Source organism: Promicromonospora sp. NPDC052451, from assembly GCF_044547525.1.
Lineage (GTDB): Bacteria > Actinomycetota > Actinomycetes > Actinomycetales > Cellulomonadaceae > Promicromonospora.
The window spans coordinates 114,633-292,910 of sequence record NZ_JBIUAP010000004.1 but is presented as its reverse complement, the minus strand read 5'-3'; the positions used below and the strand labels follow the sequence as shown (position 1 = coordinate 292,910).

Below are 178,278 nucleotides of genomic sequence, written 5' to 3'. Positions count from 1 at the left end.
CCCCCGCAGCACCCTGGCACACAGGCTCACCCGGCCATCCGCCCGCACTATCCCCCCCCCCCCCCGCCCCCCCCACCCCCCCCCCCCCCCCCCCCCCCCCCCCCCCCCCACCTCGTGGTCGGGAAGGTGCAAACTGCCGACTTGGTGACCCCTCAGCACTCGGGGCTGCCGCCCGGAGCTGGCGCCTGGGCCTGCCGCCTGGAGCCGCCAGGTGAACAGACGCCCGGATCTGCCGCCCGGATCTGCCGCCTAGATCTGCCGCCTGGATCTGACAGACAGATCTGACAGACGGATCTGACAGACGGATCTGACAGACAAATCTGACGGGCAGGGACTGCTGCGCGGACAGGACTGCCGCCCGAACGACGACGGCCCGCAACACCCGCACGAGCCGCCTCACGAAACTGCTGTACGGAGCCGGTGTATGGAGCCGGTGTATGGAGCCGGTGTATGGAGCCGGTGTATGGAGCCGGTGTGCGGAGCTGCCGCAGAGAGCTGCCGCACAGAGCCGCTGTACGGAGCTGCTCTGCGGAGCTGCCGCACGAAACCGGTACACGAAGCCGCCGCACGAACCCGCCGCACGAACCCGCCGCACGAAGCCGATGACAGACCCCCACCCCAGGCACCCTCCCGTCCCGCCGCAGCCCCGCTCCTGGCCGATCACCCGCAAATTCCCGTGCCCGCCACCGTGCACTCGCCTAGCGTGACCGTATGTCCACGAGCACGTCCGCCCCCTCAGCCGTCCCCGACCCGGTGTCCGAGCCCGCACCCACCCCGATCGCCGAGCGTGCCGCCGCGCCGGCGACGCTCGCGATCCCGACGGCCGGCAACCTGACCTGGCGCCCCGCCACCCGTGAGGACGCACCCGCGTGGCTCCTGCTGCGCAACCACATCGCCCGGGCCGACGCCGAGCCGTACGTCGAGACCCTGGAGGAGATCGAGGAGCTGTTCGACGGCGCGTGGCGCGACATGGCCGCCGACTCCCTGCTCGGGTTCTCCACCTCGCCCGCGGACGACGGCGCGCTCGTCGCCTGGGCGCAGGTCGAGTGCCCGCCGGGCGACGTCACGGAGGTGCGTGCCTTCACCTGGGGCGGGGTGCACCCGGACCGGCGCGGAGAGGGCATCGGCCGGGAGCTGCTGGCCTGGGCGATCGGCCGCGGGCGGCAGAAGCTCGCGGCGTCGGGCAAGGACGTGCCCGCGCGCATCGCGGTCTTTGCGGAGGACGACGCGCCGGCGTCCAAGCACCGTCTCTACGAGCGCGCCGGGATGACCCCGCGCCGCTACTACTCCGACCTGGCCCGCCCGCTGACCGGCCCGGACGCGGCGCCCGTCCCGGAGGTCGCGCTGGACGGGACGCTGCGGCTCGTCCCGTGGTCCGCGGAGCTCGACGAGGCCACCCGCCTGGCGCACAACGACGCCTTCCGTGACCACTGGGGCAGCCAGCCCCAGACGCCGGGGCAGTGGGCGCAGCGCGCCGGCTTCGCGCCCGACTGGTCGTTCGTCGTGGTCGACGACGCGCCCGACGTCGACGCCCTGCTCGCCTTGCCCGACACCGACGACGCCACCGCCGCCGCCCTGCGTGCCGGCGAGCCGCTGGTCGTGGGCTACCAGCTCGCGGGCCGGTACCCCGAGGACTTCGCCGTGCGCGGGTACTCGTTCGGGTACACGGACATCCTTGGCGCACGGCGCGCGTACCGGGGCCGCCGGATCGCCCTCGCGGCGCTGGCCGCGGGCATGCGGGCGTTCGCGTCGGACGGTATGCAGTACGCGGCGCTCGACGTCGACACGGCCAACCCGAGCGGCGCGCACGGCCTGTACGCGAGCCTGGGGTACGTGAAGACCACGGGCTCGCGGATGCTGTCGATCGAGCTCTGAGCCCGTCCGGCGTCAGCGCGCCAGGCGCTGGCGCCGGGCCTCGTACAGCACCACGGTGGCGGCGTTGGCCGCGTTGAGGGAGCTGGCCGAGCCCGTCATCGGGATGCTCAGCGTCACGTCGGCGGCGTCCAGCCACGCGCGGGTCAGGCCCGCGGTCTCGCTGCCCACCAGCAGCAGCACCGGCTGGGTGAGGTCGAACGCGGACACGTCGGCGTCGCCGTGCTCGTCCGTGGCGGCCACCACGACGGGCAGCCCGGCGGCGCGGCGCGCCTCGACCCACGCCATGACCTCGGCCGTCGACGGCGCGCGCACCACCGGGGTGGCGAAGAACGACCCGGTGGTGGCCCGCACGGCCTTGGGGTCGTAGGCGTCGGCGGCGTGCCCCGTGGTGATCACGCCGTGCGCGCCGAACGCGTCGGCCGACCGCACGATCGCGCCGATGTTGCCCGGCTGGGTGGGCCGGTCGAACACGACACCCAGGAAGTCCGGGGCGGCCGGGATCCGGTCCAGGTCGTCGGGCCGCATCGCCACCACGGCCAGCAGCTCCGCCTCGTCCTTCTCGGCCAGCTCGGCCAGCAGGTCGGGGGCCATCCGCACGTGCTCGACGTCCGGGTGCGCCGCGAGCAGGTCCCGGGCCCACTGCGAGAGCCGGCGGTCGCCGTCGTACAGCAGGGCCCGGATCTCCCAGCCGTGCTCGACCGCCATGGTGAGCGGGCGCACGCCCTGCACCAGGAACTCCCCGGCGCGGTGCCGCTTGGTGCGGTTGGTCAGGAGGGTCTGGAGCTGCTGGAAGCGCGCGTTGCGCGAGGAGATGCGGGTGGCCACGCCCCATCCAAACATCCCTAGCGGCTCAGCAGCCTCTCCATGGCGGCCCGGGCGGGCTCCGAGGCGAACAGCGCGGCCGAGGTGGCGACGGCGTCGTCGACGTGACGGTCGAAGCGGGCCAGCGCGTCGGCGTTGAGCAGAGCCTTGGTCGCGGCCAGACCCTGGGGGTCGCCCGCCGCGAGGCCGGCGAGCACGTCGGCGACCTTCGCGTCGAGGCGGCCGGCCGGGACGGCGCTCGTGACCAGCCCGTGCGCGGCGGCCTCGGCGGCCGGGAACGGCGCGCCGGACAGGAACGTGCGCGACGCCGCGCGCGGCGTCATCCGCGGCAGCACCGCCAGCGAGATGACCGACGGCGCGAGCCCGAGCCGGGCCTCGGTGAACGCGTAGGTGACGGCGTCGGAGCTGATCGCCACGTCGCACGCCGCGACCAGGCCGATGCCGCCGGCCCGCACCGGGCCGTGCACGCGGGCCACGACAGCACGCGGCAGGGCGAGGAGCGCGCGCAGCACGTCGGCCAGCCGCCGGGCGGACGACGCCATGCCGTCGGCCAGCGCCTCGGTCAGGTCGGCGCCGGAGCAGAACGCGGGCCCGTTCGCGGCCAGGACGACGGCGCGGACGTCGTCGTGCGCGGCGCGGTCCAGGGCCGCGCCGAGCTGGTCGAGCAGCGCGGCGGACAGTGCGTTGCGGCGGGGCCCGTCGAGGGTGATCCGGGCGTACGACGCCGCGGGGCCGCCGGTCGGCCGGACGTCGGCGACCTCGTAGGTGACGAGGGTCTGGGTGGGCATCGGGGAATCCTCCTGCGGGCCGTGCGTGGGTCCGTGCGCTGATCCGTGCGCGTCGAGTATGGCGTACTGGGGTTAATGGTGGTTAACCTCTGTGACATGCGCAACATGCATCCACCAGAGAACCCGGAGCACACCAAGCTCCGGGACGCGGTCCGGGACTTCGCCGACCGCGAGATCGCGCCCCACATCGCCCGATGGGACAGGGACAACCGTCTGCCCGTCGAGGTGGTGCACCAGATGGGGGAGCTGGGCCTGTTCGGCCTGACCGCCCCGGAGGAGTACGGAGGGTCCGACCTCGGGCTCACCGGCCTCGCCATCGCCGTCGAGGAGATCGGCCGCGTGGACCAGTCCGTCGGCATCACGCTCGGGGCCGGCGTCGGCCTCGGCGTCGGCACGCTGCTGGCCTACGGGACCGACGAGCAGAAGGAGACCTGGCTGCCCGACCTCGTGGCCGGCCGCACGCTCGGCGCGTTCGGCCTCACCGAACCGGGCGCGGGCAGCGACGCCAACGCCATGGCCACCACCGCCGAGCTGTCCGGCGGCGAGTGGGTGATCAACGGCGCCAAGCAGTTCATCACCAACTCCGGCACGCCCGTCACCAGCGTCTGCACTGTCGCGGCGCGCACGGGCACCACACCGGACGGCAGCCCCGAGCTCAGTGCCATCGTGGTGCCGACCGACACCCCGGGGTACGTCGTCGAACCCCTGCACGACAAGATGAGCTGGCGCGCCTGCGACACCCACCCGCTGCGCTTCGAGGACGTGCGCGTGCCCGAGGCCAACCTGCTGGGGCAGCGCGGCAACGGGTTCAAGCAGCTCATGACCTGCCTCAACACCGGGCGCGTGGCCGTGGCGGCGCTCGCGACTGGCTGCATCCAGGCGATGCTGGAGCTCACCGTCGAGCACGCCGGCGTGCGCCCCACGTTCGGCGGGCCGATCGGCCGCAAGCAGGGGGTCGCGTTCCAGATCGCCGACATCGAGGTCATGCTCCAGGCAAGCCGGGCCCTGACCTTCCGGGCGGCGGCGCTGAAGGACTCCGGCGCCCCGCTGGACGAGTTCCGCCGGGCGTCCTCGGTCGCCAAGCTCTACGCCACGGAGTCGGCGGTGACGGCCACGCGCATCGCGGCGCAGGTCTTCGGCGGCTACGGCGTCATGGAGGACGGCCCGATCGCCCGCTTCTACCGCGACGCGAAGGTCCTGGAGATCGGCGAGGGCACGTCAGAGCTCCAACGCATGCTCATCGCAAGAGGCCTGGGCCTCCCGGTCGAATGACCCGCTGAGTGCTGGGTATCCGTTGTCTCGGGACGGATCGAGGCAACGGATGCCCGGCACTCAACGATCGCCGGACAGGGCGGAGAAGGCCATGTTCGTCAGGAGGGCGTGCATCGTCCCGCGGCCGATGCGGGCGCTGTGCGGGGTCGAGTTCAGGAGGCCGAACGCCGCCTGGACCGCGGCGCGGGCCTCCGGCGCGGACAGGTCCGGGCGCAGGGGGCGCAGCGCGTCGGTCCAGACGTCGATGTAGGCGAGCTGGTGCTTGCGCACCTGCGCGCGGGCCTCGGTGCCCAGCGCGCCCCACTCGCGCTCCTGGATCACGATGAGCGCGGGGTTGTCGAGCGCGAAGTCCGCGTGCCGGGCGATCAGGGCGCGCAGAGCACCCTCGGGCCCCGCACCCGCCGGAGCGCCGACGTCGGACAGCAGCTCCCGTGCGCCCGCCAGGAGCTGGTCCGAGGCGTGCAGCAGGCACTGGCCGAGGATGTCCTCCTTGCCCGCGAAGTGCTTGTACAGCGCCGGACCGGAGACGCCGACGGCTGCGCCGATGTCTCCCATGGAGACGCCGTGGAAGCCGCGGGCCGCGAACAGGTCGGCCGCCGTGCTCAGGATCTGCTGCCTGCGCGGGGTCACGGGAAGCAGTCTAGGAGCGCGGGCGCCTCACTTGATCCCCGTGCTCGCGATGCCCTGGACGAACGTCCGCTGGAACACGAGGAACACGACGAGCAGCGGCACGACGGCGACCGTGGCCACCGCCATCACCGCACCCCAGGGCGAGGTGAACGCCGGGTTGCTGGTCAGGGTCGACAGCCCGACCGGCACGGTCAGGCTCTCGTTGCCCTGGAGCACCACCAGCGGCCACAGGAAGTCGTTCCACCGGTTCATGAACCCGAGGATCACCAGCACGCCCACCAGCGGCCAGCAGGTCGGCAGCACCACGCGGACGAACGTGCGCAGCTCCCCGGCGCCGTCCAGGCGCGCGGCCTCGACGAGCGCGTCCGGCACGCCGAGCATGAACTGCCGGGCGATGAAGATGCCCACCACGTCGAACAGGGTCGGCAGGATCACGGCCCACGGCGAGTCCACGAGCCCCAGGCGGGCCGTGACGAGGAACGCGGGCACGAGCGTGACCTGGATCGGGATCATGATGGTCACCAGGAACGCCGCGTACAGCGCGCCGCGACCGCGGAACCGGTACTTGGCCAGGGCGTAGCCGGCGCCGAGCGAGACGCAGACCGACAGCGCCGTGCCCACCGCGGCCACGAAGAAAGAGTTGCCGAGCCAGTGCCACACGGGCTGCTGGGCGAACACCTCGGTGAAGTTGCCGGTCGTCGGCGCGTCGGGCCACAGGTAGAACTCGCTGCTCTGCGACTGGCCGCCCGGCGTGAGCGCGGACACCACCATCCAGTACAGCGGGAACACCACGACGGTCGCGACGGCGGTCAGGCCGGCCGTGAGCAGCCAGCGCCGGGCGCGTCGTCTGCTGGTCAGGGTCACAGGAGCTCCTCCGCTCGTTTCGTGGCGCGGTGCCGCAGCAGGGTGAAGACCAGCAGGATCAGCACGAGCAGCAGGCCGAGCGCCGCCGCGTACCCCATCCGCGCGTCCGCGAACGCCGACCGGAACACGTACTGGATCAGCACGGTCGTGGAGAACCCGGGGCCGCCGCCCGTCATCACGTAGATGACGTCGAACGCCTGCAGCGAGAACACCACGTTGAGGATCAGCAGGATCGACGTGGTCGGCGCCAGCATCGGCACCGTGAGCCGCCGGAACCGCTGCCACCCGCTCGCGCCGTCGATCGCGGCGGCCTCGCGCAGCTCGGCGGGGATGGACTGGAGCGCGCCGAGGTAGATCACCATGCAGAACCCGATGCGGGTCCAGACCACCACGGCGACCAGGGTGAACATCGCCGTCCGCGGCGACGTCAGCCAGGGCAGGCCCGCCAGGCCGAGCGCGGCCAGCGCGTTGTTCGCGACGCCGTAGTCGGGGTTGAAGATCCACGACATGATGACGCCGACCACGACGCCCGCCGCGATCATCGGCACGAAGAACAGCGCGCGCAGCAGGCCGCGCCCCGGCAGCGGGCGGTTGAGGGCGACGGCCAGGCCCAGGCCGATCGCCATCGCCGTGGGCACCGTGCCCACCGTGAACACCAGGGTGTTCAGCAGCGCGGTGCGCAGCAGCGGGTCGCCCACCATGGTGCGGTAGTTCGCGGCGCCGACCCACTCGCCGTCGCCGAGCGTCGCGGTGTCCTGGAAGGACAGGGCCACGGCGATGACGATCGGCAGCAGCGAGAAGGCCAGGAAGAGCAGGGCTGCCGGGCCGACGAAGACGTACGGCGCCCAGCGGGGCCGTCGCCGGGGCGGGGCCGGGGCCTCATCGCGTGGTGACACTGCGCATCGCCTCCGTCATCTGGGCGCCGCACTCGGCGGGGGTCAGCTCGCCGAGGAAGCACAGGTCGAGGTAGTCGGCGAACACCGAGTTCAGCGAGCTGAAGTACGGACCGGACTCCGCGCGCACCATCGACAGCGGGATGGTGGTCGCCTGGTCGATGAACTGCTGCATGGTGCCGGCGTGGCGGTCGTAGCCGATGTCGGCGGCGTCCAGGGAGGCCCGGGCGGGCAGCCAGTTGCCGCGCCGGCAGAACTCGACCACGTTGGCCCGGCTCGTGATGTACGCGACCAGCTCGGCCGCCAGCTCGGGATGCTTGCTGGACCTGGTGACCGCCAGCGCGTTGCCGCCCAGGTCGGACGCCTCGCCGGTGTTGCGGATCATGGGCGCGGTGCCCCACTCGTCGGGCAGGCCCTCGTCCAGCGGCGCGATCGACTCCGGGTTGTCGAGCAGGAGCCCGATCTGACCGGTCAGGAAGAGGTCGCGGCCCACCGCCCCGCCCCCGGACTTGCTCATGTTCGCCGGCGACACCAGCCCCTCGGCGTACCACCGGCGCCCGAACTCCAGGGCGCCGACGGCCTCGGCGCTGTCCATGGACGGCGTCTCGCCGTCCTCCCCGAGAAAGGTGCCGCCGTTCTGGTAGACGATCGGCAGCCACCGGTACGCCGTCTCGGCGCCGCCCCAGCCGTAGCCGAAGCCGTACCCGCCGGTCACGGCGCGCGCCTCGCGCGCGATCTCGAGGAACTCGTCCCAGTGCCACGCGTCGTCGAGGGACGACGGCGGGGTCACGCCGATCTGCTCCAGCACGCCCCGGTGGTAGTAGGTGATGAAGTTGTCCGTGTGCTGGAAGACGCCGTACAGGCCGTCCTCCCGGGCGCCGATCGCCCAGAACGGCTCCGAGTAGTCGTCCCGGTAGTCCGCCGGCACGGCCCCCGTGAGGTCCACGAGGCTGCCGTTGGCGGCGTACCGGCCGATCTGCTGCGGGGTGATGCGGATGATGTCGGGCGCGAGCCCGGCCGCCAGCCGCGTGATGAACCACTGGTGGAACTGGCCGGTCGTCACCTCCACCGCCACGCTCGTGCCCGGGTGCGCCGCCACGAACTCGTCGGCGATCGCCTGGTAGGACTCGAGGTCGAGCGGGATGTTCCACGAGGACAGCCGCAGGTGCCTGGTCGCCGTCGGGGCGCCGGAGCAGGCCGCCAGGGCGCCCGCCACGCTGATCCCCGCGACCGCGATGAACGCGCGCCGGGACAGTCTCCGCCCGCGCGCAGGGTGCGTCGGCATGTCGTCTCCTCTCCGTCGAGGGTGGTGCGGCCCGCGCCGTGCGGGCTCGTGAGCGGTGTCCCGGGCTCCGTCGCCCGGGACACCGTGGCGTGCTCAGCGCGTGAGCGCCGCCGGCAGCAGCGCCGCGTGCGCCGCCAGGAGCTCCTCGGTCATCGCGCGGACCTGCTCCAGCGTGCAGTGCGCCGACGTCAGCGGGTCCAGCGCCACGGCGTGGTGCACGTGCGCGACGTCACCCGTCAGGGCCGCCCGCACCGCCAGCGTCTGCACGTTCACGTTGGTGCGGTTGATCGCCGCGAGCTGTGGCGGCAGGTCGCCCACGCTGGTGGGCTGCACCCCGTTCGCGTCCACCAGGCACGCCACCTCGACGCACGCGTCGTCCGGCAGGTTGGTCACCACGCGGCCCGCGTTCGGCACGTTGCCGTACACGACGGCGGGCACACCCGTGACCACCGCGTTGACGATCGAGGCCCCGTACTCCACCGACGGGCTCAGGTCCGCCTTGAGGCGGGCGAGCTGCTCGTCCACGTCGCCCTGCTCGTCGTGCGCGGCGCAGATCTCGTAGTAGTCCCAGCGCTCCGGCAGGTACTCCTTCGTCGTGGCGTCGTCCTTGCGGAACCACGGCACGTACTCCGAGGCGTGGTGGCTGGACTCCGTCTCGAAGTAGCCGAAGTGGTTCATCAGCGTGGTGCGCACCTGCTCGTTGCCGCCCTCGTAGGTGCTGGCTGCCAGCGCTGCCTCGGAGTGGTCGCCGTCGTCGGCCACCAGGTCGGCAGCGGCGCGGCCGCGCCGGTGCCGCTGCGTCATCACCTCGCGCAGCCGCGGGTACAGGTCCTCGGCGCCGTGCCGGAACTCCAGCACCCACGCCTGGTGGTTGATGCCGGCGCAGCGGTAGGTGACCTCCTCGTACGGCACGCCGAGCGTGCGCGCCAGCATGCGGGTGGTGCCCTGCACGCTGTGGCACAGTCCCACCGTGCGCAGCCCCAGCGCGTTGAGGTACGCCGTGGCCATGGCCATCGGGTTGGCGTAGTTGATGAACTGCGCGCCGGGGCACAGCTCCAGGGCGTCCGCGGCGATGTCCTGGTAGGCGGTCACCGAGCGCAGGAACCGGAACACGCCGCCCGGCCCCACGGTGTCGCCCACCGTCTGGTCGACGCCGTAGCGGCGCGGGATCTCGACGTCGTGCCGGTAGGACTCCACGCCGCCCACCTGGAACGTGATGATCACGAAGTCCGCGTCGCGCAGGGCCTCGCGGCGGTCGGTGGTCTGCTCGACCACGGTCGGCAGGCCGTGGTGCGCCACGAGCTCGCGCGTCGCGGACGCCACCCGGTCCAGGCGTGCGGCGTCGAGGTCCATGAGGCTGAGCGTGGCGCCCTGGAGCGCCGGGAAGCTGAGCAGGTCGCCGACCAGGCGGAACGGGAAGACGAAGCCACCGGCGCCGATGATGGTGATCTTGGGTGAGGAAGCCATGCTGCGACGCTAGGGGCGAGGATGGCGGTGAGTCCTCCGGCTGCGTGCCCCGGCTCTCCGGGATCCTTCGGTCTGCGCTCCGGCGTCGACACCCCTATGCTCCCGCCCATGGCGCTCGCGGACGACGAGGTGGAGCTGGCCGAACCCGCCCTGTGGGTGCGCCACGGGGCGCCGCCGGTGATGCCGCGCCCGCACCGGCACGACGACCTGGAGCTCAACCTCGTGCACACCGGGCGCCTGGAATACCTCTTCGGCGGGTCGCACCTGCGGGTCGAGGCGGGCGAGGTGGCGCTGTTCTGGGGTGGCACGCCGCACCAGCTCGTCGATCCGGCCGCCACGCCCACCGACGTGTCCTGGGTGCACATCCCGCTGACGGAGGTGCTGAGCTGGGCCCTGCCCACCGAGCAGCTCGCGGTGCTGCTGCACGCGCGGCCCGTGGTGGTGCCCTCCGAGGCGCTGGTGCGCGACGTCGCCGCGCTGTTCGCGACGTGGTGCCGGGACGTGCTGGACGGCGGGCAGGACACCGTGGTCATGCTGGAGGCGCAGGCGTTCGTGCGCCGCGCCCTCACCGGGGCCACGCGGGAGGAGCCGGGGCCCGTGCCACGGTCGGGCCCGGCCGGGCGCGCCGCGGCGATGGCCCAGTTCGTGGCCGAGCACTACCGCTCGCCGATCACGGCGGCCGACGTGGCCCGCGCCGTGCACCTGAGCCCCAGCCACGCGATGACGCTCTTCCGGCGGGTCGTGGGCACCACGGTCGGCGCGTACATCGCGCGGTGCCGGGTCGCCGAGGCGCAGCGGCTGCTGCTCACCTCGGACCGCACGGCGGCCGAGATCGCGCACCTGGCGGGGTTCACGGCGCAGAGCAGCTTCTACGAGACGTTCCGGCAGGTGTGCGGCGTGGCGCCGGGGGACTACCGGCGCAGCTTCCGCTGAGCGCGGACCGCCGGGCGCGTCAGGGGTTAACGATCGTTAACCGGCGGGCTATGCTGCGGCACATGGCCACCGACACGGGCGTTGGAACCGATCTGCGCACCCTGACCGCGCAGCTGCGCGAGCGCATGGCGCGCGTGCGGGAGGGCGGTTCGCCCGCCGCCCGCGAGAAGCACACGTCGCGCGGCAAGCTGCTCGCGCGCGACCGGGTCGACCGGCTGCTGGACGCCGGGTCGGCGTTCCTGGAGATCGGGGCGCTGGCCGCCTACGACATGTACGGCGACGAGTGGGCGGTGCCCAGTGCGGGCATCGTCACCGGCGTCGGCCGGATCGCCGGCCGCGAGTGCGTGGTGGTGGCCAACGACGCCACCGTCAAGGGCGGCACCTACTACCCGATGACGGTCAAGAAGCACCTGCGCGCCCAGCAGGTCGCGGCGGAGAACCACCTGCCCTGCGTCTACCTCGTGGACTCCGGCGGCGCCTACCTGCCGATGCAGGACGAGGTGTTCCCCGACCGGGAGCACTTCGGGCGCATCTTCTACAACCAGGCCAACCTGTCCGCCTGCGGCATCCCGCAGGTCGCCGCCGTCATGGGCTCCTGCACCGCCGGCGGCGCCTACGTGCCTGCGATGAGCGACGAGGCCGTCATCGTGCGCGACCAGGGCACCATCTTCCTCGGCGGCCCGCCGCTGGTGCAGGCCGCCACGGGTGAGGTGGTCACCGCCGAGGAGCTCGGCGGCGGCCTGGTGCACACCACGACGTCGGGCGTCGCGGACCACCTCGCCGACGACGACGCCCACGCGCTGCGCATCGTCCGCGAGATCGTCGCGACCACCACCGCCGGTCCGCCGAGCCTGGACCGCGAGCCACCGGAGGAACCCGAGCTGGACCCCGACGGCCTCTACGACGTGCCCGCCGACCCGCGCACGCCCTACGACGTGCGCGACGTGATCCGGCGGATCGTCGACGGCTCGCGGCTGGTCGAGTTCAAGGCCCGCTACGGCGAGACGCTGGTCTGCGCCTTCGCGCGGATCGACGGCTACCAGGTGGGCATCGTGGCCAACAACGGCATCCTGTTCTCCGAGTCGGCCCTCAAGGGCGCCCACTTCGTGCAGCTCTGCGACCAGCGGCGCATCCCGCTCGTGTTCCTGCAGAACATCGCCGGGTTCATGGTCGGCAAGGAGTACGAGCACCGCGGCATCGCCAAAGACGGCGCCAAGCTCGTCACCGCCGTCGCCTGTACCTCGGTGCCCCGGTTCACGGTGGTCCTCGGCGGCTCCTTCGGTGCCGGCAACTACGGCATGAGCGGGCGCGCCTACGACCCGCGGTTCCTGTGGATGTGGCCCGGCGCCCGCATCTCCGTCATGGGCGGGGAGCAGGCAGCCTCCGTGCTCGCCACGGTGCGCCGGGACCTCGCGCCCGAGGACGTCGAGGCGTTCAAGGAACCGATCCGTGCCCGGTACGAGACGCAGGGCAACCCGTACTACGCCACCGCCCGCCTCTGGGACGACGGCGTGATCGACCCCGCCGACACCCGCCGCGTGCTCGCCCTCGGCCTCGCCGCCGCCGCGAACGCCCCGATCGCCGAGCCCTCCTACGGCATCTTCCGGATGTGATGACGATGCGCACCCTGCTGGTCGCCAACCGCGGCGAGATCGCCCTGCGGATCATCCGCACCGCCCGCCGCCTCGGCCTGCGCACCGTGGCCGTCCACTCCGACGCCGACACCGGCGCCCCGCACACCCGGGCCGCCGACGTCGCCGTCCGCCTCGGCCCGACGCCCGCCGCCGAGTCCTACCTGTCGATCCCCGCCCTGCTCGCCGCCGCCAAGGAGTCCGGGGCCGACGCCGTGCACCCCGGCTACGGGTTCCTGTCCGAGCAGGCCGACTTCGCACGCGCCGTCGTCGGCGCCGGGCTGACGTGGGTGGGGCCGCCGCCCGGGGCGATGGACGCGATGGCGCGCAAGGACCGGGCGCACGAGGTGGCCCGGAAGGCCGGCGTGCCGGTGCTGGGATCCCTCGGGAACATCCGGGACGGCTGGTTCGCCGGCCTGGGCAACCTCACCTTCCCGGTCCTGGTCAAGGCCGCGGCCGGCGGTGGCGGCAAGGGCATGCGGATCGTGCGCGGCGAGGACGAGCTCGGTCCCGCCGTCGCCGCCGCACGCCGCGAGGCCGCCGCCGCGTTCGGCGACGACACCCTGCTGCTGGAGCGATACGTCGAGCGAGGCCGGCACGTCGAGGTGCAGATCCTCGCCGACCAGCACGGCAACGTCCTGCACCTGCACGAGCGCGACTGCTCGGCCCAGCGCCGCCATCAGAAGGTGCTGGAGGAGGCGCCCGCCCCCGACCTCGACCCCGCGGTCCGCGACGCGCTGCACCTGTGGGCCGTGAACCTGGCCCAGCAGGTGGGCTACACCGGCGTCGGTACCGCCGAGTTCCTGGTCGACACCGGCCAGGGCATCCGCGGCGCCTGGTTCCTCGAGATGAACACCCGCCTCCAGGTCGAGCACCCCGTCACCGAGGAGGTCGTCACCGTCCGGGGCCAGCGCATCGACCTCGTCGAGCAGCAGCTGCGCGTCGCCGCCGGGCTGGAGCTCGGCTTCACCCAGGACGACGTCGCCGTCACCGGCCACGCGATCGAGGCCCGGATCTACGCCGAGGACGCCTTCGGCGGGTTCCTGCCCCAGGCCGGGACCGCCACCCGCGTGCGCTGGCCCGGGCATGCCCGCGTCGAGGCCGGCATCGAGGACGGCAGCGTCGTGCCCGCCGCCTACGACCCCATGGTCGCCAAGATCATCACCCACGGCCCCGACCGCGAGACCGCCCGCAACGCCCTCGTCGACGCCCTCGACGCCACGGTGATCGGCGGGCTGGTCACCAACACCGGGTTCGTGCGGGCGCTCGCGGACTCGGCCGCGTTCCGCGACGGCGAGGTGCACACCGCGTGGCTGGACACCCACCCGCTGCCCGCGCCCGACCCGGGACCCGCGTTGGTCGCGGCGGCCTGGGCCGTGGCTGCCGCCGCGGCGCGCGACGGCGGGGACGGCTGGCGGCCCGGTGGTCCGCCCGCCGACACGTGGGTCGAGCTGGACGAGGAGGTGGTCCGGGTGAGCGTCGCCCGCGGCGAGGTGCGGCGCGCGGGCGAGCCGCCGGCGTCGTGCCGCGCGGCGGGTGACGGGCTGCTGGAGATCGACGGCGTCACGGCCCGGTTCGAGGTGGACGTACGGCCGTGGTCCGTCGAGGTCGTGACGCGCGGGCAGACGTTCCGGTTCGTGCGTCCCGGCGCCGCCCGCCCGGCGCGGGCCGAGCTGTCCGACGGCGTGGTGGTCGCGGTGATGCCGGGCTCGCTGGCCCGTGTCGAGGTGCGCGACGGCGACACGGTGACCGCCGGGCAGGCGCTGGGCGTCCTGGAGGCGATGAAGATGGAGGTGGCGCTCGTGGCACCCGCGGACGGCGTGGTGCGGGTGCGGGCGGCCGCGGGGGAGCAGGTCGCGGCGCGGCAGGTGCTGTTCGAGGTGACGACCGGTGCTGACGACGGGGCGCCGGGCGCGGCGAGCACGGGAGCGGGCGATGACTGAGCACGCGACGACGGGGTCCGGAGCGCGGCGGCCCCAGGTGGTCCGTGACCCGGCCCTGCCCGAACGCGTCACCGTCTACGAGGTGGGCCCGCGCGACGGGCTCCAGAACGAGGACGCGGTGGTCCCGTCCGTGGTCAAGGTGGAGCTCGTCGAGCGGCTGCTGGACGCCGGGCTGCCGGTCGTGGAGGCCACGAGCCTGGTGCACCCGCGCTGGGTGCCGCAGCTCGCCGACGCCGAGCAGGTGCTCGGGGCGCTGCTGGACCGGCTCGGCGACCGGGCCCGCGACCTGCCGGTGCTCGTGCCCAACGAGCGGGGCCTCGACCGGGCCCTGGACCTGGGGCTGCGGCACGTCGCCGTGTTCGCCAGCGCCACGGAGACGTTCGCGCGCCGCAACCTGAACCGGTCCCTGGACGACCAGTACGCGATGTTCGAGCCGGTCGTGGCCCGGGCGCGGGCGGCGGGGATGCGGGTGCGCGCGTACGTGTCCATGTGCTTCGGCGACCCGTGGGAGGGGGACGTGCCGGTCGCCCAGGTGGTGGCGGCCGGCCGGCGCCTGATGGACCTGGGGGCCGAGCAGCTCTCCCTGGGCGACACGATCGGCGTCGGCACGCCGGGGCACGTGGTCGCGCTCCTGGACGCGCTCAACGCGGCGGGCCTGCCCGACGACGTGCTCGCCCTGCACGCCCATGACACGTACGGGCAGGCCCTGGCCAACGTCGCGGCCGCGCTGCGCCACGGGGTCACGACGTTCGACACGTCGGCGGGCGGCCTCGGCGGCTGCCCGTACGCCGAGTCGGCCACGGGGAACCTCGCCACGGAGGACCTGGTGTGGATGCTGGACGGCCTGGGGATCACCACGGGGGTGTCGTTGCCGCGGCTCGTGGAGGCGAGCGCCTGGCTGGAGCCCCACCTGGACCACGAGCTGACCGGCCGGGTGTACCGGGCGCTGCGCGGGGCCTAGCGGATCGCTCAGGCCGTCAGCGCCCGGACCGGCAGGCCGCGCAGCAGCGCCAGTGCGGCCTCGACGGGGCGGGTGGTGCGCGGCCGGCTCACGGACCGCATCGAGAACGGGACGGACACGTCCAGCGGCCGGATCACCGCACCCGGTACGGGGCGCAGGACCAGGCGGGGCAGCGCCGCGACGCCGAGCCCGGCGGCGACGAACTGCGACACGAGGCTCATGTCGGGGCTCTCCACCACGATCGAGCGGCGCAGGCCGCGGGTTGCGAGCTCGCGCTCGATGATCACGCGGTTGCCGAACCCGGGCGGGCCGTCGACGAACGGCTCGGCCACCAGCTCGTCGAGCGTGACCACGGTGCGCCCGGCGAGCTCGTGGCCCTCGGGGACGACGGCGACGAACTCGTCGGCCAGCAGCTCGTGCGCCCGCAGGCCGGTCAGGTCGCCGGCGGGCAGCCCGGTGATCGCGAGGTCGAGCCGGCCGGCCCGGACGTCGTCGACCAGGCCCGTGGAGCCGGTGGGGGAGGCGACGACGCTGAGCGCGACGCCGGGGTAGAGGCGGTGGAACCGCCCGGCGAGCGCCGGGATGTCGAGCATGTCGGAGTTGGCGAAGACCCCGAGACGCAGCCGGCCGGTCAGTCCGCTCTCGGCGGCGGCCACGACGTCGAAGACGCGGTCGACCGACTCGACGGCGGCGCGCGCCTCGGGCAGCAGGGCGCGTCCGGCGTCGGACAGCTCGACACGGCGGGTGGACCGGACGAAGAGCGTGGCCCGGACCTCGCGCTCCAGCGTGCGCACGCCCGCGGAGACCGCCGACTGGACGGTCTGCAGACGGTGGGCGGCGCGCGTGAAGCTGCCCTCCTCCGCGACGGCGATGAAGTACTCCAGGTGCCGGGTGTCCATCCGGCCAGTTTATCTGTATCTGCGATAGATCTGATCAGAATGATTCGCTTGTCCTGATGAATGTCCGGGCGCAGACTGCTGGGGTGACCATCTCCACCGCACCCGCCCGCACTCCCTCCGTCGCCGGCCCGCGTCGCCACGGCGCGGGGTTCTGGGTCATCGGCCTGACCTTCCTGCTCCTCATGGCGTTCTCCACCGTGCCGACGCCGCTCTACCCGCTCTACGTGGTCCGGGACGGCTACGGTCCGTTCACGGTCACGGTGATCTTCGCCGCGTACGCCGTGGGTGTGGTCGCGAGCCTGTTCCTCGTGGGCCACCTGAGCGACCGGGTGGGCCGCCGTCCGCTGGTGCTGCTCGCGGCGGTGCTGGAGATCCTGGCGGCCGTGATCTTCCTCGTGCGGGACGACCTGCCCGGGATGCTCGTGGCCCGGGTCGTGTCCGGCGTCGGCATCGGAGCGCTGACCGCCACGGCGACCGCCTACCTGGCCGAGCTGGACGGTGCCCGGTCCCGGCCCGCGCCGGCGCGGGCCGCCGTCGTCGCGACCGTGGCGAACCTGGGCGGGCTCGGGCTGGGCCCGGTGCTGTCCGGGCTGCTGGCGGAACGGTCCGCGCACCCGCTGACCACGCCGTACGCGGTGTTCGCCGGGGTGCTCGTCGTGCTCCTGGTCGCCACCCTCCTGGTGCCGGAGACCGTGCTGCACCGGCCGGGCCTGCGCCCCTACCGGCCGCAGCGGGTCGCGGTCGGCGGCGAGCTGCGCGGCCGGTTCGCGGCGGGCGGTGTCGGCGCCTTCACGGCGTTCGCCGTCTTCGGGCTGTTCAGCTCGGTGGCCGCGTCCTTCGTGCGCGACGAGCTGGGGCAGTCGTCGCTGGTCGTGGCGGGCGTCGTCGCGGCGACGCCGTTCCTGGCGGGCGCGTTCGGTCAGTCGGTCGCGGCGCGGGTCGCCCCGCGCGCCCAGCTCACCGCCGCGGGGGTGCTGATGGTCGCGGGCCCGGCGGCGCTGTTCGGCGGCGTCGTGCTGGCGTCCACGTGGCTCTTCGTGGCGGGTGGCCTGCTGGCCGGCGGTGGCGCCGGTCTGCTGTTCCGCACGGCGCTGGGGCGCACGGCGGCCCTGGTGCCGCCCCAGGAGCGGGCCGAGGCGCTGGCGCTCGTCTTCCTGGTGGCCTACGCGGGCCTGGTGGTGCCCGTGCTGGCCGTCGGCGTGGGTCTGGCGTACCTGCCGGCGGCGGCTGTGCTCGGCGCGTTCGTGGTGCTCGTGGCCGTGGCCGGCGGGTGGGCCGCGTGGGCGATGCGGCGGGGCTGACCAGGCCGGATGTGATGTGCGCGACGCTACCGCTCACGGACCGGCGATCGAGCGTAGGGTCACTGCTGTGACTCTGAAGATCGGGTACAAGGCGTCCGCCGAGCAGTTCGGGCCCCGCGAGCTGGTCGAGCTCGCCGTCCGCGCCGAGGAGGTGGGACTGGACAGCGCGATGGTCTCCGACCACTTCCTGCCGTGGCGGCACGAGGGGGGTCACGCGCCGTCGGCCCTCGTCTGGCTCGCCGCGGCGGGGGAGCGCACCAAGCGCATCCAGCTCGGCACGAGCGTGCTCACCCCCACGTTCCGGTACAACCCCGCGGTGATCGCGCAGCAGTTCGCGACGCTCGCCCTGCTCACCGAGAACCGCGTCATCCTCGGTGTCGGCACGGGCGAGGCGCTCAACGAGACGGCCGTCTCCGGCATGGAGTGGCCCGAGTTCAAGGAGCGGTTCGCGCGCCTGCGCGAGGCCGTGCAGCTCATGCGGGCCCTCTGGACCGAGGAGTCCGTGGACTTCAAGGGTGACTACTACGAGCTGGTCGGCGCCAACATCTACGACCGGCCCGAGAACCCGGTGCCCGTGTACATCGCGGCCGGCGGGCCGCTGGTGGCCAAGTACGCGGGCCGCGCCGGCGACGGCTTCATCTGCACGTCCGGCAAGGGCATGGACCTGTACACGGAGAAGCTGCTGCCCGCGGTCGCCGAGGGCGCCGCCAAGGCGGAGCGCGACGCCGCCGGCATCGACAAGATGATCGAGATCAAGATCTCCTACGACCGCGACGCCACCGCCGCGCTGGAGAACACGCGGTTCTGGGCCCCGCTCTCGCTCACGCCGGAGCAGAAGCACAGCGTCACCTCGGCCACCGAGATGGAACAGCTCGCGGACGAGCTGCCGATCGAGCAGGTCGCCAAGCGCTGGATCGTGGCGTCCGACCCGGAGGAAGCCGTAGCGATGATCAAGCCCTACGTCGACGCCGGGCTGAACCACCTCGTGGTCCACGGGCCAGGGCACGACCAGGAGCGGTTCCTGACCCAGTTCGGCGAGGACGTGCTGCCCCGCCTGCGGGAGCTGTGATCCTCAGGGGCTGACCAGCCCCGTCTCGTACGCGAGGATCACCAGCGCCGCCCGGTCCCGCGCGCCGAGCTTGGCCAGCAGCCGGCTCACGTAGGTGCGCGCGGTGGCCGGGCTGAGGTAGAGCGCGGCGGCGATCTCGTCGTTGGTGAGCCCGCGGCCGAGCTGCTGCAGCACCTCGCGCTCGCGCTCGGTGAGCCCCGCGAGCCGGTCGTCGGCACCGGTCCGGGGCGCGGGACCGGCCGCGACGGCGCGCAGCACGGTGGCGGTCACGGCGGGGTCGAGCAGCGCGTCGCCGGCCGCCACCACGCGGACGGCGCGGCGCAGCTCGGCCGGGGGCACGTCCTTGAGCAGGTACCCGGCCGCGCCCGACCGGACGGCGTCGAACACGTGCTCGTCCTCGTCGAAGGTGGTCAGCACCAGCACGCGGGTGCCCGCCAGCGCCGGGTCGGCCACGATCTCGCGCGTCGCAGACAGGCCGTCCAGGACCGGCATCCGGATGTCCATGAGCACGACGTCGGGTCGGAGCTCGCGTACCCGGGACACGCCGGACCGGCCGTCGGCCGCCTCGCCGACGACGGCGATGTCGCCGTCGCTCTCCGCCAGGGCGCGCAGGCCCGCGCGCACGAGCTCCTGGTCGTCCACCAGCACGATGCGGATCACGACGCTCACCCTGCCAGACGCAGGGGCAGGACGACGGCGACGACGAACCCGCCGCCCGGGGCGTCGCCCGTGGTCAGGGTGCCGCCGAGCAGCGAGGCACGCTCGCGCATCCCGGAGATCCCCGAGCCGGGCACCAGGCCCGGACCGGACCCACGCCCGTCGTCGGACACGTTGATCGTGAGGCGGTCGCCGTCGATCCCGGCGGACACCGTGACGCGGGTGGCTGCGGCGTGCCGCAGCACGTTGGTCAGGGACTCCTGCACGATCCGGTGGGCGGCGGCGTCGATCGCGCCGTCCAGGACGCCGTCGGGTACGTCGATGTCGGTGTCCACGTGCAGGCCGGTGGCGCGGGCGGACGCCGCGAGGGCGCCGACGCCGGCCAGGCCGGTGGGTGCGGGCGCGCCGTCCGCCGTGTCCAGAGGGCGGCGCAGCACCCGGACCGTGGAGCGCAGCTCGTGCAGCGTGCCCGACGTCGCCTGCCGCACGTGCTCCAGGGCGCCCCGGGCCGCGTCGTCGTCCCGGCCCACCGCCTCGGCCGCGACGCCCGAGTGCAGGGCGATCACGGACAGGTTGTGCCCCACGACGTCGTGCAGGTCCCGGGCGATGCGCAGCCGCTCGGCCTGCAGCCGCTGCTCGGCGGCGTGCGCCTGGTGCACCCGGGCCTCCCGGGACAGCCGCACGGCGACGCCCAGCGCGATCGCCGCCGCGACCAGCGCGAGGTTCGTGACCAGGTCGTACGGCGTCAGGTACTCCTCGGCCGTGCCCGTCACCCGGTAGTAGGTGGCGACCGCGACCAGGACGGCGCCCCCGCCGACCGCCCAGCCGGTCCGGCCCATCTCCGCGGCCGAGTAGAGGGCCGCGATCGCGGGCAGCGCCATGCCGATCGGCGCGAACTGGAACGTGTAGTAGACGAACACCGCGAGCACGGTGACCACGAGCACGGTGCGCGGCAGCCGCCGTCGCAGCAGCACCAGCGCCCCGAACCCCGCGGCGAACAGGTAGGCGCCGGGCCCGGCATGGTGGGTCGCGTCGGGGTCGGCGGCGATGACCACGGCGACCACCAGGGCCATGGCGATCGCCAGGACGACATCGGTGACACGTGGGTCCACGACGTACGGGACCTCGCTCTTCTCGGGCACACCGACACCCTACGGACGGCCCGACCCCGAGGCATCAGACCAGGGTCCAGGGTTGGTGTCGCTCCCAGGCGACACCAGGAGACGATCCCGGGCCGATGTGGCCGAGCGGGTCCGGCGGGCACCGTCGGGGCATGACCTCACCACAGCCTCCCGCCCGGCCGACGCCGGGGCCCGCGGGCGGCCCCGTCCCCGTCCCCGTCCCGTGGAGCCTCGTCGCGGGCCTGTCCGCGCTGGCGCTGCTCTGGCCGCTGACCGGCCTGACCGGCGCGCTCGGTACCGGCGCACCCCGCGCGCTGGCGATCATCGGCATCACCGCCGCCGTCTGGATCGGCGTCGTCGGACTGGGCCGCGTGCCCCGCCCCGTGCTCACCCTGACCCTGACCGGCCTGGCCTACGGGCTGGTCGCCCACACGATCGGACTCCTCGTTCCGGTGCTGTCGGGGTTCGGCGGCCCCGGCGACGGCCCGGCGTGGACCCTGATCCCGGCCCTGGCGTTCGACGCGATGTGGGGCGCCCTGGCGGGCGTCGTGGCAGCGGGCGTGCAGCGGCTGCGCGGGGCCGGCCGATGAGGCGCGTCGCCCCGGGCCACGTCGTCGGCTCCGTCTCCGCGGGCGCGCTGGCCCTGCTGCTCGGGCTCGCGGGCTGCGCGCTGGTGCCCGGCTCGGTCACCCCCGTCGACGAGGTGGAGTTCACGAACGAGCTCGCGATCCCGCCCCTGGCACCGTCGCACGTCGTGGACGGCACGCGCGTCTTCTCCCTGACCGCGCAGGAGGGCACCACCGAGTTCCTGCCCGGGATCGAGACGCGCACCTGGGGCTTCGACGGCCCCTACCTCGGCCCGACCCTGCGCGCCGAGCGCGGCGAGCGTGTCGCCGTCGAGGTCACCAACGACCTCGACGAGCCCACCAGCGTGCACTGGCACGGCATGCACCTGCCCGCGGCCATGGACGGCGGCCCGCACCAGGAGGTCGAGCCGGGCGGGAGCTGGCGGCCCACCTGGCAGATCGACCAGCCCGCCGCCACCCTCTGGTACCACCCGCACCCCCACGGCGCCACGGAGAAGCACGTCTACCGCGGCCTGGCGGGCATGTTCCTGCTCGACGACGACGCCTCCCGCGCCGCCGACCTGCCGCAGGACTACGGCGTCGACGACGTGCCCGTCGTCGTGCAGGACAAGGTGCTCGACGACGCCGGCCAGCTCGAGCTGTCGGACAACGGCAGCGAGCCGGGCACGCTCGGCGGCACGGTGCTGGCCAACGGGACGGTGGGGTCGTACCACGAGGTCACGACCGAGGCCGTGCGCCTGCGCCTGCTCAACGGGTCGACCGCCCGCACCTACCAGCTCGGCTTCGCCGACCGGGAGATGGACCTGGTCGCCACCGACGGCGGGCTCCTCGACGCCCCCGTCCGGCTCGAGCAGGTGCGGCTCGCGCCCGGCGAGCGCGCCGAGGTCGTCGTCCGGATGGAGCCCGGCGAGACCACCCGCCTGCACTCGTTCGAGGCCGACCTCGGCGGCGTCGTCGTCCCATTCGCGATGGGCGGCAACGACGAGTTCGACGTCCTGGAGCTGCGGGCGGCCGACCGGCTGGCGCCGTCGCCCGAACCCGCCTGGCACCCCTCGGTCCACGCCGCCGCCGACGCATTGCGGGAGTCCGACGTCTCCGTCACTCGCGAGTTCGAGCTCGACGACCGGCGGATCAACGGGCGGACCATGGACATGAGCCGCATCGACGAGGTGGCCACCGTGGGCGCCACCGAGGTCTGGGAGGTGCGCAGCACCGTGCCCATGCCGCACAGCTTCCACGTGCACGACGTACAGTTCCGCGTGCTGAGCATCGACGGCCAGGCCCCGCCGCCGGAGCTCGCGGGCCGCAAGGACACGATCTACCTGGAGCCCGGCCGCGACTACCGGCTCCTGATGCGGTTCGACGACTACAGCGACCCGGACGTGCCGTACATGTACCACTGCCACATGCTCATGCACGAGGACGGCGGCATGATGGGGCAGCTCGTCGTGGTGCGGCCGGGGCAGGAGGCCGGGTCGCCGGGGCACGCGGGTGCGGGGCACGCGGGTGCGGGACACGATACGGCGGGGCATGACGGGGGCGGCGCTGCCGGCAGTGCCGACCGGACGGTCGCGCCTGCGTCCGGGACAGGGCCCCGGTACGTCCCGGACGCGGACGCCCACCAGGGGCACCACTGAACCTGTGCGACGCTCGTACCGTGACTCTCTCCCTCCCCTCCCGCACCACCCACGTCCTGCTCGACCTCGACGGCACCCTCACCGACTCCGCCCCCGGCATCGTGTCGTCCCTGCGCGCCGGCCTGGCCGACGCGGGCTTCGCGGTCCCCTCGGACGAGGTGCTGCGCACCTTCGTCGGCCCGCCGCTGGGCGCGAGCATGGCCGGCATCGGCCTGTCCGACGCCGACGCCGCGACCGCCATCGCCGCCTACCGGCGGGACTTCGAGGCGCGCGGCATGTTCGACAACTCCGTGTTCCCGGGCATCCCCGAGGCGCTCGCGGAGCTGCGCGAGGCCGGTGTGACGCTCCTGGTCGCGACGGCCAAGCCGGAGCACTACGCGCGGCAGATCGTGGAGCACTTCGGGCTGGACGCCTACCTGGACGGCGGGCTCGACGGCGTGCACGGCGCGGACCCCGAGGCCGTCGGCGAGGTCCAGGGCAAGGAGGTCGTCGTGGAGCACGCGCTCGCCCACGCCGTCGCGCTCGGCGCCGACCCGGGGGAGGTCGTCATGGTGGGCGACCGCGAGCACGACGTGCACGCCGCCGCCCACCACGGCGTCCCGACCGTCGGTGTGGCCTGGGGCTACGGGGCGCCCGGTGAGCTGGACGCCGCCGGGGCGGTCGCAGTGGCTACGCGCCCCGCGGAGCTCGGCAAGCTGCTCGTGAGCTGAGGGTCGCTCGTCAGGGTGTCGGGCCCGCGCTCCGCAGCGCGATGTCGAACACCTCCCGCGGCCGGTCGTCCAGCACCACGAACCGCACCTGCTGAGGGCTGCCGTCGGGGTGTCCCGCCAGCCAGGTTCGGCACGTTCCCACGGCGATCCGCGCGACGTCAGCCATTGGCCAGCCGTAGGCGCCCGCACTGATGGCGGGGAACGCGATCGACCGCACGTCGAGCCGGGCGGCGATGTCGAGCGACCGGGCGAAGCACGACGCGAGCAGCGTGGGGTCGTCCTGACCACGGTGCAGATTCGGTCCGACCGTATGGATCACCCAGGAGGAGGGCAGGTCGAACGCCGGCGTCGCCACGGCGTCACCGACCGCCAGGCCGTCGCGGTGGGTCGTGCTGCGCAGACGGCGGCAGGCCTCCAGCAGACGTGGCCCGGCGGCGGCGTGCAGGGCGCCGTCGACCCCGCCACCGCCGAGCAGCGTCGAGTTCGCGGCGTTGACCACGGCGTCGGCCTCGATGCGGGTCAGGTCACCGATCTCTACCGTGAGGGCACTCATGTGGCGCTTCCCTGGTCGGCACGGGGCTCGCCAGGGTGCGGCGCGTCCGTGGGCGGTGCGTCCGAACGTGGTACGTCCGAACGTGGCGTGCGCGCGCCTGGCGTGCGCGCGCCTGGCGTGCCCGCGCCTGGCGCGTCCGGACCTGGCGCGTCCGGACCTGGCGCGTCCGGACCTGGCGCGTCCGGACCTGGGCTGTTCGCACCCGGCCCGTCCAGACCTGGGCCGTCCAGACCTGGGCCGTGCGCCCGGTCTGTCGGGGCGTCCTGGCCGCCTGCCTGCGGTCCCGTGCCGGTCCCGGGGCGCTCCATCCATGTGAAGTCGTCGCTGATCGGCCGCCACCCGTACCGCTCGTAGAGGCCGTGGGCATCGGCTGTCGCCAGCAGGATCCGGCGCAGGCCGAGCGGTTCGACGTCCGCCACCACGCCCGCCACCAAGAGCTTCCCGATGCCCTCGCCGCGCAGGTCCGGGTCGACGATCACGTCGGCCAGCCAGGCGAACGTCGCGCCGTCGGTCACGATGCGCGCGAACCCCACCTGCTCGCCCGTCGAGCGTCTGTAGACGCCGTAGGGACGGGATCCGGCGATGGCGGCGTCCATCACGTGGCGCGGGCGATCCTTGGCCCAGTAGGTGTGCCGGGAGATGAGGTCGTGCACGCGGGCGGCGTCGATGCGGGCGGGGTCGGCGGAGAACTCGTAGGGCTGGTCGTCGTTCATGGGAGGGAGTCAACCACCGCTCACCGACATGTACCGAGCGATATCCACAGGGCCGGTTGCCAGGCCTGCGAACGTGGGTGGCAGGGGCTAGAGTCGAACAAACGTCCGTAGCAATGAGATCTTCTCGAACGATATGGCCAAGGGAGGCGGCGGCATGGATGACGGTCGGAAGTACCGGGATGTGGGCCGCGTGCTCCTGGACGACGAATCCTCGGAGTCGTCAGGCGGGGGCCGCGGGCAGGTGTGGCCGCCGGATGCCCTGCCGGTCGCCCTCTGGTCCGTGGACCAGCTGCGTGCCGCGCTGGCCGGCACTGTGGGTGCCGAGCTGGCGCGGGTGGTCGCGGAAGCGACCGATCACCACGCCGAGCTGCTGGCCGATCTGCCCGAGGAGGCGCTGGGCGACCTGATGGCCGCGTGCGGGCGCCTGCAGTCGTGGGCAGCGGGCCTCCAGGCTCGTGTGGTCGGCGAACGCGCAGGCCGGGAGACCAGTCCGCTGGCGCACAGCTCGCTGGTCGCGCAGGTGAGCACCGAGCTGGTGGTGACCGGGACAGAGGCGTCGGACGTCGTCGTGCGCGCCGAGTCCGGGGTGGATCACCCCGTGGTGATCAGAGCGCTGACCGCTGGGCGAATCGACGTCAGGAAGGCACACACCTTGCTGCGATCGGCCGCACAGCTCACCACGGAGGAGCGGGCCGAGGCGATCGCCCGGTACCTGCCTCAGGCGCCGCACCGGACCTGGCGCTGGCTGCGGTCCAAGCTGCTGGCGTTCGCCAAGTCGCGGCACGGCGCGGACCAGGCGGCCAAGGCGGCGGCGGAGCGACGCTCGGTGCAGGTGGACCGGGCGGACAACGACATGGCCTGGCTGTCGGCCTATCTACCCGCCGTCGACGCGGCGGCGGTGTGGGGCGTCGTGGACGACCTGGCTCATCAGCTGCGACGGACGTCCGGCGAGGAGCGCGACCTCGGACAGCTGCGGGCCGACTGCCTGACAGGAATCGTCACCGGCCGGCTGCGGACGTCCGGCCAGACCGACGACGACGGCAGCCGCGCCGAGGGTGCCGCGAAGGACCACACCTCCGGCAACGTGTGCACCTGCGGCGGCCGTGCCCCGGTGCAGCGCACCGTCGTGCGCGTGGCGCCCACGCGACCCGTGGTCCGGGTGACCGTCCCGGCCACCGCTCTGCTGGGTACCGACGACGCACCCGGTGACCTGGACGGCTTTGGCGCCGTCACTGCGGACCAGGCGGCGCGGATCGCCACGGACGCCACCTGGCAGCGCCTGGTCACCGACCCGGCCACCGGCGTGCTGACCGACTACTCGACGACGTCCTACCGCCCGGGCACGGTCCTGCGGCAGGCCGTGGTCGCCCGCGACCAGACCTGCACGTTCCCACACTGTGAACGGTCGGCAGACCGGAGCGACCTGGACCACATCGTCCCCTTCGACCACGGCCTCGACGGTGCGGCACGACCGCCGGGGACGCGGGGGCAGACGCGGGCCGACAACCTCCACCCCTTGTGCCGACGGCATCACCTGCTCAAGACGCACGGTGGCTGGGACGTCGTCAGAGACCCGGACAGCGGCGTCACGACCTGGATCGCGCCCGCGGGACGGGTGCACGCGCGCCCGCCGACAGTGCTGGACACGCACATCGGGATCCCTGAGCTGGTGGCCACGGGTGCGGTCGATGCCGACACCAGCTACGACCTGACGCTGCGGTCGCTCAGGGGGAGGCGTCCGACCGGTGCCCGGCTGTCGTGGGAGTCAGGGGGTGCTTCCGAGGGAGAGGAGCGGGGCGTGAGGTCAGGTGCGAAGCCCGCCGCCCTGCCGTTTTGAACGGCGGGAGCGCAGATCACGGCTCCGCTGTCACAAGATCACCCCCGGGTTTCACCCCAAACGCGTCATTAGTAAGGAAACTGGACAGTAGCCTCGCTCCGGACTTGGTGGCCTTGTGGCCATCCATCGTGTGAGGGAGCTTGCGTTGAGGGTGACTGAGGACCTTCGGGCCGGGGGTTGGCGGGGCGCTGTGGCGGCGATGTCGCGTGGGCGCGGGCGTGTCGTCGCCGGACTGACGGCGCTCACTCTCGTTGCCGGTGGTGCCGCCGTGGCGACGACGGACATCGAGGACGGTCTGATCAGCGCAATGGGCGCGGACGGCGCAGCGGCCGTGACGGACGAGTGCCCGACGGAGGTTCCGACGATCGCCGAGGCCACCGAGGTCGCGGCCCGATGTGACCAGAAGGTCTTCGCGGTCGAGTCGTACACGCCGTTCGAGCAGGTGGCCGCGTTGCCGGAGTACGGACGTCTCGAGTGGTCGACGCGGACGTCCGCCGGTAGGCAGGACAGCGACGGTGACGGCGTGTGGGGGACGATCGACACCACGATCGAGCCGACCGCCGGCCCTGACGGACGCCTGGAGGTTGCGGCACCGGCCCTGCCGATGTCGTTCAGCGACGGCAGCTCGGCCGAACCGTTGGCTGTGATCGAGTCGATGGAGGGTGAGACGCTCTCGTTCGACGTCCCTTTCGAGCTGACCGAACCCGTGGTCGAGGGCGACCGCGTGACCTACCCGGGCATCCTCGGGGACGAGGACATCGACCTGGTCGTGACCGTGGACTCGGACGGGACCGGCTGGCGCGAGGTCATCCGTGTGCGGACGGCAGAAGCGGCTGCCAATCCCGCCTTGCAGGGCCTCGAGTTCCCGGTGGAGGTGTCGGACGGCCTGGAGCTGGGGCAGTCGGGCGGCGGGTTCGTCGCCACCGACGACGAGGGCACTGAGGTCTTCCGCTCACCGACGCCGTTGCTGTGGGACGCCCGCGTGATCGACTCCGCGCCGGTACAGCCCACCGCCTTGTTCGGCTCCCGCGTCGCGGGAGACGCCCATGCCGTCGAACAGGAGCAGCCGGACCTGATCGAGGGCCCACAGTCCCGCCAGGGTCTCGTGGAGGTTCCCGCCGACCTGCAGCCCGAGGGCAACGGCGAGTCCGGACCTTCGGCCGGCGTCCTGCGGCTCGATCCCGACCTCGCCGCGGTCGCCTCGGACCCGGACACCCAGTTCCCCCTCTTCCTGGACCCCGGAGCAAGTGGCTCCCTGCACGAGTTCACCGGTATCAAGAGTGCGTGGCCGGACTCCTCCTCCGGCTACAAGTTCGCCGACGAGCCGAACAAGGACCACGGCACGGGTCTGTGCGACTACTACAACCCCTACGGGTTCCCGTGCGAGCGCACGTCGAAGCACCGGGTGCTGTACGAGTTCAACAATCTCGGCAAGGTTGCTGGTCTGGACGCGAGCGAGATCAAGTCCGCAGAGTTCAACGTCTTCGGGTCGTGGGCCTTCGACTGCCAGGCGCGCAAGACGGCGCTGTACCTGATCGGCTCGAACGAGATCAGCTCGTCCACGAGCTGGAGCTCAGGCGGGTCGTGGACGAACGCGATCGCGATCCGGGACACCGCGCACAAGTGGCATGAGTGCGGGTCCCAGCAGCCGATCGGCTTCTCGTCGACTGCCGCGGCCAAGAAGGTCGCCTCCTCGAACTGGACGTCGCTCACGCTGGGTCTGAAGGTCAACGAGGACTCGATGACCGACTGGAAGCGCTACGCCGGCAACCAGTGGGCGGGAAACCCTGACTTCGGGGCGTCGTTCTCCGTTGTCTACGACCAGCTGCCGCTGGCCCCCACCGGCACGAAGACGTTCACGAGCTCGGACTACCCGGAGTGGTGGTGCGCCGACGGGCTCGCTTTCTCAGCGTGGCTGAGGCCACAGATCTCCGGCGTGCTGCGTGATCCGGACGGGCAGTCGGTCCAGGGTCACTTCCAGGTGAAGCGGGTGTCGACCGGGTCGGTGAGCGTGCACTGGACCAGCCTCAAGTCGTCCGGGTCCCGGCACACGATCCGGCCCGGCAGCAACCTGGTGGCGAACGAGCGGTACACCTGGCGGATGCGGGCCGTGCGGGACGGCGTCGGCGGTCCGTGGTCGTCATGGTGCCCCATGATGATCGACAACGAGGCGCCTGGTGCGCCCAAGATCACCGCAGAACCGATGAGTACGTCGGGCGTGGAAGCGGTCTATCTGGAGCGCGATCCGGACGGTCCCAAGGAGTACGGCGGCATCGGGATGCGGGGAAAGTTCCGGATCTCGACCGGTGCCTGGGACGCGGAGCGGATGTTGTTCGGATTCGCCGACCCGTCCTTGCCCCACCGGTGGACCCTGGACAGCAGCGGACAGATCGTCGTGAGCTTCGTCCCGAGCAGGGAGGGGCCGGTGACGATCTATGCCAAGGTGCGGGACAAGTCCGGCAACGAGTCGACTGCCGCAACCTACACGTTCGACGTCGCCGCTCCGCGCGAGACCGCGGTGTGGCGCCTCGATGACGGCTCGGGCACATCGGCGAGCGAGGCGCTCGGGCTGGTGGGTTCCCAACCGTTGGAGTTCCGGGGGACGGAGAGCACCAGCGCGCTGCCACGATGGGTCGACGGTCCACACGAGCTGTTCGGGTCCCGTGACGGCGACCATGCCGTCGCCTTCGACGGCGTCGACGATCGTCTGTTCACCACCGCGGGCGTGGTTAGCACCAACAGCAGCTTCGTCGTCAGCGCTCACGTGTGGGTCGACCCCGGCGCCACCCGGGACCTGCATGCCGCCCTGTCGCAGGACGGGTCGACGACGTCGGCATTCCAGCTCGGAACGTTCCCCTGCTCGCAGCACGCCATGGGCGTCGGGTGCTTCAACTTCCATGTCGCGGGTACCGACTCCGGCACGGCGACCGTCTATCGGGTGATGTCGACGACACCCGTCGTCACCGGTCAGTGGGTCCACCTGACCGGGGCATTCGACGCGAAGACCAAGAAGGTGTCGCTGTGGGTGTGCGAGATCGGGACGCCTCAGGATCCGAAGCCGGCCGATCCGCAGCGGTACGACCGGGCCGAAGCCGATGCGGTGTCCTTCGCCACTACCCGGCCGTTCGTGGCGGGGCGAAGCCTGGTTCGTGATGTGCAGGACAAGTTCTGGCAGGGCCGCATCGACAACGTGCGCGTCTTCGACGGCCAGCTGGTGGCCGAGAACAAGGTCCGACGGTTGTGCCAGGGCGCCGACGCGAAGGACTTCACCCGGGGTGCGGCTGCGATCGACCCCACCATCAAGGACACGGTCGAGAGCTCGGACTGGTGACACCCGTGACGAGGCGTGCGAGGACGAGCGGAACGACGGCGGCGGCCATGACGAGGAGCATTGTGCGGTTGGTAACGGGTGCACGGGTGCGCCGGGTGGCGGTCTCGATCGTCGCCGCGGGGACGGCCGTGGTGCTGGGGACGGGTACCGCGATCGCGGCACCACCCAGATCGCTGAACTGTGAGTTCCAGGCGGAGGAGCTGAGCGATGCGCTGGAGATCGCTCAGGAGTGCGACATCGACGTGCGGGTCGTCGGCAAGACGACCCCGTGGTCGACCACGGTCGCTCACGACGACGGCTCGGTCGTCGTGGAGACGAGCACGCGGGCGCAGCGCGCCCCGGCGTCGGCGGTGACCGGAGGACCCTCCGGTGACTGGACGTCCTTGAACACGAAGGTCGTGGACGGCGCTCCTGACGACGGGCGAGTCGAGGTCGCCGCGGGCGTCTACCACATGTCCTTCTCCGACGGCTCCACCCCGGCCCAGCCGCTGGCTCGGGTGCTCATGAAGGGCCGCTACGAGCTGGTCTACGACGCGCCGTTCGACCTTCCCGCGCCGAGCATCGACGGTGACCGCCTGACCTATGCCGACGTCGCCGGCAAGGGTGTCGATCTGGTGGTCACGGTCACCGAGGACGGCACGGGATTCGTCCCGACGCTGCGTATCGCCGACGCCGCGGCCGCCCAACGGGCCGCGAGGGAACTGGACCTCGATGCGCTGAGGTTCGACGTGACCACGTCACCAGGGCTGACTGTCCTGGCCGCCGGTGACGGTGGCTTCGTGGTCTCCGACCCGTTCGGGCAGCGACTGCTCTCCCTGGCGGCACCCGCCGCCTGGGACACTTCTGCCGCCGACGTCGTCGGCGCCGCTGACTCCAGCGCCGGTGCCCCCGGCGGCGAGCTGTCCGGCCTTGCGCGCCCGGATGTCATGACGGTCGGTGAGTGGGAACAGGTCACCGGCGTCGATGCCTCCGCGCTGGACGACCCGGAGGAACGGCTGGACGGCCCGCTGCTGGGCGACCAGCGGGAGCGCCTGGCCGCGACCCTGTCACCGGTCGTCGATCCCGCGACGACGACCGACGGTCAGAGCGACTCGTCCGCCGGTGGGTTCGGGACGACTGAAGCCGCCGGCTCGGCGGGAGCGTTGACCGTCGGGGGTACCGCGGTGACCTCGACCGGGTTCGGTGCCGCGGAAGGACCTACCAGCTCTGCCCTGGTCGTCGACGCGGACACCTCTGAGATGGATGCGGTGGCGTATCCGCTCATGATCACGCCGGGCACCCCGACCGCGGCCGTCGAGCGGATCGCGGTGCGGGCGGGCGAGCCGATCGATCCGGAGCTCGCCACCGTGGCGGGGTACATGTTCGAGAGCCCGGCGCCTGTCGGCTACTGCGACAGCGCGACGAACACCGCGTGCGGCGAGACGTCCGGTGCCTCTCGTCTGGCCTGGCAGTTCACCGGCCTGGACGAGGTCGGCCTGACCGACGCCGATCAGGTCAGCGCCGCGTCGCTGAAGGTCACCGGAGTCGACTCGGCATCCTGTACGCCGACGGGCCTAGAGGCGTGGCGTATCGGTCAGTTCGGTCCCACCTCGACGTTCGAGGACCTGGACGAGCGGTGGACAGGCGACACCGATCCCGGCGAGCGGATCACCACCACGACCGTCGCGCACAAGGACGGGTGCACGAGCGCACTGCCCCGCACGATCAGTCTGAACGTGCTGACGGCCGCGAAGTACCTGGCGAGCACAGACGCGGGAGTGCTGACCCTCGGACTCAAGGCCACCGACGAGGTCAGCATGGCCGCGGGCTGGAAGACGTACGGGCCGGATGCCACCCTCACGGTGCAGTACGTGCCCGCGGGGGAGACCGCGACCGGTGAGGGCGCCGATCTGAAGGCACGCCAGGACAACCGCGCCGACGCCACCGACGACGTCGAGGTCGTCCCGTCGCCCGAACCGGTCGACCCCGTGTCGCCGACGCCCTCACCCGAACCGTCCGTCGAGCCGGATCCGACGCCGCAGGCCGCGGCGCCCGACGCCGCCGCCACGACCGCGCCCGTGCCTGAGACCCTGACGCCGGTCGATGGGCTGGGCGGCCTGGACCTGTCGATCGGTGCGGCGGCCGGCGTCACCTCGCCCGATCAGGTCGATCTGGAGGTCGCCGACCAGGCGGAGGCGGACGCGCTGGGTCTGACCGGCGTGCTGCTCGACGTCACCGACGTGTCGACCACCTCGGCCCAGCAGGTGCGGTCGGCGGCCGCAGCGGCTGTCGAGGACGAGCCGGCCACCACGAGCCTGCAGGTCCAGGTGGACTACGGCGAGTTCGCCGACCTGGGCGGGGGAGCGGACTGGGGATCCCGCCTCGGTCTCGTCCGCATCCCTGCGTGCGCCTCGACCACGCCCGAGGCGGAGGAGTGCCAGCCGGTCGAGGTCGACGGCGTGCTCAACGACACCGACGCCGGCACGATCACCGGAACCCTGCAGATCGCGACGGCCGCCACGGCCGCCGCAGCCGAGCAGGCCGCGACCGAGCTCGAGGCCGCGACCGACGCCACCGACGAGGCCAGGACCGCCGTGCGCGACGCCGACGAGGCCCTGGCCACGCTCCAGGCCGCTGAGAGCGAAGATGTCGCGCAGCCCTCCGCTTCTCCGACTCCGTCGATGTCGCCGTCGGCCTCGGTGTCCGCGGAGCAGGACGGCGGCACGCCGCACGAGGAAGCACGCGCCGACGACGCCACGGTGGTCGCGGAAGCCGAAGAAGCTGCCGCGGAAGCGCAGGACGAGCTTGACGAGGCCCGGGCCACGGTGCGCGCTGCCCGGACCACCGTCCAGGCGCTGGCCGGGACCACCACACAGGCCGGATCGGGTGACAAGTTCGCGGTCACCGCGCGTTCCGCCTCTGCAGCAGGTGACTGGAAGGCCACGCCCCTGTCCGCGTCGTCGTCCTGGACGGTCTCAGGGGCGACGGGCTCGCTGGGCTGGTCGTACCCGGTCGGCGTGCCGACGCCGGGCACCGGGCCGGCGCCCAAGCTCACGCTGGGCTACTCCTCGTCCGCGCTCGACGGGCGCATCTCCGGCGCGAACAACCAGTCCTCGTGGATCGGCGCGGGCTGGGACCTGAGCTCCGGTTTCGTGGAGCGCAAGTACACCACCTGCACCCAGGACACGGACCCGGTCAGCGGTGCCGACCCGAACAACACCAGTCGCAAGACCGGTGACCTGTGCTGGGACACCGACAACGCGTACCTGGTGTTCAACGGCAGCTCGACCGAGCTCGTCAAGGACGACGTCGCCGCCACCTCCGAGGTGGAGTGGCGTCCGAAGGCCGACGACGGCACCGTCGTGGCCCAGTACGGCCCGCGCACGGCCGGGGAGTGGTGGCGGGTGTCGACCACCGACGGGACCGTGTACGACTTCGGCCGTCAGGCGAACGGGCAGAAGAGCCGCTGGACGGTGCCGGTCTACGGCAACCACGCCGGTGAACCGGGCCACGCGAGTGCCTTCAAGGACTCCCAGGTGACGCTGGGCTGGCGGTGGATGCTCGACCACGTGGTCGACACCTCCGACAACACGATGACCTACGGGTATGCGACCGAGACGAACCGGTACGGCTCCAACGCCAACACCGGCGACACGTCGCAGTACGTCCGCGGAGGCACCCTGGACTGGATCGAGTACGGAACCACGGCGTCCACCGAGAGTGCACCGCCGTACCGTGTCGAGTTCCACACCGCCGAACGTTGCCTCGGGACAGCGGCCAACCCGTGCCCGGACACGTGGACCAAGTCGACGGCGAGCCGGTGGCACGACACGCCGACCGACCTGCGCTGCACCTCGACCACGTCGTGCCAGTTCGTGCAGTCGCCGGTGTTCTACTCCACCAAGCGCCTGACCAGCATCACGGCGCATGTGCGCAACCCCGCGACAGGGACCCTGGCCAAGGTCTCGACCTGGTCCTTGGAGCACGGCTGGCGTGACCCGGGCGACGGCACCGGGCGTGTCCTGTGGCTGCGTTCCATCCAGCACACGGGGCACGCGGTGGCCGGCGCGCCGGGGCTCGTGGGCGACGACATCACGGCCCCCAAGGTGACCTTCGTCGGTGAGCAGTTCCCCGGCCGGGTGAACGACACCGCCACGGACGGGTACCCCGCGATGAAGCAGGTGCGCCTCACCAGCGTCACGACCGAGACCGGTGGCGGGCTGCACATCACGTACCGCGACCGGGAGTGCACGGGGAGCAACATTCCCCGGACCGCCGACGGCACCGTCAAGGTACCCGGCAGCCAGGGCGAGCACACGCTGGCCTGCCAGGCGGTCAAGTGGCACCCGTCCGGGGTCGAGAACCCGCGGGTGGACTACGTGCACACCTACCTGGTCGACACCGTCGTCCAGTCCGCCTCACCGCAAGGAGCGGCCGGGTTCTCCCCGGACGTGACCACGTCGTACGACTACGCGGGCGGCGCGGCCTGGACCAAGGTGGACGACGCCCTGGTGGCGAAGAAGTACCGCACGTACAGCGTGTTCCGCGGCTACGAGACGGTCACATCGACACTGGGCACCGGCGCCGACCGGCAGGTGACGACGACGCGGTACCTCCGTGGAGTCGACGGGGTGGTGGAGTCCGTCGACGGCAGCCTGACCAGCGACACCGTGACCGACCACGAGCTCCTGGCGGGTACGCCGCTGGTCACGACGACCTATTCCGACCAGACCGGCCAGAACGTCCTGTCCAAGAAGGCGAGCCTGCCCACCGTTCGTGAGACCGGGCGGTACACACCGGCGCCGGGGGAGCAGCCGATCGTCGCCGGCCAGGTCGCATCGGCCGACGTCTGGAGCGGTACGTTCACGAACGCCGGCAACCTGGCGTACAAGACGCGCGTGATCACGACCTATGGGGACAAGGGAGAGGTCGTCACCTCCGACGACCGTGGTCAGGCCGGAACAGAGGACACCACCATCAGCGGTGCGCCGATGGGCTCGGACGACACGTGCACCCGTAACCGGTACCTGAGCGGTGCGAGCAACCTCCTCGTCCAGGTCGAGACCGTCATGGTCAAGGGAGCGTGTCCTGCTGACGGCACCCCGGAAGCGGCAACAGTGATCTCTGCGTCCCGAACCAGCTATGACGGGCAGGCATGGAACACCGCACCGGTACGAGGGCGGCCGACGACGGTCACACCCCTGGCCGCCGACCGAGGCGCGGGCTGGGCATTTCCGGAGAGTGGTGCCACGACCACGGCGTACGACAGCAAGGGGCGGGTGACCGCCGTGACCGATCCGCTCGGGCGGACGACCGGAACTGCGTATATCGAGTCGGGCGGAATCGTCACCGCGACGACGACCACCAGCGCGGACCCTGATGGTGCTGGGGACGGAAACGCCGACGGGTACGACCTCAGCTCGCACCAGGTGCGTACCGAGCTCTCGCCGTTCACCGGACAGATCGTCACCAGCACCGACGCCGCGGGCAAGGTGACCACGGCGACCTACGACGCCCTCGGACGCAGCAAGGCGGTTTGGTTCCCCGACCGGAGCAAGGCCGGTGGCCAGTCCTCGTCCGTCAGCTACGACTACGTCGTGTCGCGTTCCGGCGTGAACGCCGTCAAGACGTCGACCCTCGGCGCGGACGAATCGCGCCGACACGCCTCGACCGGGATCTTCGACGGTCTGCTCCGGCAGATCCAGACGCAGACCGAGTCGTTGGACGGACACCACACAGGCGCCGACGTGGCCCGGGTCGTGGTCTCCACCCTCTACGACACTGCTGGGCGCGCGTGGCAGACCTCGGGCGGCATGGTCGCTCCTGGCAGCCCTGCGATGGGGCTGGTCACGGCCCGCAACGGTGCCCACCAGGCGCCGTCGTACACGCAGGTCACCTACGACGGCGCAGGGCGGGCGACGTCCGAGCGGTTCTACATCGGCAACCCCACCAACCCCGAGTACCTGCGGTGGCGGACGACGACGGCGTACAACGCCCACCTCACCACGGTGGTACCGCCCGACGGCGCGACCCCGACCCGCACGATCAACGACGCCAAGGGACGCACGATCGAGCTGCGTGAGTATCTGCGAGACCCGCGCAAGAACGCCGCGGCCGACACTCCGGCAGAGGTCGAGGACCTGGAGTACCAGGGCACGACGTACACCTACAACGCTGCCGGTCTCCTCACGGTCGTGACAGATCCGGACGCCAACGAGTGGACCTACGCGTACGACCGGCACGGACGGCAGACCGCTGCTGTCGACCCGGACGCAGGCGCGACGTCCACGAAGTACGACGCGGCCGGGCAGGTCACGTCCACGACCAACGGCGCCGGTCAGACGCTGACGTACGGCTACGACAACCTCGGCCGCAAGGTCTCCCAGACCGGCGGCACGGGTACGGTCACGTGGTTCTACGACCGCCTTCACACAGCCGTCGACGCCGACAAGACGGCCGTGAAGGGGCAGCTGACCGCAACGGTCCGGACCATCAGTGGCAAGGCCTACACCACTGCGGCGACCGGGTACACGGTCAAGGCGGGTGCGTATCTGCCCACCGGCAGTGAAACCACCTTGCCGACGGACACCGCACTCGGTCACCTGTCGGCCAAGTCGTGGACCACCAGCTGGACCTACACCGCTGACGGCCAGGTCGCGACGCAGACGTTGCCCGCGGTGACCGGCCCGAACGGCACGAGCGTGCTCAACCGCGAGGAGGTCACCACCCACTACGACGCCGCGTCATTGCCGGAGTGGATGGGTGGCGGGTTCGGCTGGGGCACCTACGTCGCCGACTCGCGGCGTGACGCCTGGGGCCGCCAGGGCTTCCTCGACCTCGGCAACACCTATGGCACCGTGGTGTCGTACCTGTGGGAGGAGGGCACCAACCGCCTCACCAACCTCCGGCTCGACCGCGAACGCATCGGCGGTACCGAGCTCGACCTGCGGTACACCTACGACCAGGCCGGGAACATCACCAGCATCACGGATGACCCGACGGCGGTCGGCCGTGCCACCGACAAGCAGTGCTTCCGCTACGACGCCCTACGACGGCTGAGCGAGGCGTGGACCCCGGCCGACGGCAGGTGCGGTGTGCTTCCGTCCGTGAAGTCGGGCGCCACCGCACTCGGTGGGGCGGCTCCCTACTGGGCCTCCTGGCAGCACGACGAGCTCGGGAACCGGATCTCCGAGCGGCTGGTCCTGGGCAACGCGTCGACTGCACGTGGCTCCGCCGTCGTGCAGAGCACCGGGTACGACTACGGCCGTGACGCCAACGGTGACGGTGACCTGACCGACACAGGCGACGTCGGCCCGCACGCGGTGGCCTCGACCACCACGACGGGCACCAACGAGCGCGCGACGACGACGTACACCTACGACGACGCCGGCCGGACCACCGGGTGGGACACCACCGAGGGGCTGACGCGCACCCAGCAGACTCTCACGTGGGATCCGGAGAGCGAGCTGACCAGGGCTCAGGCCACCTCGACCACGGACGTGGAGGACCCGGACACCGGTGTCGTCACGCCGGGTGCCGCGCGGACCAGCCGGACCTCGAACATCTGGGGCGGCGACGGCGAGCGGCTGATCCGGACCTCCGAGCCGGACACCGCGATCTCCGGCGACGAGAGCGTGACGGTGTACCTGGCCGGTGGCCAGGAGATCACGTGGCATCCCGGGACCAGCACGGTCACGGCGCAGCGGTACTACTCGTTCGCTGGGCAGACGATCGCGACGCGCGACGGCAACGGGTTGGGTGCGGTGACGTCGCTGATCACCGATCCGCACGGTACGCCGGTCGCTTCCGTGCACAACACCAGGTGGACGACGACGTCGGTGGCCAAGCACTACACGCTGCCGTTCGGACAGGTGCGCGGTGGTCGGGCGATGCCAACCGACAGGGTGTTCCTGGGTAAGACGCGGGATGTGGAGTCTGGGCTGACCTTGATCGGGGCTCGGTGGTACGGCGAGACGCAGGGGCGGTTCCTGACTGTTGATCCGGTGATGGATCTGGCGGATCCGCAGCAGTGGAATGCTTACGCGTACGCTGGCAACAACCCCGTCACCTACACAGACCCCACCGGGTTGCGCGAGTACGCCAACAGCGACCCGCGCGAGGACACGCAGGAGCAGATCCACACCGCGGTTCAGCATTCGAGTGGGGGCGGCGGCTTCAGCCCGGATGAATACGCCGACCCGGTGGACGACTCGCATGCTGATCCATCGGATCTCTCGCTCTATGACGCATCGGTACAGAACGGCTCGGTATCGCCGCTGCTCCCGCAATGGATCACCAAGGAGTGGTGGGTCGATCGGATCTTCACTGACACGATCAACTTCGGTGTCGACACGTACCACGCCTTCCAGGATCCGATCCTGTTCTACCAATACTGGGGAAGTCCGCAGGAATGGCTCAAGCAGGCGACGCTCGAGGTTGCCAGCGTTGCCATTGGTGCTGGCACCGGAAAACTAGCCATCACCGGTGTGAAGGTGCTGACCAAGTCACTCGTACGAACCACAAGACCCGCTGGGGCCGTCGCAAACACCGCGGCACGAGTCTGCTCGTTCACCGGGGCCACGCTGGTCTTGATGGCTGACGGATCCAAGAAGCCCATCGAAGCGATCGAGGCCGGCGACTTCGTGATCGCGTCCGATCCCGAGACGGGTGAGCAGGGGGCACGCGAGGTCACGCAAGTCTTCGTGCATGAGGACACCGTGACCGACCTCGCGTTCGACGACGGTTCTGTGCTCAGCACGACTGAGAATCACCCGTTCTGGTCTGTCACGGACGCCCAATTCCAGCGCGCCGATGAGTTGGCTGCCGGCGAGCAGGTGCTGACCGAGGACGGAAGTGCCCTCACGGTGGGCGGCCTGCAGTATGCGACGTCGCGCTCAGCGCGGGCCTATAATCTGTCAGTCGCTGGTGTCCACACCTATCACGTCGGTGCGCTCGGAATTCTTGTCCACAACACCTGCCCAATCGGGCCGGTCGCGGGCCCTGCGCGAAGCACGGATCAAATCCTTGATCGGTGGCGCACCCTCCCTAAGGGGGAGCAAAAGCATGTCAGGACTGTTGAGACCACATCGGAGATGCGCGAGTTGTTCGATACCTGGGTTGTTGGCGGCGAACGACTCGCCCCCCGAGCGGGTGGATCAATTCCTGATGTCTACAAGATGCCCGATGGGTCTGTGATCCAGTGGCGGAAGACATCCGACTCGGGCGGCGAGACGATCGAGATCGTGACCGGGAGCGGCAAACCTCGAAAGGTGCACCTGCCGTGGCGGAAGTGATCAATGCTTTGCTGTCAGCCGGTCTTCGCGACTGGGTCATGCTGGACGAGGTGACCTGGGAGGTTATGGAGGGTGATCTCTCTGCGGAGAACCAGGCCAAGACGCTCGCGGTTCTGGGGCGCCTCTACGCTGATGGTCTGATGGTCCCGGGAGACTTGACGGCGCGCGGCTTCGAAGACTGGGTCGGTGGGCCTGCGGAGTGGCTGATCCGGTCAGAACGCGAGCTTGTGCTCTTTGGTTGGAAGCCAATGGGGGCGGGCTTCTACTTGCGCCTGACCGAGCTCGGCAAACGGAGGGCGAGAGAGGCTCAAGACGAGTGAAGGTACTCGCTGGGGCGTAGGCACAACCTCGCGGCCTCTCGTGGCGCGGGTTGTCGTCTGGATCGTTGTTCTTCACCCGGCCCGTGTAGCGCCTCATGCTGCAGTCCGGAGTTCGTCCCTGCCAGCCGTTGCGCTCAATGCTGGCCGGACAGGACGCTTCGAGCTTCGCCAGAGGGTGAGTTCAAATCGGTGGATAACCCAAGTGAGGTGCTTGAGTCCCCAGTGTGAGCGGATGGGTGGAGCGTCATGTCGTAATCCCAGGCCCCTCGCGGCGGTCGACCCGATTCTGAGAGATTCAGTTGCGAAGGCAGCCTGCGCTGATGCCGAGCATGTAAGCGGTGCGTTTGAACAGATCATGCCGAAGACACGTGCCCGGAACTCGGGCGGGTAGGGCGAGGTATCCTCGATGCAATTCATTCCCGCCTCGACGCAGGACCAAATCTAGAAACCAGCCCGTAGGGCATGTCACGGGTGTCGAACGGTGCAATGAAGTCCTCGTGTGAGTGTGCGCTGGCAGGGTCATTGTGTGTAGCGTCGGCAGAACTCTTGCAACGCCCCCTCCGTTATCACCTCCAGCAGTTCTCGGTACCGCCCCGCCGCCTCCTCAGTCCGGTTCGTCCGGAAGGCGAGGTCGGCCAGGGCAAGGCTCGCGTCGCGGGCGGCGTACGGCGGGCCGTCCGCCACTAGGTCCTCCAGCTCCCGTTCAATCCGGTCGAGGCCGGGAACAACGCCTCGCGTCGACCGGTCGGGTGACTCGGCGTGTGTGGCCCGGGCCGCCAGGGAAGCAGCCGTATCCGAACGGCCTGATCGGGTCAGGACCACCCGCCCCAACACCACCAACCTCGCCACCCGCACAGCAGGCGAAGCCCACACCTCCACCAGCCCGTCATACAGCTGCACCAGCCGACCCCAGTCCGTCTCCTCCGCCGACCGCGCCGTCGCATGCACGCCGGAAATAGCAGCCTCCAGCGTGAACCGTCCCGGCCTCCCCGGCGTCCGAGAAACTGCCGCCGAGGCATCGTCCAGCCCCGCCACCAGCAATTGCCGGTCCCACAGGCCCCGGTCCACCTCGTCCAGCGGCAGCGCCACACCGTCCCGCACCCGCCCCGGGCGTCGCGCCAGCCCGAGCCGGCACACCGCTCGCAGTCCCAGTACCTCGGGGTCGGCCGGGTACTGAGCCACCAGCGCCTCGGCGAGCGTCAGCGCGTCCCGAGCCGGGTCCTGCGTCGCGTCCGCGGGTTCCAGCTCGAAGCGCTGGCCCACGGTGAACAGGCCGGCCACGCACGCGAGCACCACCGGCAGCCGGGCGTCCCGTGCCGCGCCCTCGGGCACCGCGAACTCGCCGCGGGCGCGGGCCAGCGCCGCCTTGGCACGAGTGAGGCGGGCCGCCGCCGTCGCGTCGGCGATGCCGAGGTGGCCGGCGATCTGTTGGATCGTGAGGCCGCAGACCACGCGCATCGCCAGGACCAGCTGGGCGCCCGGTGCGATCGCGTCGTCGCAGGCGACGAAGAGCAGGGCCAGGCGGTCGTCCAGCTCGGAGCCCGGTTCCGGGGGCACGTGCACGGGGGCCACCTCCGGCCGGGCGAGCTGGGGCTGGATCCGGGTGAACACCGCCTGGTGGCGCACGGCGTCGAGCCAGGACCGGCGGCCCACCTGGACGCACCAGCCGACGAGGTCGGTGATGGTGTCGTCGGGCTGGGCTGCCGCGCGGGCGAACGCCTCCGCGGCGTACTCCTCGCCGTGGTCCAGGCTGCGGGTGGTCACCGCGAGCGACCGCACCACCTGGGGCCAGGCGGTGCGGAACGCCGCGGGGTCGATCGCCATGGGAGGGTCAGGAGCCGAAGCGCATGACCTTGCGCCACTCGACCACGTTGCCGCTCGGGACGAGGGCCGCGATCTTGCGCGCCGTGGCCTCGTCGCACTCGACCTCGTAGAAGCCGGTGATCACCTCGTTGGTGTCGGTGAACGGCGCGTCCGTGTACACGGGCTCGGCGCCGTCCTTCCCGGGCACCACCCAGCCGCCGTACCTGGCGTTCTGCAGGGCGTCGCTCCCGGTGATCTTCACGCCGAGCTCGGCCACCGCCTCGGCGAAACGCTGGTGCGCCGCCATCTCGGGGTCGTCGCGACGGTCCGCCCCCTGGAGGTTCTCCGGGAGGAAGGCGTCCGAGTCCCAGTCGTTCTCGCGGATCAGGAAGATCCAGGTGTCGGTCATGTCGAGCTCCTCTTTCGCTGGATGGTGACACGTCTTGGACGTGCGAGCGACGCAGGAATCGACACCCCCGACGAAACTGGTCAGCCGATCACCGCGACCGGCACCGAGATGGGCGTGCCGGAGCCGTCGCGACGCTCGTCCACCTCGGGCAGCTCGACCGGCTGGCCGCCGGCGCCGAGCGCCCGCGGGGGAGTGGCACCCACCCAGGCCATGATGAGCCCGTCCTCGCCCTTGAGCAGACGCTGCGACCGCACACCGCCGGTCGCGCGCCCCTTGCCCGGGTACAGGGCGAACGGCGTGACCTTGCCCGCGCCCGGCTCGATCCCCGGGAGCGCGTCGCCGGCGCCCGCGATCGTCACCACGCTGGCCTCCACGCCGGCCGGGACGGCACCGAAGAACACCACCTGCTGGCCCTCGCCGAGCTTGATGCCCGCCATGCCGCCCGCGGCGCGGCCCTGCGGCCGGACGGCGGACGCCGGGAAGTGCAGCAGCGAGGAGTCGCTGGCCACGAAGACCAGCTCGTCGTCGTCCGCCACCACCGCGGCGCCGACCACGGAGTCGCCGTCCTTGAGTGCGATCACGGGCCACTCGTCGCCCTTGGCCGGGGCGTCGGACGGCGCGATCCGCTTGACGACGCCCTGCGCCGTGCCCAGCGCCACGGTCGGCGCGTCGGCGCCGAGCCCCGTCACCGCCCGCACCGTCTCGCCGCGCTCCAGCTCCACGAGCTCGCTGACCGGGATGCCGCCCGACAGCGACGGCGCGCCGTCGGTGGGCGGGAGCGACGGCAGGTCGAGCACGGAGATCCGGAGCATCCGGCCGGCCGACGTCACCAGGCCCACGAACCCGCGTGTCGTCGCGGACGCGTCGCCCCGCAGGGCGTCGTGCGCGGCGCGGTTGCCGTCGCGCGGCACCGGCACGTCGTCGGGGAGCCGCGCCAGGAGACCTGTCGCCGACAGCACCACGCGCGTGGGCTGGTCCTTGATCTGCAGGTCCAGCGGGTCCGCGGGGGCGCGGCGGCCGCTCGTCTGCGGCGCCGCCACGGAACCGACCGACCCGCCCGCGGCGTCGAGCAGCACCGTGCGGCGCGGCGTGCCGTACGTCTTGGCCACCTCGCCCATCTCGGTGCTCACCAGGCGGCGCAGCAGCTTCTCGTCGCCGAGGATCTGCTCCAGCTCGGCGATCTCGCGGCGCAGCTCCTCGGCCTCCTTCTCCAGCTCGATGCGCGAGAACTTGGTCAGCCGGCGCAGCTGCAGGTCGAGGATGTAGGACGCCTGCGGCTCGGACAGGTCGAAGATCTCGCGCAGGCGGTCGCGCGCGATGGCGGCGTCGTCGGACGAGCGGATCACCTGGATGACCTCGTCGATGTCGACGATGGCGATGAGCAGGCCGTCCACCAGGTGCAGGCGCTCCAGGCGCTTGTCGAGGCGGTGCTGCGACCGGCGGCGGACCACCAGGATGCGGTGGTCCACCCACACGCGCAGCATCTCGACCAGTCCCAGCGTGCGGGGCTGCCCGTCGACCAGGGCCACGTTGTTGATGCCGAAGGAGTCCTCCAGCGGCGTCACGCGGTAGAGCTGCTCCAGCACGGCGTCCGGGTCGAAGCCCGTCTTGACCTCGATGACCAGGCGCAGCCCGTGCGTGCGGTCGGTGAGGTCCTGCACGTTGGAGACGCCCTGGATGCGCTTGGCCTTCACGCCGTCGGCGATCTTCTCGATCACCTTCTCCGGGCCCACGAGGTAGGGCAGCTCGGTGACGACGATGCCCTTGCGGCGCGGCGTCACGTTCTCGATGCGCGCCGTGGCCCGCGTGCGGAAGGTGCCGCGGCCGGTGCGGTACGCGTCGCGCACGCCCTCCAGCCCGACGATCTTGCCGCCCGTGGGCAGGTCCGGGCCCGGCACGAACCGCTGCAGGTCCTCCAGGGTGGCCTCGGGGTTCTTGATCAGGTGCTGCGCCGCGGAGACGACCTCGACGAGGTTGTGCGGCGCCATGTTCGTCGCCATGCCGACCGCGATGCCGGAGGCGCCGTTGACCAGCAGGTTCGGGATCGCCGCCGGCAGCACCTCCGGCTGGGTCAGCTTGTTGTCGTAGTTCGGGACGAAGTCCACGACGTTCTCGTCCAGGCCCGTGGTCATCGCCATCGACGGCGCCGCCAGCCGCGCCTCGGTGTACCGGGGGGCGGCGGGGCCGTCGTCGAGCGAGCCGAAGTTGCCGTGCCCGTCCACGAGCGGCAGCCGCAGCGAGAAGTCCTGTGCGAGGCGCACCAGCGCGTCGTAGATGGGGGCGTCACCGTGCGGGTGCAGCTTTCCCATGACCTCGCCGACCACGCGCGAGGACTTCACGTGCGCGCGGTCGGGCCGCAGCCCCATGTCCGACATCATGTAGAGGATGCGGCGCTGCACCGGCTTGAGGCCGTCGCGCGCGTCCGGGAGGGCACGCGAGTAGATGACGGAGTAGGCGTACTCGAGGAACGAGGTCTCCATCTCCGAGGCGACGTCGATGTCCACGACCTTCTCGTGGATCTCGCTCTCGTCGAGCGGCTGCGACGGCTTGCGCGCCATGGTTCGTGGGACTCCTGCACTCTGGGGCGGACGGGACAGGCAAACGGTACCCCGCGCCACCCACACTCCAGCCCGTCACACACCGACACCAGATCTCGCCGCACTCACCACGGGGCGTGTGCACATCGGGCCTCTCACCTGGCAGTATTTGGGTATGCCCGAATTGCCGCTGGTCAGCAGGTCAGCCACCGTCCCGGGCTGGCTGGCACGGGTCGGTCTCGCGTACGGCGTCGTCGGGCTCAGCGTGGTGCCCGTCCTGGTGCTCGGCGCCCTGATCACGTGGTGGATGCAGGCCTGGCAGTGCGCCCAGCAGGAGTGGGGCTGCCTGGAGGAGGGCATCACCGTGTGGGCCGGGCTGGCGATCCTCGCGGCCGTGCTGCACATCGTGGTCTCGATGCGGGCCGGGCTCGGCGTGGTGCACGGGCTGGTGGTGGTCGCGGTCGCCGCCGTCGCCGCCAACGTCGCGCCCGCGCTGGGTGCCTGGCTGCTGCTCGCGGTGGGCCCGGCGGTCGCCGCCATCCTCACGGCCTCCGGCCCGAGCCGCCGGCAGCGCCTGGTGCTCGTGGGCTTCGGGGTCATGCTGCTCGTGGGCACGGTGCTCGTGCGCTGACCTCGTGCGCCGAGGCCGGCTGTCGGTGGCGGTCGCTAGCCTGGGACCGTGGATCAGCCAGAGGCCGTGGGTACCGTGCGCCTGCCCTACCCGACCGGGTACCCGGTCGAGTGGGAGGCGGACGTCGTGCTGCGCGACGGGTCCACCACGCACGTGCGCCCCATCCGCCCCGACGACGCCGACGCGCTCCAGCGCTTCCAGATGGCGCAGTCCGAACGCTCCACCTACCTGAGGTTCTTCGCCGCCCTCCAGCGCATCCCGGAGCGCATGCTCACCCAGCTCGTCACGGTCGACCACGTGCGGCGGACGGCGCTCGTCGCGGTCCGGCCCGCCGCGGGCGACGGCCCGGACCGCAGGGCGGAGGACATCGTCGGCGTCGCGCGCTACGACGTGATCGACGACCAGCCCGGCCGCCGCACCGCCGAGGTCGCGTTCAACGTCGCGGACGCCATCCAGGGCCAGGGCCTGGGTTCCGTGCTCCTGGAGCACATCGCGGCGGCCGCGCGCGAACGGGGCGTGCACCGGTTCGTCGCGGAGGTGCTGCCCCAGAACCGCGCCATGCTGGGCGTGTTCCGCGAGGCGGGCTACGCCGTCGAGCAGCACCTGGACGACGGCGTCGTGACGGTGTCGGTCGACCTCGACCCGACCGACCGCTCCCGCGAGGTCATGGCCGACCGCGAGCACCGCACGGAGGCCCGCTCGATGCAGGGGCTGCTCTCGGCCCGGCGGGTGCTGCTGATCGGTCCGCACGACGCCGCGGCCGCCCCCACCGTCGACGACCTCCTGGCCGCCCGGGTCCGCGAGGCCCACGCCGCCGACCCCGGCGACACGGAGCTGCTCGTGCTGGGGGAGCACGTGACGTGGGCGGACCTCGGTGCCGACAGCATCGACCTCGCCGTGATCGCCGCCCCGCCCGACGAGGTGATCGACGCCGTCCGCCGCCTGCGGGGCACGGGCGCCCGCGGTGTGGTCGTGCTGTCGGCCGGCTGGGCCGAGGCGGGGCCCGACGGCGTCGCCCGGCGCCGCGAGCTGCTGCGCACCGCGCACGCCGAGGGCATGCGGGTGGTCGGCCCGGCGAGCTACGGCCTGCTGACCAACGTGCCCGGTGCGCGCCTGCGAGCCAGCCTCGCGCTGACCGCCCCGCGGCCCGGGCGCGTGGGGTTGTTCAGCCAGAGCGCGCCCGCCGCCGTCACGGCCGCCGAGACCGTCAAGCGCCGGGGCCTCGGCCTGTCCACGCTGGTCTCGGCGGGGCACCGGGCGGACGTCTCGGGCAACGACGTGATGCAGTACTGGCAGGACGACCCGCACACCGACGTCGTCTGCCTGTACCTGGAGACGCTCGGCAACCCCCGCAAGTTCTCGCGGATCGCCCGGCGGCTCGCGCAGGTCAAGCCGGTCGTCGTGGTGGTCGCGGGCCGGCACGGCAGCGTGGTGCCCCCGGGGCACACCGTGCGGGCCACGCGCGCGCCGCGGCGCATGCTCGACGAGGTGCTGCGGCAGTCCGGCGTGATCCGTGCGGAGAACACGCACCAGCTCATGGACGTCGCCCAGGTGCTGGCCCACCAGCCGCTGCCCGCGGGCGGCCGGGTCGGCATCCTCGCCAGCTCGCCGTCGCTCGCGGCCCTCGTGGCCGACGCCGTGGCCGCGGCCGGCCTCACGGTCGTAGGCCCGCCCGAGCCGCTGTCCGCCGGCGCGCCCGACGACGAGATCGCCGCCGCCGTCGACGCCCTCTACGCGCCCGACGCCTGCGACGCCGTGGTCGTGGTCTCCGTGCCCGTGGTGCTCCCGCGCACCGACGCGATCGCGCGGGCCGTGACCGAGGCCGCCGCCCGCACGGGCCGCACCACGGTGGTCAGCGCCGTCGGCCTGCACGGGCTGCCCGACGAGCTCGCCTCCGGCGACGTGCGCATCCCCGCCTTCTCCACGCCCGAGGACGCGGTCTGGGCGCTCGGTGAGGTGGTGCGCTACGCGCAGTGGCGCACCCAGGACCACGGCACCCCGGTGCGCCCGCCCCTGCGCGAGGGGATGTCCGACGGCGCCGCGCGGGCTCAGGCCCGCACCCTGGTCGAGTCCCTGCTGGCCCGGCACGCCGGGGAGCCGGCCCCGGCCGACGGCGTCCTGCTGGACCAGGGGGAGGCCGCCGAGCTGCTGGCCTGCTACGGCCTGACCCTGTGGGGATCGGTCAGCGTGCGCACGGCGGACGAGGCCGTGGCCGCCGCCCAGGAGCTGGGCTGGCCGGTTGCGCTCAAGATCGCCGCCCCCGCGCTCCGGCACCGCGCTGACCTGGGCGGCGTCCGCCTCGACATCGCCGACGCCGAGGACCTGCGCGAGGACGCCGAGCGCATGCTGGCCGCGGCGTCCGCGCTGCTGCCCGCGCCCGACCCGGTGCTGGAGGTGCAGGCCATGGCACCCACCGGCGTGGCCTGCGTGGTGCGCTCGGTCGAGGACGAGCTCTTCGGTCCCGTGGTCTCGTTCGGCCTGGCGGGCGACGCCGTCGACCTGCTCGACGACGTGACCCACGGCGTGCCGCCCCTGACCGACGTGGACGTGGCGCGCATGGTGCGCGGTGTCCGCGCGGCCCCGCGGCTGTTCGGCTACCAGGGCGCACCGGCCGCCGACGTCGCCGCGCTGGAGGACGTGCTCGCGCGCGTGTCGGTCATGGCCGACGACCTGCCGGAGCTGGCCTCCCTGGAGCTGTACCCCGTGGCCGTCGCCGAGCACGGCGCCTCGGTGCTGCACGCGACGGTCCGTCTGCGCCCGGCGGAGCGCCGCACCGACGCGCCGCGCCGCGCCCTGCCGGGCTGACTCGGTCAACCTGCCGGGCTGACTCGGCTGACCTGCCGGGGTTGACTCGGCTAACGGCGACCGGCCCGCTCGTGGGAGGATTCTCCCCGTGCCCCATGCCCCTACCGATGCCCGTGCAGACCTGACCGCCCACCTCCACCGGGCCGGCTACTACCCGGAGCTCGTCGCGGACGTGCTCGACGTGGCGCTCGCCGACGAGGAGGTGGTGTCGCACCTGGTGCAGGCGGAGACGACGTTCGACTCGGAGGTGCGGCGGCACCTGACGGTCCTGGTGCTCACGCCGACCCGGCTGGTCACCGCGCACGTCGACGACCACGCGGGGGCCGACCCGGCCAGCCCGGGCTCGGCGTCCGCCACGACGGAGGTGGTGCCGCTGCGTGAGGTCCGCTCCGTGGCGCTCACCCACGTCATCGCCGACCCGGAGCGGTACCCGCACGCGGGCGGCACGCGCGAGGTCACGCTCGCGATCGGCTGGGGTGCCGTGTCCCGTGTCGACCTGGAGCCGGCCACGTGCGTGGACCCGAGCTGCACGGCCGACCACGGCCTCACCGGCCAGGTGACGCCGGACGACGTGGTGGTCCGGGTCTCCGGCGAGGCCGAGGGCGACGCCGCCGTCCGGGCCGCCGTCGACTTCGCCCGCGCCCTGTCCCGGGCCACGTCTGCGTGAGCGCACCGGACCTGCCCGCGGGCCTGGTCGCGCCGACCTACGACACGACGAGCCTGGCGGCGGTGCTGCCCGCCGTCGCCGGCGCCCTGGGTCACGACCTGACCACGGCCACCGGCCTGACCGCCGCGGGCAGCCGCGCGGCGCTCGGCCTGCCCGACGCCGAGCGCGTGGTGGTGGTGCTCGTGGACGGCCTCGGCATCCGCAACCTCGCCGAGCGCGGGGGCCACGCGCCGTTCCTGCGCGGCCTGCTCCGGGAGCGGGACGTGGACGCCGCCACGCTGACCTCCAGCTTCCCCTCCACGACCGCCGCGGGCCTGAGCATCCTCGGCACGGGCACCGCGCCCGGCCGCACCGGCATGCTCGGGTACACCCAGCGCGACCCGGTGAGCGGGCGGCTGGCCGCCGTCGTGCAGTGGAAGGATCTCGGCGACCCGGCCGACGTGCAGCGCGAGCCCACGGTGCTCGAGACGCTGGCCGCGGCGGGCGTGAGCGTGACGGCCCCCGGCCCGCGCAAGTTCGCCGGGTCCGGGATGACCCAGGCCGCGCTGCGCGGCCCCGTCCAGGTGGCCGCCGAGACGTTCGAGCAGCGGGTGGACGCCACGGTCGCGGCCCTGCGCCGGCCGGGCCCCGCGCCGCAGCGCCTCGTCTACCTGTACCAGGGCGACGTCGACAAGACCGGCCACGGGTTCGGCTGGGACTCGTGGCAGTGGGGCGACGCCCTGGAGGCGACCGACCGCGAGCTGCGCCGGCTGCTGCGGAGCGTGCCGCGCGGCACGCTCGTGGTGGTCACGGCGGACCATGGTCAGATCAAGGCCGACCTCGGCACCCAGTGGGACGTCGCCACCGACGGCGAGCTGCGGCCCGGTGTCGCGATGGTCGGCGGGGAACCGCGTGCTCTGCACGTCTACACCGACCCCGGCACGGACCCGGCCGACGTCGCGCGGCGGTGGGCCGGGCGCCTGGGGGAGCATGCCGTGGTCCGGCGGCGGGACGAGGCCGTCGCGGCCGGGTGGTTCGGTCCGGTCGCCCCGCACGTGCTGCCGGCGGTCGGCGACGTCGTGGTGGCGATGACCGGTGCCGCGACAGTCGTGGACTCCCGGGTGCACTCCGCCGCCGCGCGGGCCCTGCCCGGCGTGCACGGCTCCCTGACCCCGCACGAGATGCTCGTGCCCCTGCTGACGGCCGTCGCCTAGGAGGACTCGTGGCCGAGCTCGTCTTCTTCTCCGGGACCATGGACTCCGGCAAGTCCACCCTCGCCCTCCAGACGGACCACAACTACCGGGCCCGCGGGCGCGAGGGCCTCATCTTCAGCCGCGGCGACCGGGCCGGCGAGGCGCGGGTCTCCAGCCGGCTCGGCCTCGAGGTGGCGGCCGAGGAGGTCACCGACGGCACCGACTTCTGGGCCGAGATCGGCACCCGGCGCGCGGCCGGCCAGGCCGTCGACTACCTCGTGTGCGACGAGGCGCAGTTCTACTCGCCCGCCCAGGTGGAGCAGCTCGCCCGGCTGGTGGACGAGATGGAGATCGACATCTTCGCCTTCGGCATCACCACCGACTTCCGCACCCGGCTGTTCCCCGGCAGCGCCCGCCTGATCGAGCTCGCCGACCGCATCGAGGTGCTCCAGGTCCAGTCGCTGTGCTGGTGCGGTGCGCGCGCCACGCACAACGCGCGCACCGTCGACGGCGTCATGGTCACCGAGGGCGAGCAGGTCGTCATCGGCGACGTCGGAGCGCTCGAACCGGCCGCCGAGGTCGCCTACGAGGTGCTGTGCCGCCGGCACCACGTGCGCCGCATGACGGCGCTCACCGCCAGGCGCCGGTCGGCGCAGGACTCGCTCTGGGGCTGACGGCCGTTAGATCTCTGGCCGCGACCCGAACACGATCTCGTCCCAGCTCGGCACCTGCGCCCGGGACTTGCGCCCGCGCTTGGCGGCCGGCCGCCTCGGCTCGGCCTGCGGCTTCTCGGGCGCCGGCTCGGGCGCGGGGGCGTCCGGCGCGGGCTCCGGCTCCGGGCTGTCCGTGCCGGCCTCGACGTCCGGACCGGGCTCCGTCCCGTCCGCCCGTCCCGGCCCGGGGATCTCCCACTGGCTGGGCGCCTCCCACTCCATGTCGGCGGGGGAGTCCGGCACGACGACGGACGGCATCCTCGGGCGCGAGCCGCCCCGCCGCGCGCCGATGTCGACGACGGCCGCGGACTGCTCCGCGGGCTCGGCGGCACCGGCCGGCTCGTCGCCCGCGGCGTCGGGCAGGTCGTCCGGGTCCAGCAGGTGCGGCTGCTCGTGGTCCGGGCTCGGACGGCGCGCCGGGCGCTGGCCGCGTCGCTCGGACAGGTTGTCCAGCAGCAGGTCGGTGTCGTCCGGCTCGGGCGGGGCCGGGCGCGTCGGGTGCTGACCGCCGCGCAGCGGCGACAGGGCGGACACGCCTGCCAGCGCGGGGCCACCGTCGTCCTCGGGCAGACCGAGCCAGCGGGCCTCGTCGTCGAGCGCCTCCACGAACCCGCCGCGCGGCTCCAGCGACCAGCGGGCGACCCGCGGGCGCTCGGCGGCGGTGAACTCCACCTGCACGATCCACGGGTGGGTGCCCTCGCGGGTCGCGCTCCAGCGGGCGTCGTCGGGACGGACGCCGCGCGAGCGCAGGCGCTCGTCGGCGACCTCGCCGAGGGTGGTCGCGCCGTCGTCGTCGGTCAGGACCGCCTTGGCGCGCACGCGCGAGATCGAGTGCTCGCGCTCGGAGATCACGGGGTACTCGAAGCGCCGCACGTGCTCGACCGGCAGGCCCGAGGCCTCGGCGAGCTGCTCGACGGTCTCGCCGGCGCGCAGGCGTGCCTGGATCTCGCGGGGTCGCAGCGCGGACTCCTCCTGGGCCCGGATCGACTCCATGCGCGGGCGGTCGCCGCGGATCGCGGCGCGCAGGGCATCCGTGATCGGCAGGGTGCTCTGGGCGCCGTCGCGCGCCACGAGGACGAGCCGTTCGCCGTCCTCGTGCAGCCGTACCAGCTCCAGCTCGTCCATGCCAGTCCTCCCGGGGTAGTCCTGTGGGCCGAGCCTGCCACCGCGGGGCGGCCCCGCGGCGCAGGCGCGTCGGTGTGCCGCGGGATAGTGGCCGGCACACGCGTGGGGCAGGATGGGTGCGTGACCTCACCCGCACTGCCTGAGCTGCCAGACGGCGTCACCGTCACCGCCCTCCGCGACCTCGCCGTCCGCCTCGCGACGGCGGCCGGTGCCCTGGTCCGTGAGGGTAGACCGGAACGGGTGGTGGTGGCGGCCACGAAGTCGAGCGAGGTGGACCCGGTCACGGTCATGGACCGTGCCTCGGAGGACCTGCTGCGCGAGATGATCGCCGCCGAGCGGCCCGACGACGCGATCCTGGGCGAGGAGGGCGACGACGTGCCCGGCACCAGCGGGCTCACCTGGGTGCTCGACCCGATCGACGGCACGGTGAACTACCTGTACGGGGTGGCGTCGTGGGCGGTGTCGGTCGCGGTGGTGGCGGGTCCGCCCGAGCCCGGCGCGTGGACGGTGCTGGCCGGGTGCGTGCACAGCGTGGCCGACGGGCGCACCTGGTCGGCCGGCCTCGGCGAGGGTGCCACGCGCGACGGCGAGCCCGTCCGGGTGGGGTCCGCGTCCTCGCTGGGCACCTCCCTGGTCGGCACGGGATTCGGCTACGACGCGGGCCGCCGCGCGCAGCAGGCGCAGGTCCTCACGCAGGTGCTGCCGAAGATCCGGGACATCCGCCGGCTCGGCTCGGCCGCGATCGACCTGTGCCTGCTCGCGCAGGGCTCGATCGACCTGTACTACGAGCGGGGCCTGAACCCGTGGGACATGGCGGCGGGGGCCGTGGTGGCGACGGAGGCGGGGGCCGTGGTGACCGGTCTGCGGGGCGGGCCGGCCGGGAACGCGATGACCGTCGCGGGGCCCGCGCACCTGGTGGCGGAGCTCGCCGGGATCCTCGAGGAGATCGACGCCGACGGGGCGGCCGAGCCCGGAATCGGGTGATCTTTTTTCTGACACGGCCTGTGACCGGTCAGCACCCCGGAACCCGGTGAGAAGGCGCTGGGAAGGCCGTCAATGCAGGTCAGAGCCTACGTGACGGGGGTTACACCGGCAGATGTAGCGCGCCTGACAGAAATGGTGCACAATCCGTGGGCCGACTCGGGAACAAATCCGGGGCCGCATGCATTATCAGCGCGTACACCCGCTGAGGGCGCCGTTCTGCGGCGTCGTGCGGGGACCCGGCCGGGGCGGCGTCGAACCCCGGATGGCCCGAAACCTTCCGGCGCGACCACCTACCGACGGAGAACACCACATGGCAACTGACTACGACGCCCCACGCAAGACCGATGAGGATGTCGAGCAGGACTCGATCCAGGAGCTGCAGGCACGTCGTTCCGACAAGTCCTCGGGCGTTGTGGACGAGGACGAGACCGAGGCGGCCGAGGGCTTCGAGCTCCCGGGTGCCGATCTGTCCGGCGAGGAGCTCGCCGTGCGTGTGCTGCCGCGTCAGGCGGACGAGTTCACGTGCTCCAGCTGCTTCCTCGTGCACCACCGCAGCCAGCTGGCCTACGAGAAGGCCGGCCAGATGATCTGCACGGAGTGCGCCGCCTGATCCACCAGGCCTTTCCGCACGCCGTCGAGCACTGACGAGGCACTGACGACACGACCGGGCTGTCATGCGATGCGTGGCAGCCTTCGTCGTGCCCGGGGTCCTCAGCCCTCCAGCGCCCGGACCAGCAGCTCCGGCCGGCGCGTGGAGACGAGCCAGTAGGGGGTCGGGTCGGCCGGGTCGTCGAGCGCGACCCGGACCCCGGTGCGGGCCCAGGCCCGCAGGCACACGTACGCGCGCGCGTCCAGGCCCGGTCCCAGCTCGTGCCGCATCGCGGCCACGTCCAGGGCCTGTGCGGGCCCGAGCAGCGCGACCGGGACGCGGGCGCTGCCGGCGCGCAGGACGCCGTCGGACACCTCGACCACCGGTGACGTCACCGCGAGGGCGGCCGCCGTGCCCACGCAGACCAGGAGCCCGGCCAGGACCGCCGCACCCGCGTGCACGGGCCACAGCGCGATCGCTGCGATGGCTCCCAGACCGACCGTGCCGAGCCAGCCTCCCGGACCGGGCAGCAGGCGCTCGTGGAAGGTGAGGGTGGTCGCCGTCATGGGGACATCATCCCAGCCCCGGAGGCCTGCCCGGGCACCCGGACCGGCACTCTTGCGGCAGCGGGCCCCGAGGTGGCGTACTCTTCCGGCGTGCCCACCCCCGAGACCAGCGCCGCCTCCGGCGCCGACGGCAGCACGGTCGACGTGCTCATCCGCCTCCTCGACGACGTTCCCGTCCCCTCGTACGCGCACCCCGGCGACGCCGGTGCCGACCTGGTGACGACCGTCGACGTCGAGATCCCGCCCCAGGGGCGGGTGATGGTGCCCACGGGCGTCTCGATAGCACTCCCCGACGGCTACGCGGCGTTCGTGCACCCGCGGTCCGGGCTGGCGGCGAAGCACGGGGTCACGATCGTGAACGCGCCCGGCACCGTGGACGCCGGGTACCGGGGCGAGATCAAGGTCACGCTGCTGAACACCGACACCACCGAGGCCGTGAAGCTGGTCCGTGGCGACCGCGTGGCGCAGCTCGTGGTCCAGAAGGTCGAGCGGGCCCGGTTCGTGCAGGCCGAGACGCTGCCCGGGTCGCACCGGGGCGACGGGGGCTTCGGCTCCAGCGGCGGTTTCGCGGGCCGCTGAGCCGGCACCGACTTCCGTACCGGCCGTGGGCCGCAGGGGTCTAGGCTGTAGGTAACGAGTGGATAACGCCGCCGTGTGGAGCAACCGCACGCGCGCGGCGAGCCGAACTACGTAAGGAGCGTGGCTGTGGGTCTGTTCAGCCGACGAGGTGCGGCGGATGAGCCCGCGCCGGTCGAGTGGGCGTCGGTCGAGGCCGAGCAGCAGAAGCGGCCGCACGGACCGTTCGACCGGTCGCAGGTGGACGAGATGGGTCCGCGTGTCGACCTCGGCGCGATCTGGCTGCCGGTGATGCCGGGCCTCGAGCTGCGCATGGAGATCGACAAGAAGACGCAGAAGGTGACCGGGGTGACGGCCGCGCTGGAGGGGTCGAACCTGCAGGTGCAGGCCTTCGCGGCACCGCGCACCGAGGGCATCTGGGACGAGATCCGGCACGAGATCGCCCAGTCCGTGGGCGGCCAGGGCGGCGTCGTGGACGACGTGCCCGGCGTGTTCGGGCGTGAGCTGCTGGTGCGGATGCCGGTCAAGGGTCCCGACGGGCAGACCGGTCAGCGGCCGGCCCGGTTCATCGGGGTGGACGGCCCGCGCTGGTTCGTCCGGGGCGTGCTCGCGGGCCGGGCGGCGCTGGACGCCGAGGCGGCCAAGCCGCTGGAGTCCGTGTTCGCGAACATCGTCGTGGTCCGCGACCAGAGCCCGCGGCCCCCGCGGGACCTGCTGCCCCTGGCGCTGCCGAAGTCGGCGCGCAAGGATGGTGCCCAGGAGGCGGCACCCGCCGCCGGTCCCGAGGGCGCGGCACCGCAGCTGTCGGACTTCAACCCGCTGCGTCGCGGCCCCGAGATCACCCAGATCGGCTGACGAGGTGAGGTACTGATGTCGCTGCGTTCGGCGCTCGCGTCGCGCATCGCACGGACGCTCGCGTCCAACGAGGAGGTCTCGGACACCGAGGAGCGCGCCGACGCCTCCCGGAACGCCGGGTGTGCCGCCGTCACGTCGCTGCCGCTGCGCAGCCGGGGCAAGGTGGCCGGTGTGCTGCGGTCCGTGGTGCTGCGTCCGCGCGAGGGCGTGCCGACCCTGGAGGCGGAGCTGTTCGACGGCTCCGGCGCCCTGGACCTCGTGTGGCTCGGACGGCGGACCATCGACGGCATCGAGCCCGGCCGGCGCATCCGCGTGGAGGGCATGGTGTGCGAGGTCGACGGCCGCCGCACCATGTTCAACCCGCGCTACGAGCTCCGGCCGCGGCCGGGGGAGCACGGGTGAATCAGCGGCCGGCCGAGCACGGCACAATGGGCCCCATGAGCGAACCCGCACGTGACGACGTGCCCACGCAGCCCGAGCACGCCCCCGCCCGCGGGATGCGTGCCCTCACCGGCGAGGAGTTCTCGGCCGCGCAGGCCGTGGGCGGCGTGCGCGGCCTCGTCGAGGCGGTGCTCCCCGGCCTGGTGTTCGTGGTCGCGTTCGTCATCTTCACCGACCTGACGGTCCCGCTGATCGCCTCGGTCGTGGCCGCCCTCGTGCTCGTCGTGGCGCGGCTCGTGCAGCGCACGCCCGTGACGCAGGCCCTGGGCGGTCTGCTCGGCATCGCCATCGGCGTGGTGTGGGCATGGACGTCGGGCGAGGCCGAGAACTACTACGCGGGCGGCCTGCTGCTGAACGCGGGCTACCTCGTGGTGCTGCTCGTCACCATCCTGGTGCGCCGCCCAGCGGTCGGGTACGTGGTCGAGGCCCTGCGGGCCGGCCTGACGCCCGACGCGGTGCGCGCCGAGGCCGGCCGGGAGCCCGGGAGCGACGGGCCCTCGCCGTTCGCGGCCCTGACCGCCTGGCGCGACGACCCCGCCAAGCTGCGCACCTACACGATCGCCACCTGGCTCTGGGTCGGGCTGTTCGCCCTGCGCCTGGCGGTCAAGACGCCGCTGTACTTCGCGGGCGACATCGCGTGGCTGGGCACCTTCCACCTGCTGCTGGGCGTGCCGCTGTGGGCCCTGGTGCTGTACCTGACCTGGTACGTGGTGCGGCGGCAGGCGCCCGAGGGCGCCTAGCCCTCAGCCCTTCGGCACCAGCAGCTTCTGGAGAGCCGCGGTGTCGGCGTCCTTCCCGGCCACCAGGAGCAGCTCGTCGCCGGCCTCCAGGGTGTCGTCGCCGCTGGGTACCAGCGGGCGCCCGTCGCGCACGATGGTCGAGAGCGTGACCTCCGCCGGCCACACGACCTGGCCCACGCGCGTCCCCGCGACGCGGGAGTCGGCGGGCAGGGTGAGCTCGAGGATGTCGGCGCCCGACTGGCTGAAGCTGAAGATCTTCACCAGGTCGCCCACGGCGACGGCCTCCTCGACCATCGCCGTCATGATGCGTGGTGTCGACACCGCCACGTCCACGCCCCACGACTGGTCGAACATCCACTCGTTCTTCGGGTTGTTCACGCGCGCGACCGTGCGCGGCACCCCGAACTCCGTCTTGGCCAGCAGGGAGAACACGAGGTTCACCTTGTCGTCGCCGGTGGCGCCCACCACGACGTCGGCCTGCTCCATCTCGGACGCCTCCAGTGCGGGCAGCTCGCACGCGTCGGCGAGCACCCACTCCGCCTCGGGGACCTGCGAGACCCGCATGGCCGCGGCGTTCTTGTCGATCAGGGTGACCTCGTGGTCGTGGCTGAGCAGCTCCCGGGCGATCGAGCGGCCCACGGAGCCGGCCCCGGCGATGACGACGCGCATCAGTCCTCCTCGGCGGTCGGGGCGGCGGTCAGGATCCGCTCGACGTCGGCCGAGGCGTCGGCCGTCATGAGCAGGTGCAGGGTGTCGTTCTCCTGGAGCACGACGTCGGGCGTGGGCAGCACGGCCGAGGTGTAGCGGGTCACGAACGCGACCCGGGCGCCGGTCGCGGACTCGATCGCGAGCACGGGCCGGCCCACCCAGCGCCGGTGGTAGTCGATCTGCGCGAGCCGCACCGTGCCCGACGGGTCCACGTACTCGTCGCTGGAGCCCAGCGGCAGCATGCGGCGCAGCACCTGGTCGGCCGTCCACCGCACCGTGGCGACCGTCGGGATCCCCAGGCGCTGGTAGATCTCGGCGCGGTGCGGGTCGTAGATGCGCGCCACGACGTTGTCGACGCCGTACGTCTCACGCACCACGCGGGCGGACAGGATGTTGGAGTTGTCGCCGTCGGACACCGCGGCGAACGCGTACGTGTCCTCGATCCCGGCCTGCACGAGCGTGTCCCGGTCGAAGCCGACGCCCGTCACCTTCTTGCCCGAGAAGTCCGCGGGCAGGCGCCGGAACGCGTCCGGGTTCTGGTCGATGACGGCCACGGAGTGCCCGCGACCCTCGATCTCCTGGGCGAGGCTGGAGCCGACGCGGCCGCAGCCCATGATGACGAAGTGCACGGACGGAACGCTACCGCGCCGCGGGTGATGGCGGTGCCCCGGGTGCGCTGGAGGCCATCGACGGGCATAGAGTCATCCAACGTGTCAGACATCGTCGATGCGGCCAAACGCCTCCTGGTCGGCCGCCCCATGCGCAGCGAGAGCCTGGGGCACACGCTGCTGCCCAAACGGATCGCCCTGCCCGTGTTCGCCTCGGACGCGCTGTCGTCCGTGGCCTACGCGCCGGACGAGATCCTCCTGACTCTCTCGCTCGCCGGCATCGCCGCCCTCGCGTTCTCGCCATGGGTCGGTCTCGTGGTGGTCGTGGTGCTGCTCATCGTGGTCGCCTCCTACCGCCAGAACGTGCACGCCTACCCTTCCGGCGGCGGCGACTACGAGGTCGCCACCACCAACCTGGGCCCGACGGCGGGCATCGGCGTCGCCTCGGCCCTGCTCGTCGACTACGTGCTGACCGTGGCCGTGTCGATCTCGTCGGCGGCCCAGTACGCCTCCGCCGCCATCCCCGGGCTCCGCGGGCACGAGGCGCTGGCCGCCGTGATCGCCGTGGTGCTGCTCACGCTGGTGAACCTGCGCGGCGTCAAGGAGTCCGGCACCGCGTTCGCCATCCCGACGTACTGCTACATGGCGATCGTCGGGGCCCTCATCGTGACCGGTGCCTTCCGCTTCTTCTCCGGGAACCTGCCGAAGGCCGCCAGCGCCGACTTCGAGCTCTCCGCCGAGGCGGCGTTCGACCAGGGCCTGGTGGGCATCGCGGGCGCCTTCCTGCTCGCGCGCGCCTTCGCGTCCGGCTGTGCCGCCCTGACCGGTGTCGAGGCCATCAGCAACGGCGTGCCCGCGTTCCGCAAGCCCAAGTCGCGCAACGCCGCCACGACCCTGCTGCTGCTCGGCGCCATCTCCTCGACGATGATCATCTCGATCCTCCTGCTCGCGCAGGCCACCGGCGTCAAGTTCGCGGAGGACCCGCATCTGCAGCTCTCGCTGAACGGGGAGCCGGTCTCGGACCACTACGTCCAGATCCCCGTGATCGGCCAGCTCGCCGAGGCCGTCTTCTCCGGCTTCCCGCCCGCGTTCTACGCGGTCTCCGCCGTCACGGGCCTCATCCTCGTGCTCGCCGCCAACACGGCGTTCAACGGGTTCCCCGTGCTGGGCTCGATCCTCGGCCGGGACGGCTACCTGCCCCGCCAGCTCCACACCCGCGGCGACCGGCTCGCGTTCTCGAACGGCATCGTCACCCTCGCCGTCGCGGCGATCGTGCTCATCGTGCTGTTCGACGCCGAGGTCACCCGGCTCATCCAGCTCTACATCGTGGGCGTGTTCGTGTCGTTCACGCTGTCCCAGCTCGGCATGCTGCGGCACTGGACGCGCGAGCTGCGCACCGCGCACGACCCGGCGGTTCGCGGCCGCATGCTGCGCTCGCGCCTCGTCAACGGCGTGGGGTTCGGCCTCACGGGCATCGTGCTGATCATCGTGCTGATCACCAAGTTCACGCACGGCGCGTGGATCACGCTGCTCGCGATGGGTGTGCTGTTCGTGCTCATGCGGTCGATCCGCAAGCACTACGACCGCGTGCGCGACGAGCTCGCGCTCGACGATGTCTCGGCCGCCCGGGCGCTGCCCAGCCGGGTGCACGCCGTCGTGCTGGTCTCCAAGGTGCACAAGCCGACCATGCGGGCCCTGTCCTACGCGCGCGCCGCCCGGCCGAACGTGCTGGAGGCCGTCACGGTGGGCGTGGACCGCGAGGACGTCGACGGGCTGGTCGCCGAGTGGGAGGCCCTCGACCTGCCGGTGCCGCTGCGCATCCTGGACTCGCCGTTCCGCGAGATCACCCGGCCCGTGGTGAAGTACGTGCGCTCCCTGCACCGCGAGTCGCCGCGCGACCTCGTGATCGTGTACATCCCGGAGTACGTCGTGGGCCACTGGTGGGAGCAGCTCCTGCACAACCAGTCCGCGCTGCGGCTCAAGGGCAGCCTGCTGTTCACGCCGGGCGTCGTGGTGGCCTCCGTGCCGTGGCAGCTCGACTCGTCCAGCGGCCAGACGGGCCTGGAGGGCGACACCTTCCTGCGCGGGCGGCGGATGTAGCGGGCCGGTGCCGTGGGCGATACTGGAGGCATGCCCCGTACCCCCGACCGTCGCACCGCGCCCGCCGACCCGGACTCCGGTGGCCGCCCGCGCCGCCGTCCGCAGCGTTCCCCGCGGCCGGGCCGCGCCCGCCGCGTGAGCGACGTCCCCGACCCCGCCGTAGGCCGGGAGGTCGAGCTCGAGGTCGGCCCGGTCGCGCACGGCGGCCACTGCGTGGCCCGCCTGGACGGCCGCGTCGTCTTCGTCCGGCACGCCCTGCCCGGCGAGCGCGTGCGGGCCCGCGTCACGGAGGGCGGCCAGACCTTCTGGCGGGCCGACGCCGTCGAGGTGCTCCAGGCGTCCCCCGACCGGATCGAGCCCGCGTGGCCCGCGGCCGGCCCGGACGGCGCGGGCGGCGGCGAGCTCTCCCACGTGGCCATGGCGGCTCAGCGGCACTGGAAGAAGACGGTGCTCGTCGAGCAGCTCGAGCGGCTGGCGCGCATCGACCCCGAGTGGCTGGAGCGCGAGGTCACGGTCGAGGCCGCACCCGGCGACGACGAGCGCCGCGGCCTGCACTACCGCACCCGGATCGAGCTGGTGGCCGACCCGGACGGGCACGCGGGGATGCGCGCGCACCGCGGGCACCGGGTGATCCCGCTCAAGAAGATGCCGCTGGCCACCACCGAGCTCATGGACTTCGCCGTGGCGGAGGACGTGTTCACCCGGACGTGGACGCCGGGCGCGCACCTGCGCCTGGTGGCGCCGTCCGAGGGCGAGCCGCTGCTCCTGGTCGACGGCGCGCCGTGGCGCCGCGGACGGCCCGACCCCCGCCCCAACGCGCGCCGGGCGGTGACCGAGGTCGTGACCGGGCCGTGGGGCACGCACCGCTACCGCGTGGCGGCCGACGGGTTCTGGCAGGTGCACCGCGCGGCGCCCGCGCTGCTGACCGGCGCCGTGCTGGACGCGACGGGGGCGACGGCGGGGGAGCTGACCGGGGCGACCGTCCTGGACCTGTACTCCGGCGCCGGGCTGTTCACGCTGCCGCTCGCGGACGCCGTCGGGCCGCAGGGGCGGGTCGTGGCCGTGGAGGGCGACGAGCGGGCCGTGAAGGACGCCCGCCGGAACGCGCACGCGTTCGAGCAGGTGACGCTGGAGGTGGGCGCCGTGGAGCAGGTGCTGGCCGAGCGGGTCCCGGCGGCCGACGTCGTGGTGCTGGACCCGCCGCGCACCGGTGCCGGGCGCGCCGTGGTCGACGCGATCGCCGCCCGCGACCCGCGCCGGATCGTGTACGTGGCCTGCGACCCCGCCGCGCTGGCGCGCGACGTGGGCTACCTGGCCGCGCACGGGTACGCGCTGTCGGGGGTGCGCGGGTTCGATCTCTTCCCGCACACGCACCATGTCGAGGCCGTGGCCGTCCTGGACCGGCAGGGTTGATGGGCGAGGTGGACAAATCACACGCTTCCGGACGCATAGGATTCGCCTCGTGAGGATCGTCTCGTGAAGCGGTGGTTGGTGGGCGGCGGGGTCGTCCTCGGGGTGGCGGCGGCGTTCGTGCTGGCCGTCGTGGTGGGCATGTTCCTCGGTGGCGGCAGCTACACGGCCGGAGGGACCCCGCAGACCCTGTCGACGGCGGCGCCGGCCGTGGTGGTCTCGCCGACGCCGAGCCCCGCGCCGACGGAGCCGTCCGCGCTCCCCACGCCCCGTCCCACCCCGACCGAGCCCCTGCCGCGCAACGGCGCTCGTCCGGCGACCGCGCTGTTCGTCGGCGACTCGTACACCGTGGGGCAGCGCGCGTCGTCGCCCGAGGACCGGTGGAGCTCGATCGTGTCCCGGCAGATGCGCTGGACCGAGCGCAACGTCGCGGACGGGGGCACCGGGTTCGTCAGCCGGTACCCCGACAAGGGCCTGCTCTCCTACGCGGAGCAGCTGCGCTCCGTCAAGTACCCGGCGCGCATCGACGTGGTGGTCATCGCCGGCGGGCAGAACGACTTCGACGAGCTGCGCACCGAGCCGGCCACGGTGTTCCAGGCCGTCGAGGACACCTATGCGCTCGCTGCCGAGCGGTTCCCGGACGCGCGGATCATCGCCGTCGGGCCGTCCACGCCGTGGGCGGTCGGGCTGGAGGTCCGGGCCCTGGACGGTGCGGTGCGCGCGGCGGCCGAGCGGTACGGCGCGACCTACGTGTCGCTGATCGACCCGAACGTGGTGCGGCAGCGCTACGTCGACGCGGACGGGATCCACGTGACCGACGAGGGGTACGCCGCCATCGCACGCCGGGTGGTCGCGCAGATATCTTGACGTCAAGATAAATGCGTTATGCTGGCTGCAGCAGCCCGGCCTAGGCTGGGTGAAGCCCCCTGGAACCCATGCGAAGGCTCCATCGCGCGATGACAGCGCCTGTGAGAGCCGACGCACCGTCAGCCCCGCAGAAGGAGCCAGTGTGAGCACCGTGGACACGTTCGGATCGAAGGGAACGCTGGAGGTCTCCGGCACGCCCTACGAGATCTTCCGGCTCAGTGCGGTCGAGGGCGTCGAGCGCCTCCCGTACTCGCTGAAGATCCTCGCCGAGAACCTGCTGCGCACCGAGGACGGTGCGAACATCACCGCCGACCACGTGCGCGCCCTCGCGTCCTGGGACCCGGACGCGCAGCCCGACACCGAGATCCAGTTCACGCCGGCGCGCGTGATCATGCAGGACTTCACCGGCGTGCCCTGCGTCGTGGACCTCGCCACCATGCGTGAGGCCGTCGCGGCCCTCGGTGGCGACGCGACGCGGATCAACCCGCTGGCCCCCGCCGAGATGGTCATCGACCACTCCGTGCAGATCGACGTCGCCGGCCGCGCCGACGCGTTCCAGCGCAACGTCGAGTTCGAGTACCAGCGCAACCACGAGCGCTACCAGTTCCTGCGCTGGGGCCAGACCGCGTTCGACGACTTCAAGGTCGTCCCGCCGGGCACCGGCATCGTGCACCAGGTCAACATCGAGTACCTGGCCCGCACGGTCATGACGCGTGAGGTCGACGGCGCGCTGCGCGCCTACCCGGACACCTGCGTCGGCACCGACTCGCACACCACCATGGTCAACGGCCTGGGCGTGCTGGGCTGGGGCGTCGGCGGCATCGAGGCCGAGGCCGCGATGCTCGGCCAGCCGGTCTCGATGCTCATCCCGCGCGTGGTGGGCTTCAAGCTCAACGGCTCCATCCCGGCCGGCGTCACCGCCACCGACGTGGTGCTCACGATCACGCAGATGCTGCGCCAGCACGGCGTGGTCGGCAAGTTCGTCGAGTTCTACGGCGAGGGCGTGGCCCAGGTGCCGCTCGCGAACCGCGCCACCATCGGCAACATGTCGCCGGAGTTCGGCTCGACGGCCGCGATCTTCCCGATCGACTCGGTCACGGTCGACTACCTGCGCCTGACGGGCCGCTCCGAGGAGCAGCTCGCCCTGGTCGAGGCGTACGCCAAGGAGCAGGGCCTGTGGCTCGACGCCGACACGCCCGAGGCGGTCTACTCCGAGTACCTGGAGCTCGACCTGTCCACGGTGGTCCCCTCGATCGCCGGGCCGAAGCGCCCGCAGGACCGCATCGAGCTGAGCAACGCCAAGGCCGCGTTCACGCGCGACCTGCCCACCTACGCCCCCGAGGTGCTGGACCAGGTGGACGAGGCCGAGAAGGAGTCGTTCCCCGCGTCCGACTCGCCGGCCATCACGCCGAACGGCCGCAAGCACGTGCACGTCACGAACAGCGACGGCAAGGAGTTCGAGCTGTTCCACGGCGCGGTCGCGATCGCCTCGATCACGTCCTGCACCAACACCTCGAACCCGTCGGTCATGCTCGCCGCGGCGCTGCTCGCCAAGAACGCCGTCGAGAAGGGCCTCGTGTCCAAGCCGTGGGTGAAGACGTCCATGGCCCCGGGCTCGCAGGTCGTGACCAACTACTACGAGAAGGCCGGCCTCTGGCCGTACCTCGAGAAGCTGGGCTTCCACCTGGTGGGCTACGGCTGCGCCACCTGCATCGGCAACTCCGGCCCGCTCGACGAGAAGGTCTCCGAGGCCGTCAACGAGCACGACCTGTCGGTCGTCTCGGTGCTCTCGGGCAACCGCAACTTCGAGGGCCGCATCAACCCGGACGTCAAGATGAACTACCTGGCCTCCCCGCCGCTGGTCATCGCGTACGCCCTGGCCGGCACCATGGAGTTCGACTTCGAGCACGACCCGCTGGGCCGCGACGAGGCCGGCAACCCCGTGTTCCTGCGCGACATCTGGCCGTCGCCGGAGGAGGTCGAGGCGACCATCGCGTCCTCGATCGACCGCAAGATGTTCGAGTCCGACTACGCCGACGTCTTCAAGGGCGACGAGCGCTGGGCCGCCCTGGAGACCCCCGAGGGTGACACCTTCGCGTGGGACCCGGAGTCGACGTACGTGCGCAAGCCCCCGTACTTCGACGGCATGGGCATGACGCCGGAGCCCGTCACCGACATCTCCGGCGCCCGCGTGCTGGCCAAGCTCGGCGACTCGGTCACCACCGACCACATCAGCCCCGCCGGCTCCATCAAGGCGGACAGCCCGGCGGGCAAGTACCTCGCCGAGCACGGCGTCGAGCGCCGCGACTTCAACTCCTACGGCTCGCGCCGCGGCAACCACGAGGTCATGATCCGCGGCACGTTCGCGAACATCCGCCTGCGCAACCAGCTCCTGGCCGCCGAGAACGACGGTGCGGGCGTCGAGGGCGGCTTCACGTTCAACTTCGTGAAGAACGCCCAGGACACGATCTACGACGCCGCGCAGGACTACGCCGCGGCCGGCACCCCGCTCGTGGTGCTCGGTGGCAAGGAGTACGGCTCCGGCTCGTCGCGCGACTGGGCCGCCAAGGGCACCGCGCTCCTGGGCGTCAAGGCCGTCATCACCGAGAGCTTCGAGCGCATCCACCGCTCCAACCTCATCGGCATGGGCGTGCTGCCGCTGCAGTTCCCGGCGGGCCAGAACGCCCAGTCGCTGGGCCTGGACGGCACGGAGACCTTCGACATCGCGGGCGTCACCGCGCTGAACGAGGGCACCACGCCCGAGACGGTGGCGGTCACGGCGACGAAGGCCGACGGCTCGCAGGTCGCCTTCGACGCCGTGGTGCGCATCGACACCCCGGGCGAGGCGGACTACTACCGCAACGGCGGCATCCTGCAGTACGTGCTGCGCTCGCTCGTCGCCTGAGCCTGAGCTGACACGACGCCGCGCCCCGGCCCTCCGTGCGGAGGACCGGGGCGCGGCGTTCGTGCAGGGTCGTGCTACCGGCCGACGTCGGACTGCCGGGCGGCCCGGATCAGCTTCGTGGCCTCCTGCGGGGTGATGATGTCGGCGTCGTCGAGCTGGTCGGCGACCTGGGTCACGTGGAGCACGAAGGCGCTGTGGCTGACCCACGCCCCGTCCGCGTCGACCAGGTCGGCGATCGTGCACCCGTTGCCGGTGTCCACGTTCGCCACCCTGCTGTCCTTGTCGCCGATGATCACCGTGGGGCGCTCGTCGGAGACGGGGCACGCGTCGATCGTGGACCGCGACACGGAGAACCGGAGGGTGCCCGTGCGGGTCACGTTCCCGGCGTTGTCCGTGGCCCGGTAGGCCATGGCGTGCGCCCCCGGGTCCGTGACGTCGAACGGGCCCGTGTACTCCCGGAACGCGGAGTCGCCGAACGCGTACTCGATGAACGCGACCCCCGACTCGTCGTCCCGGGCGGTGATCGACACCGTGGCGACCTCGAGGTAGACCCCGTAGTCGTCCTGGTCGCCGTCGACCTGCGCGGACGCGATCGGCGGCGTGACGTCCGGCGGGTCCGCGCCGCCCACCACGACCAGCTCCACGGAGCCCGGCTCCGAGGTGTTGCCGGCCGCGTCGGTGGCCCGGTAGGTGAGCGTGTGCGGACCCGTCACGTCGACCAGCACGGGGTCGCCGTAGTCGGACCAGCCCGCGCCGTCCAGGTCGTACTCGACGCTCGCCACCTCCGACGCCTCGTCCTCGGCCGTCAGGTGCACCGTGGCCGAGCCGACGTAGGCACCGTCCTCGTCCTGCTCGCCCATGACGTGGGCGGTCACGGTCGGGGGAGTGGTGTCCTCCTGCGAGGGCTCGACCACGGTGAACGTCGCCGAACCCTCCTCGGAGACGTTGCCGGCGTTGTCCGTGGCCCGGTACGTCACGGTGTGCTCGCCGGGTGCGTCGACCACCACGGGATCCGTGTAGGCCGCGTACCCGGCGCCGTCGAGGTCGTACTCGACGCTCGCCACGCCCGACCCGGCGTCCAGCGCCGCCAGGTTCACGGTGGCCGTGCCCACGTAGGCGCCGGCGTCGTCGAGCTCGCCGGTGACCTCGGCCGTCACGACGGGTGCCGTCGTGTCCTCGCCGTCGGCGGAGACCACGGTGACCTCCACGGTGCCGGGCTCGGAGACGTTGCCCGCGTTGTCCGTGGCGCGGTACGCCAGCGAGTACGTGCCCGGCTCGTCGAGGACCACGGGCTCGCCGTACGGGCCGAACTCCCCGCCGTCGAGCGCGTACTCGACGGAGGCGACGCCGGAGCTGTCGTCCTCGGCCGCCAGGCTCACGGTGGCCGACCCGATGTAGGCGCCGGTGCCGTCCTGCTGCCCGGCCACCTGCGGGGTCACGACCGGGGCCGTGGTGTCCTCGCCCGGGTCCTCGGTGACCACGAGCTCGCCCGTCATCGTGCCGTGCCCCGGGATCGCGCAGAAGTACCGGTACGTGCCCGGGGTCAGGACGACCTCGGCCTCGTAGCGGCCCCCGTTGGCGTCCAGGGGGTTGGCCAGGATGTCCAGCGTGACGTCGTGGTTGTACCCCGGCGTGCTGGTGTCGAACGTCAGCGTGTGGCTCATGGCGATGTTGTTGCCCGTGGCCGTGCTGTTCTCGAAGACGATCGTCGTGGCCCCCGCCGTGGCGGTGTCCGGCGCCGACGCGTACTGCGAGACGCTCGCGCTCGCCGTCCAGGTCAGGACCTGGTCGGCTGCCTCGGCGGTGGTGGCGGCCGCGGTGGCGCCCGCCGTGTCCTGCGCGTGGGTCTTCCCCTTGGCCTTCGGGGGCGACCACGCGGTGACGCCCTCTTCGTGGGGCTCCGCCGCGATGGCGCCGACCGGGGCCAGCGGCAGCGCCACGAGGGCACCGACCGCCAGCCCGGCCAGGAGGCGGGACAGCTGCTGTCTCATGGACCTACCTCTCCTGTTCGCGGTCCGGGGCGTGCTCACAGGTCACGCACCCGGATGTTGCGGAACTCCATGGCGTCCGCGTCGCTGTGGTTCTGCAGCCCGATGAACCCCGTGAGGAACTGCCGCAGGTCCGTGGGCGGGTCGCCGGCGCGCGAGGACTCCTTGCCCGGCGAGTTCTCGAACTCGTTGATCACCACGCCGTTGCGGATGATCGTGTACTGCTGGCCGACCACCTGGATCTCGTAGTCGTTCCACTCGCCCTTGGGGGTCACCCCGGCCTCGTCCAGGCCGTTCGGGTCGAAGTTGTACACGGATCCCGTCTTCTGGGGCTCCCCGGTCGTCCCGTCGTAGATCTGGATCTCGTGGCCGCAGTAGATCGCCACCCACGCCTCGGCGTCGGTGCCCTGTCCGCACTCGGGCCGCTCGTCCTGCGGGACGCGCGGGTCGGGGAACCGGGTGAAGACGCCGCTGTTGGCGTGCCCGTCACCGGGCGCGACGTCCTTGAACTGGAGCTTGAGCGAGAAGTCGCCCAGCTCCTCGCCCGGGTACCAGAGCATGCCCAGGCCGCCCTGCGCCCGGATCGACCCGTCCGGCTTCAGGTCGAAGTGCCCGCCCGGCGCCTGCCGCCAGCCGGCCAGGGACTCGGCGGTGCCGTCGAACAGCCACCGGTAACCGGTGGGGCTGCCCTCCGCACCGATGCCCGACTCCTCGGCCGCCGCCAGCAGCGCGGTGCGCTCCTTGCGGGTGATCACCTTGTCCGCCAGGAGCTGGTTCGCCACCGCGGTCACGTGGTTCACGAACCGGCCGTTCGTGTCCCACTCGGCCTCGTCCCGGATCAGGTCCGCGATCGTGCAGCCGCCCAGGTCGTCGTTGGCCACGCCGCTGTCGACGTCACCGATCCAGACCGTGTCGCGGTCGTCCGGGATGGTGCACTCGGTGGTCACCGGCACGTCGAGCGTCGTCGTCTCGCCGTCGGCGTAGGTCACCGTCAGCGTCGCCTCGTAGCTGCCCACGCGGGCGTAGGTGTGCCGCGGGTCGGCCTCGGTGGAGGTGGTGCCGTCACCGAAGTCCCAGGCGTAGGAGACGCCGCCCGAGTCGCTGCCCGTGAACGCGACCGTCAGCGGGTCGCTCTGCACGCTCGCCCCGGCGCCGGCCGGCAGCGGGGTCGGCGGGCCGCCCGTGTAGCTGATCCGGACCAGCTTCTGGCTGTTGGTCAGCGAGAAGAAGCCGCCGCCGTAGTCGAGCAGGTACAGCGCCCCGTCCGGACCGAACTTGGCGTCCATCCACTGCTGCACCTCGGCGTTGCCGTTGCCGCCCGAGATGATCTGGCGCAGGTCCTCGGCGTAGACCGGGGGACCGGCCTCCTCGACCGTGTCCGGGTTCACCGTGACGGCGATCCGGTTGTTCGCGTTCGACTGGTCACCGATGAACCACTTGTCGTCCCAGTACGCGGGCCAGGCCACGCCGCTGTCCGTGTCGACCTCCGACCGGTGGTAGGTCGGGCCGTCCATCACGGCCTGACCACCGCCGCGCAGGTACGGCAGCGTGTAGGTGGCCTCGGAGTCGACGTACGACGGGATGCCCTCCTCGTTCTCGGGGAAGACCGGGCCGCCGCCGCTGGGCGAGTACCAGATCATGTTGTCCTTGACCGGGGGCAGGTCCACCAGGCCCGTGTTGCGCGGCGAGGTGTTCTTCGGGTTGTCGCAGTCGTACCAGCCGGTCAGGACGCTCGCGTCCTCGTTGCTCCGGTCGCGGTAGGGCTGCTTGTTGCCCATGCAGTACGGCCAGCCGTGGTTGCCCGCCTCCGTGATGATCGTGGCGGTCTCGTACTTGGCCGGGCCGAGCTCCGGGTCCGGCAGGGCGGCGTCCGGGCCCACCCAGGCGGCGGTCAGCCAGTCGTTCTGGGAGTCGTAGGCCAGGCGCGAGATGTTGCGCACGCCCATCACGTAGATCTCCGGCCGCGTCTTGTCGGCCGGGTACTCGCCCTCCGGGAAGAGGTTGCCCTCGGGGATGGTGTACGTGCCGTCCGGCTCCGGGTGGATCCGCAGGATCTTGCCGTTCAGGTCGTTCGTGTTGCCCGCCGTGCGGCGCGCGTCCTGGAACGAGATGCCCGCGAACTCCTGGGTCCAGTTGTTGCCGGAGTAGCCGTCCGAGCCGCCCGACGAGTTGCTGTCACCCGAACCGATGTACAGGTTGCCCTCGTCGTCGAAGTCCATGCCGCCGCCCGCGTGGCAGCAGCTGTGGATCTGCGTGTCCCAGTGCAGCAGGTCCACGCGCGTGGCCTGGTCGATGGTGTTCGCCTCGGCGTCGTACGTGAAGCGCGACACCGTCCGCTGGCCCACGCGGCGCTCGACGTCGATCGACTCGTGCGGCATCCAGTAGAGGTAGACCCACTGGTTCTCCTCGAAGTTCGGGTCCAGCGTGATGCCGAGCAGACCCTCCTCGTTCTTGACCAGCTCGCTGCCGCTGCCGCGGTTGCCCATCACGTCGAGCGTGGTCAGCAGCGTCGTCGTCTCGCTCTCCGGGTCCCAGCGGTGCACCGTGCCGCAGCCCAGGCCCACGTCCGGGTCCTCCCACGGCACGACCGGCCCCGACGGGCACGCGGCCTTGCCGATGTAGAACACGCCGCCGTCGGGCGCGACCGTCAGGCCGTGCGGCTCGCCGATCTGGTCGAGCGTGCCCGCGGCGTTCTGCGCCGTCAGGCGCTCCGACTCGTAGTTGGCCGCGATGGTGGCCTGGCAGTCGCCGCGCACCATGCCCGTGGACCACAGCAGACCGCCCAGCAGGTGGTCGCGGAAGCCCTCCTCGGCGTAGCTCGCCGCCGTGCCGCCCATGCCGGTGTAGAACGACCGGCCGCCGTCGTAGTCCCGGCACCACGAGATCGGGTGGAACGCGCCGTTCGCGCCCTCGCCCGGCTCGTAGTCCCACTCCTGGACCTGGGCCACGGTGTGCACGTCACCGATCGGGTTGGGCGACCAGTTCAGCCACCGGTCCGACCGGGTCCAGTTCTGGGGCAGGCCCTCGCCCGCCGGGTGCGCGGGGTCCAGGACGTTGACCGTCGCCTCCTGCACCGGCACCACCGGGTCCGGCTCCTGCTCGCCCGAGGCGTCGAAGAGCTGGATCTCGGCGAGCTGGGTGAGGTCGTCACCCGCGTTCGCCGTGATGTCCAGGCGGTAGTGCTGGTAGGCCGTCTCGTTCTCGAACCGGTAGTCCTGCGCCGTGAAGCGCTCCGGGAAGTCCTGGTCCGCCTGCGAGTCCAGGTCGGTCCACGTCTCGCCGTCGGCCGAGCCCTGCAGCGTCCAGTCCTGGGGGTCGCGCCCGGCGAAGTCGTTCGCCGACGTGAGCGCGTAGCGCGTGGCGACCGCGGGCTCGGCCAGCTCCAGGTCGATCACCGCGGTGGGCTCGAACGCGAGCCACTTGGTGTTCGAGTCGCCGTCGATCAGGTTCGGCGCGTCCTCGTTCGGCGGGTTCTCGGCGCTCGCGGTGACGCTCGCGACGTCCAGCGGGTCCGGCAGGTTGCCGGCCGGCCGGGTGCCGATCAGGCCCGTGAACCACTGGGAGCGGTCCTGGGCGCGCGCGGCGTCGCGCACGCCCAGGAAGCCGCCGCCGGCCTGCACGTAGCCCTTGAGCGCGTCCTCCTGCGCGGTGCTCATCTCGACGCCCTCCGCCGAGAGGAAGACCACGCCGCGGTAGGCGGCGAGGTTCTTCGCGGTGAACACCTTGGGGTCGCTGGCCGTCTCCACGGTGAACCCGTGCTCGGCGCCCAGCTCGCGGAAGGTGCGCACGGCCGTCGTCACGGGGTCGCGCTGCTGCGCGGGTGCCCCGTAGAACACGAGCACCGTGACGTCCGCCGCGTTCTGCGCGGCGGTCGCCACCGGGGCGGCGTCCGCCACCGTGGTGCGCTGCGCCTGGGCGGGCACCGTCGCCATGCTGACGACGAGCGCCGCACCGGCGAGCGCGGCGAACGCGCCCCGTGTCGTCCTGCGCGGGGCGTCCGCCCCGCGGATCCTTCGTCGTTCTGTCCGTTCCATTGCTGCTCCCTTCACCACGCCCGTGTCGCGTGGGTGCCTGGCTGGTGCATGGCGGTCAGTGGCCGGTGTGGCTGTCGCTCGAGGACTCGGTGGTCTCGGCGGTCGTGCCGGCGGTCATGTGCCCGCCGTGCTCGTGGAACCGGTCGATGGCGTCCTGCGCGCCCTCGGGCATGGAGCCGTCGGCGTTGCGCACCAGGAAGATGCCGGCCATGCCGCCGTCCGAGTGGAACTGGACGTGGCAGTGGTACATCCAGGCGCCCGCGCCCACCTTCTGCCCGGCCTTGACCTGGAAGCCGAACGAGTCGCCCGGGTTGAGGTCGCGGGTGTCGATCACCTGGCTGGGGTCGTCCGGGCCCGCGAGGTAGCCGGTGCGGTTGTTCGCCCAGCGGTGGGCGTGCAGGTGGAAGGTGTGGAGCTGGTCCCCGTGGCCGATCGCGACGAACTCGACGGTCTCGCCGAGGTTCGCCTCCAGCATCGGGGTGTCGGGCGCCACCTTGTTGTTGATGGTCATGTCGTTGAACACGACCGTGTAGGTGCGGTCGGGCAGGATGTCGCCCTTGCGGCGCACCACGAGGCCGCCGTACAGGCCCGCGCGCAGGCCTGCCGTGCCGTGCTCGCCGTCCATCGCGTGGTCGTGGTAGTGCCAGTAGCCCGCGGAGCCGGGCACCCAGTGGCCGTCGTCGAGCTGGGTCTGCACGTGGCTGCGCCACGTGTAGGTGCGGGTCTCGCCGGGCTCGTTGAACGAGGCGTTGAAGGGGCTGCCGTCCGAGTCGGTCGAGTAGTCCACGCCGTGCGGGTGGATCGACAGCCGCTTGTCGGTGTTGTTGACGAGCTCGATCTGCAGGGTGTCGCCCTCCCACATCTCCAGCAGGGGGCCGGGGATGGTGGCCTTGCCCGGGGCCAGCCCGTAGCCGTACTGGCCGCCGGGCAGGGCCTCGGCGTAGATCGTGATGTGCCGGGTGGTGCCCAGCGTGGTGATCGGGCCCGGTCCGGCGGCGACCGCGCTGTCGGCGCCGAGCGCGAGCGCGGCGGTCGGCGCCATCAGGCCGGCGAGGGTTCCGGTCAGGACGGTACGGCGGGACACACCGCCCGATGCGGGGCGGTGGTCAGTGCTGTGCTCAGGCATGCGTCTCCGTTCGACACCGTCGGGTCGCGGTCAGGCCGGCCCGACGAGACAGGGATCGGGAGGGAGGGGAGTCGCTGACAGCGGTGTCACGAGGTGGACCACATCGTCGTTGCCTCCCAGGACGTCGGCTGATGACCGTCAGCGGCGACGGTCGTGCCCTCAGGACGCATACGGCCGCCTTGCCGGTATGGCGACAGATGGCTCGCATGCGTGTTGTGCACCACAAGGTGGCTTTGCGAACCTATGGCGACTTCTGCCGAGTGTCAAGCAAAAGATGAAGGTCGATCGTCAGACTTCGTCGGCTCGCACCGGTAAAAGGTGGTTACGGCAGGAGCACCAAGGCCGCCGTCGCGACGAGGACTGCGCCGGTGAGCAGGCCGGTCAGCGGGTGGACGAGCGCCACGGTGGGCCGGTGGCCCCGGGGGTGCGGGACGGCCCGCAGCACCCAGCCCAGCGGCCAGGCGAGCAGTGCGACGGCGATCCCGGCCGCGGCGCCGAGGTAGAGCGCGGGGACGTCGAGGGTGTTCGCGATCACCGCCACCTGGAGCGCCGTCGAGATCGCGACGACCGTCGGGATCAGGTGCACCCGCTGCTTGCCCACGGTGACGGCGGCCTTGGCCCCGTCCTTCGCGGCTGCCACCGCCCGGCGGTACCGGCTCGCCAGCAGGCCGGTGCACAGGCGGGTCAGGCCGGCGTGCACCGCCAGGGCGGCGACGTAGATGCTCACGACCCGCCCGGTCACCACCGTGCCGTCCGGCCAGGCCCGTGCGGCGGCCAGGGCGCCGAGGGCTGCGACGACGCCGGCCAGGACCAGCCCGGCGACCGGGGCCAGGCGGGTCCACGGGCCCGAGTGCCGGACGGTCCAGCCGAACCACAGCGCGCCCAGGATGCTGACCGCGGTCGCCGCCAGGGCGTGGTCGCTCGCGTACTCCATCGTTCTTCCCTCCACCCGGGACCGGCGCCGTGAAATCGGCACAAACCGGGCGCAAGCCTAAGGTGTCTGTGCAGGTCAGGGAAGGTTTCGGATATCTGGCTGGTGATGTCGCGCGATGTTCACCGAGGGGTTCACGCGGAGTTCACCGCACCCGCCGTGACGTGCCCGAGGACCGCGTCGAGCGTCTCCGGCACGTCCAGCACGCCGTTGTGCCCGGCGTCCGGCTCCACCAGCCGGCTGCCCGGGTGTGCGGCGTGCACCGCGCGCGACGAGGCCGGCGGGATCTCCCGGTCGCGCGACCCGTGCACGAACAGGGCGGGTGCCGCCACGGGGTGGCGGACGAGGTCGAAGCGGGCGGCGGGATCCGGTTCGTCGGGGAAGAGTCGTGCGGCCACCCGCCGTGCGTGCCGGTCGTGCAGGGCTGCCGGGAGGTCGATCGCCCGGACGAACCCGTCGTTCAGGGCGTCGAACGACGGTGCGGCGGCGACGGCGGTGTACGTCGCGGCGTCCAGGCCCTCCGTGACGGCGGTGCCCGCGGCGAGCGCCCCGAACGAGTGCCCGACGATGCCGGCCAGCGGCCCGGCGTCGTCGGCGATGCGGCGGATGATCGCGAGGTGGTCGAGGATCGTCGTGTACCGGCCGGTCGAGTCGCCGTGGGCCACGGCGTCGTAGGCCAGGACGTGGCGGCCCGACCGTTCCAGGGTCTCGACGAGGCGTGCGAACCGCGACGCCCGCGACCGCCAGCCGTGCACCAGCAGCACCGGGTCCCCGGCCGGGTCGCCCCAGGCGTAGGTGACGACCCGCTCGCCGGCCACGCGCAGCTCGCCGCGGCGGGCGCGCTCGTGGACGGCGCGGTCGGCGGTGCGCACCGGCGCGGGCGCGCCGATCGTGCGGAAGGCGCGGTAGGACGCGGCCAGCGCGAGCGGCGGCGCGACGCGGCCGGTGACCCGGAACGCGGCGCGGACGGCGGGGTGGATCCGGGGCATGGGGGCTCCTGTCGGGAGAAATCTGGACGACCGTACGGATAGTATCCGAACGGTCGTACACTTTCCACCATGGCGAGCGACGCGGGTACCGGCACCGAGACCGACGGCAGGCGCCTGCGCGGCGACCGCACCCGCCGCACCGTGCTCGACACCGCCGTGCAGGAGGCCTCCGTGAGCGGCCTGGAGGCGCTGTCGTTCGGCGCGCTCGCGGCGTCCGCCCCCGTGAACAAGAGCGCCATCGCCGGGCTGTTCGGGTCCAAGGAGGGGCTCCAGCTCGCCGCGGTCGAGCGCGCGCGCCAGATCTACACCGAGCACGTGATCGTCCCGGCCCGGTCCGCCCCGCGCGGCCTGCCGCGGCTGTGGGCGCTCGTGCTGGCCTGGACCGCGTACTCCCGGGCGCGCGTGTTCCGGGGCGGCTGCTTCTTCCGCACGGTCGAGGTCGAGTTCGACATGCGTACCGGCGCCGTACGCGACGCCGTCGTGGCGGCGCAGCGCGACTGGGAGGCGTACCTGGTGCACCAGGCGCAGCTCGCGGCGCAGGCCGGCGACCTGCCCGGCGACACGGACCCCGAACAGGTCGCGTTCGAGGTGAACGCGCTGCTCAACGCCGCGAACGACCGGTCCCTGCTGCTGGGCGACGATCGCGTGTACGACCGGGCGCTGGCGGCGGCGCGGGCCCTGCTCGTGGCCCACGGCGCCGACCTCGCCGCCCTGGACCGGGGTGTCACCGCGCGGGGTTAAGGTCGGGCGGTGAGCTCCTCCGCATCTGCACGCAAGCAGCTGGTCGCCCTCGCCGAGCGAGGCTTCGAGGGGCCGTGGCGGCACGCGCGCGGCGACTTCACCGCGGACGCCCGCCCCGCCTCCGTGCTCGTGCTGTTCGGCGTGCTCGACGACCTGCCCGCCGACCGCGCCGCGAACCCCGACGTCGCCGTGCCGGCCGACCTTGACGTGCTGCTCCTGGCCCGTGCCGCGACGCTGCGCAGCCACGCCGGGCAGGTCGCCTTCCCGGGCGGCCGGGCCGAGGACGGGGAGGACGCCGTCGCGGCCGCCCTGCGCGAGGCGGAGGAGGAGACCGGGCTCGACCCCGCCGGGGTGGAGGTGCTGGGCGCCTTCGGCGAGCTGCCGATGCCCGTCAGCAACCACGTGGTCACACCCGTGCTCGGCTGGTGGGCCCGCCCCACGCCCGTGCGCGTGGTGGACGTCGCCGAGTCCGCCCACGTGTTCCGCGCCCCCGTGGCCGACCTGCTCGACCCGGGCAACCGCTTCACCACGGTGCTGCGCCGCGGCCGCCAGACCTGGCGCGGACCGGGCTTCCACGTGCACGACGGCGACCTCACCCACCTCGTGTGGGGGTTCACCGCGGGCATCCTCGACGCCGTGTTCGACCAGCTCGGCTGGACCGAGCCCTGGGACCGCACCCGAGAGCTGGGCATCGCGTGATGCCCGAGGAGGAACCGATGACCGACGTGACCCGCGACGCCATCCGCGCGGCCGAGGCCCTGATCCGCCCGCACGTGCGGCACACCCCGGTGCTGGAGACCGACCTGGCCGACTTCGGCCGCCCCGCGCACCCGCTGGCGCTCAAGCTGGAGTGCCTCCAGCACTCCGGCTCGTTCAAGGCGCGGGGCGCGTTCACCAGCCTGCTCACCCGCGACGTGCCCGACGCCGGCGTCGTGGCCGCGTCGGGCGGCAACCACGGGGCCGCCGTCGCCTACGCCGCGGCCCGGCTGGGCATCCCTGCGACGATCTTCGTGCCGAGCGTGACGTCGGCGGCCAAGGCCGACCGCATCCGCGGCTACGGCGCCAAGCTCGTGGTGGGCGGCGACCGCTACGCCGACGCCCTGGCCGCCAGCGAGGAGTTCGTCGCCGGCACCGGCGCCATGACCGTGCACGCCTACGACCAGGTGGAGACGCTGACCGGCCAGGGCACCCTCGGCCTGGAGATCGGCCAGGACCTGCCCGACCTCGACACCCTGCTGGTGGCCGTGGGCGGCGGCGGGCTGATCGGCGGCATCTCCGCCTGGTTCCGCGGCGACGTGCGCGTCGTGGCCGTGGAGCCCGAGGGTGCGCCGACCCTGCACCGCGCCCTCGCGGCCGGCGAGCCGGTCGACGCACCCACCGAGGGCATCGCCGCCGACTCGCTCGCGCCCAAGCAGGTGGGCCGCCTCATGTTCCCCCTGGCCCAGCAGTTCGTCGAGCGCTCCGTGCTGGTCACCGACGAGGCCATCGCGGCCGCCCAGCACTCCCTGTGGGAGACGGCCCGCGTCGTGGCCGAGCCGGGCGGGGCGACGGCGCTCGCCGCCGTGCTGTCCGGCGCCTATGTGCCCGCACCGGGGGAGCGGGTCGCGGTGCTGGTGTGCGGCGCGAACACGACCGCCGTCCAGCTCTGAGGACTGTCGCTCAGCCCAGGAGCTGCTCCACCGCGTGCTCGCCGACGCCCACCATGACCGGGTGGGTGTCCGGGTAGGAGAAGCAGATCGTCGTGTACAGCAGCGCCCAGCCCTGGGCACGGCGCCACATCCCGGCGTCCCAGCCGCGCCCGCCCCGGGCCTGGGCGTCGACCACGGCCCGGAACCGACGGCGGCCTTCGGCGTCGAACGTGAGCCACATGGCGCCCAGGTCGGACGCCGGGTCGCCGCTGGTCACGTCGCCGAAGTCGATCACGGCGGCCAACCGGCCACCCGCGGTCACGAGGTTGGCCGGGTGCGGGTCGCCGTGCAGCCACATCGGGGCGCCGTCGTACTCCGGGGCGCTCGCGGCGTCCGCCCACAGGGCGCGGGCGCGACGGTGCAGCCGCTCGGGCAGCAGGCCGAGGCGGTCCTCGAACGTGGCCTCGCGCTCGCCGACCGGGATGCCGCGGAACCTGTTCCCGGGGGCGTCGTCGGGCGCCGGCTGGTGCAGCGCCACGAACACCCGGGCGAGGTGCTCGGCCCACGGTGTGCGCTCGGCGGGCGGGACGAGCGCGGCGGCGACGCCGTCCACCCACCGGACCACGCCCCACGGCCACGGGTAGCCGAGTGCGTCGCTGGGTGCGCCGACGCGGACCGGCGTGGGCACGGGGACGGGCAGGCGCGGCGCCAGCAGCGGGAGCACGCTGTGCTCGTTGCGCATGAGCTGCGCGCCGAGCTCGCGGCGCGGCAGACGCAGGGCGAGGTCGTCGCCCAGCCGGACCACCACGTTGTCCCACCCGTTGGCCACCAGCTCCAGCGGCAGGCCGGCGAGGTCGGGGTGCTGCTCCTGCAGGAGCGCCCGGGCGAGGTCGACGGTCACGTCGAGGTCGGCGGCGACCAACGGGACTCCTTGCTGGTGAGGGGATCGGGGCCGTTCACCCTACCCGGGCCCGGCGGCCTCCCGCGGCCCGGGCGGGCCTGAGCCTGACAGGTCCCGCTCACCCGGTATTCATGTGCCCGCCACCAGGGCGGCGGTCCTGGTTTCACCTGCGACGTTAGCGTCCCGCGCGGGCGCCACACCGGCGTCCCCCATGGGAAGAGGAGCACATGCGCACCAGCACGCGTCGCGGCGTCAGCCGCCGTGTCATGGCGGCCGCAGCCGTGGCCCTGGCCGTCGTGGCGGGTTCGGCCGTCGCGACCGTCACCGCCGTCGCGCAGCCGGACCACGGCCGCGCCCGGAACGTCATCTACCTGGTGGGGGACGGCATGGGCCGGACCCACGTGGACGCCACCCGGCAGCGTTACTACGGTGCCGCGGGCAAGCTCGTCATGGAGACCATGCCGACGATCGGGCAGGTCACGACCTACGCCGTCCAGAAGAACTCGGGCCAGCCGGGTCAGCCGGACTTCGTGCCGGAGTACGTCACCGACTCGGCGTCCTCGGCCACGGCGTGGTCCTCGGGCGTGAAGTCGTACAACGCGGCCCTGGGCGTGGACGCCAAGGGCGAGGTGGTGCCGACCCTCATGGAGCTGGCGAAGCAGGCCGGCTACCGCACGGGCAACGTCTCCACCGCCGAGATCACGGACGCCACGCCGGCCGGGCAGATGAGCCACGCGCTCGCGCGCGGCTGCCAGGGGCCGGACTACTCCGCCGCGGCCTGCCAGGACCTTGCGGTGACGGGCGAGGCGCTGCCCACCGACGACGTCCGGGTCACGCCGATCGCGGACCAGATCGCCCGGAACGGGACCGCCGACGTGGTGCTCGGTGGCGGCCTGGCGCGGTTCGACGCCGCCGACGAGCGGGCGCTGGAGAAGCAGGGCTACGAGGTGCTCGGCTCCCCGGCGGACCAGACGGTCGCGACGCGCGACGACCTGCAGGACGCCGACGGGCGCAAGGTGTTCGGGCTGTTCAACCGCGGCAACCTGACCATCGAGAAGTTCAAGCGCGAGAACCCCGGCGCCGTCCAGGCGGCCGAACCGTCGGTGGCCGAGATGACGCGCGCGGCGATCGACCTGCTCGACGGCGGCAAGAAGGGCTTCTACCTGCAGGTCGAGGGCGCGCTCATCGACAAGCGCTCGCACGCCAACGACGCCGCGCAGGCGCTCGAGGAGACGAAGGCGTTCGACGAGGCCGTCCGCGTGGCGCTGAGCTACGCGAAGCGGGACGGCAACACCACGGTGATCGTGACCGCGGACCACGAGTGCGCGGGCTTCAACATCATCGGCAAGGGCAGCTACACCAACGCCGAGGCCGTCACCCCGCCCGGTAACGTCGACGGCGGCAACACCGCCAACAGCTCGGCGCCGAGCCGGGCGTCCTCCGGTGCGCTGGACGCGACCCGGTCCACCGGTCCGGTCAACGGCTCCGGCGCCACGGACGCGGGCAACTTCGCCCCGGCCACGTTCCGCACCCCGGACGACCCGGAGGGTGTCGAGGACGGTTCGCCGGAGGCGAGCCTCTGGCTGACCTACCTGTCGGGCAACCACACGGGTGCCGCAGTGCCGGTCTACGCCTACGGTCCCGGTACGCGTGACCTGGCAGGGACGGTCGACAACACCGACCTGTTCGACGTGGTCGGCCACGCCCTGCGCGTGGTCCGCTGACGGGCGGGCACAGCATGAGCGCCCGCGCCGTCGTGCTCTCCGTGGTCGCCCTGCTGGTCGCGGGCGCCGTCGGCGCGGGCGCCACCCTGCTGGTCCGAGGTGCCGGGCCGGGTACCGCCGCGGTGCCCGACCCTGCGTCGGCGGCCCGGACGGCCTTTCCCGGCCTGGCCGCCGCCGGCGGCGAACCCGAGCTGCCCGGGTTTGCCGCCGTGCACCCCGAGCCGGGCTCCGTCGAGGTCGTCGAGGGGCCGTTCGACGACCGGCTCGACCTGGGCGACCTGCGCCTCGGGGACGGCGCGGTGACCGGCACCGTGGCGATCACCAGCGACGTGAGCGAGCTGATCGAGCTGCAGGTCGTCGCCGGGTTCTACGACGCCGACGGCAGGCTGCTCGGCACCGGTCGGTTCACGCACCACGCCGGCGACCAGGAGCACAGCCACACCGGGCCGCCTGCCGAGGAGGAGTCGTTCACGGTGGTGGTCCCCGAGGACCTCGGCGCTGCCGTGGCCTCCGCCGCCGTCGGGGTTCCGGTCCTGGTCAACGAGTAGCGCCGACGAGCAGCCTCGGGGAACGTTCTGCGGCATCATGGCGTTGACACCAGGTTCCGACAACGAGGAGACCCGGTGCAGCCACGCCAGACCGAGCAGTCCGCCGAGCAGCAGTCCGCCGAGCAGCAGTACGTCGACGCCCTGTACACGAGGCTCGACCGCGAGACCGAGCGCGTGCGTGCGGACCTCGACGACGCGGTGCGCGCCTCGTCGGCCGACCCGGCCGAGGCGTACACGCGCGAGGTGCGCGTGGCCATGCTGGGTCGGCGGGCCCGTACGCTCGACGCCGCCGAGCACCACCTCTGCTTCGGCCGCATCGACGGCGCCGACGGCCGCACCCTGCACATCGGCCGCACCGGGCTGAGCGACGGTGACCACCAGCTCCTCGTCGACTGGCGGGCCGAGGCCGCGCGACCCTTCTACGCCGCTACCGCCGCCCACCCGATGGGCCTGCGCCGCCGCCGGCACCTGGCCCTGGACGGGCGCCGGGTCGCCCGCGTGAGCGACGAGATCCTGGACGGCACCGAGCCGGGGCCGCACGACGTGGTCGGGGACGGCCCGCTGCTGGAGGCGATCAGCGCGCGGCGCACCGGCCGCATGCGGGACGTGGTCTCCACGCTCCAGGCCGAGCAGGACGCGATCATCCGCTCGGCGCACCGTGGCGTCACGGTCGTGGAGGGCGGTCCCGGCACGGGCAAGACCGTGGTCGCCCTGCACCGTGCGGCCTACGTGCTGGCGGGCTTCGAGGAGGCGCGGGCCGACGGCGTGCTCGTGCTGGGGCCGAACACCAGGTTCCTCGACTACATCGCGGAGGTGCTGCCGTCGCTCGGCGAGAACGACGTGGCCATGAGCACGGTCGACCGCCTGCTCGGCGACGCGCTGGGTCTGCCCGGGATCCCCGAGGCGGGTCACGAGCTGCGGCGCGTCGCGGGTGACGCGCGCCTGGCGGACGAGCTGGCCGAGGTGGTGGCGGGCTACCAGGCGGCGTCCGGCACGCTGACGGTGCGGGTGGACGGCGACCCGGTCACGCTGGACGAGCACGCGCTCGCGGAGGCGCGGGAGACCGCGGTCGGCACCGGCTTGCCGCACAACCAGGCGCGGGCGGTGTTCAAGGACCTGGTCGTGGACGTCGTGGCCGACGAGGTGCAGGCACGCGCCCGCGTGTTCCTCGCGAAGCTGGACGAGGACATCGAGGTGCTCACCGGCGGCGTGAACGTCGACAAGGCCGCGGCCGGGGACCTGGCGCGGCTCGGCTTCGCCCCGGACGACGGCGGCACCTTCGGGCACGCCGCCGCCGTGGCAGAGCTCGACCCCACCGCGCTGGCCGCGGAGCTCGCCGAGGACGTCGCGCTGGAGCGCGCGGTCGAGGCCGCGTGGCCCCGGCTCGTGCCGCAGGACGTGGTGCTGGACCTGCTCGACCGGCGCCCCGGGCTCGCGCCGGGCGGCGCGGCGGCCTGGACCACCGCCCACCTCCCGCTGCTCGACGAGGCCGCGCACCTGCTGGACGGGCCGCCCGCCCGGGCCTACGGGCACGTGGTGGTCGACGAGGCGCAGGAGCTGACGCCCATGCAGTGGCGGTCGGTGCTGCGTCGCTGCCCCGGACGGTCCATGACCGTCGTGGGCGACCTGGCGCAGGCCGGGCCGGCGACCGGCGCGGCGTCGTGGGCGGACGCGCTGGGCCGGGACCTGGCGCGGCGGGCCGACGTGCGCACCCTGACCGTCTGCTACCGCACCACCGCCGAGGTGCTGGCCGAGGCCGCGCCCCTGCTCGCCCGGATCGCGCCCGGCCAGACGCCGGCCCGGGCGGTGCGGCACGGGGACGAGCCCCGCCGCCGTGCCGCGGGCGACGACCTCGCGGCGGCGGTCGTGGAGGAGGTCGGCCGCGAGCTGGCGCACGGCGACCTCGTGGCCGTCGTGGCGGCGGACGACGCCGCCCCCGGCCTGACCGAGGCCCTGGGCACCGCGGCGAACGCGGCCGGCGCCGTGCGGGTGGTGCCGGTGTCCCAGGTGCGTGGCCTGGAGTTCGACGCCGTGCTGGTCGCCGACCCCGGCGGCATCACCGCCGCGCGGCCGGGCGGTGAGCGCGACCTCTACGTCGCGCTGACCCGCCCGACCCGGCGGCTCGTCGTGGTCGGCTGAGCCGGCGGCTACCAGGACGTGGCGACCGGCATGCCCTCCTGGTACCCGGCGGCCGACTGGATGCCGACCACGGCACGGTCGGCGAACTCCGCCAGGGACCGCGCGCCCGCGTAGGTGCACGAGGAGCGCAGTCCCGAGGTGATCTCGTCGAGCAGGTCCTCCACGCCCGGCCGGGCCGGGTCGAGGTACATCTTGCCGGTGGAGATGCCCTCCTCGTACAGGGCCTTGCGGGCCCGCGCGAAGGCCGTGCCGCTCCCGGCGGTGCGGGCCGCGACGGCGCGCGCGGAGGCCATGCCGAACGAGTCCTTGTACAGGCGGCCCGTGCCGTCGTCCTTCAGGTCGCCGGGGGACTCGTACGTGCCGGCGAACCAGGAGCCCACCATCACCTGCGACGCGCCGGCGGCCAGCGCCAGGGCGACGTCGCGGGGGTGGCGCACCCCGCCGTCGGCCCAGACGTGCTTGCCGAGCTCGCGCGCCGCGGCCGCGCACTCCAGGACGGCGGAGAACTGCGGCCGCCCGACGCCGGTCTGCATGCGCGTGGTGCACATGGCGCCCGGGCCCACGCCGACCTTGAGGATGTCGGCGCCGGCGGCCACGAGGTCGCGCACGCCGTCGGCCGTGACCACGTTGCCGGCCACGACGGGCACGTCCGGGTCCACGGACCGCACCGCCTCCAGGGCGGCGAGCATCTTGGTCTGGTGACCGTGGGCGGTGTCCACCACGAGCACGTCCACGCCCGCGGCCAGCAGGTCCTTCGTCTTGGCGGCGACGTCGCCGTTGATCCCGACGGCGGCGCCGACCCGCAGGTGGCCCGACGCGTCGAGCGCGGGGGAGTAGATCGAGGAGCGCAGCGCGCCCTTGCGGGTCAGCACGCCGGCCAGGCGCCCGTCGCGCACCACGGGCGCCAGGTCGAGACGGGCGGAGTGCAGCACGTCGAACGCCGCCTCCAGGCCGCCCGGCCCGTCCAGCAGCGCGGCGTCCAGGAGCTGCGGCTCGGCGGACATCACCTGGGCGACCTGCGTGAAGCGGTCCACGTCCGCGCAGTCCGACTCGGTCACCACCCCGACGGGCCGGCCGTCGGCCACGACGACGGCGGCGCCGTGCGCGCGCTTGCCGAGCAGGGTCAGCACGCTGTGCACCGTGTCGTGCGGCGCGACCACGACCGGCGTCTCGATCACGGGGTCCTTGGCCTTCACGTCCGCGACCACGGCCGCCACGACGTCGGCCGGGACGTCCTGCGGCAGGATCGCCAGCCCGCCGCGCCGGGCGACGGTCTCGGCCATGCGCCGGCCCGCCACCGCCGTCATGTTGGCGACCACGACGGGGACCGTGGTCCCGGTGCCGTCGTCGGAGGAGAGGTCGACGTCGAACCGCGAGGTCACGTCCGAGCGCGACGGCACGAGGAAGACGTCGCCGTAGGTGAGGTCGGTGGCCGGGGACTGCCCAGGGAGGAATCGCACGTTCACCAAGGGTAAAGAATTCTTCTGCTCGTGCCTATGAGTCCGGCCACATCGGTGTGGAGGTATCGCGGGCACCCCGGAGACAGCCGTGGCAGGAGTGCCGGGCGTGGCACAGTGGAGGGGTCGGGGACCCTTAGAGTGGGGCCCCGATCCGCCCCTCACCGGGCACGACGAAAGGAAGCGCATGGGTCTGCTGAGCGACATCCGCCTCCCCGAGGACGTCCGGGCGCTGACGCCCGGCCAGATGCCGGAGCTCGCCGAGGAGATCCGCCGATTCCTCGTGGAGAGCGTCTCGCGCACGGGTGGCCACCTCGGCCCCAACCTCGGTGTCGTCGAGCTGACCATCGCGCTGCACCGCGTCTTCGACTCGCCCCGTGACGCCATCGTGTTCGACACGGGGCACCAGGCCTACGTGCACAAGCTGCTCACCGGCCGCCAGGACTTCTCCGACCTGCGCAAGCGCGGCGGCATCTCGGGCTACCCGAGCCGCGCCGAGTCCGAGCACGACGTCGTGGAGAACTCGCACGCCTCGACCGCCCTGTCCTGGGCCGACGGCATCGCCAAGGCCAACCAGGTGCGCGGCAAGGACGACCACGTCGTGGCCGTCATCGGCGACGGCGCACTCACGGGCGGCATGGCCTGGGAGGCGCTGAACAACATCGCGGAGAGCCGGGACCGCCGGCTCGTGATCGTCGTGAACGACAACGGCCGCTCCTACTCGCCGACCATCGGCGGGCTCGCCAACCACCTCGACACCCTGCGCACCACCCGCGGCTACGAGGCGTTCCTGAGCTGGGGCACGCGCACCCTGCACCGCTCCGGGGCGCCCGGGCGCTTCGCCTGGCGCTGGCTGCACGGCCTCAAGAAGGGCCTCAAGGACGTCGTCGCGCCGCAGGGCATGTTCGAGGACCTGGGCATCAAGTACATCGGCCCCGTCGACGGCCACGACACCGAGGCCCTCGAGCGCGCGCTCGGCCGCGCCAAGGCCTACGGCCGCCCCGTGATCGTGCACGCGATCACCGAGAAGGGCCGCGGCTACAAGCCCGCCGAGGAGGACATCGCCGACCGGTTCCACGCCGTCGGCGTCATCCACCCCGAGACGGGGCTGCCCGTGGCGCCCAGCCGGTTCGGCTGGACCAAGATCTTCGCCGACGAGATCGTCACCATCGGCCGCCGCCGGCCCGACGTCGTCGCAATCACCGCCGCCATGCTGCACCCCGTGGGGCTCGCACCGTTCCAGGAGCAGTTCCCGGACCGCACCTTCGACGTCGGCATCGCCGAGCAGCACGCCGTCACCTCGGCCGCCGGCATGGCGTTCGCCGGGCTGCACCCCGTCGTCGCCGTCTACGCGACCTTCCTGAACCGCGCGTTCGACCAGGTGCTCATGGACGTCGCCCTGCACAAGGCGGGCGTCACGTTCGTGCTGGACCGCGCCGGCGTCACCGGCGACGACGGCGCCAGCCACAACGGCATGTGGGACATGGCGATGCTGCGCATCGTGCCCGGCCTGCGCCTGGCCGCCCCGCGCGACGAGCCGACGCTGCGCGAGGCCCTGCGCACCGCCGTCGACGTCGACGACGCGCCCACCGTGGTCCGCTACCCCAAGGGCGCCGTCGGCGACGAGATCCCGGCGCTCGAGGCCCTCGACGGCGTGGACGTCGTGGGGCGGTTCGCCCCCGACACCAACCGCCGCCAGGACGGCCCGGCCCGGCGGGTGCTCGTGGTCGGCGTCGGCTCGATGGCGGCCTGCGCCATGGAGACCGGCGCGGCGCTCGCGGCGCACGGCGTCGAGGCCACGGTGGCCTCCCCGACGTGGGTGCTACCCGTCCCGGAGAACCTCGTCAAGCTGTGCGGCGAGCACGACCTGGTGGTCACGGTGGAGGACGGCGTGGTGGACGGCGGGGTGGGCGACATGCTCGCGCAGCGCGCCGGGGAGCAGGGCATCACCACCCCGCAGGTGCACCTGGGCCTGCCGGTCGCGTTCCTCGACCACGCCAGCCGCGACCACATCGTCCGTGCGCAGCGCATGACGGCCGCCGACGCGACGCGTGACGCCCTGGCGGCACTGGCGCTGCTGTGACCAGGGCCGGACGCACCGTCGGCGTCGAGGAGGAGCTGATGCTGGTCGGGCACGACGGCGCCCCCATCGCGCGGGCGCAGGACGTGATCGGCAGCGCGCAGCCGGACGACGGGCCGCTGGAGCACGAGCTCATGGAGGAGCAGATCGAGACGGCCACGCCGCCGCGCTGGTCGCTCGAGGACATCGCCGCCGCGATCCGGGAGGGTCGTGCAGGTGCCCAGGCGGCGGCCGACCGGCACGACGCCCGCATCGCCGCGCTGGGGACGTCGCCCCTGGCACTCGCCGGGACCACGGTCGGCAAGCTGCGGTACCTCCTGGCGCAGGCCGAGTTCGGGCTGACCGCCCGCGAGCAGCTCACCAGCGGCTGCCACGTGCACGTGGCGGTGGCCGACGACGCCGAGGGCGTCGCCGTGCTGGACCGCATCGGGCCGTGGCTCGCGCCGCTGCTGGCGCTGTCGGCCAACTCGCCGTACTGGATGGGCGACGACTCCGGGTACGCGAGCTTCCGCTCGCAGGTCTGGTCGCGCTGGCACACGGCAGGCCCGACGCGGCGCTTCGGCACCCCGGAGGCGTACCACGAGGCGGTCGAGAACCTGGTCGCGACGGGCACCATCCTGGACGAGGGGATGGTGTACTTCGACGCCCGGCTGTCGGCGCGCTACCCGACCGTGGAGATCCGGGTGGCGGACGTGTGCCTGTCGGCGGACACCGCGACGCTCCTGGCGGCGCTGGCCCGGGGCCTGGTCGAGACGGCCGCGCGGGCCGCGGGCGACCCCGCGCCGGACGTGCCAGTCGAGATCCTGCGCACGGCGCTGTGGCGGGCCGGCCGGTCCGGTCTCAAGGGTGACCTCGTGGACCCGCGGACGTGGCGTCCGGCCCCGGCGCACGACGTCGTCGGCGCGCTGGTGGCGCACGTGCGCGAGGCCCTGGCCGACCAGGGCGACCTCGATGCCGTGACCGACCTGCTGGGCGGCCTGTGGGCCTCGGGCGGCGGCGCGGCCCGGCAGCGTGCCTGGGCGGCCGAGACCGAGGGCGACCTCGCGGCGGTCGCGCTGCGCGCGGCGGACGCGACCCTGGAGTAGACGGCTCACCAGGGCCGGCCGGGCCGTCCTGCCACGAGAGCCGGCCGAGACCCGGCCCGTGTGCCGGACCTACCGCCGGGTCCTGGGGCGCCTCCGCCGGCGGGGAATATCGGGTTGCCCCTGACCGACCGGTCCTGGAACGGTCGGACGATGGACCTCGTCGGCATGTTCCCGCCCTTCGGCCTCCGGGTCGCCAGCGGCGACCTCGAGCTGCGCCTGCCCGACGACGCAGAGCTCGCCACGCTGGCCGACCTCGCGGTGGCCGGTGTCCACGAGCCGGGACGCCGTCCGTTCCTGGTCCCGTGGAACGTCGGGACGCCCGAGGAGGTGCGGCGCGGCGTGCTGCAGTACCACTGGGCGGCCAGAGGCCGGACGGCGCCCGAGGCGTGGGCGCTGGAGCTCGCGGTGTTCCGTGACGGGGAGCCCGTCGGCGTGCAGTCCGTGGCCGCCACCGACTACCCGGTGACGCGGTCGGCCGGCACGGGGTCGTGGCTCGGCCTGGCGCACCACGGCCAGGGCCTCGGCAAGCGCATGCGGCTCATGGCCCTGCACCTGCTGTTCGAGGGGTTCGACGCCGCCGTCGCCACCACGGAGGCGTTCGACGACAACCCGGAGTCGAACGGGGTGACGCGCTCGCTCGGCTACGCGCCGAACGGCGTCGTCCTGCGTGACAGGCAGGGCGAGCGGGCCACCGAGAACCGGTACCGGATGACGCGTGCGGCGTGGGACGCGCGGCTCGACGCCCACCGCCCCGGCGTGACGCTGCGGGGCGTGGCACCGGTCCGCGCGATGCTGGGGATGGACGAGGCTCAGCCGTAGATGGTCTCGGCGTACCTCGGGCCGTAGTGCGCCTCGACCTCGGCCAGGGTCTGCTCGGGCCGCTCCAGCGTGTGCGCGAGGACGGCACGGCGCGGCACCGACTCGGCGTCCCACGTCTCCGGGTCCCACGCCCGGGAGCGCAGGAACGCCTTGGAGCAGTGGTGGAAGACCTCCTCGACGTCCACCTCCAGCGCGAGCACCGGCACGTTGCGGCGCACCTGGAGGTCGGCGAGGTAGGGCGCGTCGCGCACCAGGCGGGCGCGGCCGTTGACCCGCAGCGTGTCGCCCCGCCCAGGGATCACGAAGATGAGCCCCACGTGCGGGTTGGCCAGCACGTTGAGGAACCCGTCGGTGCGCCGGTTGCCGGGTCGCTCCGGGATCGCGATCGTGCGGTCGTCCAGCACCCGCACCAGGGAACCGGCCGGGTCGCCCTTGGGGGAGACGTCGAGGTTGCCCTCGGCGTCGGACGTCGCGACCAGGCACAGCGGCGAGGCCGCCAGCCACTGCCGGTCGAGCTCGTGCAGCGCGGGGCGCACCTTGTTCGCCGCCGTGTCGAGGGGCGGCGGGATGATCTCGCGCAGTTCCTCAACGGTCGTGACGGGCGTTCCGCCGAATGTGCTCTGCTCGTGGGTCATGCCCTCAACATAGCCCTGGAGCAAATGGGGCATGTCAGACCATCCGGGTACGCTCGCAGCGCCATGACCGAGCAGACGACCCTCCCCAGCCCGGCGGACACCCCGGCCGCCGCCCCCGCACCGCCCCGGCCCTGGAAGGCTCGCGCGGCCCGCCGCGTGCTGGAGCAGGCCGGGGCGCTGCTCGACGACGCCCGCCTGCTCACCACCGCCGACCTCGGCCTGCGCGAGCGCGTCCGCGACGCCTACACCGCCACCCGCGAGGTCCGCGTGCACGCCGACCTGCGCACCGTCCCGGTCACGGCACTGGAGGAACGGCGCAAGAAGCTGCGTGTCGCCGTCCTGGAGAAGGCCGGGTTCACGCACGTCACGCAGGTGCTCGCCGCCGGGACCGACCGCCTGGTCGACGCCGGCATCGGCGCGGGAACCGCACGGCTCGCCACGTCGGCCGCCCGCGAGCTCGCCGACCAGGCCGACGCCGAGCTGCGCTTCCGCATCGACGTCGACCCCGACGACCCCTACGCCACCGTGCTCGTCCAGGCGCTGTACGCCTTCGGCCTCGCCACCGACGCCCGGCACCGGCACCTCGACGAGGCCCGCCGCGTGGCCGACGTCGTCCCCGCCCACCTGGAGCCCGCAGGGCTCGCCGCGAGCGTCTGGCGCCGGCTCGTGGCCCCCGCCGACCGCAGGACCGCCGCCCTGGTCGCGGTCTCGGCGCTCGCGGACCAGGTGGCGGCCGCACGCCTGACCGACGACGCACGGGCCGTCCGCGCCGCCGTCGGGCAGCCGCCCGAGGCGGCCGAGGTGTGGGCCGACTTCGAGGCGCGCTCGGCCGAGTACTACGGGCTGCTGTCCCAGGTCGTGGACCTCGGCGACGACCACGAGGCCGCCGAGGGCGGGCTGCCCGCCGACGTCGTCCGCCGGGTCGAGGCGCAGCCCCTGGACCGGACCCTGCTGCGCGCCAGCCTGCGCGGCTACCAGCAGTTCGGCGCGAAGTACGCGCTGGTGCAGCGGCGCACGATCCTCGGCGACGAGATGGGGCTGGGCAAGACCATGCAGTCCATCGCCGTGGCCGCGCACCTCGTGGCGACCGGCGGCACGCACGTGCTCGTCGTCTGCCCTGCCAGCGTGGTCACCAACTGGGAGCGGGAGGTGCGGCAGCACTCCAGCCTGACCGCCGTCGTGCTGCACGGCACCGACCGGGAGCGGGCCGCCGCCCGCTGGGTCACCGACGGCGGCGTCGCCGTGACGACCTTCGAGGTGCTCGGCCGGCTCGACCTGCCGCACGACCTGCGGCCCGCGCTCCTGGTCGTCGACGAGGCCCACTACGTGAAGAACCCCGAGACGCTGCGCGGCCGCGAGGTGCGGCGCTGGGCCGACCGGTCCGACCGCGTCCTGTTCCTGTCCGGCACCCCGATGGAGAACAAGGTCGCCGAGTTCAAGAACATGGTGGGCTACCTGCAGCCCGAGGTGGCCGGGCAGCTCGACCCCAACGCCGGCCTGTCCGGGGCCAAGGCGTTCCGCCGCATCGTCGCGCCCGCCTACCTGCGCCGCAACCAGGAGGACGTGCTCACCGAGCTGCCCGAGATGGTGCAGGTGGACGAGTGGGAGCAGTTCGGTCCCGTCGACGGCGCCGCCTACCGCGAGGCGGTCCTCGCGGGGAACTTCATGGCGATGCGCCAGGCCGCGTTCGCGGTCACCGACCCGGGGGACTCGGCCAAGCTCGTGCGCCTGCGCGAGCTCGTCGCCGAGGCCGTCGACGCCGGCCGCCGCGTCATCGTTTTCTCCTACTTCCTGTCCGTGCTGGAACAGGTCATGGACCTGCTCGGCGACCTCGCCGTCGGCCCGCTGACCGGGTCCGTGCCCGTGCCCGAGCGGCAGACCATGGTCGACGCGCTGTCCGCGCCCGGCGGACCGTCCGTGCTGGTCAGCCAGATCACCGCCGGGGGAGTCGGGCTCAACGTGCAGGCCGCGAGCGTCGTCATCTTCTGCGAACCCCAGGTCAAGCCCACCATCGAGGCGCAGGCCGTGGCCCGCGCCCACCGGATGGGCCAGACCCGCACCGTCCAGGTGCACCGGCTCCTGGTCGAGCACTCCGTGGACCAGCGGATGATGGAGATCCTCGGCTCCAAGGCGGCGCTGTTCGAGGAGTTCGCCCGCCAGTCCGAGATCACTGACGTGTCGCCGTCGGCCGTGGACGTCGCCGCGCCGTCCGAGACCAGGCTGTCGCGCACCATCCTGGCCGAGGAGCAGCGGCGCCTCGCCAGCACGGAATGAGCCTCGGCGGTCGGCGACGGGTGTGATAACCGGTTCGAGAGGTTTTCCGGTTCACTGACGTCGTGTCCCCGTTGTCGTCACCCGCCGGTGCGACGGTCGCGCACGTCACCTCGCCCGCCCGGCTGCTCGCCCCTGCCCGGCGCACCGTGCCGTTCCTCGGGCGCACGGCCGAGCGGGCCTCGTTCGCCGCCTGGTGCGAGGACCCGCGACCGGTGTCCGTCCGCCTGGTCAGCGGCCCGCGCGGCGTCGGGAAGACCCGCCTCGCGCGCGAGGTCGCGCACGAGAGGGCGCACGCCGGCTGGACCTGCCTCGACGTGCCCGACGGTGCCGAGGCCGCCGCCCTGGCCGCCGTCCCCGACGGCGCCCCCGCCCTCCTGCTCGTGGACGACGCCGAACGGCGCGGCCCGGCGCTCGCGGACCTCCTGCGGACGGCGGCCCGTGGCCGCAACGGCGCGTTGCGCGTGCTGCTGGTCGCACGGGACGCAGGTGTGTGGTTCGACCGCCTGGCGGCGACCGACCCGGACGTCCGGGCGCTGCTCGGACCCGCCCGGTCCGACCGGGCACTGCGCCCCGAGGTGCTGCCCGGCCAGGTCGACGCCCGGCTCGTGACCGCGTTCGTGGGACCGTACGCACAGGCGCTCGGCGTCCCCGTGCCGCGGGTCGCGGTCGCCTCCGTGCCGGGCGGGGCCCGGATGCTCGACCTCCAGGCGGCGGCGCTCTGCGCGGTGCTGCGCTCGCAGACGGGCCCGCCGGCGGGAGTCCTGCCGGTCGACGTGTCCGACGCCCTCGACGAGCTGCTGGAGCACGAGCGCTGGAGCTGGTTCCGCTCGGCCGAGGAGGAGGGGGTGCTCGGCGGCACCGGGTTCCGGCCCGAGGCCATGGACGCCCTGGTCGCCGCGGCCACGCTCACCGGCGTGCGCACCCAGGACGCGGCGGAGAACCTCGTCCGCCGGGTCGCGTCGGTGGTACCGGGCGTGCAGGACGCCGGCCGGGCCGGCGTGGCCCGCTGGCTGCTGGCGCTGGACCCGGCCCGGGCCCTGCCCGCCCGGCTGCTCGACCCCCACCTGCTGGCCGAGCTGACGGACACACCCGACCTGCTCGCGGCGTGCCTGACGGGGGCGAGCCCGGCATCGGCCCGCCGGGCGGCCCTGCGGATGACCGCCGTCGCCGCCGAGCGGCTCGACGCCCGCTGCGCGGAGCACGGACCGGCCCTGGACCGGCTGGGTGCGGCGGTCGCGGCCCTGCCCCCGGAGCACGACACCCTCCGCGCCGTCTCGGGGGCCTTCCCGCACCCGTCGCTGGCGCTGGGCGAGCTGCGCGCCGAGCTCGCGTCGCGCACGCTCGGGGCCCTCGGTGCGGCCCCCGACGGCGCCCGGCTCGCCGAGGCCCGGCACGACGCCGGCGTCGCGCTGCGCGAGGCCGGCCGGGCCGAGGACGCCGAACCCCACGAACGCCGGGCGGTGTCCCAGTTCCAGCGCCTCGCGGGGGCCGACCCGCGGCGGTTCCGGCCGCGCCTGGCGGTCCAGCTCGCGCACCTGGCGGCCACCTGCGCCGAGCAGGGCCGGTACGAGGAGGCCCGGGACCTGGCGGGACAGGCCGTGGCGCTGCTGCGCCTCCTGGCCGCGGGCGACGCCACCGGTGCCGCGTGGCCCGAGCTCGCGACCGCCCTCACCGACCTGGCCGCGACGACGGCGGCGCTGGGCGACCCCGCGGCCGCGCTGGCGCCGGGCCGGGAGGCGGTGGAGGTCTGGCGGCGGCTTGCGCAGGAGAACCCGGAGCGGTTCGTCCCGGGGCTGGCGCGTGCGCTGGCGGGCGTGGCCCGGTGGCTGGTGGATCTGGGCCGGGCCGCCGAGGCGATCGGCCCGGCCGCCGAGTCCCTGGGGCTGAGCCGGGACCTGGCGGCCACGGACCCCGACGCCCACCTGCCGGGTCTGGGTGACGCGCTGTCGGTGACGGGCAGCGCGCTCGTCGAGCAGGGGGACGACGAGGAGGCCGTCCCGTATCTCACCGAGGCTGTCGCGACCCACCGGCGGACCGCCGAGGAGAACCCCGGCCGCTACCTGCCCGACCTCGCCCGCTCCCTCCAGGCCCTGGGCACCACGCTGGCGGCCCGGGGCGAGACCCGGGAGGGCGTCGCGCTCCAGCTCGAGGCGGTCGAGGTCCGACGGCGGCTCGTGGCCGGCGACCGCGACCGGCACCTGCCGGGGCTGGCCGGCGCGCTGTCCGGCGTCGGCGCCACGTACTCGCGCCTGGACCGGCCGCTGGCCGCGCTCGACGCGGAACGGGAGGCGACGCGGGCATGGCGCGAGCTCGCCGCCCGCGACCCGGAGCGGTACCGCCCCCGGCTGGCACGGTCGCTGACCACGGTGAGCGCGAGCTTCGCGGCCCTGCGGCTGGGCGACGAGGCCGTGGCCCCGGCGTCCGAGGCGGTCGTGCTGCTGCGCGACCTGGCAGGCAGCCCCGGCCCGGACGCGGAGCGGCACCGCGCGCCGCTGGCCGAGGCGCTGCGGGCGCTGGCGCTGGCTCTGCACGACCAGGAGCGGTTCGGGGAGGCTCAGGAGGTGCGGGGGGAGGCGGAGGACCTGGGGACCCCGATGGTTCGCCGAGGAAACTGACGTTTCGTAATTGTCTAGACTTGACCTACTTGTTGCCATAGCATCGACGTACAGAAACCAGGTCGTTGTGCGCAGGTCCTGGGGGTGGTCCACGTGCAGGGCTGGGCAAGGGGAAGTCTGCTGGTCGTCGCGCTGGGAGCGGTGTCGAACCTGGCTCTCACGTTCGTTCCCGACCTGATGCCACCCAGCGTGACGGTGCCGATCGTCTGGTGCACGGCCGTCGCCACGGTGGTGATCGCCGTGCTCTACCTCGTCGAGCAGGTCTACGTCGCGCGGCACCGCCTGGAGCGGGAGGCGGAGCTCGAACGGGCCCGCCTGCTCGAGGAGCTGCGGCAGTACCGTGGCATCGAGTGGGTGAGCGCCGACCGTGAGCATCGCAACGCCTCGCTGGGAATCTGGAAGTCGGCGCGGCGGCAGGTCGTCGTGTTCGGGTTCGGCATGACGAGCGTGGCGCGCGATCCCGACCTGATCTGGGCGATGGCCAACCGTGGTGTGGACGTGGACGTGGTCAAGGTGGATCCGGTGTGGCTGGTCGACCATCCGGCGATCGCGGCGACCATCGACGGGTACTACGACCGCGACGGTGCCTTCATCGGGCAGGTGGTGCGGGCGCACGGCCGGCTCCTCGCGCTCGCCGAGGAGATCAACGCGGCCGGACGCGGTCAGCTCAACATCCACACCTACCAGACCACCGTCCAGTACAGCGGCTCCATCCGGGATCCGGGGACGCCGGAGGCGTCCGGCTACGTCGAGTTCCACCTCTATCGCAAGTCGATCGAACGGCTCGGCATCGGGCTTGCGCAGTACGACGGCGGGGACGAGCTGAACCCGCCGATCCTGCAGCACGTGCTGCACTCGCTCTCGCTGGCCGTCGGGCACCCGGTGCCGGCCGAGCGGACGGCGCCCGCGCTCGGCCCGGGCGACGAACGGCGCGTCCTGGGCGTGGAGCACCTCCGGCCGGAGACGGGTGGGTGAGGAAGGGCTGGGGTGTGGGACGATCCGGAGTGTGCCTCTGGAGAGAATTGCCCTGATCAGCGACGCGCACGGCAACCTCACGGCCCTGGACGCGGTGCTCGACGACATCGCGTCGCGTGGGATCGACCGGATCATCAACCTCGGTGACTTCGTGGGCAAGGGGCCCCGGGGCAGCGAGGTCGTCGACCGGTGCGACAAGGTCTGTGACGTGAACATCAGGGGCAACTGGGACGACCACCTGCCCGTCTGGGACGACGAGTCCGCCGCGGAGATGATCTGGTGGCGCGACGAGCTCCGTGCGGATCAGCGCGAGTGGCTGACAGCGCTGCCGCTCAGCCACGACCTGCTGATCAGCGGGCGTCAGATCCGGCTGTTCCACGCGTCGGCGGTCAGTCCGCACGTCCGGGTGCGGGCGCGCCACACGCCGGAGGAGTTCGACGGCATGTTCGCCAACACCCCGATGACGGGCGAGGGTCCTGCGCCGTCCGTCGTGGGGTACGGCGACATCCACGACGCGTTCGTCAAGGTGGACCACGGCCGGACCCTCTTCAACGTGGGGAGCGTGGGTAACCCGCTGGACGAGCCGGTGCCGAGCTACGCGATTCTGGAGGGCGTGGTCGACGACCCCGCCCCGGCACCCTTCGGGCTCCAGCTCGTTCGTGTGCCGTACGACGTCGAGGCGGAGATCGACGCGGCCGCACGGTTGGGGATGCCCGCCCTGCGGCCCTACGCGGTCGAGCTCCGCACGGCCGTCTACCGCGGCCTGCAGCAGGCCTGATCAGGACGGGCGGGCGACGGCGACGTCGATCCAGACCTTGCCGGTGTCCTCCGGGTCGCCGACCACCCAGGGCCGCACGGAGGTCTTCGCGCCGTAGACGTCACGGGCCGCCTGGCCCACGAGCCACACGAAGGTCTCGAGCTCGTAGCGGTTCCGCCAGCGCACGGTGGTCCGGCCGTCGGCACCCGTCTTGCTCTCGAAGCCCCGGTGGCCCGAGGCGGCGACCGTCGTCGAGACGAGCGCGGTCCCGCCCGGGGCCACATGGGCGAGCACCTTGTGCACGGCCTCCTCGTCGCTCTCGGGCGGGAAGAGGTGGACGAAGGCGGTGGCGAGCACGAGGTCGAACAGCGCCCCGTCGAGCCGGGTCTCCCGGCCGTCCTCGTCGACGTACCGGCCCGCCAGGAACTCTCCGTGCAGCAGGCGGGGGCGGCGGGGCTGGGTCGGGTCGTCGCAGAGCTCCCGGGCGGCGGCGATCATCTGCGCCGAGAAGTCCACGCCGGTGACGGTGTACCCGAGTGCGGACAGCACGCGGGAGTGGGTCCCGTCGGCGCAGCCGATGTCCAGCGCCGTGGGCTGCTCGGCGCCCGTTACCCGAGGGAGCCGTTGAGTGAGCCATTTCTTGGCGTTCTCCTGGCGGGAGAGCGTTGTTGCCCGGTACGTCCCCGCGAGCGCGTCGTAAGCGTTCCGATTGATGTCAAGAATCGCCTGGAGCTGCGAGGGCGTGGTGCTGATCGCGGGAATCTCGTCGAGCACTACGGGCGGAGCGCCCATCCATCCCCCTCGTGCGCGGTGGATCGTTTCGATCCGCCAGTCGGCAGGAAAACTGGCAGGAGGTCCACCGTGGCTCACGGCGGAACGCCGCCATCGTGCCACATCCGGAGCGTCGTCGCGTCCACTCGTCGCGGTCCGCGGGGGACCAATTACCGAACAATGCGACCGGGCGGAGAAAAGAATCATCATCGAATATTGAAACTCGCACCGATTCGACTGGACTGCAGCCGCTCGAAGGCGCAAGACTTGTCGTGTGAACGAAATCACATTGGAAGCCGAAGCCAACAGGACCCGTCAGGACCTCACCACGCTCGAAGCCGCGCGGCTGCTGGGCGTGTCGAAGCTCCACGTCATCGACCTGCTCGAAGCGGGTGAGATCGACTACCACATGGTCGGTACGGACCTCCGGTTCAACGCCGCGGAGATCGCGTCCTACAAGTCGGACCGTGAGCACCGCGACGCGGAGACCCTCGTATCGGCATGACCCCCCGCGCGGCGGGCGGCGCCCTGGCGCTTCCGCTGACGCAGTGCGTGGGCCTCGCGTACCTGCGACGCCATGCACACTGACGCCTGAGCGCACGTTCGTCACCTTCAGAACGTGCGCTCTTGTCATGTCCGGCCACCGTGACCCGGACCAGGCCAGGGTCAGGCCCAGGCCACCGGGGCCAGCTCCTGCGGGCCGTCGGCGATCAGCGCTGCCACGGTCGCGGCAGGTACCGGTCGACCGCCCCACGCGTCGACGCCGACGTTGATCTGCCGCCCCCGCTGGCGCCACGTGTCGTGCACGTGCCCGTGCACCACCCAGCCGCCCCGGTCCGCGGGCCGGTGCTCGACGTACCGGTCCGCCCCGTGCGAGTCGCCCTCGTAGGGGAAGTGGGACAGCGTCACGTCCGGGACGCCGAGCGTCACCGGGTCCGGACGGTCGTGGATCTCGGCGAAACCCGCGGCCAGATAGCGCTCCCGGGCCGCCGTGCGCCGCAGGCTTCGTGCCTCAGGGTCGCCCTTGCGCAGGGAGGGGTCGCCCTCCCAGCAGCGGTCGTGATTTCCGGGGACCAGGATCTTGTGCCCCGCGAGCCGGCCGATCCACGTCAGTGACTCGTCGAGGGCGCCCAGGGCGACGTCGCCCAGCACCCAGACCGTGTCGTCCTCGGTGACCGTCTCGTTCCAGAGCTCGGCCAGGCGTGCGTTCATCGCGGGCACGCCGGCGAACGGGCGGTCGCAGAAACGGATGATGTTCAGGTGTCCGAAGTGCAGGTCGGACGTGTAGTACGTGGTCATGTCGGTACGCATTCAACCGTGTCCGGGCCGCCGGGGGAACCCGGGACCCGAGCAGCGCGGCGACCATGGGCGATGATCGGCGGATGGACCTCGCCGTCGATCTCAGCCACCGCACCGGGCGCACCGACGCCATCTACCGCGCGCTGCGCGGCGCCCTGACCACGGGCCGGGTCCCGGCGGGGGAGCGGCTGCCCTCGACGCGGGACCTCGCCCGCGACCTGGGTGTGTCCCGGGCGAGCGTGGCCACCGCGTACGAGCGGCTGGTCGCCGAGGGTTTCCTGGAGTCCCGGCCGGGCGCGGGAACCTACGCGACCGAGGCGGCGAACGACGCGCCGCCCGCGCGCCGCCGGGGTACGGGCGCGCTGCGGCCGCGCGCCGGCTGGCACTGGAGCCCCCGGCCCACCAGCGCTGACGCGGCCGCACCCGACCACGACTTCCGCGTGGGCATCCCGGACGCGAGCCTCTTCCCCTTCGACACGTGGCGCCGGCTGCTGGCCGCCGAGTCCCGGGCGGGCGGTCCGGCGGCGGGGGCATACGGCAGCCCCGCGGGCCTGCCCCGGTTCCGCGCGGCCGTCGCGCGGTACGTCTCGGGAGCCCGCGGCGTCCACGCCGGCCCGGACGACGTCATCGCCACCACGGGCGCGCAGCAGGCGCTCGACCTGGTGGCCCGGGTGCTGCTCGAACCGGGCGACGTCGTGGCCGTCGAGGACCCCGGCTATCCCGAGGCCCGCGAGCTGTTCGCGCTGCACGGCGCGCGCGTGGTTCCCGTGCCGGTGGACGCCGAGGGACTGGTCGTCGACGAGATCCCGGAGCGCGCCCGCCTGGTGTACACCACGCCCTCCCACCAGTTCCCGCTGGGGATGCCGCTGTCGCTCGCGCGGCGCCGGGCGCTGCTGGCCCATGCACGGCGCCACGGTACCGCCGTGGTCGAGGACGACTACGACAGCGAGTTCCGCCGCACCCGCCGCCCGCTGGAGCCGCTGCAGGCTCTCGACCGGGACGGCCGGGTGGTCTACGTGGGCACCTTCTCCAAGTCGCTGCTGCCCGGCCTGCGGGCCGGGTACCTCGTGGCCCCGCCGTCCCTGCGGGACGCCCTGCTCGCGGCCCGTCAGCTCACCGACGGCCACGGTGCCGTGCACGTGCAGGCCGCGCTCGCCCGCTTCCTCGACGACGGGCTGCTCGCGCGGCACGTCCGCAAGGCCTCGGCGCGGTACGCGGAGCGGCACGAGATCCTGCTGGACGCCCTCGCGGACCTGCCCGTCGCGCCGGTGCCGTCCGCCGCGGGCCTGCACGTGGCCGCCCACCTGCCGGAGGACGGCGGCGTGGACTCACGGACCCTCGTGGCCCGGGCCCGACGGCGGTCCGTCGCGCTGGAGTCCCTCGCCACCTATGCGACCGGTCCGCACCGGGACGGGATCGTGCTCGGGATCGGGAACGCCGTCACGAGCTCGATCCGGCCAGGGATCCGGGTGCTGGCGAGCCTGCTGGATCCGTGAGGCCGGGTGCACGCCGCGCCCGGCGCCGCCGCCAGGTGGTCCAGGCGAGCCCGCCCAGTGCCGCGACCACGGGGCCCGTCATGTGCGCGCCGGTCATGACGAGCAGCCCGAGCGCGGCGACCAGGGACACCGCCGCACACCACCACGCCACGCCCCAGCGGGGCAGCAGCCGTAGGGCGGCGGCCGCGCCCACCACGTAGAGCAGGGAGAACGTGGCCGTCGCCATGAGCAGGATCGCGTCGGTCGTCTGGTGCAGGGCCGCCAGCAGCGCCGTCGTACCCAGGGCGACCACCGTGATGAGGGTCAGGGAGCGGCGCGGCGTGCGGCCCGGCCGGGCCGCGAGCCAGCCGGGCAGGGCGCCGTCCCGGGCGAGCGCCGCACCCATCCGGCTGCCACCCGCGAAGTAGACGTTGATCGCGCCCACGGTCAGCAGCACCGCCACCACAGCGGTGACCGGCCGCGCCTGCTCGCCGAACCCGAGCACGAGCAGGTCCGACAGCGGTGCAGGGCCCGGCGCCGGCCCGAGCACCGCGACCGTGGCGAACGCGACGCCGAGGTACAGCACACCGACCGCCGCCACCGCGATCGCCGTGGCACGGGGGATGTCGTGCGCCGGGCGCCGGTACTCCGCGGACAGCGAGCCCAGGATCTCCCACCCTGCGAAGGCCCACACCAGCAGCGCGGCCGCCGGGCCGACGGCACCCCACCCGTGCGGCGCGAACGGCACCAGGTTGCCGGCCTGCGCGTGCGGCAGCGCCACGACGACGGCGACCGCGAGCAGCAGCGCCACCGATCCCGCGATGACGAGCTGCGCCGTGCCGGAGACCCGCAGGTCGAACCAGTTCATGACGGCGCACACCGCGATGATCGCGATCGTCGTGACCAGTGCGGTACCGGACCCGCCGCCGGTCGCGTCGGCGACGTAGGCGCCGGCGAAGCCCGCCGCGGCCGGCGCGCCCACGCCGATGGTCCCGTAGAAGGCCCAGCCGACCATGGTGGAGGCCCGCTCGCCGAACGCGAGCCGCGCGTACGTGGCCACGCCGCCGCCGTCGGGGTGGCGCGCGCCGAGGGCGGCGAACGTCGTGGCGAGCGGGACCGAGAGGAGCACGAGCGCGGCCCACGCCACGAGCGACGCGGGTCCGGCCACGCCCGCGGCGAGAGCCGGGAGCGAGATGACGCCGGTGCCAAGCATGGCACCGAGGGTGAGGGCCGCGCCCTGGGGCACGCTGAGACCGTTCTGCATGCCCCGAACCTATGCGGCAGGTGGACCGGTGAGCGGGCCGGTTCTGGTCCGGTCGTTCAGGCCGCTCGGGGCCGGCCGGGACCGGGCCGCCTCGCGCACGTGCTGGAGGCCGGCCGTCGTCGCGATGACGAACACCCGGTCGTGCGGCTGGAGGTAGCGCCCCGCGGCCGGCTCGATCAGGTGGCCGCCGCCCCCGCTGTCGAACGAGAGCGTGCGCACCGCCAGCAGTCGGCTCGCCATGCCGCGCACGCGGGGACGTCCCGGGGCGCCGGCGTCGGGCCCGGCGTCGGGCCCGGCGTCGGTCTCTGGGACGTCGAGCTCCGTGGAGTGCTTGCCGACGAGCGTGCTGTGCTCGCCGATCTCGATCTCTGCGAGGACCAGCACCCGGTCGCGGTACGGGATGGTGGCCTTGACCTCCTGACCGATCATCGCAGCGGCGAACCAGGGTGCGGCCAGGAACGACGAGCTGAGCCCCGCGGAGTCCGGCACCTCCCGGCGGATCCTGCGGGACAGGTCGCGGTCGTAGACGCGCAGCACCGTGCGCAGCGGCGGCGCGTCGGCGGTCCGCGGCACGGAGCGCGCCGCGAAGCCGATGCCGATGGTGGTCGCACCGCCGCTGGTCACCACGACGATCGCCTGCGCGGAGCCGACGTAGGCGCTGCGCAGGGTGGTCGACCGGCGGGCGTCGCCGATCACGACGGGGACGTCCCGGGCGCGGGCGACGGCGATGCCGCGCGCCGACTCGTCGACGTCGACGGCGATCACGGGCACGCCGCGCCGGTCCAGGGACCGCACGATGCGGGTGCCGAGGTCCCCCATCCCGACGACCACCACGTGGCCGGACATGGGGTGCAGCGGGGCGCCGGTGTCGAGCAGGCGCTGGGTGCGCACGACGCCGTCGACGACGACACCCGTGACCCAGGGGATCACGGCGACGCTGACGATCGTGAGCGCGACCTGCGTCGCCTTCACGACCGGGTGGGCGCCGTGGTCGGGGTCGCTGCCGGCCAGCGAGGGCAGCACCGCCTCGTACAGCGCCCCCGCCCACGAGGACCCGGTGGCGATCTTGATCGTCGTCGCCCCGGCGAGCACCACCAGCGCCAGGACGCCGGCCGCGAGCAGCAGGTTGCGGCCCGAGGTGATCGCGAGGGAGCGCACGTACTCGCCGAACCGGCGGTGGCGGTGCGGGTCCACCTCGTCCTCGTCGGGCTCCAGCTCGGCCCTGACCTCCGGCATCACGTCGTCCGGGCCGGCGTCGGCCAGGAACACCTTCGGGGTCAGCCCGGGCAGCTCGGCGGCGTTCGGCAGGGCCACCACCGCGTCGTCCTCGTCCGTGGCGAACAGGACCATCCGGGTCGGCAGCGACTCCTCCTCGTCCGACACGGTGACCAGCCGGCGGTGATCGACGGGTAGCCGGATCTGCCGCCGGAGGGCGGCGGCGACGATCTCCGGCGCCGCGAACGCCGACGACGACAGGACGGTGCAGCGGTCACGCTCCAGGTGCCGGCCGAGCGACTCGTCGAAGATCCGGACCACGACGTGCAGCGCGGGCCACTTCTCGCGCAGCAGCAGTGCCAGGGCGACGTTGCCGCCGTCGTCCTGCTCCACGAGCGCCGCGGACGCGGCGCGGTCGGCCCCCGCCGTGGCCAGGGAGTCCTCGTCGACCCGCTCCGCCTCGACGACCTCGACGGACGGCAGGTCCGCCATCTGCTGCGCGTACCGGGAGGCGCGGTCCGGCACCAGCACGGCCACCGTGCCCCGGAAGCGGGTGGACAGTGCACGGGTGAGGCGGAAGGCGAGGGGGCCGTCCCCGACGACGACGTAGTGCGCTCTCGTGCCCGACATGGCGTCCGTCATGGGCGCGAGCGTAGCGGGACCCTCCGACACCGGGCTCAGCCGGTGCCGGAGGGTCCTCGAGCGGAGGCTCAGGCGGGCACGTTGGCCACGCCGTCCGGCAGGAACCGCCGGCCGAGCACCTTCTCGCTGTAGCCGGTGCGGTCCAGGTAGGGCGTGATGCCGCCCGTGTGGAAGCCCCAGCCGGCGCCCAGGATCATGGCCAGGTCGATCTGCTGCGGGCCGGGCACGACGCCCTCGTCCAGCATCAGGCCGATCTCGGTCGTCAGCGCGGTGAGCACGGAGTCGAGCACGCCGTCCGCGTCGAGCACACCGGGCTCACCTGGCCGGGCGGCGCCGAAGTACTCCTGGATCGCCGGGTTCACCGGCTTCGGCAGGCCCTTCGCCGGGGCGTCCAGCACCACGCGCGTGCCGTCCTCCACGATCCGTGCCAGCCCCTGCGACGCCGGGATGCGGTCGCCCAGGTTCTCCCGCAGCGAGGTGAGCACGTGCTGCGCCACGGCGGGGCCGACCAGGTCGGTCAGCTCGAACGTGGGCATCGGGAAGCCGAGCGGGGCGAGCGCCCGGTCCGCGACCTCCACGGGGGTGCCGCCCTCGATCGCGTCCACGACCTGGCCCATCACGAGCAGCAGGAGGCGGTTGACGATGAAGCCGGGGCGGTCCGCCGAGCCGATGGCGGTCTTGCGCAGCTTCTTGGTGACGGCGAACGCCGTGGCGAGAGCCTCGTCGGACGTCTTGTCCGCCGTGATCACCTCGACCAGCGGCATCTGGGCCACCGGGTTGAAGAAGTGGATGCCGACCACGCGCTCCGGGTGCGCCAGGTCCGCCGCCATCTCGGTCACCGACAGGGCCGAGGTGTTCGTGGCCAGGATCGCCTCCGGGGAGATGATGCCCTCCAGCTCGGCGAACACCTTCTTCTTGAGCCCCATCACCTCGGTGACGGCCTCGATGACGAAGTCGCAGGAGGCGAACTCGCCGATGTCCGTGGTGCCGGACACCGAGGCGACGATGCGCGTGGCCGCCTCGGGCGACAGGCGCCCGCGGCCGGCGAGCTTCTCGGCGGTCTCCCGGACGAACGCCAGGCCCTTGTCCACGCGCTCCTGGTCCAGGTCGCGCATGACGACGGGGACGCCGAGACGCTGCGCGAACAGGAACGCCATCTGCGCGGCCATCAGGCCCGCGCCCACGACGCCGACCCGGGTGACCGGCCGCGCGAGCTTCGGGTCCGGTGCGCCCGCGGGCTTCTTGCCGGCGCCCACGAGGTTGAACGCGTAGATGCTGGCGCGCATCTCGTCGGTCATGATCAGGTCCGCCAGGGCCTGGTCCTCGGCCGCGAACGCCTCCTCCTTGGTGGCGTTGCGGGCCGCGGCGATCAGTCCGAGGGCACGGTGCGGCGCGGGGCGCGACGCGCCGACCACGACGTCGAGCCGCTCCTTGGCCGCCGCGACGACGGCGTCCCACACGGGCTGCGGGTCGAGCTCGCGGCGCGGCACCTCGATCTCGCCGGTGACGACCTTCGCCGCCCAGCGGATGGACTGCTCCAGGAAGTCCGCGGCGTCGAACAGCTCGTCGACCAGGCCGATCGACAGGGCCTCGGCGGGCTTGTAGGGCTTGTTCGCCGCCGGGCGGGTGAGGACGACCTCGATCGCCTTCTCGACACCGACCAGGCGGGGCACGAGGTAGGCGCCGCCCCAGCCGGGCACCAGGCCGATGCCGGTCTCGGGCAGGCCGAGCGCCGCGGCGTCGGACGCGACGGTGCGGTAGTCGCAGTTGAGCGCGACCTCGAGGCCGCCGCCCAGGGCCAGGCCGTTCACGAACGCGAAGGTCGGCACCCCGGTCTGCGCACGGAGGTCGCCGAGGATCGAGTACGCGGCGTGGCCCATGCGGCCCAGCTCGACGGCCTCGTCGTGGCCGTGCACCGACGTGATGCCCTTGAGGTCGGCACCCGCGGCGACGAAGTAGGGCTTGCCGGTCACGCCCACGGCGGCGATCTCGCCGGCCTCGGCGCGGGCCCGGACGCCCTCCAGGGCGGTCCTGAGCTCGGCGATGCCGGCCGGGCCGAGCGTGTTCGGCTTGGTGTGGTCCAGGCCGTTGTCGAGCGTGACCAGGGCGAGCACACCGGCGCCGCCGGGGAGCTGGACGTCCCGGACGAGGGAGTGGGTGACGCGCTCGGTGAAGGCGGGGTTCTCGGTCACGGTCAGTTCTCCTCGTCCGTGTGGCCGGAGTAGTCGGCGTGGTGCGGGTTCTCCCAGATGACGCTGCCGCCCTGGCCCAGGCCCACGCACATGGCGGTCAGGCCGTAGCGGACCTCGGGGTGCTGCTCGAACTGCCTGGCGAGCTGCGTCATCAGGCGCACGCCCGAGCTGGCCAGCGGGTGGCCCATGGCGATCGCGCCGCCGTAGGGGTTCACTCGCGGGTCGTCGTCGGCGATGCCGTAGTGGTCCAGGAACGAGAGCACCTGCACGGCGAAGGCCTCGTTCAGCTCGAACAGGCCGATGTCGTCGATGGTCAGGCCGGCGGCCTTGAGCGCCTTGTCCGTGGAGGGCACCGGGCCGTAGCCCATGATCTCCGGCGGCACGCCGGCGAACCCGTAGGACACCAGCCGCATCTTCGCCGGCAGGCCCAGCTCGGCCGCCGCGTCGCCCGAGGCGAGGATGGCGGCGGTGGCGCCGTCGGTCAGCGGGGACGACGTCGCGGGGGTGACGCGGCCGCCGGGGCGGAACGGCGTCTTGAGGCCCTGGATGGACTCGAACGTGGTCTCCGGGCGGGGCAGCTCGTCGGCCGTGGCCAGGCCCCAGCCGAGCTCGGACGAGCGGATCGCGACCGGGACCAGGTCGGGGTCGATGTTCCCGTTGGCCAGCGCCTTGGCGTACTTGGCCTGCGACTCGACGGCGAACCGGTCCGCGCGCTCCTTGGTGAGCTGCGGGAACTTGTCGTGCAGGTTCTCCGCGGTGACGCCCATGTTCAGCGCCTGCGGGTCCACGAGCTTCTCGGCCACGAACCGGGGGTTGACGTCGGCGTCGAAGCCCATCGGGTGGCGGCCCATGTGCTCCACGCCGCCCGCGATCACGACGTCGGCGGCGCCCATGGCGATGCCCGCGGCCGTGGTGGTGGCGGCCGTCATGGCGCCGGCGCACATGCGGTCGATGGCGTAGCCCGGAACGGACTGGGGGAGGCCGGCGAGCATGCTGACAGTCCGACCCAGCGTGAGCCCCTGGTCGCCCTGCTGCGTCGTGGCGGCGATGGCCACCTCGTCGATGCGCTCCGGCGGGAGCTCGGGGTGGCGGCGCAGCAGCTCGCGCACCACCTTCACGATCAGGTCGTCCGCACGCGTCTCGGCGTAGAGACCGTCCGGCTTGGCCTTGCCGAAGGGGGTGCGGGCGCCGTCGACGAAGACGACGTCGCGTACCGCCCGGCGGGTACGCGGTGTTTCCGGGGCTGCGGTCATCAGCTCCAACTCCTGGGGTTTTCGGGACGGCGACGTCCGGTGAGCGACGCCGCTGGATCGAGATACACGCTACCGCGAGTACCGGTAAAAAGCACGCACGATCTGAGACCCAGTTCGGGGCGGCTGAAACGGAGTCTCCGAGGAGGGTGCGGCGCCGAGCCGCGGGCTCGGTCGGTTGCACCGGGCGCCGCGCTGACTTCGGTCGCTTGTCTCGAGATCGGCCGGTTGAGTGACCGATCTCAAGGCAAGCGACCGAAGTTAGCGCGGGGCGGGGGTCATGTGACCGAAGTCGGCGCGGGGTCGGGAGCAAGTGACCGAAGTCAAGTGGGAGCAAGTCAGTCAGGCGCGCGACGGGGGCGCGTGACCGAAGTTAGGCGCGCGGGGCACGAGTGACCGCAGTCAGGCGCGCGGGGTGCGAGGGACCGACGCCAGTCGCGCGGCGGGGTGCGAGTGACCGCAGTCAGGCGCGCGGGGCGCGAGGGACCGACGCCAGTCGCACAGCGGTGTGCGAATGACCGAAGCCGCACAGCGGTGAGCGAATGACCGAAGCCAGTCGCACAGCGGTGAGCGAATGACCGAGGTCACTCGCTCACCGCCGCGCCGAGCGGTCAGCCGCGGCGGAGCTTGCGGACCACCTTCTTGGCGGTCGGCAGGGCCGTGTTCCAGGTGTTGTACCAGCGCGAGAACGCGACGTCGATCGAGCCCACCAGCTCGTCGGTGTGCTTGGCGAAGCTCTTCTTGTAGTCGCTGATGCCGTCGTTGAGCAGGCCGTTCATGTCGTACCGCACGAGACCCTGCTCCTGGGCGATCTCGATGGTGCGCCAGTAGGTGGGCGCCGTGGCGGTGGCCTTGCGGCCCGCGTCGTTGCCGCCGCCGTACAGCAGGAACGACGTGCTGGCCGAGTTGGCGCACCACGCGAAGGTCGCCGGCGCGTCGTCGATGTAGGTGGCCACCAGCACCGACCGCTCGCCGAGCTCCCGGTGGATGTCGAGGTAGTACTTGTCGTGGTGGATGGCGAACCCGGCGCGCTCGGCCGTCTCCTTGTAGACGTCGAGCACGCGCAGCACCTCCGCCTCCTCGGTCACCCGGCGGATGTCGAGGCCTGCCCGCGCGCCCTTGCGGATCTCGTACCGCGTGGACTTGCGCATGTCCGCCATCAGCTCGTCCTTGGACCGCGTGAGGTCCAGGATGAGCGTGCTCGGGATCATGATCTGGTTCGGCGCGTACCGCCGCCCGGCCAGGTCGAGCTGCGTACCCGCGGGCCAGTCCGGCTCGATCGTGATGCCCACGCCGCCCACGTTCTCCCGGGCCCACTGGACCACGGTGTTGGTCACTGCGTTGCGGGTCGCGGTGTCACCCACGCCGAACACGGCCTGCGCCGTCTCGCCGTCGTGGTGCGCCACCACGGGGCCGCGCGGCACGTACGACAGCGCGCGGAACTGGGCCGGCAGCGGGCGCACCAGAAGCTGCGCGAGACCGACCGTCGTGCCGTCCTCCGTCACGCGCAACCGGTGCGCGCGCCAGTTCCCGGCTGCCTTGACCTCACCCCAGCCCCAGAGCTGGAGCGGGTGCCCGCCCAGGGCGAGGACCTCACGGTCCCAGGTCGCAGGTTCGGTGACGACGTCGACGGCGAGCGTGATGGGCTCCGACAGGGCTGGCATGGGGACGACTCTACTGGGGTACGGGCCGGGCTCTCACACCTGGTCAGCAGCTGAGTCAGCAACCGAGTCAGCAGCCGAGCCAGCAGCCGCTGCCGGCGCCCGCCCGGCGGCCGCGTCGGCGAACGCCCGCTCCAGACCCTCGGCGAGCAGGCCGACCTGCCACTCGCGCGCCCCGCGACCGCGCAGGAACTCCGCGATCCCCGCCGCGTCGGCGCCGGCCGGCGGTGTCCAGCACAGGCGGCGCAGCGCATCGGGCTGCAGCAGGTTCTCCACCGGCACGTTGTGCTCGGCGGACAGCCCGGTCACGAGCTCGCGCGCGGACGCCAGGCGCCGGGCCGCCGCCGGGTCCCGGTCGCCCCAGGTGCGAGGCGGCGGGGGACCGTCGGACCGGGGGCCACGGACAGTGGGCAGCTCGGCGTCGGGCAGGGCCCGCGCCTCGTCGATCGCGCGCTGCCAGTAGGCCGCGCGACGCTTGGTGCCCTTGCCCCCGAACTCCTGCAGGGCCACGAGCTGACCCGCCGTGCGGGGCATGGCCTTGGCCGCCGCGACGATCGCCCGGTCCGGCAGCACCCGGCCCGGCGAGACGTCCCGTGCCCGGGCGCTCGCGTCGCGGGCCAGCCAGAGCGCCCGCACGGCGGCGACCTGCCGGGGGTTGCGCAGCACGTGCATACCGGACGTACGCCGCCACGGGTCCACGCGAGGTGCCGGCGGGGGAGCGGTCCGCACGGCCTCGAACTCCTGGGCCGCCCACTCGGCCTTGCCCGCGGCCTCCAGCCGTTCGGCGAGGCGGTCCCGGAGCTCGACCAGCACCTCGACGTCGAGCGCGGCGTACCGCAGCCAGTCCTCGGGCAGCGGGCGGGTGGACCAGTCGACTGCCGAGTGCTCCTTGGCGAGCCCGAGGCCCAGCACCTCGGCCACGACGGCGGCCAGCCCCACCCGCTCCATGCCCAGCAGTCGCGCGGCGAGCTCGGTGTCGAAGATCCGGGCGGGGCGCAGGCCGTGCGCGGCGAACCCGGGCAGGTCCTGCGAGGCGGCGTGCAGCACGAACTCGGCGTCGCCCACGGCCTCGCCCAGGGCGGAGAGGTCCGGCACGCCGACCGGGTCGATCAGTGCCGTGCCCGCGCCCGCGCGGCGGAGCTGGACCAGGTAGGTGGCCTGGCCGTACCGGTACCCGGAGGCGCGCTCGGCGTCGCCGGCCACCGGTCCGGTCCCCGCGGCGAAGGCCTCGACGACCCGCGCGAACACGGCCTCGGTCGCGACGACGTCGGGCAGCCCGTCGGCGGGCTCGGTCAGCGGGGTGACGGGTGGCGGCACGGGCGTCGATGTCTCCGCAGGGACTCCTCGCTCCGTGGTGGTCATGGGCCTACCGTATGGCGTTGCCTGGAAGGGCCGGTAAAACGCCTGGTGAGAGCCGCGACGCCGTCCGGCAGCGGGGGCACTCCCGCCGCCATGGCGAGCAGGGCCGCCCACGCACGCAGGTGCGTGCCGAGCCCGGTGTCGACCGGTGTCCACGACGCGCGGATCTCCAGGTCCACCGCGTCCGGCGTCCCGTCGAGCGCGCCGTAGCTCTGGGACAGCACCCGGGTGACGGTGCCGCCCTCGGCGACGGTTCCCGTGCCGGGCTCCAGGCCCGCGGCCTGGAGGCACTCGCCCACCCAGGACCAGGCGACGTCGGCCAGCAGCGGGTCGGCCGCCATCTCCGGCTCCAGGGTGGCGCGCACCATGGTCACCACGCGGAAGGTGCCGTGCCAGGCCTCCTGGCCCGCCGGGTCGTGCAGCACCACGAAGCGGCCGGTGGCCAGGGGCTCGTCGTCGTGGTCGTGGTCGTCCGCCCCGGCCGGGCCGGCCGGCGGGCCAGGCAGCACGTCGCCCGCCAGGGCCACGCTGAACGGCGCCACCCGGCGTGGTGCCGGGATCTCCGTGAGGCGCACCTCGGTACGCAGCGCCTGACGCCGCAGGTCGGCGAGGGCTGCTGCGAAGTCGACGGGAACGCCGGTGGGCGGGCCGCTGGTCACCACTTCACCGTACGTCCACCTGACGTCCACCGGGTGGAGGCGCGCGGCTGTCTCCGGATCGTGACCTGCGTCGCCGTCCGTTCCCGGGCACTACTAGGCTGACGGAGGGGCACGGCGCGCCGCGCGTGGGCCGGCCCGGTTCCCACTGGAGAAGGAGCAAGAACGTGTCAGGCACAGCACAGATCGGCGTCACCGGGCTGGCGGTGATGGGGCGCAACCTCGCGCGGAACTTCGCACGGCACGGCTACACGGTGGCGGTCCACAACCGCTCCTACGCCAAGACCGAGTCGCTGGTGGCGGAGCACGGCGACGAGGGCACCTTCGTGCCCAGCGAGTCGATGGCCGACTTCGTCGCGTCGCTCGAGCGGCCGCGCAAGGTGGTCATCATGGTCAAGGCGGGCGGTCCGACGGACGCCGTCATCGACGAGCTCGTGCCCCTGCTGGAGGAGGGCGACATCGTCGTCGACGCCGGCAACGCGCACTTCCCGGACACGATCCGGCGCGAGGCGGCGCTCAAGGAGCACGGTCTGCACTTCGTGGGCACCGGTGTGTCCGGCGGCGAGGAGGGCGCGCTGAACGGCCCGTCCATCATGCCGGGCGGTACGCGCGAGGCGTACGAGTCCCTGGGCCCGATCCTGGAGGACATCTCCGCGAAGGTGGACGGCGTGCCCTGCGCCACCTACGTGGGCTCCGACGGCGCCGGGCACTTCGTCAAGATGGTGCACAACGGCATCGAGTACGCCGACATGCAGCTCATCGCCGAGGCGTACGACCTGCTGCGCCAGGGCCTGGGTGCCTCGGCCGCGGAGATCGGCGAGATCTTCGCGCAGTGGAACACGGGTGACCTCGAGTCGTTCCTCATCGAGATCACGGCGGACGTCCTCAAGCACACCGACGCGGACACCGGCAAGGCCTTCGTGGACATCATCCTCGACCAGGCCGAGCAGAAGGGCACCGGCCGCTGGACCGTGCAGAACGGTCTCGACCTCGGCGTGCCGATCACGGGGATCGCGGAGGCGACGTTCGCCCGCGCCCTGTCCGGCTCGGTGCCGCAGCGCGAGGCGGCGCGTGCCGCCCTGCCCGCGCACGCGCAGGCGTGGGAGGTCAAGGACCGCGACGCGTTCATCGAGGACGTGCGCCAGGCCCTGTACGCCTCCAAGGTGGTCGCCTACTCGCAGGGCTTCGACCAGATCGCCGCGGCCGCCGCGGAGTACGGCTGGGACATCGACCGGGGCGCCATGGCCCGGATCTGGCGCGGCGGCTGCATCATCCGCGCCCGGTTCCTGAACCGCATCACCGAGGCGTACGAGCGGGACGCGGACCTGCCGCTGCTGCTCGCCGACCCGTACTTCACCGACGCCGTCGCGAGCGGCCTGCCGGCCTGGCGTCGCGTCGTCGCCGGTGCGGCACAGAACGGCGTGCCCACGCCCGCGTTCTCCTCGTCCCTGGCGTACTACGACGGCGTCCGCGCCGAGCGGCTGCCGGCCGCCCTGGTGCAGGCGCAGCGCGACTTCTTCGGGGCGCACACCTACAAGCGCGTCGACCGCGAGGGCACGTTCCACACCGAGTGGTCCGGCGACCGCACGGAGGCCGAGGCGTGAGGGGTCTCCCCGCGGAGCAGGGGCCGGTAGGCGGCGGGGAGCAGCCCGCGCCGGAGATGCTGGTGGTGGGTGTCGGCGGCGACGTCGGGATGTACGCCCTGGTGCGTGCGTTCCACGAGCAGTACCGCACCCGCGCCATCGTGCTGTCCAAGGTGGCCACGCGCGCCATGCAGGACTCGGCGATCGCCGAGAACGTGGTGGTGCCGGGCCTGGACGAGGTGGACGTGTTCCTGTCCACCCTGGAGGGCGTGGCGCAGCAGCACCGGGACAAGACGCTGGTGCTGCTGACGAACGCCGACTGGCACGTGCGGACCGTCATCCTGAACCGGGAGCGGCTGGAGGCGGCGGGCTACGTGCTGCCGTACCCGTCGCTCCCGGTCCTGGAGCAGGTGAGCAGCAAGGAGGGCTTCGCCGAGGTCTGCGACCAGCTCGGCATCCCGACGCCGCGCACCGTCGCCGTCGACGTCGCCAAGCTGGTGGCCGAGGGCGGCCGCGCCGCCGTGCCCGCACTGGAGGTGGACCTCCAGTACCCGGTGGTCGGCAAGCCGTCCAACAGCGCCGAGTGGTACTACGTGGACTTCCCCGGCAAGGCGAAGATCCACCACATCGACTCCCGCGAGGAGCTCGACGTGATCCTGGGCCACCTGGCGGACGCGAGCTTCCCGGGCACGTTCCTGGTGCAGGAGTTCATCCCGGGCGACGAGACGCAGATGCGGTCCCTGACCGCCTACCGCGACACGTCGGGCGCGGTGACGATGCTCGCCACGGGCCGGGTGCTCCTGGAGGAGCACACGCCGGGCACGCTCGGCATCCCGGCGGCGATCCTCGTGGAGCCGTACGACGACGCCATGGACGCCGCCACGCGCTTCCTCGACGCGACCGGCTACGTGGGCTTCGCGAACTTCGACTACAAGCTGGACCCGCGCACAGGGCAGCACGTGTACTTCGAGGTGAACCCGCGCATCGGCCGGAACAACTACTACGTGACGGCCGGCGGGGCCAACGTGGCCCGCGTGCTCGTGGAGGACTGGGTGCTGCACCGCCCCATCCGCGCGGTGCGTGCCGTGCGCGAGGTGCTGTACACGGTGGTGCCGTTCGGGCTGCTGTCGAAGTACGTGCTGGACCCGGAGCTCAAGGCCCGGCTCAAGGCGCTCAAGGCGAGCGGCGACGTGGTCAACCCGCTGAAGTACGACGGCGACTCCGGCCTCAAGCGCCGGCTTATCGTCGAGGCGATCACGCAGAACTACCGCCGCAAGTACGCGCAGTACTACCCGGAGCCGACGTCCACGGGGTACTGACCCACCTGCCCGTTGCCGACGCCCAGGTCATCCCGGTGACCTGGGCGTCGGCACGTCCGGGGCGTTTTCATCCATGGGGAGTTCTGCCCTTTTTCACACTTGTGCGCCGCGTGCGGCATCGGGACACTATGTGCGCACTTGCCGGAGATTTCCGGCACAAAACGTGAGAGAGGCTTCTTCCTGATGTCGTTCATCGAGTCCATCCGGACCGTGCTGTCGAAGTACGCGACGTTCGGCGGCCGTGCCCGCCGGTCCGAGTTCTGGTGGTACTACCTGGCCTACGGGATCCTGATGGCCGTGCTCTACTTCGCGCTGATCGTCCCGGGCCTCACCGAGTACACGACGGCCACCATGGAGTACGCCATGGCTGGTGACCCGTCCGCCGCGGTGCCGACCATGCCCGGCTCCCTCGCGACCGGCTACCTCGTCGTGTCGCTCGTCGCGCTCGGCCTGCTCCTGCCGACGCTCGCCGTGGTCGTCCGCCGCCTGCACGACACCGGCAAGTCCGGTGCCCTCGCGTTCCTGCTGCTGATCCCGGTCGTCAACGTGATCCTGCTCATCGTCTGGGGCGCGTCCGCCGGCACCCCGGGCCCGAACCAGTTCGGCCCCGACCCCAAGGCCGTGGAGCAGGTCCCGGCCGCCTGAGGCCCGCCCATGAGCATCATCGACTCCGTCCGGACCTGCCTGCGCCGGTACGCCGTGTTCAGCGGCCGGGCCCGGGCCTCGGAGTACTGGTTCTTCTACCTCGCGCTGGCGATCGTGAACGCCGTGATCTTCGTGGCGCTCCTGATTCCCGCCCTGGTCACGATGGACCCGGTCACGCAGGAGCCGGGAGTGCTCGGGTCGATCGGCTCGACGCTCCTGGGTCTCGTCGTGCTGGGCACGTTCGTGCCGCTGCTGGCCGCGGGCGTGCGTCGTCTGCACGACACGGGCAGGTCCGGCTGGTTCTACCTGCTGTGCCTGGTCCCGTTCGTGGGCGGCATCGTGATCATCGTGCTGCTCGCCCTGCCGGGCGAGCCCGGGCCCAACCGGTTCGGGCCCGACCCGCGGTCCGTGCCGCAGCAGGTCGCGGCCTGACCTAGTCTGGGCCGCATGAGCCTCGCCCGCCCCGTCCTCGTCGTCGGGGCGGGCGGTTTCGTCGGCAGCCGGGTCGCACGCGGCCTGGCTGCCGACGGCCGTCCGGTCCTCGCGGCGTCCCGCCACCCGCTGCCCGACGGCGCCTCGCGCGCCGGTCTCGTCGCCGTCCGCTACGACACCGCCGCCGACCTGCCCGCCGCCGTCCGCGCCGCCTGCGCGGACGCCGGGACCCCGCTGCCCGGAGCCGTCGTGGCGTCGATCGGCGGCTGGCACAAGGGCGCGGCCCTGCTGGACACCGACCCGGACGACTGGTCCGCGACGCTGGCCTCCCACCTCACCGCGCACCTCGACGTCGCCCGCGCGCTCGTGCCCCTCCTGGAGCCCGGTGACCCCTACGTGGTGCTCAACGGCGCCGCGGCCCGCGAGGCCATGGCCGGCTCCGGCGCCATCAGCGTGACCGGCGCCGGGCTGGCGATGCTGGTCCAGGTGCTGCGTCTGGAGGCCGCGCAGACGCCGGCGCCGCGCTTCCACGAGCTCGTCGTCGACCACGCCGTCGCGGGCGACGACCGCAACGAGGACCCGGCCCAGACCCGCACCCCGGCCCAGGTGGTGCGCGCCCTCGGCGAGGTGCTGGACGACCCGGGCGCGCCCGCCGTCGTGCACGTGTGACGTTGCTCTCGTGGCAGGTCACCGGCGGTGCGCCGCCGGTAACCTACTGATTCGTGACAGCCGCTCCCACCACCGAGACCCACCCTCTCGCCACCGCCCTGACCGCGGTCAGGCCGCAGGTCCCCGTCGACCGGCTCGTCACCGATCTTGTCCCGCCACGCCACTTCGCCCGGGCCCGCTTCGCCACCTACCGCGCCAACCCGGCGCACCCCAGCCAGGGCCGCGCCCTGGCCCGGCTCCAGGAGATCGCCGAGCAGGTCGCGGCCCCGCGGCGCGGCCTCTTCGCGCGGCGCAAGGCCGCCCCGGCGGTCTACCTCGACGGCGGCTTCGGCGTGGGCAAGACCCACCTGCTCACCTCCCTCGCGCACGCCGTCGGCGAGGTGCTCGGCACCGACGCCGTCGCCTACGGCACCTTCGTGGAGTACACCAACCTGGTGGGCGCGCTCGGCTTCCGGCCCACGGTCGAGGCGCTCGGCGCCAAGAAGCTCGTCTGCATCGACGAGTTCGAGCTCGACGACGCCGGCGACACCACCCTCATGTCGCGCCTGATGCGTGAGCTCGCCGACCGGGGTGTGGCCCTGGCCGCGACGTCGAACACGCTGCCCGGCGCGCTGGGCGAGGGGCGGTTCGCCGCCCAGGACTTCCAGCGCGAGATCAAGGCGCTGTCCGACCGGTTCGAGACCCTCCGCGTGGACGGCGAGGACTACCGCCACCGCGACGTCGTCACCGACACCGAGCCGCTGACCGAGGCCGAGGTCACCGCCGCGGCGGCGGCCCGCCCCGGCACCACCCTCGACACGTTCGACGACCTGCTGGCCCACCTCGCCACCGTGCACCCCAGCCGCTACGGCGCGCTGCTCGACGGCGTCACCGCCGTCGCGCTGACGGGTGTGCACCCCGTGACGGCGCAGGCCGTGGCGCTGCGCCTGGTGGTGCTGGTGGACCGCCTCTACGACCGCGACGTGCCGGTGCTGCTGGGCGGCGACGGCGACACCCGGACCCTGTTCACGCCGGAGATGCTCGCGAGCGGCTACCGCAAGAAGTACTACCGCGCCCTGTCCCGCCTGGGCGCGCTCGCGGAAGAGGGCCGCGCCCTGGTCTGACCGGGTCCGTCAGGTGGCGGCGAGGCGGGCCTTCTCCGCCTCCACGTCGAAGTCCGCGGGTGGCCAGGACAGGTCCAGGGAACGCAGCGCCGTGCCCAGGAGCTCCGTGACCGCCAGCCGGGCGTACCACTTGCGGTCCGCGGGGACGGCGTACCACGGCGCCACGTCGGTAGAGGTGCGGTCCAGGAGCTCCTGATAGGCGGCCAGGTACTCGGGGAGCTTGAGGCGCACGTCGATGTCGCTCGGGTTGTACTTCCAGTGCTTGTCCGGCCGGTCCAGCCGCTCGGCCAGCCGCGCCTTCTGCTCGTCGGGCGACACGAACAGCGCCACCTTCACGATCAGCGTGCCCGACGCGGCCACCTCCGCCTCGAACTCGTTGAGCTCGCGGAAGTGCCTGCGCCAGGTCCGTACCGGCTCCAGGCGGTCCACCCGGACCACCAGGACCTGCTCGTGGTGGGACCGGTCGAAGACCCCGAGGTAGCCCGGCCGGGGCAGCGCGTTGCGCACGCGCCACAGGTACCCGTGCTCCTTCTCCTCGGCGGTGGGAACGCCGAAGCCGCGGTGCATCACGCCCTGCGGGTCCACCATGCCCACCACGTGCCGCACGATGCCGCCCTTGCCCGACGTGTCCAGCCCCTGCAGCACGAGCAGCACCGACCGGTCGCCACCCGTGCGGCCGTGCGCGAACAGGCGCTCCTGGAGGTCGGCGAGCTCGGGGGCGCGGGCGGCCATGAGCGCCTCGCCGTCCTGCTTCCGGCCCGCCCAGCCGGGTGTCGACGCCGGGTCCAGGGCGCTCAGGTCGGTGCCGCGCGTCCAGCGCAGCGCCTCCGTGGCCGGGGTGGTCCAGAAGGAGCCGGGCGTCCGCGGCGTCGTCGCCTGCGCGGCCTCGGCCGTCAGCGCCTTGTTCTTCGGGGCCTTCGTCTTCGGGGACTTCGTCTTCGAGCCCTTGGCCTTCGGAGCCTTCGCCATCGGTGCCTCCTCGCCCCCGTCCCGCGGCTGCGGGGCGGGCCGGTCCCGGGTGCGGCCGGTGCGACCGTCCCGGGACCAGGCTCCCAGGTCAGCTCTCGGCGCGCAGCACGGCCGTCATCCGCGGGGGCACGGTGAGGGTGTCGCCCACGAGGCGCGTGGCGCCCGGCTCCCAGGCCGCCGCCAGCCGGAACGCCCCGGGCAGCGGCGCCCGGACCGCGCCGTCGGCGGGCCGCAGCAGGCTGCCCAGGCGCAGCGCGGCGAGGCCGTGGCCGGTGTTGAGCACGAACGCGAGGCTGCCGCGCAGCACCGCGATCACGGACCGGTCGGCGGTGGAGCGGATCTCCAGCGGCAGGTCCAGCTCGTCGGTCACGGCGTGCCGGATCTCGATCAGCTCGCGTGCCCACCGCACCAGCCGCCGCTCGTTCTCGTTGCGGGGCACCACCGGCGCGTGCACGGTGTCCAGCACGAGGGGGTTGCCCGCGAGGATCACCGTGGCCAGCACGCTCGCGCGGATGTCCACGTCGTCCACGGCCAGCAGGGCCGTGGCCGGGCTCTCCTCGCCGGTCCACGGGACGGTGAGCTGCGTCGCGGGCAGCCGCGTGATGTCCTCGACCACGCTCGCGCCGGCCCGGACGCGGCTGCGGCGCCCGCCGTTCTGCCGGGTCGCGCGGCGTACCGACGGGTGCACCAGGTCGGCGAGCATCTGCAGCGCCTGGATGTCCTCGTCCTTGCCCGGGCCGGACAGGATGCGCAGCAGGATCGAGGTGAGCCGGTCGCTGCGGCCGGGGCCGTCCACGAGCAGGCTGAACCGGCGGTCGAGCTGTTCGCCCAGCCCCACCACGTAGTCCGCCAGCTCACCCAGGAACGGGTTGGGGGAGCGGTCCACGAGCGCGTCGACGTCCAGCACCAGGCCGTCCACGTGGTACTCGCGCAGCCAGTGCCGCGCGTCGTCGACCAGGAAGTCGCGCGGGCCGCGGCTGCCGCTGCCGTCGAGGTTGATACGGTCGCCCACGTAGTCCGTGCGGACGGTCGGGGCCGACGGCACCTTGCCGGCCCGGGTGCCGATGCTCGGCACCTGCCCGGTGCGGAGCTGGATGGGTCCGGTGCGGGGCCGGTCCAGCGGCACCTGTCCCGTCCGGGGGCGCATCGCCTGCAGGGCGTGGTCGCCGGCGTCGCCCAGGTCCGAGCGCGGCGGCCGCGGGCGGCCGCCGCCCATCAGATAGGGGCCGTACGCCTCCAGGCCGAGCTCCTCGGCCACGGCCCAGCGGTACGGGATGTCGAGCACGACGGCCAGACCCGCGGCGTGCGCGGCGTCGACGAACCGCTGCAGCGCCCGCGGGCCGCCGTAGGGCTCGTGCACCGAGTAGAGGCGCACACCGCGCGACGGGCCGCGGGCCGGGTCGAACGCCGCGACGGGCGCGAGCTCGATGCCGTGCACGCCCAGCTCCGCGACCGTCGGCAGCAGCGCCGCGGCGGCGTCGAGGGTGCCCTCGGGCGTGAACGTCTCGACGTCCACGTGCATGAGCACGCTGGTGGACAGGTCGGGCGGGGACCACGTGCCGTCGGTCCACTCGAAGGCGGGGTCGAAGACCCTCGTGGGCCCGTGGATGCCCTGCGGCAGCCACACGCTGCGCGGGTCGGGCAGCAGCGGCCCGCCGTCCACGGAGTAGCCGTAGTCGGTGCCGTGCCCGAGCACGCTGTCGGCGCCCCAGTACCCCGGCTCGCCGGCACCCACGAGGCGCAGCGGCATGTGCTCCGGTTCCTCGTAGGGGTCGTACGGCACCAGCACCTCGATGATGCGGGCGCGCGGCGCCCACACCACCGGTCTGGGCCCGGGAACAGGCATGTCAGGCCCAGGTCGGGGCGGTGGTGTGGTTCCCCCGGTTCCACTCCTCGGTCCGGTCACGGCCGACAGCCTAGCCCGCTGTCCGGGATGGGCGAGTCAGTACCACCACGCTGTGGGCCGTCACGGACAGACCCGTGCCGGCCTCCAGCACCGTGCCGGGCTCCGCGCTGCCGTCCGTGTCCAGCACCACGGTCCACTCCGGGCCGTACGCGACAGGCGGCAGGGTGAAGTCCAGGGCGCCCGAGTGGGCGTTGAGCAGGAGCAGGAACGAGTCGTCGACCACCGCCTCGCCCCGGGACCCGGTCTCCGTGATCGCGTCACCGTTGAGGAACACGGTCACCGTGCGGGCGTAGGACTGGTGCCAGTCCGTGTCGTCCATGCGGGCGCCGGTCAGGTCGAGCCACTCGATGTCGGCCGGGCCCTGCGCGGCCGCCCCGGCCACCTGTCCGTCGAAGAACCGCCGGCGGTGCAGGATCGGGTGGTCGCGGCGCAGCCGGACCGCGTGCCGGGCGAACTCCAGCAGCGCCCTGCGCTCGTCGTCGAGCTCCCAGTCCATCCAGGTGAGCTCGTTGTCCTGGCAGTAGGCGTTGTTGTTGCCGTCCTGCGTACGTGCCAGCTCGTCGCCGTGGGCGATCATCGGCACGCCCTGGCTGAGCATGAGCGTCACCAGGAGGTTGCGGCGCTGGCGGGCGCGCAGCTCGCGGACCTCCGGGTCGTCCGTGGGGCCTTCGACGCCGCAGTTCCAGGACCGGTTGTGGTTCTCGCCGTCCTGGTTGTCCTCGCCGTTGGCCTCGTTGTGCTTGCGCTCGTAGGAGGTGAGGTCGGCGAGCGTGAAGCCGTCGTGCGCCGTGACGAAGTTGATGGACGCGCTGGGCATGCGGCCGCTGTGCTCGTACAGGTCGCTGGACCCGGTCAGCCGGGAGGCGAACTCCGGCAGCGTGGCGGGCTCGCCGCGCCAGAAGTCGCGCACCGTGTCCCGGTACCGGCCGTTCCACTCGGTCCACAGCGGCGGGAACCCGCCCACCTGGTAGCCGCCGTCGCCCAGGTCCCACGGTTCGGCGATGAGCTTGACCTGGGAGATCACCGGGTCCTGGTGCACGATGTCGAAGAACGCGCTCAGCCGGTCCACCTCGTGGAACTGCCGGGCCAGCGTGGCCGCCAGGTCGAAGCGGAAGCCGTCGACGTGCATCTCCTCGACCCAGTAGCGCAGCGAGTCCATGATGAGCTGCAGCACGGCGGGGGAGCGCATGAGCAGCGAGTTGCCGGTGCCGGTGGTGTCGAAGTAGTGCGCGTCGTCGCCGTCGACCAGCCGGTAGTAGGCGGCGTTGTCGATGCCCCGGAAGCCCAGGGTGGGGCCCAGGTGGTTGCCCTCGGCGGTGTGGTTGTAGACCACGTCGAGCAGCACCTCGATGCCCGCCTCGTGCATCGCCTTGACCATGGCCTTGAACTCCATGACCTGCTGGCCGCGGCTGCCGTAGCCGGCGTACCCGTTGTGCGGCGCGAAGAACCCGATGGTGTTGTAGCCCCAGTAGTTGGTCAGGCCCTTGGCCGCCAGCGACGGGTCGGTGACGAACTGGTGCACGGGCATGAGCTCGACGGCGGTGACCCCGAGCTTCGTCAGGTGCTCGATCACGGCGGGGTGGGCCAGCCCGGCGTAGGTGCCGCGCAGCTCGTCCGGCACGTCGGGGTGGCGCATCGTGAGGCCCTTGACGTGCGCCTCGTAGATCACCGTCTCGTGGTACGGCGTGGCCGGCGGCCGGTCGTGCCCCCAGTCGAAGAACGGGTTGACCACCACGGAGACCATGGTGTGGCCCAGGGAGTCGGCGCCGTCCGGCGTCGTGCCCGTGGTGGCCTGCTCCACGTCGTCGAACGGGTAGGAGAACAGGGACGGGTCGCTGTCGAGGTCGCCGTCCACGGCCTTGGCGTACGGGTCCAGCAGGAGCTTGGCCGGGTTGCACCGGTGGCCCGACGCCGGGTCGTACGGCCCGTGCACGCGGTACCCGTACCGCGTCCCGGGGCCGACGCCGGGCAGGTAGACGTGCCACACGTGCGCGTCCGTCTCGGTGACCTCGACGCGGGTCTCGGTGTCGTCGTCCGCCAGCAGGCAGAGCTCGACGCGTTGTGCCACCGACGTGAAGAGCGCGAAGTTGGTCCCCGTGCCGTCGAACGTGGCGCCGAGGGGGTAGGGGCGCCCTGGCCAGGTCTGCATCGGACGATCATGACACCACCCGTCGCCGGACGGGGGGAGATGTCGTGGTAGGCGTGCCGTGCTCGTGGAGGCTTGGCGGGGATTCGAAATACTGTGCCAAGCGGATGCGAACAGGCCCCGGTTCCTGCGAGGATGGGGCCATGATCACGGGGGAACCCCAGTCCGCCGCCGAGCCCGTCGAGTCAGCTCCGACCGACCTCATCGACGAGTCCAACGCCTCCTACGCCCACATCGCGCCGCCGGCGGTCCGCCGCGTCGCGACCCGCCGCGGCCTGCTCGGGGGCGGTGACGTCTCCAAGGCGCCCCGCAACCTCGCCGGCTGCGAGCTCGACCCGATCTCAGGAGCCTCCAGCGGCGTCTCCTGGGACGACCCGGAAGAGCTCTGACCGAACGCCTGGCGGCTCAGCGCGGACGCCGCGCCGGGTCGACGGGGATGAGCCGCGGCATGCCCGCGGGCGCCACCTCGCTCAGCGCCAGGTAGCGCGCCTCGGCGCGGTGCAGCCGGATGTGCTCGTCGAGCGACCACTGCGGCCCGTTGGTGAGCGTCATGCCGCAGGAGCAGTCGATCTCCTCCCGGTCGCCCGGCAGGTTCCGCACGAGCCCCACGGTGACGTGCGCGGCGCGGGCATCGGCCTTGGCGCGGTGCATGGCGGCACTCACGGGCGCGTGTTCGGTCACGGCCCCACCCTACGTGCACTTAACGCACGGAACCGTGGGTGTGGTCGAGGGCCTGGAGCACGTCGTCCAGCAGGTCCGTCACGTCCTCCAGACCCACCGACAGGCGCACGATCGACGGCGAGACCTCCGCCTCCGTGCCGCGCACCGACGCGTGGGTCATCGCGCTCGGGTAGTTGACCAGCGACTCCACCCCGCCGAGCGACTCGGCCAGCAGGAACACCTGCGTCGACTCCGCGAACGTGCGGGCTGCCGCCTCGCCGCCCGCGAGCTCCAGCGAGATCATGCCGCCGAACCGCGACATCTGGTGGGCGGCGACCTTGTGGCCCGGGTGGTCCGGCAGGCCCGGGTACAGCACACGCGCGACGGCGGGGTGGTGCACCAGCCGCTCGGCGAGCGTCTGGGCGGTCTCGGAGTGGCGCTGCATGCGCACGGACAGCGTCTTGATGCCGCGGGTGGTCAGGAACGCGTCGAACGGGCTGGACACCGCGCCCGCGGCGAACTGCACGTAGCGCACCTGCTCCGCGAGCTCGTCGGCCCCGTCCTTGACGACGACGGCGCCGCCCACCACGTCGGAGTGCCCGCCGAGGTACTTGGTCGTGGAGTGCACCACGACGTCGGCGCCCAGGTCGAGCGGGCGCTGCAGCGCGGGGGAGGCGAACGTGTTGTCGACCACCAGCAGCAGGCCGTTCTCCTGCGCCAGCCCGGCGAGCGCGGGGATGTCGCTGATCTTCATCAGCGGGTTCGACGGCGTCTCGACCCACAGCACCTTGGACTCCGGCCGGATCGCGGCGCGCACGGCGTCGAGGTCGGCGGTGTCCACGGTCGTGTGCGCCACGCCCGCCCTGCCGTGCACGGTACGGATCAGGCGGTGCGTGCCGCCGTAGACGTCGTTCGGCACCAGCACGTGGTCGCCGGGTGCGACGACGGCGCGCAGCAGAGCGTCCTCGGCGGCCAGGCCGGACGCGAACGAGATGCCGTGCGCACCGCCCTCGATCGCCGCGAGCTGCTCCTCCAGCGCGGTGCGGGTGGGGTTGCCGCCACGCGAGTACTCGTAGCCGCCGCGCAGGTTGCCGATGCCGTCCTGCGCGTAGGTGGAGGTGACGTGGATGGCGGGGATCGCGTCGCCCGTGGACGGGTCGGAGTGCTGTCCCGCGTGGATCGCGAGGGTGTCGAACCGGCTGGGCCTGGCGTCGTTCATGGTGGTCTCTCTTCGAGGTCGTGGTCGTGCGGTGGGGCGGCCGTCAGACCGCGAGGTAGTCGAGCAGGTCGGAGCGGGAGACGACGCCGAGGGCCTTGCCCCCGTCGGTCACCAGCAGCGCCGTCTCGTCGGCGAGCGCGGCACGCAGCGTGCCGACGGGCTCGTTGACGCCGATGAGCTGCAGGGGGCGGCCGATCAGCCCGCCCACCTCGTCCGACAGGTTCGCCTTGCCGGCGAACACCCCGTCGAGCAGCTCGTCCTCGTGCACGGCGCCGGCGATCTCGCCGAGCACCACGGGTGGTTCCGCGGTCAGCACGAGCAGCTGCGAGACGCCGGACCGGGTCATCCGGTCGATCGCGTCGCGCACCGTGTCGGTCTGGTGCACGTAGAGCAGGGGCGGGGTGCGGTCGGCCTTGGCGGCCAGCACGTCCGCGACGGTGTGGTCCTCGATGGCGGGCGCGAACCCGTAGGACCGCATCCAGGTGTCGTTGAAGATCTTGCCGAGGTAGCCGCGGCCGCCGTCGGGCAGCAGGACCACCACGACGTCGTCCTCGGTCAGGTCGCGCGCCGCCTTGAGGGCCGCGACCACGGCCATGCCGCTGGAGCCGCCCACGAGGATGCCCTCCTCGCGGGCGAGCCGGCGGGTCATGGCGAACGACTCGGCGTCGGTCACCGCGATGATCTCGTGCGGCACGCTCGGGTCGTAGGCGGACGGCCAGAAGTCCTCGCCCACGCCCTCGACCAGGTAGGGGCGGCCGGTGCCGCCGGAGTAGACGGACCCCTCGGGGTCGGCGCCGATGATGCGCACCTTCTCGCCCGAGACCTCGCGCAGGTAGCGGCCGGTGCCGGTGATGGTGCCACCGGTGCCGACGCCCGCCACGAAGTGGGTCACGCGCCCGTCGGTGTCGCGCCAGATCTCGGGGCCGGTGGTCTCGTAGTGCGACCGGGGACCGTTCGGGTTGGAGTACTGGTCGGGCTTGAAGGCGCCGGGGATCTCGCGCACCAGCCGGTCGCTCACCGAGTAGTAGGACTCGGGGCTGTCGGGCGCGACCGCGGTCGGCGTGACCACGACCTCCGCGCCGTACGCCGTCAGGACGTTGCGCTTGTCCTCGCCCACCTTGTCCGGCAGCACGAAGACGCAGCGGTAGCCGCGCTGCTGGGCCACCAGGGCGAGACCGACGCCGGTGTTGCCCGAGGTGGGCTCCACGATGGTGCCGCCGGGCTTCAGCTTCCCCTCGCGTTCGGCGGCGTCGATGATGCGGCCCGCGATGCGGTCCTTGGAGGACCCGCCGGGGTTGAGGTACTCGAGCTTGACCAGCACCGTGGCACTGGTGACGCCCTCGGTCACGTGGCTGAGCCGGACCAGGGGGGTGTTGCCGACGAGGTCAACGACAGAATTGACGTACTGCACCTGTTTCTCTTCCTGTTCTGCACGCGCGACGGCGCGCGCGGGGGACTGACGGACCGGGGTGGGTGGTCAGTGACAGCGACAGGAGAGGGGTGCGAGCACGTCGCAACTGTAGCGGCGCGGACCGCTCAGTGCGAGTGCGCGATGCCCAGCTCGTGCATCCGCTCGTGCTCCTCACGCTCCTTGATGCGCTGCGCGATGCGCGCCTGGACCTCCGTGCGGCGCAGCGGCGGCACGGTCTTGGGCGGCTGACGGCGTTCCGGCAGCTCGTCGAGCAGGCGCGTCACGATGTCCGCGATCTCGGCCGTGGCCCGCTCCACCGGGTCGCGGGTGGCGTCGCTCACCTTGGTGACGCCCGTGACCTTGCGCACGAACTGCAGGGCGGCGGCGGTGATCTCCTCGTCGGTGGCGGCCGGTTCCAGGCCGCGCAGCGTGGTGATGTTTCGGCACATGCTGACGACGGTACGCCGGACGGCGGCCGCGGGGGAGGGGCCGGCCGTCGGGCCACGCTCGACCAGGGTTGACCTGCGGTTGGTTAAGTGATTTAGTCACTTGCCATGACTCAAGGTAGAGCCTCCTTCTCCGAGCAGCTCGCGGACGACATCGTGCAGCTCATCCGCTCCGAGAGCCTCGGACCCGGCGACGTGCTGGAGTCCTCCCGCGAGCTGGCCAAGCGGTTCGCCGTCACGACCCCCACGGTCCGGGAGGCCCTGCGCCGGCTGGAGGCCACCGGCGTGGTCGAGCTGCGGCACGGCTCCGGCACGTACATCGGCCCCGGGATCGAGCGGTCGGTGCTGGCCAACCCGCACCGGCCGCACATCACCCGGGCGTCGGTGATCGAGCTGGTCGAGGCCCGCCTGGTCATCGAGCCCGGTGTCGCGGCCCTGGCGGCGAGCGCCCGCGACGCCGCCGCGCTGCAGCGGCTGGAGGCGGCGACGGCCACGGCGCTGCAGCCGCCGGTGCACGGGTACCGGCCGGCGCTGAACTTCCACGTGGAGCTGGCGGCGGCGTCGGGCAACGGGCTGCTGCGCGAGACCGTGGAGGCGCTGCTGCACGTGCGCGCCACGGAGCAGACCGAGATCCGGTTCCGGTACGACGACCGGCAGCGGGACCAGGCCGAGCACCTGGAGATCCTCTCGGCGGTGCGGGACGGTGACGGTCCGGCGGCCGAGCGGCTGGTCCGGGCGCACCTGACCACGATCCGGGAGTCCCTGGAGGCCGCGGACTTCGATGAGCCCGGGGCGACGTCGTGACCGCGCCGGACGTGCTGGCCGAGATGACCACCCGGGAGGCCGCCGACGCCGCCGCCCGGGGCACGATCGTGCTGATCCCGGCGGGTGCGCTGGAGCAGCACGGGCCGGGCATGGCCCTCGGGACCGACCTGGTGCGTGCGGAGGGGGTGGTGGCGCAGGTCGCCGCCAACCTGTCCGGCCGGGTGGTGGTGGGCCCGTCGATCCCCGTGGGGGTCTCGCCGCACCACATGGCGTTCCCGGGCACGGTCACGCTGACCACGACGACGTTCGCCGCCGTGGTGCGCGAGTACGTGACGAGCCTGCACCGGCACGGCTGGACCCGGTTCCTGGTGGTCACCGGGCACGGCGGCAACAACGCGACCCTGACCACGGTGGCGCAGGACCTGCTGGTGTCCCTCCCGGGGGTGCAGCTCGCCTGGTCGCCGCTGACGTCGCTCGCCGGCGACGCCGTGGCCGCCATGGCCCCGAGCGCGGTGCACGGCCACTCCGGCGAGGCCGAGACCGCGCAGATGCTGCACCTCGCACCGCACCTGGTGCACACCGACCGTCTCGAGCCGGGTACCACGACCCCGGACCAGCTCGACGACGTCTCCCGGACGGCGCGCCACCACGCGCAGCCCGCCCTGACCCTGCCGTACGACCGCCTCAGCCCGAACGGCGTGCTCGGCGACCCTCGCCGGGCCACGGCGGAGGACGGCGCCGCGATCGTCACGGCGATGGTCGCCCGCATCACGACCTTCCTGGAGGAGTGGCTGGCCGCCTAGCGCCCACCCTGCTCCGACCCCCACGACGCACCTGGCCGCCAGGTGCCGGCTCCGCCCTGCCCGCAGACCGCGGGCGGGCCCGCAGAAAGGACTCGCATGTCAACGACGACAGCACCACACCGACACCACGCACGGCTCAGGCGCCCCGCACGCCTCGGCGCGGCGCTCCTGGCCGCCGTGGCGCTCGCGGCCTCCGGTCTGGCCGGCGCGACCACGGCAGCCGGCGCGACCACGGCAGCCGCCGGGCCCGCCCCGGCCGGGGTCGTGCGGTCCGCCGGGTGCGGCGCGGACCCCGGCCAGGCGCCGGGCACCAGCGTGCTGCGCACCCTGGTCAGCGGCGGGCGGGAGCGCACCGTCCAGCTCCACCTGCCGGACGGCTACCGCAGCGACCGGGCCTGGCCCGTCGTGCTCGTGTTCCACGGGCGGGGCAACACGGGCGCCGGGACCGAGGCGTTCTCGGGTCTGGACGCCCTGCCGGCGATCGTCGCGTACGGCAACGGCGTGGTCGGCACCGGCGACGGCGACCGCCAGGCCTGGGAGGGCGCGCCCTACTCGGCGCCCGGCGTCGACGACGTCGCCTACACGAACGACCTGCTCGACACCCTGGAGTCCGGCCTGTGCGTGGACACCCGGCGCGTGTACGCGACCGGCAAGTCCAACGGCGCGGGGTTCACGGGCATCCTGGCGTGCGAGCTGTCGCACCGGATCACCGCGATCGCGCCGGTGGCGGCCGCGCTGTACGGCACGGGCCACCCCACCTGCGCGCCGGAGCGACCGGTCCCGGTCATCGACTTCCACGGCACCGACGACGCCACCATCCCGTACGACGGCGACGCCGGGCGCGGCTTGCCCGCGATCCCGGTCTGGGTGGACGGCTGGGCGGCGCGCAACGGCTGCGACCCGCGGCCCGACGTCGAGGAGACGGCATCCGACGTGACCACCACCCGCTGGACCGGCTGCCGTGCGGGTGCCGAGGTGACGCACGTGGCGGTGCTGGGCGGCGGCCACACGTGGCCCGGGGAGGACAGCTACTCCGGCGGCGGGTACGCCACGCACAGCATCGAGGCCCACGAGGTGATGTGGGAGTTCCTGCGGGACGAGCGGCTGCCGCTGCGGTCCGCCGGAGCCACGGGGGTGGCGTCATGACCGCCACGTCCACGTCGCCCAGCGGGCAGGACCGCCTGCCCGCCGTCCTGCGGGTGCTCGCCGTCGTCGAACGGCTCGGCAACGCGCTGCCGCACCCGTTCTGGCTGTTCTGGATCCTCGCGGCGATCCTCGGCGTGACCAGCGCCGGGCTGGCGGCGGCGGGCGTGTCGGTGGTCTCGCCGGCCGACGGCGAGACCGTCGTGGTGCAGAACCTGCTCAGCGGTGCGGGTCTGGCGATGGCCGTGTCCACGGCGGTGGACAACTTCGCGACGTTCGGGCCGATGGGCACCATCGTGGCCGTGATCATGGGCGTCGCCATCGCGGAGCGCACCGGGTTCCTGGCGGCGGCCATGAAGGTCTCCGTGTCCCGCGTGCCCGTGTCCTGGGTGGTGTTCGCCGTCGCGTTCGCCGGCACCGTCTCCCACGTCGCGAGCGCCGCCGCGTACATCATCCTGGTGCCGCTCGGCGGGCTCGCGTTCCGGGCCGTCGGCAAGTCGCCGATCCTCGGCGTCGTCGTGGCCTACACGTCCATCGCGTCCGGCTACGACGCGAGCCCGGTGCCGACGCCGAACGACGCGATCTTCGCCGGCATCACCACGGAGGCCGCGCGGATCATCGACCCCGCGGCGTACGTCTCCCCGGTGAGCAACTGGTTCTTCAACATCGGGTCCTCGCTGCTGCTGGCGATCGTGATCACGCTGGTCACCAACCTGGTTCTCGCCAAGCGCCCGGACCTGGACGCCGACCCCGACGCCGACCTGGACGACGTCGAGGGGCTGGAGCTGTCGGCCCGCGACCGGTCCGCGCTGCGCGCGGCGCTGCTGTCCGGGCTGGGCGCGGTCCTGGTGGTCGCCGCGGTGGTGCTGCCGCCGGCGTCGCCGCTGCGGGGTGAGGGCGGGAGCCTGACCGAGTCGCCGTTCCTGGACGGCATCGCGGCGATCGTGGCCGTGTTGTTCGCGCTGGTCGGCATCGTGTACGGGTGGCGGTCCGGGGCGATCACGACGGCCGGGGACGTGCCGCGGCTGATGGCCGAGGGCGTGCGGCAGATGGCGCCGGTGCTGGTGCTGTTCTTCGCCATCGCCCAGTTCCTCGCGTACTTCGACTGGACGCACATCGGCGACGTCATCGCGGTGAACTCCGCCGAGGCGCTGGAGACCAGCGGGGTGCCGATCTGGGTGGTGTTCCTGGCGATCCTCGCGCTGCTGTCCGTGGTCAACGTGCTGGTCACCAGCGGGTCGGCGATGTGGGCCATCGCGGCGCCGATCGTGGTGCCGATGCTCATGCTGCTGGACGTGCCCGCCGAGACCACGCAGGCGCTCTTCCGCATCGCCGACTCCGGATCCACGGCGATCACGCCGATGAGCCCGTACTTCGTCATGGCGCTGGGGTTCCTGCAGCGGTACCGCAAGGACGCCGGCATCGGCACCCTGGCCTCGTACACGCTGCCGCTGGCCGTGTGCATGACGCTCGCCTGGACGCTGCTGTTCTTCGCCTGGTGGGGACTCGGCATCCCGCTCGGGCCGGGTGCGCCCGTGCGGTGACCGGGCCCGGCTCGTGGCCCCGTCGCGCGCGGCGGCGGGGCCACGGCGAGGATGAGCGGTGATGAACGCGATCCTGCTGCTGCCCCTGGGCCTGGTCCTGCTCAACGTCTTCGCACTGGCCCTGGTGTTCCTGCGGGCACCGCTGTTCCGGCTGCCGGTGTACTGGCCGATGGTGCTCAACGTGGGGCTGTCCGTCGCGCCCGCCGTGGTGCTCGGCATCGGGCTGGCCCTGATGCTCGCGGTCATGGCCTTCGTGCCGAGCCAGGCGCTCCTGCTCACGGTGATCGCCGTGGTGCTCGTGGTGTGGGTGCTGCTGCTGCCCAACGCGGCCTACCTGGTGACCGAGCTGAACTTCTCCCACCGGCGGCCCACCGACGACCCGGCGCCGCTGTGGTACGACATCGTGATGGTGCTCGCCCTGGCCCTGTCCGGGGTGCTGAACACGCTGTCGAACGTGCTGCTGGTGCAGCTCGCCTACATCATGATCGTGCGGCCCAACGACGACGACCCCTACCGGCACCCCGACTCCTGGCTGCTGGTCGGGGTCACGCTCGTGCTGGTGAGCGTGGGGATCTACCTCGGGCGCTACGTGCGGTTCAACACCTGGGACCTGCTGCACCCGGCCTCGTTCGCCCGCAAGCTCGCCGGGCACCTGAGGGTGCCGGCGAACCTGCGGGCGCTCGGGGGGTTCGTCGTCGTGCACGCGCTGTTCCTCGGGGTGCTGTACCTGCTGATCGTCGCCCCCGTGATGGTGCTCGTGGCCGCCGTGAGCCGGTGAGCCCGAGGCGTCCGGCCCGTCGTCAGTCCGGCAGGCCGGCGACCGCGAAGTACGTGGTGCAGGCGCCGCCCTCGGACTCGTAGCCGGTCGCCAGCTCCAGCACCTCGTCACGCTCGGGCAGCGGCAGCAGGCTGGAGCTGTAGTTGGGGCAGTAGTTGTTCCACGGGTCGAGGATCGCGACCGGCGCGGCGGCCGTCGTCCACGGTGACTCGGGCGCGGCCTCGTTCGTCATGATCGTGGAACCGTTGCCGGGCAGCACCGCGCCGCCCGCCCCGTAGAGCATCTGGCCGACGGCGAGCAGCCGCCCGTCGGGCGTGCCGTCGTCGTACCAGCTCACGGTCGGGGCGTGCCGGAAGTGGGTGCCGTCGGCGGTGGCCACCCGGTGGCCGAGCTGGGCCGGGTCGCCCCAGCTCGTGCCGTCCGGGGAGCGCCGTACGTAGTGGCGGCAGTCCTGCCCCGGGCCGCAGATCTCGTAGCTCATGAGGTACGTGCCGTTCGGCAGGGTGCGCACGACCGGCATCCCGGGCCGCAGCGCGGGGTCGGCGGCGGCCACCACGTTCTCCAGCGGCCCCCAGGTGCGCCCGTCGGCCGAGATGGTCTGCACGAGCGTCTGGCTGTGCGTGGGCTGCTGGTTCTCGTCGGAGACGTACAGCACCAGGTCGCCGTCCGGGGTCACGGCGAACTCCGGCTCCCACAGGCCCTTCGTCCCTGCGGCCGTCGCGGCCGTCGAGACGTGCTCCCAGGTGCGGCCCTGGTCGCGGCTGGCCCAGACCGGCAGCGTCATGCGGCGGGTGGCCTCGTCCTGCTGCTGGCCCACGGACGCCGACCACAGCAGCGTGCCCGCCGGGAGGTCGCCCACCTGGCGCGGCAGCTCGAACAGGGTCGAGCAGCACAGGCCCTGCGCCGCGCCGGGGTCGGAGACGGTGCCGACCCGGTCGAAGGTGCGGCCGTCGTCGGTGCTGGCGAAGATCGCGCCGTGGCCCACGTCGCCCTCGAACGTGACCACGCTCGCGATGATCGTGCCGTCGGCCGCGCCCGAGTGCTCCAGCCGGATCGCGCGCGGGTAGAGGGCCGCCCCGTCCATCAGCCGGGTGCCGTTCACCGCCCCGCCGGGTGGTGGCGCGGCGGTCCCTGTGGCCGTGGCCGGGACGACCGCGGCGGTCAGGGTGAGCGCGGCGAGCGCCAGGACGGTGAGCGCGGGCCGGAGGAAACGTCGTACGACCATGGGTGGTACCTCTCTGATCGGCACTGATCTGATCGACACTGATCTCGGCGGCCACGGTAGTGACGGACCCGCGCTTGAGTCAACGTTGCACCACCCCTGGCGGGATCACGCCCGGACCCGGGTGCGGTACCGCAGCGGGGACACACCCACCTCCCGCTTGAACGCGGTGCTGAACGCGCTCTCCGACGCGTAGCCGAGCTCGGCAGCCAGTGCGCCGACGCGGACGTCCTGGTGCCGCAGGGCGCGCCGGGCGAGCAGCATGCGCCACCGGTTCAGGTACGCGACGGGCGGGATCCCCGCCACGGCGCGGAACCGCTGCGCGAACGACGTCCGCGACATCGCGGCGGCGCGGGACAGCTCCGTCAGGCCCCACGCCCGGGCCGGGTCGGCGTGCATGAGGCCGACGGCGGGGCGCAGCCGGTCGTCCGCCAGCAGCCGCAGCCAGCCCGCGGGCGGTCCGGCCGGGTCACCCGCGGCCTCGTCCGCCGTCTGCTCGATGTAGGCCCGCAGCACCTCCAGCAGCAGGAGCTGCCCGTGCTGCCGGACGGCGAAGGCCGTGCCGACCCGGTCCCCGGTCACCTCGACGTACAGCCGGTGCAGGGTGCCGCGCAGGTTGGTCGCGGCCACACCGGACCCGCGCACGTGGGCCAGCGGCGGGAGCGCCTGGCTCAGCAGCGCGTGCCCGGCGGGGTCGAGGTCGACATGGCCGCCGATGACGACGTCGCGCGCGGCGCCCGCGGACCCCGGCGGCGGGAGGGTGGCGAAGTCGGCGTCCGGCACGACCTCGCGGGGCGGCCCGTCACCCGTGCCGCCCTCGGCCCGCAGCCACGTCCGCCCGTTCAGGACGGCGACGTCGCCGGGCCCCAGCGCGACGGGTCCGGCGCCGTCGGTGCTCAGGCGGGCGCGACCGCTGACCACCGCGAAGAACTTGATGCCCTCGATCTCGGCGCGCGAGACCCACGGCCCGTGCACGGCGAACCCGCCCGACACGACGCCGCGCACCTCGACGAGGTCGAACACGGCGGAGAGCTGGTCCTCGATCACCTCCGTACTCTCGCGCAAGAAATACGCACTGACAAGTATTCAGAGTCCGCCTGCGCGCAGGCAGGGTGGTGACCATGCAGACAACACACCAGCAGCACCCCCTCGGCACCGGCTTCACCCCGGCCTCCACGGCCGACGACGTGCTGGCCGGGATCGACCTGACCGGCACGAACGTCGTCGTCACCGGCGGGCACAACGGCATCGGACGCGAGACCACCCGGGCGCTCGCCGCCGCCGGGGCCTCCGTCACCGTCGCGGCGCGCAACCCCGAGCGGGCCGCCGAGCAGCTCGCCGGCATCCCGCGCGTCGACACCGGGAGGCTGGACCTCATGGACCCGGCGTCGGTCGACGCGTTCGCCGCCTGGTACCTGGGCTCCGGCCGGCCGCTGCACGTGCTGATCAACAACGCGGGCATCATGGCGGGGCCGCTGGTGCGCGACGCACGCGGCTACGAGTCCCAGTTCGCGACGAACCACCTGGGGCACTTCCAGCTCACCCTCGGCCTGCTGCCCGCGCTGCGCGCCGCGCACGGCGCCCGGGTGGTCAACCTGACCTCGGGCGGGCACCGCTTGTCCGGCATCCGGTGGGACGACCCGCACTTCACGGCGGGCTACGACGAGATGGGCATGCTCGCCTACGGCCAGTCCAAGACCGCGAACGTGCTCTTCGCGGTCGAGCTCGACCGGCGCTGGGCCGCCGACGGGATCCGCGGGTACGCGGTGCACCCCGGCATCGTCATGACCACCAACCTGGGCCCGTGGCTCGCCGAGGGCGAGCAGCGCACCCCGTGGCTGGACCACGACGCCCGGCGGGCCATGGGGCTGGTCGACGAGGCAGGCGAACCCGTCGTCGACCCGGACAACGAGAAGAAGACGGTCCAGCAGGGGGCGAGCACGAGCGTGTTCGCGGCCACGAGCCCGCTGCTGGCCGGGATCGGCGGCGTCTACCTCAAGGACAACGACGTCTCGCCCCTGGACCCCGAGCCCCAGGACATCGACTTCGCCACGGAGCAGAACCCGCCCGCCACGGTGGTGCCGCACGCGATCGACCCGGGGTCGGCGCGGCGGCTGTGGACCCTCAGCGAGGAGCTGCTGGGCCGGTAGCCGGCGCCCCGCCTAGGATCGCTCGCGTGAGTGCTGTCCCGCGCAAGAACCACCAGATCGCGGTGCTCGTGCTGGAGGGCGCCAAGCCGCTCGACGTCGGCATCCCCGCGCAGGTGTTCTCCAACCGGCCGAGCATGCCCTACGAGGTGCGCGTGTGCGGGGCGGCGCCGGGCCTGGTGACCGGCGGCGACGGCCTCTCGTACCACGTCGCCGAGGGGCTGGCCGCGCTGGAGCGCGCCGACACCGTCTTCGTCCCCGGGTACCGCACGCCCGCGGACGCCGACCCGCCGGCCGTGGTCGTCGACGCGCTCCGCGCCGCGCACGCGCGCGGGGCGCGGCTGGCGGCGATCTCGACCGGCGCGTTCGCGCTCGCGGCGACCGGGCTGCTGGACGGCCGGCGTGCCACCACCCACTGGCACTACACCCGGGCGCTGCGCGAGCGGTACCCGCGCGTGCAGGTCGACGAGAACGTGCTGTTCGTGGACGAGGGCGGCGTGCTGACCTCGGCGGGTGCCGCCTCGGGGATCGACCTGTGCCTGCACCTGGTGCGGCGTGACCACGGCGTGGGGCTGTCCAACCACGTGGCCCGGCGGCTGGTGGCAGCGCCGTACCGCAGCGGGGGACAGGCGCAGTACGTGCCCCGCAGCGTGCCCGAACCGCTCGGCGACCTGTTCGCCGAGACGCGCGCGTGGGCGCTGGAGCACCTGGCCGAACCGCTGACGCTGGAGACGCTCGCCGCCAACGCCCGGGTCTCGGCGCGCACGTTCTCGCGGCGGTTCGTCCAGGACACCGGCTACACGCCGATGCAGTGGGTGCTGCGGGCGCGCGTGGACCTGGCCCGGGAGCTGCTGGAACGCAGCGACCTGGGCGTGGAGCAGATCGCGCACCGGGTGGGGCTCGGCACCGCGGCGAACCTGCGCCTGCACTTCCACCGGATCCTGGGCACATCGCCCACGGAGTACCGGCACACCTTCTCGGCGTGAGCGGCCGGCACGGGGGGTGGCGGGATCCTTGCGGGTGGTGGCGAAGTGTCTGGCGGGATCCTTGCGCACCGGGGCGATCGAGCCGCTTTCGGGCCGCCCGCGCGCGACGGAGCATGGGTGCGACGAAAGGAAACGACACCCATGACCCGCATCGCCATCAACGGCTTCGGTCGCATCGGCCGCAACTCCCTGCGCGCCCTGCTGGAGCGTGACAGCACGCTCGAGGTGGTCGCCGTCAACGACCTCACCGCCCCCGACGCCCTCGCGCACCTGCTCAAGTACGACAGCTCGCTCGGCCGGCTCGGCCGTCCCGTCGAGGTCGACGGCGACGAGCTCGTCGTCGACGGCCGCCGCATCACGGTGCTCGCCGAGCGCGAGCCGGGCAAGCTGCCGTGGGCGGAGCTCGGCGTCGACATCGTGCTGGAGTCCACCGGCCGGTTCACCGCCGCCGACGCCGCCCGTGCCCACCTCGACGCCGGGGCCCGGAAGGTGCTGGTCAGCGCCCCGTCGGCCGGCGCCGACGTCACGCTCGCCTACGGTGTGAACACCGACGCCTACGACCCGGCAGCGCACACGATCGTGTCGAACGCGTCGTGCACCACCAACGCCCTGGCGCCGCTCGCCTCCGTGCTGGACGACCTGGCGGGCATCGAGCACGGCTTCATGACCACCGTGCACGCCTACACCCAGGAGCAGAACCTCCAGGACGGGCCGCACCGCGACTGGCGTCGTGCCCGCGCCGCCGCCGTCAACATCGCGCCCACCACCACCGGCGCGGCCAAGGCGATCGGGCTGGTGCTCCCGGGCCTGGACGGCAAGCTGTCGGGCGACTCGATCCGCGTGCCCGTGCCGGTCGGCTCTCTCGTGGAGCTGAACACCACGGTCGCCCGCGAGGTCACCCGCGACGAGGTGCTCGCCGCGTACCGCGCCGCCGCCGACGGTCCGCTGGCCGGCATCCTCGACTACTCCGACGAGCCGCTGGTCTCCAGCGACATCACGGGCGAGGCGGCGTCGGCCATCTTCGACGCGGCCCTGGTCCGGGTCGAGGGCCGGCACGTCAAGGTCGTGGCCTGGTACGACAACGAGTGGGGCTTCTCGAACCGCGTGATCGACACGCTGGAGCTCCTGGCCCGCGGCTGACGCCTACCGGTCACGGGGGCGGACGGCGGTCCCGGTCTGCTCGACCCACCGCCGCTGCCCCCGGGTCTCCACCGCGCGCCGGCGGTAGTGGGCGCGGACCCACGCCACCGCGTCGGTCGGCGCCACGCCGCTCAGGGTCGCCAGGACCGCGAGCGCCGTGCCCGTCCGGCCGACACCTCCGCCGCAGGCGATCTCGACGCGCTCGGTCGCGGCCCTGGTGTGGGCCTCGCGCAGGGCGGCGAGGGCGTCGTCGGTCGAGTCCGGGAGGCGGAAGTCCCGCCAGCGGACCCAGCGGTACTCCCAGCCCTCGACCCGGGGGTCCTTGCCGCGCAGGTAGACGGCGAAGTCCGGGGCGGGCACGTCCCCGCGTGGCAGGCGCAGCCCGGTGCCCCGGACCCGTCGCCCGTCGGGCAGCTCGACGACGCCGTCGGTCAGGTTCCAGCGGCGGAGCTCCTGCTGCTCGCCGGCTGTGCTGTCCATGGGCTCAGGCTAGTGGGTGAGGTCTTCGGGCGAGGTCGGTCCGTTGCCTTGAGAACGGTCCTTCGGGGGACCGATCTCGAGGCAACGGGCCGACGTCGGCGCGAGAGGTGTCAGAAGGTCCAGCGCTGCGCCTCCGCGCCCGAGCAGGTGCGGATCTCCAGGCGCTGGCCGTCGTGCTGCGGGGTGCCGCCGACGGTGGTCAGGCACTTGCCCGACTGCGGGTTGACGAGCGCGCGGGTGGCGGACTGGTATGTCCAGCTCTGCGCCCTCGTGCCGTTGCACGTCCAGAGCTGCACGACGGTGCCGTCGGCCGTGCCGCCGCCCGACACGTCCGCGCACCGGCCGAGTGCGCCGAGCGTGGAGCCCGACCGGGTCCAGGTCTGGGCGGCGTTGCCGCTGCAGTTCACGATCTGCAGCGGGTTGCCGTCGAACGAGTCGGCCCAGGGCACGTCGACGCACATGCCGTTGGCGGCGCGCACCGGCCCCGTGCCCGACGGCAGCGGCGAGGTGCCGCCGTCGCCCCCGCCGCCGTCCGATCCGTCGATCGGGCTGGCCGTGCCGGAGAACGGGTCGAGCTGGATGTAGGCCGCGGTCGGGTTGCCGTCGTGGACCAGCGACTCCTGCGCCAGCACGTCGTCGAACGCGAACCCGTAGGCCTTGCCGTTGGCCATCTGCTGGTGGATGAACTTGGAGTAGTAGTCGGTGACCGACGCCTCGTAGAAACCCGACGTGCTGGTGCCCGGCTGCGTGGTGCGGGTCAGCAGCGTGGAGCGGTGGAAGCCCGCGCACAGGGTGCGGGCGATGGCACCGATGTCGTTGTTGGGGGCCGCCAGGTCGTTGTAGCAGCCGAAGATCGAGTCGCTCGACGGCTTGCGGAACTCGGTCACGTACGCGCCCGAGGCGTTGGTGAAGCGCATGACGCCGTTCACCACCCGGCCGGTGAACACCGTGGCGGGGTCGTAGGAGTAGGGCGCCACGGTGAGGTTCTCGTTCGTGTACTTGGCCCACACCTGGTCCACGTACGACGACAGGACGTTGGGGTCGAGCTGCCCCGTGCCGATGGCGTGGCTGGGTGCCAGGACCCGCAGGAGCGACCCGTCCGGTGCGCGCTGCTCGAGGTTGTTCCAGCCTGGCGTGGCCTCCAGCGCGTTGACCACGTTCTGGTAGCCGTCGGGCTTGAGCATGCCGGTGCTGAGCACCGTGCCGTCGGCCTTGCGCAGGCCGGTCTGGTAGGGCGCGGAGAGGAAGTCGACCTGGGTGCTGTTGATCCACAGGCCGCCGTCGTTGAGCGTGAACTCGGTCCAGGAGAACAGCTTGTTCCGGTTGGGGTCGCTCGGGTTCTGCACGGCGGGCTGCACCAGGCGGCCGTCGTTGACCACCTTGAAGGACAGCTTGCTGCCGTAGGAGAAGTACACGCGCCCCGACATCTTCGGGAGCTGGATGGTCTTCGACTGGCCGTTCGCCGGACCGGCGATCGAGGCGTCGGGGGCGTCCACGGGCGTACCGCCGACGGTGGGCCAGGCGTGGAACGTGCCGGACGCGTCGGCCCAGCCCAGCCGGCCGGTGCCCGGGTCGCCCAGCACGTACACGAAGACCTGGTCACCGCGCCCGGAGTCGTTGGTGATGGTCAGCGGGATCGTGGCCGGTACGGCCGAGGCGGCCTGCGGCTGGGCGACAACGAGGGCGCTCGCGGTGACGGCGAGCACGCCGAGTGCCGCGACGGTGTTCAGCAGTGCGCGGAGCCTGGGCCTTCCGGTGCGGGGTCGTGCCTGGGACCTTGCCTCGGTACGTGACATGGAGATCTCCTCGCGTTCCGTCGAGTACGTCGTCGTACTTACTGGGATGTCAGCAGAACGGATATTAGTGAGGAATCCTGACAAGGTCACCGATCTGCCGTCGAATTCACCCGGTGCTCTCGTTGCGCGTCCTGTTCACCGCGGTGTCGGGGCACGGTCACCCGGCCGTCTCCTAGCGCCACTAGAACGGCAGCATGAACCCGGGACCTGAGCTGAACCGTCGCACCCTCCTCGGCGCCACCGGCCTGGCGGCCGCCGGGCTCCTGCTGCCGTCCGCGCCGGCGTTCGCCCGGTCAGGACGTCCGGTGCTCACGCACGGCGTGCAGCTCGGCGACCCGCGCGCCGACGGCGCCGTCGTGTGGACGCGCGCCGACCGGCCCGCACGGATGTTCGTCGAGATCTCCCGCGACCCGGACTTCCGGCGCGTGGTCCGCGTGCGCGGACCGCTGCTGACGCCCGAGACGGACGGCACCGGCGAGGTACGCCTGACCGGCCTGCCCGGCGGGCAGGAGGTGCACTACCGCGTCGTGGCGCAGGACCTGGACGGCCGGGCCGACAGCCAGGCGCTGACCGGCCGGTTCCGCACCGTGCCCCGGGACCGCAGCGACGTGCGGTTCGTCTGGTCGGGCGACGTCGTCGGGCAGGGCTGGGGCATCAACCCGGACATCGGCGGCATGACCATCTACGACGCGATGGCCGCCCGCACCCCCGACTTCTTCCTGCACAGCGGCGACACCGTCTACGCCGACGGCCCCCTCCAGGAGACTGTGACGCTGCCCGACGGCCGCGTCTGGCGCAACGTCGTCACGCCGGAGAAGTCCAAGGTCGCCGAGACGCTGGCCGAGTACCGCGGCCAGTTCGCCTACAACCTGCTGGACGAGAACGTCCGCCGCTTCGCCGCGCAGGTGCCCCAGCTCGTGCAGTGGGACGACCACGAGGTCACGAACAACTGGTACCCGGGCGAGGTGCTCCAGGACGACCGCTACACGGAGCGGCGCGTCGACGTGCTGGCCGCGCGCGGGTTCCGCGCCTTCCACGAGTGGCAGCCGGTGCGCCGGCAGGACGCCGTCGACGGCCGCGTCTACCGCAAGGTGTCCCACGGCCCCCTGCTCGACGTCTTCGTGCTCGACATGCGCAGCTACCGCGACCCGAACTCCACGGGGACGACGCCGGAGCGCATCCTCGGCGCCCGCCAGGCCCGCTGGCTCGTCGAGGAGCTCGACCGCTCCCGCGCCACGTGGAAGGTCATCGCCTCGGACATGCCCATCGGCATCGTGGTGCCCGACGGCGACAGGATCGAGGCCGTCGCCAACGGGCTGCCGGGCGTGCCGAACGGCCGGGAGGCGGAGCTCGCGTGGGTGCTGCAGGAGATCAAGCGCCGCCGCGTGCGCAACACCGTCTGGCTCACCGCCGACGTGCACTACTCCGCCGCGATCCACTACTCGCCCCAGTGGGCCGCGTTCGAGGGGTTCGACCCGTTCTGGGAGTTCGTGTCGGGGCCGCTGCACGCCGGCGCATTCGGGCCGAACACGCTGGATCCCACGTTCGGCCCCCGGCAGGCGTTCGTCAGCGCGCCGCCGCGCGCCAACACCTCACCGCTGGAGGGCTTCCAGCACTTCGGCGAGGTGAACATCGAGGGGGACACCGGCCGGCTCCGCGTCGACCTGCGGGACCAGGCGGGGCGCTCGCTGTGGACGACGACGCTGGACCCGGCGCGGGGGAGCGGGCGGGGCGAGGGCTGACGACGGCCGGCTCGTTCCCCGGCGCGCGGTGCCTCAGCAGGCCTCGAGGACGAAGAAGATGAAGGACACGAAGGCGGTCCGCTCCCCGCTCGCGATGCGTGGCGTGAGGAGCTCGGCCGGTGTGTCCGGGGCCGGCGGCGGCTCGGCGACGGTCGCGATGCGGAACCCGGCGGCCGAGAACTCGTCAGTCATCGAGTGCAGCGGGCGGTGCCAGTACGTCAGGGTCCCGGGTTGACCCGCGAACTCGTACTCCTCGGAGAACTCCCGGACGGCGAAGTAGTCCTCCTCCGGCGCGAAGAAGGGACGCACGAGCGGGTGGTTGACCGAGAGAATGAGGCGCCCGCCGGGCTTGAGCACCCGGTGCAGCTCCGTCAGCGGCCCGTGCCAGTCCTCGAAGTAGTGCAGCACCAGGGACGAGACCACGTCGTCGAAGGTGCCGTCCGCGTAGGGCAGGGGCTGCGTGAGGTCCGCGACGGTCAGCGGCACGTCGTCGCCGAGCCGGCGGCGGGCGAGCTCGATCATCGCGGGGCTGCCGTCGAGGCCGGACATCTCGGCGCCGCGGTCGCGCAGCGCGGCCGACAGCGGCCCGGACCCGCAGCCGGCGTCGAGGACCTTGCGGCCGCGCACGTCGCCCGCCAGGCGGACCATGGCCGGCCGTTCGTACCAGGCGTTGAGCAGGCTGCCGGAGTTCTCGGCGTCGTAGCTCGCGGCGAACTCGTCGTAGTGGTCGGCCTTCATCGGAACCCTCTGCTCGATGGTCGGTGGCTGCGGCTGACGCTAGCGGGCCGCGTCGTCATGAAGGCCTTGTGACGGGTGTCTCTCCGAAGTAAGCCAGGTTCCTCCCGGTGGTGTTCACCGTGGTGGGGGCCGGTTCGGGTCTGACCTGGTCGGTGGAGTGGGCCGCGAGGGGCTGGCGGCTGTCGGGTTCCGAGGGTGCGTCGACCGGTTTCTGCTGGTGGCAGAGCGGGTCGGTTCAACGAGCAGTGCGAACATGTGTGCGATAGGTTGGTGGTATGACGCGATCGGGTGAGGTGCGGGGACTGGCGGGCGAGGGGCCTGTCGGGTCGGTGCTGCCCGGTGGTGTGCTGCCCGGTGGTGCGGGGATGTCCGGAGGGCGGGTGGCTGGTGGTGTCGGTGCTGTGGCTGATGTTCGGGCTGTGCGGGAGGCGCTGGCGGGATTGATTCTGCCGGGTGCCTCTGACACGTCCGGGTCGGGCCTGGTCTCGCGGGAGGTCCAGGGCGAGTGGGTGGATCTGCTGGGTGAGTTGGAGGCGGTGAAGGCTGCGGTGACCGCGACGCAGGCCCGCCTGGTGGTCGCCCTGGACGAGGCCACCAGGGCTGAGGAGGCCCGGCAGGGTGTTCGGGTGGAGCGTCGGGGTCGTGGTGTGTCGTGCCAGGTGGGTGCCGCGCTACGGGTGTCCCCGCACGCGGGGTCCGGGTTCGTGTCCACGTCCCGGGTGTGGGTCACGCAGATGCCCCACACGTTCGCGGCGTTGCAGACGGGGATCCTCTCGCAGTGGCGGGCCACCCTGTTGGTGCGGGAGACGTCGCACCTGTCGGTGGAGCACCGTGCTCTGATCGACGAGCAGGTCTGCGGCCCCGCACACCTGGATGCTTTGGTACGGATGGGGACGCGGCGGTTGGTGGCCCGGATCAAGGAGCTCGCCGCGAGCCTGGATGTGCACGCGTGCGTGAACCGCAACGCTCGTGCGGTATCGCAGCGGCGGGTCTCGATCCGCCCGGCCCCGGACCTGATGGTCTACCTGACCGCTCTGGTGCCGATGGGGCAGGGTGTGCAGGCCTACGCCCACCTCAAGCACCACGCCGAGGCCACGAAGACGGGTGGGGACGAGAGGGGGACCGGTCAGATCATGGCCGACACTCTGATCGAGCGGGTCACCGGGCGTGAACCCGGTCAGGCCGCGGACGTGCCGGTGACGATCAACCTCCTCGTCTCCGACGACACGCTCCTGGCCGGTGGCACCCAGCCTGGTGTGATCACCGAGGGTGTCCCGGTGGGTGCGGGTGTGGTCCCGGCGCCGGTGGCCCGCAACCTCGCAGCCCACGCGATCGACACGAACGCGGCGTGGTTGCGCAGCATCTACGTCGACCCGTCCGGTCGTCTGCTGGCTGCGACGTCCACCTCCCGGTTCCACCCCCGAGGCCTGGCGGGCTTGCTACGCGCCCGGGGGCAGGGCATCTGCGCCACGGCGTGGTGTGACGCACCGATCCGCCACCTGGACCACATCACCCCCCACATTGAGGGTGGTGAGACGAGCCTGGACAACGGGCAAGGCCTGTGCGCCCGGTGCAACCACGCCAAGCAGGCACCCGGCTGGATACAGAAACCCACCCAGCACGACGGACGCCACGCGGTAGAGACCAGGACCCCGACCGGGCACACGCACGTCTCGGTGGCACCCATGCCACCGACACCGGTCCGGGCCAGCGGCAGGAGGACGAACGGCGGATCGCAAGGTGACGCGCCCGAGCTCGGTACCACGCGCCGACCCGGTGGTGCGGCCCAACCTGATGTCGCGCCCCGGCCGGGCGGCACGCCGATGCCTCGCGGCGCGGCATCGGCCACCGACGCGTCCCAGGCCGCAGGTGGCACCACGATCCCGGGCTGGACCCCAGCCGTGGGCATGCCTGGCCCCGCACCCGGCCGCACCCCACGCAGCCGCTACACGATCGGCTGCCACACCCCCCGCGACCGGGGAGCGATTGCTTACCGACCAAGCCCACCACGCCCGACACACGGGCCACCTGGTCGAGCCCGCGCACGAACACGGAGACCCGACCTCACCTGGACCCACCCCACCTGAGAGGCATGCAAAAAGCCCTCCGGCTCAGCGTTTCCGCTGAGCCGGAGGGCCCTTCGACACGGTGGGCGATACTGGGTTCGAACCAGTGACCTCTTCGGTGTGAACGAAGCGCGCTACCACTGCGCCAATCGCCCGTGCTGCTCACCCCTTGGGGCGTGCGTGGACGATATTAGCCTGCTTCGAGCGCGGATGCGAAATCCAAATCGCCAGGTCGCCTCAGGGGTCGATCCGCTCCCGCATGTTCCGCTCGAACAGGTCGCGCGCAGCCGCCGACAGCTCGCCGATCTCCAGGTCCACGCCGTCCAGCCACACCGTCGGCTGCACGTTGCGCACCGATCCGGTCAGCAGCATCCGGGCCTCCCCGGCGGCCACCCGGTCCAGCACGGAGAACGGCAGCTCGCCGTCCTTCGCCTCGCGGACCGGCAGGCCCGCCTCGGCGCCCCACTCCAGCAGCAGCTCGCGCGTGATGCCCGCGAGGCAGCCCACCGACAGCGGGGGAGTGACCAGCTCGCCGTCGATCTCGACGAACACGTTGGACCCCGTGCCCTCGCACAGGTCGCCCTGGGTGTTGGCGAGCACCGACTCGTCGGCGCCCTTCTTGATCGCGTCCGCGAGCGCCACGACGTTCTCGGCGTACGACGTCGTCTTCAGGCCGGCGACCGCGCTGTTCTCGTTGCGGGTCCAGGGGGCCCGCGCGGCGCGGCCCGTCGGCACGACGACGGCGGGCGTCGCCGCCACGACGACCGTCTGCGGCCCGTCCGTGCGCCCCGAGCCGAGCGGCCCGATGCCGTCGGTCACGGTGATGCGCAGGCGGCCGGCGTCGGGGGATGCCGACAGGACCGCGTCGACGCCGTCGCGCACCTTGCCCAGGTCGAGCGTCGCCATGCCCATGCCTGCCGCCGAACGTTCCAGGCGCGCGAGGTGCCTGGTCAGGGCGAACGCCTGCCCGTCGAGCACCGCGCAGGTCTCGAACACGCCGTCGCCGACTGTGATGCCGTGGTCGACCGCGCTGAGCGCGGCCTCACCGGGCGCGACCATGCGCCCCTCTGCCCAGATGACCGTCATGGCGCCCAGTGTGTCACCGGCGCAGGGTGACGTGCGTGACCTCGGGCGTGTGCCGCACGTTGGTGGACGAGAACTCGATGGGCGGCACGCCGTCGAACACGCGGGTGCCGGAACCGAGCGTGAACGGCACCACGTGCAGGCGCAGCTCGTCCACGTGCCCGGCGGCGAGGTACTCGTTCAGGGTGGTGGCACCGCCCGTGATGGAGATGTCGCGGTCGCCCGCAGCCTCCCGTGCCTGGGCGAGCGCGCTCTCGATGCCGTCGGTGACGAAGTGGAAGGTGGTGCCGCCCTCCATCGGGATCGGCTCGCGCGCGTGGTGGGTCAGGACGAAGACGGGCCCGTGGTACGGCGGGTTCTCGCCCCACCAGCCCGTCCAGTCCGGGTCCCAGTCGCCGCGGCCCGGGGTGAACATGTTGCGCCCCATGATGTACGCGCCGGCGCCCACGATGGCGTCCACCTCGGCCTGGTGCGCGTCGCCGTGCTCGAACATCCAGGTGTGCAGGCGTTCGCCTGCCAGCGGGCCGAACGGGTGCTCCAGGCTCTGGTCGTGCCCGGCGGAGTAGCCGTCGAGCGAGACTGCCATGTCTGCTTTCACGATTCCCATGCCCGGTCTGACGGCGGCGGCTGCCGGAACTCATCGGTGAGCGGGATCAGCCCTCGCCGCGGTAGCTCCCGAAGCTCCACAGGTTGCCCTCGGGGTCGCGGACCACGCAGGACCGCCCGCCGTAGTCCTGGTCGGCAGGTTCGCTCAGGCTGGTCCCGCCGGCGGCGAGGGCGGCCGCGTGGGCGCCGTCGACGTCGTCCGTGACGGCGTAGGCCGAGCCCGTCCCGGTCTGGTCCGGCCACCGGGGGCGTGGCCGGTGCGTGCCGAGCATGACGCCGCCGCCCTGCGGCCAGCCCAGCTCGGCGTGGTGGACCACGGTGGGGTCGGCGTCGTCCCGGTAGACGGCGGTCTCGGTGAAGCCGACGGCCTTGAGCCAGGTCAGGGCCGCGTCGGCGTCGCGGTAGGTCAGGGTCACCCACAGTCCGGTGCTCATCGTTCTCCTCCTCGGTCAGGTGTCTCCCACGATGCCCCGGACGGGTCGGCGACGTCTTGAACGAACGGGAGCTCCTCGCGCAGCCACGTGGACGGCGTGCAGCCGCCCAGGGCCACCCACTCGCGGGTCATGTGGGCGTGGTCGGCGTACCCGGCGGCCGCGGCGACGTCGGCCAGCGTGACGCGGCCCGAGCGGGCCGCGACCACGAGCGCGCGGCGGGAGCGCGCAAGGCGGGCGACGCGGCGCAGGTCCCGGGGCGTGAGCCCGCACTCGGCGCGGACGAGGTCCTGCAGGTGCCGGCGGCTCCAGCCCTGCTCGGCCGCGACCCGGTGGACCTGGCTGCCGCCGGCGATGCGGGCCAGCGCCCGTCCGACGTCGGCCCGTGGGCCGGGTTCGCCGGCCCGGGCCAGCCGCTCGACCAGAGCTCGGACGACCGTCGCGCCGTCCGGGGAGTCGGCGAGCATCTCGGGCAGGTGCGCGAGGTGCGGCGCGACCTCGGCCAGGCTCGTCAGCTCGCCGGCGAGCTCGCCCGCGGGTACACCGAGCAGCGCGCGGGCGCCGCGCAGCGTGAGCGAGAGGCTGATACCGCGCTGGTGCCCGTCGTGGTGGATCGCGGCGGGCCGGGTGTGCAGGCCGGACACGCACGACCAGGCCCGACGCCGGGTGTCGTCGCGCCCCGTCCACGAGACGTCGATCGGTTCACCGAGCGGCAGCTCGAACGTCAGCCCGGTGCCGGGCATGCCCCGGTGCACGCCCGGCGCCCCCATGTCGAGGTCGTACGGCACGACGGCGCTGACGTAGGGGGCGAGGACCTCCGGAACCCCGGAGCCCGGGACAGGTGCCACGCCTCCACGGTAGCCCCGGCCTGTGGCACACGAGGCGGGTGGATCCCCGGCTCACCCGCCCGACGCCAGCCCGACCAGCCGTTCCGCCTTGAGCTCGGTCTCGTGCCACTCGGCTGTGGGGTCGGAGCCCCACGTGATCCCGGCGCCCGTGCCGAACCGCAGCACGCCGTCGGCCCACCAGAAGGTGCGGATGCCGACCGCGAGGGACGCCTCGCCGTCGTGCACCCAGCCCACCGCACCGCAGTACGGGCCGCGCGGGACGGGCTCCAGCTCCTCGATGATCCGCAGCGCGCTCGACTTGGGCGCGCCCGAGACCGAACCCGGCGGGAACGTCCCGGCCAGCAGCCGGCGCCACAGGTCGCCGGAGCGGGCGACGTCGTCACGCAGGGTGCCGCGCACGCGGGAGACCAGGTGCACCAGGCCGGGGTGCTCCTCGACGGCGAGCAGCGCGGTGACCTCGACCGTGCCCGGCCGGCACACGGTCTGCAGGTCGTTGCGCACCAGGTCGGTGATCATGACGTTCTCGGCACGGTCCTTCTCGGTGAGGCCGTCCGGGGTGCGGGCCGTGCCCTTGATGGGTCCCGACTCCACGACGGTCGCGCCGTCGTCGTGGAGCACGGAGAGGTAGAGCTCGGGGGAGGCGCTGACCACCCACACGGGGTCCAGCCCGGTCGCGGCGGGCACGTGGACGGCCGCGGCGTGCGGGGCGGGGTTCCCGGCGGCCAGGCGCGCGGCGAGCGCGCAGGCATCGGGCTCGGTGGCGCCGGCGGGCAGCGGCGCCGACAGGACCCGGCAGATGTTGGCCTGGTAGACGTCGCCCTCGCGCACGTGCTCGCGCACCCGGGCGACGGCGGCCTCGTAGCGGGCCTGGTCCATCGACGAGGTCCAGGCGTCGGGCGCGGGGCCGCACCACGTGTCGTCCGGGGCGTCCGGCGGCGGGACGACGGCGTCCCGCACCCGCGCGAAACGCCACGCGCGCGCCGGGCCCTCGAAGTCCGCGACCACGAACCAGGTGCCCGTGGCGAGCCGGTCCGGTTCGGCCCGCACGTCGACGCACTCGACGGCGCCGGTCGCCACGCGACCGTCGAAGGTGGCCCAGCCGGTGTCCCCGGTCACGTCGTCCCGGGTCGCGGTGGCGTCGGGACGGTGGGTGACCGGTGGAATGGTGCGCTTTGCGGGCGGATGGGCCGAACGGGGGAACACGGGTCAACCGTACGGCGGCGCGCGCGATTGGACGGTTCGCCCTCCGGTCGATTAATGTTCAGATCACGCCGGAACGCCGGGGGAAACCCCAGGACGTCCGGCTTCGCGGATGTAGCTCAGTGGTAGAGCATCACCTTGCCAAGGTGAGGGTCGCGGGTTCAAGTCCCGTCATCCGCTCGGAACACCGCTCTCGTGGGCTTTCGGCCCTCAGAACCCGAGCACGGTGGGTTGGCCGAGAGGCGAGGCAGCGGCCTGCAAAGCCGTACACACGGGTTCGAATCCCGTACCCACCTCGCAGGCACGACGGGCGATTGGCGCAGCGGTAGCGCGCTTCCCTGACACGGAAGAGGTCACTGGTTCGATCCCAGTATCGCCCACCATCCAAGAAGGCCCCGACCGGGCGGTCGGGGCCTTTCTCGTTGCCCGGCCTCGGCCGTGGCACTCCCGGTGCGGTGCGTGCTGCTGTCGCCGTCGTCCGGGGAGCGGGTTAAATTTGGCGGGAGAGTGAAGCGCAATATCTTGGTGAATCGGCGCCGTGGGCCACGAGAAATGGCTCGGCAGCCTTTCTCGTCGGCGTGTGACTACTGCGTCGTGTAGTGCTCGATGCTCATCACCAGGATGACGCGGTCGGCGCTGTCCGCCGGTGCCTGCTGGTCGGGGTTGCCGTACCGCTTGCCGAGATGCACGTAGAACTCGCCGGTGGGGTCGGGGATCACCTCGGTGAGCCTGCCCCGGACCTCGAGATAGTTGAACGGGTTCTCCTTGTTGAGGATCGCCAGGCTCATCGACGAGTTGTGCTGCAGATTGCGGTACTTGGCGCGGTACGTGGTGTGCGTGAAGCGCAGCGTCTCGCCGTCGAAGTCGAACCACATCGGGTTGACCTGGACCGTGTCGTCCGGCCGGATGGTGCCGAGGAACGCGTAGTTCGGTGCCTCGAGCAGCGGGATCAGGTGGGCGGGGATGATGTCGGTCGCACTCATGCCCCCGAACATAACCCCTTGTGGTCGGCGCGAACCTCAAGAGGTCACCATGAAGTCAGCTTCTTCCAGCCCGGTGCGTCCCGTTCCTGCGGGGCGACGTCGTCCGATCGTCCTGGCCGCCCTGCTCGGGCTCGTCGTCACACCCCTCCTGGCCCTGCCCGGTCACGCGAGGCCCTCCGACGATCCCACGGAGGACGAGCTCGCCGAGCTGCACGCCGCCATCGAGGAGTCCGACGTCGAGGGCATCGCCTGGTACACGGACGAGGCCGCCGGCGAGGTGGTCGTGACCGCCGACGAGACGGTCACCGGCGGCGAGCGCAACGACGTGCGCCGGGCGGCGGGGGACAAGATCGGCGCGCTGAACCTCGAGCGGGCGGACGGCGTCTTCACGCCGCTGCGCGCGATCTACCCCGGTGACGCCGTGCACGGCAACCAGGTCCGTTGCAGCCTGGGCTTCAACGTGCGCAGCGGCGCGCGGTACTACTTCGTGACCGCGGGCCACTGCGGCCCCAAGGGGAAGGTCTGGCACGACAGATCCTCCACGGGGCCGCGGATCGGCGCCGCCGTACGGTCCTGGTACCCGAACAACGACTACGCGCTCATCCGGTACGACCGGGCGTGGACGAAGCGGCCGGGCGGCTTCAGTCTGGGTACGCCGAAGCTGGGCCTCGGGGTCACGCGGGACGGTTCCACGAGCGGGGCGCACTCCGGGCGCATCACCGCGCTCGACGTGACCGTGCGCTACGTGGGCGGGCAGACGGTGCACGACCTGATCCAGACCGACATCTGCGGCGAGCACGGCGACTCCGGCGGCCCGCTCTACAAGGGCAACAAGGCGTTCGGCATCACCTCCGGGGGAACCGGCGAGTGCCCGGGGCGGGGCATCACCTTCTTCCAGCCCATCGCCGAGGTGCTCAGCACCTACAAGCTCCACCTGTACTGACACGGCCTGCTCCTGACCTGCACGGGCGGTGTCGCGGCCACGGCCGGCGGCACCGTCCGGCACCCTGCCGCGGTCAGGGCTTTCGATTGGACCGGCACGCCGTTTGTGAACTACTCTTCCGGAGCGTCACCACGCTGGCCCGAAGGGGTCGAGGATGGTGGCACTGCGGATGTAGCTCAGTGGTAGAGCATCACCTTGCCAAGGTGAGGGTCGCGGGTTCAAGTCCCGTCATCCGCTCGGAACCCGCTTTGGTGGGGGAGCACGGTGGGTTGGCCGAGAGGCGAGGCAGCGGCCTGCAAAGCCGTACACACGGGTTCGAATCCCGTACCCACCTCGGGCGATTGGCGCAGCGGTAGCGCGCTTCCCTGACACGGAAGAGGTCACTGGTTCGATCCCAGTATCGCCCACCAGCAAGGCAAGGCCCTCTGGCCAGCGGAGACGCAGGCCAGGGGGTCTTTTGCATGTCTGGTACTGACGGGCGAACATGCGTCCTGTCGGATCCCTGATCCTTGCGCCGAGATTCGTCCCCTGTACTCGTCTGGCTCCGCGCTTCATCTGACACGGCCTAGTGTTCGGTCTCATGGGTGGTAGGAGGACGTCTCGCCAGGTCGAGGGGCACGAGATCGCGGGCATGACGCGGCTTGCGTTCATCAAGAACGGCCGGACGTACTTCCTGACCGAGCTGGTGATCTACGCGGACGGGATGGTCGACTGCGGGGACTTGGTGGACCTCGACGAGTTCGAGCGAAAAGTACGCTCGGGTCGGGTCGCCACGACGTTTGAGGACGGCGCACAGGCATCTGCCCACCATCTCGCGGGCTGGACGATGTCGTCGTCGCAGCCATGGGTGAGCGCCGGCGACCTGATCGGCGAGGTGCGGGACACGGTCGACGGCCTCGCAGGCCGCCCGGACTCGACGGACCGGTGCCTCGCCGCTCTCGGGTCGTATCTCGACGACCAGACGGAGGTGAACCGCCAGGCGCTGCTCGATGCGTATCTGGCCGTTCCCGCCCACCTGCGGACCTACATGCTCGGCGACATGGATTACCGCGACTGGCCAGTTCAAGCCGTTGCCGCTGGGATCGGCGGCGACGGGCCCGGCGGTACGAAGGTCTCCGAGGGAATGCACGCACGCGCACTCGTGTACTTTGCGGACCGGCGTGCGTCGGAACCAGGCTGGCCTTGGAGGAAGCACCGCGCCAGCGATCGTGAGGTCCGTCCAGCGGTCCTGGTGCCACAAGCCGTGTACCCGCAGGGTGTGGAGACGGCTCCACCGATCCACGGGCTGCGCAACTCCTACCCGTGCAGGCTCGACGTGTTCGATGCCGATTTCCCGGACGTGGAAACCGCTTGGCACGCGCTGTCCGTCCTGGACGACGACCTGCGTGCGAGGATCGCTGCTGCGCCGCGCCCGTACGACGCGATGAAACTGGCTCGGGATGCGCCGAAGCGGCCAGGATGGGACGCGTTGCGAGAGTCGGTCATGCTGACGCTGCTCCGGGCGAAGTACAGCCAGAACCCACTGCTCGCCGAGGTGCTCTTGGGAACAGGTGACCGGGAGATCCACTACGACGAGTTCACCGGCAGTCACTGGGGTACCAGGGGTCGAAACTGGATGGGGCGTCTCCTTGAGGTTGTCCGGTCCGACCTTCACGTCAACAGGGCTGGGTTGATCTCTGACGGGCCGGCTCCGAGCTCGTCGTGGCGGTAGTCACCTACTGGACGACTCGTGATCTTCCCCTCAATGGTCGTTCGTGGACGCCGCCAGATAGCGTGTAGGCGTGGCACAGCGCGAGGTGGAACCGATCGGTGCGCGGGTCAGGTACTGGCGCCAGCGCCGCATGCTCTCGCGCCCGCAGCTGGCCTCCCTGGTCGATCGGTCGGTGAGCTGGTTGGAGAAGGTCGAGGCCGGCGAGCGGCCCCTGCACAACCTCGAGGTCATCGAGCGTCTTGCCACGGCGTTGAGCGTCGAGACGGCTCTCCTGGTCGATGGTGGCGCGACCCGTGCGGCGCAAGTACGGGTCGATGCGGCCGAGATCACGGGCATTCGCGATGCGCTTGCCTGGTATCCGGTGACCGACCCGGATCACGGTCGAAGCCTCGATGAGGTCGTGCCGGTGCTGGACCGTCTCGGGGCCGCGTGGCTGGAGTCAGAGTTCGTGACGGTGGGGCGGTACCTGCCGGGCCTGCTCGTGGCGGTCCAGCAGCTACACGCTGACGGTGCTGATTCGGTGGTTGTCGCTCGTGTTCAGGTGAAGGCGTTTCGGTTGGCGTGTTCGATGCTGCTCAAGTACCGCCACCATGAGCTGGCGTGGCTGGCGGCGGACCGTGCGATGGCTGTCGGGGACCGGTCGGGTGACGACATGGCTCTGGCGCGTGCGACCCGGTCGGTGGCGCGGGCGCTGTCGCACAACGGGCAGAGCCTGCGCTCGATCAGAACGGCTGTCGCGATGGCTGATCGTCTCGTCCCGCTGACCTCGGTCGAGGAAGAGGCGCTGCCGCTGCGCGGCATGCTCTTGCTCGCGGCGCAGATCACCGCGGCGAATCTCGGCGATGCCGATACGGCCCGTGAGCTGCACCTGGCCGCTGCGGCCCTGGCGCGTGGGGTGAGCGAGACGCGGCGGCACGAGACTCAGTTCGGGCCGACGAACGTGGCCTTCCACCGGGTGGCGGCCTTGGTCCGGCTACGGGAGCCGGCCGACGCTCTGGCCGTCGGGCGCACGGTGTCGCCGCAGGCGGTGACAACCATGCCGGCCGAGCGGCGTGCGACGTACTTCCTCGACCTCGCTGAAGCCCTGCTGGCCATCGGCCGTCCATCGGCCGCACTGGGCCGTCTGTTGGATGCGGACGCCAGTGCGCCCCAAGAGGTGAGGGGTCGTCCTCAGTCCGCGGATCTGGTGCGCCGGTTGCTCTCGACGCGTGAGTGCGGACGTGACGAACGGCTACGCAACCTGGCCGACGAGGCAGGGATCGCGGCATGACCGGGCGGCTCTACACGGTCGTGACCGCAGCCGGCCCCACGTCGCGCGTCGCAAGAGCCTTGCTGCCCGTCGCTATAGATCGAGGTTGGGACGTCCACTGCGTGGCGACCAGACAAGCCGTCGAGGTGTACCCCGAAGCGATAGCGGCGATCGAGGAAGTGCTCGGCCGTCCGGTGCGGACCGACTTCCACACCACGGTCGGGTACTCGTTGCCTGACCCTGACGCCGTCATCGTCGCTCCGGCGACGTACAACACGATCAACAAGTGGGCCGCAGGCATCGCGGACACGTACGTGCTCACGCGCCTGGCCGAGCAGACCGGCCGCGGCATCCCCATCGCGGTCGCGCCCTACGTCAATACCAACTTCGCTGCCAACCCCGTCTACCAGCGCAGCCTCGATGCTCTCCAGGAGGCTGGAATCGACGTGGTCAACGGGCCGCTCGAACCTCATGCTCCGGGAGGCGGAGACGCCCCGTTGGACGCTTTTCCCTGGGAGGCGCTGCTCGATTCCGTCGCGGCGAGGCGGGAGCCGTGACCAGACTTCCTGTGACACCACACATGGTGTGTGGTGCCGTTGGCGCCGACTGGTGACCCGACGAGTCTGTGTCCATGCCGCCACTCGTCAAGCAGGACATCGAAGCCCGAGCCGCAAGCCGTGACGTGCTGCGACGGTCTGACACGTCCGACCGATCAGCGCAGGTAGCGGCCACACACGCACGTACTCTGGTCGCGCTCGACATCGACGGCACGCTGGTGGACAGCGGCGGCCGGATCCCGTCCGGGACTGTCGAGGCTCTGGACCTGGTCCGTGCTGCCGGGCACAAGATCGTGCTGGCCTCGGGCAGATCCCTGGCGGGGCTGCTGCCGATCGCGACGCGGCTGGGCCTCACGACCGGGTGGGCGGTCTGCTCCAACGGCGCCCTGACCGTTCGCCTGGACCCGGCTGCACCTTCGGGACACGATGTCGTCGAGGCCCGCAGCTTCGATCCCGCCCCGGTGATTCGCCGCGCCCTGGACGTGGGTCCAGGCATGCGGGTCGCGGTCGAGGACGTCGGACGGGGGTGGCTTACCAGCGGCGGGTTCGAGCCGGGTGAGCTGAACGGGCAGCAGAAGGCCGTGCCGGTGGACAGCCTGATGGCCCAGCCATCGACCCGTATCGCGCTTACTGCGCCCGGGATCCGCCGATACACGGACACGCTTCGCGCTGCCGGTGCCACGGTCACGCCGCAGGGGGCGAACTGGCTCGACGTGACCGCACCGGGTGTGAACAAGGCCTCCGCTCTCGAAGCAGTCCGTGTCCACCTGGACGTTCCTGTTGATCGCACAGTGGCAGTCGGGGACGGCGTAAACGACCTCGACATGCTGGCGTGGGCCGGACGATCAGTGGCAATGGGGCAGGCGCCCGCGGTCGTGCGCAGCGCCGCGGATCAGACCACCGGCACCATCGAACAGGCAGGGGTCATACCCGTTCTAGCCTCAATGGTCCCGGTTGTGAGCCGTGGGCTGTCGCCGCTGGCCGCGCAGCTTGCGACCGCCGAGCGGACCGCGCCCGGTCCGGTGGTCCTGCGGGTCTGGCACGGAACCGGCCCGTACCTCGCCCGATGTGAAGCCGGGACGATCCAGGACGGTCGGTGGGTCGGGCACGGGCCGATTGCCTCCGGAGTTGGGACCACGATGCGCGCGATCGAAACAGCCGCGCTGGAGGCCGAACTGCCCTATCCCCGTGGGATCGAGGGCCGCCGCCGCGCGCAATGGCGCAGCGTCGCTGGCGAGGGCCCTGCCGGTTTCGAACTGCCCCTGAGCGGCCTGTAGCCACTCGCTCACGATCTTGCGGCTGGGCCGCCCCAGACCCCGCACCACACGCCCAGCCGCAAGCCCGCTCTGGCGGGTAGAGACCAACGGGCCACCATTCCTCCCGAGGGATGGTGGCCCCTTGGCCTGGTTAGGGGACCTCGCAGCCGCGTCTCCGATACCTGGTAGCACGGATGCAGCCGACGAGCACGCGACGACGACACGCGCGCGACGACAACGCACGCGTGACGGACGCGGCTGCGGGCCAAGGCAGGCGAGCTGCGGACAACGGGTCCCGCGGACCGCCCCGACGAAGGCCACACACCTCTTGCACAAGCTGCGAGCGGTTCCGTCCGTACGAAACGAAGGATGGGTGGATGAGCGTCGAGGATTGCTCTGCCGCGGTGGGGGGCATTGGCTTTCACGCGCCCGCTGAGCGGCGGTCAGCTGGGCATCGCGAGGGAAACCTGGGCGTGTGTCCTCGGTGCGGAAGTCCGATCCCAGCCAAAGCGACGGGGAGGCCAGCGCGATGGTGCTCGCAGCGTTGTCGACGCGCCGCGTACGAAGAACGGCGCGCATCGGCAGCCGGGGCGATCGCTGTCGAGGTCGTGGAGACCGTCACGACGACCGAGCACGGGCTCGACGAGTGCGTCAGGCGGGTGCGGGCTTCACCCGTGGCGGTACGCAAGGTACTGGCTTACCTGACGAAGTTGATGGCAGAGGATGGGCTGCGTGACCCGAAATGGGGATCGACCGTGGACTCTGCGATACTCCTGGCGCGTGAGGTCACGTCCCGCAGCCGAGGCGCTCTGCCCTACCCCGCGCAGGGACACGGGCAGCCGGGTTGGCGCAGAGACTGACGCGCGAGCCGGTGTACTGGTGCAGCGGTCCCGTCCCTTGTCCTGCGTTGTGGATGGCTGGACGGGCGTTTCTGACGCGACGTGCGCGGATGAGGCTCTAGGTTCGTTGCTCGTGGAGAAACCCTCGATCAACGACCTGGAGTCCTGGATTCAGGATTGCGTGGCGTACCTGCGTGACAGCGGTGGTTTTGAGGTCCACGAAGCGCACGCCAACGAGTTCCTCCTGTTGTTCGGGCTGGCCGGTAGGACGGTTCGATACTCCGATGCCTTCCTCCTGCTAGCGCACTCCGAGCACATGTCCGAAGCGATTCCACTGGCCCGGACGGCGCTTGAGCACGCGATCACACTTCAATGGGTGTTCATCGTGAGCGGCGGGGCCAATCGGTTCCGTGTCGATGTCGAACACGACCGCCTGACCCACTACACGACTCTCGCCAAGTGGCTGGAGAGCGACGAGCTCGCGGGCGAAGTCGCCAAGCTCTCGCCGCCTCCCGAGGGCAAGCGGATGCCGAAGTTCGGGACGATGCTGCGGGAACTCGACACCGGCAACTACCTCGCGACGACCTACCACATCCTGTCGCAGCACGTTCACGTCACCCATGCGGCAGTGACCTCGTTCCTCCAACCAGGGGAGGATGAGCAGATGGCGCTCAACTACGACCAGGATTATCCCTACCCCTACCAGGCCACGTACGCCGTTGCGGCTGCGTGCATGCTCGCCCGCTGGGTCATCGCGAAGTTGACTAACGACACGGAGTTGCTTGAAGCGCTCGATCAAGCATCCGATCGTTTGATCCTCCCGATGAACCTGATGGAACAGATCCCGTCCGAATACCGACGCAGAGGGCTCTAGCCATAATGCTTTCGAGCGCGGAGTTCGTGCAGTTTCAGGAATTCCTGGAGCAGGTACATAGACGCTAGGAGAGGAAATAACGCCATCGAGAGACTGCTTGTCAGCTTCACTAGGACGATCCCGTCAGTCAGCTCCATTCTCATGGTTTCCGACACACCCATGTATGCCCAGGGCCGTCCGTGGGCAAGGCCGGAACAGATGCGCCAGGGGAGCACAACGCCTAGTGGAACCCGATCGCCTAGTTCGCTCTCGCAGTATTTGACGATGAAAGTACTGGTGTAGCCGCTACGCAGTGGTTTCGGATCGAACCCTCGCCGGAGGGCCACAGCATCGATCTTGGCCATCTCGGCTTCCCGGCTGATCTTGAGTACGGCCAGATCGGCCAAAGCCGTGTGCTGGTCAGACACGTTCTTGTAGTGCCAACGGAGCGCGCGTTCGATGCGCTCGTCGCGCTTCGCCGGACCCAGAATCCAGTACGCCGCCGCGAAATTCTCCAGCGCCCCGCGAGCGAGCGACGAGGGTGCAGCAAGATGGAGAACCTGTTGGTCCACGACCAGGACCTTCGCAGCGTGGAGGTGGTCAACACCCGCTGTGAGACACATTCTCAACACATGCGAGGCGTGATAGGGACTCGATGCGGAGTCATCGCCGGACAAGGACGAACCCGCCTGTACAGGGAACTCGTCGCTGGTTCCAATCCGCTCCATCATGCGATCAATGAGTGGAGCGATCTCGCTCCATTTGCTCTGAATCATCTCGGGCGTGAGCTCAGCGGCCTCCGTCACGTTGGCTCAATGCCTCCGGCCGAGCGACGGGAGGCCGCCGGGGACAAGCTTCACCGATGTCGGCCCGGCGGTCCCGCCAGCACCCATGAGCGTGCCGTTGCCGCCCGTGCGTCGTCCGTGGGCCGGAGTCCGAGGAGGCGGTGTCGGTCGCGTCCATGACGTCGGAGCGGGCTCCGATGCGACTGCCTGTGCTTCTTCCAGCGACATGCGAAGCCACCAGTGCGACCGTTCTTCTACTAGCCTGCAGATCTCAGGCCAGGTGCGCCCCTGCCTGTGCAGCCGGCGTACGTGCACTGACAGCGGCTCGTTGATGAACCACTCGGCATAGCTTCGTCGCTGGGCCTGAGGGACAGACCCATAGGTGCTCTTTAACTTCTTGCCCACGCACACCCCCCCATGGCTTGGCGCATACAAGGTTGGACTTTGCAAGCGTCGCATGGCGATCTGCTCTTGGGCTTCGAAACCTGGGGGTGAAGTCGATGCGCTTCGTGCCGAGGGGCGCGCCGCTGTAACGATGTTCCCCTGACGTCCGGCCTCCTCGCTACGCAGTGGTCGGGTCGTGACTTCGGAACGCGCTCACGCTAGTAGGTCGCGACTGTGCCGTCCCCCGACGGCCTGTGACGAACACATTTGGAGCGCTCCGCCTTACGGGAGAAGCCCTGACTCCTTTAGTCGGGCAAGCGTCGAGAAAGCGGTCTTTGGCCTGTGTAGACGCGTTTGCGCCTGCCCTATTAACGCTGCGAAGCCCCGCTCGCCAACCACGGCGTTGGCATATCCAGCAGCGTGTACCAGGTAGAAGACGTCCGCGAGGTCGTTCGAATGCCACTTGGCCCCACGGTTGAGCATCTTGAGGGTCATGACCTCGCGAGAGAGCCCGAGTGCCGGCAACTCACCGATTGAGGCACGCGCCGACTTCATGAGCCAGTGCCGAAAATCTTTAGTGCTAATACCCAGTGAGGCTGCGATCAGAGGAAGTGTGTCGCCGAGATCGGCAATGAAGGCGCCATGGAGAGCCAGCTCCGTGAGGTGTCTCGGTTTCCTGGTATCGGCGATATGGTCCGCGAGCTGTTGCCAGCGTTCAGCCCACTTTTGAGGGTCTGCACGCTCCAACGGCTGGTCATCAAGGATCACTGAGAATGCGCTGAGCGCAGCAACCACAGCCCGCCCGATGAGCGCGAACTCCGCCGGCATGCCCGCACCGTCGAAACCACTGAGTACGTCACGCCCGCTCATCGTTGCGTCGGGTGCAAGGGTCCAGACATCCAGGTTGGGAGCCGGCCCCGCCTCGGCTAGTGGTGCGAGCGCCTGTACGAGTTCTCCGGCTCGCAGCACAAGAGGATCGACCATCTGCCAGCCCCGGCTCAGGCTGGCGATGGTCAGGCCTAACTGATATCTGCGCTCATGGTTGGACCAATGTGATGTCTCGCCGAGATGACCCGCCGAGTAGGGAAGGATCACCCGCCTGTCCCGGGCAAGCTCGATCAACCATCGTGCCGCCGCGAGTTCGTCGGCTTTGAGGGACGTGGGTGTCGTCTCTACTTGTGCGAGTTTCGACCATGCCTGTTGGTCTAGGTACACGACCGGCCGCCCCGCGAGTGGGGCCATGTCGCCGAGCATCGGTAGGTCCACCGCGAACTCGTCACCCTGGATCGTGCGTACCAGCATCGCCGGTGCATCGGGTATCAGTAGAACTGAAGCGATCGCGGATTTGACTGATTCGCCAACCACGGGGAAATCGGCGTGCAGACCGTCGGAGCGGTAGATCCTGCCAATACTCGCGGCATAGTCCATCTCCAAGGCCACGATCTGGAACTGCTCGGCGTTAGCAACGCTTTCGGTTCGCTCTTCAGACGGCTGCTGTTCCACGAGGCGACCGTATCCCGATGGAGGCCGGTGGGGTGCTCTCCATCAATCCATGGAGCGGCGGCGTCGGCAGCTGTTCCGGAGTGGCACGCAGCAGACACGACCGGCACCCACTAGACCGAGTTCCGCACAGTTCCGAGGATCGCTTCGTGCTGAGCTGGAGTGAGGTCTCCTGCACGCTTTAACTTCCCAGGTAGGGGAGCCGCGCCGGTTGGGCCGGTGAGCCGGAACCTCAAGCGACCGGCGTGCTCTGACCGTGCTGCCGGCTCACTCTGGCTCGCGAGGAGCGCCCCAGCGACTGTCAGTGCCTGGTAAGCGGCGCGCCTGTCGTCGGCAGTTCCATCGAGAAGCCGTTCTGCGGCTGTCAGCGACAGCTCGGTCGCGTCGTCGCCTTGGTCTCGCTCGGGGGTACGCGAATGCGATCTCGAAGTAGATACCAAGCGCGCTGAACAAGCGGATCGACGTCGTGGGCAGATCGAACTGAGGGCCGAGCGCGCTGGCTGATCTCGGAGACTGCGATACCAGTGCGAGTACTACGGAGACCAGCCATGGCGCCGCGATGGTGACGGCGGTCTGAACCAGTACGGCGCTGCCGCCACCCTGGACGGCAACGAGCGTAAGCATCACACACGCGATGCCGGGCCCGGATCTCCTGGTGCGGGCGCTGATGATGGCGGCAATGCCGGCTCCGATGGCAGCGACGGCAATCAGGCCCGCTCGTTCGGGAGCGCCCAGCCATGTCGACACATCGGCGATCCATGCCAGCAGGGGGATGCCGAGCGACCTGAGCAGCACGGTCAGTCCGTCCAGCGGCGAGTTCATGTGCTGGTGAGGCGTTCCCATGACGGCCCAGACCAACCAGAGGTGGGTCAAGCCGCACAGCCCATGGAACAACAGCCGGTCCCACGTGACACCGAACAGCTCTCGCAGTTGCGTCCATCCCTCTTTCGACCGTGTTCATGGCTTCGTGCATCGTTCAGCCCCCGAGTGCTCGTTCCGGCCCTGTTGCGAGCAGAGTCTGCCCGGAGTGACTGACATGAAGGGTGGGGCCGCCGCTGCATCGGGCCAAGCCATCGAACATGCCGAAGACACCGACCTTCGCCAAAGGCAGGCGTGGCGTCCGGCATGTCACCGACCCAGGACCGCAAGATCGCTCGCGGGCGTCGTCGCACCTGCTTCGTCGTCCCCGACCTGTGAGAGCACCATCTGCACAGCCCGCCGCCCTGCGAAGTCCCTGGTCCCACTGGGGTCCCACGCTCGGCTCAGAGACCCACGTCGTTGCAGGTGAGAGCCGGTACTGGAACAGTTTCGATCCCAGTATCGCCCACCAACAGGCCCCGGACCCTCGGTCCGGGGCCTTTGTCGTCCTCCGCCTAGCGGTGCCCGCCCTCTGCCCGAGCGACCCGGGCCGCCTGCCCTTCGTGGATGTCGCTCACCCATTCCCACCCGGGCTCCGCCGAGGGGCCGATGCGCGGGTCGTCGGGCGTGCGCCCCTCGCGCAGCGCGTACAGGTACGCCCGGTCCAGGTCGATCCGCGCGCGGACGGCGCCCGTGCCGCGGGCGACGGACCCGTGTCCAGGGACCAGCACGTCGACGTCGTCCGCGACGTCCTCCAGCAGGCGCAGTCCGGTGAGGTACTCCTCGACCGGGTCGTTGGTGCCGGTGAAGTCGTCGAGCATCGGGACGAAGACGTCGGACAGCATGTCGCCGGCGGCCAGCACGCCATGGTCCTCGACGAGCAGCGCCGCGTGGCCGGGGGAGTGCGCCGGGTGCTCGATCAGCCGGACCGTGGGCCCGGTCCAGGGAATCCGCGCGGTCCAGGCGGGCAGCCCGGTGACCAGGCCGAAGCGGTCCAGCGGCACGTCGTCGGCGATCTCCGGCGGCAGCCCCTCGGTGACGCCTGCCTGCCAGCCCGGTTCCGAACGCAGCTCCCGCATGCGCGCGGCGCAGCGGGTGGTGCCGTACCGGGGAGCGTCACCGAGGTCGGCGTGCCACAGCACGTGGTCCCAGTCCGGGTGCGTCGAGAAGCCCGCCGCGACGGGCAGGGCCAGCTCGCGCAGGTCGCTTGCCAGGCAGGACATCTCGGCGCCGCACGTCCCGGCATCCACGAGCAGTGCCCCGGCCGGTCCCCGCACGACCACCGAGTTGTTCCGCAGGAGCGCGCTCTGATGGGTCAGCACATCCTTCGCGACCTCGGTCAGCATGTGTCATCTCGCTCTCTCGTGGCTGGCCCGCGTGCGAGCGGCTTCTGAAGGGTGAGACCGGTCCTGAAGCGAGAAGTCATCGATTCTCCGGCCCCACGTCGACGGAGGGTGAAAAGAAGGTGATGGACCATGTTTCACCCCGTAGATCGCAAAGTGCCGCGGGTGAAAGGACTTGCCAGGCGCAGATTTCGTTTCCGGCCAGTTACATCTGGTTCGAGCCCTTGTGGGGTGAATTATGAACCGGCAATACTCTCGGCCAGCGAGACGGCGGGCGACGGTGCCCCGTTCCCGCCGAGCAGGGCACGCCGCCAGCGTGCCCGTCGACCCAGGAGGATGCCATGAGGTTCACTCGCACCACGCTCCGCCCCGGCACCGCAGGCACCACGTCCGCCAGGAAGATCCGTCTGATCGCACTCGCCGCGGGGCTCGGGCTCGCGGCCTCCACCCTGGCGGGACCCGCCGCCACCGCGGCGCCCGACAGGCCCACGAGGGCTGAGCTCGCCACGGTCCACGCCGCCGTGGGCGCGGCCGACGTCGACGGTGTGGCCTGGTACACGGACGAGGCCACCGGAACGGTGGTCGTCACCGCCGACTCCACCGTCTCCGCGGCCGAGCTCAGTACGGTCCGCAAGGCAGCCGGGGCGAACGCGGACGACCTGACCATCCGGCGCGCCCCCGGCGTGTTCAAGCCGCTGCTGGGTTCCGGTGACGCCATCTACGGCTCGGGGTACCGCTGCTCGCTCGGGTTCAACGTCCAGAGCGGTGGTCAGTACTACTTCGTCACCGCCGGCCACTGCGGCGACGAGGTACCCACGTGGTACACCAACTCGTCGCAGAGCACCCTGATCGGCCCGACCGTGGGCTCCAGCTTCCCGGGCAACGACTACGCGCTCGTCCGTTACGACAACGCCTCGCTGTCCCACCCGGGCGGCTTCACGGCGGGCAACGCGTACGTCGGCGAGCGCGTCACGCGCGACGGCTCCACGACCGGCGTGCACTCCGGCACGGTCACGGCGCTGAACGTCAGCGTCAACTACCAGGGCAGCGGCACGGTGCGCGGCATGATCCAGACGACTGTCTGCGCCGAGCCCGGGGACTCGGGCGGTGCGCTGTACGACGGGTCCGTCGCCCTCGGCATCACCTCGGGCGGCAGCGGCAACTGCTCGACGGGCGGCGTCACGTTCTTCCAGCCCGTCACCGAGGCGCTCAGCGCGTACGGCGTCAGCATCTACTGACGTCCGACCGTCCGGCGGCGCCGACCACCCCCGGTCGGCGCCGCCGGACGGTGTCAGCCCACCAGCCGCACCCGCAGCGCCCGTACGTGCCCCGGGGTCAGGCCCGCGCCGGTGAGGTAGCCCTCGACCGAGCCGTACCGGGTGCGCAGGTGCTCCAGCGCCCCGACGATGACCTGCCGGGTGGGCGGCGTCTCGCGCCCGGGCAGGATCTCCCGGTCGTCGGCCTCCGCCGCGTAGCGGGGCGCGAGGCGTGCGTTGGTGGCCTCGTAGTCGCCGGCCACGGCGTCCGGGTCGGCGCCGACGAGGCTCAGCGCCAGCGCCACGACCAGGCCCGTGCGGTCCTTGCCAGCGGCGCAGTGCACCAGCACGGGCCCCTCGGGGGCGTCCGCGACGGCCGCGACGGCACGCGCGAACAGCTCGGGGCGCCGGTCCAGCAGGCCCGCGTAGAGGTGCACCCAGGGCCCTTCGATCGGGTCGCCCGGCCCCTGGACGGGCAGGTGCAGGTCGGCCAGCGGGCTCGGGTACCGCTCGACCTCGTCGGGCCGGCGCAGGTCGATCACCCGGGCCAGCCGGTACGTGGTCGCGGCGGTCACGCCGTCGTCGGTCAGGAAGCTGGGGCTGTCCGAGCGCACGAGCGCCCGGGGGCGCAGCGTGCCCCCGCCGGTGAGCGGGAGCCCGCCGAGGTCGCGCACGTTGAGGCAGCCGGGCCATTCGAGATGGAGCGGTGTGTAGTCCGTCACGCCCGGGAGGCTAGCGCTCCGGGTCGTCCTCGCGAAGGGGCACCTTGCCCTTGCGCATCTCGACGGCGATCTGCTCGGCGTCCAGCAGGTCCAGCACGTTCCCGAGCTGGGCGGAGTCGTAGGTGCCGGCGGAGCGGGCGGCCAGCAGCTCCTCGCGCTGGGCGGCGATGGTGGCCAGGCGCAGCTCCCGGTACTGGACGAAGCGTTCCTTGGTGAGGATCGCGTCCTCGTCCTGCGACTCGTGCTCGCGCACCATGTCCTTGCGCACGCGGGCCACCACGCCCTCGTCGTACGGCGTGCCGTCGGCCCGGCGCGGGTCCGCGAGGAAGGCGCGGGCGGCCTCCTCGGTGTCGCGGCGCAGGGCGGGCAGGTCGCTGGTGGTGTCCTGGCCGACCAGGCCGAGCCGTCGCGTCACCCAGGGCAGGGTGCTGCCCTGGACCAGGAGGGTGCCGAACGCGACGCCGAAGGCGACCAGCACGAGGAACGACCGGTTGGGCGTCTCGTGGGGCAGGGTCTGCGCCGCCGCGAGCGTGACCACGCCGCGCATGCCCGCCCACACCAGCAGGGTGCCCTCGCGCCAGCCGAGCGGCCGGGACAGGTCGTAGTCGATGTCGGCCCGCCGCCGCCGCAGCGTGTCCTGGATGCGCTCCAGGCGGGCGGCGGTCGAGCGGCGGCGCGCGCGGCGGCCGCCGTCCTGCGGCGTCGGCTCGGCCGGGGTCGCCGCGGCCCGTTCGTCGATCCGGTCCTGGAACGCCGTGAGCGTGTCGCGCACGGCCTCGCCGCGCCGCGCCCGGCGGGCCTGGATGCCGATCAGCGGTGTCACGAAGGCCGTGCGCACCACGAGGATGGCCAGGCTCGCGATCGCGGCCACGACGGCGGCCCGCCAGACGGACCCGTCGCCGGCCTCGACGTCCTCGACCAGGGCGAACAGCTCGATGCCCATCGCGAGGAAGACCGCACCCTCCAGCAGCAGCTCGACCGTGTGCCAGTTGGAGCGTTCGGCGATGCGGTCCTGCGGGCGCAGGTGCCGCGCCGCCCCGTTGCCGGTCACCAGGCCCGCCGCGACGACGGCGACCAGCCCGGACGCGCCCAGCTCCTCCGCCGGCAGGTAGGCCACGAACGGCACCACGAACGACACGGCGGTGCTCAGGGCCGCGTGGCCGAGCCGCTTGCGCACGCGCAGACCGAGCCAGCCCACCGGTGCCCCGATGGCGACGGCCACGGCCGCGGCGTACGCGAAGTCGCCCACCACCTCCCACAGGCTGACCGACGCGGCCGTGGCGGCGATCGCGGACCGGAGCAGCACGAGCGCGGAGGCGTCGTTGAGCAGGGACTCGCCCTCCAGCATCGTGACGCTGCGCGGCGACGCCCCGAGCCGCTTCACGATCGACGTCGCCACGGCGTCGGTGGGGCTGACGATCGCGCCCAGGGCGATGGCCGTGGCCAGGTCGATGCCCGGGACCAGCACCCGGAACAGGAGCCCGAGCAGCACCGAGCTGATCACGACCAGGGTCACGGAGAGGCCGCCGATGGCCGTGAAGTCCCGCCGGAAGTCCATCGAGGGCAGACCGACCGCCGCCGAGTACAGCAGCGGCGGCAGCACGCCGCCCAGGATCAGCTCGGGCGGCACCTCGACGGCGGGCACCCAGGGCAGCAGGCTGAACCCGGCGCCGAGCACCACGAGCACCAGGGGAGAGGCGACGCCCGCCCGGGGCGCGAGCGCCGTGACGGCGATGACGAGGGCTGCCGCGACGACGGCGATGGTGAGGTACTCGACGTTCTCCACGGGCTGACCGTACGAGACGGCGGCGTCCCGTGCCGACTTCGTCGTCCCCGGCCCTGCCGGTCCGGGAGGGGGTGTCGAGTGTGATGTCCGGGTCGTGCGGAACGTCCAGGTGCGAATGCGGCGTCCGTACCTTGTGTGTAGGTTCGCTCCGGCGCCGCACCAGCGTTGCCGTGCGCGCGCCTGCGGGTGCGCGTAGTTTCGAGACGGCGGCGGGACCCCGTCGTCGTGCAGGGGGCGCACGCAGGTGTGCCTGGCGAGAGGAGTCGAACATGGGGCTTTTTGACAAGGCCAAGGAGTTCGTGACCGACCCGGACAACGTGGCGAAGGCGAAGGAGCAGCTCACCGACGAGAACGTCGACGCCGCTACCGACAAGCTCAAGGAGTTCGCGCCGGACCAGGCAGACGGTGCGATCGACACGCTCGGCGAGAAGGCCAAGGACTTCGGCCAGAGCTGAACCCGCCCGGCCTGCTCGCGGCGTGACCGCGGGTACGGGACCGGCACTGTATCGGTACGATCGAGGGGCACCGTCCGCGGACGGTGCCCCTCGATCCATTTCGTCTTCCGTCCCAAGGAGCACTCCTGTGTCCGACGTCGTATCGCCGCCCAGCCCCGCCGACCTCGCCGGTGGCGAGAACACGGCCGAGAACACCACGCAGGCGACGACGACCACGGCCACGACCACCGGCGTGGAGCTGTACGGCGACCGCCGCGACGTCGTCGTCGTGCGCGTGGACGGCGAGCTGTGGGACCTGGACCGGGAGATCCCGGCCGGGCACAAGGTCGAGCCCGTCACGATCGGTGAGCCCGACGGCCTGGCCGTGCTGCGGCACAGCGCCGCCCACGTGCTGGCCCAGGCGGTCCAGCAGGTCAACCCGGACGCGAAGCTGGGCATCGGCCCGCCCGTCACCGACGGCTTCTACTACGACTTCGACGTCGCCACGCCGTTCACGCCCGAGGACCTCAAGGCCCTCGACAAGACGATGAGCCGCATCATCAAGGAGGGCCAGACCTTCCGCCGCCGGGTCGTCACCGAGGACGAGGCGCGCGCCGAGCTCGCGGACGAGCCGTACAAGCTGGAGCTCATCGGCCTCAAGGGCGGTTCGGACGACGACAACGGCGAGAACGTCGAGGTCGGCGGCGCCGAGCTCACCATCTACGACAACGTCCGGGGCGCGGGCCGCGAGAGCGAGACCGTGGTCTGGAAGGACCTGTGCCGCGGCCCGCACCTGCCGAACACCCGCCTGATCGGCAACGGCGTGCAGCTCATGCGCTCGGCCGCCGCCTACTGGCGCGGCAGCGAGAAGAACCCGATGCTGCAGCGCGTCTACGGCACGGCCTGGCCGTCCAAGGACGAGCTCAAGGCGTACCTGGAGCGGCTGGCGGAGGCCGAGCGGCGCGACCACCGGCGCATCGGTGCCGAGATGGACCTGTTCAGCTTCTCCGACGAGGTGGGTTCGGGCCTGCCGCTGTTCCACCCGCGCGGCGGCGTGATCAAGCGGGTCATGGAGGACTACGTCCGCCAGCGGCACATCGAGGAGGGCTTCTCCTACGTCGGTACGCCGCACATCACCAAGGACGGGCTGTTCCACACCTCGGGCCACCTGCCGTACTACGCGGACACCATGTTCCCGGAGATGGACCTCGAGGGGTCCAAGTACCGGCTCAAGGCCATGAACTGCCCGATGCACAACCTGATCTTCGCCTCGCGCGGGCGCTCCTACCGGGAGCTGCCGCTGCGCCTGTTCGAGTTCGGGTCGGTGTACCGGTACGAGAAGTCCGGCGTCGTGCAGGGCCTGACGCGCGTGCGCGGCCTGACGCAGGACGACTCGCACTCCTACGTGACCCCCGAGCAGGCGCCCGGTGAGGTCAAGCACCTGCTCGACTTCATGCTCAGCGTGCTGCGCGACTTCGGCCTGGACGACTTCTACCTGGAGCTGTCCACGCGCGACGACTCCAAGCCGGACAAGTTCGTGGGCTCCGACGAGGACTGGGCCGCCGCGACCGAGATCCTGGAGCGGGTGGGCCGCGAGACCGGCCTCGACCTCGTCGCCGACCCGGGCGGCGCCGCGTTCTACGGCCCCAAGATCTCCGTGCAGGCCAAGGACGCCATCGGCCGCACCTGGCAGATGGGCACCGTGCAGTACGACTTCAACCAGCCCAAGGGCTTCGGTCTGGAGTACACCGCCGCGGACGGCACGCGTCAGCAGCCGGTGATGATCCACTCGGCCAAGTTCGGCTCCATCGAGCGGTTCATGGGCGTGCTGATCGAGCACTACGCGGGCGCCTTCCCGGCCTGGCTCGCGCCCGTCCAGGTCAAGCTCGTCCCCGTCGCCGAGGCGTTCGACGACTACGTCAAGGACGTCGCCGCGCAGCTCACCGCGCGCGGCATCCGCGTCGAGATCGACCTGTCGGACGACCGGTTCGCCAAGAAGATCCGCAACGCGTCCAAGGAGAAGGTGCCGTTCACGCTCATCGCGGGCGGCGAGGACGCCGAGGCGGGCGCGGTCTCCTTCCGGTTCCGGGACGGCACGCAGGAGAACGGCGTGCCCGTGGCCGACGCCGTCGAGCGCATCGTGGCGGCCGTGGCCGAGCGCTCGCAGCAGGCCTGATGGCGCCCGTCGCGGAGGACGCCGCGAGCTTCGGCCCGCCCGAGGACGGGCTGCAGCGGCTGTGGACGCCGCACCGGATGGTGTACATCGGCGGGGAGGCCAAGCCCGCCGACGGGAGCCCGGAGAACTGCCCGTTCTGCCGCATCCCGCAGGGCGACGACGAGCAGGGGCTCGTCGTCGCCCGCGGGGAGCGGTGCTACGTGATGCTGAACCTCTACCCGTACAACACGGGGCACATGATGGTGCTCCCGTACCGGCACGTCTCGGACTACACGGACCTTGATCCCGCCGAGACCGACGAACTTGCGCGGATGACTCAGCAGGCCATGCGCGTGTCGCGCGCCGTGCACGCGCCCGCAGGCTTCAATCTTGGTATCAACCAGGGCGAGGTGGCGGGTGCCGGCATCGCCGCGCACCTCCACCAGCACGTGGTGCCGCGGTGGCTGGGGGACTCGAACTTCCTGCCCGTGGTGGCACAGACCAAGTCGTTGCCGGAGCTGCTGGCGGACACGCGCCGCCGGCTCGCCGAGGCGTGGGGGGCCGCGGGGGGCGGAGAGGAGAACTGATGCTGCGGGGCCTGCGCTCCTTCATGACCACCCTGTTCACGCCCCTGGCCCGGTTGCTGCTCGCACTGCGCGTCTCGCCCGACGCCGTCACGATCGCCGGCACGGTGGTGGTCACCGCGGTCGCCCTGGCGCTGTTCCCCACCGGGCACACCCTGGTCGGCGGCCTGCTGGTGGGCTTCTTCGTCCTGTTCGACTCGCTCGACGGCGTCATGGCGCGCCAGTCCGGCCGGTCCGGTCCGTGGGGCGCCTTCCTGGACTCGACGCTCGACCGCATCTCCGACGGCGCGGTGTTCGCGGGCATCACGCTCTGGTTCGTGCTGCACCCCGACGAGCACCACGGGCTGTGGGGCGTGGCCGCCGCGCTGGCCTGCCTGGTGCTCGGCAGCGTCGTCCCGTACGCGCGCGCCCGGGCCGAGGGTGTGGGCGCCACCGCCCAGGTGGGCATCGCCGAGCGCGCCGACCGGCTGCTGCTGGCCCTGGTCCCGTTCACGTTCCTGCAGGTGGGCCTGCCGGTGGTCGTGCTGGAGGTCGTGCTCACGCTGCTCGCCGTCGCGAGCCTGGTGACGGTGGTGCAGCGCATCGCCACGGTGCGGGCGCAGCTCGCGCGCAAGGAGGCCTGATGAACGTCGCGGCGGCCTACACGTTCGCGTGGCGCAACGCCACGAAGATCCCCGAACCGGTCCTGCGCGGCCTGTTCACCCTGGTGGCCGACGTCACCTGGCTGCGGCACGGCAAGAGCGTGCGCCGCATGGAGGCCAACTACGCCCGGGTACGGCCCGACCTGGACGCGGCCGCCGTCCGCCGCCTGTCGCGCGCCGGCATGCGCAGCTACATGCGCTACTTCCGCGAGGCGTTCACCCTGCAGGCCGTCACCCCCGCGCGCCTGCGGGCCCGTGTCCGCCTGGAGGGTTACGACGAGCACGTGCGGCCCGTGATCGCCGACGGCGGCGCCGTGTCGCTCGCCCTGGGCCACCTCGGCAACTGGGACCTGGCCGGGGCCTACGCCTCCCAGAACCTCGCGGGCGTGCTCACGGTGGCCGAGCGGCTCAAGCCCGACGAGCTCTTCGAGGAGTTCGTGCGGTTCCGCGGCTCCCTCGGCATCGACGTGCTGCCCCTCGGCCAGGGCGACGTGCTTGGCGCCCTGGTCCGTGGCGCCAAGGAGGGCGGCCGGCTGCTCCCGCTGCTCAGCGACCGGGACCTGACCTCGACGGGCATCGAGGTGGACCTCGCCGGCCACCGCGCCCGGGTGGCGGCGGGTCCCGCGCTGGTGGGCCTGGAGGCCGGCGTCCCCGTGCACGCCGTGGGCATCACCTACGAGCGGCTGCGCGGCGAACGACGCCGGGCGGCGGGCACCCCCTGGGGCCTCGTCATCCGCTTCCACCCGCCCCTGCCCGTGCCCGACCCGGGGTTGCCGCGCGACGAGCGTGCCCGCCTGCTCACGCAGGGCTGGGTGGACCAGCTCGCCGAGACGATCGTCGAGCACACCCACGACTGGCACATGCTCCAGCGCGTGTTCGTCGCCGACCTCGGGCCCGCGCGGCGGCGCGCGTCCGGCGGGCAGGCGGCCGGGTGAGAACCCCGCGGCGGCGCGGCCACCTGCGGGTGGGCATCGTCTGCCCGTACTCCTTCGACGCCCCCGGGGGCGTCCAGTTCCACGTGCGCGACCTCGCCGAGGCGCTCCAGGCCGCCGGCCACGAGGTCTCCGTGCTGGCCCCGTCCAGCGACGACACCGAGCTGCCCGACGTCGTCACCGCCGCCGGCCGCGCCGTGCCCGTGCCCTACAACGGCTCGGTCGCCCGGCTCACGTTCGGCCCGGTGACCGCGACCCGCGTGCGCCGCTGGCTGGAGGGCGGCATCGGGGGGCGTCCCTTCGACATCGTCCACCTGCACGAGCCGATGGTGCCGTCGCTCTCCATGCTCGCGCTCTGGCAGGCCACCGAGCCCGTCGTGGCCACGTTCCACACCTCCCAGGTGCGCTCGCGCGCCCTCCAGGTCGCCTACCCGCTCGTGCGGCAGTCCCTGGAGAAGATCGCGGCCCGCATCGCCGTCTCCGAGGACGCCCGTCGCACCCTCGTGGACCACCTCGGCGGCGACGCCGTGGTGATCCCCAACGGCGTCTACACGCAGCAGTTCGCGAGCAGCGCCCGCCGGCCCGCCTGGACCGGGACGCCGGGGGCACCCACCGTCGCGTTCCTCGGCCGGCTCGACGAGCCGCGCAAGGGCCTGGACGTCCTCGTGCGCGCGATCCCCGCGATCCTCGCCCAGGTGCCCGGCACCCGGTTCCTGGTCGCGGGGCGTGGGAACGGCGCCGTCGCGGAGACGCGCGAGGCGCTCGGGGACCTGGCCTCCTCCGTCGAGTTCCTGGGCGGGGTGTCCGACGCCGACAAAGCCGCCCTGCTGGCCTCCGCCGACCTCTACGTCGCACCGCAGACCGGCGGGGAGAGCTTCGGCATCGTGCTCGTCGAGGCGATGAGCGCCGGGTCCGTGGTGGTGGCCAGCGACCTGGGCGCGTTCCAGCGCGTCCTGGACGACGGCGCCGCCGGGGCGCTGTTCCGTACCGGAGACCCCGACGGCCTGGCGGCCACCGTGCTCGCCCTGCTCGCCGACCCCGCACGCCGCGACGGCTACCGCGCCCACGCCCGCCAGTGGGTCCAGCGGTTCGACTGGTCCGGGGTCACCGAGCAGGTGCTGGCGGTCTACGACATGACGCTCGCCGCCGACCACGCCATCGGCGGCGACGTCGTCGGCCGCGTCATGGGGCTGTTCCCCCGGCGGGTCGGAGGTGACGCATGACCTGGTCGGAGGTGGCTCTGGTCGCCCTGGGGGCGCTCGCCGTGGGCCTGCTGCTCGCCTGGCGCGGGGCGTCCCGCGTCGACCGGCTGCACCGCAAGGTCGCCGCGTCGCGGATCGCGCTCGACGCGCAGCTCGTGCGGCGGGCGTCGGCGGCGACGGAGCTGGCGGTCTCCGGTGCGCTCGACCCGGCGAGCTCGGTGCTGGTGGCGGACGCGGCGTACGCGGCGTCGGACGCCGGGCCGGTCACCGCGCCGGCCGCGGCCCTCAAGATGGACGGCCTCGGCGCGGACCGGGAGCGCGCCGAGTCGGGGCTGACGGCCACCTTGCGGGAGGCGCTGGGCGCGCCCGAGGCCGCGCGGGCGCTGCTGGAGGGGCCGTCGGCCGAGGTCGTGGAGGCGCTCGGCGCCGCCTGGTACCGGGCGACGCTCGCGCGCCGGTTCCACAACGAGGCGGTCGCCCAGGCCCGGCGCGTGCGCCGCCTCTGGTACGTGCGGCTCTTCCACCTGGCCGGCCGGGCGCCGATGCCGCGCACGGTGGAGCTGGACGACGTGCTGCCGCACGCGCTGGAGCCGAATGGCGGGTGACCACCCGGGCGGGCCGGACGGCGGGTGACCGCTGGGCGAACGGGCGGTGAGGGTCGTCGGGGGCGGGCGATAGGATCGGGACAGGGCGCCGACCGCGCCCGGAACGACCGGCGTCGATCCCACCGGCGAGAACTATGCGAGGTAACCGTGACTGAATCCGTGACCGGCGAGAACACCGTGGGCACGGTCGGCACCGCGCGCGTGAAGCGCGGCATGGCCGAGATGCTCAAGGGCGGCGTGATCATGGACGTCGTCACGCCCGACCAGGCGAAGATCGCCGAGGACGCGGGCGCGGTGGCCGTCATGGCGCTGGAGCGGGTGCCCGCGGACATCCGCGCGCAGGGCGGCGTGTCGCGCATGAGCGACCCCGACATGATCGACGGCATCATCGAGGCCGTCTCGATCCCCGTGATGGCGAAGGCGCGCATCGGGCACTTCGTCGAGGCCCAGGTGCTGCAGTCGCTCGGCGTCGACTACATCGACGAGTCCGAGGTGCTGACGCCCGCGGACTACGCCAACCACATCGACAAGTGGGGCTTCACCGTGCCCTTCGTGTGCGGTGCGACCAACCTCGGCGAGGCGCTGCGCCGCATCACCGAGGGTGCGGCGATGATCCGCTCCAAGGGTGAGGCCGGCACGGGCGACGTCTCGAACGCGACCACGCACATGCGTCAGATCCGGCAGGAGATCCGCCGGCTGACCTCGCTGCCCGAGGACGAGCTGTTCGTCGCCGCCAAGGAGCTGCAGGCGCCGTACGAGCTGGTCAAGGAGGTCGCGACCACCGGCAAGCTGCCGGTCGTGCTGTTCACCGCGGGCGGCATCGCCACCCCGGCGGACGCCGCGATGATGATGCAGCTCGGCGCCGAGGGCGTGTTCGTCGGCTCGGGCATCTTCAAGTCGGGCAACCCGGCGCAGCGTGCCAAGGCGATCGTCCAGGCGACGACGTTCTTCGACGACGCCGACGTGATCGCCAAGGTCTCGCGCGGGCTGGGCGAGGCGATGGTGGGCATCAACGTCGAGGAGGAGCCGGCGCCGGTGCGGCTGGCCGAGCGCGGCTGGTGAGCTGAACCTTCCTCGGAGGGGCCCCGCGGACGTCGTGTCCGCGGGGCCTCTTCGTAGGGTCTGCGGCGCTCGCATCGCGCAGCAGCGGCGGAGCACTTCAGTCTGTGGGTTTTCCGGGATGCTCGCGATCGAGTCGGCGTCAGTACAGCCAGCCGCGGCGGGTGCCCAGGCGTTCTGTCCGGCCCGTAGGGAACAATGGCGCTCGTGAGCGATGATCTGGCCGAGACACTCGGTACAACTGAAACACCATGGCTTGAGTTCAAGGACTACGACAACGTCCGCAACCGCATGACTGACCTGGCCAAGCAGGTCTGCGCCATGGCGAATGACCTTGTCGGCCATGGCAGCGGTGACATCCTCATCGGTGTCCGGGACGACGGCACCGTCGGTGGACCCGTTGATACAAGCGACGCGACGCTCCTGGCTCTGACAGACCTCCGTGACAACGGCAAAATCCTTGATCGTCCCTCGCTCACAGTGCAGGTCGGCGCGTTCCAGGGGCGGCAAGTGATTCACCTGCACGTCGAGGCTTGCGCCACGCCACCGGTCCGCTACGACGGTCGGTGCTGGGTGCGGCCTGGACCAAGCGTTCGGGAAGCGACTCGCGACGATGAGCGGGTACTTGCCGAACGTCGCCGGGCTGGCGACGGCCCATTCGACACGAGACCAGCGCCGGGCGCGACCCTGGACGACCTAGATCTAGACCTATTCCGGACGTCGTTCCTCCCGGCCATGGTCGATCCAGAGGTGATCGCGGAGAACGGGCGGCCCATCGGGCTCCAGCTTGCCTCATTGCGGGTTGCTCAGGGCATCGACATGCCAGTACCGACCATGTTGGGACTTCTAGTTGTGGGCTTGGACCCGTCGGCGTGGATCCCTGGTGCGTACGTGCAGTTTGTTCGCTACCGCGGGACGGACCTTACGGCGCCCATCGCCGATGAGCGTGAGTTGCGTGGGAATCTCATCGATGTCGCAGGTGGCCTGTCGCCTCTTGTCCAGGGTCATCTTAGGTCACGTGTGGTGAGCGCAGGTGGATTCCGGGAGCAGTCTGTCCCCGACTATCCATTAGAAGCGCTGCGCGAGATCTGCTTTAATGCAATCATGCATCGAAACTATGAGACATCCAACGCTCCTGTGCGGATCTTGTGGTTCGATGACCGGATCGAGGTTAGCAATCCAGGAGGCCCGTACGGTCAGGTGCGGAGTGACAATTTCGATCGGGTCACGGATTATCGAAACCCATCTCTGGCTGCGTCGCTTAAAGCGCTTGGCTATGTGAACCGCTTTGGTCGTGGAATTGGTCGTGTGCTGGGAACGCTGAAGGCCAACGGCAACCCTGAAGCGGAGTTCGACGTCGATGATTCGTCGTGGACTGTAACGGTGAGGCGGATTCTGTGATTACTATAGCGTTGTTCAACAACAAAGGAGGAGTGGGCAAGACAACGCTGGCTTACCATCTGGCTCACATGTTCAGTCGGATGGGGGTTAATGTTCTCGCCGCCGATCTCGACCCGCAATCGAATCTGACGTCGATGTTCCTTGACGAGGCTGAACTTGAAGAATTATGGGGGGAGCCGTCGGGGCTGATCGATCAGGGTGCGGCTCCGCAGGCGCTTATCTCGTCCAGGGTCGTTGCGGCTCAGACAGTGGCGGACGCTGTGCGACCGATCCTCGAAGGGCTTGGTGATGTCGAGGAGATCCTTCCGACCCGGATCGACACGGGATTATGGCTGCTGCCTGGGAACATTGAGCTTAGCCGATTCGAGGATCATCTTTCGAGGGCCTGGCCTTCCTCTTTCGCGGGCGATCCTGCGGCGATTCGGACCACGACGGCGTTCTATCGTGTTGTCGAACTTGCCGCCCAACATGCGGGTGCCGACGTGGTGGTAATCGATGTGGGGCCAAACCTTGGGGCAATCAATCGAGCGGCGCTGCTCGGCGCGGACCACGTTCTGATGCCCCTCGCCGCTGACTTGTTCTCCCTCAAGGGTCTTTCTAACCTTGGTCCGGTGTTAAGGCGTTGGAGGAGCGATTGGCAGGAGGTGGTCCGGCCCCGGATTCCGGAGGTGATCTCAGCTCCGGCAGGAACGATGGCTCCGCTCGGCTACGTAATTATGCAGCCGGAAATGCGCCTCGATCGACCGGTGAAAGCGTATGCGCGCTGGTTGGAGCGGATCCCATGGGTCTTTAGCACTGCGGTACTCGGCGTTGAGTCGCATTCGGGTGACCGTCCCCATGAAATTGCCACACTCCGAAATTACCGCAGCCTCATGCCTTTATCGCATGACGCACGCAAGCCCATGTTTGACCTTAAGGCTGCCGATGGTGCCCTTGGTAGCACCCAGGCTTACGTGAAAACGTGCTTTCACGAGTTCCGTTCTCTTGCCGAGAAGATTTTGGCGGCCACTGGGATCCCGCACGATCGGTAGCGAACCTTTTGGCCTCTCCTGGGCGTCGCGTTCAAGAGACGCATCGTGGGCATTGGCATCAACGTCGACAAGGTCCCCGGGCTGGCGCGCGTCTACTTCCCGTGCCAGCCCGGGAGCAGGCCCCCGCCATGAGCGAGGTGCATCGCCGCGACCGCAATGTGGGTCTGCTGATGTTCGGTCTGCTGATCCTCTCGCCGGAGTGATTCCGCCCGGGCCTGGCGGCGGCGTTCACTTTGCTGCGGGGCCCAGGTCGTCCTACTGTTGACCTGCGCAATTGTGTGCGCGGCGTGCCGAAGTCCGTCGCCCTGGTGTGAGCCACCTGCTTGGCGACGAGCAGGTGCAGCTCCTGGACCTGGTCCACCGTGACGGAATTGTCGAACGGTCGGTCACCACGCCGGGTGTCACGCCCAGACTGCACGACGTGCCGGACGCCGTCTTGAGCAGCAACCGCTCTTACAGCGGCGGTGAGGAGTTCGCCAACGACCCTGCAGGCCCTCGGCTGTGCGGTCGTCGTCGGCGAGACGAGGGTCGGCGGGGCATCTGCGGGGGCGTTCCAGCTCACCGCCCACCTGCAGTTCCACGTGCCGATCGTGCGATCGCTGCACGCCGTCACCGGCACCAACTGGGGGGTCGGGTCGTTTTCGATCACGCATGTCCCGCCGGTCAGGCGGTCGAGGTTGCATTCCTGCTGTGATCCCGCCTCCGCTGCCCGGTGCGGACAGCTACCAGGGTGACGGCTCGTAGTCCTTGAGGAAGCAGCCGTACAGGTCGGTCCCGGCCTCGCCCTGGACGATCGGGTCGTAGACGCGGGCGGCGCCGTCGACCAGGTCGAGGGGAGCGTGCCAGCCCTCTGCGGCGAGCCGCAGCTTCTCGTGATGCGGGCGCTCGTCCGTGATCCACCCGGTGTCCACGGCGGTCATCAGGACCCGGTCCTTCTCGAACATCTCCCCGGCGGACGTCCGGGTCAGCATGTTGAGGGCGGCCTTGGCCATGTTGGTGTGCGGGTGCCCCGCGCCCTTGTACCGGCGGGAGAACTGCCCCTCCATCGCCGAGACGTTGACGACGTACCCGCGGCGGGCCTTGGCCGTCGCGGCCCGCATCGCCGGCCGCAGCCGGGAGATGAGCAGGAACGGCGCGATCGCGTTGCAGAGCTGGACCTCCAGGAGCTCCAGCGGGTCGACCTCGTCCACGACCTGGGTCCACGAGTTGTTCTCCTGGACGTCGGGGAGCAGCCCGCCGGCGTCGACCGCTGTACCGGCCAGGTGGGCGTCGAGGGAGGCCGAGCCTGCTCGGAGCGCCAGCGCCGTCAGGGATGCCGCGGTGTGCGTCGCGACGGCGTCGTCCTGCGACTCGCCCTCGTGGTGGGCGACCGACAGGGCGGCGAGCGCGCCCGCGATCGCGGCGGGGTGCGCCTGCGACACGTGGTCGAACGTGACCATCTCCGGCGGTTCGAGCCCGAAGGGGAGCGGGGCGACCGGCGCGGACTCACCCGCGACGAGCTGCGAGTAGGCCCCCGGGGACCGCCGCACCGTCTGGCACGCGTTGTTGATCAGGATGTCGAGCGGACCCGCCGCGGCCACGTCGTCGGCCAGGGCGATCACCTGGGTGGGGTCGCGCAGGTCGATGCCGACGATCTTGAGGCGGTGCAGCCAGTCGGCGGCGTCGGGCATCGCCGAGAAGCGGCGCACCGCGTCCTTCGGGAAGCGGGTGGTGACGGTGAGGTGGGCGCCGTCGCGCAGCAGGCGCAGCGCGATGTACATGCCGATCTTGGCCCGGCCGCCGGTGAGCAGCGCGCGCCGGCCGGTCAGGTCCGTGCGCTGGTCGCGCCGCACGTGGCTCTTCGCAGCACAGTCCGGGCACAGCCAGTGGTAGAACGAGTCGACCAGCGTGTAGTCCGTCTTGCAGATGTAGCAGCCGCGGGCGGTACGCAGCTCCCCGGCGAACGCCCCGGGCGCGGAGGAGACCAGCGGGATGCCGGCGGTCTCGTCGTCGATCCGCGCCGGCGAACCGGTCGCCGTCTTCTCGATGATGCTCCGGTCGTGTGCCTGGATCTCCTCGCGGACCGCGGCCTTGCGCGACTTCTTGAGCAGCTTCCACATGTAGCCGGTCGCCTGCTTGACCGTCTGGACGTCGGGATGGTCGGGTGCGAGGTCGTGGAGCCTGCCCAGCACCCGGAGGGTGGTGGCAAGCTCGTCCGGATCGATCCCCGTGTTGGTCGGCACCGCCGTAGGGTAACCGGCTCCTGGGCCGGGACCCGGCTTCTCCCGGCCGCCGCATGTGGACTGTCTGGAATGTCACGCGGCGCGCTGGGCCGTCGCCGCGTGTCCGGCGCCCTTCCGCGTTCGCAGCGCCCGGACCCCCGCCTTCGCCGCGACGACCGCCGTCAGCACGAGGGGCCCGAACAGCGCGACCGCGGAGGCGGCGGTCCACCAGAACCGCCCGGTCGCCGGGGACGTCGCCAGCCCCGCCGCGGTCCAGGCGGCCGCCTCGCCGACCCACGGCAGCAGGTACCAGACCAGGTAGCCGGCGGCGAACACCGGACCGATCAGCCACACGTGCACGAACCACCGGCTCACCCGGCGGTCCGCCGGGGAGGCGTCGTCGAGGGCACGCTGTTCCGAGCTGCTGATCAGGCGGAACATCGCCTTGGCGCGCAGCTGGGTCGTCTCCCACAGGTTGGTGCATCCCGTGGCGGTCACCAGCACGGCGTACAGGTCGGACCGCAGGAAGACCATGGCCTGCCACATCAGCGTCGACAGGTTGAGCAGCACGAGCAGCCGCAGGAACGGCGCGTCCCGCCACAGCACCTCGGCGAGCAGGGTCCCGGCCAGCAGCACGCTCTGGACGGCCATCCCGGCCAGCTGGGGCCCGTAGCGCCGGCGCCGGGCCACGCTCCAGATCTGCGTCAGGTCCGTCTCGAACACGAGGAGCACCCCGTACCGCACGTCGATCCCGAACCTCGACTGCAGGCCCAGTGCCCGCGTCGCGAGCCAGTGCCAGTACTCGTGCAGGGCCGTGATCGACCAGCCCACGGGCAGGACGATGAGCGCGCTGATCCCGAAGTCCGACACGATGATCGCATCCGTCGAGTGGGGGAGCAGGTCCGGTCGCGCGACGAGGGTGATCAGGGCGAACAGCGCGGCGACGGCGTAGACGGTCCAGGCGGTCCGGCCGAAGAACCATCGGGCCACCCGCGCGTCCACCCCGGCGAACCAGGTGCGCTGCTGGACGGGCGCCGTCGGCGCGGGACCGGCGCCACCGGACGCTCCGTCGTGGGCGACGAACCCGAGCTCGTCGAGCGTGTCGACGAAGGACGCGACGTCCACGGCCTCCCCGGCGAACGCCTCGGCCTCCGCCGTGGCCTCGGCGACGGTCCGCCCGGCGAGCAGGGACCGGACCACGACGCCACCCACGGCGGGGACGTTGATGTAGCTCCCGGCGGACGGGTCGCCGATGATGCACTCCTCGCCGTCGTCGGTGACGGTGAGGTCGCGCAGGGCCACGGTGGTGGTGCCGACGTCGCTCACGAGGCGCCTGCCATCGCACGGGGGGTGCGGGCGCAGGCGGGGCAGCCGGGGTCGCGGGCCCACTCCGTGCGGGTCTGGCGGCAGCCGTCGGCGGTGTCGAGGATCACGGACGCGCCCGCCGCGTACGGCGGGGCGAACCCGGTGAGATAGCGCAGCGCCTCGAAGGCCACGAGCGAACCGACCAGCGCGGCCGCCGGGCCGATGCCCCGGTTGACGCGGTCCAGGCCGCTGCTCAGCCGGCGGACGACGCCCCGGTCCGATGCGGCCCGGCTGCACCGGTAGCACGCGGTCCTGCCGGGGTCGACCGAGAAGTAGATCACCATGGTGCCGAACATGCCGCCGCGGATCCACGGGACGCCGGCCGTCACGCAGGCCTCGTTCACCCAGAGGTCGATGTCGTTCGGCTGGTCGACGCCCGAGACCACGAGGTCGGCGTCGGTCAGCAGGTCGCTGACGTCGTCGGGCCCGCCCACCCAGCGGCTCACCGTGCGTACGTCGATGTCGGAGCTGAAGGCCCGGGCCCACTGCGCGGCGCGCTCCACCTTCGGGGTGCCGACCTGATCCTCGCGGTAGACGAACTGGCGCGCGAAGTTCGCGGGCTCCACCAGGTCGTTGTCCAGCAGCGTGAGGCGGCCGACGCCGAGCCCGCACAGCGACTGCAGCACGTTCGACCCGAGGCCGCCGACGCCGAGCTGCACCACGTGCGCGTCGGCCAGGCGGCTGCGGAAGTCCTCCGCCGTGACGTCGAGGCTGCTGAACAGGTCGAAGTACGCGAGGTTGCTGTAGTCCCGGTGCTTTCTGGGCCGCCGGTCGATCGACGTCTCGGACCGTTCCAGCACCCTCAGCCCGTCCAGGGCCTCGATCGCCGTCCGGACCGTGGCGACGTCGGTGTCGTGCCCGGAGGCGCGCAGCCGGGCGGTGAGCGCGGCGGCGTCCTCCGCACCTTCGCGGAGGGCAGCCAGGAGGGCTGCGACGTCCCCGGTCGGGTCGTCGAGCTCGATGGTCCGGCTCTGGTCCGCCATGAGGGTCAAGACCTCGCCGGACCGTTCCCACCGGCAGTTCTTCAGCGCGATCATCGAGGACTCCCTGTCGTCGTGTACGGAGTGGGTGTGCCGAGGGCCGGCCCCGTCGCACGGGAGGCGTGCGGGGCCGGCCCCTGGTGCGGGAGTGCTGCTCAGCTGTCGCCGGGCGGGTCCGGGTACTGGGTCGCCTTCACCGGCTCGACCTTACGAACGACGATCGTCATGACTGGCCTCCCTCCTGGGTGTTCGGACTGGGCCATCTAAGGCAGTGCGCGGTGACCAGGACCAGGAAGTTGCTCCGGCAATTCGACCGGCAGCAGCGCAGGCAACGTCCGTTGCCCGGCAAGACTTCCTGGGCGGCGCCGTGCACGCCGTGGCAGCGTTCCTGCGTCACCCACGGTGAGGGTGCGGACGAGTGAGGAGAAGCCCATGACGACGGTGAAGCGATTCCTGGTGGTCGCCACGACGATGCTGATGGTCGTGGCCGGCGGACTGTCGCTGGCGGCGCCGGCGAGCGCCCAGTGCCAGAAGGGGGAGTGGTGCGTCGGCGCTCCGTGACCGCCGCGCCTGCCACGCCCGGTCGCCCGGCTCGCGGCGTCCGATCAGCCGCGAGCCGAGCGAGTGGCCCAGTGCTCCAGGATCCCGCGCAGGGCCGCCCGCCGGATGGGTTCGGGGTCGTGGTCGATGCCGGTCTCCCGCGCGAACTCCCACAGCAGCGCGTGCAGCTCGTACCGGCCCGGCGACGGTTCCTCGATCAGGTGCGCCGAGGCCAGCTCGGCCAGGATGGTGTCCGTGGTCCGCAGCGGCAGGTCCCAGAGCGCCGCGACGGCGTCCCGGGACAAGCGGGTGCGTGGCGGGACCCCCAGCAGCCGGAAGTACCGTGCCGCCTCGTCCGAGAGCTGCCGGTACGACGCCGTGAAGGCTTCGCGCAGGTCGCACTCGGCGTCGTCCGCGGTGCGGAAGGCGTCGAGCGGTGCCGGTTCGGCCAGCCAGGCCGCCAGCGCCTCGGGCGCCTGCGCGGTGGTCCGGCGGACCAGGTGGTCGCAGGCGATGCGCAGCGCCAGCGGAAGCCCGGAGCAGCGCTGCACGATCGCGTCGACCGCCCCCGGCGCCGCACGCAGACGCTCGTCCCCCAGGAGCGTGCGGACCAGCCGGGCGGCGGCCCCCTCGGGCATCGGGGGCACGCCGACGTGCCGGGCCTCGTCACGGATGCTGAGCCCGCGCAGCTGGTGGCGGCTGGCCACGACCGTCGTGCAGGCGCCCGGGCCGGGTAGCAGGGGCCGGACCTGCTGGGCGGATGCGGCGTCGTCGAGGACGACGAGCACGCGCCGCGCGGCCAGCACCTGACGCAGCAGCGCCGTGCGGGCGACGGACGATGACGGGACGTCGGCGTCCGGGATCCCGAGGTCGGTCAGGAGCTGGCGTGCGAGGTCCTCGGCCGACGGCGGCCGCCCGGTGGAGCCACGTAGGTCGGCGTACAGCTGACCGTCGGGGAACGCGTCGTGCCGGGCATGGGCCCAGGCCAGGACGAGGGCGGTCTTGCCGACGCCGGCCGGGCCGTCGAGCACGACGCAACGGTGCCCGCCGCCGGGGCCGGTCAGCACGGTGTCCAGCGCCGAGAGCTCTTCTGACCGCCCGGAGAACGTCGACGGCGGGGAGGGCAGCTGGGTGGGCGCCGCACCGGCCGGCCCGAGGGGTTCCGGGGCGGGCACCCGGACGGCCGGCTCGGCCCGGGCCCGCTCCGGGGCCGGCTGCGCCCACCGTCGACGGTAGAAGTCGAGCAGCTCCCCGACCCGGGCGTCGTCGAGACCGAGGCCCGCCCCGATCGCGCGCAGGGTGCTCACCCGTGGCCGTCCGACGGCGCTGCGCTCGATGTTGCTGACCGAACGCACGGCCAGGCCGGCCCGCTCGGCGAGCTCCTCCTGGGTCAGGCCCGCGCGGCGGCGGAGCTGTGCGAGCAGGTCGTGCTCCGAGCTGTGCACTGTCATGCGGCTCCCGAGGGACGTGAACGACGTGGCCTTCCGCGCCCATCCTGAGCGCTCGGTGCCCGGCCGTCGTGCAGGTTCCTGCAACCTGGCCCCGGATCAGGCCGTCGGGACGATCCCCGTCCGGCCCTCCCAGGTGCCGTGCTCCGCGAGCGGACGGAAGCGGTACGTCGCGAACTCGTGGTGGAAGTCGCGCCGCCGGCGTTCGGCCATGGCGTCGGCGTGCCGCCGGGCCGCGGGGAGGTCGGAGCGGCCGTGCACCATCGCCTCCATCGCGCGCACGGTGCGCCACACGGAGAACGTGGCGATGGTGCGCGGCGGCCGGAAGGCGGCCAGGGCGAGCGTGGTACCGGGGTGGTCGCGCACCTGACGCTCGACGGGCTTGCCCCACCGCAGGAACCGGGGCACCTCGGGCAGCCGCATCCGCGCGACGGTCACCGCGACCACGGGTTCGTCCTGGTCCCAGGTGCCCGACCGGGCGGGCAGGCCGGGCAGCGCTGCCAGGTGGGACCAGCGGCGCAGGTACTCCAGTCGGACGTGCCAGCCGGTCGCCAGGTGGCGGCCCAGGGCGTCGTCGGACAGGAAACGGTCCACGGCGTCCTCGTCGCGCCACTGTGCGAAGACGGCGATCCGCCGCAGCTGCAGCCGGTCCGCGGAGACCGTGGGCGCGCCCAGGCGCATGAGGGCCAGGCACTCGGCGTGGTCCAGTCCCGGCGTCGTGGTGCCCGACGGCGGTCGCACGAGCGCGCGTGCCGTCACGGCCGCGGGCAGCTCGGCGAGGTGGAAGGTGTGCATCATCGCTCGCGCTCCATCTTGTAGTGCAGCCGCATCATCCAG

General features: G+C 72.3%; 146 protein-coding genes and 7 tRNA genes (1 of these 153 cut by a window edge). 86 read left to right on the top strand and 67 right to left on the bottom strand.

Annotation, left to right across the window (positions count from 1 at the left end; all coding sequences use genetic code 11):
• Nucleotides 1-711 precede the first annotated feature (711 nt).
• Complete coding sequence (locus ACIG47_RS09265) at nt 712-1,875, top strand: GNAT family N-acetyltransferase (RefSeq protein ID WP_397430542.1); 1,164 nt, start codon at nt 712-714, stop codon at nt 1,873-1,875.
• A 12-nt stretch (nt 1,876-1,887) separates the two neighbouring features.
• Here the strand turns inward: ACIG47_RS09265 and ACIG47_RS09260 are convergent, their stop codons facing one another.
• Both ACIG47_RS09260 and ACIG47_RS09255 read right to left on the bottom strand, forming a co-directional pair.
• On the bottom strand, nt 1,888-2,700 hold the full coding sequence (locus ACIG47_RS09260; protein ID WP_397430541.1) for a TrmH family RNA methyltransferase: 813 nt from the start codon (nt 2,698-2,700) through the stop codon (nt 1,888-1,890).
• A gap of 17 nt (nt 2,701-2,717) precedes the next feature.
• Complete coding sequence (locus ACIG47_RS09255) at nt 2,718-3,485, bottom strand: enoyl-CoA hydratase-related protein (protein ID WP_397430540.1); 768 nt, start codon at nt 3,483-3,485, stop codon at nt 2,718-2,720.
• A gap of 96 nt (nt 3,486-3,581) precedes the next feature.
• On the opposite strand from ACIG47_RS09255, the gene ACIG47_RS09250 reads away from it, so the two are divergent.
• Nucleotides 3,582-4,757: an acyl-CoA dehydrogenase family protein gene (locus ACIG47_RS09250; protein WP_397430539.1), complete on the top strand. Its 1,176-nt coding sequence runs from the start codon at nt 3,582-3,584 to the stop codon at nt 4,755-4,757.
• Nucleotides 4,758-4,817: 60 nt separating this feature from the next.
• On the opposite strand, the gene ACIG47_RS09245 is transcribed toward ACIG47_RS09250, so the two are convergent.
• From ACIG47_RS09245 to melA, 5 genes are all read right to left on the bottom strand, one after another.
• Nucleotides 4,818-5,387 (bottom strand): TetR/AcrR family transcriptional regulator, encoded by a 570-nt coding sequence (locus ACIG47_RS09245; protein WP_397413784.1) that lies wholly within the window; start codon nt 5,385-5,387, stop codon nt 4,818-4,820.
• Nucleotides 5,388-5,414: 27 nt separating this feature from the next.
• Complete coding sequence (locus ACIG47_RS09240) at nt 5,415-6,251, bottom strand: carbohydrate ABC transporter permease (protein ID WP_397430538.1); 837 nt, start codon at nt 6,249-6,251, stop codon at nt 5,415-5,417.
• Nucleotides 6,248-7,147 (bottom strand): carbohydrate ABC transporter permease, encoded by a 900-nt coding sequence (locus tag ACIG47_RS09235; protein WP_397430537.1) that lies wholly within the window; start codon nt 7,145-7,147, stop codon nt 6,248-6,250. Before ACIG47_RS09235 ends, ACIG47_RS09240 begins: the two co-directional genes overlap by 4 nt.
• Nucleotides 7,131-8,429 (bottom strand): ABC transporter substrate-binding protein, encoded by a 1,299-nt coding sequence (locus ACIG47_RS09230; protein ID WP_397430536.1) that lies wholly within the window; start codon nt 8,427-8,429, stop codon nt 7,131-7,133. Before ACIG47_RS09230 ends, ACIG47_RS09235 begins: the two co-directional genes overlap by 17 nt.
• 93 nt (nt 8,430-8,522) lie before the next feature.
• Nucleotides 8,523-9,896 carry an alpha-galactosidase gene (gene melA, locus ACIG47_RS09225; RefSeq protein ID WP_397430535.1) on the bottom strand — a complete coding sequence of 458 codons (1,374 nt, stop codon included), beginning with the start codon at nt 9,894-9,896 and terminating at the stop codon, nt 8,523-8,525.
• Nucleotides 9,897-10,004: 108 nt separating this feature from the next.
• On the opposite strand from melA, the gene ACIG47_RS09220 reads away from it, so the two are divergent.
• The 4 genes from ACIG47_RS09220 (at nt 10,005) to ACIG47_RS09205 (ending at nt 15,364) form a co-directional block, all read left to right on the top strand.
• Nucleotides 10,005-10,829 (top strand): helix-turn-helix domain-containing protein, encoded by an 825-nt coding sequence (locus tag ACIG47_RS09220; RefSeq protein WP_397413773.1) that lies wholly within the window; start codon nt 10,005-10,007, stop codon nt 10,827-10,829.
• Between the two features lie 62 nt (nt 10,830-10,891).
• Nucleotides 10,892-12,442, top strand: coding sequence for a carboxyl transferase domain-containing protein (locus ACIG47_RS09215; RefSeq protein WP_397430534.1), 1,551 nt, complete (start codon nt 10,892-10,894; stop codon nt 12,440-12,442).
• Nucleotides 12,442-14,403: a biotin carboxylase N-terminal domain-containing protein gene (locus ACIG47_RS09210; protein ID WP_397430533.1), complete on the top strand. Its 1,962-nt coding sequence runs from the start codon at nt 12,442-12,444 to the stop codon at nt 14,401-14,403. The genes ACIG47_RS09215 and ACIG47_RS09210 overlap by 1 nt, the downstream gene beginning before the upstream one ends.
• Nucleotides 14,396-15,364 (top strand): hydroxymethylglutaryl-CoA lyase, encoded by a 969-nt coding sequence (locus ACIG47_RS09205; RefSeq protein WP_397430532.1) that lies wholly within the window; start codon nt 14,396-14,398, stop codon nt 15,362-15,364. Before ACIG47_RS09210 ends, ACIG47_RS09205 begins: the two co-directional genes overlap by 8 nt.
• Before the next feature lie 8 nt (nt 15,365-15,372).
• On the opposite strand, the gene ACIG47_RS09200 is transcribed toward ACIG47_RS09205, so the two are convergent.
• Complete coding sequence (locus tag ACIG47_RS09200; RefSeq protein WP_397413763.1) at nt 15,373-16,263, bottom strand: LysR family transcriptional regulator; 891 nt, start codon at nt 16,261-16,263, stop codon at nt 15,373-15,375.
• Between the two features lie 83 nt (nt 16,264-16,346).
• Between ACIG47_RS09200 and ACIG47_RS09195 the strand changes: the two genes are divergently transcribed.
• Both ACIG47_RS09195 and fgd read left to right on the top strand, forming a co-directional pair.
• On the top strand, nt 16,347-17,564 hold the full coding sequence (locus ACIG47_RS09195; RefSeq protein ID WP_397413761.1) for an MFS transporter: 1,218 nt from the start codon (nt 16,347-16,349) through the stop codon (nt 17,562-17,564).
• Between the two features lie 67 nt (nt 17,565-17,631).
• On the top strand, nt 17,632-18,633 hold the full coding sequence (gene fgd, locus ACIG47_RS09190; RefSeq protein ID WP_397413759.1) for a glucose-6-phosphate dehydrogenase (coenzyme-F420): 1,002 nt from the start codon (nt 17,632-17,634) through the stop codon (nt 18,631-18,633).
• A 3-nt stretch (nt 18,634-18,636) separates the two neighbouring features.
• On the opposite strand, the gene ACIG47_RS09185 is transcribed toward fgd, so the two are convergent.
• Both ACIG47_RS09185 and ACIG47_RS09180 read right to left on the bottom strand, forming a co-directional pair.
• Nucleotides 18,637-19,293, bottom strand: coding sequence for a response regulator (locus ACIG47_RS09185; RefSeq protein ID WP_397430531.1), 657 nt, complete (start codon nt 19,291-19,293; stop codon nt 18,637-18,639).
• A 5-nt stretch (nt 19,294-19,298) separates the two neighbouring features.
• Nucleotides 19,299-20,432 (bottom strand): sensor histidine kinase, encoded by a 1,134-nt coding sequence (locus ACIG47_RS09180; protein ID WP_397413754.1) that lies wholly within the window; start codon nt 20,430-20,432, stop codon nt 19,299-19,301.
• Nucleotides 20,433-20,563: 131 nt separating this feature from the next.
• Between ACIG47_RS09180 and ACIG47_RS09175 the strand changes: the two genes are divergently transcribed.
• From ACIG47_RS09175 to ACIG47_RS09165, 3 genes are read left to right on the top strand one after another with little or no spacing between them, the layout of a single operon-like run.
• Nucleotides 20,564-21,001 carry a hypothetical protein gene (locus ACIG47_RS09175; protein WP_397430530.1) on the top strand — a complete coding sequence of 146 codons (438 nt, stop codon included), beginning with the start codon at nt 20,564-20,566 and terminating at the stop codon, nt 20,999-21,001.
• The gene (locus tag ACIG47_RS09170) at nt 20,998-22,635 is read left to right on the top strand and encodes a multicopper oxidase family protein (protein WP_397430529.1); all 1,638 of its coding nucleotides are present in this window, start codon (nt 20,998-21,000) and stop codon (nt 22,633-22,635) included. The genes ACIG47_RS09175 and ACIG47_RS09170 overlap by 4 nt, the downstream gene beginning before the upstream one ends.
• Before the next feature lie 20 nt (nt 22,636-22,655).
• Complete coding sequence (locus ACIG47_RS09165) at nt 22,656-23,345, top strand: HAD hydrolase-like protein (protein ID WP_397430528.1); 690 nt, start codon at nt 22,656-22,658, stop codon at nt 23,343-23,345.
• 10 nt (nt 23,346-23,355) lie between these two features.
• Here the strand turns inward: ACIG47_RS09165 and ACIG47_RS09160 are convergent, their stop codons facing one another.
• On the bottom strand, nt 23,356-23,898 hold the full coding sequence (locus ACIG47_RS09160) for an O-acetyl-ADP-ribose deacetylase (RefSeq protein WP_397430527.1): 543 nt from the start codon (nt 23,896-23,898) through the stop codon (nt 23,356-23,358).
• Entirely contained in the window at nt 23,895-24,611 is a 717-nt protein-coding gene (locus ACIG47_RS09155; protein WP_397430526.1) for a GNAT family N-acetyltransferase, read from the bottom strand. Before ACIG47_RS09155 ends, ACIG47_RS09160 begins: the two co-directional genes overlap by 4 nt.
• Before the next feature lie 154 nt (nt 24,612-24,765).
• Between ACIG47_RS09155 and ACIG47_RS09150 the strand changes: the two genes are divergently transcribed.
• From ACIG47_RS09150 to ACIG47_RS09135, 4 genes are all read left to right on the top strand, one after another.
• The gene (locus ACIG47_RS09150) at nt 24,766-26,448 is read left to right on the top strand and encodes an HNH endonuclease (RefSeq protein WP_397430525.1); all 1,683 of its coding nucleotides are present in this window, start codon (nt 24,766-24,768) and stop codon (nt 26,446-26,448) included.
• Nucleotides 26,449-26,716: 268 nt separating this feature from the next.
• Nucleotides 26,717-29,779 carry a LamG-like jellyroll fold domain-containing protein gene (locus tag ACIG47_RS09145; protein WP_397430524.1) on the top strand — a complete coding sequence of 1,021 codons (3,063 nt, stop codon included), beginning with the start codon at nt 26,717-26,719 and terminating at the stop codon, nt 29,777-29,779.
• A 47-nt stretch (nt 29,780-29,826) separates the two neighbouring features.
• A complete protein-coding gene (locus tag ACIG47_RS09140; protein WP_397430523.1) occupies nt 29,827-39,051 on the top strand; it encodes a polymorphic toxin-type HINT domain-containing protein in 9,225 nt (3,074 codons plus the stop codon).
• Nucleotides 39,039-39,371, top strand: coding sequence for a hypothetical protein (locus tag ACIG47_RS09135; protein WP_397430522.1), 333 nt, complete (start codon nt 39,039-39,041; stop codon nt 39,369-39,371). Before ACIG47_RS09140 ends, ACIG47_RS09135 begins: the two co-directional genes overlap by 13 nt.
• Before the next feature lie 519 nt (nt 39,372-39,890).
• Here the strand turns inward: ACIG47_RS09135 and ACIG47_RS09130 are convergent.
• The 3 genes from ACIG47_RS09130 to ACIG47_RS09120 all read right to left on the bottom strand — a co-directional run bounded on the left by ACIG47_RS09130 (nt 39,891) and on the right by ACIG47_RS09120 (nt 44,141).
• Complete coding sequence (locus ACIG47_RS09130) at nt 39,891-41,195, bottom strand: DUF6596 domain-containing protein (protein ID WP_397430521.1); 1,305 nt, start codon at nt 41,193-41,195, stop codon at nt 39,891-39,893.
• 7 nt (nt 41,196-41,202) lie between these two features.
• Nucleotides 41,203-41,583: a YciI family protein gene (locus tag ACIG47_RS09125; protein WP_397430520.1), complete on the bottom strand. Its 381-nt coding sequence runs from the start codon at nt 41,581-41,583 to the stop codon at nt 41,203-41,205.
• Between the two features lie 80 nt (nt 41,584-41,663).
• The gene (locus tag ACIG47_RS09120; RefSeq protein ID WP_397430519.1) at nt 41,664-44,141 is read right to left on the bottom strand and encodes a DNA topoisomerase (ATP-hydrolyzing) subunit A; all 2,478 of its coding nucleotides are present in this window, start codon (nt 44,139-44,141) and stop codon (nt 41,664-41,666) included.
• A 154-nt stretch (nt 44,142-44,295) separates the two neighbouring features.
• Between ACIG47_RS09120 and ACIG47_RS09115 the strand changes: the two genes are divergently transcribed.
• The 5 genes from ACIG47_RS09115 (at nt 44,296) to ACIG47_RS09095 (ending at nt 50,069) form a co-directional block, all read left to right on the top strand.
• Nucleotides 44,296-44,751, top strand: coding sequence for a hypothetical protein (locus ACIG47_RS09115; RefSeq protein WP_397413725.1), 456 nt, complete (start codon nt 44,296-44,298; stop codon nt 44,749-44,751).
• Nucleotides 44,752-44,799: 48 nt separating this feature from the next.
• The gene (locus ACIG47_RS09110; RefSeq protein ID WP_397430518.1) at nt 44,800-47,556 is read left to right on the top strand and encodes a GNAT family N-acetyltransferase; all 2,757 of its coding nucleotides are present in this window, start codon (nt 44,800-44,802) and stop codon (nt 47,554-47,556) included.
• 88 nt (nt 47,557-47,644) lie between these two features.
• Nucleotides 47,645-48,223: a DUF5998 family protein gene (locus ACIG47_RS09105; RefSeq protein ID WP_397413721.1), complete on the top strand. Its 579-nt coding sequence runs from the start codon at nt 47,645-47,647 to the stop codon at nt 48,221-48,223.
• Nucleotides 48,220-49,416 carry an alkaline phosphatase family protein gene (locus ACIG47_RS09100; protein ID WP_397413719.1) on the top strand — a complete coding sequence of 399 codons (1,197 nt, stop codon included), beginning with the start codon at nt 48,220-48,222 and terminating at the stop codon, nt 49,414-49,416. The genes ACIG47_RS09105 and ACIG47_RS09100 overlap by 4 nt, the downstream gene beginning before the upstream one ends.
• 8 nt (nt 49,417-49,424) lie before the next feature.
• Nucleotides 49,425-50,069: a thymidine kinase gene (locus ACIG47_RS09095; RefSeq protein ID WP_397430517.1), complete on the top strand. Its 645-nt coding sequence runs from the start codon at nt 49,425-49,427 to the stop codon at nt 50,067-50,069.
• Nucleotides 50,070-50,075: 6 nt separating this feature from the next.
• Here the strand turns inward: ACIG47_RS09095 and sepH are convergent, their stop codons facing one another.
• Nucleotides 50,076-51,233 carry a septation protein SepH gene (gene sepH, locus ACIG47_RS09090; protein ID WP_397430516.1) on the bottom strand — a complete coding sequence of 386 codons (1,158 nt, stop codon included), beginning with the start codon at nt 51,231-51,233 and terminating at the stop codon, nt 50,076-50,078.
• A 120-nt stretch (nt 51,234-51,353) separates the two neighbouring features.
• Here sepH and ACIG47_RS09085 point away from each other — a divergent pair, with 120 nt between their 5' ends.
• Both ACIG47_RS09085 and ACIG47_RS09080 read left to right on the top strand, forming a co-directional pair.
• Nucleotides 51,354-52,217, top strand: coding sequence for an inositol monophosphatase family protein (locus ACIG47_RS09085; protein WP_397430515.1), 864 nt, complete (start codon nt 51,354-51,356; stop codon nt 52,215-52,217).
• Between the two features lie 310 nt (nt 52,218-52,527).
• Nucleotides 52,528-52,827 carry a DUF4193 domain-containing protein gene (locus ACIG47_RS09080; protein ID WP_116675819.1) on the top strand — a complete coding sequence of 100 codons (300 nt, stop codon included), beginning with the start codon at nt 52,528-52,530 and terminating at the stop codon, nt 52,825-52,827.
• A 101-nt stretch (nt 52,828-52,928) separates the two neighbouring features.
• Here the strand turns inward: ACIG47_RS09080 and ACIG47_RS09075 are convergent, their stop codons facing one another.
• The gene (locus ACIG47_RS09075) at nt 52,929-53,372 is read right to left on the bottom strand and encodes a DUF3093 domain-containing protein (protein WP_397413708.1); all 444 of its coding nucleotides are present in this window, start codon (nt 53,370-53,372) and stop codon (nt 52,929-52,931) included.
• Nucleotides 53,373-53,462: 90 nt separating this feature from the next.
• Between ACIG47_RS09075 and dut the strand changes: the two genes are divergently transcribed.
• From dut to ACIG47_RS09055, 4 genes are all read left to right on the top strand, one after another.
• Entirely contained in the window at nt 53,463-53,951 is a 489-nt protein-coding gene (gene dut / locus ACIG47_RS09070; protein ID WP_397413706.1) for a dUTP diphosphatase, read from the top strand.
• A 126-nt stretch (nt 53,952-54,077) separates the two neighbouring features.
• Complete coding sequence (locus tag ACIG47_RS09065; protein WP_397413704.1) at nt 54,078-54,803, top strand: DUF3710 domain-containing protein; 726 nt, start codon at nt 54,078-54,080, stop codon at nt 54,801-54,803.
• Between the two features lie 15 nt (nt 54,804-54,818).
• Complete coding sequence (locus tag ACIG47_RS09060) at nt 54,819-55,205, top strand: OB-fold nucleic acid binding domain-containing protein (RefSeq protein WP_397413701.1); 387 nt, start codon at nt 54,819-54,821, stop codon at nt 55,203-55,205.
• A 35-nt stretch (nt 55,206-55,240) separates the two neighbouring features.
• A complete protein-coding gene (locus tag ACIG47_RS09055; RefSeq protein WP_397430514.1) occupies nt 55,241-55,984 on the top strand; it encodes a DUF3159 domain-containing protein in 744 nt (247 codons plus the stop codon).
• A 3-nt stretch (nt 55,985-55,987) separates the two neighbouring features.
• Here the strand turns inward: ACIG47_RS09055 and ACIG47_RS09050 are convergent, their stop codons facing one another.
• Both ACIG47_RS09050 and ACIG47_RS09045 read right to left on the bottom strand, forming a co-directional pair.
• Complete coding sequence (locus ACIG47_RS09050) at nt 55,988-56,653, bottom strand: potassium channel family protein (protein WP_397413697.1); 666 nt, start codon at nt 56,651-56,653, stop codon at nt 55,988-55,990.
• A complete protein-coding gene (locus ACIG47_RS09045; RefSeq protein WP_397413955.1) occupies nt 56,653-57,306 on the bottom strand; it encodes a potassium channel family protein in 654 nt (217 codons plus the stop codon). The genes ACIG47_RS09050 and ACIG47_RS09045 overlap by 1 nt, the downstream gene beginning before the upstream one ends.
• Nucleotides 57,307-57,402: 96 nt before the next feature.
• Between ACIG47_RS09045 and ACIG47_RS09040 the strand changes: the two genes are divergently transcribed.
• The 4 genes from ACIG47_RS09040 to acnA all read left to right on the top strand — a co-directional run bounded on the left by ACIG47_RS09040 (nt 57,403) and on the right by acnA (nt 64,582).
• Nucleotides 57,403-59,400 (top strand): APC family permease, encoded by a 1,998-nt coding sequence (locus ACIG47_RS09040; protein WP_397430513.1) that lies wholly within the window; start codon nt 57,403-57,405, stop codon nt 59,398-59,400.
• 30 nt (nt 59,401-59,430) lie between these two features.
• Entirely contained in the window at nt 59,431-60,813 is a 1,383-nt protein-coding gene (locus ACIG47_RS09035; RefSeq protein ID WP_397430512.1) for a class I SAM-dependent RNA methyltransferase, read from the top strand.
• Between the two features lie 63 nt (nt 60,814-60,876).
• On the top strand, nt 60,877-61,677 hold the full coding sequence (locus ACIG47_RS09030; RefSeq protein ID WP_397430511.1) for an SGNH/GDSL hydrolase family protein: 801 nt from the start codon (nt 60,877-60,879) through the stop codon (nt 61,675-61,677).
• A gap of 142 nt (nt 61,678-61,819) precedes the next feature.
• A complete protein-coding gene (acnA, locus tag ACIG47_RS09025; RefSeq protein ID WP_397413688.1) occupies nt 61,820-64,582 on the top strand; it encodes an aconitate hydratase AcnA in 2,763 nt (920 codons plus the stop codon).
• A 74-nt stretch (nt 64,583-64,656) separates the two neighbouring features.
• Here acnA and ACIG47_RS09020 read toward each other — a convergent pair whose 3' ends face one another.
• From ACIG47_RS09020 to ACIG47_RS09000, 5 genes are all read right to left on the bottom strand, one after another.
• Nucleotides 64,657-66,573: an OmpL47-type beta-barrel domain-containing protein gene (locus ACIG47_RS09020; RefSeq protein WP_397430510.1), complete on the bottom strand. Its 1,917-nt coding sequence runs from the start codon at nt 66,571-66,573 to the stop codon at nt 64,657-64,659.
• 35 nt (nt 66,574-66,608) lie between these two features.
• Nucleotides 66,609-70,604, bottom strand: coding sequence for a ThuA domain-containing protein (locus tag ACIG47_RS09015; protein WP_397430509.1), 3,996 nt, complete (start codon nt 70,602-70,604; stop codon nt 66,609-66,611).
• A 55-nt stretch (nt 70,605-70,659) separates the two neighbouring features.
• Complete coding sequence (locus tag ACIG47_RS09010) at nt 70,660-71,730, bottom strand: multicopper oxidase domain-containing protein (RefSeq protein ID WP_397430508.1); 1,071 nt, start codon at nt 71,728-71,730, stop codon at nt 70,660-70,662.
• 322 nt (nt 71,731-72,052) lie between these two features.
• The gene (locus ACIG47_RS09005; RefSeq protein ID WP_397430507.1) at nt 72,053-72,664 is read right to left on the bottom strand and encodes a hypothetical protein; all 612 of its coding nucleotides are present in this window, start codon (nt 72,662-72,664) and stop codon (nt 72,053-72,055) included.
• A 131-nt stretch (nt 72,665-72,795) separates the two neighbouring features.
• Entirely contained in the window at nt 72,796-73,650 is an 855-nt protein-coding gene (locus ACIG47_RS09000) for an alpha/beta fold hydrolase (protein ID WP_397430506.1), read from the bottom strand.
• A 69-nt stretch (nt 73,651-73,719) separates the two neighbouring features.
• Between ACIG47_RS09000 and ACIG47_RS08995 the strand changes: the two genes are divergently transcribed.
• The 3 genes from ACIG47_RS08995 to ACIG47_RS08985 are packed head-to-tail and all read left to right on the top strand — an operon-like array spanning nt 73,720 to nt 76,040.
• A complete protein-coding gene (locus ACIG47_RS08995) occupies nt 73,720-74,391 on the top strand; it encodes a TetR/AcrR family transcriptional regulator (protein WP_397430505.1) in 672 nt (223 codons plus the stop codon).
• 9 nt (nt 74,392-74,400) lie between these two features.
• On the top strand, nt 74,401-75,090 hold the full coding sequence (locus tag ACIG47_RS08990) for an NUDIX hydrolase (RefSeq protein ID WP_397413672.1): 690 nt from the start codon (nt 74,401-74,403) through the stop codon (nt 75,088-75,090).
• A gap of 17 nt (nt 75,091-75,107) precedes the next feature.
• On the top strand, nt 75,108-76,040 hold the full coding sequence (locus tag ACIG47_RS08985; RefSeq protein ID WP_397430504.1) for a threonine/serine dehydratase: 933 nt from the start codon (nt 75,108-75,110) through the stop codon (nt 76,038-76,040).
• A gap of 10 nt (nt 76,041-76,050) precedes the next feature.
• Here ACIG47_RS08985 and ACIG47_RS08980 read toward each other — a convergent pair whose 3' ends face one another.
• The gene (locus ACIG47_RS08980) at nt 76,051-76,941 is read right to left on the bottom strand and encodes an aminoglycoside phosphotransferase family protein (protein ID WP_397430503.1); all 891 of its coding nucleotides are present in this window, start codon (nt 76,939-76,941) and stop codon (nt 76,051-76,053) included.
• Nucleotides 76,942-77,147: 206 nt separating this feature from the next.
• Here ACIG47_RS08980 and ACIG47_RS08975 point away from each other — a divergent pair, with 206 nt between their 5' ends.
• The 3 genes from ACIG47_RS08975 (at nt 77,148) to ACIG47_RS08965 (ending at nt 81,331) form a co-directional block, all read left to right on the top strand.
• Complete coding sequence (locus ACIG47_RS08975; protein ID WP_397430502.1) at nt 77,148-78,644, top strand: alkaline phosphatase; 1,497 nt, start codon at nt 77,148-77,150, stop codon at nt 78,642-78,644.
• A gap of 14 nt (nt 78,645-78,658) precedes the next feature.
• The gene (locus tag ACIG47_RS08970) at nt 78,659-79,192 is read left to right on the top strand and encodes a hypothetical protein (protein WP_397430501.1); all 534 of its coding nucleotides are present in this window, start codon (nt 78,659-78,661) and stop codon (nt 79,190-79,192) included.
• 75 nt (nt 79,193-79,267) lie between these two features.
• Nucleotides 79,268-81,331 carry a HelD family protein gene (locus ACIG47_RS08965; RefSeq protein WP_397430500.1) on the top strand — a complete coding sequence of 688 codons (2,064 nt, stop codon included), beginning with the start codon at nt 79,268-79,270 and terminating at the stop codon, nt 81,329-81,331.
• A gap of 8 nt (nt 81,332-81,339) precedes the next feature.
• Here ACIG47_RS08965 and ACIG47_RS08960 read toward each other — a convergent pair whose 3' ends face one another.
• Nucleotides 81,340-82,791, bottom strand: a complete 1,452-nt coding sequence (locus ACIG47_RS08960; protein WP_397430499.1) for a GuaB1 family IMP dehydrogenase-related protein — start codon at nt 82,789-82,791, stop codon at nt 81,340-81,342.
• 184 nt (nt 82,792-82,975) lie between these two features.
• Between ACIG47_RS08960 and dxs the strand changes: the two genes are divergently transcribed.
• The 3 genes from dxs to ACIG47_RS08945 all read left to right on the top strand — a co-directional run bounded on the left by dxs (nt 82,976) and on the right by ACIG47_RS08945 (nt 86,772).
• A complete protein-coding gene (gene dxs / locus ACIG47_RS08955) occupies nt 82,976-84,871 on the top strand; it encodes a 1-deoxy-D-xylulose-5-phosphate synthase (RefSeq protein ID WP_397430498.1) in 1,896 nt (631 codons plus the stop codon).
• Nucleotides 84,868-85,953, top strand: coding sequence for a glutamate--cysteine ligase (locus tag ACIG47_RS08950; RefSeq protein WP_397430497.1), 1,086 nt, complete (start codon nt 84,868-84,870; stop codon nt 85,951-85,953). Before dxs ends, ACIG47_RS08950 begins: the two co-directional genes overlap by 4 nt.
• A gap of 150 nt (nt 85,954-86,103) precedes the next feature.
• Nucleotides 86,104-86,772 (top strand): GNAT family N-acetyltransferase, encoded by a 669-nt coding sequence (locus tag ACIG47_RS08945; protein WP_397430496.1) that lies wholly within the window; start codon nt 86,104-86,106, stop codon nt 86,770-86,772.
• Here ACIG47_RS08945 and ACIG47_RS08940 read toward each other — a convergent pair.
• Entirely contained in the window at nt 86,763-87,407 is a 645-nt protein-coding gene (locus tag ACIG47_RS08940; RefSeq protein ID WP_397430495.1) for a pyridoxamine 5'-phosphate oxidase family protein, read from the bottom strand. The genes ACIG47_RS08945 and ACIG47_RS08940 overlap by 10 nt on opposite strands.
• A 63-nt stretch (nt 87,408-87,470) precedes the next feature.
• On the opposite strand from ACIG47_RS08940, the gene ACIG47_RS08935 reads away from it, so the two are divergent.
• The 4 genes from ACIG47_RS08935 (at nt 87,471) to ACIG47_RS08920 (ending at nt 94,049) form a co-directional block, all read left to right on the top strand.
• A complete protein-coding gene (locus ACIG47_RS08935) occupies nt 87,471-89,681 on the top strand; it encodes a DEAD/DEAH box helicase (RefSeq protein ID WP_397430494.1) in 2,211 nt (736 codons plus the stop codon).
• A gap of 62 nt (nt 89,682-89,743) precedes the next feature.
• Nucleotides 89,744-92,296, top strand: a complete 2,553-nt coding sequence (locus tag ACIG47_RS08930; protein WP_397430493.1) for a tetratricopeptide repeat protein — start codon at nt 89,744-89,746, stop codon at nt 92,294-92,296.
• 84 nt (nt 92,297-92,380) lie between these two features.
• Nucleotides 92,381-93,271 (top strand): hypothetical protein, encoded by an 891-nt coding sequence (locus ACIG47_RS08925; protein WP_397430492.1) that lies wholly within the window; start codon nt 92,381-92,383, stop codon nt 93,269-93,271.
• A gap of 31 nt (nt 93,272-93,302) precedes the next feature.
• The gene (locus tag ACIG47_RS08920; protein WP_397430491.1) at nt 93,303-94,049 is read left to right on the top strand and encodes a metallophosphoesterase family protein; all 747 of its coding nucleotides are present in this window, start codon (nt 93,303-93,305) and stop codon (nt 94,047-94,049) included.
• Here the strand turns inward: ACIG47_RS08920 and ACIG47_RS08915 are convergent, their stop codons facing one another.
• Nucleotides 94,050-94,820 carry a class I SAM-dependent methyltransferase gene (locus tag ACIG47_RS08915; RefSeq protein ID WP_397430490.1) on the bottom strand — a complete coding sequence of 257 codons (771 nt, stop codon included), beginning with the start codon at nt 94,818-94,820 and terminating at the stop codon, nt 94,050-94,052.
• Between the two features lie 253 nt (nt 94,821-95,073).
• Between ACIG47_RS08915 and ACIG47_RS08910 the strand changes: the two genes are divergently transcribed.
• The gene (locus tag ACIG47_RS08910) at nt 95,074-95,304 is read left to right on the top strand and encodes an excisionase family DNA-binding protein (RefSeq protein WP_397413640.1); all 231 of its coding nucleotides are present in this window, start codon (nt 95,074-95,076) and stop codon (nt 95,302-95,304) included.
• 161 nt (nt 95,305-95,465) lie between these two features.
• Here the strand turns inward: ACIG47_RS08910 and ACIG47_RS08905 are convergent, their stop codons facing one another.
• Nucleotides 95,466-96,098 carry a metallophosphoesterase gene (locus ACIG47_RS08905; RefSeq protein WP_397430489.1) on the bottom strand — a complete coding sequence of 211 codons (633 nt, stop codon included), beginning with the start codon at nt 96,096-96,098 and terminating at the stop codon, nt 95,466-95,468.
• An 83-nt stretch (nt 96,099-96,181) separates the two neighbouring features.
• Here ACIG47_RS08905 and ACIG47_RS08900 point away from each other — a divergent pair, with 83 nt between their 5' ends.
• Nucleotides 96,182-97,594 carry a PLP-dependent aminotransferase family protein gene (locus tag ACIG47_RS08900; RefSeq protein ID WP_397430488.1) on the top strand — a complete coding sequence of 471 codons (1,413 nt, stop codon included), beginning with the start codon at nt 96,182-96,184 and terminating at the stop codon, nt 97,592-97,594.
• On the opposite strand, the gene ACIG47_RS08895 is transcribed toward ACIG47_RS08900, so the two are convergent.
• The 7 genes from ACIG47_RS08895 to ACIG47_RS08865 all read right to left on the bottom strand — a co-directional run bounded on the left by ACIG47_RS08895 (nt 97,539) and on the right by ACIG47_RS08865 (nt 107,815).
• Nucleotides 97,539-98,837: an APC family permease gene (locus tag ACIG47_RS08895; RefSeq protein ID WP_397430487.1), complete on the bottom strand. Its 1,299-nt coding sequence runs from the start codon at nt 98,835-98,837 to the stop codon at nt 97,539-97,541. The genes ACIG47_RS08900 and ACIG47_RS08895 overlap by 56 nt on opposite strands.
• A gap of 9 nt (nt 98,838-98,846) precedes the next feature.
• Complete coding sequence (locus ACIG47_RS08890) at nt 98,847-100,694, bottom strand: potassium channel family protein (RefSeq protein ID WP_397430486.1); 1,848 nt, start codon at nt 100,692-100,694, stop codon at nt 98,847-98,849.
• Between the two features lie 68 nt (nt 100,695-100,762).
• Complete coding sequence (locus tag ACIG47_RS08885) at nt 100,763-102,886, bottom strand: 3-hydroxyacyl-CoA dehydrogenase NAD-binding domain-containing protein (RefSeq protein WP_397430485.1); 2,124 nt, start codon at nt 102,884-102,886, stop codon at nt 100,763-100,765.
• A 2-nt stretch (nt 102,887-102,888) separates the two neighbouring features.
• Nucleotides 102,889-104,139 carry a thiolase family protein gene (locus tag ACIG47_RS08880; protein ID WP_397430484.1) on the bottom strand — a complete coding sequence of 417 codons (1,251 nt, stop codon included), beginning with the start codon at nt 104,137-104,139 and terminating at the stop codon, nt 102,889-102,891.
• A gap of 608 nt (nt 104,140-104,747) precedes the next feature.
• Nucleotides 104,748-105,800 (bottom strand): lipid II:glycine glycyltransferase FemX, encoded by a 1,053-nt coding sequence (locus tag ACIG47_RS08875; RefSeq protein WP_397413623.1) that lies wholly within the window; start codon nt 105,798-105,800, stop codon nt 104,748-104,750.
• Between the two features lie 33 nt (nt 105,801-105,833).
• The gene (locus ACIG47_RS08870; RefSeq protein WP_397430483.1) at nt 105,834-107,159 is read right to left on the bottom strand and encodes an HRDC domain-containing protein; all 1,326 of its coding nucleotides are present in this window, start codon (nt 107,157-107,159) and stop codon (nt 105,834-105,836) included.
• Nucleotides 107,156-107,815, bottom strand: a complete 660-nt coding sequence (locus ACIG47_RS08865) for a DUF3000 domain-containing protein (RefSeq protein ID WP_397413619.1) — start codon at nt 107,813-107,815, stop codon at nt 107,156-107,158. Before ACIG47_RS08865 ends, ACIG47_RS08870 begins: the two co-directional genes overlap by 4 nt.
• A 164-nt stretch (nt 107,816-107,979) precedes the next feature.
• On the opposite strand from ACIG47_RS08865, the gene gndA reads away from it, so the two are divergent.
• From gndA to zapE, 6 genes are all read left to right on the top strand, one after another.
• Nucleotides 107,980-109,416, top strand: a complete 1,437-nt coding sequence (gene gndA / locus ACIG47_RS08860; RefSeq protein WP_397413617.1) for an NADP-dependent phosphogluconate dehydrogenase — start codon at nt 107,980-107,982, stop codon at nt 109,414-109,416.
• Complete coding sequence (locus tag ACIG47_RS08855) at nt 109,413-110,714, top strand: carboxylate--amine ligase (RefSeq protein WP_397413614.1); 1,302 nt, start codon at nt 109,413-109,415, stop codon at nt 110,712-110,714. Before gndA ends, ACIG47_RS08855 begins: the two co-directional genes overlap by 4 nt.
• Before the next feature lie 183 nt (nt 110,715-110,897).
• Entirely contained in the window at nt 110,898-111,359 is a 462-nt protein-coding gene (locus tag ACIG47_RS08850) for a DUF805 domain-containing protein (protein ID WP_397413610.1), read from the top strand.
• Nucleotides 111,360-111,368: 9 nt separating this feature from the next.
• Nucleotides 111,369-111,791 (top strand): DUF805 domain-containing protein, encoded by a 423-nt coding sequence (locus tag ACIG47_RS08845; RefSeq protein WP_397413608.1) that lies wholly within the window; start codon nt 111,369-111,371, stop codon nt 111,789-111,791.
• A 15-nt stretch (nt 111,792-111,806) separates the two neighbouring features.
• A complete protein-coding gene (locus ACIG47_RS08840) occupies nt 111,807-112,460 on the top strand; it encodes a hypothetical protein (protein WP_397430482.1) in 654 nt (217 codons plus the stop codon).
• A 53-nt stretch (nt 112,461-112,513) separates the two neighbouring features.
• Nucleotides 112,514-113,563 carry a cell division protein ZapE gene (zapE, locus tag ACIG47_RS08835; protein WP_397430481.1) on the top strand — a complete coding sequence of 350 codons (1,050 nt, stop codon included), beginning with the start codon at nt 112,514-112,516 and terminating at the stop codon, nt 113,561-113,563.
• Between the two features lie 9 nt (nt 113,564-113,572).
• Here zapE and ACIG47_RS08830 read toward each other — a convergent pair whose 3' ends face one another.
• From ACIG47_RS08830 to glgX, 3 genes are all read right to left on the bottom strand, one after another.
• Complete coding sequence (locus ACIG47_RS08830; protein WP_397430480.1) at nt 113,573-114,532, bottom strand: PPK2 family polyphosphate kinase; 960 nt, start codon at nt 114,530-114,532, stop codon at nt 113,573-113,575.
• Nucleotides 114,533-114,620: 88 nt separating this feature from the next.
• Nucleotides 114,621-116,378, bottom strand: coding sequence for a hypothetical protein (locus ACIG47_RS08825; protein ID WP_397413602.1), 1,758 nt, complete (start codon nt 116,376-116,378; stop codon nt 114,621-114,623).
• Between the two features lie 70 nt (nt 116,379-116,448).
• Complete coding sequence (glgX, locus tag ACIG47_RS08820) at nt 116,449-118,587, bottom strand: glycogen debranching protein GlgX (RefSeq protein WP_397430479.1); 2,139 nt, start codon at nt 118,585-118,587, stop codon at nt 116,449-116,451.
• 140 nt (nt 118,588-118,727) lie between these two features.
• Here glgX and ACIG47_RS08815 point away from each other — a divergent pair, with 140 nt between their 5' ends.
• Nucleotides 118,728-118,973 (top strand): hypothetical protein, encoded by a 246-nt coding sequence (locus tag ACIG47_RS08815; RefSeq protein ID WP_119144404.1) that lies wholly within the window; start codon nt 118,728-118,730, stop codon nt 118,971-118,973.
• 16 nt (nt 118,974-118,989) lie between these two features.
• On the opposite strand, the gene ACIG47_RS08810 is transcribed toward ACIG47_RS08815, so the two are convergent.
• From ACIG47_RS08810 to ACIG47_RS08795, 4 genes are all read right to left on the bottom strand, one after another.
• Nucleotides 118,990-119,265 (bottom strand): hypothetical protein, encoded by a 276-nt coding sequence (locus ACIG47_RS08810; protein WP_397413598.1) that lies wholly within the window; start codon nt 119,263-119,265, stop codon nt 118,990-118,992.
• A 19-nt stretch (nt 119,266-119,284) separates the two neighbouring features.
• Complete coding sequence (locus tag ACIG47_RS08805) at nt 119,285-120,463, bottom strand: cystathionine gamma-synthase (RefSeq protein WP_397430478.1); 1,179 nt, start codon at nt 120,461-120,463, stop codon at nt 119,285-119,287.
• 43 nt (nt 120,464-120,506) lie between these two features.
• On the bottom strand, nt 120,507-121,874 hold the full coding sequence (locus tag ACIG47_RS08800) for a cystathionine beta-synthase (RefSeq protein WP_397413595.1): 1,368 nt from the start codon (nt 121,872-121,874) through the stop codon (nt 120,507-120,509).
• A 125-nt stretch (nt 121,875-121,999) separates the two neighbouring features.
• Nucleotides 122,000-122,323, bottom strand: coding sequence for a DUF2277 domain-containing protein (locus ACIG47_RS08795; protein WP_397430477.1), 324 nt, complete (start codon nt 122,321-122,323; stop codon nt 122,000-122,002).
• A 105-nt stretch (nt 122,324-122,428) separates the two neighbouring features.
• Between ACIG47_RS08795 and ACIG47_RS08790 the strand changes: the two genes are divergently transcribed.
• From ACIG47_RS08790 to ACIG47_RS08770, 5 genes are all read left to right on the top strand, one after another.
• Nucleotides 122,429-123,124: a FadR/GntR family transcriptional regulator gene (locus ACIG47_RS08790; protein WP_397430476.1), complete on the top strand. Its 696-nt coding sequence runs from the start codon at nt 122,429-122,431 to the stop codon at nt 123,122-123,124.
• Nucleotides 123,121-123,888 (top strand): creatininase family protein, encoded by a 768-nt coding sequence (locus ACIG47_RS08785; protein WP_397430475.1) that lies wholly within the window; start codon nt 123,121-123,123, stop codon nt 123,886-123,888. The genes ACIG47_RS08790 and ACIG47_RS08785 overlap by 4 nt, the downstream gene beginning before the upstream one ends.
• Nucleotides 123,889-123,984: 96 nt before the next feature.
• Entirely contained in the window at nt 123,985-125,034 is a 1,050-nt protein-coding gene (locus ACIG47_RS08780) for an alpha/beta hydrolase family esterase (RefSeq protein ID WP_397430474.1), read from the top strand.
• Nucleotides 125,031-126,575, top strand: a complete 1,545-nt coding sequence (locus ACIG47_RS08775) for an AbgT family transporter (protein ID WP_397430473.1) — start codon at nt 125,031-125,033, stop codon at nt 126,573-126,575. The genes ACIG47_RS08780 and ACIG47_RS08775 overlap by 4 nt, the downstream gene beginning before the upstream one ends.
• 61 nt (nt 126,576-126,636) lie before the next feature.
• Complete coding sequence (locus tag ACIG47_RS08770; protein ID WP_397430667.1) at nt 126,637-127,353, top strand: DUF1361 domain-containing protein; 717 nt, start codon at nt 126,637-126,639, stop codon at nt 127,351-127,353.
• Between the two features lie 22 nt (nt 127,354-127,375).
• Here ACIG47_RS08770 and ACIG47_RS08765 read toward each other — a convergent pair whose 3' ends face one another.
• Both ACIG47_RS08765 and ACIG47_RS08760 read right to left on the bottom strand, forming a co-directional pair.
• Nucleotides 127,376-128,578, bottom strand: coding sequence for a sialidase family protein (locus tag ACIG47_RS08765; protein WP_397430472.1), 1,203 nt, complete (start codon nt 128,576-128,578; stop codon nt 127,376-127,378).
• 105 nt (nt 128,579-128,683) lie between these two features.
• The gene (locus tag ACIG47_RS08760) at nt 128,684-129,622 is read right to left on the bottom strand and encodes an AraC family transcriptional regulator (protein ID WP_397430471.1); all 939 of its coding nucleotides are present in this window, start codon (nt 129,620-129,622) and stop codon (nt 128,684-128,686) included.
• A gap of 74 nt (nt 129,623-129,696) precedes the next feature.
• Between ACIG47_RS08760 and ACIG47_RS08755 the strand changes: the two genes are divergently transcribed.
• From ACIG47_RS08755 to gap, 3 genes are all read left to right on the top strand, one after another.
• Nucleotides 129,697-130,725, top strand: coding sequence for an SDR family NAD(P)-dependent oxidoreductase (locus ACIG47_RS08755; protein ID WP_397430470.1), 1,029 nt, complete (start codon nt 129,697-129,699; stop codon nt 130,723-130,725).
• 26 nt (nt 130,726-130,751) lie between these two features.
• Entirely contained in the window at nt 130,752-131,708 is a 957-nt protein-coding gene (locus ACIG47_RS08750) for a GlxA family transcriptional regulator (protein ID WP_397430468.1), read from the top strand.
• 141 nt (nt 131,709-131,849) lie between these two features.
• A complete protein-coding gene (gap, locus tag ACIG47_RS08745) occupies nt 131,850-132,848 on the top strand; it encodes a type I glyceraldehyde-3-phosphate dehydrogenase (protein ID WP_397430467.1) in 999 nt (332 codons plus the stop codon).
• 3 nt (nt 132,849-132,851) lie between these two features.
• On the opposite strand, the gene ACIG47_RS08740 is transcribed toward gap, so the two are convergent.
• Nucleotides 132,852-133,328: a protein-tyrosine phosphatase family protein gene (locus ACIG47_RS08740; protein ID WP_397430466.1), complete on the bottom strand. Its 477-nt coding sequence runs from the start codon at nt 133,326-133,328 to the stop codon at nt 132,852-132,854.
• A 110-nt stretch (nt 133,329-133,438) separates the two neighbouring features.
• Complete coding sequence (locus ACIG47_RS08735; RefSeq protein WP_397430465.1) at nt 133,439-135,124, bottom strand: beta-1,3-glucanase family protein; 1,686 nt, start codon at nt 135,122-135,124, stop codon at nt 133,439-133,441.
• Nucleotides 135,125-135,318: 194 nt separating this feature from the next.
• On the opposite strand from ACIG47_RS08735, the gene ACIG47_RS08730 reads away from it, so the two are divergent.
• The gene (locus tag ACIG47_RS08730; protein ID WP_397430464.1) at nt 135,319-136,866 is read left to right on the top strand and encodes an alkaline phosphatase D family protein; all 1,548 of its coding nucleotides are present in this window, start codon (nt 135,319-135,321) and stop codon (nt 136,864-136,866) included.
• Nucleotides 136,867-136,899: 33 nt separating this feature from the next.
• On the opposite strand, the gene ACIG47_RS08725 is transcribed toward ACIG47_RS08730, so the two are convergent.
• Nucleotides 136,900-137,604: a class I SAM-dependent methyltransferase gene (locus ACIG47_RS08725; protein WP_397430463.1), complete on the bottom strand. Its 705-nt coding sequence runs from the start codon at nt 137,602-137,604 to the stop codon at nt 136,900-136,902.
• Between the two features lie 365 nt (nt 137,605-137,969).
• Between ACIG47_RS08725 and ACIG47_RS08720 the strand changes: the two genes are divergently transcribed.
• Entirely contained in the window at nt 137,970-139,691 is a 1,722-nt protein-coding gene (locus ACIG47_RS08720) for a DUF222 domain-containing protein (RefSeq protein WP_397430666.1), read from the top strand.
• A gap of 62 nt (nt 139,692-139,753) precedes the next feature.
• Here ACIG47_RS08720 and ACIG47_RS08715 read toward each other — a convergent pair.
• The 6 genes from ACIG47_RS08715 to ACIG47_RS08690 all read right to left on the bottom strand — a co-directional run bounded on the left by ACIG47_RS08715 (nt 139,754) and on the right by ACIG47_RS08690 (nt 143,754).
• Nucleotides 139,754-139,825 (bottom strand) — tRNA-Val (locus ACIG47_RS08715).
• Between the two features lie 82 nt (nt 139,826-139,907).
• Nucleotides 139,908-140,756: an aminotransferase class IV gene (locus ACIG47_RS08710; protein WP_397413576.1), complete on the bottom strand. Its 849-nt coding sequence runs from the start codon at nt 140,754-140,756 to the stop codon at nt 139,908-139,910.
• A gap of 13 nt (nt 140,757-140,769) precedes the next feature.
• Complete coding sequence (locus tag ACIG47_RS08705; protein WP_397430462.1) at nt 140,770-141,360, bottom strand: dihydrofolate reductase family protein; 591 nt, start codon at nt 141,358-141,360, stop codon at nt 140,770-140,772.
• A 46-nt stretch (nt 141,361-141,406) separates the two neighbouring features.
• Nucleotides 141,407-141,793 (bottom strand): VOC family protein, encoded by a 387-nt coding sequence (locus ACIG47_RS08700; RefSeq protein ID WP_397430461.1) that lies wholly within the window; start codon nt 141,791-141,793, stop codon nt 141,407-141,409.
• Nucleotides 141,790-142,638, bottom strand: coding sequence for a helix-turn-helix domain-containing protein (locus ACIG47_RS08695; protein WP_397430460.1), 849 nt, complete (start codon nt 142,636-142,638; stop codon nt 141,790-141,792). Before ACIG47_RS08695 ends, ACIG47_RS08700 begins: the two co-directional genes overlap by 4 nt.
• 51 nt (nt 142,639-142,689) lie before the next feature.
• The gene (locus ACIG47_RS08690; RefSeq protein WP_397430665.1) at nt 142,690-143,754 is read right to left on the bottom strand and encodes a chorismate-binding protein; all 1,065 of its coding nucleotides are present in this window, start codon (nt 143,752-143,754) and stop codon (nt 142,690-142,692) included.
• A gap of 192 nt (nt 143,755-143,946) precedes the next feature.
• On the opposite strand from ACIG47_RS08690, the gene ACIG47_RS08685 reads away from it, so the two are divergent.
• From ACIG47_RS08685 to ACIG47_RS08675, 3 genes are all read left to right on the top strand, one after another.
• A tRNA-Gly gene (locus ACIG47_RS08685) sits at nt 143,947-144,018 on the top strand.
• Between the two features lie 45 nt (nt 144,019-144,063).
• Nucleotides 144,064-144,134: transfer RNA gene (locus tag ACIG47_RS08680), tRNA-Cys, on the top strand.
• Nucleotides 144,135-144,146: 12 nt separating this feature from the next.
• Nucleotides 144,147-144,221, top strand: a tRNA-Val gene (locus ACIG47_RS08675).
• A gap of 201 nt (nt 144,222-144,422) precedes the next feature.
• Here the strand turns inward: ACIG47_RS08675 and ACIG47_RS08670 are convergent.
• Nucleotides 144,423-144,821, bottom strand: a complete 399-nt coding sequence (locus tag ACIG47_RS08670; RefSeq protein WP_397413570.1) for a PPOX class F420-dependent oxidoreductase — start codon at nt 144,819-144,821, stop codon at nt 144,423-144,425.
• A gap of 49 nt (nt 144,822-144,870) precedes the next feature.
• On the opposite strand from ACIG47_RS08670, the gene ACIG47_RS08665 reads away from it, so the two are divergent.
• From ACIG47_RS08665 to ACIG47_RS08625, 9 genes are all read left to right on the top strand, one after another.
• On the top strand, nt 144,871-145,764 hold the full coding sequence (locus ACIG47_RS08665; protein ID WP_397430459.1) for a S1 family peptidase: 894 nt from the start codon (nt 144,871-144,873) through the stop codon (nt 145,762-145,764).
• Between the two features lie 165 nt (nt 145,765-145,929).
• Nucleotides 145,930-146,001, top strand: a tRNA-Gly gene (locus tag ACIG47_RS08660).
• 26 nt (nt 146,002-146,027) lie between these two features.
• Nucleotides 146,028-146,098, top strand: a tRNA-Cys gene (locus ACIG47_RS08655).
• Between the two features lies 1 nt (nt 146,099).
• Nucleotides 146,100-146,174, top strand: a tRNA-Val gene (locus tag ACIG47_RS08650).
• 221 nt (nt 146,175-146,395) lie between these two features.
• Nucleotides 146,396-147,475, top strand: a complete 1,080-nt coding sequence (locus ACIG47_RS08645; protein ID WP_397430458.1) for an NADAR family protein — start codon at nt 146,396-146,398, stop codon at nt 147,473-147,475.
• A gap of 70 nt (nt 147,476-147,545) precedes the next feature.
• Nucleotides 147,546-148,745, top strand: coding sequence for a helix-turn-helix domain-containing protein (locus ACIG47_RS08640; protein WP_397430457.1), 1,200 nt, complete (start codon nt 147,546-147,548; stop codon nt 148,743-148,745).
• A complete protein-coding gene (locus tag ACIG47_RS08635; RefSeq protein ID WP_397430456.1) occupies nt 148,742-149,281 on the top strand; it encodes a flavoprotein in 540 nt (179 codons plus the stop codon). The genes ACIG47_RS08640 and ACIG47_RS08635 overlap by 4 nt, the downstream gene beginning before the upstream one ends.
• 74 nt (nt 149,282-149,355) lie before the next feature.
• Complete coding sequence (locus ACIG47_RS08630; RefSeq protein WP_397430454.1) at nt 149,356-150,558, top strand: HAD family hydrolase; 1,203 nt, start codon at nt 149,356-149,358, stop codon at nt 150,556-150,558.
• Between the two features lie 951 nt (nt 150,559-151,509).
• Nucleotides 151,510-152,250 carry a DUF5677 domain-containing protein gene (locus ACIG47_RS08625; RefSeq protein WP_397430452.1) on the top strand — a complete coding sequence of 247 codons (741 nt, stop codon included), beginning with the start codon at nt 151,510-151,512 and terminating at the stop codon, nt 152,248-152,250.
• On the opposite strand, the gene ACIG47_RS08620 is transcribed toward ACIG47_RS08625, so the two are convergent.
• The 4 genes from ACIG47_RS08620 to ACIG47_RS08605 form a co-directional block, all read right to left on the bottom strand.
• On the bottom strand, nt 152,247-153,035 hold the full coding sequence (locus tag ACIG47_RS08620; RefSeq protein ID WP_397430451.1) for a hypothetical protein: 789 nt from the start codon (nt 153,033-153,035) through the stop codon (nt 152,247-152,249). The two genes, ACIG47_RS08625 and ACIG47_RS08620, sit on opposite strands and share 4 nt — an antisense overlap.
• A gap of 645 nt (nt 153,036-153,680) precedes the next feature.
• Entirely contained in the window at nt 153,681-154,901 is a 1,221-nt protein-coding gene (locus ACIG47_RS08615; protein WP_397430450.1) for a hypothetical protein, read from the bottom strand.
• Nucleotides 154,902-155,165: 264 nt separating this feature from the next.
• Nucleotides 155,166-155,771, bottom strand: a complete 606-nt coding sequence (locus ACIG47_RS08610; RefSeq protein WP_397430449.1) for a hypothetical protein — start codon at nt 155,769-155,771, stop codon at nt 155,166-155,168.
• Nucleotides 155,772-156,271: 500 nt separating this feature from the next.
• Nucleotides 156,272-157,102 carry an MBL fold metallo-hydrolase gene (locus ACIG47_RS08605; RefSeq protein WP_397430448.1) on the bottom strand — a complete coding sequence of 277 codons (831 nt, stop codon included), beginning with the start codon at nt 157,100-157,102 and terminating at the stop codon, nt 156,272-156,274.
• A 338-nt stretch (nt 157,103-157,440) separates the two neighbouring features.
• On the opposite strand from ACIG47_RS08605, the gene ACIG47_RS08600 reads away from it, so the two are divergent.
• Nucleotides 157,441-158,337, top strand: a complete 897-nt coding sequence (locus ACIG47_RS08600) for a S1 family peptidase (protein ID WP_397413554.1) — start codon at nt 157,441-157,443, stop codon at nt 158,335-158,337.
• Between the two features lie 53 nt (nt 158,338-158,390).
• On the opposite strand, the gene ACIG47_RS08595 is transcribed toward ACIG47_RS08600, so the two are convergent.
• Together ACIG47_RS08595 and ACIG47_RS08590 are read right to left on the bottom strand one after the other, a co-directional pair.
• A complete protein-coding gene (locus tag ACIG47_RS08595) occupies nt 158,391-159,077 on the bottom strand; it encodes a tyrosine-protein phosphatase (RefSeq protein ID WP_397430447.1) in 687 nt (228 codons plus the stop codon).
• A 10-nt stretch (nt 159,078-159,087) separates the two neighbouring features.
• The gene (locus ACIG47_RS08590) at nt 159,088-160,863 is read right to left on the bottom strand and encodes a cation:proton antiporter (protein WP_397430446.1); all 1,776 of its coding nucleotides are present in this window, start codon (nt 160,861-160,863) and stop codon (nt 159,088-159,090) included.
• A gap of 269 nt (nt 160,864-161,132) precedes the next feature.
• Here ACIG47_RS08590 and ACIG47_RS08585 point away from each other — a divergent pair, with 269 nt between their 5' ends.
• From ACIG47_RS08585 to ACIG47_RS08540, 10 genes are all read left to right on the top strand, one after another.
• A complete protein-coding gene (locus ACIG47_RS08585) occupies nt 161,133-161,318 on the top strand; it encodes a hypothetical protein (RefSeq protein WP_397413550.1) in 186 nt (61 codons plus the stop codon).
• 127 nt (nt 161,319-161,445) lie between these two features.
• Nucleotides 161,446-163,473: a threonine--tRNA ligase gene (thrS, locus tag ACIG47_RS08580; protein ID WP_397430445.1), complete on the top strand. Its 2,028-nt coding sequence runs from the start codon at nt 161,446-161,448 to the stop codon at nt 163,471-163,473.
• Complete coding sequence (locus tag ACIG47_RS08575) at nt 163,473-164,039, top strand: HIT family protein (RefSeq protein ID WP_397413547.1); 567 nt, start codon at nt 163,473-163,475, stop codon at nt 164,037-164,039. The genes thrS and ACIG47_RS08575 overlap by 1 nt, the downstream gene beginning before the upstream one ends.
• Nucleotides 164,039-164,659, top strand: coding sequence for a phosphatidylinositol phosphate synthase (gene pgsA / locus ACIG47_RS08570; protein WP_397430444.1), 621 nt, complete (start codon nt 164,039-164,041; stop codon nt 164,657-164,659). The genes ACIG47_RS08575 and pgsA overlap by 1 nt, the downstream gene beginning before the upstream one ends.
• The gene (locus ACIG47_RS08565; RefSeq protein WP_397413545.1) at nt 164,659-165,612 is read left to right on the top strand and encodes a phosphatidylinositol mannoside acyltransferase; all 954 of its coding nucleotides are present in this window, start codon (nt 164,659-164,661) and stop codon (nt 165,610-165,612) included. The genes pgsA and ACIG47_RS08565 overlap by 1 nt, the downstream gene beginning before the upstream one ends.
• A gap of 23 nt (nt 165,613-165,635) precedes the next feature.
• On the top strand, nt 165,636-166,832 hold the full coding sequence (locus tag ACIG47_RS08560; protein WP_397430664.1) for a glycosyltransferase family 4 protein: 1,197 nt from the start codon (nt 165,636-165,638) through the stop codon (nt 166,830-166,832).
• The gene (locus ACIG47_RS08555; protein WP_397413544.1) at nt 166,829-167,416 is read left to right on the top strand and encodes a hypothetical protein; all 588 of its coding nucleotides are present in this window, start codon (nt 166,829-166,831) and stop codon (nt 167,414-167,416) included. The genes ACIG47_RS08560 and ACIG47_RS08555 overlap by 4 nt, the downstream gene beginning before the upstream one ends.
• A 147-nt stretch (nt 167,417-167,563) precedes the next feature.
• Complete coding sequence (gene pdxS / locus ACIG47_RS08550; RefSeq protein WP_397413543.1) at nt 167,564-168,478, top strand: pyridoxal 5'-phosphate synthase lyase subunit PdxS; 915 nt, start codon at nt 167,564-167,566, stop codon at nt 168,476-168,478.
• Nucleotides 168,479-168,682: 204 nt separating this feature from the next.
• Complete coding sequence (locus ACIG47_RS08545) at nt 168,683-169,876, top strand: ATP-binding protein (protein WP_397430443.1); 1,194 nt, start codon at nt 168,683-168,685, stop codon at nt 169,874-169,876.
• A complete protein-coding gene (locus tag ACIG47_RS08540) occupies nt 169,846-170,907 on the top strand; it encodes a ParA family protein (protein ID WP_397430442.1) in 1,062 nt (353 codons plus the stop codon). Before ACIG47_RS08545 ends, ACIG47_RS08540 begins: the two co-directional genes overlap by 31 nt.
• A gap of 722 nt (nt 170,908-171,629) precedes the next feature.
• On the opposite strand, the gene ACIG47_RS08535 is transcribed toward ACIG47_RS08540, so the two are convergent.
• From ACIG47_RS08535 to ACIG47_RS08525, 3 genes are all read right to left on the bottom strand, one after another.
• Nucleotides 171,630-173,129, bottom strand: coding sequence for an SDR family NAD(P)-dependent oxidoreductase (locus ACIG47_RS08535; RefSeq protein WP_397430441.1), 1,500 nt, complete (start codon nt 173,127-173,129; stop codon nt 171,630-171,632).
• Nucleotides 173,130-173,201: 72 nt separating this feature from the next.
• Complete coding sequence (locus ACIG47_RS08530; RefSeq protein WP_397430440.1) at nt 173,202-174,434, bottom strand: hypothetical protein; 1,233 nt, start codon at nt 174,432-174,434, stop codon at nt 173,202-173,204.
• Nucleotides 174,431-175,510: a HesA/MoeB/ThiF family protein gene (locus tag ACIG47_RS08525; protein WP_397430439.1), complete on the bottom strand. Its 1,080-nt coding sequence runs from the start codon at nt 175,508-175,510 to the stop codon at nt 174,431-174,433. The genes ACIG47_RS08530 and ACIG47_RS08525 overlap by 4 nt, the downstream gene beginning before the upstream one ends.
• 375 nt (nt 175,511-175,885) lie before the next feature.
• Here ACIG47_RS08525 and ACIG47_RS08520 point away from each other — a divergent pair, with 375 nt between their 5' ends.
• Nucleotides 175,886-176,014 carry a hypothetical protein gene (locus tag ACIG47_RS08520; RefSeq protein WP_397430438.1) on the top strand — a complete coding sequence of 43 codons (129 nt, stop codon included), beginning with the start codon at nt 175,886-175,888 and terminating at the stop codon, nt 176,012-176,014.
• A 44-nt stretch (nt 176,015-176,058) separates the two neighbouring features.
• Here ACIG47_RS08520 and ACIG47_RS08515 read toward each other — a convergent pair whose 3' ends face one another.
• The 3 genes from ACIG47_RS08515 to ACIG47_RS08505 all read right to left on the bottom strand — a co-directional run.
• Entirely contained in the window at nt 176,059-177,444 is a 1,386-nt protein-coding gene (locus tag ACIG47_RS08515; protein ID WP_397430437.1) for a helix-turn-helix domain-containing protein, read from the bottom strand.
• A 96-nt stretch (nt 177,445-177,540) separates the two neighbouring features.
• Entirely contained in the window at nt 177,541-178,239 is a 699-nt protein-coding gene (locus ACIG47_RS08510; RefSeq protein ID WP_397430436.1) for a hypothetical protein, read from the bottom strand.
• Nucleotides 178,236-178,278: the 3' end of a hypothetical protein gene (locus tag ACIG47_RS08505; protein WP_397430435.1), read on the bottom strand. 812 nt of this gene lie beyond the right edge of the window; the window shows 43 of its 855 coding nt (coding positions 813-855); its start codon lies off the right edge, out of view — the gene reads right to left on this strand; it ends in the stop codon at nt 178,236-178,238. Before ACIG47_RS08505 ends, ACIG47_RS08510 begins: the two co-directional genes overlap by 4 nt.

Coding starts and splice junctions, on each gene's coding strand:
- ACIG47_RS09265 (WP_397430542.1), top strand. CDS start 712: ATGTCCACGAGCACGTCCGCCCCCTCAGCCGTCCCCGACCCGGTGTCC.
- ACIG47_RS09255 (WP_397430540.1), bottom strand. CDS start 3,485: ATGCCCACCCAGACCCTCGTCACCTACGAGGTCGCCGACGTCCGGCCG.
- ACIG47_RS09250 (WP_397430539.1), top strand. CDS start 3,582: ATGCGCAACATGCATCCACCAGAGAACCCGGAGCACACCAAGCTCCGG.
- ACIG47_RS09230 (WP_397430536.1), bottom strand. CDS start 8,429: ATGCCGACGCACCCTGCGCGCGGGCGGAGACTGTCCCGGCGCGCGTTC.
- melA (WP_397430535.1), bottom strand. CDS start 9,896: ATGGCTTCCTCACCCAAGATCACCATCATCGGCGCCGGTGGCTTCGTC.
- ACIG47_RS09220 (WP_397413773.1), top strand. CDS start 10,005: ATGGCGCTCGCGGACGACGAGGTGGAGCTGGCCGAACCCGCCCTGTGG.
- ACIG47_RS09215 (WP_397430534.1), top strand. CDS start 10,892: ATGGCCACCGACACGGGCGTTGGAACCGATCTGCGCACCCTGACCGCG.
- ACIG47_RS09210 (WP_397430533.1), top strand. CDS start 12,442: ATGACGATGCGCACCCTGCTGGTCGCCAACCGCGGCGAGATCGCCCTG.
- ACIG47_RS09205 (WP_397430532.1), top strand. CDS start 14,396: ATGACTGAGCACGCGACGACGGGGTCCGGAGCGCGGCGGCCCCAGGTG.
- ACIG47_RS09200 (WP_397413763.1), bottom strand. CDS start 16,263: ATGGACACCCGGCACCTGGAGTACTTCATCGCCGTCGCGGAGGAGGGC.
- ACIG47_RS09175 (WP_397430530.1), top strand. CDS start 20,564: ATGACCTCACCACAGCCTCCCGCCCGGCCGACGCCGGGGCCCGCGGGC.
- ACIG47_RS09170 (WP_397430529.1), top strand. CDS start 20,998: ATGAGGCGCGTCGCCCCGGGCCACGTCGTCGGCTCCGTCTCCGCGGGC.
- ACIG47_RS09160 (WP_397430527.1), bottom strand. CDS start 23,898: ATGAGTGCCCTCACGGTAGAGATCGGTGACCTGACCCGCATCGAGGCC.
- ACIG47_RS09155 (WP_397430526.1), bottom strand. CDS start 24,611: ATGAACGACGACCAGCCCTACGAGTTCTCCGCCGACCCCGCCCGCATC.
- ACIG47_RS09150 (WP_397430525.1), top strand. CDS start 24,766: ATGGATGACGGTCGGAAGTACCGGGATGTGGGCCGCGTGCTCCTGGAC.
- ACIG47_RS09140 (WP_397430523.1), top strand. CDS start 29,827: ATGACGAGGAGCATTGTGCGGTTGGTAACGGGTGCACGGGTGCGCCGG.
- ACIG47_RS09130 (WP_397430521.1), bottom strand. CDS start 41,195: ATGGCGATCGACCCCGCGGCGTTCCGCACCGCCTGGCCCCAGGTGGTG.
- ACIG47_RS09125 (WP_397430520.1), bottom strand. CDS start 41,583: ATGACCGACACCTGGATCTTCCTGATCCGCGAGAACGACTGGGACTCG.
- ACIG47_RS09120 (WP_397430519.1), bottom strand. CDS start 44,141: ATGGCGCGCAAGCCGTCGCAGCCGCTCGACGAGAGCGAGATCCACGAG.
- ACIG47_RS09115 (WP_397413725.1), top strand. CDS start 44,296: ATGCCCGAATTGCCGCTGGTCAGCAGGTCAGCCACCGTCCCGGGCTGG.
- sepH (WP_397430516.1), bottom strand. CDS start 51,233: ATGGACGAGCTGGAGCTGGTACGGCTGCACGAGGACGGCGAACGGCTC.
- ACIG47_RS09080 (WP_116675819.1), top strand. CDS start 52,528: ATGGCAACTGACTACGACGCCCCACGCAAGACCGATGAGGATGTCGAG.
- ACIG47_RS09075 (WP_397413708.1), bottom strand. CDS start 53,372: ATGACGGCGACCACCCTCACCTTCCACGAGCGCCTGCTGCCCGGTCCG.
- ACIG47_RS09060 (WP_397413701.1), top strand. CDS start 54,819: ATGTCGCTGCGTTCGGCGCTCGCGTCGCGCATCGCACGGACGCTCGCG.
- ACIG47_RS09055 (WP_397430514.1), top strand. CDS start 55,241: ATGAGCGAACCCGCACGTGACGACGTGCCCACGCAGCCCGAGCACGCC.
- ACIG47_RS09050 (WP_397413697.1), bottom strand. CDS start 56,653: ATGCGCGTCGTCATCGCCGGGGCCGGCTCCGTGGGCCGCTCGATCGCC.
- ACIG47_RS09045 (WP_397413955.1), bottom strand. CDS start 57,306: ATGGGCTGCGGCCGCGTCGGCTCCAGCCTCGCCCAGGAGATCGAGGGT.
- ACIG47_RS09035 (WP_397430512.1), top strand. CDS start 59,431: ATGCCCCGTACCCCCGACCGTCGCACCGCGCCCGCCGACCCGGACTCC.
- ACIG47_RS09020 (WP_397430510.1), bottom strand. CDS start 66,573: ATGAGACAGCAGCTGTCCCGCCTCCTGGCCGGGCTGGCGGTCGGTGCC.
- ACIG47_RS09015 (WP_397430509.1), bottom strand. CDS start 70,604: ATGGAACGGACAGAACGACGAAGGATCCGCGGGGCGGACGCCCCGCGC.
- ACIG47_RS09010 (WP_397430508.1), bottom strand. CDS start 71,730: ATGCCTGAGCACAGCACTGACCACCGCCCCGCATCGGGCGGTGTGTCC.
- ACIG47_RS09005 (WP_397430507.1), bottom strand. CDS start 72,664: ATGGAGTACGCGAGCGACCACGCCCTGGCGGCGACCGCGGTCAGCATC.
- ACIG47_RS09000 (WP_397430506.1), bottom strand. CDS start 73,650: ATGCCCCGGATCCACCCCGCCGTCCGCGCCGCGTTCCGGGTCACCGGC.
- ACIG47_RS08995 (WP_397430505.1), top strand. CDS start 73,720: ATGGCGAGCGACGCGGGTACCGGCACCGAGACCGACGGCAGGCGCCTG.
- ACIG47_RS08985 (WP_397430504.1), top strand. CDS start 75,108: ATGACCGACGTGACCCGCGACGCCATCCGCGCGGCCGAGGCCCTGATC.
- ACIG47_RS08975 (WP_397430502.1), top strand. CDS start 77,148: ATGCGCACCAGCACGCGTCGCGGCGTCAGCCGCCGTGTCATGGCGGCC.
- ACIG47_RS08970 (WP_397430501.1), top strand. CDS start 78,659: ATGAGCGCCCGCGCCGTCGTGCTCTCCGTGGTCGCCCTGCTGGTCGCG.
- dxs (WP_397430498.1), top strand. CDS start 82,976: ATGGGTCTGCTGAGCGACATCCGCCTCCCCGAGGACGTCCGGGCGCTG.
- ACIG47_RS08945 (WP_397430496.1), top strand. CDS start 86,104: ATGGACCTCGTCGGCATGTTCCCGCCCTTCGGCCTCCGGGTCGCCAGC.
- ACIG47_RS08940 (WP_397430495.1), bottom strand. CDS start 87,407: ATGACCCACGAGCAGAGCACATTCGGCGGAACGCCCGTCACGACCGTT.
- ACIG47_RS08935 (WP_397430494.1), top strand. CDS start 87,471: ATGACCGAGCAGACGACCCTCCCCAGCCCGGCGGACACCCCGGCCGCC.
- ACIG47_RS08915 (WP_397430490.1), bottom strand. CDS start 94,820: ATGGGCGCTCCGCCCGTAGTGCTCGACGAGATTCCCGCGATCAGCACC.
- ACIG47_RS08905 (WP_397430489.1), bottom strand. CDS start 96,098: ATGACCACGTACTACACGTCCGACCTGCACTTCGGACACCTGAACATC.
- ACIG47_RS08900 (WP_397430488.1), top strand. CDS start 96,182: ATGGACCTCGCCGTCGATCTCAGCCACCGCACCGGGCGCACCGACGCC.
- ACIG47_RS08895 (WP_397430487.1), bottom strand. CDS start 98,837: ATGCAGAACGGTCTCAGCGTGCCCCAGGGCGCGGCCCTCACCCTCGGT.
- ACIG47_RS08890 (WP_397430486.1), bottom strand. CDS start 100,694: ATGACGGACGCCATGTCGGGCACGAGAGCGCACTACGTCGTCGTCGGG.
- ACIG47_RS08880 (WP_397430484.1), bottom strand. CDS start 104,139: ATGACCGCAGCCCCGGAAACACCGCGTACCCGCCGGGCGGTACGCGAC.
- ACIG47_RS08875 (WP_397413623.1), bottom strand. CDS start 105,800: ATGCCAGCCCTGTCGGAGCCCATCACGCTCGCCGTCGACGTCGTCACC.
- ACIG47_RS08870 (WP_397430483.1), bottom strand. CDS start 107,159: ATGACCACCACGGAGCGAGGAGTCCCTGCGGAGACATCGACGCCCGTG.
- ACIG47_RS08850 (WP_397413610.1), top strand. CDS start 110,898: ATGTCGTTCATCGAGTCCATCCGGACCGTGCTGTCGAAGTACGCGACG.
- ACIG47_RS08845 (WP_397413608.1), top strand. CDS start 111,369: ATGAGCATCATCGACTCCGTCCGGACCTGCCTGCGCCGGTACGCCGTG.
- ACIG47_RS08840 (WP_397430482.1), top strand. CDS start 111,807: ATGAGCCTCGCCCGCCCCGTCCTCGTCGTCGGGGCGGGCGGTTTCGTC.
- ACIG47_RS08830 (WP_397430480.1), bottom strand. CDS start 114,532: ATGGCGAAGGCTCCGAAGGCCAAGGGCTCGAAGACGAAGTCCCCGAAG.
- ACIG47_RS08825 (WP_397413602.1), bottom strand. CDS start 116,378: ATGCCTGTTCCCGGGCCCAGACCGGTGGTGTGGGCGCCGCGCGCCCGC.
- glgX (WP_397430479.1), bottom strand. CDS start 118,587: ATGCAGACCTGGCCAGGGCGCCCCTACCCCCTCGGCGCCACGTTCGAC.
- ACIG47_RS08815 (WP_119144404.1), top strand. CDS start 118,728: ATGATCACGGGGGAACCCCAGTCCGCCGCCGAGCCCGTCGAGTCAGCT.
- ACIG47_RS08805 (WP_397430478.1), bottom strand. CDS start 120,463: ATGAACGACGCCAGGCCCAGCCGGTTCGACACCCTCGCGATCCACGCG.
- ACIG47_RS08795 (WP_397430477.1), bottom strand. CDS start 122,323: ATGTGCCGAAACATCACCACGCTGCGCGGCCTGGAACCGGCCGCCACC.
- ACIG47_RS08790 (WP_397430476.1), top strand. CDS start 122,429: ATGACTCAAGGTAGAGCCTCCTTCTCCGAGCAGCTCGCGGACGACATC.
- ACIG47_RS08780 (WP_397430474.1), top strand. CDS start 123,985: ATGTCAACGACGACAGCACCACACCGACACCACGCACGGCTCAGGCGC.
- ACIG47_RS08775 (WP_397430473.1), top strand. CDS start 125,031: ATGACCGCCACGTCCACGTCGCCCAGCGGGCAGGACCGCCTGCCCGCC.
- ACIG47_RS08770 (WP_397430667.1), top strand. CDS start 126,637: ATGAACGCGATCCTGCTGCTGCCCCTGGGCCTGGTCCTGCTCAACGTC.
- ACIG47_RS08765 (WP_397430472.1), bottom strand. CDS start 128,578: ATGGTCGTACGACGTTTCCTCCGGCCCGCGCTCACCGTCCTGGCGCTC.
- ACIG47_RS08755 (WP_397430470.1), top strand. CDS start 129,697: ATGCAGACAACACACCAGCAGCACCCCCTCGGCACCGGCTTCACCCCG.
- gap (WP_397430467.1), top strand. CDS start 131,850: ATGACCCGCATCGCCATCAACGGCTTCGGTCGCATCGGCCGCAACTCC.
- ACIG47_RS08740 (WP_397430466.1), bottom strand. CDS start 133,328: ATGGACAGCACAGCCGGCGAGCAGCAGGAGCTCCGCCGCTGGAACCTG.
- ACIG47_RS08735 (WP_397430465.1), bottom strand. CDS start 135,124: ATGTCACGTACCGAGGCAAGGTCCCAGGCACGACCCCGCACCGGAAGG.
- ACIG47_RS08730 (WP_397430464.1), top strand. CDS start 135,319: ATGAACCCGGGACCTGAGCTGAACCGTCGCACCCTCCTCGGCGCCACC.
- ACIG47_RS08725 (WP_397430463.1), bottom strand. CDS start 137,604: ATGAAGGCCGACCACTACGACGAGTTCGCCGCGAGCTACGACGCCGAG.
- ACIG47_RS08720 (WP_397430666.1), top strand. CDS start 137,970: ATGTCCGGAGGGCGGGTGGCTGGTGGTGTCGGTGCTGTGGCTGATGTT.
- ACIG47_RS08710 (WP_397413576.1), bottom strand. CDS start 140,756: ATGACGGTCATCTGGGCAGAGGGGCGCATGGTCGCGCCCGGTGAGGCC.
- ACIG47_RS08705 (WP_397430462.1), bottom strand. CDS start 141,360: ATGGGAATCGTGAAAGCAGACATGGCAGTCTCGCTCGACGGCTACTCC.
- ACIG47_RS08700 (WP_397430461.1), bottom strand. CDS start 141,793: ATGAGCACCGGACTGTGGGTGACCCTGACCTACCGCGACGCCGACGCG.
- ACIG47_RS08670 (WP_397413570.1), bottom strand. CDS start 144,821: ATGAGTGCGACCGACATCATCCCCGCCCACCTGATCCCGCTGCTCGAG.
- ACIG47_RS08665 (WP_397430459.1), top strand. CDS start 144,871: ATGAAGTCAGCTTCTTCCAGCCCGGTGCGTCCCGTTCCTGCGGGGCGA.
- ACIG47_RS08645 (WP_397430458.1), top strand. CDS start 146,396: ATGACGCGGCTTGCGTTCATCAAGAACGGCCGGACGTACTTCCTGACC.
- ACIG47_RS08635 (WP_397430456.1), top strand. CDS start 148,742: ATGACCGGGCGGCTCTACACGGTCGTGACCGCAGCCGGCCCCACGTCG.
- ACIG47_RS08630 (WP_397430454.1), top strand. CDS start 149,356: ATGCCGCCACTCGTCAAGCAGGACATCGAAGCCCGAGCCGCAAGCCGT.
- ACIG47_RS08605 (WP_397430448.1), bottom strand. CDS start 157,102: ATGCTGACCGAGGTCGCGAAGGATGTGCTGACCCATCAGAGCGCGCTC.
- ACIG47_RS08600 (WP_397413554.1), top strand. CDS start 157,441: ATGAGGTTCACTCGCACCACGCTCCGCCCCGGCACCGCAGGCACCACG.
- ACIG47_RS08585 (WP_397413550.1), top strand. CDS start 161,133: ATGGGGCTTTTTGACAAGGCCAAGGAGTTCGTGACCGACCCGGACAAC.
- ACIG47_RS08575 (WP_397413547.1), top strand. CDS start 163,473: ATGGCGCCCGTCGCGGAGGACGCCGCGAGCTTCGGCCCGCCCGAGGAC.
- pgsA (WP_397430444.1), top strand. CDS start 164,039: ATGCTGCGGGGCCTGCGCTCCTTCATGACCACCCTGTTCACGCCCCTG.
- ACIG47_RS08565 (WP_397413545.1), top strand. CDS start 164,659: ATGAACGTCGCGGCGGCCTACACGTTCGCGTGGCGCAACGCCACGAAG.
- ACIG47_RS08555 (WP_397413544.1), top strand. CDS start 166,829: ATGACCTGGTCGGAGGTGGCTCTGGTCGCCCTGGGGGCGCTCGCCGTG.
- ACIG47_RS08525 (WP_397430439.1), bottom strand. CDS start 175,510: ATGATCGCGCTGAAGAACTGCCGGTGGGAACGGTCCGGCGAGGTCTTG.
- ACIG47_RS08520 (WP_397430438.1), top strand. CDS start 175,886: ATGACGACGGTGAAGCGATTCCTGGTGGTCGCCACGACGATGCTGATG.
- ACIG47_RS08515 (WP_397430437.1), bottom strand. CDS start 177,444: ATGACAGTGCACAGCTCGGAGCACGACCTGCTCGCACAGCTCCGCCGC.
- ACIG47_RS08510 (WP_397430436.1), bottom strand. CDS start 178,239: ATGATGCACACCTTCCACCTCGCCGAGCTGCCCGCGGCCGTGACGGCA.